This window comes from Candidatus Flexifilum breve (genome assembly GCF_016713355.1).
Window position 1 is genome coordinate 115,344 of record NZ_JADJPI010000011.1, and the last position, 230,686, is coordinate 346,029.

A 230,686-nucleotide genomic window follows, 5' to 3' on the forward strand; every position below is an offset into this window, starting at 1 on the left:
CATCTTCATCTACCACAACGGCGCGGATTCGTATTACGCCGCGCGCGGTTTTCGCGGCTTGCTGCGGGTGTAGCGCAGCGGTTTGTTGGTCAGGGCCATGCACGTCCGTGACGGCTGGTTTAAAGGGGACCCCAACCCACGTGACTGTCCAGCCACGCGATGATCTCGCGCAGCACGGTCGCTTTCTCGCGCTCGTTCATGATTTCGTGGCGCATGCCGGGGTACAGCTTGAGCGTCTTATCTTTGGATGAGGCGCGCTCATACGTCAACTGGCTGCCGGAGGGATTCACGAGCTGATCCTCCGCGCCATGCATGACCAGCAGCGGCAGCGTCAGGTTCGCCAACTGCGCGCGGACCTTCTTCGCCGTTTCGTTGAGCGCCACGCCCAACCCGACGCGCATGTTCGCTTTGTAGTTGAGCGGATCGTTGTTGAAGTCGATCACGACCTGCGGATCGGTCGAGAGCACGTCATTGCCCGTCGAGGGCATAAGTGGCAGCGTTGGCACAATGCGATTCAGCACGTAGCCAAGCTGAATCATGAGCGGGCTGACGTTCGCGTCCGCATTGACCGGCGCGCCAGAGATCAGCAGCCCGGCGATTTCGGTCTGGTAGCGCAGCGTGAACGCCAACGAGATCAACGCGCCCATGCTGTGACCAAGCACGAACACTGGCTTGCCGGGGTGCTGCGGCTTGATGCGATCCAGATACTCTTTCATGTGGGTGACCGGGCGGTCAAAGTCCTTGATGAAGGCGCGCAGACCGTCGCTTTGCCCGTGCCCTTCATGATCGAGCGCGTAAGCGGCGTAACCCGCTTCGACCAGCGCCTGCATCACATGTTTATAGCGCCCGCAGTGTTCGCCATAGCCGTGCACGACCAGCACCACGGCTTTGGGAGCGCCCGCGGGTTGGCGGTTGGTGATGAAGATTTTCGTGCCATCAGTGGTCGTAAAGAAGTCATTGTTCATAGAAGCCTCGATTTTTGCCTTGGTGGTCGTCAGTGTTCAATCAGTCGTGCGTGTACAAATCAGGTCGAAATCATGCTCCCAATTCTTAGCCGTGAGCGATTTCTCCCAACGAGCGGTAAGCGTATTGCCATCCTCGCTGAAGGTTCCGCTGAAGCGCTGCGCGAAGTCGGGCGCGTCACGCCAGAGCTGCCACTCCCGGTCGTCGAGGCGCATCAGATACACCCGCTGGACGCCGCGTGAGTCCGAATACACCATCGAATAACTGTCTAGCGTGTCGTCACTGCCGATGATGGCTTCGGTTACCGGAAAACGCGGATCCTCGATTTCCGTCCGGTACATGACGAAAGCCTTGCCGGGCAGCCATTCAAACGAGGCTCGCCCGTGATGGCTGGTCGGTTCACCGGGTAATTTGATTTCAAGGTGCCAGTTGCCAATCAACTTGTTCAACCGCGTCAGGGAGGCCGATTGCTCGCTCATGGGCGTACTCCTCACATGCTGAACATTACATATTGACTGACGCTGTCGGAATGCCGAACCTTACAGCGAGAGCGGTTCGTCCAGGCGCATCCACGTGCGCCCGATGCGGAACAGCGAACCGGGGCGCAGGCTCGTGCGGCCCTGCACGGGCTGCTTATCCCGTTCGACATACGTACCGTTGCGGCTGTGCATGTCTTCCAGCCAGAACGAGAGCAAGAACGGGTCAGCCACTGATTCGGTCGCCGTAACCGGGGCGCACAGGCAGCCCAAACGGGCGTGCAGGCGCGAAACCTGATTGTCGAAGGGGAGATGCACGTCGCAGCCTTCACGCCGTCCGATATTCAGCACCAGTTCGTCGCCAATTTCCGGCTGTTCAAAGTGCACCGTGCGCCCGTCGAGCGGGCCGCTCATAAACGTGATTGTGAATTCTTTGTCCAGACCTACCCCCAACCTCTGAGGGGACCGCTCCAATCAAGCCTTATTCAACCCACGGCCCCTTTCCTAGGGAGAGGGGAGACAGGCGGGTCTTCAAGTCCCCGCGCCCTTGGGAGAGGGTTTAGGTGAGGTGAAACAGCCAAATGATCTCAGGGCGCACACCCAGGTGCCTCCCTACATCGTGTCCTGACGAACCAGCGGGTTCGCGACTACCCTTCGCTGTCCAGATGATCCTGCGCCTGCTTGATTTTGCGGCGCGTCGGCTCGTGGGCGGGGTCAAGCGCCAGCGCCCGCTCAAAGGCCGCCACCGCGCGTTCGTAGTTTTCGATCATCAGCCATGTGTCGCCGTAATTATGCCAGAACCACGCGTCATCCGGGTTGAACTTCACGGCTTGTTCGTACGCTTCCAGCGCCTGATCCCACTTGCTGAGCGCGGCATACGCCAAGCCCATGCCATTCCACGCCCAACCATACGTTGGTTCAAGGCCGACCGCTTCTTCGTAGCAGTTGACCGCCTGCTGATGTTCGCCCAACCGCCGCAGCACCTGCCCGCGGCGCGCCCACGCGATGGCGTTGCTCGGCAGGGCGTGCGTCGCCAGTTCAATGATGGCGAGCGCGTCTTTCTTTTTGCCCATTTCCAGCAGCAAATCGACTAAGTTGGTGTAGTACCAGATCACGTAGCCGTCTTCGCTGAGCGCGCGTTCGTAGCTGGCGAGCGCTTCTTCGCGCCGACCGAGCGCCTCCAGCGCCAGCCCCCGCCCGTTCCACGCCCACGCATACTTCTGGTTGATGCCGAGCGCCTTGTCATAGGCTTTGAGCGCATCGTCGTGGCGGTCGAGGCGGCGGCAGGCTTGACCGAGCTTCGCCCACGTCTCTGCATGATCCGGGTGCTGGCGCGCCGACTTTTCGAGCGTCTCGGCGGCGGCGCGGAAGTGATTGAGCGCGAGCAGCGTCTCCGCGAGGTTGTACCAGTACCACACGTCGCCGGGGTCGATGTCGGTCGCCTTGCGGAACGACATCAGCGCGTCGTCGTGCCGACCAAGCGCCGCCAGCGTCAACCCGCGCCCGTTCCACGCCCACGCATAATTCGGTTCGTAGTCGGTGGCCGCGGTGTAGGCTTTGAGCGCCTCTTCCTGACGGTCGAGACGGCGGTAGACCTGACCAAGTTTCGCCCACAGCTTGCCGTTCTTGGGATCGGTTTTGAGCGCGTTGTCCAGCAGCACCACCGCCTGTTCCGCCTGATTGAGCGAGAGCAGATTATCGGCTTGCTGCATGAGGTAGAGCGCGTCTTCGGGCGCGGCGGCGGTCGCCTGCTGGAACGATTCGCGCGCGTCGTCGCGCCGACCGAGCGCCTCCAGCGTGATGCCGCGTTCGTTCCACGCCCACGCGTAATCCGGCTCGATTTGCAGCGCGCGGTCATACGCTTTAAGCGCTTCGTCGTAGCGCCCGAGTTGGCGCAGCACGTTGCCGAGGCGCGCCCACGTCCGCGCGTGGTTGGCGTTAACCTGTGTCGCCCGTTCGAGGATCGGCAGCGCTTCGTCATGCCGACCGAGCAGCGCGTACACATTGCCAAGGTTGTACCAGTGCCACACATCCCCCGGCGCGATCTCCGTGGTGCGGCGGTAGCTTTCGAGCGCTTCGGCGTGCCGGCCCAATTGTTCGAGCACGATGCCGCGCCCGTTGAGCGCCCACGCGTAATCCGGTTGTAAGTCGATAGCGCGGTTGTAGGCCGTCAGCGCTTCGTCGAGGCGGCGTAGATAGCGCAGCACCTGCCCCATTTTCGCCCAGCTAAACGCATGCCGGGCATCGACGCGCACAGCTTCCTGCGCCGATTCCAGCGCTTCCTCGTATTCGCGCAAATCCACCAGCAGTTCGGTGATGTTATACCAGTGCCACACTTCTTTCGGTTCGTAGCGCGCCGCCCGCTTGAAGGCGTGCAGGGCTTCCCGGTAGTCGCCGAGCATTTTGAGCACAAGGCCGTAGCCGTTCTGCGCCCAGGCATACGTCGGCTTGAGCCGAATCGCCTGCTGATAGGCTTCCAGCGCCTGCGGGTACTGGTGCAGGTCGCGGTGCAGTTGGCCGAGCTTCGCCCACGTTTCGACGTGCTCCGGGTCGATCTTCAGCGCTTGCTGGAAGTAGCTCAGCGCTTCGCCGGAGCGTTCCATGCTGCGCAGCACATCGGCCTGATTCGTCCAGTTCCACGGGTCGTTGGCGTCGAGTCCGGCGGCGGTCTTGTGACAGGCGAGCGCCTGCTCATAGTCGCCTAAGCGCTCGTAGACGATGCCTTTGCCCTTCCATGACGAAATGTTGTTCGGCTGAATTTCCAGCGCTTTTTCGTAGCACACCAGCGCGTCGTGATAGCGTTCCAGCAGGCGCAGCGTGCGACCTTTGCGCGCCCACGCCCACGAATAGTCCGGTTGCAGCGTCAGCGCCTGCTCATAGGCGATCAGGGCTTCGTCGTAGCGCCGCAGTTCGGTGAGCGAATAGCCCTTGTCGACCAGTTCGCGCGCTTCCAGCGCCTGTCCGGTGATTTCGAGCACGGGCGGCAAGCCCGTCACCCGCGTATAGATGTCCGTCAGCCGATCCGCGACTTCGCTCCACGTCGCCGGGCGCTTGGCGGGGTCTTTTTCGAGGCAGGCGCGCAGCAGGTCGCGCAGTTCCGGTTGATCGGTCGGCAGGGCGGCGAGCGTCGGCGCTTCTTCCAGATGGACGTGCAGCCACGCCTCAAACTTCTTGACCGAGAAGATGGTTTGCCCGGTGAGCATTTCGTAGAGCATGCAGCCGAACGAGTAGATGTCCGAGCGCATGTCCACATCGACCGAGCGGCACTGTTCCGGCGACATGTACGGCGCCGTCCCGATGATCGCGCCGACGCGGGTCAGGCGTTCACTGGCGGGAGCGGCCTCGTCTTCCGTCAGGAAAGTCACCTCTTCGGCTTCGAGCGAGCGCACGAGGCCGAAATCGGTCACTTTGGCGATGCGCTCGTGCGTGACCAGAATGTTGGCGGGTTTGAGGTCGCGGTGCACCAGCCCGGGCACGCGCTGCGTCGCATGCTGCATGCCGAGCGCGATGTGCAGGCCGAATTCCAGCGACTGCTGAATATTCAGGCGCTTATGGTCGATCCAACTGCGCAGGTCGGCTTCGAGTCCGTCCGGCCCGCTGATGTGTTCGAGGATGATGTACGGTTGCCCGCCGATGTTCTGCACCAGCCGCGCCGCCACAATATAACGGTGTTTCTCCAACCGCACCCACGTCAGCGCTTCCTGCATGAAGCGCTTGACCGCGCGGTCATTTTCGAGGAACTTGGTCTGGAACGTCTTGAGCGCCACGGCTTCGCGTTCGTTCCGGTCATAGCACAGGTAGACAACGCCCATGCCGCCGCGCTTGACCAGCACCACCTCATAGCGGTCGCCGATCACGTCGCCCACATCGAAGGCGTCGCTGTCGTCGCGGGTGTGCGGGCGGCGGTGCACCGGCTTGGCGGTGCTGCGCTGCAGCGGCTGGCGCGGCAGTTCGTCAATCGAGATCAGGTCGAGCCGCCGCGCATCGTCGACGCGCGTTTCGCTCACGTTGGAGTCTTCGTCGAGCGGGATGGGCAGGGCGGAGTCGGCGCGCGTCATATCGGCGGCGGTCGCGTCGCTGATGCCCATCGGGCTGTCGCTGTAGGCGACGGTGTGTTCTTCAACAACGGTCGGCTGCAGGGGCTGCGCGCCGCTGCCGGGCAGCAGTTCGCCGCTCGCGCCGCCGCGGTAGGCGGTCAGCATTTCGTTGATCAATTGCACGTCAATCGACGTGCCTTCTTCGAGCAGCGCCGTCTCTTCGTCCATCTCTTCATCGCCCGCCAGTGCCCACAGCACCACGGCGACGTTTTTACGCAGCGGATTGATGCGCGCTACATCGATCAGCCAGTCGGTGTACAGGTCGATGGCGCGGATAGCGGCGGCGCGATCCACATTGGTCTGCGCGTGTTTGAGCGCGCGGCGGTACGCCGTCAGCGTTTTGCCGACGTAGAAGATCAACAGGCGGTCATGCGGGGTGATCGATTGGCGCGCGCACAGGTCGCCGAGGGCGAAGTAATCGTCTGGCTCGGTGCGGCGCAAGGCCACGCGCCCCAACTGCCGAATCTCGCGGTTGGGGTCGGTGGCGAACATGTCGCGCTGGTCGTGCGGGTGGTTCTGACGGAGCAGCCGGTCACCCGCAGTCGGGCTGGTGCGCCCGGTCTGTGGGACAGGAGGGATGGTCATGAATGGGTCGCCTGAGTTTCAAAGCGCAAGCCATTTTCGTCCACATCCACGATGATCGTGTCGCCGGGGACGAAAGTATCTTCGAGAATTTTGGAACTGAGCGGGCGCGTCAAAATGCGCTCGATGGCGCGGCGCAGCGGGCGCGCTCCGTTGACCGGATCATAGCCCTTCTGCAAGATGTATTCGCGCGCCTCATCTTTGATTTCCAGCGTGAGTTTCTGTTCGCGCAGGCGGGCGTACAGCTCTTCGAACTGGCGATCCAGAATCAGGCGCAGCGTTGCCTGCGAGAGTTCGTGGAATACGACCACTTCGTCCACACGGTTGAGGAATTCCGGGCGGAAGTAGCGGCTCAGGTAGGCGGTGTAATCCGGCACGCGCGTTGACCCGGTGAAGCCGATCACCTTGCCCGTCTCTTCCGTGCCGATATTGCTGGTCATGATGAACACCGAATGCCGCGCATCGACGTGGCGCCCGTGCGCGTCGCTCAGGCGGCCTTCGTCGAAGACCTGCAGGAAGATGTCGTAGACTTCCGGCGCGGCCTTTTCGATCTCGTCGAGCAGCACGACCGAGTAGGGCTTGCGGCGCAGCGCATCGGTGAGCTGTCCGCCGCGCTGATTATCCTTGTAGCCGGGCGGCGACCCGATCAAGCGGGCGACGGTGTGCGCATCGTGGAATTCGGACATGTCGAGGCGGATCATCGCTTCGTCGCTGCCGAACAGGAATTCCGCCAGCGCGCGCGCCAGTTCGGTCTTGCCGACGCCGGACGGGCCGAGGAACAGGAAGACGCCAATCGGGCGGTCGGGGTCGCGCAGACCCGCGCGCGCCGTCTTGATCGCGTCGGCGATGGTTTGCACCGCTTCGTCCTGCCCGATCACGCGCTTGTACAGCGTTTTTTCGACTTCGGAGAGACGGCGGCGTTCGTCTTTTGTCAGCTCGTTGAGCGGGATGCCCGTCCATTCGGAGAGCACGGCGGCAATATTCTCCACACGCACTTCTTCCGCCGACTTGGCGTCCGGTTCATCATCCTGAATGGTGCGGATGGTGACGCGTGCGCACGCTTCGTCGAGCAGGTCGAGCGCTTTGTCGGGCAGGCGGCGATCCGGCAGATAGCGCACGGCCATCCGCACGGCGGCTTCGAGCGCTTCCGGGCGAATGGCGACGCCGTGATGCTGTTCCAGCCGCTTGCGCTGCCCGGTCAGAATGGTCAGCGTGTCCGATTCGCTCGGTTCTTCGATGTCGATGGGGCGGAAACGGCGATCCAGCGCCGGATCCTGCGCGATGGCGCGGCGGTATTCTTCGTGCGTGGTCGCGCCGATGCAAATGATCTCGCCGCGCGCCAGCGCTGGTTTGAGGATGTTGGCCGCGTCGAGGTTGCTGTCAATCGTGTCGCCCGCGCCGACGATGGTGTGAATCTCGTCGATGAACAGGATCACATTGCCCGCGCGCGTCGCCTCTTCGACGATGCCGATCAGGCGTTCTTCAAACTGCCCGCGCAGACTCGTGCCCGCGACCAGCGTGCCGATCTCGATTTGCACGATGCGGCGGTTGAGCAGCGACTTGGGCGCGGTGCCGTCGTGGATGGCCCAGGCCAACCCTTCGACCACGGCTGTCTTGCCGACGCCCGCATCGCCGAGCAGCAGCGGATTATTCTTCTTGCTGCGGGCGAGCGTGCGCGCCACCTGCCGGATTTCGCGTTCGCGGGCAATCGCCGGGCTCAGTTTGCCGTCCGCGGCTTGCGCGGAGAGATCGCGCCCATACTTGTCAAGCAGGGGCGTAGGCATGCGGCTGGGCGACGTGTGCCGGGGCGGCGGGTCAATTTCGACCGAGTCTTGCAGGAATTCGTCCGACATGAACTCTTCCATGTCAAACAGGTCGTCGGCGTCATCCGACGCGATGGGGCTGGCGGCGAGTTCCTTCTCGTAGGCTTCGGTGAGCAGCCGCTGCAGCCACTGGTTGACGTTGAAGCCCATCTCCACCAGCTTGCGGATCGGGACGCTCTCGCCTTCCTGCAGCATGGCGAGCAGCACATGCGACTCTTCGACTTCGTCGGCCTCTTCACGGTCGGCGAGGAAGATCGCCAGCGATAAAACCATCTCGGCGCGCGGGGTGAGCGGGAGGATGTTGTCGAGAGCGCCTTCACCCGTCCCCACTTCCCGGCGGATTTCATTCCGCACAGTGCGTGGGGTCAAGCCGGCGCGGCGCAGCAAATTCGAAGTCGCGCCGTTGTCGATTTTGGTCGCCACGATGAAGAGATGCTCGACGCCGACATAGTTATGCCCCAGTCGACGCGATTCTTCCGACGCGGCGGCCAACAATCCCGCGCAGCGTTTACGGATTTCCTTCTCTGGAATATCAGGCGGAGGTGTCACAGGTTCGTCCTGAAATAAGTCGTATACCTGAAGTCTCTGGCAAGTATAACGCAAAGGCGACCCATTCGTGAAAAAGAACTTTTTACCAATTTCGCATTTTCCCGTAGAACTTGCGCACAGCTCTTTTCGTCGGAATGCTATTTCCGACCCCACCCCGAGTTCGGCAACGGGAGCGACCTTACAACATGGTGTAACAGAATGTAGGGGAGGGGCTTGCCCCTCTCGTTAGCGGACGAGGTTTGCCGGTCAGTGCGTAGGATGCCGTGAAAACGGGGTATAGGTCGGTTTTGGGATGTTGCGGACGCGATAAATCGCGTCCCTACGAGAAAACCGTCTTGGTGTAGGGACGCAATTTATTGCGTCCGCTGCCCCCAAAAAGACTTCACGCTATTCTACGGAGCTACCGGTTTGCCTCGCCCCTACAGATGCATCCTGAAAATCAAGTGTCGCCGCCTTAGCCCCGAACTCGAGGAGGGCAGAAAGATAGCGCTCGCCCAACGGGGTAGATTCGTAGGGACGCGCAACGCTCCCGCCCTCCCAAGGCGGGCGTCCTCTTCGATTGTTAGAAGTGTCCCGTCCTCAACCTAAAGGCGAGGGGAGAAAGATAGCACTCGCCATACCTAATGCGTTTTCGTAGGGACGCGCAACGGCGCGTCCGCAGCTTGTAACCTGTTCGCGCGTGGTACTACCCCCGCGGGCGATTTTCGGAATCATTGTAAAGTTACCTAATCACGGTGCGGGATGGGCTGCGGCGCATCTCTTGATGAAGATCAATGATAAAAGGAGCGCTATTTTGGCTGATCAACAGGCTGTGACGCAGTTATTGACCGAAGCGGGCGCGCGCGCCGCCCACTACCTCGCCACCCTTGACGACCGCCCCGTGCAGCCCACCCGCGCGGCGATTGACCGTCTGACCGAACTGGGCGGCGATTTGCCCGTCGCAACAACCGATCCCTTTACGGTCTTACGCCTGCTGGACGAGATTGGTTCACCCGCGACCGTGGCGTCGGCTGGGCGGCGCTTCTTCGGCTTTGTGATTGGCGGCAGCCTGCCCGTCACGGTGGCGGCCAACTGGCTGACGACCGCGTGGGATCAGAATGCGGGGCTGTTCGTCGCCTCGCCGACTGCCGCGCGTCTGGAAGAATACGCGCTGCGTTGGCTGCTCGATCTGCTGCACTTGCCCGCAGAAGCGGCGGGCGCATTCGTCACCGGCACGTCGATGGCGCACGTGACCGGGCTGGCGGCGGCGCGGCATGCGCTGCTGCGGCGGCAGGGCTGGGATGCGGAAAATGATGGCTTGTTCGGCGCGCCGCCGATCAAAGTGGTGCTGAGCGCCGAGGCGCACACCACGCTGATCAAGGCGCTGGCGATTGTCGGCTTCGGGCGCAACAACCTGATCCGCGTGCCGGTGGATAATCAGGGGCGGCTGCGCATCCAAGATCTGCCGCCGCTCGATAGTTCGACGCTGCTGTGCATTCAGGCGGGCAACGTCAATTCCGGCGCATTTGATCCCGTTGACGAACTGTGCGACCGTGCCCGGGCGGCGGGCGCGTGGGCGCATGTCGACGGCGCATTCGGCTTGTGGGCGGCGGTCGTGCCGGAACTGGCGCACCTCGTCAAGGGTGCAGAGAAAGCCGACTCATGGTCGACCGATGCGCACAAATGGCTCAACGTGCCCTATGACAGTGGGCTGCTGTTCTGCCGGGATGCCGATGCCCTGCGCGCGGCGATGTCGGCGCCTGCGGCCTATTTGCCGCAGCAGATCGCCCGGGAACCGTCGCACTACACGCCGGAACTGTCACGGCGGGCGCGCGGCGTCGAGGTGTGGGCGGCGCTGCGGCATCTGGGGCGACAGGGCGTGACCGATCTGGTCGAGCGCTGTTGTCAGTATGCGACCGTCTTTGCCGATGGGCTGCGCGCGGCGGGCTATGAAATCCTCAACGATGTGGTGCTGAATCAAGTGCTGGTGTCGTTCGGCACGCCGGAGGTGACGCACCGCGTTATCAAGCGGATTCAGGAGGACGGCACGGCGTGGTGCGGTGGCACAGTGTGGCAGGGGCGCACGGCCATGCGGATCAGCGTGTCCAGTTGGGCGACCACCGGCGACGACATCGAACGCAGCCTCGAAGCGATGCTGGCCGCCGCGCGGCAGGAGATCGCCGGGAGCTGAAGCGCTAAAAGCGGACATTGATCAGCGTTTTTTAGGGGAATGTTCGCGTGATCTTTTGTGACTAATGCGAATAGTGCGCGTTATAATGATGGCGTGCTGGCATTGGAAAGTCGCAATCGACATGACGAGTGATCCCCTAATCGGAAAACAGCTTGGTGACTACCGCATCGTAGATATTCTGGGGCGGGGGGGAATGGCGCATGTCTACCGGGGCTTCGACAAGAAACTCCAGCGCTATGCGGCGGTCAAGGTTATCGATGCCAACCTGCTGGCCAGCAACGAAAGCGAAGAAGAATATCGCGCGCGCTTTCAACGGGAAGCCCGCGCGATTGCCCATTTGAATCACCCGAACATCGTCGGCGTATACCAGTTTGGCGAGGTCGGGCCGCTCTACTATATGGCGATGGCCTTCATCGAAGGGCGCGACCTCGGCCACATCCTCAAAGATCACGCCGAAGCGGGCACGGCCATGCCGCACCAGCAGGTGATCCAGATCATCCGCGATATTTCCGCCGCGCTCGACCACGCGCATAAGCTCGGCGTCATTCACCGCGACATCAAACCGTCGAACATTATGGTCACCAGCGATGGCCGCGCCGTGCTCACGGATTTCGGCCTCGCCTTAAGTGTCCCCGAAGGCTCGATGGGGAACACCTTCGGCAGCGCGCACTATATCGCGCCGGAGCAGGCGATCTCTTCGGCGAAGGCCGTGCCGCAAAGCGATCTGTATTCGCTCGGCGTGGTGTTGTTTCAGATGCTGACCGGGCGCGTTCCGTTTGATGATCCCTCGGCGATGAGCGTCGCGCTCATGCACCTCAGCGATCCGCCGCCCGCCCCGCGCCAGTTCAATACGCACATTTCGTCGACGGTTGAAAAAGTCATCCTCAAGGCGCTCGAAAAAGAGCCGAGCAAACGCTATCGCACGGGCGAAGCCATGGCGGACGCGCTCGAAGAAGCGCTGCTGGGCAGCGTGCCTGATCCGTCGCATCCATCGAAAGCCCGCTTGGCGAGCGGCGAATATCGCCGTTTTGCGACGCCGTCCAACACGTCGAGCCGCCCGCTCTCACTGACGAAACCGCCCGTGGCTGCGGCGAAGCGCCGCCTGTCACCCATGCTGATCGGCTTTGGCGTGCTGGTCGTCGTGCTCGCCGTGGTCGTCGCGATCTTCGCGTTGAGCCAGCCCGGTGCCGTCACAGCGACGCCCACCGCTCAGGTCGTGCTCGCCGTGACCGAAGACGTTACCCCGACGTCCACGCCCACTTCCCGCCCGACCGAAACCGAACCCAGCGTCGCCGTGACCGAAGAGCCATCGCCCACGCGCCGGGCAACGGTCACGCCGACGGTGATCCCCACCGAGGCCGCGACCGCTGAGGCGACCGCGGAACTCACCGTTGACGTCACCGCCACGCTCACCGGGGACGCCGCGACGCCGGCGGTCGCATGGGTCAACCTGATCTATGACGGCGACGAAATTCTGATCATCAACCAGCAGTCGATCCCCGTCGATCTCCGCGGATTGGTCTTCGTGCAGACGCTTCCCAATGGGCAGACGCGGTCGGCGAATTCCGACAACATGACGGATGATCTCGACCGGATTCGCCTGGTGCAGGAGGAAGACTGCCTGCATTTGTGGCGCTTGGAACTCGGCGACCTGCTCAAGCCGGATGCCTGCCGCGCCCGGCAGGGGTTCCGCGCCATCGGCATCTCCCGGCAGTTCTGGGTCAGCACGCTTCCCGACGCGACCTTTGAAGTCCGCCGCAACAATATTGTGCTGCAAACCTGCCTGATCAGCGCGGGTGAATGCCGCATCCCGCTGTGGGATCGCCAGTCGTAACGCCCACTTCACCCCGGTTCGCTAACGCTCAACTACCCCTCTCCCGAAGTCGAGGGGCAAAAACTTGCTCTTTCACTATGCTTTGGCTCAGGAAATTCTCTCAATACGCGCAAATTGTCTTGTAGGGGGCACGGCCGTGCCCCCTACAACCCACATTCAACTATTTGCTCGATACAACCCAAAACGGGATGGTTCTGTCTCCCCGCCCTGAATTCGGGGAGGGGCCGGCGGTTGACAGGGGTAGGTTTTCAATCGTAGGGACGAGGCATGCCTCGCCCTCCTGTGCCAACCCGGCCGTAACCTTATTTGCTAAAGTGATCTTTTGCGTTCACGGAACACAGGCTTTTTGTCCAATCCAGAGGAAAACAGGACGAGGCATGCCTCGTCCCTACAGGGGGTTTGGCGAAAAAACTCCGCGTTCCATTGGGAAGCATTAAAAACCTACCCCTGACAGGGGCCGGGGGTGGGGGCAGCCGACTGAGGTTGTTATTGCCCCGGCTGTGCCAGCGTGACCGTCGGCGCGGGTGTACCCGTCACGACGATAGTCCGGTTGTTGTTGACCAGCACCGCCGCGATCACATTGGCGATGATCAGCACGGCGAGCGCCAGCAGCAGCAGCCGAATCACGCGCGGGTTGATGGCGGCGCGGGTGATGGCGGGCGGGCGTTCGGGCTTGGGCAGCGCGGCGCGGTTAATCGTGCGGGCATTGTCCAGCAGCCACGTCTTCATCATCTCGGAGGTGATCGTAATCGGATTCGCGGTGATCAGTTCGCGGTATTCGAGACCCCGCAGCGCCGCATTGATCGCGGTCGTGTCGAGGGGATAGTCCGTTTCGACCAGCCACGCTTGCAGCGCCGCTGGCGTGAGCGGGGTGAGCGGATCATCGTACAGCGTGCCGCTGATCGCCGTGAGCGCGAGACGCTCGTTCACCCCCAACCGATCCCAGACATTGCGCAGTGACCCGCGCAGTTCGGCATACAGCCGCGCGGCGATTTTGCGCACATCGTCCAGCGTGATCACATTGAGGTCGGGCGCGTCGTACCAGCGGCGGAAGAACTCATAGCCGAAGCGCTGCGTCAGCGTCGGCTCGCCGCCCGTCTGACGATAGGCCGCGCCGATTACTTCATCCGGCACGACGTAATAGCCGCTCGCCGGGGTGGTCAGCAGCCACTTGACGTCCGGCATCGGCAGATTGCCCAACCGCAGCATATGCTGGTACGACACGAGCGCGCCGAACTCGCTGATCTGGTCTTCAAACTCGGTATCCAGCGTGAATACGAATTGCAGTTGGCGGTACTTCTTGAGCAGTTCGACGAAGAAGTCGAGCAGGTCGGCGGGGAGCGTCCCCGTCTTGATTTCCAGCAGCAGGCGGTCGGCGTCGTCGAACAGGAAGATCAATTGGCGTGTGGGGCGGATCGTGGCGAAGATGTGCGGCAGAAACACTGTATCCAGCCACAGGCGCATATCCGCGCCGGGCGCTTCGATCATCGATAGGCGGCTGAGCGTGAAGCCGCGTTCGATCAGCACCGCCGTCACTGACTGCGCCAGGTCGAGCAGCCACGCCGCCTCATGGGTGATTTCTTGGTCGCGCAGTGGGATGATCGGGCAGATGGCCGTCTCGTTGTGCAGCGCGGCGAGGGCGTGGAGCAGCGCGGTCTTGCCGACTCCCTGCCGCCCCAGAAACAGAAAGGCGTGCTGGCGTCCCGGGTCTGAGGTCAAACCGTACAGCCGCCCGAAGGCGTCCTGACGTCCGGCAAAGGGTGCGACGCTCACGTCGCCGTCGAGATGGTAGGGGTTGGTCGGAGAGTCGTTGTTCATAGGGTTGATTATAGCCATTTTTGCAGATCCGGCATCTGCGTGGGCGGCGAGTATTATCCTTCGACTCTGGGACAGCGGACGCAATTCATTGCGTCCGCCAAATCCCAAAAGCGATCTGTAAACCACCGCACGCTGCCCCTCTTTAGTCTGCGAATCGCTGGTGTATAATGCGCCCGTCTGAAAGAAGGGCTGCATAGTGAACGACCATATCTCTGCTGTAGCACTCGTCGGCATGCCGGGGTCAGGTAAATCGGTGTGCGCGGCGCATTTCCAACATCGCGGATTCTATCAGTTCCGCTTCGGTCAAATTGTCGTCGATGAAGTGGCGCGGCGCGGGTGGCCGCTCACGCCGGAGAACGAACGGGTTGTGCGCGAACAGTTCCGCGCGGAAGAAGGCATGGCGGCGATCGCGCGGCGGGCGCTGCCGTACTTGCAGGACGCGCTGACCCGGAACAACACCGTTGTCATGGATGGGCTGTACAGCTTTAGCGAATACAAGATGCTGCGCGAAGTCTTTGGCGCGAACATGGTGCTGATCGCCGTGGTGTGCGAGCGCGGGCTGCGCTATCAGCGTTTGGCGACGCGTGCCGAACGCCCGCTCACGGCGGCGGAGGCCGAACGCCGCGATCATCTGGAGATCGAAAATCTCGAAAAGGGCGGTTCCATCGCCATTGCCGATTTTACGCTGCTCAACAACGGTACATCTGATGAGCTGATCGCCGGGGTCGATGCGCTGATCGCCCGTCTGGGGATCATGCCCTAATTCTTTGACAATGACGGCGCAGCTTTCTATACTCCCGTTGGAATCCTGTTTGCCTCTCGCGGAGTGTAGAGCGTTGCGCCGACTGCTTGTCCTCCTCATCACGTTGATCCTGACCGCGGGCAGCGCGACGGCTCAAACGGTAATGCCGCAGCCGGGCGATCCCCCCAATGCCGCGCTCATCAGCATCTCCGCGCCGGATGCTTCCGGCGAAGTCACGATTCAAGGCGTAACCGGCGCAATTTTCCCCAATGCTAACGTCATCATTCGCAATCTGTACACGCAGGAAACAGTCAGCGCACGCACGGGCGTAACCGGGAGTTTTGGCGCGCGGATTCGCGGCGATGGCAACACGCCGTTCTGGATCAGCCCGACCGTGCAAACGGTGACCGAAGCGCAGCGTGACCAGCTCGGCTCGCTGCCCGGCGGCGCGGGCGTGATCATCTATGGCGCATACCCGACGACCGACGCGCCGACGCCGCTGCCGATCACCGCGCTGGCGGTGGATGGTGAGGGTGCCGATTGGTCGCGCTTTACGGAGGCGTCCGTCGCGTCGGGTGTGTCCGCGCTGCGCAACACGAACTCGCTCTATACCCTGATCACCGCTTTTCCCGATAACTATGTGCGCCTTGAGGTGCGCTTCACCGTCGATACCGTCACCTATGGTGTGACGCTCGACCCGCGGCAGGTGCAGCCCGCGGCGCTGGAACGCATCAATCCGTCGGTGCGCGCGCTCGGCCCGTTGGCGGTGGCCGCGCGGCAGGCCAGCGCCATCGAACTACGTATTCCCTTCACGTTTACGCCGCGCTCCGACAACGTGCGCCTCGAGTCGATCAGCTTTTACGATGACGCGGGGGCGACGCTGCTGGATGTGCCCGTGGCGCAGGCGTTGGAACGCCGCGACGAAATCGACGGCGTATTCCGTCCGCAGGGGGTGCTCGGCGGCGCGCGCTTCACATTGGGTGGGACGCTGGCGCGCGGCGCGGCGACCTGGACCGCCGTCGGACGCGCCGAATCGGTCGAGCTGACGCCGGGGCAAACGCTCCGCGTCGAACTCGACGTGCGCTTACAAGCCGCCGATGTCCCCGCCGATCTGCAAATGATCGGCACGCTGGCCCTTCAGCCTGTCGCGCTCGATCAGGGTGGGACGGTGCGCGTGGTCAGCGATGCCCGGACCAATAACGGTTGGTCGTCGGTGCGCACGGCCAGCGGCCTCGCCATCGACAACCTCAACGCCAGCGTGCCGCTCGGCGAAGCGGTCGCCGAACCGTATCAACTAGTGCGCGAGGATGCGCATCTGCTGTTCCCGCTCGATTTTGCGCTCACCCTGCCCGCCGACCTCACGCCGGGGCTGTATGTCCCGGTCTTTCGCGGGTTTGCGCAAAGCCCGGATGGCACCCGCGTCAGTTGGAATGCGAACGGCGTATTCGGCACGGGCGAGGGCGTCTTTCCTGACGACAGCCTCACGCGCCTGCCGCTCGTCGTCAACGTCGGCGCGGTGAGCAGCGCGCATTTGCTGTGGACGCTGTTCATGGACGACCCGAGCGACGGCAGCCGCGGCGTACTCGCGGACGAAGATCGCAATCACGCGGCGCTCTCCAACCGCACGCGCTTCAACAGCCGCACGTATATTCTGCCGCCGGGTACGTACTCCCTCGAACCGTCGCTGCTCAACCAGATGGCGAATCTGTACACGTATACAGGCGAGCCGCTCGTCCCGTTCAAGTTTCCGAGTGGATCGCTGACGGTGAGCGTCACACGCCCGGATCGCTCGGTGGATGATCTCGGCACGCAGCCGATCCTCCAGAGCAGCCTTTCGTCAACCGCTTTCGACGAGCGGACGCGCTTCGGCGCGCAGTCCCCCGTCGATATCTACAGCCTGACCACCCTCAACCCGGCGCTGACCGATTACGTCTTCGATCAGTACGGCGATTACCAGATCAGCCTGACGGGGGAACTGGAAGACCTGTGGGGCAATCACTACACGGGCGGCGGCACGTACCGCGTGACCATCGCCGAACCGCTCGACCTGACGCCGGGCGTTGTCCCCGGCACGCCGTTTGAAGTCGGCGACGCCTTCAACCCCGGCCTGATCATTGCGCCGGGCGTGTCTGCCGATGTCGACGTGCGCCTGCGCATTTTCCCGCTGACGGGTCAGAGCCGACCAGAGTATCGACTGGATGGTCGTACCAACCGCTTTGGGACGTTCCAACCCGCGGGCGAAAGCTATCGTTTTGACACACCCGGCGAATACCTCGTCGATTATGAAGCGCGCTTCCGTGATCGGCAGGGGCGCTTATGGGCGGCCAGCCTGCGCAGCGCGGGCGTGATCGCTTCGGCAGATGCCAGCGTGATTCTGCATGGCGAACGCGGCCTGCCCGATCAACCAGCGGAACTGCGCCCGGCGTGGTTTGAACTACCGCAGTATTCGAGCGTGCTCGGCGTGGAAGCGGCGGAAGCCCAGTTGAACATGCCGTATTTCAGCGGTGACAGCGCGTTGATCGGCGACGACGACTTCGCCGGGCTGCATCTCGCGCTGCGCGTGCAGGATCTCGACGGCGCGTATCAAAGCGCGCTTTTGAACGCTTTCCCCGCGGCGCAGTCGGCGCAGGCCATGCCGCTCACGCAGTTGGCGGCGGAAGATGAACTGCCGATCATCGGCTTGAACGTGCCCGATTCGGCCTACGCCTATCTGAGCGCGGTGCGCCCCGGCATCACCGTGCGCCAATTGGTCATCGGCGATCAGGGGACGGATACCGGACTCCCGCTGTACTGGGACTCCGACGACCCGCACAATCAGCAGATCGGTGCGGGCAGCGGCGGCGAACTCCCCGGCGACTACATCTTCCTGTTCGGCGGCGTGATTCTGCGCGAAGCCGAGGTGAGCACCGCCGCGATCTACGGCGCGGTCGCCACGGTGATCGCGGATGAGCGCGATTCTGCTACGGTGCCGCCCGGACGTCGCCCGATCCTCGTGCTGCCCGATGCCAGCTATGACATGCTCGTCTACCCGACCGCGCTGCGCCCGGGGGCGATCATCGTTGAGGGCGAAACCGTGAGTATGGGCGGGCAGGTCGCGCCCACGCTGCCCGCGGACGTGGCCATCACGGTGACCGCGCCGAGCGGTCGCCAATTCCAGTACACGGCGACGGCCAACGCGGTCGGTTATTTCTACCTGCCGGATGCAGCCTTCACCGCCGACGAGATCGGCGTGTGGACGGCGACCATCAGCGCGAGCTATGGCGGCGCGGCCTCGGTCGGCATTATCGACCCGATCAGCGGGGGCGTGGTCGGCGCGGATGGCGGCAGCTTCGCCTTCTACGTCGTGCCGCGCAATGTCGAACTGCTGCCGTGGAACACCAACCTGCAGGACACGCCCATCCCGGTGGCGATTCAGTACAACTTCAATTTTGTGTTCCCCGATGATTGGACGGACATTCGCGTTTTCGAAACGCTGACCATGCCCGGCCATATCCTCGAAGATGGCGAACTGCGCATCTCCGGGCGCAGCTTCACGTATACGCTCAACCCGTCGCGTTTGACCGCCGCCTTCCCAAATCTGGAGAATGATGCGAACACCCGGGGAGCCTGGGCGAGCGATGCGCGCGTGCTGACGTTTGTCGTGCTCGGCACGAACGGCGCGGGGCAGCCGGATATGCAGGTGCGCCAATTCACGATTCTCCATGACCGCTTGGTCAGCTTTGAGTAAGTATCTGAGGACACCGACCCCATGAAACCAGTCTTTCTCAGCTACTGCTCGCACCATCGCTCCACACTGCTCGGCGGCGGGTTGATGCTGATCGCGCTCATCATGATCGCGTCGGCGTTCGTCGCGCCGGAGCACACCCTTGCGCAGACCGGGGCGACGCCGACGCCGCTGCCGCTCTACGCGCTGCCCGATGCGCGGACGAATCGTGCCTATGTGAGCAGCAGCATCGCCCTGGCGACCGATGGGCGCACGCTCGTCGCCGCCAACCTGATCAACAATACGGCGACCATCAGCGTGCCGACGTTCAGCGAAGTCGTCGCGGAAATTCCGGTTGGGCGCGATCCGCGCTCAGCCGCCATCACCGCCGACGATGCCCACGCGCTGATCACCAATCGTGCCGACGGCACGCTCTCGGTCATCAACATGGCGGAGGCCATTGTCACGGCGACCATTTCACTGGGCGCGGGCACGCTGCCCTACGCCGTGGTCACCGATAACAATACGACCGCCTACGTGTCGCTGATGGGCAGCAGTCAGGTTGCGCGCGTCGATGTCGTCAATGGGCGTGTACTGGCGGTGCTCGACGTGCCTGCCGCGCCCGCTGGCCTCACGCTGTGGGGCGACTTCCTGTACGTCACGCATTTTTGGAGCGGCGAACTCACGCTGATCTACGTGCCGACGTGGAGCATCGTCCGGACGATCGCTACGGGCGCGGATGTCGGCGTGTTTCAGTCGATTGAGCTGGATACCACGCGCGGCTTCGGCTACCTGCCGCAAACGCGCCTGAACGCCCAGAACCTCACGCCGACCTATGACACACTGGCCTTCCCGGTCGTCAACGTGGTCGATCTGCGCTCGTTGAGCGTGCTGTCCGGGCAGCAAATTCCGCTGGATGTGGCGGATCGCCCGGTCAACATGCCATTTGCCGCCGCCGTCGACCGTTTCAACCAGCGAATTTACGTGATCAATGCGGGCAGCGACGATCTCTCGGTCATCGACCTGACGACCGGGCGGGCGCGCGCCAACCTCCGCTTAGAAGCTAACCCGCGCGGCGTGCTGCTCAATCGCGATAACACGCGCTTGTATGTGCACAGCGCGCTCGAAGGCACAATCACGACCATCACTACGTCCGATTTGCAGATCGAAGATGTGATGCCCATCGTCAATCTGACCACGCCAATTGACCAGCTCATCGGCGCGCAGTTGTTTCACTCGGCGGTCGATCCGCGCCTTGCCAGCGATCATCAGATTAGCTGCGCCACCTGCCACTTTGACGGCCTATCCGATGGCCGCGTGTGGCTCGGCTTTGCCGATGGTCCGCGCAACACCCCCGTGCTCTACGCGCTGCCCGAAACGGTGCCGTATACGTGGTCGGGCACGTGGGATGAACTGGCGGACGTTGAACTCAAGATCCGCGGATTGCAGGCGGGCGCGGGTTTGTTGGAGGGTGAGGTTGTGAGCGCCGATCCGCTCAATCTGGCGCACGCGGGGCTGTCGCTCGATCTCGACACGCTGACGCAGTATCTCGCGACTCTGAACGCGCCGCGCTCCCCCCTCCCGGTCGATGAGGCGCAGGTCAACCGCGGGGCAGAGATTTTCGCCGCGCAGGGCTGCGCCGAATGTCACGTGGGCAGCGCGGGGACGAACCTGCAAGCCTACGACGTTGGCACAGGCGCATCACCGCTGGAAACGCACGGCGTGGCCTTCGACACGCCGACGCTGCGCTGGTTGTGGTTGAGCGCGCCCTATTTCCATGACGGTTCGGCGGCGACGCTGCGGCAGGTGTTCGAACTGCCCGGTCGCCACCAGTTGATCTTCACCGTCGCCCCAGCGGATATCGATGCGCTGGTCTACTACTTGCAGCGGTTGCCCCGTTGACCGCTTGGGAGTCACTTGGCTGATGCTGCGACGCACGCTCGATTCGCTGATTTCTCGCGTCTGGCTGCGCGGGGGATGGCGCGGCGGGTTTTGTTCGGGCCGTATCAGGGCCTCACCTTTGGCCTGAGCGCGCCGATGGCGACCCGCCACAGCGTCTACTTTCGCGCCTACGAGCCGAATGTGCAGGCGATGCTCGACGCGTGGGTGCGCCCCGGCATGACGGTCTACGTCGTCGGCGCGCATGTTGGGCTGCATGTTCTCTACTGTGCCAAGCGGCTCGGCGGTCAGGGCAAGGTGGTGGCGTTTGAGGGCTGGCAGGAGAATTTTGAAGGCTTGCTCTGGAATGTCCGCCTGAATCCGCAGTTGGCGGCGCGCATTGAGCCGGTCAACGTGTGCATTGCCCGTGAACCCGGCACGGTGCTGATGGAACAGGGCGGTTCGGACGGCAAGCATCACATCGCCGACACGGCGAGTGGGCGCACGGTCGAAGTGGCCGCCGTCAGTCTGGACGCCTACTTTGCCGAGCACACTGACCCGCCGGGGCTGCTGCTGATCGATATCGAAGGCTTTGAACTCCCGGCCTTACAGGGTGGCGAAGCCCTGATCGCCGCCTGCCAACCCACGTTGATCCTCGAACATCACAACCGCCAAGCCGAACTGCTCGACTGGCTGCGGGCGCACGACTACACGGTGCACGTTCAGGACAAGCGCCACATTCTGGCGGTGAGCCGGGCGCGGGCGTGATCTGCCTACACTGTCGGATTGAAACTTTAATTTCACCGTTAGACAATTTACAATTTAACGCTTGCTAAATCTCCCGTGCCGCGCTATATTATTGATGATGTGTATCATAAATATTGCGGCAAACAGAGGTGTCGATGAGCGCGAGCGCCGCCATGCAGGAGTATCTGGCAGAGGCGTACCGCATTGCCTACTATCAGGGCGATAACCCGTACATTTCCACGTCCGCGCTGGCGACCGCGTTAGGGCACTCCGCCCCGGCGATCACGCGCATGGTGCAGCGGCTTAAAGAAGCGGGGTACGTCGAACATGAGCCGTATCGCGGGATTTCGCTCACCACCGCGGGCGAGCGCGAAGCCTTGCTGAACATCCGCCGGCATCGACTGGTGGAGGTGTTTCTCGTCAAGGTGATGGGCTTTGGCTGGCATGAAGTCCACGATCAGGCCGACGAGCTCGGCGAAGTGGTCAGCGACACGGTGGTTGCGCGCATGGAACACATGGCGGACTTCCCGCGCCGCTGCCCGCATGGGGAACCGATCCCAACCGCAGAAGGGCACATGCCGCGCGTGGTTGATTTCCCGCTCAGCGAAGCGCCCGTCGATGTCGATTATGTCATCAGCCGCGTGAATACGCATGCTGCCGAAATGCTCGCCTATATCGGGCAGATCGGGCTGCTCCCCGGCACGCGCTTCCGCTTGCTCAGCCGCGCGCCGTTCAATGGCCCGCTGCAGCTCGCCATCGGCGATGTGAAGCAGGTGATCGGGCATGAACTCGCCGGTGTGCTCCGCGTGTGTCACCCCGATCAATTCGATTTGCGCTAACCGGCGTTAGGGCTGCGTCGTGGCTTCCGCCGTCGCTTCGGCAGTCGCCTCCGCCGCGGACTGCGCGGCCTCGATGACCGCCGTCAGTACGTCGTACGCTGGCGCGCCCTGATCATAACTGACCCCGTCGTAAACAATCGGTTCTGGTTCACCTTCGCCATAGCGGATCAACACCGCGGGCGTGCCGCTAATCGCGTTGTCACGCCCGAACTGCACATCCGTCTGCCACTGCATGGCCGTGGGTAGGCAGGTCGCCATCGCGTCAAAGTCGAGGTTCAGCGCTTCGATGGCGCGGAAGGGCACCAGACTGTCGTATAAACCCGTCTCCGCATAGTGATAATAGAGCGCATGTGCCTGCCAGAACGTGCCTGCCTGCGCGTTATCCGCGCATTCCGCCAGCGCGGCCATCACTGCCGTGAGCTGACCGCCCGCCGTCGGGAAGATGCGGAATTCGAACTTGGCTTGTCCGGTCGCCACATAGTCGAGGATGAACTGATCCATCGCCGGGTGATAGTCGACGCAGTGCGGGCACACCCAGTCCGCGAATTCGATCACCGTGATCGGCGCATCCGGATCGCCGAGGACATACGCGCCATCAGCGGTGCGACTCTGTGGCAGATCGGTGTACGCCAGCGTGTCGGCGACCAGCGCGGCGGGTGCATCGGTGATCGGCTCTGTCAGCAGTTGGAACGCGCCGACGGTGTCATCCGCGCCGCGCGCGCGCACGCGATAGGTACCGCTCTCGGTGACCTGATGCAGCAGATACGTGGAATTCTGCCCGGCTTCGGTGCTGGCATGCGCGACAATGCCGCCCGACGGCGCATACACAAACAGCAGCGGCGATAGGCCGTCCGCGCCTTGAATCACGGCCAGCAGGCTCGTCCCGGCTTCGAGATCGAGTTCATATTCTAAGAACGCGGCTTCCGCGGTGATTTCTCCCTGCTGCACCTCTTGGGCGAAGGCGGGAAGGACGAACAGCAAACAACTGACGACCAGCGTCAGGATCAACAAACGGCGCAGCATAGACTAAGCTCCTCTTTGATTTTGCGAGGATTATAGCGGGGAAATGCGCAAACCGGGCACACCATTCCGTATGTCCGGTTTGCCGATGTGGAGATAGTTCTTAAGCAGCTTTCCGAAAGTCCGTGTGTAGGGGCAGACCTCTGTGTCTGCCCGTTTTCGGGCGCACACACAGGTGCGCCCCTACGATTCCAGCTTCGGTTGTTTACCCGATACCGCGGTTAGCCGCTGATCACGCTCACGGCTTCCAGACAATCGGCTGGAGGTCGATATCGATCAGATCGGGCGGCAGGATCGTCATGGGCGGCAGGTCATCGCACAGCGACGGCACCATCTCGATCACATCACCGCTGTTGACCCACCCGTAGAACACGCCCGCGGCGCCCTCATAGCGCACGTGATACCAGCGCGTCCCCTGCGGATCCGTGGCGGCGAAGGCAGCGTCAACGCGACCGGGGCCGGGCGCCAGGGCGACCACTTCCAGCGGATTGCTCAGATAATCCTTGAACAGGTAGACGCCGGGGCCGTTATACGGGATGAGCGCTTGACACTGGCTGTAGTTGGTCGGCTTGTAGATGGGGAGATCCGCGCAATTGCCAGACGTAACCACCTCGTCGCTGTCAATCCATGCGCCATCCACGTTGTACCAGAGATGCCCGTTCGCGTCGTAGTCGATGCCGACAGCCGTATAGACAGCCCCGGGGTTCCCGCCCGCGTACAGCCCCGCGCCATCATGGGATGGGGCGGCCCATAACCCTGCGCCATCGCCAATCGTCGTGATCACACATTCGCCGAGCGGTTCCTGGGGCGGAGCCTCGGGGAGATCCGTACACGCCCCCGGATTGATGAACGGCTGATTGCTGCCATTGACCCAACCGTGATAGGCGGTGACGTAGTACCACACGTTTTGATTGGCGTCATGGGTCGCGGCGGTGACGTTAACGCCAGCCCCCGGGCCAACCGAGCCAATGACTTCGGCATCAGGCGCGGGATTCTTCAACAGGTCAACCGCCGTGGTTAGCCAGAGCTGGCAAGCATCGTATTCGGAAGCGGGGGGCAGCGTCAGATTGGTGCAGGCCCCGCTGGCCATGACCTCGGCACTGTCCGCCCAGACTGAATAGGCCGCATACCACATATGGCCGTCGAGATCCACGCCGACCCCGGTCGCTTCAATGACTGAACCGGCGGGCAGCACCGTGGCAGTCGCTGGATCGTGGTGCTGCATCACCCAATACAACGACAGGGTTTGACCGGGCAGCGTCGTCAGCATGCATTTGCCGAAGATGTCTTCTAGCGATATTTCTTCGACGGTGATCTGGTCGATGGGGCTGAACAGACGCGTGAAGGTCAGGTTATTAAAGGTGCAGTTGCCCGCCGTAGTGACATCAATACCGCGCAGCCAACCGGGCGCCACCTGATACCACAGATCGCCGCGCGAATCGGTGTGGACATTCGCCGCCGGGAGATAGGCGCCGTGCGGCAGCGTTTCGACCTGCGCGGCGTCGGGCAGCGCTTCGCTGAACACGGTTGCGCCCGCTTCCGCCGTGACAATCACCACACACACGGGTTCATCGGCGCGGGGCGGCGTGGTCGGTGGCGCGCCGAGGTTCGCGCAGTCGCCGTGCGCGACCGTCACCGCGCCGGAGACCCAACCTAAGCCCTGCAGTCGTCCTGCGCCAAAGCCGAGCGCGCCATACCATGGCGTATTGCTCGCGTCGAACACCACATACAGCGGCGCGAACTGTTCGCCCGGGCGCAGCGCATCGATTACGTTGGCGCGGCTGCGGTCGTCGGGGACGCCGTCGCGCACGTTCACATTCTCCGAGCCGCGATTCGCCACCAGACAGCGGTCGTCGACCCACCACACAAAGACAGGTTGAGCGCGTTCCGGCGGTGGTGTTCCGGCGGGTTGTTCACCGCCTTGATCGGTCGGGCAGCCTTCGGTGAAACCCGTCCCCGGCTGATCGGGACAGCGGTCGACGAAGTCCTGCACGCCGTCACCGTCGCGGTCAGCCACCGGGCCAGAAATAGGCGTCGCCGTCGCCAGCGGACAGCCGCCGTTTTCGCGCGGGCCAGCGACATCCGGGCAGCGGTCAGCGATGTTGGGTAGACCGTCGCCATCACGGTCATCCGGGTTGACCCGTTGGGCGAAACCACCCGTCGCCAGCGTCAGCAGGGTCAGGAGTGCCACCATGAGGATGATGATTCGATAGGATCGCATGAGATAGTCTCCGATACTATGACATATCTCCATTGTGAAAACGGATCGTCTAGAGATCGTGTATTTCGGAGGCTGATGGGGCACTGGCGGCAGATTTTACGAAATGCGGAAATGCAGTTGGCTCGGGAGTGGTGCGGTTTGAGGGTAGGCACAACCCTCTGGAACAGGAGTCCCAAAGGGCTGCGATCAGGTTCAGCGAGCTTCTAGCTGACGACGCGCGTGGGCAGCGGCGTGCCGTTTTGCGGCGCTTGCCAGCTCGGCTGCATCGTATCTTTACGCACCCAGAGGAACTGGCAGGCAAGTACGATCTTGTAGTAGGTTTCGCTCGCATCCTGACCCACGACCACGTAGGTGCCGGGGTTCAGGACCACACCGGGAGCCACGTTATCGGGAGCATAGTAGGCCGGCGCGCCCAACGGTGCTTCACCGACCACCGATCCGCTCGGAACATCGAGGGTGCAGGTACCCGCGCTGTTGGTCGTTGTCGGGCCATTATACAGAATATTGCCCGTGTCGCAGCCATCGACCACCAGTGTCCACGCATACAGCACGGTCCCGACCGGGCGCTCCAGCGTGAAATCGAGCTGCATGGTCTGTCCCGCCGGGATCGGATACGTGCCCGGGTTCGGAACAGCTCCGTAAGTGAAATTGTTGAAAATATTCCAGCCTGACAGCCCATTGATTGTGACAGAAGCCTGCTCATTCATGTAAATGAGGCTGTCGACCGTCACCATGGTGCGTACGAAGTAGTTGCCGCCATCAAGGTTGGCGCGTTCGACGGTCATACCGAATTCGCCTGAATTACAGCCTACGGTAGTGACGCTGATCACCTGAAAGGTTTCGCCGACCGCGAAAACAGGAACGGCCAAACCCAAGACGAGAGCGAACAATAACACCAGCATGAGGACGTGCGATTTTCTGGGCATAGGAGTCTCCATAGATGAAAACCAAGATATGTACTCTCTTGTAATATTATAAAAATTAGGACTTATGGAAACTGGGCGAAGTATGGAAAAAGTCTGCGGCGTTAGTCCATTACGTGCTCTAGGGCTTTTGGTTGACGAACTAGAACAAATGTGCTTTAATTTAAGTCAATTTGAGCGAGAGAGCAACCTGATGATCATGCAAGCTGATGCGATTGTCGACATTCCCGCCGAGCGCGTCAAATTCTTCGGCACGACGGGCAGGATGCTGCTGCCCAGTCCCGCCACGCTCCAGGCAGCGATTGCAGATATTCCCGCCGGGCAGCTTTTGACGACGGATCGACTGCGGCAGCGCCTCGCCGTGCAGTTCAAAGTGGAGGGCGTGTGCCCCGTAACGACCCGCCGCAGCCTCAAAGCCTTGGCGCAGACTGGCGACGGCCCCTACTGGCGCGTGATCAACGCGGACGGCGGGCTGAACGCCGACTATCCCGGTGGCGTGACCGCCCATGCCGATCATCTGCGCGAAGAAGGCATCACCATCGATGTGAGCGGCAAGAAGCCAAAGGTCAGCGACTACCAGACGTATTTGCCGCGCTAGACGTGGGGGAGCACATGGCGAAGAAACAACCGAGCGTGGATGACTTTATGGCCGCTTTGATGCATCCGTTCAAAGCAGAAGTGCAGGCGCTGCGCGACATCATCAAAGGCGTGGACCCGCGCATCACCGAGCAAATCAAGTGGAACGCGCCGAGCTACCGCTTCACCGACTACATTTGCACGTTTCATCTGCACGCGACACAGCATGTGCATCTGGTGTTCCACAATCCGGCAATCGCCAGCATTCCGAGTCCGATTCTGGAAGGCGACTACGTGGATCGGCGTATGGCCTACTTCAAGAGTATGGCGGATGTCGACGCCAACCGCGCGGAACTCGAGCATGTCGTCCGGTCGCTGGTCGAGAAGATGGATACGGCGCTGTAGGGACGCGATGTATCGCGTCCGCACGTACAGGTAGAGGAGTTTTGTGATGAGAAATGTCATTTACGCGATCAATCTGTCGGTCGATGGCTTTATTGAAGATCAGCAGGGCAGTATTGGCTGGTCTGAGCCGAGTGAAGAACTTCATCGCTACTTCAATGATTTTGAACTCGAGATCGATGTGCACTTGTACGGACGGCGGATGTACGAAACCATGGTCAGTCACTGGCCAACGGCGGATGCCAATCCAGCTGCTCCCGACTATGAGATTGAATATGCCCGCCGCTGGCAGCAAGCGGCCAATGTGGTCTTCTCGCGGACCTTGGAGCACGTGCGTGAGCAAGATCGCTTGGTGCGCGGCAACATCGCTGAGGAGATTCGGCGTTTGAAAGCCCAGCCCGGCAAATCGATGTTCGTCGGCGGGCCGGGACTGGCGGCCAGCCTATTTCAGCTCGATCTGATCGATGAAGTTCGACTGATTATTCATCCGGTCATCTTGGGCGGCGGTAAGCCGATGTTTCCGAGTTTGGATCATCTGCTCCGTTTACGCCTTGTGGAAACGCGCCAGTTTAAGAGCGGCGTAGTCGCACTCCACTACCAGCGGCTAGAGTCACAGGGATAACGGCTCACTTTTATTCTTGTTCTGGTTTACACCCGCGCCCACGTCTTGCGGTGAGCGGCGGCGCGCTCGCGCACAGCAGCGATCTGCTCGGCGGTGACGGGCTGCTCGAACGAGCGGAAGCCGGACAACCGGAAGCCATGTCGATCCGCAATCGCGCCGATCTCCAGCGCTTGCGCAACCGTGATGTCCTTGCCGATGGTGTAATCCTCGTAGCGCTGCTCCAACGCCAGCGCCATCGTCTCCGCCATACAGGCGTAGGCGTGCCGCGGCGGAAAGCCGAAGTCGAAGTGGAAATCCGGCTGGCCGGGGATTTCGATCATCCCGCCTTCGATCACCAGCACGTCATCGCGTTCGGCGGCGACGCGTTTGGACACGTCACGCGGGCGGGCGACATCGCACACCACCGCGCCGGGCTTCAGGTGCTGCGGCTGGATCACTTCGTGGACGGCGCTCGTCACCGTGAGGATCAGATCGGCGTCGTAAATGGCGTCCATCGACGTGCTGATCGCCACGTCGGCGGCTTTGCCCGCGCATAAATCGCGCAGCTCTTCCAGCGGTTCAACGCGCCGCCCGACGAGGATCAGCTTGGCGCTTTCGCCTGCTAACATTTCGGCGCAGGTCTTGCCAATCGCTCCGGTCGCGCCGACGACGGCCACCGTCGCCTCGCGCATATCGATATCCATGACGCGCGCGGCTTCCCGAATTGCTTCCACGGCCATCGTGATCGTGTAGCTGTCGCCCGTCGTGACCGGAATATTGAGCCGGTCGGCGATGGTCTTGCCCGCGTCCCCGACGACCGAGGTATACGCGCCGAGGCCGAGGATCTTCGCGCCGAGTTCTTCGGCCATGTGGCCACACGCGACGATCTTGTCATAGACCATGTTGACGGGCAGCGACATCATCGTCGGCGGCGTGTAGGGCGCGGCGATCAACCAGCCTTTGAGTTCGCGCCCCGTCGCGACGGAGCGGATGCCTTCGATTTCCGAGAGGTAAACGGGCGGAAAGAACCGGGAGAAGAAGTTAATCTGCCCCTCGGTGAGGATTTTGCCCAACAGTGGAAATTTTCTAGCGACGTCTTTCTTGATCTGGATCGGGTGGATGATAAACGCGAACGTGTCGTCTACCACGAATCTCCCCATTCTTCTTCGGGCGCGGTTTCATTCGGGCGCGGGTAGTGGCGTTTGTGATTGGTGCTGACGCCGAGGAAATGATGGTCGCTCTCTTCATAGGTGACGCTGCGGCCAATGACGCGGCGCTGCGGCGACGCCACCATGACCACATCGGATTCGATCATGCGTCCGGGGAACAGCACCATGCCGGAACCGATGCGGCAGTTGTGACCGACCGCGCTCCCGAGCACGACTTGTCCCACGTCCATGAGATCGCCGTCGATGTTGACGGCGCGGATGGGCTTTTGTTCCAGCAGGTTGAAGTCGGTGAACGTGCTGCCCGCGCCGACAAAGCTGTTCCGCCCGATCACGCACATCTGCAGGCAGGTGTTCTGCGCGATGATGGAGTTCTCCATGACGGCGGTCAGGTAGAGCGCGGCGCGGAAGGGCAAGAAGCAGCCGTTGCCAACCGCCGACATCATCAGCACGCAGCCATCGTCAATTGTGACGTTGTCGCCGATGGTGCAGTTGTCGATCATCACGCCGGGGCCGATATTGCAGTTGTCGCCAATGTAGGCCGGCCCCGTGATCACGGCGGTCGGATGAATGCTCGTGCCTTTACCAATTTTCACGACTTCCGAGGTCGAGAGGAGCTGCTTCTGCTCCATGATGGCTTTCCACAGCAGTTTGAGTGTGGTGAAGTTGTGCGTCCTGACGTAGCGATCAAAGCGGCTGGCGCGCCCGAACATCCCGTAAATGATGCCGGCGAAATACACATGCACCCAGCTTTCAATCGACACGATGGCACGGGCGGGGCCGTAGTGCGTCAGGTTGCCCTGTTCCATCGTCATGAAGTCGGGCACGCTGTAAAAGCCCATCTCTTCGGCGTCGCTGGGGACGACAATCGGGCGCACATCCGACGTGTAATCGGCGGGGAAATACCAGAGATCCGCCAGATAGATCGCTTTGCCGTCGGCGTCGACCGCCTGCTCAAATCCGCGTGACAGCGGCAGCGTGTAGGTACGAAAAGCCGGATCGTCAGCCGGGATCGCCGCGCGGCAGGCCTGCTTGGAGGCGAGCGCGGCGCGCATGAAATAGTCGAGGAATTCGTCGTCAAACCACAGACTGTCGCGGTAGACGATGGCCGGGCCGCGCACTGCGCCTAAGTCGCGCCGTCCTGTCAGTGTGCCGCCCAGATCCGGCGCGCCTTTGAAGTAGCGCACGAACATGTCCTCATGGTGAATCTTGAGATTCTTGATGCCAATCGTCAGCAGACAGGCGGGTTGGTTGAACGGGGGAACGTGACGCGTATCCTCAATCACATAACGGCGCATTGTTTAGCTTTCAGCCATTGTACAAAAATTCGCGTACTGTCGAATGAAAACGCTCTGTTTCGTCCATCATCGGAAAGTGCCCCGACGCATCAAACATTTCGACCCGACTGCTCGGCAGCGAGTCTTTCAAGACCTTGCCTTGCCCCGAATCGACGATCAAATCTTTGCGCCCGTAAATGCCGAGCACAGGCATTTGTAGTTCACTCACGCGTGGGCGCAAATCCGTCGCGCGCAGCGTGCCGATGCTCTCAAAGAACGGCGTCGCGTTGATCTTGGCGACGTCCGTGGTCAGCATGTTCCCGAGCGTGCGGCCATCTTTCGCCAGCATGTAGGAATAAGCGCGCAGAAAGGGCTTAAAGCCCTTTTGAAACGCATCATAGAGGATGGGCGTGGTTTGCCCCAAACCGATCCACCCGCGGTAGCTGGCCAGCTTGAGCAGGGGACTCAGCGAGTTGCCCTGAATTGGCGAGCCGATCACGATGACTTTGACGACTTTTTCCGGTTGGCGGATGGCGACGCTGAGGGAGACGGTGCCGCCCATCGAATGCCCGACGAGCGGGGCGCGGACGATGCCCATGCGATCCATAAACGAATCGACCATGAGCGAGAAGTTGTTAACCGAAAACTCTTCAGCCTGCGCGCCCGAATCGCCAAAACCGAAAAAGTCGAGCGCGTACAACCGAAAATCTTTGCCGAGCACTTCAATGGTGTTACGCCAGAGCGCCCACGAGTTCATCCACCCATGCAGCAGGAGCACCGGTCGCCCCCGCCCATAGGCTTCATAATGGACAATGCCCTGTTCAGTGACCAGACTTGCCATAATGTTATCCTCTACGTTCTGAGGTGCGGGGAATTAGCTCTCCATCTCCTCAAGAATCGAGTAGAGTAGTTCGAGCAGAACCGTTTTGACGCTTTCCTTGTCGCGCGCGACGCAGGGCAGCAGTTTGACGCCGTCTTCGATGCGCAGCGCGATGCGCAGATCGTCCGTATTCCACGCTTCGCCTTGATCCTGCTTGTTGGCGGCCACGACATAGGGCGTGGGGGCGTAGGCGCGGAAGGTTTCGAGGATGCTCTTCGCTTCGCGGAACGTCTCGGGCTTGGTGCTGTCCACCATGACCACAAAGCCGAGCATGCCTTCCGCGAGGATTTCCCACATGAAGTCGAACCGGCGCTGACCGGGTGTCCCGAACAGGTAGAGCACGAGGTCGTCGTCCACGGTGATACGCCCGAAGTCCATAGCGACCGTCGTCGATTCTTTAACCATACGCTCCGCGTCTGACGTAATTCCTCGTTCGGTGGTCACCACGTCGATCTCGCTGATCGACCGAATGAACTCCGTTTTGCCGGAGCTAAACGGGCCCGTAATCACCATCTTGACTGTTTGCATAGCTCTATATCCGCTCTTCCAGAATTGATCGCTGGTAAAGTTAGATGGATCGAATCTTGTCGATCAGCTTGTTAATGACCGGTTTTTGAACGGGAGGTGCTTTACGCGCGGGCGTCTGGGCTTTACCGCTCGCGTTGGCAGCCACCATTTCGGTGATCGCCGGGCGCACGACTTCGACCAAGCCAGCTTGCTCCAGCCCATACACAATCCGCCGGATTTCGATTTCCGACATATTGTTGGCTTTGGCAATTTGCCGGATGGTGTTCTTGGGATTCACGAATGACACCACGCGCCATTCTTCCACGCTCAGGTGAATGCCCTTGAATTTCTCACGCGGGTTATCGGGGAATTTGAGCGCCATATCGAGGTTGGGCAGGTGCGAATTCAACTGCTCGATCTCTTTGATGCGGCGCGCCCCCTCGATGATCACATTTTCGAGGTCAATCGGCACGAGGATGCGGTCGCTGGGAGGTAGGGAGTTGTCCTCAAAGCGGAACGGCCCTTCAGACCAGCCGAGGAGGTTATAGACGACATCCAACGTGTGCTGCTGAATACTGCTGACGATGTCGCGCTGCGTCACATAGTTGGCGTTGATGAGCAGCAGCGCCAGCGCTTTATCGGTCGTGTTGCGCGCGCGTTCTTTGATGATGCGCGCCTGTTCGTCTGTCAGCTTGCCCGCTTTGTTGAGGACCGACACCAGATTGCCATCTTGCCCGCCGAGGGAAGCGAGAATGAGCTTGCCGATCTTAAACGAAACGCGCGCCCGTTCTTTGCCCGCGGACATTTTGTCACCGCCAACTGCGTCTTTCTCGCCGGTTCTGATGCCCTCGTAAATGGTGAGGGTACCGGTTTTTCCCGCAAGATTGATCAAATTCAGCAGTTGTGTCGTACTAAAGTCGCGTAGATTGCCTTGCAGCGGCATAAATGCCCCCTACTTCTGATGTCGTTGGCAAAACGGACGATTGCCGTCAATATACATGATGTTACCCGGCACTGCAACCACATTAGGGAATGAAGTGCGACCGTCTGTCCGCATTCATTGTAATATAGGACATGGGTCAGAACAATTGAGCCTAGGCTGGTGGTAGAATTGTCAGCCGAGGGCTGCGGCGCGTGCGCGGCGTCTGGGTCGCCGGCGCCAATCCTGAGAAAGCTGAGTAGAGATGTCCCAACGTATTCTCGATATGGGTATTCAGGCGATTCAATCCGGCAGCAAAGTCGAAGGCGCGCGCTTGATTCGCATCGCGCTCAAGCGCAGCCTGCCGCCCGAGATTCGCGCCATCGCTTATCTATGGTTGGCTGAATCGACCGACGATGCGCAGTTAAAACGCGCCCACTACACCGAAGCCTCGGCGCTCGATCCCAATAACACCGAAGCGCGCACGCGCCTCGCCGCGCTCATGAACGCGCAGTTTTCCACCCAGACCACCGGCTACACCCAACCCGTCACGACCTATACGCAGCCTGTGACCACCTACACCGCGCCGGTGACGCCGCCGCCGACCGGGCAGCTCAACCCGCAAGCGGTGCCACCGCAAGCGCCGCAGGCCGCCGTCAACATCGCCGATGTGCTCGGGCATGTGATCGGCGGGGTGAATGGCGCGGGGACGGCGTTTTTCATCACGCCGGATGGCCTCATGGTGACTTCGCGCTACGTGGTCGGCGGGCTGGAACGGCTGATGGTCGAGCTGCACAACGGCCGCCAGCTCCCCGCGCAGGTGGTCGCCTCCTATCCTGATATCGACCTTGCGATCCTGTACGTCGAGCACCGCCCGCCCGCCGTGCTGCCGATCACACCGCTGCCGCGCGTGCCAGATGACGCGCCGCTGTACGTCGTCACCTATGACGGCGAGATGTTCCAGGCGCAGCAGCGCCCGACCAAGCGCATCATGCCCGCGCACTGGATTCCGACCAACGCCTCGCGCATCCCCGATGCGGGTGGCAACCCAATTTTCGACGAGCGCAACTACCTCGTCGGCATGATGACGCGCAACGTCAGCCGTGCCTCGAATCACCTGTTTGGCGTGCACATCAGCGCGATTCGCCGCTATGTGGAGACCTACATGCAGTTGAGCCGGGAGGCGCGTCGCTACTGCCCGAACTGCGGCACGCTCAGCCGCGCGTTCGGCGCGGGCTTCTTCTATTGTGAAGTGTGCGGGGGCACGCGACCGGAGACAGCGACGGTGCAGCGCTACTACCTGCCGCAAGCCGATATCCTGTACGAAACCGGGCGGCAGCAGTGCGTGCACTGCAAATCGATTGCGGGCGTGTACAAAGGGCGCTGCCTGCGCTGCGGCAGACCGCAGCAGTAAAAGCAAAGAATTTGAACCACAGAGAACACAGAGAGCACAGAGGTTAAAAATGGTCGCTAAGTAGCACGGAACCGTTCTCTGTGTTCTCTGTGGTTAATCATCTTTCTCAGGGGGGAAGCGATGTTTGGACGTGGGAAGAAACAGCAGCAGGTCGCGCGCATCGATCAATATGCGGCGACAGTCGAGCAGATTTTGCTGCAAATCGGCATCGATCCAGTGCAGGCGCGCATGAACATGGCCGACGGCTACGGTTGGAACTTCCGCCGGGGCTCGGCGTTGATCGAAATCTACATTTCGCAGCAGGATAACGAGGGGTATTTGCAGGTGCTCTCGCCGATCATGTACCTGCCGCTGACCAACCTGCTGCCGCTGTACCGGCATCTGCTGGAAGTCAACCTGCAGCTCACCAACGCGGCGTTTGGCCTGTACAACGACACGGTCTACGTATTCAGCGAGCGCCCGCTCGAGTCGCTGGACGCGGTCGAGGCGAACAACATCATCAACCTTGTGGCGAACTATGCCGACGATCAGGATGATCGGTTGGTCGCCGAATTCGGCGGGCGGCTCTACGGCCGGATATAAAAGACGCTTACAGTTCACAGTGAATAGTTAAAAACTGCTGTGACTGTGAACTGTAAGCTGATCACTGACAACTTCACTTAGACGAATTCGCTCGTGTCGCTGCGCTTGGGCTTGTCCGGCGTGATGATCGAGTCGACATCCGCGCCGTCGCGCCACTGCATCCACTCGTTCTTCATCTTGCCGCCCATGTCGAACCAGTCTCGGCGCGGGCCGCCCCACTGACTGCCGCCCATGCGCGGACGCATGATGTACAGGAACGCGCCGATCAGCAGGAGCGGCACGATCAGCCCCGTTTTGAACAAGAACATCAGCAGCATGAAGCCGATGATCAGCGGCACAAACGCGAAGAACGGAAAGAAGAACATGCGCCCGCCCATCCCGTGATGACGTTGATGCGGCCCCGCATGATGTTATCCCCAGTGCGGGTGGTGGTGATCTCCATGATGTTCCCTTGCAACACTCTCCTCTACACCTCTTGATGCAGAATAATACGCGGCGGCAGCACGGGAGTTGCGCGGAAAATGGCAAAACTAATCGAATGGGCGGGTACTCCCCAAAAGTTTAGGGGGTGGAGTGAACAGTAGACAGTTTTCAGTTCACAGTCAAAACATGAGGAGCAGCTTCGTAGGAACGCGATAGAGAGAGCGCGTCTAAAAGCGCACAAACGTCGTACTGAGCGAGAATTTTGTAGGGCCGAGGCATGCCTCGTCCTCCTGTGCTCACAAGACCACCACCATCTGTTAAAGCACATCTTTGGCTTTCACGGACAACCGCTCTGGTGCTTCATGCAGAGGAAAAACCGGACGAGGCATGAGGGTGTTTAAAAAGCATCCCTTAAAGCATTCCCCTTCGTCAGCGGACACAATGATGCAGTTTAAGAAAACGATACGGATTACCCCTCACTTCAAAACCTCCCACCCAAGCGGGGAGAGGGGAGAAAAGACGCTTTTACCTCCCCGAATTGGAGGGGGGGTGGGGTCGGTACTCCGCCTTCATAAGTTAAACTGCATCATTGCGTCCCTACGAAGACGTAATCGGCTTGGCAAGTGATGTTGGCTCCCCTCTCCGTTCGGAGAGGGGGAGGGGGTGAGGCTAAAAACAGCGCGTGGACGTTAAGGTGTTTCCGGCGTGGCGACGGCCGCCGACCGGCGCGCGCGCGCCAGCTTGACCAGCGCGCGGATATCCCGCCACAGGAACGGCGCGAACGAGCCAATGGCGATCACAATGGCCATCGGCAGCGCGTAGGTTTCGATGTTCTGCCCCGGGCGCGTCCAGATCAGCGGCAGGATGTTGCCGTTGCCGACCACATTGTACTGATACCACGGGATCACAATCGTCAGGAACAGCGCGACCGCCGCGATGCTCGCCGCGATCCAGCCGCGCACGCGCACCAGTACCAGCGTCGTGAACATCAGCGCCGAGCCAATGCCACCAATGAGCAGGCTTGTCATGCCCTCGGCAGGCGACAGGAACAGAATGAACCAGTTGAACGCCGCCCACGCGAACCCGCCGCCGATGATCCCGCCGATCAGGTTGAACAGCAGGCGCGCCCACCACGGCCAGAAGCCACGCAGCCGTTCTGGCAGATCGCCCGCCAGCAGCGCCAGCAAGCCGATCCCCACGCCGACCGTGATCCCGGTCGAGGCGGTGATGCCAATGCGTTCCTGACCGAAGATCGCCTGCGTCGGAAGCTGCGAATAGGCGAAGCCGCCGAACGCCAGAATGCCGCCGATGGTCGCGAAGATCACACGCCACACCGACTGAATCGGGTTGAGCGTGAGCCGCCGCCATGTGTTATCCAGCCATGCATAGACCCGCGCCTGCTGGCTGACATCGTCGGGCAGGGTGGGCGCTTCGTCGCGGATGTAGGCCAGCGCGCGCAGCGCCCGCCGTTCGCCCAGCTTCTGATGCTTCGCGATCTCCGCGACTGCCGCCTTCGAGCGAATGCGCCCGATCACGCGTGCCGCCGTCTCTTCGACCGTCTTATCGGTGTTGTCGTCGTCGTTCAGCGCCATCTGCGCCAGCAGCAGGTCAACTTCCTGGTTGTACACGGTTTCGCGCCAGTCAGAGACCGCGCTCAGCTTCAACTGCGTTGTCAGGCGGCGGCGCAGGTTGTCGTCTTTGGTGTAAGTGGGCAGAGTCGGCGTGAGCCTGGCACGCTTTTCCAGCACCTGCAGCGCGGCGAGCTTGGCTTCGCGGCTGACCTCGGTTTGCAGCGCCTGGGCCACCAGCTTGGGGATTTGCGGCACGTCGCTGTCGGGGATGGTCTCTAACCGCTGCAGCGCGCGCACCCGAGCGGGCGCGTTTTCACTGCGCAGCGCGTGGAGCGCCACCCAGCGGCGGTTCTCGTCGTTGAGCTGTGCCCACCACACGTCGATGTCGTGGTCGTATTCAAGCGCGCCGCGCAGCAGCATCTGCATGCCCGCTTCGTCGAGTTCGAGGTTATTCTCTTGCGCCTTGATGTAATAGTCGTTGATCAGCGTGAAGTGCGTGATGCCGAGCAGGAACTTGCCCTGCCCGTGCGCCCACGCCCGCCGCGCGCGGCTGTAGATGTCGAGCGCCTCGCGCCGCGCCATCTCTTCCGGCGTGACTTCCGGCGCGGTGATCAGGTCGTCCAGCGGCACGTTGAGGTTGATATTGGTCGTGCGCCCGCCACCGACGATGGGCAGCGGCTTGGTCGACGTGATCAGGTCATCGACTGGCCCGGTGATCAGGTTTTCCAGATCGCCGGTATCCATAACCGGGGCCGTCCGCGTGATCAGGTCATCAACCGGGCCGGAGATGAGATTGTCGAGCGCATCCGTTTTGGTATCCATGTCCTGAATGCGCGCGGCGGCTGCCGCCCGGGGACGCGCTTGCGGCGAGTTGAAGCCGCTTTGCGCGCTCACCCGCGACGGGTTGACGACGGCTTCCAACTGCTGCACGATTTCCATCAGCGAATGCGGGCGCTTGTTGGCGTCGATTTCCGTGCCGCGCCGCAGAATCGGGTTGATGGTGGACGGCAGACCCGGCGTGACGAACTCGACATCCGGCAGGTTTTCGCTCAACTGAAGCTGACGCAGCGCCAGCGGGATGGTCGCGTCGAAGGGAAGCTGTCCCGTGATCATGTGGAAGATCAGGATCGAGAAGCTGTAAATGTCAGCGCGGTGATCGAGCGATTCGGCGGTGAGCTGTTCCGGCGCCATATACAGCAGCGTCCCGGAACCGGGGTTGGCCGCGCGCCCCTGCGGGTCGAGCACGGTCGCCAGCCCAAAGTCAGCCAGATAGGGCAGGCGGTAGCTGTCCAGCAGAATGTTCGACGGCTTGAGGTCGAGGTGGATGATCTTGTTGCTGTGCGCGTAATCCAGCGCCTGGGCGACCGCCCGCGCCAGCCGCAGCGCCTCGTCCATCGCCAGCGGCCCTTCTTCGAGCAAATCTTCGAGCGACCCGCCGGAGACATAGCGCATGACGATGTACAACTGGCCGGTGTACTCGCCGAATTCGTAGATCGGCAGAATGTGCGGGTGTTCCAACCCGGCAATCGTCTTGGCTTCGCGCTCAAACAGCTTGATCGGGTTCATGTCCTGCGACAGATCGCGCGCCACTGTTTTGATCGCGACCGTGCGGTTCAGCTGCTTGTCGCGCGCTGACCACACATCGGCCATCCCCCCGCGCCCGATATGCTCGATGACGCGGTAATGGCTAAACTCTACTCCGACATCCATAAAGGCAAACCTTTTAGCGCAATGTTGTGTACGCTAAGTATAACGATATTTTCCGTAGAACCATGCGGGAGAATTCGGCTAACGCGCAGGCGGTTGACGCGAGTCAAGCGGAGCAGTGCACATTGAAAAACCCGCATTCATGTGAGCGGGTTGACCGGGCGTTCGATATGCGCTCGGAGACGGTAGGGGAGGGGCTTGCCCCTCCCGCTATTGGGTTGAAGACAGGGCACTTTTTACAATCTAACTATTGTAGGGACGCGCAGAAGCGTCCGCAAATCACTGGCCTTCCTCAACAGTTCACGGCAGGACAGATCACGGGTGAGGGACGCCCGGGCGTCCGCCGGAGGGGAGAAAAGGACGCGCCGTTGCGCGTCCTCGAAATACGGTTGCCTCAGGCGCAGTCTTAATGGGGCCCAATATTAAAGCCGTCAATTCGGGAGGGGGCCAACAGCACTCACCTGGTTCGGCAGGTCCCCTCCCGAATTCAGGAGGGGAGCCAACAGCACCGCCCAAGCCAAATGGGATTTTAGGGACGCAATTCATTGCGTCCGCTGGTTTTGGCCTCACCGAACCCCTCGACTCTAGAAGAGGAGCTTTAGGGGTAAGGGGTGCTCTAATTTGCCACGCTCAAAAACGACGTTGGCGTGCTCGGGAGCACCACATCGTCGGGGATGACGCTCCATGACGTGCCGTTATACCCCACATTGGTCGGGATGTTGAGCGACCGCACACCGCTCCCGTCGGCATTCGCGATATAGACTTCGCCATCGGGAACGCTCTCTCCGCTCATCTCAGTCGCGGTGAAGGCGATCTGGCTGCCATCCGGTGACCACGAGATCGAGGTGATATAATTCGGCGGCGATTGCAGCAGGATTTCGACATTCGAGGCGTCGCTGTTGCCCAGCATCAGCGGCTGTGGTTCGCTCATGTTGAGCATGAGCGCGCTGAGCAGCGTGCGCTCCCCATCCGGCGACCACGCCAGCCGATCAAACGGTGTGCCGTCGGGCAGCGTCGTCGTGACCGGCGTCACACTGTCCAGCTCCATGATGACGATCTGGCGGTAGGGCGGATCGATCAGCGACACATGGATGGCGAGACGGTTGCCATCGGGCGAGATCGCCGCCCACGTTTCGTAGAGTTCACCCGGTAAATCGGGGAGCTGGAGGCGTTCTTCTGCGCCGCTGCCGTCGCTGTTGGCGCGCATAAATCCCGCGGGGCGACCGCCGCTCAGAATGCCGTAAATGACCTGACTGCTGCCCGGCGACCACACGACCTGCCCATCCGGTTTGAGCGTCGGGCGGTTGGGGACGACCGGATGCAGGTTAGTGCCATCCGTGTTGATGATGTAGATGTTGCGCCGCCGGGATCGCGGATGTTCCCCCATGAACGCGAGCTGGCGGCCGTCGGGCGAGAGCGTCGGGAAGAAGAAATTGCCATCGACGACCAGCGGGGTCACCGTGCCGTTGACCGGGTCGACGAGGCTGATGGTCATCTCGCGGGTGTCATAGTCGGCGGTGAGGAAGGCGATGCGCGTCCGTGTCCCTTGCGCTGTGACGGTCGCGGCGGAGAAAAGCAGCACGGTGCACACGAGGGCAAAGCCGAAGCTGATGAAGCGCGCAGGTGTAAAACGGTGGGACGAGTTCATGACTGCCTCCATCTAGACGAGCACGATTGATCGATTTAGGTTCGCGGACAAACTGGTTTCACATTAGCATAGTGCGAAATGCGCACGCCCGACTCACCGAACGCTGAAAACCGAACTTAAGTCCCGCCTTCGGTGTGAAAGTCGTGAGGCTGTATTGAACGTGGTTCGCGGGCTAGATACACTCGACCCTCTTTGAGTAGACAACAGGCAGATCAATGGTGACTTGGTGGCGTCGTATTCTCGCTGGTTTCGTTGTATTGGTAGCAACTGCCGTTTGGGCGCAAGAGACAGACCCCGTTGCCGATATTCCCCGACGTGATCCGCAGCAGTTGGCTGTGAGTTTGCTCGGCGCTACCACCGACCCGGTGGTGCCTGAGCTGACGCCGCGCTATGAGCGCGGACAAGTGCTCGATTTCTGGGTCGGGCAGACCGACAGCCCGACGCCCACACGCATCACGGCGACGCTCGTAGGCGCGTCGGGACGCGCCTACATCTGGGTGGATAACGCGCTCGGCTTAGGCAATGTGGATGCGAGCTCTCTGGCCGGGCAGGTCGGGCAGTTGTACACATTCTTCCGGTTACGCTCGACCTACCGTGTGATCAACCTGCCCGATATCGGTTCCGTGCAGGACTCGACCGATCTACTGCCAGTGCCGGATGTCGATAACGATCCGCGGCTGTATGTGGTGTTCACCAATCAACTGGCCGACGACCGCGACGCGCTCATCAACCCGGTGGACAGCCTGCCGACTGCCTATGCGCCGTCGGGCATCAGCAACCAGCACGAGACGCTGTTCATCACGGCCATCGACGGGGTGGCGCTGACCGATCCGGCATATGCCGCAGCGATTGCGCGCGGCGTGGTCACGTTTGTGCTCCGGTCCAATAACCCGGAGGGCGCGGCGTGGCTCGAAGAAGCCTTCCGCTGGCTGCTGTTGTTCCGCGCCCAGCAGGCAGGTCTGCAAGCCGCCGACTACGATCCGTTCCTGAGCGCGCCGGATACCCCGCTGACGCAGCCCGCCGCACTGACCACCCGCAGTCAGACGCTGGCCGCGCAGCAGTTGTTTTTGAATTATCTGACGCAGCGCTACGGGCAAAACCTGATCCTCGATCTGTTCCTGCAGCCGGGGCGCGGCCTCAGCACCCTCGATCCGGTGCTGGCGAACGTGGGCAGGTATGATCCGGTGACTGGGGCGGCGGCGACCGCGCGCGACGCCTTCGCCGATTTCGTCATCGCCAACCTGCTCAACGTCGATTTCGGCGACCGGCGCTACCGGCATGTCGTCACACCCTTAGAAAACACACAGCGCGCCCAAGCCACGCAGATCGAACTCGGCGACCTGCCCGCGCAGACGGTCAATCAATTCGGCACGGCCTACTATGTCTATTCCACGACTAAACCGGCGACCGTCGAACTCACCATCACCGGACGCGAAACGGTGGAACGTCTGCCCATGGATCGCGATCCGGCGGAGCGCTTCTACTGGTCAGGCTGGGGCGCGGATCAGGTGCGGACGATGACCCGCCGCTTCGATCTGAGCGGTGTTGAAGCCGCCACGCTCAGCTTTGATGCGTGGTGGGACACCGCCGACGCGTGGAACTATGGCTATGTGGCCGTCTCGACCGACGACGGCGCGACGTGGACGATCCTCGAACCGCCAGGCTTGACCACGAACAATCGCTATGGCGCGGCCTATGGCGTCGGGTTTACGGGCATCAGCAATCCGGAACCCCCGCGTCCGTTCCCGATCATGGGCGTGGTGATGAGCGGCGACGGCGTGACCATTCAGCAGGTGGTCGCGGGCGGCGCCGCCGCGACGGCGGGCGTACAGGTCAACGACCAGATTATCGGCTATGAGGGCGAGCTGTGGACGACCACGCCGGATGTGATCAGCTTGCTGGCCAATTACGCGCCCGGCGACACGCTGAATCTGCTCATTCAGCGCGGCGGCGACCAAGTGGAGATCCCGGTGGTGTTGGGCGCGCATCCGACGCGGGTGGTGTATCCGGAACCGCTCTGGCAGGCGCACACCGTCGATCTCACGCCGTATGCGGGCGGCGACGTGCTGATTCGCTTCCTGTACATCACCTACGCCGGGCGTGAAGATCAGGGCCTGGCGGTCGACAACATCGCCGTGCCGGAACTCGATTTCGTCGACGATGGTGCGTGGGACTTCGTTGGTTGGTCGGAAATCGACAACCGCGTACCGCAGGATCTGCTGGTGCAGGCCGTGACTATCGGTTCGGAATCCGTGCCGCGTGTTCAGCGCCTGATCGATGGGACGAACGGCAGCGGCACGTGGACGTTCCCACTGGCCGCTAACGACAACCTGTTGATCGCCGTGTCGGGCGTCAGCGACGAGACGCGGCAGCGCGCCGAATTCGACGTGAGCCTGCGCGCAAACTAATCTGCGCTATGATGAAGAGAGTGGTTGTGAGTCGGGGCTGGTGGTCACTGATCCCGACTCTAATCGGCTGATCTCTCTGCCGTTCACGGACGAAAAGCGCACACCATGACCCCTTCGACGCTCACCGGACTCGCCAAGCAGTTCATCACTATCGATCAGCAGCAGTTGGCCTACCTCGACGTGGGTGATCCGGCCTTGCCGGTCATCGTCTTGGTTCACGGGTGGCTGTCGCACAGCCGCGTGTGGCGGCATACGATCCCGGTGCTGCACGGGCGCTACCGCTGCATCGCCGTCGATCTGCTTGGCTATGGGCACAGCGCGCGCCCGCCGGGCGGCGATTACAGCATCGCGGCACAGGGGCGGCGCGTACTCGCCCTGCTCGACGCGCTCGGCATTAACCGGTTTATGCTGCTTGGCCACTCGATGGGCGGGCAGATCAGCCTGTGCATCGCCGCGCAGCTGGCGCCGCAGCGCGTCACCCGCCTGATCGACGTGGCAGGCGTGACGAGCGGGCGCTTGCAGCCCTATCCCCGGTATGTGGTGCTGCCGCGCGCGCGGGTTGCGCAGGCGTTCCCGTTCCTCGTCGGCCTCAGTCGCGCCGCTGCCCGCGTTTCCGCCTACCGCCGCTTCGAATTCTACACCTGGTCGCTCAATCATGTGCCGCTGGCTGAGTGGGATGAAGATGTCGAGCTGGTACTGCCGCCGGGCTGTCAACACGCCATCTATCCGAGCGGCAAGGCGATCATTAGCACGGATTTGTCGCACGCCATCCGCGCCATTCAAGCGCCGACACTGGTGATCTTCGGCACCGCGGATCGCGTCGTGCCGCCGAGTGAAGGCGATCTCGTCGCGCAGCAGGTCGTGGACTGCCGCCTCGTCCACCTCGACGGCGCGGGACACTTCCCGATGCTCGAATGCCGTGAGCAATTCCACGCGGCGCTGAATACATTTCTGAGTGAAGCGGGGTCAGGGTAGGAGCGCACCCGCGCTCCTACCGAAAAAAGGGGACTTACGGCAGCGTGACTGTCGCGCTGGTCACGAATTCCGGCGTATTCGGCACGGCCTCGTAGTAGCGCAGGAAGTCGACGATTTCCGGCGCGGCCACGGGATCGGCGTATTCGCGCAGGTTTTCCGCCCAGCGATAGCCGAGCGTCTGGTAGACCATTTCCACTTCAATTGTCAAACCCGCGGCATTCGTCACTGGTACCTGATAGGTCACGCGGTCGCTGCCACCGACGAAATCGCTGTCGGTCGCGGCATCGCCCCACGGCACAATTTCAATGGGCGCGGTCGCCGGGTTGTAACCCTGCGGTAGAATGCGGTTGTCCTTGAGGTACTGCGACGCCAGCAGCAGCGTTGTGGTGACGTTGCCCGCCGTATCGCCCATGATCGGCTCATAGATTTGCACCTGATCGGGCGCGGTGATCACGTCGTAGTGCGGCTCAACGCCCTGCGCATCGTCGTCGTTGGCGTTGCCGGAGATGCGCCCGTAATCGTCATAGCTGCCCGATTCGAACACGACGGCGCCGCTGGCATCGCGCACCGTGACGTGCAGCCACGTGCGGCGTGACGGGTAGGCGGTCGGGAACTTGTGCCCGACGAGGCTCTGCACGAACACGTCGAACGACAGCGTACCATCGGTCACGGCAGCATTCTGGAGGGTGACGCGCGCCGTATCATTCTGCAACTGCTGGCGGGTCAGGTCGATGTACTGCTGGAACTGCTCATCGGTCGAGGTGACTTCCAGTTCTTCGCCAAACGCCTGCAAAATGCGCGGCAGATAGACATTGCCGCCGAGCAGCGTGTGCTGTGAGACGCCCGTGCGCATCGCCGGGATCGGGTTGCCGAGGCTGGCCGCCTGCGCGAGCCCGTCAACGATGGGCATATGGCACGCCTGGCACGTTTGGCTGTTGCGGTAGTCGCTGTTCAGCCATTCAGTGTACGGCGTCTGTTCCTGGAAGGTGACTGGCGCGAGTTCGCGCGTCTCTACGTTGAAGTAGGGCGTGAACAGTTCGTGGCAGCTTGAGCACAGTTCTGAACTGCTGATGTGATCGCTTTGCGTCTGCAGGCCGCCCGTCGAGGCCAGCATGAAGGCCGCCTGCGCCGCATCCGGGGTGAACGGCCCGTAGATCACGCGGGCATGGGCAAATTGATCCTCTGCGCCATCAATCGTATAATGACCGCTTTGACCTTCCCGTTCGCCGAGGTGGGTATCGCTGATCTGGTGGCAAAGCGTGCATGACACGCTGTCCAGCGCGAGCGTGTGATATTCCGTCCCCGGTTGAATCGCGCCGCCTTCGCCCAGCACCTGCAGCGGCAGACCCGTCGCGAGGTTGGACGTCGTCCGCGCCATTGGCATATGGCAGGTCGCACACTTATCTTGGATGAATGCCGAGAAATCCGGGTTGGCGAGCACTTCACGGCGCAGCCCGGCGCGCCAGTACGGGTCACGACCGGAATTCGCCATCATGGTGGCGCGCCACGCGGTATCAAACGAAATATCATTGCCGTGTTCATCCACCATATTGCGGTGACAGGTCGCACATAAACCAGAGGTATCAAAATAACGACCATTTTCGACGGGGAGATTCACCAATGTGGGGTCCGGCGTGGCCTCCTGCGCGGAGGCGGCGGTCGGGCTGATCAACAGCAAGACTGCCAGCGCGATCAAGGTGAGGCCGACTAGGGCGAACAACGATGCAGAACGACGACGAAGCACCATAACTTCCTTTCAATAGGCAAAATCAAAACGAGTGGGCTGCCAACGGGGCGCACACTTCAACACTCGCTCTAGGGAATGCGGGCAACTCTACGAAGTCCGTTACAGGGATCTGGGGTAACAGTAAGTCTCAGCTTTGAGGTAGCAATGAAGCGCAGCATCACTGCTGCCGTTCATCAGTCTACTGCTTTTATCGATTATTCGTCTATACGCTAATCCGCATAAGCGGTTCAGCCTACGCTGTTTCACTGAGACCGCCGACTCCATCACGCTTTGCGGGATCATCGCTATAATCGGGTGACTCTTGGGACACGAACAGCAGTAATTATTCGACTCAGATGCGAGGCCGAGCGTGGATATTCAGGATAACTATCGTCGTTTGTTGGGTCTGTGGGGACGCATCGACCGCCAACATAATCAGGTGATCGCCGCCACCATTCCCGCGCGCAGTACCGTGCTCGATATTGGCTGTGGGTATGGCTCGCTGGTCCATGAATTGTGCCAGCAGGGCATTGACGCGCAGGGGGTCGAAATCGACCCGGAAGCGGTGCGCCTGTCGAAAACGCTGTACGGCGACCTGCCGATCACGCTGGTCAATGCGGAAGACATTCACGCTTTCCCCGACGCCAGCTTCGATGTCGTCGTGCTCAAAGATGCGTTTCATCATGTGTACAACGAACATGACTATCGCAAGTCGTTCGGGCAGTTCTGGCGCATCCTCAAACCGGGTGGCCGCCTGATCATTTTTGACCCGAATCCCATGTTCATTCTCCGGTTAGCGCGCAAACTCATCCGCCATGTTGACCCCGAGGCGGCGCGTCCCGTAGCCGAAGCCGTGCTGCGCGAGTTTCATTTTGAGATTGGCGGCGTGCAGTATTACGAAGTGATCGGTTTGCCGCTGAGCGGCGGCTTTGTCGGCCCGGTGCTCGTGCCCAATTGGCGGCCCGCGCACAGCGCTGTTGCCGCGCTCAATCACGGCTTGTCACGCCTGTTTGCCGTGCTGGGGCTGGGATCAAGTGTGTGCTGGCGCTACTGTCTGTGGGGCGTCAAACCTATAACGCGCTGAAGATCGTCCAAACAAAAAGGACGCCTGTTGTGACGTCCTTCTGCGCACTGTCTAGATCGGTCGCCCGGCGTTACTTCTGCTTGATGCGTGACCGGAAGTAGCCGTGCACGAAGCGGTAGAATTCCATCGCGTTCTCCGGACGGTGTTTGTTGGCGTCGAGCTTGCGGGCGATGCCCGCGTTGCTGTCCTGCAGTCCCTTGGAGTCGGCGCGTTCGGTGATCATCAGCGTAAGTTCGGGGATGCGCTGCATGTCGATGGCGAGGTCGCGCACCAGTGAGCGGCGTTCATGCAGGGCGATATCGCCCCACAAGCTCTCCAGCTCGCCGATGAGCGCTTCCGCGCTGATCGATGGGCGCGGTCCCGTCGGCGGGAAGGTGCGCAGCGCGTTCTTGAGCAGCCGCGCGATCTGGTTGACTTCGCGCATGAGCACGGGAGCGGAGCGATCTGCCAGCGGGTGATTGCCGGAGACCTTGTCGGTGCGCGCGCTCAAGCGTTTGCCCCGCGCGAAATATCCGCCCATCACGCGGAAAATGTCGAAGATGGTGACGGCGCTGCCCTTGCCTTCGGTCAACTGCTGCACCTGCTCGTCGGTTTCCCGGGCATGCACCGTGCGATGCTGCGCCGCCAGGAGCGCCAGCGTCTTGAGCATGTCGACGACGGCGGACGACAGCAGATTGCGGTCGGTATCGTTCAGCCCGCCGTTGAGGCTGTCGAGGTCGCTCAACAGCGCGGGAATCGACGGCAGTTTGCTCTTGTCGGCAAAGCTGAGGCCCGTATCGTACAGGAACTGCGCGGTCGTGTGCACCGAATAAGCGTAGTCGGCCAGCGATTCGCCGCCCATCATGCGCCGAATGTAGTAGGCTGCTTCCAGCGCCGCGCCGATCTGGTCACCTAACTGCGCCTTGATCTTCTCGACGGACTCGAGGGCGTCGGCGTCGCTCAGGCGGCGGACGAAGCGCCGCAGCGAATCCATCGCCACCCCTTTGACCGCATCATCCCAATCCAGCGCTTTGTACACTTCGATCATCGGGGCGACGCCGTCTTCGCCTTTGCGGGCGGCGGCGACGGGCAGCAGGGCGGCGACGCGCACCGTGAAGTTTGAGTCGCGCCGTTTGACGTGATAGTTCAGGAGCTGCATCAGCAGATCAAGCTGAATCGCGTCGGTGATCATGCGGTTGCCGAAGACCAGCGCCGACAGGTCGGCGGCGAGGCTGTCCTGCGTCCACCCGTGCTGCTCCAGCGCGCCGAAGTAAGCCATCGCCAGCGGCAGCGGCTTCATTCCCTTGTCGTCGAGCGCCTTAAGCGCCGTCGCGGCATCTTCTTTGGGGAAGGGGGTTTCGAGGAACAGTCCGCGCAGCAGCGTGGCGTAACTCAGCATTTTGTCCGCCGGGTAGAGCATGCGATTCTGGCGCAGCAGTTCGCCCGCCAGTTCGTCGTAGGCCTGCCGTGCCAGCAGAATTTGCAGCAGATAGCGCGAGCCGTACATGCCCAGCGTGTCGAGCGCTTCTTCGCTGGACAGGCTGCGCACCAATGACCGCAGGAACGCGTCGTAGGTCGCGCCGTGCGGCGAACTCGCCGCCGCGACCAGCGCTCCGAGCGCGGTGTTATCCAGCAGGTCGCGCCGGTTAGCCAGATTCGCCAGTTCGGCGAAGCGGATGATGAGCAGATTCTGCGCGTCCGGGCCGAGCGCGCTCGCCGCCTGCGCCAGCAGACCCGGCGACGCGCTGAGCGAGTTTTCGTCGCCCATCGTGTCGATCAACTGGGTGATCGCGTCGGGCAGGTACGGGTGGAGCTGCTTGATTGAAGTGAATTTTTGCCAGCGTGTACCCGTCAGTGTGTTTGCGCCGAGCAAAAACACAGTTTCCGCCAGCGGCTGATGCTGCACAGCCAGCGGCAGCGAAATCTCGATCAGGCGCGCCATGATGCTGGTCGCTTCGATCATCGAGCCGTTGCGCTGCAAGTGCCGCAGGAAAGCGGTCAGCGCGTCGGCGGCGCCACTCTTGGCGAGCATTTCGGCATAAGCCGCGGCGGCGCGCTGCGCCAGTTCGACCCAGTACATGCCTTTGAAGCCGAGTGGATTCGACAACCAGCGCAGCAGCGTGCGATACACGCGATCCGCTTTGCCGGTGCCGAGCGCATCGGACATCTGCTTCATGATGACGCGCTCGAGGTCCGGTTGGCCGCGCACGACGACCGCGAGGACGTCGGCGTGTTCGATCTCGTCGAGGCCGAGCGCGAACGCCAGTAGATGCCGCACATAGGCGGCGCGCAGTTCTTCGGTGAGCGTCGGGTCTTCCGCCAGAATCTTCGCCGCATCGCTGGAGGCGACGGGCTGATTGTTGTTGATCGCCGTGTCGATGCTCAGGCGATAGGAGGCATATTTGAGCGAGTCCGAGAGGCTGTCGCCGCGTTTGAGCCGCCAACCCGCCACCGCGGTCATGGCGCTCGTCTGCTGGATGACCAGCGACATATCGAGGCGCAGTTGGCTCTTGATGAAGCGGCTGTACTCGTCTTCGACCTTGTTGCCCATGAGTTCAGCGGTCGGCCAGTTGAACACGAGCGCATTGCTCGGCGGCGCGCCTTCGTGCAAAAAGCGAATCTGCGCGTCGACTTTGGTGCTCGGTAACGTGTGGGTCGCGAAGGTCACGCCAAAACGGGCGGGTGGGGGCAGCAGCGTGAGCAAGCCTTCGATGAACGCCACGCGCTGCGCGGGTTCAAAGGGCGCGTTGAGGATGACGACCTGCACGTTCTGGATGATCGCCGAAAGCAGCGCTTCAATCACATCCATGCGGTCGCGGGTGGCCGTCATCAGCGCGAGCATCGCGCCTTCCTGCGCCGCCAGCGAGGGCACGGTCACCTGCGGGAGCGTCAGCACGGGAATCGTATGACCGACGGTGTCATACGACGGCATCTTCGCATCGACCAGTTTGCTCAAAATGCGCAGGTTGCCGCCGAGCGCGCGCAGCACATCGACCGAAATGAGGATGACATGCCGCATAGCTTGTCCCCGGTCGCCGATTTGCGCCTGTGCCAGCATAAACGGAATCGTTTTGCCGCGCAGCAGCGCCCACGATCCGTTGTGCATGTTGAGCATGGGGGGTAAACGCGCCTCATTGATCGCTTCCGCGGCGTGTTCAGTTTTCACGCCCGGCGACGAAGCCAGCAGGCGCAGTTCTCCGTGCGGCTTTCCTTGATAGAAAAGCTGTCCGTAGTAGAAGTGTTCGAGAGCATAACCTGCGGGCGACAACATCGGTTCGCGCTGCCTTAAAATGATTACAGATGCAGTAATCTCTGAAAAAAGCCGATCCCTGAGTATGATTATAGCGTGCCTTATCATAACCACGGATTGAGATTCCAGCATGCGTACTTTAGTGGGTCTGGCGGCGCTGTTCGGGGCGCTCGGTGTGGCGCTCGGTGCGTTTGGGGCGCACGGTTTGGCCGGTTTCTTCGCGGAGAATCCCGCTGCTGAGGGGACTTTTGAAACGGCGGTGCGTTACCATTTGATCCATGCGGTCGCGCTGCTCGGCGCGGCGTGGATTTATGAACGGTTCCCCTCGCGCTGGTCGCGGTGGGCGGGGTGGCTGTTCGTCGCGGGGACCCTGCTGTTTTCGGGGAGTCTGTACCTGTTGAGCCTGCTCAACCTGCGCTTCATGGGCGCGGTCGCCCCGCTCGGCGGCGCGAGTTTGATCGCCGGGTGGTTGTGTCTCGGCCTCGCCGCGTGGCGCGCGGAGAAATAATCGCGCGCTCGACAGGGTGCCCAGTGGTGCGCCCTACGCTTCTCCCGCCTTTGTGCGTAGGGACGCGTCAGGGCGCGTCGAGTTGTTTTTGCCGAATATCAACGGTTCTCCACACGCAGATCGGCAAAGAATCCTTCTGTGCCGACATCAACCCAAAGCCCGATCCCTCCTGTTGCATTCGCTCCATGCTTCAGATCGTTCACGATTAACACGGGATGCTTGCTCCCGTTCAAATACAGCTTTGATTTTTCATTTTCAACCTCACTCTCCATTGACCCACGCGTCGCCTCAGGAAACTCCTTCCGGAGCCGATCAAACTTGAAATCGGGAGACAGCAAGAGCCGTTTTTGCCCCGCCCCGCTCTTCCTTGGCTGGGCGGATGTAGATACTTCGAACTGAGAATTATTGGCGCAATTCTAAAGGCAACCCGAAAACCCGCGGGCAAAACTGGGCACAAGCCACCTCCGGTTACAAAGGGGGAAGAACGGGACGAATTTCTCCCGTTTTTATGTTGATATTCTGCAATCAGCAGGCGCTGCGCGGACTCGTTTATCTGGTCGGTCAACCAGCCGGGCTTGTGCGAGCCCTTACGTAGGCTTATTCTTCTGGAACCTGGGGAGCGGTAACCTCGCGCGGGTTGCTTTTCGCATCTCCCTAAACCCATTCCGCATCCGGCGCGGGGTAAGGGAGTGAGGTGGTATAACGTTTACGCACGCCTGACGCCAATTCAGCATATAATGCGCGTATAACAGCAATGAAACGTTGACGCGGCGTAAATTGGCGTTTCGTCAGTTTCGCCAGTATAGTTGGAACTAAATTACGCGCAGATTCCCGGTAGGGATGGGCAAGGCGAGGCATGAGCAAAGGTCGCATTCTGGTCGTCGAAGACGACTTCGACATCTCCAATATGCTGCGGATTTACTTCACTGGGCAGGGCTATGAAGTGCAGGTTGCCCCGAAAGGCGGCGAAGCACTCTCGCTCACTCGCAAGCAGCTTCCCAATTTGATCGTGTTGGATATCATGCTGCCCGATATGAGCGGCTATGACGTGTGCCGTGAACTGCGGACCACCACGCGCACCAGCCACATCCCGATCATCTTCCTAACGCAAAAAGACGAACGCAGCGACAAGATTCAGGGTCTCGAACTCGGCGCGGATGATTACATCGTCAAGCCGTTTGACATCGAAGAGCTCAAGCTGCGCGTGCAGAACGCCATCGCGGCGGCGAACCGCCAGACACAAATCGACTCGAAGTCGAACCTGCCGACCGGGCGCCTGATCGAAGATCACCTGCGTTCGCTCATGCACAACGGCAAGGCGTGGACGTACGTTGACCTCAAGATCAACCAGTTCGACTCGTTCACCGATGTGTACGGTTTCGTGGCGGGTGATGAAGTGATCCGCTTCATGGCCGTGCTGCTCGGCGAAGTGATCGACGAGGCGGGCACGCCGGACGACTACGCCGGACACCCGGGGCGTGACAATTTCGTGATCATCACGCACGCCGCCGACCCCGACAAGCTGAAAGATCGCCTGATCGAAGTGTTCAACGACAAGGTGAAGCAGCACTATTCGTTCATCGACCGCGAACGCGGCTACATCCTCGTGCCGGACGCCGTCTACGGCGAAAAGCAGGTGGCGCTGATGTCGCTCTCCGCTGGGTCGGTGTCGACGAAAACCCATCAGTTTTCTGACATTCGCGAAATCACGGAAATGGCAGCCGAAAATCGGCGTCGTGGCTTGACCGGACAAGATAACAGTGCCGCCAACCTCCTAACCTCGTGGTAATCACGCTCGATATAGATTTTCCTCTGGGGTGAACCTATGGGGCTGCCGATAATTCTGTTTGCAGGCGCGGTCGTCATTCTGCTCTGGCTCTACCTGTGGTCACTGCAGCGCCAGAAGATGGGGAACATTCCAGAGGTCGAAGAAGTCCTCGTTAAAGTCCCCACCGTCTCCGGCGATGCGGTGATTGTCGCGCGGGAACATGGCAAAATCGTCCACGCGAATGAGATTTTGCGCCATTGGCTGAATCTCGAAGCTGACATCCCCAATCTCGAATATGTGGCCAGTGTCGCGCAGCCGAGCGACACGTTTTTTGAATTGTTCACGCGGGAAATGCAGGCCTCCTTTCAGTTGAATCGCCGCTGGGTGCAGGCCACGTCGCATTTCATCCCGGCGGGCAGCGAGACGCGCATCGTCGTGATTTTCCGCGAAATCGGTGGGGCGATGGCTAGCACAGCGGCGGATAACGTCAATCTAGCCATTGCCATCAACCTCGTCGACGAAATCGGCACGACCATCAACGCCAGCCTCGGTGTGGAACAGGTGCTGCTCACGCTGCTGACGATTGTGCGCAAGCACATCAACGCCGACGCGGGTGAAATCTCGCTGTTTGACGAAAACACGAGCACACTCACGCCGCGCGGGTGGGCAGGTGATTTCGCCTATGTGCTGGCGCTGGCCGAACAGGGCGGCGTCTACCACTTCGACGAAGGCATCACCGGGTGGATCGCGCGCTACCAGCGCCCGGTGCTCGTGTCCGACGTGAACGATCCGGCGGCGGTGAAGCCCAAACTCGCCAACGGCATGTATCAGAGCTTCGTCGGGCTGCCCCTGCTCATGGGCGACCGTCTCCTCGGCACATTCGAACTCGCGCATAAAGAGCCCGGCCACTTCACGCAGGGGCACTTCGCCCTCCTGCAGGCCGTCTCCAGCCAGTTGGCGACCGCCATCTACAATGCAGAACTCTACACGCAGCAGACCCAGCGCATTGAAGACCTCGCCAGCTTGCAGGGCTTGAGCTACGTCAGCGGCGACCCGGAAGATACCTACGCCGCGCTGACCGAACGCATCGCGCGCCTGCTCAACGCGCAGATCTGCGGTTTCCTGCTCTACAACGAATTGCGGCATGCGCTCGTCGCGGAACCGCCGTTCTTCGGCCTGCCGGTGCAGTTGGTACGCAGCTATGCGATTCCCATGCCGGAAGGCTCGCAGCAGTACAAGACGTGGCAGTCCGCGCCGTACTGGTCATCGAACGACCTCAGCGACGACGAGACGTTGGCGGAAGCCTTCAACCAGACGATGCTGCGCAACGCGGCGGGCGTCACCAACACCGTGCTCATGCCGCTGGAAGTCGGTGCGCGCCGCATTGGCATGCTGCAGGTCGCGAACAAGCGGTCACAGGGCGGGTTTGGTCTGCGCGATATCCAGCAGTTGAACCTGCTGACCGCGCAAGCCGCCGTCATCGTCGAAGAAATTCGCCTCGCGCAGCAGGAACTCGATCAGGAAGCCGAAATGGCGGGCTTGCAGGAGATCGCGCAGGCCTTCGGCGAAATCAGTCACGAAAGCGAATTCTTCACCGCCATCAACGACCGCATTTCGCGCATGTTCAACGTGGAATACTGCGGCGTGCTGCTCTATCAAGAGTATAACGATGCGCTGGTCGCGCAGACGCCGTTCCTCGGCCTGCCCGATGAGGTGGCCAGCCACTATGTGATTCACCTGCCGGAAGGCAGTCCGATTGCTCACGTATGGACGGATGAGGATTACTGGTTCACCAACAACGCCGCGACCGACAAGATCATGCTGAGCGCGGGCTTGGCCGACTTCGTCGCCACGCACGATATCCGCCAGTCAATATTGGCGACGCTCTCCGCGGGTGGTCGGCGCATCGGGGCGGTACAGTTGGCGAATCGCCGTGACCGCGTCGACTTCGGTGACAAAGACGCGCGCCTACTGCTGATTTTCGCCGCGCAGATCGCCGGGATGATCGAAAACACGCGCTTGTTCCAGGAAGCGCAGCGCCGCGCGGAAGAATCCGAACGCCTGCGCCGCATCGCCGAACTGGCGGGCGCGATCATGACGCCGGATGACGACTTTTCGACCATGCTCGCGGAAGTCGCCGCGCTGACAGACAGCCCCTCGGTGTTCGTGAGCATCTTCGACGCCGAAAAAGGCCGTCTGGCGACTTACCAGCGCAACACGCACAACGTGCCGCTGGACGAGACCGTCGTCTATGACACGTATGCCAAAGGCATGGAATACAGCGTCGCGCTGTCCCGCCGCCCGTTCATCAGCAACGACATTCAGAATGATCCGCGCGCGCTCGATAACTACAAAGACGCAGCGCTCAAGTATGGCATGCTGACCGTGTGCCTCGTGCCGCTGGTCGTCGGCGATCAGTCGCTCGGCGAAATGGGCATTGTCAACCGCTTCGAACCCGCCTATGGCGAGGCCGATCTCGCGCTGCTGCAAGGCGTCACCGTCCAAATCGCCGCCGCGCTCGACCGTGTGCGCCTGTACGAGGCGACGGGGCACAACCTCAGCCGCCGCCTGCAGGAACTCGACGCGATTTCCCGCGTGAGCAACGAACTTGCGCTCACGCTCGACTTTGACCGCGTGCTCGACGTGATCCGCGTGGAAGCTATCCGCGCGACTGAAGCGCAGGCCAGTACCGTCGCTCTGCTTCAGCCGCCCTCGGACTGGATCAAGGTGGATGAGCCGCGCCTCGAACGGCGTCTCGGCGAACGCATCGCCACGGGTTTGATCGATCTCGAACTCGCGGCGATCAAGGCAGGGACGGACGCCGTCATCGTCGACGACTATAGCCGGTCGAGCTATGCGCCCGCACCGGATCATGCCCGGTCGGCCATTGCCGCCGCCTTCACCTACGAAGAGCGCGTGGTCGGCGTCATTCACCTGTATCACGATGACCCGGCGCAGTTCGATAACCGCGCCGCCACCTTCCTGATGACGCTCGCCGCCAAGGCCTCGCTCAGCTACGGCAACAATCTGCGCTACCTCGAAAACAAGGATCGCAGCGACCGTTTGCGCCGCCGTGTCGATCAGCTCAACCAGATCTTCGAACTGGGGCAAATGCTCCAGAGCACGGTCGATCCGGTCATGATGCTGGAAGCCATCGCCTACAGCGTCCAGCAAAGCTGCGGCTTCGACGTGGTGATGATGACCATGCTCGAAGGCCCGACGATCCACCGCGTCGCGCAGGCTGGTCTGCCCATCGACGCGTTCGAGGCCAGCAAGAAGAACACCATCACCCGCGACCAACTGGATCAACTGTTCGCCTTCACCGAGTACAACATCAGCGAGTCGTACTTCCTGCCGTTCGAGAAGGTCACACAGTGGTATGTCGACGGCTTGGAGACGTTCAACGCGAACTTCGCCGTCATCCGCACTATGCACCCCCGCAACAAAGCCGACTGGCACGACGGCGATATGCTGCTCGTCCCGATTCAGGGTGCGGGCGGCGATTTGCTCGGCGTGATGAGTCTGGATCGTCCGTTTGACGGTAAGCGCCCCGACCGCGCGCTGATCGAAATCCTCGAAATCTTCGCGCATCAAGCCGCGTCGATGCTGGAAAACACCCGCCTCTACCTGACCTCGACGCGCAGCGCCGAACAGGAAGCGCGGCTCAACGAAGTCATGGAAGCGATCACCACGACGCTCGATATCCCCGAAATCGTGGAGTCGGTGGCGCGTGGCTTGCAGCGCATTCTGCCCTTCGCGCGTCTATCGATGGCGCTGCTGGACAGCGAACAGCAAAACTTTGACCTCGTACAGGTCGTCGTGCAGCCGGATGACACGCTCACTGTGGCGCGCGACCGCCGTTCATCGCTGGCGCGTACCGCCCTCGGGCGCACCTTCGACACGGCGCAAGAATACCTGTATCGCGCGGGCGATGCCGAAGTCAATGAACTGGAAGATCTGCGCGGCTGGGCGGCGCAGGGGCAGCATATCGGCCTCGTCATGCCGCTCGCCAGCGGTGGGACGACGCTCGGCGCGCTGCACATTGGCTGCAACGATCCCGAACACATCACCGCGTTTGACGAGCAGCGAGCGCTCCTCAAGCGTATCGCCAACCTGACGGCGATTGCCGTCGAAAACGCGCGCCTGTTCAGTCAAGCGGTTAACCTGCGCTTCTTCAACGAGTCCGTCGTCGAATCGATTCAGCAGGGCATCATCGTGCTGGATCGCTCGGGGCGCGTGCTCACGGTCAACGAGTTTATGCGCACGCGCTTCAACTGGGGTGAAGCGGGCGCGCGCGAAGACCTGTTCACGTATCGCCCGTCGCTGCGCTTCCTCGCGGATACGCTGCGCGTGGTCACCGAGAAGGGCGTGCCGCAGGCGCTCATCAACCAGACGATTCGCGAAGAGGGCAAGAACCTCGTCCTCAACCTGTACCTCTACCCGCTGCGGTCCGCCGATACCGTACGCGGCGCAGTGCTCCTCATCGACGATGTGACCGACCGCGCCCGCCTCGAACAGGATATCGCCGCGCGGGCAGCGCAGTTGGCAGCCCTGACCGAAATCTCCAGTCGCATCACCGCCGCGCTCCGCCGTGACGAAGTGATCGCGCTGGCCTTCGACGAAATGCAGAACGTGATCGGCTACGACATCATGTCGCTGTGGTGGATCGAAGACGAAGACGTGGTGCTGGAAGCGGCGCGCGGCTACGAACCGCAGGCCGACGGCACGCGCGTGCAGATCGCCTCGCATGACCGCCTGCGCCGCGTCGCCGATACACAGCGCGCCGTCACCATCAGTCACCTGCAAGGCTGGGACACGCTCCCCGGTGAAGGTGGTCACCAGAGCTGGCTCGGCGTGCCGCTGCTCCGGCAGGGGCAGGCGGTCGGCATGATCACGCTGGCGGTGGCGCAGCCCGCCTTCTACGACGCGCAGGCCGAACAAGCCGCGCTCGTGTTCGCCAATCAACTGGCGGTGGCGCTCGTCAACGCCGATCTGTTCGAAGAAGCGACCATGCGCACGCAGCGCCTCAGCCTGCTCAACCGCGTGTCGGTCGCGCTGGCGCAGTCGCTGGATAACGAGAACATCCTCGAAGTCGCCCTGCGCGAAATCTCCGAGACGCTTGGCATCGACCGCGCCAAAGCCTACCTGTTTGAGCGTGAGACCAATGTCGCCCGCTTGGTGGTGGAACGTCCGCGCGGTGATCTGCCGCCGTACGAAGTGCTCGACCTCAAGCAGAGCGTGCTCTTCTCGACCATGAGCCGCCATCCGGAACCGATCCTGATCGAAGACCTCAACACCTATGCGGATCGTTTGCTCGTCGAAGAATTGCGCCTGCGCGGGATCGTCGGCTACGCGGCTATCCCCATGACGGTCGGCGGGCAGACGAGCGGCGTCTTCGAAATGGAAATCTACGACACGCCGCACAAGTTCGACCTCGAAAAGCTCGATCTGGCGCTGATCATCGCTAACCAGGCGGCGATTGCCGTGCTCAACGCCAATTTGCTCGAACAAACGCTCACCCGCACGCGCGAACTCGAAACGCTGCTCGAAGCGGCGCAGGCCACCTCGTACACGCTCGATCTCGACGAAGTGTTCGGCAGCGTCGTCCGCCTGATTTTGCAGGCGCTGGACATGGACGACTGCGCGATCATGATGTACGACAACGTCGAAGACATGCTCAAGGTCGAGTACGACCTCAACCGGCAGGGCGACGAGAGCCGCATTACCCCGGCGGGCACGGCCTACGATCTCAAAGAGTACCCGGCGAAGATGCGCGCCGTCCATGATGGGCAAATCCTCGTCATTCGTCGCAGCGACCCCAACGCCGACCCGCGCGAACTGGAAGAGATGGAACGCGCAGGCGATACGGCGCGCATGCTCGTCCCGTTGATTGTGCGCGATCAGGCGATTGGTTTGCTGCAAATCGAACTGCAATCGGAATTCCGCACGTTCACGCACCGTGAAACGCGCATGGCGCAGGCGCTGGCGGCCCAGGCGGCCATCAGCATCGAAAACGCGCGTCTCTCGACCGAAACCGCCGCGCAGGTGGAACAGTCGCTGGTCATCAACGACCTGTCCCGCGCCATCTCGTCGACGATGGACGTGAACGACATGATCCGCATTGTGCGCGAACAGGTGCCGCAGCTCACCGACGCCGAAGAGATGTATCTGGCGCTCTACAACGCGGAGACGCAGGACATCATCTTCCCGATGGCGGTGCGCGCGGGCAAAGACTACACCATTCCCTCGCGCAAGCTGGGCAGCGATGAAGTCTCGTTCGTCATCAAGTACCGCCGCCCGCTCCCGCTCGGCGGTGACAGCCCGAACCCGACGGAAGTGCGCCGCAACCTCGGCATCACCAACGGCGAAGATAACGCGCTGCGCTACCTCGGCGTGCCGCTGATCGCCGGCGATCAGGTGGTCGGCGTGCTGGCCGTGCGCGACACGCAGCAGAAGCGCCCGTTCGGCTTGAACGATCAGCGCATTCTGACGACGATTGGCGCGCAGCTCGGCGCGACCATTCAGAACGCCCGCCTGTTCCAGCGCGTGCAGAACTTCGCCGCCGAACTCAATCAGCGCGTTGAAGAGCGCACCATCGAACTGGAGCAGGAGCGCGACCGCATCGACTCGCTGTACCAGATCGCGGCGGAACTCGGGCGGACGCTCGACACCAACCGCGTGCTTGATCGCGCGCTCGACATGGTCGCTAAAGCCATCAACGCGGAAGACGCGGTCGTGCTGCTCATCGACCCGCTGACGGATCGGTTGTACAGCCATGTGTCGCTGGCGCACAAACCGCGCCGCGGCGGTACGGGGCGCCGTGGCGATGTCGAACGGCGCTACCACCCCGCCGAAATGCTCGGCAACTGGGTGATGAACAATTCGAGCGCGGCCAACGTGCCCGACCTGCACGCGACCGATTACTGGAAGCGCGAAAACCCGGACGCGGAACAATGGCGCAGCGGCGTGGCCGTCGTGCTGGAGACCAACGAAGACGTGCAGGGCGTGATGGTCTTCCTCAGCCAGCAGCCGAATCACTTCACCGAGCCGCAGATGAAACTGGCGGTCGCGGCGGCGAGTCAGGTGGCGGCGGCCGTCAACAATGCCGACCTCTATAACCTGATCCGCGATCAGAATGATCGCATGGCGACGCTGCTGCGTGCCGAACAGGAAGAAGCCGAAAAGAACAGCGCCATCCTCGAAGGTATCGCGGACGGCGTCATGCTGGCGGACTCGAGCGGGACGGTCATCCTGTTCAACAGCGCCGCCGAAGCGATCCTCGGCCTGCGCCGGGACTACGTTCTCGGTCAGCCGCTCTCCCGCCTGACGGGGACGGAAGGCTCGGCGACGTGGACGAGCGCGCTCAATAACTGGTCGCTGCGCCAGCGGCGTCCCGACGAAGAACTGATCCTCGACCGCGTGGATGTCGGTCGGCGCATCGTCAACGTGCATGCCTCCCCGGTGTATACGGGTGATCAGGTGCTGGGCACGGTGGCCGTGTTCCGCGATGTCACCAAAGAGACCGAAGTCGACCGCATGAAGAGCGAGTTCATCTCCAACGTGTCGCACGAACTGCGCACGCCGATGACGAGCATCATGGGTTATGTCGATCTCATGCTCAAGGGCGCGGGCGGCGATGTCAACGAGCAGCAGCGGCAGTTCCTGTCAACCATTCGCAGCAACGCGACGCGCCTCTCCAACCTCGTGAACGACCTGCTGAACATTTCCAAGCTCGACAGCGGGCGCGATCAGCTCACGCTGACCGATGTCAACCTGCAGGATGTGATCGTGCTGGTGGCGTCGAGCGTGCGCGGGCGGGCGCAGTATCAGAACAAGGCGATGGACGTCGAAGTGAAGATCGCGCCGGACCTGCCCACCATTCGCGCGGATCGGGATAAGCTCACGCAGGTGGTCAGCAACCTCGCCGACAATGCTTTCAATTACACGTATGCTGGTGGTAAGATAAACATTGAGGCTCAGCTTCAACCCGACGGCAAAAATGTTCTGATCACGGTGCGTGACAGCGGGATCGGCATTCCGGAACAGTTCCGCGAACGCATCTGGAATCGCTTCGAACGCTACGAAGAACACGCCCTCGTGATGGATGTGGCGGGCACGGGGTTGGGGCTCTCGATTGTCAAAACGCTGGTCGATATGCATCAGGGCGAAGTGTGGTTCGACTCCGAAATCAACCAGGGGACGACGTTCTACATTTCACTGCCCGTCGCCGGCCCGCAAACCATGTTGAGCCGCATCACTGCCGAAGAACCATCGGTCGAGGGACAATAGAACAATGGCGCGCATTTTGGTTGCAGAAGATGAACGGGATATCCGCGAGCTGATCAACTTCACGTTGATGTTCGCCGGGTTTGAGGTGACGCTGGCCGCGAATGGCGCGGAAGCCGTCGAACGGGCGCAGGCGGCGCTCACCAGCGGCACGAAGCCCGATATCATCATGATGGATGTGCGAATGCCGAAAATGACGGGATACGAAGCCTGCCGCCACATCAAAGCGATGGGCGATTACAAGGATACCCCCGTGATTTTCTTGTCGGCGAAGGGGCAGGACGAGGAAATTCAAACCGGTCTGGATGCGGGCGCGACGGCCTACATCCTCAAGCCGTTCAACCCCGACGATTTGACCCGCCGTGTGGAAGAGATCCTCAAAGGTTGATGCCGTAATTCAGCATCGTTGTCGGAGCGAGACGTGAGCGCCATCACAGCAGGCGGTGATTTAGTTCATTACGAGGTACTGGGTCGCGGGCGTCCGGTCATTTTAGTGCATGGCTGGTTAGGATCGTGGCGCTATTGGATTCCCACGCTCCAGCATTTGCAATCGAATTACCGACTGTACGCGCTCGATTTGTACGGTTTCGGCGATTCCGCCAAGAACCCGGCCAAGTACAACATTGAGCATCAGATCGCGCTGCTCGAAGATTTCATGGTGCAGTTGGCGATCACCAAGGCCGCGTTTGTGGGGCACGGGCTCGGCGCGATCATCGCCGCCGAATTCGCCCGTCGCTACCCGGATCGTGTGCCGCGCCTGATCGTGGTCGACGCGCCGCTGTTCGACACCGGCGATCTCGACCGCCGCGCGCCGCTGGTGCGCAAAGTCGCCGCGCGCCCGACCCTGCCGCAGCCGGAAGTCAACCCGAGCGCACCAACCATCATGAGCGCCAGCGCCGCCATGCGCGCCGCGCTCGTCGAAGCCGCGCGCGCCAAGCTGAATGGGCAGCTCCCCGCCGAACTCGAAGAGATCGCCGGCCTCCCCGCCGACGACCGTGAGGTTTACGAGGCGCATAACCCGCTGCTGCCGCTCATGGACGGCACGACGCTTGAACTGCTGCTCGGTCGCTGCTTCCGCCGCGCCGAACCGAACTACGACAAGCTGCTGGTGGATGTGAGCAAGATCGATGCGCGCGTGCTGCGGCGCTCGGTCGAACATTTCGACTCCGGGCGCATGCTCGACACGCTGCGTCTGCTCAATGTCCCGGTCGTCGCCATCCACGGCCTCGAAGACCCAATCATGCCGCCGCCGCGCGACGAAGTCCTCAACTATCTGACGCACGAAAAGGAACAGACGCTCGTCCCGGTGCTGCTGCCGAATGTTCGCCACTTCCCCATGCTTGAAGATGAGCGTTTTCCCCGTATGATTAATGACTACCTCGAAGCCGCCGACATCAGTCGTGTTGAACAGAAGGAACGCTGGAAGCGGCGCCACCGCTAGACGGAGTGGGTTTTGAATAGAGCGATTATTTTTGCCAATGGGGACATTAATGACGGCGAGATGGTGCGCCGCGCCTTGATGTTCAGCGGTGAGTCGTTGCTGATCGCCGCGGATGGAGGCGCGCGGGTCGCCGCGCACTATGGTCAGCGCCTGGACGCCGTCATCGGCGACATGGACTCCGCTGACCCGGCGCACCTCGCCGAACTGGAAGCGAATGGCACGCAGGTGCTGCGCCATCCCGCCGAAAAAGACGAGACCGATTTGGAATTGGCGCTGCTGTGGGCCGTCGAACGCGGCGCAACGTGGATACGCATTGTTGGCGCGGTCGGTGATCGCCTCGACCAGACGCTGAGCAACATCTATCTGCTGGCGCTGTCCGCGCTGCAGGGCTGCGACGTGCGGATTGTCGCCGGGAAAGAGGAGACACAGCTCGCCAAACCGGGCTGGACGTTCCTCGAAGGGCAGCAGGGCGACACCGTGTCGCTGCTGCCGCTCAATGGGACGGTCTTCGGCGTCAAGACGGAAGGGCTGTACTATCCGCTGCGCAGCGAAGATTTGTACTTTGGCCCGGCGCGCGGCGTGAGCAACGTCATGACGCACGATAAGGCGGTCGTGTACGTGCGCAGCGGCATACTGCTCATCGTGCACACGCTCGGTCGGGCGTAAAGCGAGCCGCCAAGCGGTCAGGCTGTAGGGACGAGGCATGCCTCGTCCTTTTTGTTGATCGATGGAGGGTTTCGTCCCTACCAAAACCATTGTGAGGGAGTATTCCCATGCCCAAAATCCGCATCGAAAAACGCGATCACACCGGACGCCTCGTGTGGGCGTACGACAGCGACGAAGTTGAGCGCACCGATCACTATGTGCTGATCAGTGCGCACTTTGATCGGGCCGACCGCGACGATGGCTATTTCGTGTGGCAGCAGGGCGACCGCTTCCTCGAATGGCATTACGCGGATCGCTGGTACAACGTGTTCAAGATTTTCGACCGGGACACGGGCGCGGTACGGGGCTGGTATTGCAACATCACCCGCCCCGCGGTGATCGGCGCCGGTGTGGTGTCCGCCGATGACCTCGAATTGGATGTGTTCGTGTTCCCCGATGGGCGGATGCTGCGCAAGGATGAGGCCGAATTCCACGCGCTCGATTTGCCCGCCGCGGATCGCGCGCAGGCGGAAGCGGCTGCCGCGGAGATTGAGCGGTTAGCGGCAGCGAAAATCGCGCCATTTGATTGAGATTCTGCCCTGAGGCTGTAGGGGCGCATGTGTGTACGCCCGGAAAAGTGGGCAGACACGTAGGTCTGCCCCTACAAGGTTTGCGTAGGGACGTGATTTAGAGAGTGTCTAAGCGACCATTGGAATATTCGCGATTTCTCTCGTAGGGGCAAGGCGCGCCTTGCCCCTACACACGCGAAAACAACGTATTTTCAAACGGCTTCTAAAAAGTGCACAGTTATCTTGATGAGAGCGGTTTTTGTAGGGACAAGGCTTTTAACCTCATGCCTTGTCCTCTGTACCCTTCTCTAGAAATTAGGACGAGGCATGCCTCGTCCCTACAGATAACAACCTTATTGGACACCCTCTTTATCGCGTCCGCTGTCTCTCAAAAAATGAACGATGCCGCCCCGTCTATACGGGAGATATTCGCTTTACTTCCCGGATTCTTCGTGGTCGTCTGGTTTGACCAGCATGACGGGCACATCCACGCAGCGCATGACCTCGTGGGCGACGCTGCCGAACATCAGGCGAACGATGCCGCTGCGCCCGTGGGTGCTCATCACCACCAGATCGACCTCTTCCGCGCGGACAAAATCGCAGATCAGGTGCGCGATATCCATGCCCTCGGTCATGTGCGTGCGGACCTTCAAATCTTCGTGCCGCAGTTCAGACCGCACGCCGATCAGGTACTGTTTCATTTGCTCGCGCGCCGCCTGAATCTGCGCGTCCTGCCCGGCCAGCGCAATCTGATCCGCGAACTCGTGCGCCGGGGGCCGGAAGATGTGCAGCAGAATCAGTTCGGCGTTGTGCGCCCGCGCAATATCGACGGCATGTGGCACGGCGCGCTGCGCCCACCCGGAGCCATCGAGCGGGACGAGTATTTTTTGGTAACGGGAGCGGTAGGTCATTGACCATCCTCGAATAAATAACTGTTTACATAAATTTTAACGCCGTCTCGGGCGCACAACAATTGACACGCCACCTCGTGTATTGACATTCGTCGCGCGAATCTACTATAATCCGCCTATAAACCTCATAAAATCTACTAAAAACATGGAAAATCAACCCAATCTGTCCACTGGACGTAATCTGAAAATCGGCCTCTTCCATCTTGGCTCGGGCATGGCCGACGTGATCGCGACCGGTATCTGGAATCGCATTATGATCAGCGATCTCGGCTTCAGTGCCACGCCGATCGGTTTGCTGGTGGCGCTGCGCTATTTCCTTGCGCCGCTGGGCGTGTGGGCGGGGCGCATGTCCGACCGCCGCGCCATTGGCGGGTACCGCCGCCTATTCTGGATCTGGTCGGGGCGCGCGATGATGGCGGTCAGCATCCTTGTGCTCGGCTTTACGACGGCGACCATCGCGCGCGGGGTGCAGGTCGAACCACTGCATTGGCTGGCGATCACGTTCGCCATGCTGCTGTTCAGCCTCGGCTCGGCGTTCAGCGGCAGCACCTTCCTCGCGCTGATCTACGACCGGACGCATGAGAAGCAGCGCGGGCGGGCGGTCGGCATCGTGTGGACGTTTTTGCTGCTCGGCTTCACGCTGGGTGGCATTCTGTTCGGCGTGCTGCTGCCGGAACATCCCGCCGGCGAGACGGGCTTGTCGTTCACGCCGGAGACGCTGCAAAACCTGTTCGTGATCGCCGCGCTGGTCTTGGGCGGGCTGTGGCTGGGGTCGCTGTGGGGCGAAGAACGCCGCAGCAGCGGATCCGTCGCCGCGGAAGCGGGCAGCGAACACAGCACGTCGCTGCGTGCCGACCTCAAAGCCGCGTGGAGTCACCGTCAGCTGCGCTACTTCTTCTGGTATCTCGGCCTGTCGATGCTGTTCGCCTTCTCTCAAGACCTCATCCTCGAACCGTTTGCGGGCGACGTCTTCGCGATGGAGGCGCGTCACACTACGCGCTTCGCCGCCTACTGGGGCAGCATGTCGATTTTGGGCACCATCGTCTTCCTCGTCTTGTCACGCCGCATCAAGTGGCTGACCAACACCAATATGAACTACATTGGCGTCAGCCTGCTGGTGGTGACGTTTGCCGTCTTTGCGCTTTCGTCATTCGCGGAGATCCGCCCGCTGGTCACGCCGGGGCTGATTCTGCTCGGTCTGGGCTTGGGTTTCTGGAACGTAGGCACGCTCGGCTTGATGATGGAGATGAGCCCCTCCGGGCGCGCGGGGACGTTCCTCGGTTTCTGGACGCTGGTCGTCACGCTGGCGCGTGGGATCGGCGTGGCGGGCGGCGGCATCTTCCGCGATATCTTCCTCAGCCTGAGCGGATCGCCGAACGTCGCCTATGGGCTGGTGTTTGCGCTTGGCGCGGTCGGTCTCGGCGTGACGATCTTCCTGCTCACACGCGTGCAGGTCCGGCAGTTCAAGGCGAATTACACGGCGCAGCCTGTGGAAGCCGAGAAAGTCTTCGCCGGGGCGATGGATTAGTTCACCTGCTGATGTGCTTCCTGCCCTCACGCCACTGAATAGGGCAGGAAGCCTGCTTGAGTGGCGACAAGCGGGTCGGCGTATCCGCCGATGGGCTTCCCGACCAAACCTGTTTCCCCTCAGATGCAACCCCATATGAGACAGCTTGCTGCGCCCCGTGTTGGCCACCGAATTGCGCTCTGACCATCTGTTCCTCAGTCTAAAATAGTTAAGATAAAATTGATATAAACTCAATCTTGATTGAGGAAGTTATGCTATAGTAGTTATATCGTGATGCTATGCACGGGAAGATCATGCTCTACGAATGCCATTGGTACGTTGATCAACGAATTCTCTACCAGAAAATCAGTGGTCCGGTTGTTGCTCAGGATCTCGTGACAATCCAAACGGATGGCGACCCAAAGGTCGAAAGCGGGATCCGCTACGTTCACGTGATTGTGGATACTTTGGAAGTGACGAGCTTCCCGATCAACCTGGGCGACCTCAACAAAGTGATGCGGCGCACCTCCTCCGACAAACGCGGCTGGACGGTAATCATCGCCACGAATCGCATGCTGCAGTTCCTCGCGTCCACGTTGATCCAGCTCGCCGGGATGCGCGTGCGCGTGGTCTCGACACTGGATGAGGGTGTCACGTTCATCGCGCAGCAGGACAATACAATCCAACTGCCGGTCTGAGACGAGGTATAGCTTTTCTGGTGCTTCTGGCGAATAATGAGGGTCAGCATTTTTCCTCTCGACAGAGAAGCACATGGCAAAAGCACTCTCCAACACTCAAATTGTGCGAGCGGCCGTGGTGGTCGTCGGCGGGTTTCTCGCCAGCGGCGTGCTCGGTCTCGTACGCACGGCGGCGTTCTCCGCGACCTTCGGTGCGAGTGAAGCTCTCGACGCCTTCTACGCCGCGCAGAACATCCCGGAAATCCTGTTCGTGCTCGTGGCGGGCGGCGCGCTTGGCTCGTCGTTCATCCCGGTCTTTGCGCGCTACCTGACGGCGGGCGATCAAGCGGGCGCCTGGCGCTTGGCCAGCGCGGTGATGTCGTGCGTGGCGGTGCTGGCGGCGGCGCTCGCGTTGATCATTGGCGTGTTCGCGCCGACCCTCATCCCCGTGCTCGTCCCCGATGCCCCGCCGACCATGCAGGCGCTCACCATTGATCTGACGCGCGTCATGTTGGTCACGGTCGTGATCTTCAGTATCAGCGGTCTGCTGATGGGCATCCTCAACGCCCAGCAGATCTTCACGCTGCCCGCGCTGGCGCTCGCCGCCAACAACATCGGGCAGATCGTCGGCGCGTTGATTATCGTGCCGCTGCTCCCCGACAACTCCAAAATCTATGGTCTTGCGTTCGGCGCGGTGCTCGGCGCGGTGCTGCATCTGGTGGTGCAGATCCCCGGTTTGCGGCACATCGACGCGCGCCTGGCCTTCCTGCCTAATCCGCGCGTGCCCGGTGTGATCGAAGTCATCACGCTGATGGGACCGCGTGTGCTCGGCCTCGCCGTCGTGCAAATCAACTTCCTCGTCAATCTCTCGCTGGCCTCCGGCATGGTCGCCGGGAGCTACAGCGCGCTCAAAACCGCGTGGACGCTGATGTTCTTCGTGCTCGGCGTGATCGCGCAGAGCGTGGGCACGGCGGTCTTCCCGTCGCTCTCCGCGCTGGCGGCCAAAAACGATCTCGATGGTTTCAAAGATCGGCTGGCGGGGGCGCTGCGCGGCGTGCTGTTCCTCGCCTTCCCCGCCACCGTGGGGTTAATCCTGCTCGGGCACGTGGGCATCAGTCTGCTGCTGCAGTACGGCGCGTGGACGCCCGAAAGCACGGCGGCGACGGCGTGGGCGCTCGGCTTCTTCGCGCTCGGCATCGCCGGTCACAGCCTGCTTGAAGTGCTCTCGCGCGCCTTTTATGCGCTGGCGGATACGCGCACGCCCGTGCTCGTGGGCATCGCGTCGATGGCCGCGAACATCGCGCTGAGTCTCGTGCTGGTGCATGTCGTCGGCGACCCGAACACCCTCAGCCGGGGATCGTTCGCCGGGCTGGCGCTCGCCAATTCACTGGCGACGCTGCTTGAAGGGGCGTTCCTATGGTGGATCTTGCGGCGGCGCATCGGCAGTTTGAAGGATGGCTATGTGCTCAATGGGGCGGCGCGCGCGCTGGCGGCGGCGCTCGGCATGGGCGCGGTGGTCGCGCTGATCGTGAACGTGCTGACCAACGTCGGCGGTCTGCTCACAGCGGTGCTCGGCGCGGGTGTGGGCGTGGGCGTGTTCTTCGCGCTGGCCTTCGTCTTCGGCGTCGAAGAAGCGCGCACCATTCCGAACATGGTACTGGCGCGTTTCCGTCGTTAACGGATTTCCGCGTCCTGCTTAAGTCGCGGATCATCCCCGCTTTACGAGATTCATGCTTTAATTAGGCTGTATTCGCGAGTCTTCTAGGGGGAGCCCATGCCGCACATTCGGTTTGTACGGTTCACCCGGTGGCTGCTTTTCCTCACCTGCCTCTACGCTGTCGGCGCGGTCACCGCGCAAGCCGCCGTTGTGCCGATTCACGCTATTCAGGTGGGCGCTGCCAGCCCACTCGTCAACCAGACGGTGCTCGTGCGCGCGGTCGTCACCGCCGATTATCAGAGCAACCTGCAGCGGGGGGGCTTCTACGTTCAGGAAGTCGCCGCCGATGCCGATGCTGCCACCGGCGAAGGGATCTTCGTCTACTGCGACCCGGACGGGCCGTTCAGCTTCCAGAATAACGCCAACGACATCCGCAATCCGCGTGAGTGTGCGATCGATGTGGCGGTGGGCGATCTGGTCGAGGTGAGTGGCACGGTGCAGGAGATCCGCGAGGAAACCCGCATCAATGCGGTGCACGGCACAATCAGCGTGATCAGCCGCGCTAACCCGCTCCCCGAACCCGTTGTGCTCAATCTCGCGCAGGATCTCATCGGCGCGGGGCTGACGCGGGCGGCGTTCTACGAACCCTATGAGGGCATGCTCGTCACCATTGCCGACCCGCTGAGCGTCGCTGAATACTTCCAACTGGCGCGTTTTGGCGAAGTCGTGCTCTATCAGGGTGGTCGACCGTTTCAATACACGCATGTCGATGATACGCCGACGGACGCCGAATTCGCTGCCTTCAACGCGGATCTCGAACGCCGCCGTCTCGTGCTGGATGACGACAGCAGCGTCGAAAACGTGCCGCTGGTGCGTTCTCCACAGACCCTCTTCTATCCTATGCCGGGCGGACTCTCCACGGGCGCGCCGGGAACGGATTTCTTTCGCGGTGGCGACACCATCACCGGGCTGACGGGCATCCTCAGCTTCGGCTTCGGCAACTGGCGCATGCTGCCCGTCGCCACACTGCCGCCTGTTTTCACGGTCGTCAATCCGCGGTCTGCTACCCCGCCGAACGTGGGTGGCACGCTGACCGTCGCGAGCTTCAATGTGCTCAACTACTTCACGACGCTCGGTTCGCGCGGCGCGAGCAGCCCGGCTGAACTGGAACGGCAGGCCGAGAAGATCGTCGCGGCGCTCACGGCGATTGACGCGGCGGTCTATGGCCTGATGGAAATCGAGAACAACGTCACCGCCGTCGCCGATCTTGTGGCGCGCCTCAATGCGGTGGCGGGTACAGACGTCTATGCTTTCATCGATACGGGCGTGATCGGCACCGACGAGATCGCGGTCGCGCTGATCTACCAACCCGCGCGCGTTACCCCGGTCGGTGTGACCGCCGTGCTGGACGCGCCCGCGTTTGTTAATCCGTTCAACGCGGATACCGACCGGAACCGTCCGGCGGTCGCGCAGACCTTCCGTGATAACGCGAGCGGCGCAGCGTTCACTGTCGTGGTCAATCACCTCAAGTCGAAAGGCTCAACCTGCGGCGCGGGCGACGACGACCCGCTGCAGGGCAGCTGCAACGGTACGCGGACTGCCGCGGCGCAGCAGTTGGTCAACTGGCTGGCGAGTGACCCGACGGGCACGGGGGAACAGGCGATCCTGCTCATCGGCGACATGAATGCTTACGCGGGTGAAGATCCGATTGACGCGCTGCGGGCGGGCGCCGGGAGCCTGCAATTTGTCGATCTGCAAGGCGGCGTGAACTCGGAGAATTACAGCTACGTGTTCGACGGGATGCTCGGCTATCTCGATCACGCGCTGGCGAGCACGATCCTCGCGCCGCACGTGGTCGGCGTCGCCGAGTGGCACATCAATGCCGACGAGGTTCCCGTGTTCGATTACAATGATGAGGTGCGCGACCCGGGTGAGAACGAGTACGAGGAAGAGCCGGACGCCAACCCACTCTATGAGAGTTCGCCGTTCCGCGCTTCCGATCACGACCCGGTGATCATCGGGCTGGCGTTCCCGCCCGCCGAAGCGACTCCGGAGATCACTCCCACGTCGACACCTGATGTCACCGCGACGGATGAACCCGATGCCAGCAGCACCATTGATGTGGATGTATCGGGCGCGGAGGGCGATATCACGGTCAGCATTTGCGTGGAAGATGCGGACACGGTGACAATCCGCGTGCAGACAGATGAGGCGCTCATCACGCTCATTTACGGCGCGGATCAGTGCGAGTAAGCAATCACAGCGCACCAATCCGGTAAGTGCACAGACTACCGTGAAAACGGGATATAGGTCGGTTTTAGGATGCCGCGGACGCGATTTAGAGGGTGTCTAAAAAGCCCACAGTCATCTTGATGAGAGAGGTTTTGTAGGGACAAGGCATGAGGGTGTTGAAAAGGTCAGATTCCGACCCCACCCCCCGTCCCCTCCCCGAATTCAGGGAGGGGAGCCAACAGCGCCTGCCAAGCCGAAACCGTCTTCGTAGGGACGCAATTCATTGCGTCCGCTGACGAAAGGAAAGGCTTTAAGGGATGCTTTTTAAACACCCTCATGCCTTGTCCTTTGTATCCTTCTCTAGAAATTAGGACGAAGCATGCCTCGTCCCTACAGGTGATAACCTTATTGGACACCCCTCTTTATTGCGTTCGCTGCTTCTAAAACGATATCATTTCTTCTCTTCCTGCTGCTCGATGGGCAGGCGGATTTGGAAGCGCGTGTCGCCCGGCTTGGAGAGCAAGCGAATCTCCCCGCGGTGATGATCCACGATGATGCGATGCGCGATATCCAGCCCCAAGCCCGTCCCCTTGCCGACGTCCTTCGTCGTGAAGAACGGCTCGAAGATGCGCGACTGAATGTCCTCGGGGATGCCCGGCCCGTTATCCCCCAGTTCGACCCAGATATCCTTACCGTCTTCCCACGTGCGAATCGTGATTGTGCCGTTGTCGCCCAGCGCGTCGATGGCGTTGTCGATGAGGTTTGTCCACACCTGATTCAGTTCGCTGCCGTGCGCGAGGATGTGCGGGATATTGCGGTCGTACTCCCGTTTGACGGTGATTTTGGCCTGACGCAGCTTGTGCGCGAGGATCATGAGCGTATCCTCGATTCCAGCATGCACGTCGATATCCTGCTGCGGCGCTTGATCCATGTACGAATACGACTTGACCGCCTTGACCAGCTCGGAAATGCGCCCAGCGCTCCGTTCAACTTCGTTGAGCAGCGTCCCCGTCGTCAGCGACGCGTTGAGCCAGCGCACGCCATCCGCGAACAGGTCGTCGTCGCCAATGAGGTCATAGAGCTGTTCGAGCATGTCGGTGGTGACGCCTCCGGACACGAACAGCGGCGCGATGGTGTAGGCGTCATCCACGTCGTGACTATCCAGCCAGTCGCTGAGTTCTTCCTCGCGGTCGCTCTGCGTGAGCGCGTCGAGCGGTTCGGGGTCGCGCAGCTTCTCAGCGATGGTGCGCTGCATTCCCAGCAGGTCGTCGAGCTGTTCCTCGTCGAGCGCGCGGCTGATCTTCACCAGCAGCGGCTGCACCTGCCCGAACGAGTCGCGCAGTTGGTCGGTGGCGCGGCGGGCGGCGGCGGCGGGGTTGTTCAGCTCGTGCGCCAGCCCCGCGGAGAGCACGCCGAGCGCCGACATCTTCTCACGCTGGCGGGCGAGGCTCTCCGTCTTCTGGATGCGCCACTGCAGCGCCTGAAACAGCTTGCTCACGACCAGCGGGCAGATCGCGAACATCTCGCGGAACGCCTGACTATCGAAGCGCAGCACCTTGGTCTCGGTGACCGCGCGCGCGCTGGCGATGTACGGTGTGCCGCTGAGCATGGGGACTTCGCCGCTGAACCCGCCCGCGTGATGCGTATTGAGGATGATTTCCCCGTCGCCCGCTTGTTTGGTGATCTGGACTTCGCCGTCGATCACCACGTAAAAGTAAGATGAGTCGTCGCCTTCGTGGAACAGGTATTCCCCGGCTTGCGCGAAGTAATCTTCGCCATGCTCGACCAGCCAATTCAACTGGTCGTGGCGTAAGTGTTCGAACAGGGGGACTTTTCCGAGTTCTTCGGCGCTCGCCATGCTTACAGACTCCCCAGATACTGATGGATGAACTGTACGGCAATCGATCCTTCGCCAACCGCTGAGGCGACGCGCTTCACCGAACGGTGACGCACATCCCCGGCGACGAAAATGCCCGGCACGCTCGATTCAAGCAGGTATGGCTGACGCTCCAGCGACCAGCTCTTGGGCAGCTTGCCTTCTTTGAACAGATCTGTGCCCGTGAGGATGAAGCCGTGCTGGTCGCGCTCAATTTCGCCGGGCAGCCAGTCGGTGTGGGGCAGCGCGCCGATGAAGATGAACAACCCGGCGGCGTCGTAGTCCTGCTGGTTGTTGCTGACCTTATCAACCACGGTGACGCCTTCCAGATGTTCGCGCCCCTTCACGGCGGTGATCTCGCTGTTGCAGCGGACGATGATGTTGTCGGTCGCTTCGATCTGCTCGATCAGGTACGACGACATGCTCTTGGTCAGCGAGTCACTGCGTACGACCATATACACGGTCTTGGCGTAGCGATGGAAGTACATCGCCGCTTGTCCCGCCGAATTGCCCGCGCCGACGATGAACACATCCTGCCCGGCGACGTTCGGCGCTTCGGTCATGGCTGCGCCGTAGTACACACCCGCGCCCGTCAGGATATCGCAGCCCATCACGTCGAGGCGGCGATAAGACACGCCCGTCGCGATCATCAGCGCGTGGCAGCTCACCTCACTGCCATCCGACAGGGTGAGGATTTTATAGTGTTCTTCCAGCCGCACGCTGATGACTTCCGCCGGGGTAAGAATTTCCACGCCAAAGCGGGTCGCCTGCGCGACTGCACGCCGCGCCAGATCCATGCCGCTCAAGCCGACCGGGAAGCCGAGATAGTTCTCGATGCGCGAGCTCATGCCCGCTTGCCCGCCGGGGGCTTCGCGTTCGATGATGAGCGTGCGCAAGCCTTCCGACGCGCCGTAGACCGCCGCCGCCAAGCCCGCCGGGCCGCCGCCGACGATCACCAGATCGTAGAAAGGCTGCTCGGCCTGCGTCTTCAAGCCGACCTTCTGCGCGACTTCGACATTCGTCGGCTGCATGAGCGTCGAGCCATCCGGGAAGATCAGCACGGGCAGTCGCGGGTCTTGCATGAAGCTGAGGAGCTGCTTGGCTTCTGGATCGGCTTCGAGATCCATCCAGCGGTAGGGTACGCGGTTGCGCGCCAAAAAGTCCTTGATGCCGTGCGCCTTGGGTGACCACTGGTGACCGACCACGCGCACACCCTCAAAGGCGGGGCGGTACGCCGATTTCCACTGATCGAGCAGATCCTGCACGATGGGGAACAGGTTTTCTTCCGGCGGATCCCACGGCTTCATCAGGTAGTGATCCAGCCCGATGACGTTGATCGCCTGAATCGCCGCGTTGGTATCGGCATAGGCGGTGAGCAGCACCTTTTTGGCATCCGGGAAGATCTGGCGGGCTTCGCCCAAGAACTCGACGCCCGTCATTTCCGGCATGCGCTGATCGACGATGAACAGCGCGACCGTGTCATTGCGCAGCCGGAGCTGCCGCAGCGCGTCGAGCGCTTCCGCGCCGGAATTGGCGCGCATCACGCGGTATTCTTTGCCGAACTGGCGGCGAATATCCCGTTCGATGGCGCGCAAAACCTCCTGGTCGTCGTCGAGAGTGAAGATGATTGGTTTAGTTGCCATAAATCCATCCGTTTCGGTTCAATTCTCATCGGTCAAAGCTGCTATGAGAGCTTCAACTTTCCGTTGGAGAAGGGGTAAGTCGCGCTCTACGGTATTCCACACTTCAGTTAGGTCAATATCGGTATAGTCGTGTATCAACACATCCCGAAAACCGGCGATGCGTCGCCACGGTATTTCAGAATTCTGACTTTTCAGTTCATTGGACAGCCGCTTTGTTGCTTCGCCGATGATCTCAAAATTGCGAATAACGGCATCCTGTGCCATCGGGTTCTGTTCAAAGGCAGCTAGTCCCGCTTGCGTATAGCGCTGGATTTTCTCGATACAGTCTGCGATATCGCGCAGATACACCTTATCGTCTTTCATAGAGCGACAGCATCCCGAAGTATGCGGGCGCGGATTGCATCTTTCAGGCCGCGCTCTGATACGACATCAACTTTGCAGCCGAGCAAATCCTCAAGATCCTGAATCAGCCCCACGTGATCGATCAGACTCGTTTCTGCATCAAATTCGACCAGCAAATCGATATCGCTGTCGTCGGTGGCTTCGCCGCGCGCGACTGAGCCGAAGACGCGCACGTTGCTGGCGCCGTATCGGGATGTCAAGTCAAGGATAGCACGGCGCCTGTGCTTCAGTATCTCTTGTGGATGCATTTGCTCCTCCCTTTATCCCTGATTTGGCTTATATCCCAAGATATCCCAAGAATTTGGGATAAGTGGGTTATGTGCGATTCTTAACCTTGTGTAACGATCAACGCCGCAATGATCACAGCATTGGGATATCCCAAGTCAGGCGTCCGCGCCGATCTGCGTAATCCGCAGTTCGGCCTGATCGAGCAGGCGCTGGCAGTATTCCGACAAGCGCTTGCCCCGCTCAAACAGCGTGACCGAGTCTTCGAGCGGCAAATCGCCCGCATCCAGGCGCGTGACGATGCTTTCCAATTCCGCATACGCGGCTTCGAAGGACAATGCTTCCAGTTGCGACATTTACTCTACCTTTGCGCGGCGTGAGCCGTCTTTCATCTCAATCGTGATCTCGGTATTCGCGGACAGTTCCTGCGCCGACGTGACGCGCTGCCCGTTCACGCTGATCATGGCGTAGCCCCGGTCGAGGATCGCCTGCGGGCTGGCCGCGACCAGCGCAATTCCTAGGCCATGCAGCCGTTCGCGCGCTAAGGCGATGCGTCCGCGTTCGCGACTGAGCATGGCGCGATCCAGCGTGACCAGCGACTGCCGGATGGTGCGAATGCGCACCGCGGGTGACACCTGCTTGAGTGCCCACGCTTTCTCCGCCAGCCCGCGCCGGCGCGAGTCGAAGGTGAAGCGCACCGCGTCGTCCAAGCGATAAGCGAGGCGGTCGAGGGTCTGGCGCAGTTCGGTCACATCGGGTGTGAGGATTTCGGCAGCGGCGGAGGGCGTCGGCGCGCGCAGATCGGCGACGAAATCGGCGATTGTGAAGTCGGTCTCATGTCCCACGCCGCTGATCACGGGGATGCGGCTGGCGGCGATGGCGCGGGCGACGCCTTCATCGTTGAATGCCCACAAATCCTCAATGCTGCCCCCGCCGCGGCACACCAGTACCACGTCGATATCCTGCCGCGCGTTCAGCCGTCCGAGCGCGCGCACAATCTGCGCGGGCGCGTCGATGCCCTGGACGAGCGTCGGCGACAACACGACTTCGACCAGTGGGTAGCGCCGCCGCAGCACGTTCTGCACATCCTGAAACGCCGCCGCATCCGCCGAGGTCACCACGCCGATTTTGCGCGGATAGGCCGGGAGCGGACGCTTGCGCAGGGGGTCGAACAGCCCTTCGGCTTCCAGTCTGCTTTTGAGTTCCTCGAATTGGCGATAGAGGTCGCCTACGCCTGCTGGACGCATAATGTCGACATAAAATTGGAGATCGCCGCGCGCCTCGTACACGCTGACCGAACCGTGCGCGGTCACGGCATCGCCGTTGCGCGGCATCATCGTCAGGCGGGCGACGCTCGACCGCCACATGGCGCATTTGATCTGCGCGCTGCCATCTTTCAGCGAGAAATACAGGTGACCGGAGGAAGCCTGCGTGAAATTGGAGATTTCCCCCGTAATCCACACGTCTTGTAAGCGGCTGTCACTTTCAAGGCGGTTCTTGATCAGGGCGGTGATTTCCGCAACGGAACGCGGTTCGGACATAAACAATATTTTCCCTTTGGCAGTTCTTCCGCGTAATTATACAATTAACCGCGATGTTTGATCATGAGGCTAAAGGACGAAATCATGGCGTACTACACCAGCCAACAGCGCGAAGCGCTGCGGAGTGAACTGAAGAAGCTGAAATTTAACCAGGCGAAAGGGCGCATCCGCCGCCTGGATGCGAAGGGGCGCATCGCCTTTCTGAAGAACTCACAGACCACCGGTGTGCTGCACACCGCCTATGACCTGCCGACGCTTGGCATCCGTGTGATTCTCGTGGAGAGCGAAACCCATGTTGTCGATGAGACGAACAACGCCGGGTCGACGCCCACACTCCTCGCCTCCAAGACCGAATTCGTCGACGTGCTGGTGCAGCCGCTGGCGGGCAATCAGTCGTAGGGAAGTGGTTAGCCATTAGTAGTTAGCGAAAAGCAGGCGCGAGGCATCAGCTGTTGAAACTGGTTGCTCGCCAGGAGGGGAGCCAACACGCCAGCAAGTCGTTTTGTAGGGACGCGCTTTATCGCGTCCGTTTTTTTGTTTTGCCCATACGCTATCCCCGATTTCGGCGCAAGCTTCCGGCGGTGGTTGTCGTCGCGGAGGCGGGGACGCAGCGTGATTTTCTGTTCCATTTGGTGTTATAGACCTGCGGCGGTGCTGATCTGACATCACTACCAGCGCATAAGACAGTCTTCGTGAAATTTGTCGCAATCTGTCATGGATCGCGCCCGCAGGGCTGAGGCACGCCCGATTTGTTTCTATAATGGGAACAACGTTGGGTCACAGCTTCCGGCTGCTGGCTACTAGCTGAAGAGGTTTTTGCATGCTGCGTACACTTCCCCAAACCCGCGACTTTTCGCTCGCCTATCGCTTGGCGGCGGTCGTCGCCTTCACCTTCCTCACCGCGATCTCTGCGCGCATCACCATTCCCGTGGAACCCGTCCCGATCACCCTGCAAGTGCTGATCGTCGTGCTGTCCGGCTTGGTCTTGGGCGCGCGTGATGGCGCGTTGAGCCAGTTGTTTTATATCGGCCTGATCGCGCTCAATCTCCCCGTTGATGCGCGCATGGTCGGCGCGGCGGCGTTCTTCAGCCCGACGGCGGGTTACCTGCTTGGTTTCGTCCCGGCGGCGTTCGTCACCGGTTGGCTGATCGAGCGCAGCAATCGCCGCGCGGTGCAGCGCTGGTTGGCGGCAGTGGTGGGCATTCTGGTGATTTATGCGTTCGGGTACACGCTGCTCAAGCTGAACACGGGATTGGCGTGGGATGCCGCGTGGACGGCGGGCGTCGCCCCGTTCATCGCGCTGGATCTCGGCAAGGCGCTGATCGCCGCCGCCGTCGCGGAGAGCGGCCGCGCGTTCTTCCTGCGGAATAGCTAAGGGCACGAAATCCAAGAAAAAGGCCTAACGCCAAGGCGCGAAGACGGAAAGACGCCAAGTGAATGTAAAGGGCGCAGCCTGCTGCGCCCCTAAGGTGTTTTTTGACTTGTTCTTTGCGCCTTCGCGCCCTTGCGTCTTTGCGTTGACTCTTTTCTTTCTTGGCGGTCTTTACTCGATCGCTGCCATGTCTTCTTCGGTGAGCGTCATGCCGAGGATGTTGAAGCCCGCATCGACGTACATGATTTCCCCGGTGATCATCGCACCCCAGTCCGACGCGAGGAACAGCGCGGCGTTGCCCACATCATCCTGATGCACCAGCTTGCGCAGCGGCGCGGCCCGCTCCGAATACTTCAGCATCATGCGGATGCCGGGCACGCCTGCCGCGGCCAGCGTCTTGATCGGCCCAGCGCTGATCGAATTGACGCGGATGCCTTTCGGCCCGAGGTCGGCGGCGAGGTACTTGGTGATCGTCTCCAGCGCTGATTTCGCCACTGCCATGACGTGATACTTCGGCATGACTTTCTCCGCCGCGTAATACGTCAGGCTGATGATGCTGCCGCCTTCTGGCATGAGCGGTTCGGCGCGTTTGGCCATCGCGATCAGGCTGTACGCGCTGATGTCGAGCGCCAGCTTGAAGCCGTCGCGCGAGATGTTGACGAAGCGCCCGCCGAGATCATCCTTATTCGCAAACGCGACGGAATGCACCAGCACGTCGATCTTGCCATAGCGTTCCTGTACCTTGGCGAACACGGCATCGAGCTGTTCATCGCTGGTGACGTCGCACTGTTCGACGAAATCGCAGCCGATTTCCTGCGCGAGCGGGAACACACGCTTTTCGAGGGCTTCCCCGGCATAGCTGATCAGAATCTTCGCGCCTTCATCGTGCAGCCGCTGGATGATCCCCCACGCAATCGAGTTCTTGTTCGCCAGTCCAAAAACCAGCGCAATTTTGCCATCCATTAAGCCCATCGGTTAATCTCCTTAGAGTGGTTGCTATTTTTGATCGCTAACTTTAACACCCGTGATGGGTTGAGGCTACGAATGACTGATGTAAATGACCCGATCCACGTGATTGTGGCGATGGATTTCTCCGACGCGCTGATGGCGGAACTGCGCGATATTTCGCCCCGGCTGCACATCGAACGGCATTTTCCGACCGTCCCGGAAAAAGCGTGGGCAGAGGCCGAGATTTTGTATACGCTGGGTACATTTCCCGATCCAGCGCAAGCGCCGCGCCTACGCTGGATTCAACTGCATTCGGCGGGCGTGAATCACGCGCTGCACGAGCCGATCATCATGGCGGAGGATGTCGAAGTGACGACCTCCAGCGGCATTCACGCCGTCGCCATGAGCGAATTCTGCTTGGGGATGATGCTGGCCTTCAACTACAAGGTTCCGACGATGCAGGAGCTCAAGCACAAGGGGGAGTGGCCGAAAGAGCGTCAGAAAATCTTTGCGCCGCTCACCCTGCGCGGGCAAACGCTCGGCATCGTCGGCTACGGTGCGATTGGTCGCGAACTGGCGCGCGCGGCGGATCACCTCGGCATGAAGGTGCTGGCCATCAAGCGCGATGTGATGCACCCCGAAGACTTCGACGGCTACGCCGAACCGGGGACGGGCGATCAAGCCGGGGAAATCCCGCTGCGGATCTATCCGCCGGAAGCGATTGCCTCAATGGCCAGCGAGTGTGACTTCCTCGTGTTGACCGTGCCGCTCACCGTCAAGACGACGCACATCGTCGGCGAGGACGTTTTCAAGGCGCTGAAAAAGACCGCCGTGCTGATCAATGTGGCGCGCGGCCCGGTCGTCGACGAAGACGCGCTGATCTCGGCGCTGGCGGCGAATCGGCTGGCGGGCGCGGCGCTCGACGTGTTCGAAGAAGAACCGCTCCCCACGACCAGCCCGCTGTGGAACCTCGACAACGTGATCATCAGCCCGCATGTCGCCGGGAACACCGCCAACTACCACGAACGGGCGGCGGCGTTGTTCACCGCGAATCTCGAGCGCTACCTCGAAAAGCAGTCGCTGCTCAACCGCTTCACCCGCCAGCACGGGTATTGAGCGGCTTTTTCAACCTCACCCCTAAATCCCCTCGCCGAAAAGAGGAGAGGGGACTTCACAAGCCCGCCTGACTCCCCTCTCCTCTAGGTTGAGGACAGGACATCGACCAGGACCATGGGGACCATTAAGGCGCTTGTCGGGATTCAGGGAAAACGTGTTTGCGCACGACCTCACGCCCGTCCGTTTCCCGCCAATCCGGCGGACGCCTCGTTGAGGTTCCGTAAATTCCTGGATGGTTAGGCATGCCTGTCCCTCCGTCAGTGCCTCCTCTGCACAGGGCGGGGTGAAGGTGCCTTTACGGCACAAACAACACGTCACGCGGACGCAGGAATGTCACCCCGGCGAATTTGCCCGGCTTCGGTTGGTAGACCACCTTGATTTCCACATCACCATGCTGACCCACCAGCCGAATCCGCGCGTTCGTTTCTCCATCCCCCTCGACCATCGCGCCGAGTCTGAGTTTGCCATACTGGACGTGCACCGCGGCAAACTGGCGCTGGAGATCGGCGCGTTTGACAGACCGAGCGAACAAAGAGTTTGCTTGCTGGTCATCCCACGCATTGATCAACGCGACGAGCTGCGCGACGCTCTGCTTGAGGGCGGACTCAACCGCCGCGCCGCGGTGATCTGCAAATATTGCAGCTTGGCCGGATTCGTCGGCGCGAGGGTGGCAAAGACTTCGATCTGCCCCTTGCTGCACTGCATGATCCAGCGCCCGCGCAGCGCGTTCTCCGGTTCAACTGGCGTCACCGAGCGGCATTTGCCGAAATCAGCGCGCAGCCGCCGGAACTGTTCGCGCCGTTTGACCAGCGGCATATCCTGAAAGAACGACTCGGTTGAGATGGCTTGCAGCGCGGCATCATCCCACGTTTCATAGATTTGCCGCAGTGTGTCCTGCACGGCGCGCAAAATCGGCGCAGTCGGGAGCGTGCGCGGTGTGAGTCCGCCGGTTTGGCGCAGCGCCGTGAAGACTTTCTCCATGGCGAGCCGGGGCGAGGCATAGGTCGCGTTGCAGAAGCCGACGATGCCGATTCCATAGTCTGGCAGCAGGCGATAGAACGTTCCGTAGCCGGGCAAGCCTCCGCCATGCGCTACTGAATAACCGAGCGCTGAATCGCGGCTGCACGCCAAGCCATAGCCATACGCTTCGCCTTGCACCAGCGCGGGGAGATCCGGGCTGGGTCGCGTCGAACTGAGCGCCCGCTGCCGCCACTGCTGTTGCATCTCACGCGCCGAGCTGCGCCGAATCGGGCTTGCGCTGTCATCGTCGTCGCGCGGTGGGAACGCCGAGAGCAGGAAGCCCATGTAGCGGGCAAAATCAGCGATCGTCGTGAATAGGCCGCCAATCGACGCGAAGGCGCCGTCCGGCAGCGGCGGCTCTTCGACCCACTGATCGTCTTCACGGCGATAACCCATCGCCAAGCGCTGCGGGTCGACGGCGGCGCTGTCAAACGTGGTCGAGGTCATGCCGAGCGGCGTCAGGATCTCGCGATTCACATACGCTTGGTAGGGCATGCCTGCGACGTTGGTCACGATGCGCCCCAGAATGGCATAGCCGAGATTCGAGTATTCAAACGTGACGCCGGGTGGGTTCGAGAACGACAGCCCCTTCAGCAGAATCTGCGACAGTTCCGCTTCACTGAGGGCGAGCTGACGATCAGCCCACGGATCATCCTGCGGCAGCCCCGCGCTCATCGTGAGCAGTTGGCGCACGGTCATGGGGGCGGAGTCGCGCGTTGGATAGGGGAGCGCGGCTAATTCCGGCACGTAGTCAGCGGCGGGCGCATCCAGCTGAAGCTGGCCCGCATCGCGCAGTTTGACCAGCGCCATCGCCGTGAAGCTCTTGGTCATCGACGCAATGCGAAACACCGTGTGTTGGTCGACGGGGGTCTGATCGGCGACATTGCGCACGCCCAAACCGCCCGCGTACACGAGTTCGCCGCCGATCACGATGCCGAATGCACAGCCGGGAACCGGGGCGCGTTCGACGTGTTCGCGGAAGATCGCCGCGACTTTGGGGAAAGCGCGGTCGAGTTTTGTCCGATCGAGGGAACTATGAACAGGGAGTGGGAAATCTGCGTAATACCTGTGAGCGGTCAAGGTGGTTTTCTCTCTGAGTAGCTTAAGTCCAACGACATTCAGCGCAGCGATTGTAGTGATCGCGCCGGGAAAACCAAAATCCCTGCCCGCCGCAAACAAAATGCGGTGACGCCGGGGCCTACTTGACTCACCTCCGAATCTCGCTAAACTTTACTTTAGCGTTCAAGTTTATTTGAATGAAAAGGAATGCGGATGAAGAAATATCGTTTCGAGCAGTACGCTGCCACCCGCCTGTACACGGGCGCCATTGCGTATTCGCCAGATGGCAAAACCCTGGCGCACGTCGCCAATACGACCGGGCAGTTCAACCTGTGGACGGTTCCGTCCGGCGGCGGCATGCCCTACCAGCTCACCGCCTACGCTGATAACACGGTCCGTGCCGTGACTTGGCACCCTGACGGGAAGTCGATCCTATTCACTGCCGACCAGAATGGCGACGAATTCCATCAGGTTTACCTGATGGGCGCGCGCGGTGGCACGCCGGAACAGATCACGAACGCGATGCAGGCGCAGCATTACATTGGCGACGCCTTCACGCCGGATGGCAAAATCATTGCCTATGCGGCGAACGAGCGCGAACCGCAGAACATGGAAACGGTGATTCATAATCTGGAGACGGGCGAGAAGACCTATCCGTTTGTCATGTCGCCCGGCGGCGAGTATGGCATCTACCCGGTCGGTTGGTCGCCCGATGGACGTTATCTGCTGGCGGGCAAAGGCTACAGCAACACGAATCAGCACAGCATCCTTTACGACCTGACCAACGGTGAAGTGATCAACGCCACCGAACACGAAGGCGAACTGATGCTGGTGCCGGTCGCGTGGGCCCCGGACAGCAGCGGCTTCTATCTGGTCAGCAACAAGGGGCGCGAGTTCTTAGGGCTGGCCTTCTATTCGCTGGCGGATCGGTCGTGGTCGTGGGTCGAAACGCCGGATTGGGATGTCGAAAACGTCGTCGTCTCGAAGAATGGGCGCGTGCTGATCTGGGCGGTCAACGAGGACGGCGCGTCGAAGTTTTACGGGCGCGACCTGACGACGGGTGCGGCGCTCACGCTGCCAGATTTGCCGCTCGGCGTGGTCGACAGCTTCGTCGTGTCGCCGGACGGCAGCAAACTGGCGCTGGTGTTCGCGCAGCCGACCGAAGCGACCAACCTCTACGAATTCGATCTGACGACGGGGCAGCTCACGGCGCTCGGTCAGAGCATGATCGGCGGCATCGATCCGGCGGACATGATCGTCCCGGAACTGGTGCACTATCCCACTTTCGACGGGCGCACCATCCCGACGTAGCTGTACCGCCCGCAGGGGGAAGGTCAGTTCCCGGTTGTGCTGTCGATTCACGGCGGCCCGGAAGCGCAGGAACGCGCCCGCTACAACTATAACGGCCTCTACCAGTATCTGCTGTCGCGCGGTTTCGGCGTGCTCGCGCCTAACATCCGCGGCTCGACGGGCTACGGCATCACCTACCAGAAGCTGATTCACCGGGATTGGGGTGGCGACGAACTCAAGGATATCGAACACGCGGCGATCTATTTGCGCTCGTTGGATTGGGTGGATAGCAACCGGATCGCCGTGTATGGCGGCAGCTTCGGTGGCTTCGCGACGCTCAGCGCCATCACCCGCTTGCCCGATTATTGGGCGCTGGCCGTCGACCTCGTCGGCCCGGCGAATCTGGTCACCTTTGCCAAGGCGGTCCCGCCGCACTGGCGCGCCACGATGAAAGAATGGGTGGGCGACCCCGAAGAGGACTTCGACATGCTCATGGCGCGCTCGCCCATCACTTACGTTGATCAGATCAAAGTGCCGCTGCTCGTGATTCAGGGCGCGAAAGATCCGCGCGTGGTCAAGGCGGAAAGCGATCAGATGGTCGAGCGCATCAAGCAGAACGGCGGCGATGTGCGCTACTTCGTCGACGAAAACGAAGGCCACGGTACGACGCGCCGCGAGAACACGATCAAGTGGTACCGGATGATTGTCGACTACATCGAGGAATACTTGCTCGACGAGCCATCCGCGACGTAGGGTTGCCCCTCTAGCGTTCGTAGGGACGCGATTTAGAGGGTGTTCATAAGTGGGCATTTGTCGGGACGCGGCATGCCGTGTCCCGACGGATCCTTCTCGAAGAATTCCCGTGTTCCATAGCTAAACACGAAAGACCTACCCTTTGTCTTCCTGTTCGGCTTGCGCGGCACGGGCGCGCACGACTTCCGGGGCGAGCTTCTCTAGGGGTTGGTCGCGCCGGATGATAAAGTGATCGAGATCGCGGGCGACATAGGTTTCGGGGAAATAGCGCCGCGCTTCTTCGATGATGGCCGATTCGCGGTAACGGCGTGAGACGTGATTCAAAATCAGCGATTTGACGCCCGTTTCGGCGGCGAGTTCGGCGGCCTGCCGCGCGGTCAGGTGACCGAAGTGCGACGCTTCCTCGGCTTCGCTGTGCAGGAAGGTCGATTCGATGACGAGCGTATCGGCGTCAGCCACGTAGTCGCGAATATTATCGGTGCGCCCCACATCGCCAATGTAAACCAGCTTGATGCCGCGTATCTGATCGCCGAGCACCATCTCCGGCGTGATCGTGCGGCCGTCGGCGAGCATGATGGTGTGTCCCGCGACCAACTGTCCACGCTCCGGTCCGGCAGGAATGCCGAGCGCTTCGGCTTTTTCCGCGAGGAACGGGCGGCGGCTCTTCTCCTGAAAGACGAAACCGAAGCAGCCCGCGCCCCGGTGCGTGACCGGGAAGGCGCTCACAGTAAAGTCCTTCGTGTTGAAGAATTCGCCCGTCTTCAACTCTTCCAGCTTGATCTCGATGTCAAGCCGCTCGTAATCCAGCACGACGCCGTAGAGCAGCGCATGCACGCGGGCGAGCGTCGGCTTGCCGCCGTAAATCTTCACCGACTCGATGCTCTCCCAGCGGGCGAATGTCGACATCAGCCCGCCGAGACCGAGGATATGGTCGAGGTGGGAGTGCGTGAGCAGAATGTGATTCAGCCGCTTGAAGCCGATGCCGCTGCGCAGAATCTGGCGCTGCGTGCCTTCCCCACAGTCGATGAGGAAGCGATGTTCGCCCGCGAGGATGGCTTGCGCCGTCAGTCCGCGCTGAATCGAAGGGGCCGAGGCGGATGTGCCGAGAAAGACGATTTCGAACATGCGTTATCTCACCTTACCACGCGCAGTTGACCGATGAATAGGCGCGTACCACGCGCTTGCTCGCCTTCAAACACGGCCAACCGCGTATCGGTGTTGTCTTCGTACGCGCCGACAGAAATGCCATACGTCCCCGCGCGCAGCGCAAAGGGGAGCTGGATGTAACTCACTTGCAGCCACACATCCCGCGCCGCCATGCGATCCGGGCGGATGCTGCGCGGGTCGGTCTGGGCGACCGGACGCGCGCCGGGATCACCGAGGATGTGCGTGAATAGGCGCAGATCGGCGGGCGGCGTGCCGTCGATTCGCCAATAGGTCAGAATCGGCACGAGATCGCCGGGGCGATACTCTTCCGCCCAGATCTGATCGTAGCCGAGGAACGTGACATTCCCACCCAAGCGGATCGGCGGCGCGGTGACGCGGTTCGCGCCGGGCGCTTCCGGCGCAAAGGCGACGGGCGCGGTCGTGGTGAACGCGCCGACGCGGTCGGCCAGTTGATCGGCCACATCGAGCAGGATGACAGACTGCGGCGGCAGATCCGCCGCTTCGACGAATGTCCCCTGATCGAGCCATTCGCGCAGATAGGGGTTAAAGGTGGTATAGCCGTCCGGGTCGAGGAAGATGAGGCGTTCGCCTTCCCCTGCGGAACTCAGGATGAGCGCCTCAGAACAGTCGGCGTAGCGCAGAGTCGTGCTCGGACGCTGGAGCATGAGCGCCAGCTTGAGCGGCGCTTCCAAGGCCAGCGCGGCGGTATTCGGGAACACAGCCCGCGTGCAAATCACCGTGGGGATGTCGTTAGGCGTGGTGTCGATGTAGTGCGCGATCTCGCCGATGCGGCTGTCATAGGCGGCACGCATTTCCGGCAGCGCCCGCCAGTTGATGAACAGGTCGCGAATCGTCCACTGCAGGTTAAAGAGCACGAGAACAACCAAGCCGACCGCGCCAATCCGGCGCCCCATGCGCGTGGGAAAACTGTGATACAGCGTGCTCACGCCCAAGCCAAACAGCAGCGCGAAGACGGGCAGCAGCCCGGCCAGCGTCGGGAATTCGGGCGTTTCACTGGCGACGAGCGCCAGCGGCCCCAGAAACAGCAGCGCCAGCAGAATCAGCACGAAGCGCGACTGCCGCCACGAGCGCAGGGCCACGATCAAGCCGATGACCAAAAATAGGCCGCTGACGAGATCGAGCAGCGGGCGGCCGGGCAAATTGTGCGTCGGGTACACATCGCCCTGAATGAACAGGCCGTTCAGGCCGTTGATGAACGAGGTCAGCACGCGCGGCGAGACTTCGAGCACGCGGCGCGCGCCTGCCAGTTCCGGCGACTGCAGGCTGGCGATCACATAGGGCGTGGCGAACACGATCATCACCACGACGGCGAACCACGTAAACGAAATCGTACGCCGCGTCATCGAACGGCCATTGAGCAGCATGTAGGCGATGAAGGCCATGCTCATGAGGACAATGACGAAGTTCAGCGGGTGGATGTAGAAACCGAGGCCGAGCAGAATGCCGAGCGCGGCAAAGGGCGTCGCCTTGGGTTCGCGGTAGGGTCGCTGACCATACACCGGGAGCGAGCGCGCCAGCGCCAGCAGCACCGCGGTGACGAACAGTGGTAAGAGCATGTCTGGCGTGATGCTGCGCGTGAGCAGGGTGTGCGCCATGTTGACGGCGAGCAGCGCCGTCGCGGCAACGCCGGCCAGCGTGCCGAATAGGCGTGTGCCGAGCGCGTACACGAGCGCCAGCGTGATCATGCCGATCCACACGGAAAAGATGCGGTAGCCGAGCAGCCCCGCGCCCGTCGCGCTGGTGCTGGCGGCCAGCAGCGTGCCGTAGCCGCTTTCGCGCCCCGCGCCGTCCACATCGTAAATCAGTTCAAGGCGCCCTTCGCGCACCGTCTCGGTGATGCGCAGGTTGAGAATTTCGTCCGCATTCAGGCCGGGAGGGAGCGTCGTTAAGTCCCACAAACGCAGAATCGCCGCAAACAGCAGAATGACGACGGTGATAGCGTAACTCAAGCGGTTGGACAAACGATCCCCCGATCTAGAGCGCGGTTGCCCACGCAGTCAAAGCCAGTACAAGCGCGCCGAGCAGCACATTGATCCATGTCAGGCGCACTTCGCGGTCATGCAGACGCGCGATCAGGGCGTCGTCCTGCTTGCCCTTCTGGGCCAGTAAACTCTGGCGGTCGAGCGTCGGCGTGATGCCCCACTGAATGAGGCCGCCCGCGATCAACATGCCGCCGATCACGACGTGCTTAAAGAGAATCACGAGGCTCCACGTGTTGGTGAATTGTAGCACACCGTCATAGTTCGGGTCGCCGACCATCTGCGTCAGACCGGTGAAGATGAGCACGACGAGACTGAAGTTGGTCAGCGGGAGAAAGCGCTTACGGATGCGCGCCCGCAGCGCATCCGGCAGGAGCGCGCCTTCCGGGAAGATGAGCAGCACATACACGGCCAGCCCACCCAACCACACGACCGTGGCGATCAGATGAAAGAAATAACTAACTGCAAGGATAGACGGGGACAAGACCAAGAGCCTCCGGGCTGCTGGGATCGCGCGCGGGTAAAACGCGGTCACCGCAGTACTTCGCCATATTCGCCAAATCGATATATGACGGTCGAGTATACCCGGTTGGCGTGGTGATCGCCCACCACCATTCTTCGTCGTTTTCCGTCCAGTCCGGCGCGGCGATATAGATCGTGCTCATCAGGCCAACCCACGGACGCCAATGTTCGGCGGCATATTGGTAGGCGGCGACCAGATTGCGCGCCTGCGTCGGCTCATCGACGGCGAACCACTGGTAATCAGGATTCTGCTGATCGGTCGTCCAGCCCGTTTCGAGGATGGCGACCTGCCGCGCGGCGTCACCATTGGCGACCATCAGGCGGCGCAGGTCTTCGATGCGGCGGAAGGTGAAAAAGCGGTGCCCGCCCGCGCCCGCGGCGGGATCGGTTTCCGGCGCGGAGAAACCGGGGGCGTGCATGCCGACCACGTCGACGTACTGCTGAAAGCCCGCGTCGTACATGGCTTGCAGATAGACATCGTCGGGGTGCGCGTTGGCGTCGTAGTTGCCCGTCGGCGCGAGTCCCGCCGAAATCAGAATCGCGTCGGGATCGGCGAGGCGAATGGCGATACTACACGCTCTGAGTAGCGCGACGTAACCCGCGGCATTGGGCGTCTGATTGCCCCACTCCCGCGCAAGATTCGGCTCGTTCCAGATTTGATACGCGTCGATGCGTCCGCGAAAGCGCGCGGCCAAGGTGCCACAGTAGCGCCCGAACAGGGCGCTATCGTCCGGCGGCGCATCGACAAAATCACCCGTCAGGCCGGGGTGAGTCCAATCGGGTGCGTCGCTCAGGCGGGCGACGATGCGCAAACGCTTGGCTTCCAGCTCACCCACCAGTTGATCGGCGCGGTCAAAGTGGAATTCGTTCGGCGCGAGTTCGATATCCTCCCACGCGAAGGTCTGCTTGACGTGGCTGAAGGCCATCAACTGAACCCAGTCCATGTCGCGCCCCGCAAAGCCGTGATCCCACCACAGAAATGCCTGAATGCTGTAGGTCAGCGAGGCGAACGGCGGGTCGGTCACGGCGAAGCCCATGAAGGCGTCGGTCGACGACAGCGGCACGGTGAGCAGCAGCAGACACGCGGCGAGGAGAAGTAGAAACCTCACCCCTGTTTCCCCTCTCCTAAAGGAGAGGGGACGACTCTGACTCGCCCTCTCCTTTAGGAGAGGGGGTTGGGGGGGGAGGTTAGTTTTCTTGCGTAGAAATGACAGGGGCGCAGCACGCTGCGCCCCTACTGGCATCGATGAATGCATAGTGTCCTTATTGAAACTGCGCTTCGTATTCGCGATTCCAGTCGCGCACGGCGTCGAACACGGGGCGGAACACGAAGTTCGGCCCGATGATCGAATACGGCACGTTGTCGTTATCGCTCGCCCAACCCGCTTGCGCCCCGTAGTTGAGATTCCACAGGAAGGCCAACTGGACGAAGTCGGACTGCTCCATAAACTCAATGGCCTGAAGGGTGAAGTCGCGCTGTTCTTCGAGCGAGTTATCGTTGGCGAAGCCGAAGCCTTCCGGCACGCCATCCAGCCCTTCTGCGGACGGCCAGCCGAATTCCGTCACGCACAAGCGCTGATCGCCGCCCGCCAGCGCGATTTTATCGGCGTAGGTCTGCAGCGTGGAGCGGAAGCTCCAACTGTGGTGCGGGTTATCAAACGGGCCGCGGAAGGTCGCGCTCGGGTCGTTGGGCGCGGCATCCCATGTGTACTGCGGGCTGAGGTTGTAGCCGTTGTGGTGCGCGCCGACGCAGTCCGCGTAGTTGAGCAGCCCCGCCGCAATCAGTTGATCCATGTAGACAAAGTCGTCCCACGCGCGCACACCGTCGCTCAGGCCGGTCGGCGAGAGCGCGCCGCTGACGACGATCACGCCGGGATCAACCGCTTTGATGGCCTGCGCCGTGACGCGCAGCAGTTCAACGTAGTTGGCCGCGCTCAAACCGCGGGTCGAGGTCCATTCGCGGTCGAGATTCATCTCGTTCCACACCTCGACGGCATGCACCATATTCGGGTAGCGTTCGAGGATGTCGGCCACGAACTGCGCGTATTCGTTGGGGTCGGCGGGCGGGCCGTGCGCATCGAGATTCGCGCCCGGTTCGCGTGCCCACGCGGGCGCAGTCACGACCGAGATCAGCACTTTGACGCCCTGCGCCTGCGCGGCGGGGAGGTACGTGTCGAGGTAGAACCAGTCATACACGTCTTTTTCCGCTTCAATGTCTTCCCAGCGCACCTGCATCTTGACCCAATCCATGCTGAGCTGATTCGCCGCCACGTCCATCCAGCCGGCCATATTGTCGTAGCTCACCTGCACCTGCACGCCCATCTGGAAGCGCTGCACATCGACCGGGAGCGGCGTCGCCGGGAGACTGGTTGGCTCCGGCGCGGCGGGACTCGCCGCCTGCGCGCCCGCTTCAGGCTGAGCGGTCGCGCCACCACGGGGCGTGACCGTCGGCAAAACGTAATCGGTCGGCGTCGGCTGGGATTGCACGGTCGCCGTCGCGGTCGCCGCCACCTGCGCGACCTCAGTCGCCGCTTCCGTGGGCAGCGCCGCGCTGCTGCGCAGATCGCCGCCGCCGGGGTTGATCGACGGGTAAGTCATGTACACGGCAATGAACGTCACCGCACCGATCACCACCGTCAGCCCGATCCAGATCAGGACGAAATTCCGCACCTGTCGGCGAAACGCCGCTCGTGTCATTGCTGCCATTCGTTGTCTCCTTCGTCAAGCTGATAGCTGTTAGCTATGAGCAATGAGCCGTTAGCTTTTAACCTCACCCGCAAGAAAACGGACAACGCCCGCGTTGTATCTAGGCGTACGCATGTTGGTAGGGGCAAGGCGCGCCTTGCCCCTCCACGAAAGCCATCACCGTGCCCGACTCACCGCGCCGCCGCCATCGCATCACACGCGGGACACCCGCCACCGGGACGAATCATCGCGTACCCGGCCATCGGGTCCGCGCCGTAATTGCTGAAATCGACATTCCAGATGATCATCAGGCGGACTTTGCCGCTCTGCGAAGCCAAGGCCGCCGCTTCCGCCAGCCATGCGGCCTGCTGCGCCACCGTCACATTCGACGCCCAGCCGAAATACGGATCGAGCGGCGGGTAGCCTTCCGGCGTCAGGTAGCCCAACTCGGTGAAGCAGATCGGGCGCGCGCCGCCAATGGCGTTCCAATACGTGTCGAGCATGCCGAAGAAATAGCGCGTGTAGTAGCCATCGCGCGGGTCGCCGTTGCGCGCTGAGGGCGGGACGATGCCTTCGTTGTAGTGCGCGCCGAGGCAGTCCATGTAGTTGGCCGCGCCCGCCGCCACCATATCGCGGACGAAGCGATCATCATTGACCACACGCCCCGGATACGCCGCTTCCGCCCCGGTGGGCGCGGGAGCGGCACTGATGACCATCACGCCGCCGTTCGCACCCTTGATCGCCTGATAGGCGAGACGCAGCATTTCAGTATAGGTCGCGCCGCTGATCTGCCCTTCCGGCCATTCGCGGTCGATGTTCGGCTCGTTCCACACTTCGATGGCGTCCGGTCCCTGCGAGGCGACGCCGCCGAGGAACGACGCAAACTGCTGCATGTAGCCGGAACCGCCCGCCGCGAGATCCGCCGGGTAGCCGACCACGCCGAGCAGAATCTTGAAGCCGCGCCCGTGCGCCTCGCTGATGTACTGCGAGGCCACGCCCGGATCGGTGCCGGGGCTGTAGCGGAGCTGCACTTTCATCCACGTCATGCCCGCGCGCTGCATGGCACCGCTCGCGCCTGTGCCCGTCCCGGTGACGTGACCGCCATACTCAAAGTTGCCGACGACGATGCTGCCCGCGCCCGGCGCAACCGCCCCTTGACCACCGCCGCCCGGCTGCGCCACCGGGGCGACCGGCTGCACAATCGGCGCGACCGTCGGCGCGGGGGTCGGCGTGGGCGTCGACGTCGGCAGCGGCGTCGGCGTGAGCGTGGGCGCGAAGACCGCGACAGCTGCGCCACCGCGCGCCGCATTGCTGGAGTCACCGCCGACGACTTCGACGTTGATCGCGTAGTTGCCATCGGGCGCGGCGATGGTGGCGACGAGTTCGTCGTTCAAACCTGTCTGCACCGTGTCGAGCACCGTGCCGTCCGCGCCTTGAATCGTCCAACGCAGCGCCAGTTCACTCGCGCCCGGCATATCCGGCAGGCCGAGCTTGTAGTCGAGAATCGTCTGGGCCACGCCGCCCGCTACGCCACCGCCGAGCAAATCGGCGAAGGCGACGCCACCGAGCGCGAAGGGCACAGTTTTATCCATGCGATAGCGTAGGGCTTCCGGCGTCGTCAGCCACATGCGCGCGACCGGATTGCCGCTCTCATCCATGTATTCGATGAACGTCCCGGCGATGCTCGCTTCCGTGCCCGCCGCGACATTGTAGCCATCCAACCGCGCCATGATCAGCGCGCCGGGGTCAATTGTCCCGGTTTCGCTGGTCTGCGCTTCGACCGCCACGTCGCCGAGGGCGGAGAGCGCCTCGCCGAAGCCAATCGGCGCGAACGTGCCATTCGTCTCGCGCTGAGAGAGCGCCGACAGACCGATCAGCATTTTGTCGCGGCTGACTTCACCGACCCCCCAGCGGAGCATAGCTTCCACCAAGCGATCTGACCCGGTTTCGAAAGCGCGCGGATCGCTCGGCAGGTTGATCTGCACGAAATCCGCCGCACTGCCGATAGCGCGCCAATCGTACGCGCCCGTTTCCCATTCCCCGCCGACGTTCTCCGCCGCCGGGACGCTCACAATCAGCAGCAGACCAACCTGATCGAGGCGCGCGCCGAGATCGGTGACGAACTGGCTGAAGTTGGCGCGCATGTCCGCGGGCAAATCGCGGTAATCGATCAGCACGCCGTCGTAGCCCGCACCCGCAAACGCCGCCACTTGCAGCGCATGTTCGGCGCGCAGCGTGTTGTTCGCGAGGATGGCGCTGACCGTCTGCGGGTCGGTCGCCAGCGGATCGACATAGTTGCGGACAGCGGGCGTGACCAGATAGCCCGCGTTCAGGTCAAAACCGGCGCCCAATGCGCCGACGAGCTTGCCATCCAGCGCGGGCTGCAAACCTGCCGGCGCGACAAACGTCGCCAACTGCGCGCTGTCGCTGGAGAGCACCTGCGTCACGTCATAGCTGAGCAGCACACGCGGCTGATCGGGCGGGGCGGCCTGAAACAGCGCCACATGTTCCGGCACCGTGGCGACCGTGGTCACGAGTGCCCCACCGATCTCCTGCGCGGGAATGAAGCGCCACGTATTGCTGTTAGTGTCCCACGTGTACAAGTCCAGCACATCGGTGTCGACACCCGAGGGGATGGTCAGACTCAACGTGACTTCGTCGGGCGCGGCCCCGGTCGTCTTGATGCTGTAAACGCTGCTTTGAATGGCCAGTGTCGGCGGCGCGGCGGCCAGCGCGTCGGGAATCCACGCGCCCGCCGTCGTATCGCCCGCCAAAAAGCTGGTCATGGGAACGCTTTGCACATCCACGCCGAAGTTCTGGCCGAAATCCTCACCATAGACGGCGAGGGTTAGTTCGCCTTCGGCAACCGCGTTGGCTTCCGCGCTCAACATGGCGTAATTCGTGCCGCGCAGTCGATCCGCCAGATTGAACGGGGGCAGCAGCAGGCCAGCCGCGATCAACGCGCCCGCGACGAGCACCGTCGCGCAGCCCGTGATCCAGCAGCCGAAGCCGCCCCGGCGCGGAGCGGGATTGACTGGCATTTCCTCATTGAGCATCGGTTGAACGTCCAATGCGTCGTCCTTTCACTTAACTGCCGAGAGCGTCACAGGCCGGGCAAGACCCGTCCGGACGCACTATCGCCCAACCCGCCATCGGGTCCGGGCTGTAGTTGGTGAAGTCCACATTCCAGATGATGAGCATGCGCACCAACCCGCTGTTCGCCGCCAGTGCCACGGCTTGATCCAGCCATGCCGCCTGATTCGCCAGCGTGACATGGTTCGCCCAGCCAAACGAGCCGGGGAGCGGCGGCAGACCTTCCGAGGTCAGGTAGCCGAATTCGGTGAAGCACAGCGGACGTGAGCGGCCAAACACCGCCACGTAGGTGTTGATCATGCCCCAGAAATAGCGGGTGTAGTACGTGCTGTTGCCGCGGGGGTCGCCGCTGGTCGCATCGGGCGCGACAACACCTTCGTTATAGTGGATGCCGATGCAGTCCATGTAGTTGAGCGCGCCCGCCGCCCGCATCCCTTCGATGTAGCGGTTGTCGTCGCACCCGTCGAGGCTGCACCCGCCAAAGAAGCCGGTCGGCGCGGGCGCGGCGCTGATCACCATCGTGTTGGGGTTGGCGGCTTTGATGGCATTGTAGGCGCGGCGCAGCAGATCCGTGTAGCTCTGCGCGCTGATCGCGCCGATCTGCCATTCGGCTTGAATGTTCGGCTCGTTCCACACTTCGATGGCATCCGCGCCGAGCGCAGCTGCTTGGGCAACCCAGTCGATGTACTGGTCGATGTAACCGGGGTTCGTCACCTGACTCGCCGGGCCGAGCATCCCGAACAGAATGCGGAAGCCGTTGGCATGCGCCTGCGCGATCCACGGCGCAGGGTCTTGGAAGTCGCGGAGCTGGCGCTTAACCCACGTCATGCCCGCGCGGTGCATCTGGTTGATGGCGTTCGCGCCCATGCCGTCGACGTGCCCGCCGAGGTTGAAGCCGCGCACATTGGTCGGCGGCAGGTTGGCGGGCGGCGCGACCGCGCCCGGGACTTCGGTCGGCGCGGCGGCGGGCGGAACTTCCGCGGGCGGGTTCGCCGCGGCGGGTGCCGGGAGCGTAAACGGATCTTCGAGCAGCACTGGACGCAGCGCGGCGGCGGCGTCCGCCGTCATGTTAAGGTTGGCGGAGAGCATCCAGCCGATATCGCCCGTGGACGCGATGCCGCGCACCCACGCCCCACTGAAGGCCTGACCATCAAGCCGCACGGCGGTGCCAGTCGGCAGGGTGGTGATGCGGCGCCATTCCGTGCCGGGGCCGCTGCGCAGCGACACATTCGTCGTCGTGACAGTGTCAAAACCTTGATCTTGAGCGTAGACGGTGACAGACAGGAGGAGAAGAACGAGTAACAAACCAATACGGACAGTCTTTAGAGGCTGCATATTATCTCTCAACTATGGTCAACCCCACAGCTAAATTTAGGCGTGAGCGTCTCCCTCCGAACACAGGTCGCCATAAGCGAATCGGCGGCATTGTAGCAAAATAGCGATTATTTACGCAAATCACTTCACACAGCGTAGGGAAATCGTTAGACTAATGAGCAGGCAGCATTGAGCGTTTAGCCTTTAGCGATTAGCCCAAACAAACCTCCTTCTACTGCAAACTTGTGCCGAGCGGACAGCTTCCACACGCTGATCGGGAGTGAGGGAAACCTGAAAGACCATGACTGACACACTTCTGCTTGACCAGCCGCTGCCCGGCGTCCATGTTATCACGTTTAACCGTCCACAAGCGCACAACGCGCTCGATGTGGCGACGATGCAGGCCTTTGCCGCGCAGATCAGCGCCTGTGCGACAAAAGCCGACCTGCGTGCGTTAATTCTGACAGGCGCAGGCACCGCTGCCTTTTGCAGCGGTGCGGATCTGGTCGATATGAGCACGCGCCCCACCGCGACCGACGCGCTGGAGATGATCACGATCATGGGCGATGCGCTGCGCGCGCTGGAACGTTTGCCCATCCCGGTGATCGCCGCGGTCAACGGTTACGCGCTTGGCGGCGGCAGCGAGATCGCGCTGGCGTGCGATCTGCGCGTGGTGGATGAAACCGCGCGCTTTGGCTTCGTGCAGATCAAGCGCGGCGTTGTCCCCGGCTGGGGCGGCGGGCAGCGGTTGCTGCGGCTCGTCGGCTATCCGCGGGCACTGGAGTGGCTGGTGCGTGGGCAGGCGCTCAAAGCGCCGGAACTGCTCGCCGCGGGGCTGGCGAACCGCGTCGCTCCGGCGGGGCAAGCGCTCAGTGCGGCGCTGGAACTGGCGGGCGAGATCGCCGCGCAGGATGCCGACGCCGTCCGCGCCCTGAAAACCCTCCTGCAAGCGGGGCTGAATCAGCCCTATGAAACGGCGCTCATGACGGAGCGATCACTTTTTCCGCCCCTGTGGGAAGGTGAAACACAGGTGCGCACCCTTCAAGCATTTCTGAACAAACGGACATAACTGATGGCTGGCTTTTACTCGACGATCTCTTATCTGTACGACTCGGAACACGCGGATAAGACGGAAGATTTATCGTTGTACAGCGAATTGGCGGCGGACAGCGGCGACCCGATCCTGATCATTGGCAGCGGCACGGGGCGCGTGGCGCTCTTCCTCGCCGACGAGGGGTATACGGTGCACGGCGTCGAAATTGACGCGCAGATGCTCGAAAAGGCGCAGCAAAAGCTGGAAGGTTCGCCGCACCTCGCCGGACGTGTGACTTTTCATCAGGGCGACGCGCTCAAAGTCCAGCTCGATACGCAGTACAAGCTGGTGGTCATCCCCTACAACACCTTCATGCATTTCCACTCGCAGGAAGCGCATCTCGGTCTGCTCAAGCGCATTCAGGGCTGGCTCGCGCCGGGCGGCATGCTCGTCATCGACCTGCCGAACGCGGGCGAAGCTTTCGCCGGGGCAGACAGCGAAGCGCTGACGCTGGAACGCACCTTCACCGACGAAGAGACGGGCAACCTGATCATGCAGCAATCGGTCAGCCGGTTGGATCGCGTCGAGCAGTTGATGTACGTCACATGGATTTACGACGAGATTTCGAGCGATAACCTGCTCTATCGCACGGTCGCGCCGACTATCGTCCGCTACTTCTTCCTGTCAGAGATGCGGCTCCTGCTGACCGCGGCGGGTTTGACGCTGGACGAAGTCTACGGCGATTTCGACAGCAGTCCGTTCGTGGACGGCGCGCCGCGCATGATCGTCGTCGCACGGAACGAATAGAGTCCTGTACAATAGCGGCGGTTATGGAAGTGTTGGGCTAGCGCTCATGGCGCGCAGAGCGCGCCCGGGCGGCCCGCCCCCCCCCCCCCCCCCCCCCCCCCCCGGGGGGGGGGGGGGGGGGGGGGGGGGGGGGGGGGGGGGGGCCCCCCGCCCCGCGGCCCCCCCCCCCCCCCCCCCCCCCCCCCACCCCCCCCGCCCGGCCGGCCGGGGGGGGGGGACATCCGACTGAACGGAAGCAGGATATATGCTACGTAAACTCATGCTGATCGCGGCGCTGCTGTTAGCCGCCTGCGACAATCTCACGCCGACGCTGGAACCCACGCGCACACTCTCCGCGCCTACGCTGGCGTCCAGCCCGGTCGTGCGGCCCTTCGCGCCGGAACGCGAACCGACTGCCCTGCTCAACGCAGGCGTCAATGACCCGACTGCCGCGGCGCTCCCCCGTGACTCCGAACTGCCGCCGCTCCCCGAAGGTACTATCGCCCCCGGCGAAAGCCGCCAACCGATCACCGTGACCGCGCCGGATGGGACGGTGCTCGAAGGCGACCTGTATTCGGCGGCGGTGCTGGAACGCCCACCGGGTATCCTCATGCTGGCACCCGAGCGCAGCGCGTGGCTCGACCTGCCGCTGCGCTTGCAGGCGCAGGGTTTCACCGTGCTGGCGATCAACAGCCGCGGCGCGGGACAAAGCAACCTCGCGACGGGCGATTTCGCCGCGATGCTGAATGCCTTGAGCCAATTGGTTGATCCGGGGCGCTTGGCAGTGATCGGCGCGGACAGCGGCGCGGATGAAGGCTTGGCCGGATGCGCGACCGATGACCTATGCGACGCGCTGGCCGTGCTCAGCCCGCTCGACCAGACGCTCACGAGCAGCGCGATTCTGCGTTACAACCCACGTCCGCTGTTCATCGCGGCGGGCACGGGCGATGCCGCCTTCAGCGTAGCCCAAAACCTCAACGCAGCGGCGCGCGGCACAGTCCAGTTCCAGCAAATCGAGTCGGCGGCGCGCGGGGCGGCGCTTTTGCAGGCGCAGCCCGCACTCGGCGACGCGCTCATCGATTGGGTACAGGCACAGTTTCCGTAAAGGGGTGGTTCGTAGGTACGCGATTCAAAGCGTGCCGAAAAAGCGCACAGTTATCGCAATGAGCGAGGTTTTTGTAGGGACAAGGCATGCCTTGTCCTCTGAACCCTTCTGCAGAAAATGAGGACGAGGCATGCCTCGTCCCTACGATAGTCCCAGCACAGCGTTTGAATCGCATCTACCCTTTCAGACCCCACCCCCGACCCCTCCCCGAATTCAGGGAGGGGAGCCAACATCACGCGCAACGTCTCTCCTCTCCCCGTTTACGTGGGAGAGGGACGGCTGGCGCAGCCAGCAGGGTGAGGGGTGTCACAAAATGCCTTTTTAGTAACCTTCTGGCCTAATCCTCTACTCCAACGCCAACGCCTTACGCCCGGCCTCTTTGAGCGCTTCGATCACGAGGCGATAGGGGCGCGGGCCGTAGCTGATGCGCGCGACGCCCAATTCGGCGAGCTGGCGCGGCGCGGGCGCATACGGCAGGAACATGATGTTCACCGGCAGCGGCGACTCCGCGCACAGCCGCTCAATGCGGGCGGCATCCGCGAGACCGGGCGCGAAGAACCCGCTGCCGCCCGCCTCGGCATAAGCGTGGGCGCGGCGGATCGCCGCCTCTAAATGCGCCTCGCTGTGCTGTTCCGGTGGCGCTTGCAGGAAGATGTCGGTGCGCGCGTTGATGAACAGCGGCACGCCAAGCTGATCGGCGGCCTGCCGGAGCGCGGCGATGCGCGTCACCTGTTCTTCAACGCTGTAGAGACCTTCCCCGCCGACGATCTGATCTTCAAAGTTGATGCCAATCGCCCCGGCTTCAATGATCTGCGTGATGTTGGCTTGCAGATCAGCGGGCTGGCGCGCATAGCCGCCTTCGAAATCGAGCGAGACGGGCAGCGTCACACAGGCGACGATGCGGCGCAGGTTCGCCAGCAGCGTATCGAGCGGTATGGATTCGGCGTCGACATAGCCGTCCGCTGCGGCGACTGACCAGCTCCCGGTCGCCAGCGCCTTCGCGCCAATCGACTCGACGGCTTTGGCGCTCCCCGCGTCCCACACGTTGAACAGCACCAGCGGATCGCCTTTGACATGCAGACGAGCGAAAAGTTGGGCGCGTTCGCTTTGATTCACCGTAGATTCTCCTGTTCATGATTGAGTAACCAGCGTTTGCGGGGCAGGCCGCCGCCATAACCTGTGAGAGCGCCGTCCGCGCCGATCACGCGATGGCAGGGCACGATGATCGCTAACGGGTTCGCGCCGTTGGCGCTGCCGACTGCTCGCACCGCGGTTGGTTTAGCTATATGGGCAGCAATGGCGCTGTATGTGACGGTTTCCCCGTAGGGAATGGTTTGCAGCGCGCTCCAGACGGTCATCTGAAACGGTGATCCGATCTGGCGGATGGGTGTGGAGAAACCACGGAGTTGCCCCGCGAAGTAGGCGCGCAGTTCGGCTTCAATGCTGCGCAGCGGCGCGGTGCTGCCGGGGACGAGTGCCGCGCCGGTTTTGCGCCGCAGCCACGCGATCTCGCGTTCGAGGCGGCGGCGGTGGGCGAATTCCAGTAGAAGCAGGTGTTCTTCATCGCCAACGGCGAGCATCAGGCCAAGGCGCGTTTCAAACCAGTGGGTATACAGCAGACAGCGGGCCGCGGCCCCAGTGGGCGGCGCACCGATGAGGCGCGCGAATGCGTCGCGAAAGCCGCTGCCAGACTCGTAGCCAGAGGCGATTTGCGCGTCGATCACGGCTGCGCCCGCCTGCAACTGAACCACGGCCAAGCCCATGCGCCGCGCCCGCACGTATTCGGCGAACGTCAGGCCGAAGCGCCGTTTGAAGTGGCGGCGCACGGTCGAGGCGTCGGTATGGAACGGCTGGAAATCGGCGGCACGCCACTTGCGCTCGGGCTCCGCGTCGACCGCGTCGATTAACTGCTGGACGAAGGCGGGCGTCTCGGTCTCCAACGGATGGCAGCGTTTGCACGGGCGAAAACCCGCGTCCAGCGCCGCCTGAGTCGAAGGGTAGAACTGGCAGTGCTCAAACTTGGGTTTGCGCGCGGTACAAGTGACGCGGCAAAACACCCCGGTGGTGGTTACGCCAACGTAGAACACGCCGTCATAGTCGGCATTTTTGTCCAGCAAAGCCTGATAGTATTCTTCGGGCAAACCCAGCATAACCTACCCCCATTTCAACCGCAGTTTCTATTATAGGGAAGGCAGGCAGGCTCCGCCGCCGATTTTCGCGCAGCTATTTTCCTCCGCGCAGCTTGCGCCGGAGATCGTCAATCGGCGCGAGTTCGCCGCGTTCGTTGGTGTAGTACCAGCGTTCCCACCCGTTGCACGGCGCGCCCGTGATCAGCTTGGCGATCTGGTGAATTGAGCCGCGCCGATCTTTGTACTGCACCTTACCTTCCGGCTGGATGAAGCCGATGTACTCCTCGTCGCGGTCGAACACGAGCGTTTGCCCGAGACCGAGCAGCCCCTCATCGACGAGGCGGCTGAACGGCACGCGCGGCGCGTTGCGCCCTTCCGTATCCGGGGCGACGGCATCGGCTTCCGGCGTCACCGCCGCGATCCGATCGGTCGCCACGCGGATGTAGTCGGCTTCGCGCTCAATACCAATCCACTGGCGGCCTAAGCGCTGGGCGACCGCGCCCGTCGTCCCCGTGCCGAAAAACGGATCGAGCACGACGTCGCCCGGCTGCGACGAGGACAAAATCACCCGTTCAAGCAGCGCTTCCGGCTTCTGCGTCGAGTGCGCCTTCAAGCCGTTGACGCGAATCCGCTCCGCCCCGTTGCAAATCGGCAGGTGCCAGTCGCTGCGCATCTGCTTGCCGCCGTTCATGCGCTTCATCGTGTGATAGTTGAAGGTGTAGCGTGCTTTGGCGTCTTTCTTCGCCCAGATCAGCGTTTCGTGCGCGTTGGTGAAGCGCACCCCGCGAAAGTTCGGCGTGGGGTTGCTCTTGACCCACAGCAGGTCATTGATGATCCAGTAGCCCAAATCCATGAGGATCGCGCCGACGCGGTAGATATTGTGATACGACCCGATCACCCACAGCGTACCGCTCGGCTTGAGCACACGGCGGCACGCGCTCAACCAGGCGCGGGTGAAGGCGTCGTACTGCGCGAGGTCGACAAATTGATCCCACTCGTCGTCGACCGCATCGACTTTAGTCAGATTCGGGCGAAACAGGTCTTGTTGAAGCTGCATGTTATAAGGTGGATCGGCAAAGATCAGATCGACGCTGGCTTCGGGGAGCGTCGCCAGCACGTTCACACAGTCGCCCTGAATGATCTGGTTGAGCGGGAGCATCGGTCTTTCCTTAAGTACAACGAACAGGCGTCACGCCGGACGCCTGTTTATTATACCGTAGGGAGGGCTTACGGAAATTCCTGAAGCAACCGCTGATACTGTTCGAGGCTGAGCACCCGCCATTCGAGCGGGGCGCGCGGAAAAGCGGGATCGTCGAGCGCGCTGCGCACGCCGCTCAGCGAAATCTTCGATTCGGGCGATTGCCGAATGTAGAGCATCCCGAGCGGCAGCAGATAATCGGCTTGCGCCAGCGCGGCAGGTAAACCATCCGTCGCCGCGGATGCCCAGCGGTGCGGCTGCACGAAGAAACCATGCACCTCGCCTTCGCCGATCAATTGGTCGACGGGCGCGCCTTTGAAGATCAGCACCCGCGTCCCGTTCTGGATCTGGTCGCGCCACTGCTCATGTTCGGCCTGCGTGAAGGGAAGCGGCATGTGCTCCGTCCACTCGGGCGGCACCACTTTGAGCGCATACAGAATCATTGTCCGCCCTCCCACACCTCGACGAGCGCGTGATAGTCGGCTTCCGACAGCGAAATCCATTCGTCATCGGTGATGGCGAAACGCGCGCCGAGGATCGTCTGCATCTGGCTCAGGGGGATCGGCGTGGTCAGTGGGCGGGGGCGCGTCACTTCGAGCGGCACCCGGTAGTTGATGCCGTAGCTCGGCTGCGTTTCCGGCGTCGCGGGCGGGTTGTCCGGTGTACTGGTGACATTCAGGCCGCGTTCCGTGCGGGCAGCGGTCTCCGCGACCGGAGGTGCAAGCCGCGCGCCGGGCGGCGCGGTATCGACTTCGCGCACCTCGCCCACGAAGATGGCCTCGGCGACGATGGCGTCAACGGGCTCTTTCACATAGATCAGCGCGTGCGTGCCGCTGACAAAGGCGGCGTGGTCATGCAGCACGGTCGCTTTGTCGAGCGGCGCGCTGGTCTGATCCTGCCAATCGGGAGCGACTACGAGAATCCCATACGTCGTCATGCTTTGGCTCCTGTTCATTACAATTGATATAAACAGGATACCATAAAAAGATATGAACCACAGAGAACACAGAGAGCACTGAGGAGTCATTCATCAATTTCTCTGTGTTCTCCTTGTTCTCTGTGGTTAGATTTTCTTCACTCAATCAAACTTGAAGCGGAAGACGCCGAAGGTGAAGAATACGGCTGCCAAGCCCAGCAGCACGCCAATCGACGGCAGGACGGTGCTCAGGTTGCCGCCAAAGAACAGCAGCGACGTGTAACCGTCCATCGCCCAGGCAACCGGGGAGATGTGACCGAGCGTCTTCATAAACGCGGGGACGATCTCCAGCGACCACCACGCGCCGCCCAACGGCGCGAGCGTCAGCGTGAGGAACAGCGTGATCCCGTTGGCCTGCTGAATATTCTTGATCAGCGTGGTGAGCGCCAGCGTCAGCGCGGTGATGCACAGCACAAAGCTGATCATGATCAGGACCAGCGCCAGCAGGTCATTCCCGTACTGCACGCCGAGCACCGCCCCGAACGCGAACACGATCACATATTGGATCATGCCGACGATGAAGCGCGCCAGCAGTTTGCCGCCGAGAATTTGCGCACGGCTCACGGGCATGGTCGTCAGGCGCTGAAGCGTCCACTGCTTACGTTCGAGCAAAATGGCCGTCACCGCCGGGAAAATGGCGAACATCACGTACATCGACGCCATGCCGGGGACGGACTGCCCGAAGCCCTGCTGTGCCGCCGACGGCTGACTGTCGACGTAAGCGGTCGAATCAATTCGGTTGATGGTGATCGGGTTCGTCGCCCAAACTTCCGCAGCACGGGCGCGGACGTCCGCGCCAAAGGTCGGGTCATCGGCGAATTGCTCGGCATCCAGCGCAAGGGCGATATCGGTGCCGACCCGCGCCGCCGTCAGCGCGCCGCCGAGCTTCTGCGTGACCGACTGCACCGCCTGCAAAATGTAGCTCGGGGCGGCGGCGGTCTCATTCGAGCGGTAGATCACGCTGACGGTCTCCCCCGCGGCGATCTGACTCGCGAAGCCCGCCGGGATTTCAAGCTGTGCCAGCGTGACCTTGTCCTCCAGGCGCGTCTGCGCCAGTTCGGGCGTGAGTTCCGCCCCTTCCAGACGGCAGGCATCGGCTTCGGTCTGGTCCATCGGGCAGAGGACAACGTCCGTATACGTGGCACGGACTTGATTCAGGAAATCGGCGGAAAGGGCGCTCTGATCGGCGTCGAAGACATCGATCACGAGGGTGGGCGTGGTCTGCGCGCCGCCCATCGAGCCGCTCGCAATGCCAATCACATACGAGAGCACCAGCGGGATCACCACGAGGTTGATCCAGATGTCCTTCTCTTTGAAGATCAGGCGCAGGTCATTGCGGGCAATGTGCCAGAGTTTATTCATAGTCGAACCTCACACTTCCAGACGACGGTTGAAAATCGTCACGCCCGCAATGAAGAAGATCGCGCCGATCAGCGTCAGCATAATCAGGTTGATCTCGATGCCGCCCTGATTGAGCGCCAACTGGGTGAACGCATCCACGCCCCAGTAATTCGGCGTGATGACGCGCACCTGATTGAGCACGGGCACATTGTCGATGCTGAAAAAGGCGCCACCCAGCACTCCAAACAGCAAGCCGATCACACCACTGAGGATGTTCGCCTGTTCCGGCGTCTTGACCAGCGACACGACGAACGTGCCGATGCCGCCCGTCGCCAGCGCCACCGTGATCAGCGTGAGCGCTACTAAGAACAGATTGTCCCCCCAGATGAAGCGGAACTGCCCTTCGAGCAGGCTGCCGACCAGCGTCAAGGCGAGCGCGAGCAGCGCCACCTGCACCAAGCAGTTGAGGAACACGCCGATGAACTTGCCCACCAACAGCGTGAGGCGCGCCGTCGGCGAGACGAGCTGCCGTTGCAGCGTGCCGTCGCGCCGTTCTTCGAGCAGCCCGGTCGCGCTGCCAATGGCGGTGAACATCATGAAGAAGATGGCCTGCGCTGAACCGAACAGCACGAGCGGGTTGAAGCGCTGTGCCTCGCCCGTGACCGTCTGCTGTTCGATGCGCAGCGGGTTGTTGGCGGGGTCAAAGGCGGGCGTGAAATCCGGCGCGAACGTCCCGGTTGAACTCGCCAGGCCGAAGCGCAGCCCGAAGGCCGGGTCGCTTTGGGCGCGGGCGATCAATTCGTCGATGGTCGACTGAATCGTGATGTTGCCCGTGGCGATCGTGTTGGTGATGTTCTGGACGATCGCTTCCAGCACGCTCGCCGAGGTGGGGCGCGCGCTGCTGGCATAGAGTTCGATGGTCGTCGGCTGGATCGGGTCGTTCTGCCCGTAGCTGACCTGCGCGCTGAAATCGGCCGGGATGATGATCGCGGCGGCATACGTGCCATCGTCGACGCCCGCGCGCGCGGCGTCCGCATCCGTCAGTTCAACAGCATTGGTCAACTGGAACAGCACGTTGTCTTCGAGGGTTTCGGCGGAAGCATCAGCCGGCGGCACGAGCAGATCGACAATGATGTCGCCGTTATTGACCGCCTGTCCGTTCTGCTCGACCCCGGCGTCGAGATTGACGAGCGCGACCGGAATATCGCGAATCGGCGCATCGCTGCCGCCGCCAAAGAAACCGCTGAACGCCGTGCCGATGATCGTCGCCAGCGCCAGCGGCGTGACGACCATGATCAGCAGCAGGTTGCGGTCGGTGTACGTCGTGTACAGTTCTTTCCAGATTAACGCCAGAATTTTGCTCATTGTCGTCAATCCCGCAGCGCGCGGCCGGTCAGCGCGAGGAACACGGCTTCGAGGTCAGGCTCACGCACCGACACCGACACCACGTTGATCCCGGCCTCGTCGGCCATCTGGATGATCTGTGGGAGCGCCTTGCGCCCGCGCTTAGCCATGACCACGATCTCGCCCGAGCCGATTTCCAGCGAGTCGGTCACCGTGCCTTCGGGGATGTCGTGGCGTTGGTATTCCGCGGTGGTGACGCCGGGGATCTCCGCGGTGATTTTCCTGAGCAGCGTCTCCGGCACGAGCTGCGCGCCGACGTTGAAGATCAGGCGGTCTTCCTCACCGATCTTCTGGATCAACTCACCGACCGTGCCGACCGCAATGATCTCGCCGTGGTCGACAATCGCCACCCGGTCGCTGATCTCCTGCACTTCTTCCATCAGGTGTGACGTGTAGAGCACGGTCATGCCCATCTCTTGGCGCAGACGCAGCACCGTGTCGAGCACGCGGCGGCGGTTCTGCGGATCGATGCCGACGGTCGGCTCGTCCATGTAGATCAACTGCGGGCGATGCAGCAGCCCCACGCCGATGTTGACGCGGCGCTTCATGCCACCGGAAAACGTTTCGACCTTATCGTGCTGGCGGTCGGTCAGGTCGATGAAGTCGAGGACTTCGTCGACGCGCTTCTTGAGTTCCGCACCGCCGAGTCCGTACATCTTGCCGAAGAATTCGAGGTTTTGGCGCGCGCTGAGCGCGAGATAGAGCGCGATTTCCTGCGGCACCACGCCGAGCAGGTTCTTCGCTTGCAGCGGTTGTTTGGTGATCGAATAGCCGCCGATGGTAGCATCGCCGCGGGTGGGGGTGAGGAGGCCGCTGATCATCGAAATTGTGGTCGTTTTGCCCGCGCCGTTCGGCCCGAGCAGACTGAAGATTTCGCCTTTGCCAATGGTGAAGCTCACACCTTTGACGGCGAAGACGGTCTCGCCGTTCTGCCGCTTGAACGACTTAGCGAGATCGTTTACTTGGACCATATTCTGCTGCATAGCATACCCCTGAGACTATGTGAAGAATTTAACTTATATACGTTATATGACAGGCGAAAGTTGTGCCGGGTTGGGGGATAAAAAACAGAGGTTTGCACCTCTGCTGAAAGACATTCGGGGTTACGGGTGGTGCTAGTATTCGATGTAGCGTTTCCACGCTTCCGGGCCACTGCCTATGGCGATGACCAGATAGCTGGTGCGCGGCGTCTTGGGTTCCCACGCCAGCTTCATGGCCGCCTCATGCGGCAGGCGATCACCCTTGCGGTGGTTGCAGTGGTAGCACGCGCAGGCCGTGTTCGTCCACACGTCTTTGCCGCCGCGCGACTTGGGGATGATGTGATCGACCGTGAAATCGGTTTTGGAGAGCATTTTGCCCTTGATCATGCCGCCCGGCTGCACCTGACAATAGATGCAAGTGTAGTTATCCCGCACCAGCACCCCCCGCCGACTCCAGTGCGCCCGCCGCCGTGGTACATTGATGTAGGCTCGCAGCGCAATGACTGAAGGAATCGGGTACTTATCCCCGACCGTCCGCAAAAACTCCCCCGTCTGCTCGATAACCAGAGCTTTTTCTGCGAGCAGCAGATTGATCGCCCTGGGGATCGAGATCACAGACAGCGGCTCACACGTTCTTCCGTTGAGCAGCAGCACCCGCCCATGAACACCGCCAGACACGCTTCACCTCTAGCATCCGTGATTTTTTGCACAACACTTTCCATTATACACACATTGCCGAAACCCGCGTGAAACGGATTACAATCGTTCACACAGGTTTAAAATAGCCCACGCGAATGTTAAATATGAGGCACGCCTCACCTCGGTTTTAACACGCGCACACGTTTCCACCCCCGAATTTCGGAAGGGAGTCAGCAGCGTTCGCCCGCCAAAAGTGGTTTTCGTAGGGACGGCCTTCTGGCCATCCGCCGACCACGGATCCCCATCCTCGGCAATTTTGCGGTGGGCGGGAGAGGTGTTGGGACCCCCGGCCCTCCCCGATCGGGGAGGGAGACAACAAATCTGCCGACGGCAACGCGTCTAGGGCGCCCTGGCTGTCCGGGCGAAGCGCGTCCCTACATGTATCCGCCAACGGCGGGATCAAAACGAGGAACCCGCCAACACCCCCATGCCGCGCCAGGTTCCTCGCTTTGGACTTACCAGTACATCAGTGTTCCGGTCTTGCAGTACCCAGGTTGCTTGCTAACAATAAATCTCGCCCGGAAGGTCTTCACGTTTCAATTCGGTTATTCGGTAAGGTCGTGGGGCATCCCCGACCTTACGCTGAGAGCGATCGGTCGGTTAGCCGAAGGTGATGTAACCCGCTGGATTGTCTTTGTCACACATGTCGAACTAGCCTTTCTACCGATTCGCTCGTTCTGTACGTTCTAGAACAGCGACCACAACCGCGCCCAGAGCGGCGTCGAGCGCTTCTGGCTGGTCGGCTTAGTCTGCCGACTCTCACGTGCCAGTCTTTCCTGCGCTGCTTGACGTTCTAGGTCGCGCCGATGATTCTTCGACAACAGTACGTCTTTTTGACTAAAGTTCATGAGGTTGTTCCTCGTCGTTCGCTTGCTCATTCGTTGACTATGGTGCTCGTCGGACTTGCGTCCCCGATGTTTCGTGCCCGTTACGACGATTTGCGTACCAGGCTCAACCCCACTTCGCGCTGGCTGTTGTGCTCTTCGATCTCGTCCATCGTTTCGCGCGCCGTGTAGATGACTTCGCGCAGCCAGCCGATCAATTCCGCGTTGCTGAGTGTGGTGACGGCGCGGACATCCCCGTCGCTTGCGGCGCTGTGCAGCTCATCGAGCGCATCCAGAAGGGTCGAAAGCCGAGACTCGTTGTAGAGCAGTTGTAAATTGGGTTGAGGCGTCATTGGTACCTCTCCATTAGTTCGCAAATAAAAAGGGCGTGAGACTTTGCTTCACAGTCTCACGCCCTTTGCAGGAACCCTAGTATTTCGGGTGAGGGTAGTCTAGCCGAGGCTAGCTCCCTTCGCGTATGACTGTCCTGATTCTCCGTAACCCAGCGCGCTGACCGTGTTCCACACACGCACGCCAGCCGCAACCGCATCTAGGCCCTGATCCGCGAAACGCGCAGCAGACCCAATGCGATTAGGCAGAATCGTCCCCTGGAACCCAAGGGCTGGCATGGTGAAGGCGAAGGCACGCAGAATCATGGCTTAGGCACCCCGCTCGATGATGGTCCCGTTGAGCATGCCGAGGATGCTTTCGCCGGTGATGAACACACGGCGCATACCATTGGGCTTGCTCACGCGCAAATGCCCATTCTTCACCAACCGCTTGAGCGTGCTCAGGCTGATGCCGAGCGCTTCGGCGGCTTCTTGCCGGGAGTACACTGCTCCGGGTTCGATTCTAGGTTTGAGTGATGTAACCATCGATCCTCGCTTTCTCCACCGCCTCACGGCGGGGGACGCGCCAATACCGCTACTTAGCGGTGACGTTGACGCGAAATCTTGACATTCGGGTGTGCCTGTAGCATCCCGCTCTCAATCGTTCTGAACCGTTGACAACGCACGAAGGCTCTTCTGCCTAACATGCAAGCAACAGATTATCATGGATTATTCTGTATGTCAAGCAATCAGTTCCGAGTTTAAGCAACTGTAATGGCTCATATTGGGTCATAGGCGCAAAGATCAGTCCAAAGTCGGAGAGAACGCTCGCATTTTGCGGGGGTAATGCCACCCCACCCCTTAATCCCTCTCCTTTAGATTTAGGGAGGGACAGCTTTAACAATCGAGGGAATTGTAGGGACGCCCAACGGCGCGTCCGCCAATTTGGAGGAGTACCGGACGCGCCGTTGCGCGTCCCTACAAAACACGTTCTTCTCGTAGGGCAGCAATTCAGCGTCCGCCGTGTCCAACCCCACCCCTGGCCCTTCGCCGAATTCAGGGAGGGGAGGCAACATCACCCGTCAAGCAGGAATGGGTTTTCGTAGGGACGCAATTCATTGCGTCCGCCGCACCCGACCCCACCCCAACCCCACGTCGAATTCAGGGAGAGACGCCGACACCGCTTGGCAAACCGAATTTGTTGTCGTAGGGATGAGGCCTGCCTCGTCCTCATTTCCCCATATGACACTGACGGCGTCAGGGCATGAAGTGTTTCCACTTGCCTTCCGAGATCACGTCGACGCGGCCGTCGACGACTTGCAGCGCGGTCTCGTCGTCAATCGCGTACGCGGCATGCCCGATGCTGGTCGCCCAGCGTTCGGCATGCGCCAGCGTATTGTAGGGGAGCATTTCGTGATCCAGATGTGGGAAGATCGAAAAATCGACTACGCCTAACGCTTCGTCGCCGCCTGTGGGCGGCGTCCACTCGACGAAGTGCTGCCCAACGTTCGGAGTCATGATCATGCTCCCCGCGCTCAGTCCCACGTAGACGCCGTTCAGCGACGGCAAGAGGTCAGCCAGCCCGGACTGACGCATCCAGTAGGCCAGATACAGCGGATCGCCGCCATTGACCAGCAGCACGTCGGTCTGCTCGACCAAGGGAACCCAGAGGTCTTTGCTAAGGCTGGGCAGCGCGGTCAGTTCCAGCACGCCCAGCGATTTCCAGCCCAGTTCGCACATGGGACAGCGCGGTTCCTGTCCAGCGATGAACTGGTAGGCCATGATCGGCCCATTGCGGAGCGCATAGATTCCCGTGGGAATGCAGAGCGCACTGCACTCGGCAATGGGTTTGCCCAGCAGGTTGACCAGCGCGGTGTGGATACTGGCATTTTTGATACCCGCCGACGTGAGCAAAAGTTTCATGTTTCCTCTCCTTGCCAAGCAGCCAGCGTGCAGGCGACTGCACAAGCGCATATCACGTTATATATGCGGGTATGGGGATATTTCGCGCCGCGGCTCGATCTTGACAGCCCTGCCCAACCGTGCTCATAATACCTTTGAGAAGCGTTGATCAGGACAAGTACGCAGGTCAAGCAACTTAACAGGGAGCGGTCGCCGTAGACTGAGAGCGACGCAGGTTGTCCCCGCCGAAATTCCCCTGATCCGCATATCCCAAAAGCGGATATGCTCGCTGACGGGTGAACGATACGCACACGGCGTATCTGTGTAGTCCGCTCCGCACTGGCTGGCGTCACAGCGCAATGAAGCGGGTCGATCCGTAGGGATCGATCAAGCAGGGTGGTACCGCGGGAGATCCAACGCTCTCGTCCCTGAAGTCTGGGACGAGGGCGTTTTTTATTTGGGGAGTTAGCGATGCAAGAAAAGCTGCAAGCGACACATCTGGAAGCCTTGCAAGAACTGGGCGCGGTCAACGATAGCGATGCGCTGCGCGCGTGGGAACTGAAATATCTCGGCAAGAAGGGCGCGATCACCGAACTGGTGCGCAGCGTCGGGACGCTGCCGAAAGAGGAACGCGCCGACTTTGGCAAGCGCGCCAATGAGGTTAAAGGCGCGCTGGAAACGGCCTACGCGGATCGCGAAAAGCTGGTCAAGGAGCACGAACTGGCGCGCGATCTCGAACAGGGGCAAATCGACGTGACGCTGCCGGGGCGCGCGCATCCGGTCGGCGGGCTGCACCCGTCGACCACGACACTGCGCGAATTCTACGCCATCTGGGCGGAGATGGGCTTCCAGGTCTATCGCAGCCGTGATGTCGAGACGGACGAGATGAACTTCGAACTGCTTAACATTCCGGCGCACCACCCCGCCCGCGATATGTGGGATACGTTCCACACGACGACGCCGGGTGTGGTTTTGCGCACGCACACCTCGCCGGGGCAGATTCACGCCATGCGCGAGTTCGGCGAGAACGGCACGCAGCCGATCCGCGTGATTCTGCCGGGCATGTGCTACCGCTACGAGCAGGTGAGCGTCCGCAGCGAAATTCAGTTCCATCAGGTCGAAGGCGTGGCGATTGGCAAGCACATCCATCTGACCGACCTCAAGGGGACGATTGCCGAATTTGCGCGGCGCATGTTCGGGGCGGATAAAGATGTACGCTTCCGGTCGAGCTACTTCCCGTTCACGGAGCCAAGCATGGAAGTGGATGTCGAGTGTTTGCTGTGCGGCGGCAAGGGCTGCCAGATGTGCAAGTACAGCGGCTGGCTGGAGATCGCGGGCTGCGGCATGATGCATCCGGTCGTGCTGCGCAATGGCGGCTACGACCCGAGCGAGTGGAGCGGTTTCGCCTTCGGCATGGGGCCGGAGCGCATGATCAACCTGAAGTACGGCGTGAAAGACATCCGCTACTACTGGGGCAACGATCTGCGCTTCCTGGAGCAGTTCTAGCCCATGCCGCTGATCTACCCGCTGTGGATGGTGCTGGCGCGCTTCTGGCAGACGGTGCGTGCGCTGATCCGCAACCCGGAAACGCGCGGTCTGGTGTATCTGGTCGGGCTGATTCTGCTGGCCGGGACGCTGTTTTACCATTACGTCGAAGGCTGGCGCTGGCTCGATGCGCTGTACTTCAGCGTGATCACGCTCACGACGGTCGGCTACGGGGATTTCTCGCCCAAGACCGACGCGGGCAAGCTGTTCACGATTGTGTACATCTTTGTCGGGTTGGGCATCCTCGCCGGGTTCATCACGGCGGTCGCGCAGAACCAGCCGACGCTGCGGCTGTTCGGGCGCGGGAAAGATCGCGGCGGCGAAGATCGCCGCAGACAGAATGACAACTAACTTACCCCCACCCGGAGGGGGCAACGAACATTCTCCCCCCTCGCCTTAGGACAAGGGGTTGGGGAGAGGGAAGGGAGGATAAATCTCCCCTCCCTGAATTCGGGGACGGGGCGGGTGTCCCAAACGGACTTCACGCTATGGTACTGACACCGGTGTGCCAGGCTTTCGAACTGCCTCGTACTGTTCACTGCCTGAAAGGCTAAACACATGCTCGTACCCGTTTCGTGGTTGAAAGAATACGTCGATATCACCGTGCCAGTGGAAGCGCTGGCCGAACGCATGACCGTCGCCGGGATGGAAGTGGCGCACATTTACTACTACGGGCTGCCGCAGCAGTTCGTCGAAGGCGTGCGCCAGCCGGTGTCCGACCATCTGGTGTGGGATCGCGAGAAGATCGTGCTCGGCGCGATCCGCGAAGTCAAGCCGCACCCCAACGCCGACCGCCTCGTGATCGCGATGGTCGATTACGGCGGCGCGGAACTCGAACAGACGGTGACGGGCGCGCCCAACTTGTTCGAATATAAGGGCATCGGCCCGCTGGCGTCGCCGCTGTGGACGGGCTTCGCGCTGGAAGGCGCGGAAGTCTGGGACGGTCACAGCGAAGAGCTGAAGCGCATGATCCTCAAAGAGAAGCCTTTGCGCGGTATTCCGAACAAGTGCATGGTGTGCTCGGCGAAAGAACTCGGCCTGTCCGAGGAGCACGAGGGCATCATCATCATGCACGAGGATCCCGGTTTCCCGCCGGGGACGCCGCTGCAGGACGTGCTTGGCGATATCGTGCTGGAAGTCGAACTCACGCCGAACCTCGCCCGCGCTTACAGCATCCTCGGCATCGCGCGCGAAGTCGCCGCGCTGCTCGATCAACCGCTGCGCGAACCGTCGTATGACTTCGTGGCGGCGGGCGCGAGCATCGACGGGACGGCGGCGATTGAAATCCGCACGCCGGAACTGAACCCGCGCTTCACGTTCACGCTGCTGCGCGATACGATTGTCAAGCCGTCGCCAGAATGGCTGCAGCGCCGCTTGCAGCTCGTCGGCCAGCGCCCGATCAACAACATTGTCGACGTGACCAACTACATCATGTTCGAGATCGGCCAGCCGCTGCATGCCTACGACTACGATAAGCTGGTCGAACGCGCAGGCGGCAAGACGCCGACCATCATCACGCGGCTGCCAGAAGCGGGCGAAACGCTCGAAACGCTCGACGGGACAAAACGCAACCTCGACGCGCACAACATCCTCGTGTGCGACACGGCAGGCGTGATCGGCTTGGGCGGCATCATGGGCGGCGCGGACACCGAAATCAGCGACGCGACGCGCACCGTGCTGCTCGAAGCGGCGGCGTGGAACTTCATTAATATTCGCCGCAGCATGCAGACGCAGGGCATGCGGACGGAGGCGGGCGTCCGCTTCAGCCGCGGCGTGCATCCGAGCTGGGCACTGCGCGGGTCGTCGCGTGGCATTGAGCTGATGCGCCAGACGGGCGGCGGGCAGGTCGCGCAGGGCGTGATTGACGCCTACCCACTCCAGCCCGAACTGGTCGTCGTGCAGCTCCCGCTGACCGAGATTCGCCGCATCTCCGGCGTCGATTTCACGCTGGAACAATCGGCGACGATGCTCATGCGCGGCGGCTTCACCGTGCAGATCCACGCGGACAGCCTGAGCGTCGGCGTGCCGGATACGCGCATGGACATCGGGACGGGCATCGTCGGGCAAGCCGACCTGATCGAAGAAATCTGCCGCATCTACGGTTACGGCAACATCGCCAACACGATCATCGCCGATGCCATGCCGCCGCAGCGGTCCAACCCGTCGCTCACGCTCGAAGAAGCGACGCGCGATCTGCTGGTAGCGCTCGGCTTCCAGGAGATCATCAACTATCGCCTGACCGCGCCCGAACGTGAAGCCGCCCTCGTCCCGCCGACCGCGGAGTCGTCGCTGCCCGCGCAGCCCTACGTCGAACTCGCCAACCCGATTTCGCCGGATAAAGCGGTCATGCGCAAGTCGCTGCTGACCAACATCGTCGAGACGGCGGCGCTCAACAGCCGCTACCAGAAGCGCCAACTGCTGTTCGAGATCGGCAACATCTACCTCAAGCGCGAGGGCGAACTGCTGCCCGACGAGCCGCGCCGCCTGTCGCTGCTCATCACGGGCGTGCGCGAAGCGGCGACGTGGCAGGTCAAAGAGGCGACCAACTATGACTTCTACGACCTCAAGGGCATGGTCGAAAGCCTGCTCAGCGGGCTGCACGTCGACCGTGTGACCTTCGAGCGCGGCCAGCACACGACCTTCCATCCGGGGCGCTCGGCGCTGCTGCGCGTCAACGGCGTGGCGCTGGGGACGTTCGGCGAACTGCATCCGCTGGTCACAGCGCGCTTCGACCTGACCGCCGCGCCTGTCTTGCTGGCGGAGTTCGACCTCGACGCGCTGCTGGAATTCGCGCGGGCGATGTACCCGACCGCGCCGCTGCCGATCACGCCGCCGGTGCTGCAGGACATCGCGCTGATCGTTCCAGCGCAGACGAGCGCTGCTGATGTGGAGCGCGTGATCGTGAAGGCGGGCGGCGATCTGCTCAAGGACGTGCGCCTGTTCGACGTGTACGAAGGTGATCCAATCCCGGAAGGCTTCAAGAGCCTCGCCTACAGCCTGACCTATCAGACCGACGAAAAGACGCTCACCGACCGCGAAGTCGCGAAGGTGCAGGAGAAGATCGTCAAGCTGACGGGCTTCGAACTCGGCGCGAAGCTGCGCAGCTAAAACTTAAAAACCTGAACTACAAGCATTGAACCGCAGAGACCGCGGAGAGCGCAGAGCAGAGATTCAGAGAAGTCAATTCTCTGCGTTCTTTGCGCCCTCTGCGGTTTTTATTTATCTATTCCTCTGTGTTCTCTGTGTTCTCTGTGGTTAAATTGGTCTTTTAGTGTAATCAGTTGAGGCCACATGCGACGACGGCAGATCCTCAAATGGGCGTTTCGGGCGGTCTTCTGGGCGGTGATGATCGCGTTCATCCTGACGTTTGTGCGCGATTCGACGCTGCCGCTCGGCGACCAGTGGACGGCGATTGGCGTCATGGCGCGCGACGAGCAGTTCGACTACATCGGCTGGGAGGTCAACGCGCTGGCGGTCAAGCTGAGCGAGACGGTCGCCGGAGTCGCGCCCTACCTGACCGAGAGCGCGCAGACCGACGCCGTGCGCGCCTACATGGCGGATCTGGCGGCGGCGCAGCGGTTGGAACGCGAAGTCAGCGCCATTTACGCTGATCCGAATGTAACCGATCCCGAAACGGCCAGCGCGGATCAGCGGACGCGGCGGGATGCCCTGCGCGCGGACTTGGCGCGGCGGCAGGCGCTGGTCGAGGCGATCCTCGAACGGCAGGTGACGACCGTGCTGCGTGAGCTCGGTTTCGCGGTCGCCGGGGTGCTTCTGCCGCCCGTTTCCATGCACTTCACCGCCGTGCCGAATCTGCTGATCGTCTCCCCGCGCGATCAAATCCGCTTTGACGTGTCGATCAACCTCGACCCCATGCCCGTCGACGCGATGGCCGCGCTTGAAGAGCGCATCGACACCGAGCAGGACGTGTCCGCGCTGATTGTGCCGCTCGGCGGGATCGCGCTGTACCCGGCGATGATCCTCGAAACCACGTCGATTGAGTTTGCCGTCGAAACCTTCGCGCACGAATGGCTGCATCACTACCTGTTCGCCTTCCCGCTCGGCTACAACTACGACTTCGCGGGCGAGGCGCGCATCATCAACGAGTCGACGGCGCAGCAGTTCGGCGAGGAAGTCGGGCGGCTGGTGCTGGAACGCTACTATCCGGATTTGGTGCCGGAACCTCACCCCCCAACCCCCTCTCCGAGCGGAGAGGAGGAGCAGGAAGAGTCGGCTCCGGTGTTTGATTTCGGCGCGGAGTTGAACGAAACGCGCATCACCGTCGATCAACTGCTGGCGGATGGTGAGGTTGACGAAGCCGAAACCTACATGGAGGAGCGGCGGCGCTTCTTCGCGGACAACGGCTATCACCTCCGCAAGCTGAATCAAGCATTTTTCGCGTTTTACGGGGGCTATCAAACGGCATCAGCGGGCGCGGGCGGCGGTGATCCCATCGGCGCAGCGGTGGCGGCGATCCGCCGGGACAGCGCCACGATTCACGAGTGGATCATTACGCTGCGCGGCATCACCACCCGCGATGAACTGCTCCGGGCGGCTGGCATGTCCCCGCCTTAGATTGTCTCCGCGAAAATCGCCGCCAGCGCCGCATCGACTCCGGCGAAGAAGTCGGCAGCGGTTGGTTCAACCAGCACGTCCGGTTCAATCCAGCGCCGCTCATCACCGGGCGCGGCAATCGTATCATCACGGGCGGAGATGGCGACCGCGATCCGGCTGTTCGGCAGGGTGATCGTCCGCGCGGTGGCATACACCCGCGGCCCGCTGCCCGTCGGCTCGCCGACGTAGCGCACGTCCGCGTCCCGGAGTTCCAACTCCACGAGGAAGTTCACCGCCGCTGAAAAGGTATAGCGCCCGATGATCACATGGATGCGGGTGGGCACGGTGCTCAACCAGTCGAGCAGGGGTCCGTAGGTGATGTTGTCGCCACCGAGGTTATGGCGCACATCCACGACGAGCTGTTGGGGAGAGTGCGCTTCGTATGCGGCGGTGACCGCTTGCACAAACTGCGTCAGATTTTGCCCGGACTGTGTGCGCCCGGACACGTGATTGAACTGGAGATAGAGCGCGTCCTCAGTGGCGAGATAGGTGTACCAAAAGTTCTCATCTGTATGCCGCATGGGGAGCGGTTCGGGACGCGGCCGCAAACTGATCAGCCAGTGCGGGACGGGATGCCAGCGTAGATAGTCGCGCAGCGTCTGCGCTTCCGGGGCAATGGACAGCCGCTCACCGTCTGGCAGCTCGATGGTATAGCTCGGCGTGATCTCCTGTGCGCGCAGCACTTCCGGAATGATGGCGAACAGCGGCAGCCCGAAGCGGACGGACATCTCATTTTCCGAATTCACCACCGGGCGCAGACGTTCGAGCGCGTCCTCGGCGCTGAGCTCGCCGATGGTCGCCACCCGCCCGCCGATCAGGTGCGCGTAGGCGGCGTCGGCGTCGATCACGTACAGGCCATCGGCGAAGAGATAGAGCTGCAGCGGAAACAGGTGAAAACCGATCGCCGGCTGGAAAGGATCAACAAAACTGTGACCGTCCACCAACGCCCCCAGGCGGATGATGCCGGTTTTGATCTGCTCGTCGGTGAGCGTCGGAATTTGCGCGTCGAGTTCGGCGAAGGCTTGCTGAAAGACCGCCTGAGGAAACCGCCAGTAGAGGTTGGGGTGGATCTCCTGCATGGCGCTTTCCAGTCGCGCCAGATCCTCACGCCACGCCGTGATCGCCTCGTCGGTTTGTACCGTGACGCGCTCTTGGGCGAATACCGGGAACGCCGCCAGCAGGATCAGGCAAAAGATGATTTTTCGTAACATCAGGATATTCCCCGTCTTTAGCGGGATCTACACTAAACACGGGAGATCGGTTCAGCTTAGGTTTTGAAGTCCGAGTTCTTGAGCAGAGCGCGCGGCGGTCGCGCGCATCCGCCGGGACAGCGCCACGATTCACGAGTGGAGCATCACGCTGCGGGGCATTACGACGCGCGAAGAACTGCTGCGCGCCGCGGGTCTACCTAACTAGTTGATCGTACTCCGAAAAATCGGGGCTGTATAGTGGCATATATTACTTTTTATGTGAACGGAACGACCTCATTTTCAGCCGCTATTTGTCTATACTAAGGATGCATCAAGAGCAGGTAGGCATGGTGCTTACACGAAAGGCCAAGACCATGTTCCGCACCCGTGTCCTCTGGTTCCTCCTGCTGCTGCTCCTCATCACCGCCGTTCCAGTGTCCTCACAAGACGGCAGCCCCACCAATCCCGCCCGCGCGAACGCCTATGCTTGGGTTGAACTTGTTCGCAACGGTCGTCATCCGGAGATCAGCGCCGCGCTGATTTCACCTGACTCGTACACCGTCTATAATCCCTTCCAACCAGCCGGTGCTCCAGTCAGCATCGACGACGCAATTGCGGGCGAGGCCGCGTTCCAGACAGCCTTCCCGGATATGCAGTTCACCCATTACCTGATATTGGCACAAGGCAATTACGCCGCTTACGTAACGTATCAGGAAGGGCATTTCCAGGCGCCCTATTTCGACGTTCAGCCCACTGGCGATTACTGGCACGGCCCATTGGTCGCGTTGCTAGAGCTGGACGATGGCAAGGTCGTACGCGAGTTCGACGCGTGGAATCAGCAGGCTTTTCTGCAAGATATGGGCTGGGCTGAACCCACCTACACCTTCGACGCACAGCCGTGGGCTGTCGAACTCGGCAGCACATCGACCACGCCGGACCAGCACCTGTTCATGATCCGCACGGTCTTCAACGCCACGGCTAGCAGCAACATCCAGAATGTGTTCCCGAGATACTATGATCCGAATGTCGTCGTCCATGACTATCTGGGTGATCTGGTCGGACTCGATGCGCTGATCGCCCACGAGGAGCGGCTGCAAACGATCCCCGGTTTTACGCCGATTGAATCGCAGTTTGTGTGTGATGGCGATCTGTGCTTGGCTTATGCTTCAGCGAGCGCAGACGGCGCTGACGGCCCGGTCAACTTGCTGTGGATGAGCCTGCACCGCTTTGTCGATGGCAAGATCGTGGAGGAATGGTGGCTGTACGACAATGCAGCGATGTGGTCAATGCTGCCACCGGAAATGTAGCAGCTTGCAGCGGCGGGATACCCTGCGGCAGTTGTGGGGCGCAGACGTCCGCGCCCCACAACCTCAACCGCGCCTCCTATGCACTCGTCGTCATTTCAGACAGGGAAAAGCCGCTGAAGTTTGGACACAATTCCCCGCCGAATGCTTTACACTGGACAGATCGCAGAGACATCCCAAGGACAAACAGTGTACGACACCAACAAGCACCTCCTCGTCCGGCATTTCGAAGAAGTTCTCAACCAAGGTCAGCTCGACGTCATCGATGAGATTTACGCCGACAGCTACGTCCTGGACGCACCCGTGCAGACCGACGGCTCCGCCCAGGCGCACGGGCAAACGCTCGGGCGCGATGGCCTCAAACGGCGGGTGACGCTCTTCCGCACCGCCTTCCCCGATATTCATTTCACAGTCGAAAACCTCATCGCCGAAGAGGACAAGGTCGTCGTGCAGTATCGCTTCGCCGGAACGCAGACGGGCGCATTCCGGGAACTCCAACCGACGGGCAACGCGATCGATGTCGGCGGCATCCTGATCGCCCGCGTGGCGGACGGCAAAATCGAGAGCGCCTACAGCGTGTTCGACGGTGGCGACATGATGCGCCAACTGCAGCACACTGAACACCACCGGAACACGCTGGAAATCTTCATCGGCACGCTGTTTGAACGCGTGCAGCATCACCCGGCTTAAGCGCGGACAGCGCGCTCAATAATTTCGACCGCGCGGGCGACGCCGTCCTCCGCGCGGATCGCTTCCCCGAACTGCGCGGCCCGGTTGCGCATGGTCGCATCGTTAACGGTTGTCGAAATCGCGTCCGCCAACGCCGCCACCGTGAGCTGCTTCTGCGGGATCGGCGCGGGACCGACGCCGAGATCGCGCACCCGCCGCCCCCAGAACGGCTGATCGGCAATGAAGGGGACGATCACCGACGGTTTGCCCGCGCGCAGCCCCGCCGCCGTCGTCCCTGCGCCCCCGTGATGCACGACCGCGCTCACCTGCGGGAACAGCCAGTCATGCGGCACCGCATCCAACACATAGACATCATCACGCAGCTGATCAGCTTGCAGACCGCCCCACCCGCTGGCCAGCACCCCACGCTGCCCGGACTGCGCCAGCGCATCGAGCACGATCTGCGCGCGCGCCGCAGCGTTCGTCCCGCTCATGCTGCCAAAGCCAACGTACACGGGTGGCGTCCCTTCGGTCAGAAAGCGCGAGAGTGCGTTAGGCGGCTGCCACGTCTCCGACTGATCGAGAAACCAGTACCCGGTCACATGGGCGTGCGGCGGATAGTCCGCTGGGACGGGCACGACCTCCCGGCTGAAGGGATAGAGCATCGGCATGGGCTGGCCGTTCGTCTTGATCGTGTCATTGGCGAAGCGACCCCGCTTCGGCAGACCGAGCGTGTTCACACGAAAGTTGTTGATCACCCCAGCGTAGGGCGCGGAGACAAGCCCCATCAGCGTATACGTGAAGCGATTAAAGGCCGCGCCCAGCTTCATCGTACCGAAGATGGGCGCGGGGAATGCGCTCGTCGGCGTGTACAAGGGCAGCGGAATCGTCAGAAAGGCGGGAACGCCAAGCTTCTCGGCGATGTGCAGCCCACCGAGCGCCTTGGGGTGATAGATGATCACGTCCGGCTGAAGCGCTTGCGCGGACACCCATTGATCCTCAATGCTGCGCCCGATGATCCCCATCGCCCGCTTCATGATCGACAGGCCACCGCCCGTCTCGGTGGCCGCTTTGCCCTCCTTCGACTCCATGAGTTCGAGGAATTCGTTGTTCATGTGCGCGTAGGTGACGCCATGCTGCTCCACCCACGGGCGAAAGCCCTCGGCGGTGCACAGCGCGACGGCGTGCCCCGCGGCCTGCAAGCCCTTCGCCAGCGCGATAAACGGCTGAATATCGCCGCGCGAACCAATTGTGATGATCAGGACGTTCATGTTTCCGCCTTTATAAATCGTCGTAGCCCTTAGCCTGCTTGATGGCTTCCCACTGATCCAGCAGTTTCGGGAATTCGGCTTCGAGGAAGGCGTTCATGTCGCGCATGAAAGCCAACCGCCGCCGCCGTTCCTCCGGTTCATCTTTGAGCAGTTCCAGCCCCCGTTCGCCCAACTGCCGCAGTTCGGTGAGTTGATGCAAGCGCGCGCGGAACGAACGCGTCCACAGGTCTTTAGCCGTCCGGTAGTAATCCTGCCGGTCGCCGGGCAGCGCGAAGCGCTCGACCAGATAGAGCGTCGTCAGCGTCTTGAGCGCCACGCTGATCGAGCTTTTGCTGGCCTGCAAAACTTCGACCAGATCGCCCTGCGTCTGATGGGGCGGGTCGCTGATGAGCAGCCACCCGATAATGCGCCCGGCCATGCGCGTCAGGCCAATGCCCTCAAAGTACAGGCCGCATTCTTCGACAAACTGTTGTTGCTGTTCGGTCACTGGTTTCATAAAGACAGCATACTCCGATTCGGTTAGTTCGGTCAATGCCGAACTAATCGAATTTATAACTTCTTGAGGTGAAATGGATGCAGCGCGCCGATCAATCTGCCCGTATAATAGGCGAACTCAGACATTTGTGAAAATGACGGCGGCCAACTGTGACGGATATCTTCATCAGCTACAGCCGAAAAGACGTGCAGTTCGCGCGCCAGTTGAACGCCTCGCTTGAAACACGCGGCGCGGACGTGTGGTTCGACCAAGCTGACATTCACGCGGGTGTGAAGTGGAGCACGGCGATTCAACAGGGCTTGCGCGCGTCAAACGCGATGATTCTCATCATCTCACCCGATTCGATGGCGTCGACCAATGTCGAAGATGAGTGGCAGTACTTCCTCGACAAAAAGAAGCCGATCATTCCGGTGCTGCTCTCTCCCGCCGACATCCACTTTCAACTCAATCGCATTCAGTACATCGACTTCGCCGCGCAGACCTATGAGGCCGCCTTCGAGCAGTTGATCGCCGAGCTGGCGCTCAAGGGCGTGGCGTTGACGCCGTCGCTCTCGAAAGCGGCGACTCCGCGACCACCAACCCCAGGGGACGCGCTGCCCGAAGACATGGGCAGCACCGATCTTCGGTCGCGCCTGCTGCAAATCGTCGTGGCGGTGGTGATTGTGATCGCGGCGGTCCTGCTGCGGCAGATCTATGTCGCGTCGGTGCCGGATCCGCGCATCGCCACGCAAACCGCCGCCGATCAAACGGCGGTCGCGGAACGCAGCACGCCATCTGTGGCTGTGACAGAGGCCGCGCTTAGCGTGACGGCTGAGGCGACGCCGGAGATCACGCCGACCGACCGGCATACCCTGATCGCGGCTTTGAACATCACATCGACATTTGAAGGCTTCGGCTACAACTCCTACAATAATTATGATTCTGGCATCATCAGCTATGGGCGTTCGCAATATACACTCGCGTCCGGTTCACTCGCTGCGGTGCTGGTCGATTATCTGGCACATTCGACCACCGTGACGGCGAATAAACTCCGCGGCGATTATCTCGATCGCGTCAACGCCCAAGACGAAACCCTCCGCACTGATGAAGCCTTTCAAACCCTGCTCGTTGCGGCCGCCGACGAAATCGCTATGCAAGATGCGCAGGATGCGTGGACCACCGAAAACTACTGGAACCGCATTTACCAGCAAAGCATTGCCCCACGGGGCATTCAAACGCCGCTCGGTCAGGCGCTCATTTATGATATTGGTATCAGCAATGGCATCAACCATCAGTTTCTCCAACTGGCAGAAACTGCGCTCGGCGTGCCGACACTATCCCGTGTGGGGGAAAATGGCGTGAGCGAAGAAACGCTGGTCACCGAACTGGCCCATGTCTACCAACAACACATGCAAAACTTCGCTGAACAGATGAGCCTCCCCGGTTTAGCCCGGCGCGGTGATTTTTGGGTCACCCTGATCGAATCAGGCAATTGGCAGCTACGGGGGAACAGCCTCGGCAACCTAGTCGTCAATGGGCGAACCATCTACGTTGGCAACTAAGCCTTGATGCAACTGCTCCCCTACATTACACGTACATGAAAGTATCACGATAAACGTGAGTCGGAATGGTATAATGAGTCGACTTGTGAATTGGGGTACAAATCATGCGTGTTATCGTTCACACGGGCAAGGGCGGTGTGGGCAAGACCAGCGTTTCGGCGGCCACGGCATTGCGCTGCGCCGAAATGGGCTTGAAAACCATCGTCATCAGCACCGACACGGCGCACAGCCTCGGTGACTCGCTGGAAAAGAGCATCGGTCCCGAACCGATTCAGATTCACCCGAACTTGTGGGCGCAGGAAGTCGATGCCCGCTACTCGATGGACAAATACTGGGGGCGCATTCAGAAGTACCTGACCTCGCTCCTCAGCAAACAAGGCGTCGAAGAGATTGTCGCCGAAGAAGTGACCATCCTCCCCGGCCTTGAAGAAGGCGCGCACCTGCTGTGGATAAACCAGTATATGGAACAGGGCTTCTACGATGTGCTGATCGTGGATGCCGCGCCGACCGCGGAAACGCTGCGCCTGCTCAGCCTGCCGGATGTGTCGCGCTGGTGGTTTGAGAAGATCATGGCGCTCACGCGCGGCGCGGCCAAAATCCTCAAGCCGATCGGCAAGGTGCTCGGGCGCAATACCGAAAACATCCCCGACGACAGCGCGTGGAACGAAGTCAACGTGCTGTTCGACACGCTCGACAAGGTGCGCCAGCTCCTCTCCGATCCCGAGCAGAGCAGCGTGCGCCTCGTCGTGAACCCGGAAAAGATGGTCATCAAAGAGACGCAGCGCACGTACACCTATCTCAACCTGTACGGCTATGCGACCGATGCGATTGTGTGCAACCGCATCATCCCGGACGAGGTTAACGACCCGTATTTCGCCATGTGGAAAGCCAACCAGCGCGAAAACATCAACTTCATTGGCGAGGCGTTCGGCCAGCTGCCGATCCTCAAATCGCCCATGTTCGGGCAGGAGGTCAGCGGGCTCGATCGTCTGCGACTGCTCGGCAACGAGCTGTATAAGGATGTCAACCCGGCGCAGAAGCTGTTCGACGGCAAAACGCACACCATCGTGCCGCTTGGCGATAACAGCTACCGCCTGTCCGTGCCCCTGCCCTTCGCCGATAAGAACGACATGGATATCTACCGTTCTCGGGACGAACTGACGCTCCGCGTGGGTCCGTATCGCCGCAACATCGTCCTCCCGTACGCTTTGTGGGACTTGGAAATAACGGATGCAAAATTCGAGCAATCCACCCTCAACCTCCAGTTCAAACGGTAAAATCCCGGCGGAACTCGAAGTTGTAAGCACGCCCAACGGCAATCATCGTCCGCCCACCCCACCGTCACCGCCCACACCCGCGAAGACGGTGCCTACCCTGCCGACCGTGCAAGAAGTGATCTCACGGCGGCCGCGGTCGCTGCGCATGCAGTACCGCTTCGGGCGCACGGTCATCTATTTCGCGTGGCTGTTCGTGCAGACGCTGTTCTGGTATATGCTGGTGCAGCGCTATTCTCCGGACTACGTCAAGCGGACGAATCTCGAACGTTGGCGCGGCTGGGCGCGCTCCTTCCGGGGCTTCGCCATCGACATGGGCGGCGTGATGATCAAGGCCGGGCAGTTCATCTCCACGCGCAGCGACATTCTGCCGCCGGAAGTCACCGACGAGCTGGCCGTGCTGCGCGATGAAGTCCCCTACGTGCCGAGCTACAAAATCCGCGAGATCATCGAGGCCGAACTTGGCCCATTGCCGACACGCTTCAGCCAGTTTGACGATGTGCCCGTCGCCGCGGCGTCGCTCGGGCAGGTGCACCGCGGACGCCTGCACAACGGTGACCGCGTGGTCGTCAAAGTGCAGCGCCCCGGCATCGCGGAGATCTGTCACACCGACCTCGCGGCCATGAACGTTGTGGCGCACGTCGCCATGCGCTTCAAGTTCATTAGCCGGCGCATGGACGCGGTCGCGCTGATTCAGGAATTCGGGCGCGTGCTGCTGGAAGAACTCAGCTACAAACACGAAGCGCAGAACGCCAAGAATTTCGCGCGCATGTTCAAAGAGAACCTCGGCGTATACATCCCCGCCGTGTATCAGGAACACTCGTCGGACTGCGTGATCACCATCGAAGACGTGACCACGATCAAGCTGGACGATTACGCGGCGCTGGAAGCGGCGGGCATCAACCGCAAGGCCGTCGCTAACCGCCTGATGCAGACGTATCTGCTGCAAATCTTCGAGGAGCGGCACTTCCACGCCGACCCGCACCCCGGCAACCTGTTTGTCTACCCGCTCCCCGCCGATTCGGACGCGGCGCGCGGTCAGGACGCGGGCAGTGGCAAGCCGTTCTACCTGATCTTCATCGACTTCGGCATGACGGGCACGCTCACCCAGCAGATCGTCAACGGGTTGGTCGGCACGATGGCGGCCGTCATCACCCGCGACTCAAAGAAGCTGATTCAGAGCTATTCCGAACTCGGCTTTTTGCTCCCCGGCGCGGATGTCGACCGCCTTGAAGAGGCGACCCGCGCCGTGTTCGATCAGGTGTGGGGGTTGACGATGGAGCAGATGCGCGATGTCAGCTTTGACGATATGGCGGATCTCGGCAAAGAGTTCAGCGATTTGCTGTTCTCGATGCCCTTTCAGGTGCCGCAGGACTTCATCTATCTGGGGCGCACGGTGAGTATTCTGAGCGGGTTGTGCACCTCGCTCGATCCCTCGTTTAACCCGTGGAACGAGATGCAGCCCTACATGCAGAAGATGATCATGGCGCGCGGGAGCACCAGCGATGTGCCCGCGTTCGGGTCGCCTATTCTGCAAAGCCTGTTCGGCGGCAACGGCGGCTCGGCGCTGCTCGGTATCGGCCAAACGCTGATCGGACGGGCACTCGCCCCGCAGAACAGCGGCGTGCTGGATCGGCTGGAACGCGGCGATATCAAGCTGCGTGTGGAAGCCGGGTCGGGCTTGCAGCGCCAACTCGTGCGCATCGAAGGTCAGGGCAAGCGCACGAGCCGCGCCGTGGTCTTCGGCAGCTTCATGGTCAGTTCGACCATCCTCTACGTGAACGGCGACCTCGCGCTGGCGGTGGTCGGCTACGTGGTCAGCGGCATCACCTTCGTGATCATGACCTTCACGGGCGAACAGTAAACCGCCATTGCACTCTATAATACCGGGGCTGAGAGGTTGATCTCTCAGCTCTACTTATTTACGACCCACACCTTATAAATCTTTCGAATAAATTCACATTAATTTTACGGCATACATATTCCAATTCCTATATAATTACACCTGCATTTCTTCGCCTCCATCGAGACGCCATCCAAGGACTATTCATGACTTCGCGCAAGCCCTTTCTGCTCATTTGCGTTCTCATCATCTTCGCCGCCGCCGGGGCAATTTACGCTGCCACCAGCGCGAGCATTAGTTTTTATGACAGTTCTGATGAACCATGGTTCGACGTCACCGGTACGGGTTTGGTCGAGGACCGCAAAGGCTGTGATTACGTCACCATGTTGATGACGGATGCGACCGGCGCGATCACCGACATCGACACGTTCTGCATTGTTACGGCTTCTGGTGTTGGCTTTGATGAGACAGATTGGTGGTCATACGCGGGAGCGAGCGGAGATCCGACGCTCGGACCGATTACTTACTCGCTATTCGACACTTCGTCTACTGATGCATGCATTACATACGGTGGAAACTCGGTAGAGTGCGCTACCTACCTGCTGAGCGGCACAGCGGCCTGCCTCGCCGAGAGTTACTATCAACCCACCGGACTGCCCGCGGGCTCAGCTTCATACCCGGTGTGCAGCCGCGGTGTGGTCGGCGATGTGTGCACGCTCAGCATCCCCGAAGGCAGCGTGGTCGGCGATGCGCCGTTCAGCACGCCCATCTACTACAGCCCCGGCAACAGCACGGGCGCGAGCCTCAACCCCGGCACCTACATTGTCGTCGGTCAGGATGCCAGCGAGTCGTACTATAAGATCGTACTGGCGTGCCAGTTCGTGTGGGTGCCCAAGAACATGCTGCAGCCCAGCTACCTGCCCCCGCAGAACGGCGCGCCGCTGCCCACCCGTATCGTCGGCTAACGCTTCACCCTGACGAGAAAAGAGCCTCCAACGCGGAGGCTCTTTTTGTTGGGTTGCTCACGGTCAGTTTGCCTTTCAACGCGGACTGCTTGGGTATGGGAGGTTTGGGCAGAGGGGGGGGGGGTGGGCATGGGATTGTAGCTTGGCGCGGCGCTCCGCACCGGGGGGCGCTTTTTGTTGGTCTACTCGACCTGCACTTTGACTTTCGTCGCGCCAGTCGTCGAGGGGCGATCCGCGTCACCGGCCTCGTCCGCGGGGCGCTGACGGTTGAAGTTCTTCTCGAAATCGCGGCTGGCCTTTTCCATCTCGGAGATGGCCGCATCCACCAACACCTTTACACCCTTGACGAATTCGCGGCGGGCTTCGGTGCTGTGTTCCTTGAACGCGGGCGGCAGGAGCGCATCGAGCGCCTTACCGGTTTCTTCGAAGGCCTTCTTCTGGTGGCGCACAAAGGCGTCGAGCGGGTTGCTGCTGTTATCGACGGTTTCCGTCGTCTGTTCAAAGTCCGACATGGTGAACTCCTCATGTTTACAACTACTCTATTATACGGTCGAGGAGGCGGATCGGTTGCAAATTGGTCGATGAGAGGAAGAATGTCACCCTAGAAGGTAGGGGGCTAAGATCAAAGCTCGCCCCCGATTCCCCCGAATTCGGCTGAGGAGAGGGCACTTTTCAAATTAGTCATGTGTCTGGGATAAAAGTAAAGCCAAGACACATGGTCTGGCGTCTGCTGGAAATCAGTGGCAAGCGTGTCCGTTAGATCGAGAACGACTTGGGGATCACGCCCGGCTTGCTGAACACGTTGAAACAGCAGTATCGTCTGCATCCGGAAACGGAAAGAATGAAAGCAAGTGAAGAACGGGAACTCGAAGTGGAGAAGTGCCGACTACATCGGGATCCGGTGAAGGCGGAGCGTGTGCTCTTAAATAAGGTCCTGAAATTGTTCGCGGAGGATGTGTTATGAAGTTCGACTCATCTCACCCACGGAAGCATCCTACGCCAATATGCAAGGTCGACAGGGCCAGCAGGCAACAAAAGGGACAAGGTTGCCCTTGTCCCCGTTTAACTCAGGTGGAGGTGTGCTGCGTGCGCGTGATCGAGTTTACAGCGCGAAGGCCACGTCGGCGGTGTTGGCGCGGGCGAACATATCCCGTTCGCCGATGAAACGCGCGGCAGCGGCGGCGAAGTCGCTGCGTTGTTCGCGGGAAGCGCTGGTGTCGAAGCGGGAGGGGGTGCGCTCCCAAAGTGTGACGCTCTCTTGAACAGGTTCGCCCACGCTGCTGCGCGGGTCGTGACGTAGGCTTTCTTCACCGGGGATCACGAGCATTCTCCACTTAATTACAAATGACATGAATAAAAAGTTCTGTCTTACTTTACTCTGAAACATCCTAAGCCTTACCTAAGTGTAGCATTGAGAACTGTAAATTATGAGTTGAGGAGTTCTCGATTTGTTAAACTTTGGCAATGCTTTCACGATCCATTGTCGGAGGATTTTCTGGGGTGTAGGGGCTCAATCTCCGACAATGTACCCTACAAATAAGTATATCTGCGGATTCTCGGTTTCTGGATTTTATTCGGAAAAAATTCATTGCCTCACCTGTAAAAGCATAAAGAGATGCAGAAGAATTAAGAAGAGTTACCGGATCGGAAAAGTGAGGATTAGTCCAGCGGCGGGTCCGCGCTGTGAACTACGCCGAGCTGCCAGGGATGTTTATGTCCAGCCTATCCAAGGGTTGAATTAGGAATTTACCGCTATTGTGTAAAGAAATAAATCGTAATATTATGATCCGTGCATCGTCACAAACTAACATTTGTATAAACGAGGACAACTATGCGCAAGCTGTTAGTCATCATTTTGATTCTCCTGCTGGTGCTAGGCGCGCTTGGGGCGTCGACCGTGTTCGCCGCCGGAGCGACCTGGAGCCTTGTCAGTGTCGACACGATTGATTGTGCTGGTAGTGCAACTACTTTCAGTATGGTGCTGGCGGGCGTGACCGATCCCTCTCCCTACTTCTGGCGGACGATCGTGGATGCGGGGGGCAACCGCTATATGGACGAGAATGCGGGAAATCCGGTCTCGACGGATAACGGCCCCTATAGCTGGACACTGTATAACAGCAGCTCCGGTGGTCCGGTCACCGCCACTTTCCCGTTGCCCAACGACACGCCGATCACGGTGCAGCTGCTGCTGACCAACGGCTCCGAGGGGCCGGCCGTCTCCGGCGCGATTGTCACCATTGATAAGTGCAATGGCGGTTCCGTCACCTCAATTACGCCGATCCTACCGGCGTCGGACGCTTGTGCCGATCCGCTGCCGACGAATGCGGTGATTCATGAGCTGCCGCAGGGCGCCCCTGCGTTTTACGCGGCGGATCTCGCTACGGCGACCAATTTCAGCATTCCAGCGGGGACGTGGTATGTCACGCAGACCAGCGGCGATTTCACGCAGTTGTGGATCGCTTGTCAGGCGAACCGCGTCTGGGTGCCGTCGAACGCGGTCGCCCCGTAGCGCCTCCGCACAGGGCGTTCGTCGGTAAAGCAAACGGCACACCCACAGGGTGTGCCGTTTGACTCTAGACTGAATTCCGGGCGCCGCGCGTTAATCCGGCAGCATGCCCGCGCCGTACACCTTGCCGGGCTGAATGATGATCGGCGCGTTGATTTCCGGTGTGCCGATCAGATCGTAGGCGGTCGCGCCCGTGATGCGTACCGGGACGATCTCGCCCGTGGGGAGTTCGCCTTCGATGATCACATAACCGTCAATTTCCGGCGCGTCGCGGTAGCTGCGCCCCAAACTGAGCAGATCGCCCGTGGGTTCGCCATCTTCGTCTTCGCCTTCGCCATGTCCTTCGACCAGCACGTTGAGCGTCTTGCCGATGAAGCTCTGGTTCTTTTTCAGGCTGATGCCCTGCTGGAGTTCCATGAGCGCGTTGTAGCGCGCCTCTTTCACGTCATCCGGCACTTGATTGGGCAGCGTCGCACTCGGCGTGCCGATCTCATACGAGTACTTGAATGCGCCCACGCGGTCGAATTCGAGATCGCGCACGAACTTGAGCAGCCCGTCGAACTCCTCATCCGTCTCGCCGGGGTAGCCGACGATGAACGTCGTGCGCACCGTGAGGTCGGGCATGACGCTGCGCATGTTCGCCAGCGTCTCATACACCCACTCGATTTTGGCGGGGCGCTTCATGCGCAGCAGCGTGTCGCGGTGACCGTGCTGGAGCGGCATGTCGAGGTAGTGCAGCACCTGCGGGTGCTTGGCCATCGTCTCGATCAGGCGCGGCGTGACGTAACCGGGATAAGCATACATCACGCGAATCCAGCGCAGACCGGGCGCGGCCTTGACGATCTCGTCGAGCAGCACGGCCATGCCATCTTTCAAACCGAGGTCGTAGCCGTAGTCGGTCGTATCCTGCGCGATGAGCATGACTTCCTTGACGCCCATCTGCTCCAACTGCACCGCCTCGTTGACAATCGACTGAATCGGGCGGCTGACCGCGGTACCTTTGATCTTGGGGATGGCGCAGAACGCGCACGGACGGCGGCAGCCATCGGCGATTTTAAGGTAGGCGCTTGCGCCCTGCACGCTGGCGCGCAGCACACCGCGTTCGTCCAGCCCGACCACCGCCGCGTCCGTGGGCAGGTGATAGAGTGGCTCCGGGTGCTTGCGCACGCGCAGGCGCGTGATCAGATCGAAAATATCCATCCAGCGGCGCGTGCCGATCACACCGTCGAGTCCCGGCACTTCCTGCACGAGATCCGCGCCGTAGCGCTGCGACAGGCAGCCCGCCGCGATCACCATCTGGTTGCGTTTACGGGTATCGACCAGTTCGCGCAGCGTATCAATCGATTCCTGCTTGGCGCTGTCGATAAAGCCGCAGGTGTTGACGATCAACACTTCGGCGCTGCGCGGGTCGCCGACGCCGCGCATGCCGCTGGCGTTGAGCACCTGCGCCATGCTTTCTGAGTCGACCGTGTTCTTAGAACAGCCGAGGCTGACGAGATAATACTTATCTTTGGTGCGTGCGGACACGGCTGGCTTAACTTCCTGCCTTCGTAGGCGTAACATCAACGGGCGTTTGGCGCGGCGGCAAAATGGCCGTCGCCGTCGGAACGGTCGTATTGGTTGGAGTATTGGTGACGGTCGGCGTGTAGGTCGCGCTCGGCGTCAGGGTATTGGTGGGCGTATTCGATGGCAGCGGCGTCGTGCTCGGGATCGGCGTGATCGTCGGTGTGTCGCTCGGCGTCGGCGTATTCGACGGTGTGGGCGTAACGCTGGGCGTATCGGTCGGCACAGGCGTATCGCTGGCGGTCGGCGATGGGCCGGGCGTCCCGGTCGGCGTCAACTGCGCGATGATGGCGCCCGCCGGGTCGGTCGGCGTCGGCAGCGGCGTATTGCTCTGGATCGGCGTTGGCTCGAAGCCGGGGCCGGAGCTGACCTGCACGCCTTCCCGCGTGAACACCACGTCGACCATTTGCCCGCGCTGTCCCAAGAGTGGCTGAGTCTGCCCATTCCACGTCACATTGAGCGCTTCGGCGTTGCTCGCTGTCAGCGTGATGCGGTCAGTGCTGGAATACTCCATCACCGTGCCGGGGCGCACCAAACCGACATATTGCTCGATGCCATCGACATTTAGGCGAATCCATGCGCGCTGCTCGAATTGAATCTGCACGAGCACGCCATCCCCGGTGAAGGGCACGTCAGCCACGGACGTGGGCAGCAGCACCACTTGAATCGTTGGGGAAGGGGTGAATTCGGGCGACGAGAAGCCGATCACGGGCGGGCTGTTCTGGTCGGGGACAAACGGTGTGTCTTCCAGCGCCCCGGTCGCCTGCAAAATGACGAAGGCGATCACCGACACGGCGGCCACGCCCACCATCAGCACGACGAGCACGGTCAGCCAATTGGTGCCGCGGCGCGGGGACGTGTTGATGAGCGAGCTCGACGGCGGCATTTCGTTGGTCGCCGTACGCCGTCCCGCGCCATTCGTTGAGCGGCCATTTGGCGCCGGACTCATCGCTGGCACTGGCTGCGTGTCGCGCTTGCCGGTCTTGGCCTTAGCGCGATCCAGCCGCCGTCCGCTCAAACGAGCCGGGCGGAGCGTCTCATCCAGCGCGACCTCATACATCTCAACCGTGCCATCCTCGTCTAACCCGAGGAAGCGCGCATAGTTGCGGATGAAACCACGAATTTGAATGGGGGAAGAGTCCGGGATGTTGAAATCGCCGAGTTCAAAGGATTCGAGAATGCGCCGCCGGATGCGGAGGGCGTTTTCCGCTGCGTCCAGCGTGATCTCTTTGGCCTCGCGGGTTTGGCGCAGATATTGTCCAAACGCCTGTATATCCATGCGCGATCACCCCAGTGAAAAACATAGGGGTTTGGCAAACCAAACCCCTAGTCGTAACAGGTGCGGGGGGTGGAGCTTACTCGGCTGCTTGTTCAGCCGGTTCGCCTTCGGTTGCTTCCACGGGCGCAGCTTCCGGAGCCGCGGCTGCCGCTTCCGCCGCCGCCTTCTGCGCGGCGATGAACGAGGCGTATTCTTCTTCGCGCACGATGGTGATCTTCAGCACAGGCGCCGTTTCGCTGCCCAGCCGGACGGGTACGTCGTGCGTGCCGATTTCACGCGGCAGCGACTGGCTGATGCGGCGGCGATTGATGTCGATGCCGGTCTTTTCGTGCAGGGCTTCGGCGACTTCCGAGGTGGTCACCGAACCGAACAGCTTGCCGGTCGGGGAGGCGCGGCGGCCAAACACGAGCTCGACGCCGTCGATCATGCGCGCCAGCTCGTTCAGGCGCTGGTCCAACTGCGCACGGCGGGCTTCGGCCTGCTCACGCAGCTGCGCGGCTTCCTTGAGGGCGTGGCTGGTGGCTTTCTTGGCCAACTGCTTGGGCAGCAGCCAGTTGCGGGCGAAACCATCCGCCACTTCGATCACTTCCCCAGCTACACCATGTTTGTAAACATCTGCGAGGAGAATAACTTTCATCGTCCAACCCCTATCAAAACAGCACGCCCGAAACGGGCGCCGCTGTCAATTTGTTTCGGTCAAAAGTTGAGACATTATAAACAGCAGAACGATTTGTGCCAAGTGGGAATACTTTACGGCGCAGTGCTATAATCTTCAGCTTATGCGCAACCTGAAACGAAATAACCCTAATCTGTTCACCGATCATCGGTTTGTTGTGTTGGTATTGGCCTTGTTCGCGTTCGGCATGAGCGCCTACCTCAGCCAGACCGTGTTTGAACGCCTGCCGCATCTCGAAGACGAAGTGGCCTACTTGTATCAGGCGCGGGTCTTCGCGCGCGGCGACATCGTCATCGAGTCGCCGGAGACGAGCCGCGTCTTCTGGCAGCCCTTCATCGTGGATCGGCAGGGCAATCGCTTCAGCAAATACACGCCGGGCTGGTCGGCACAGCTCGCGGTCGGCATCCTGTTAGGCGAGTACTGGGTGATCAACGCCTTTTTCGCCGCGCTGACCGTCGCCGTGACTTACCGCTTCGGGCGTGAAATCTTCAACCCGCAAACGGGTGTGATCGCCGCGGCATTGTTCGCGTTCTCGCCGATGGCGCTGCTGCTCAATGCCACGCTCATGTCGCATACGTCGGCGTTGTTCTGGACGACACTATTTCTGTACGCCTACTGGCGGGTGGAACGTGGTCGCCACGCCACGCGCTGGGGCTTGCTGGCGGGCTTGGCGCTCGGCGCGCTGGTCGCGACGCGCCCACTGACCGCGGTCGCCATTGCGCTCCCGGTCATTGTATGGAGCGTGATCCGCCTCGTGCGGGCGTTCGCTGCCAGCTTGAGGACTGAGGTGAAAGGACTGGTGACTGAGAAAGAATTGAGTCCTCAATCCGCCATTGGCACAGCCGCTGCCGTTGAGGCGAGCCTTTCCTCTCACAAAACTCAGTCCTCGGCCCTCAGTCCTCAGTCCTTCTTTTCGATCTTGCGCCCACTCATCGCGCTGAGTATCGTCGCCATCGTCCTCAGCGCCGCCGTGCCGATCTACAACCGCGCCGCCGTCGGCGATCCGCTGTTCGATCTCTACCGCCTCGTGTGGGATTACGACCGGATCGGGTTTGGCGCGGGGCAGGTGTACGGCCGCAGCGGGCACACGTTGACCAAAGCCTTTAACCACGGGCGCTTCGACCTGTCGCTGACCGCCGCCGATCTGTTCGGTTGGCAGCTCGGCACGATCACCGATGCGAATGGCGACGTATTGCCCGAGATCGTCACGCAGTTGACCACAGAGGCCGATTACTGGCTGCGGACGGGGCTCAGTTGGGTGCTGCTGCCCTTCGGCCTGTTCGTCGGTTTTCGGCGCAAATCGCCGTGGGTGATCCTCTGGTTCCTGCTGCTTTACGGGTGGATGCGCTTCGCCTTCGACTGGCAGGGCGGCGCCCAGATGACTAACCCGGTCTTTGCGTGGTTGTGGCTGGCGGTGGCCTTTGCGTGGCTGCTCGCGCCGTTCCTCGTCCTGCGCCGCCGCACCGAGGTCTGGACGTGGATTCTCGCTGCCGTGACGCTCTCGCTGCTCGGCTCGCAGATGACCTACTGGATCGGGTCGCAGCGCTACAGCACGCGCTACTACTACGAAGCACTCACTGCGGTCTGCCTGCTTAGCGCGCTGCCAATTGCTTGGCTGGTGCGCTGGAGGACTGAGGTTAAAGGACTGAGGGCCGAGAAAAACAGTGTTGGACGCAGTGAAACAGCACAGCAGGCAGATTTTCAACCCAGTCCTCAGTCCTCAGTCCTCAGTCCGCTGCTCTACGCTGTATTTGCCGCGCTGCTCGTCTACAGCTTCATCACCTACAGCCTGCCGCGGATCGGTGTGCTGCGGGGCTTCAACCATGTGAATCGCGAACGCATCGCCGAAATCGAGGCGCGGCGTGAACCGGGGCGGGATGTGCTTGTGATCGTCAACGGGACGGATGTGCGCTGGCGCGCGTTCGGCGCCTTGATGGCCGTCACGAGTCCGTACCTCGATAGTCCGATTGTCGCCGCGTGGAACTTTCAGGACAGCAGCACGCTGCGGGATGACATCATCGCCCGCTTTCCCGACCGGCAGGTCATTGATTTGCGCGCCCAGGGTGAAGAGTCGTGGTTTGATGAGGAAGTTGCGACCGCGCCTTAGTCAGCCGTGTGTCGTGTAGTCGGACGCGATCTAGAGGGTGCGGAGTTTCGCCGTAGGGACGAGGCATGCCTTGTCCCTACAATTGCCTTGCTTGTAGGGGCAGACCTACGTGTCTGCCCCTACAAAATTGTGGGGAAAACCCTTTTACTTGTTGAAATCCCAATCCTTGAGCATCGCCGCCAGCAGCGTCGAGCGGCGCGGCAGGCTGTTGAGCACCACATGCTCGTGCAGTGCGTGTAGACCGTCACCCTGCGGGCCGAGACCATCGAGCACGGGGATGCCGAGCGCCGCGACCGTGTTGCCATCCGAGCCGCCGCCGCTCATATCCTCGCGCACGGTAAACCCATAGGCTTCGCCAATCGCCTTGCACTGCGCGAACGAGCGCACCATCGTCTCGTTGCGTTCCATCGGCTTGTGCCCGTTGATCATCGAGACCTTGAGTTTCGCGCCGGGAACCATCGGTTCGAGCGCCATCATGCGATCATAGGTCTCCTGCCAGTCCGCGACGGTCATCGCGCGCGTATCCACATGGCCGACCGTCTTGGCGGGGATGACGTTCGTCGCACTGCCACCTTCAACCATCGTCACGGAGATAGTGATGCCGCGCTTGTAGTCGTTCCAGTCGCGGAGTTTCATCGCCTGCTGCGCGAATTCGATGATTGAGTTGATGCCCTTTTCCGGCGCATTCCCGGCGTGCGAGGGCAGCCCTTCGATGTCGAGGCGGTAGGTGGCGATACCCTTGCGCATCGTCTTGAGCGCTTCGTCAATCGTCGCGGGTTCCATCACCAGCACGAGACCGCACTGCTTGGCATATTCCTCAATCGGATCATGCGAGTAGATGCTGCCGACTTCTTCGTCGGTCGTCATCATCACCCAGATCGGACGATTGGGCATTTCGCCGCGTTCTACCAGGCCGCGAATCGCTGATAGGGTGACGGTGATGCCGCCCTTCATATCGATTGCGCCGGGGCCAAACAGCCGCCCATCGTCGTCAATGCGGACGGGGCGTTCCGCCAGCGTGCCGAGCGGCCACACCGTGTCGATGTGGATGAGGAACATGATCGGCTTGCCGGGGGCGTTCTCGTTCCACTTCGCGACCAGCAGATCGCCCACATTGACCTGCGGAATGCGCGTGACTGAGGACGCGCCCAGCTGGCGGAACTGCGCTTCCATGTATTCGCCCATTTTGTCGACGTGTTCTTTGCCGAGCGTAGGCGTTTCGAAGTGGCACAGCGCCGTCAGCAGATCGACCATCGACTGGCGCTGGCTCTGGAAATAGGACAGTAGTTCAGACATAGAAAACCTCAAATGGACGGCAAATAGCGGCAGGTCATCACGCGTGGCTTGCCTTGAAGCTATTGCAAAATAGATTGGCTCCTGACATTAACCTAAAGTCAAGGAATTTGCGAACGGTTAAATGAAAACCTAATCGACGGCTCGGATTCGAGCGAGCCTTCGTCGGGAGGCAATTGATTGCGTCTGCTTCTCGCAGATGTCCGCGCCTCGTGCTGTTTAGCGCTTGATTGCGAAAACTATCTGTAGGGGCAGACCGACGTGTCTGCCCGCATCCGGGCGCACACGTCGGTGCGCCCCTACATTCGTTCGTGGATACCTAAATGAGGAGAGGGGTGAGGTTTCTAAAACGGGCACACATCGCCCGCCGCATAGGTCGGGCTGCGGCTGCCATAGCGATTGAGCAGCGTGAGCGCTTCGGGGCGCGCCGCGACAATCGCCTGTGCTTCGAGGCACGCGGCATTCATGTTGTTCGTGACCTGATAGGCATTCCAGAATGCCTGACTCATGGCATCATACACCGACGCTGTCACCGGATCGGGCGCGGCGGTGAGGATCGATTGGTAGAGGGTGGGCAGCCGGGCATCCTCCGTGAAGGCATACGCCACCAGCAGCCGGAACCGCGCATAGCTGATCAGTACCGCGCCGTCATCGGGATACCAGTTTTCGAGGCCGGGGCTGTCCACGGCGAGGTTGTACAGCGCGATCGCGTCGCTGGTGTTGCCTTCGCGGAACTGCTCGTCGGCCTGCTGGATCACCTGAATGCGAAATTGCGGCGGGTTCAACTGCGTGAACGAGCGGACATAGCTCGCGCCGTCCCAGTCGTACACGGTGAAGCCCGTGCGCAGTGGCCCCGTGGTGCTGTCGCCGTTGTTATCCATGCGCACAATCAGCTCGTTGATCTGGTCGGCGTCGATATCTTCGACGGTCGGCAGGTTGTCACTCGTGAGCGCGCCGCTCACCAGATTAACAAAGCGCCCGCGGTCGGCGTTCCACGAAAGGATCTGCGTGGTATAAGTGCACGTTTCGTCCGTGCACGCCGCCCCGCTGAAGACCAGTTCTTGCTGGCCGTTGTAGTTCAGGTCGCCAATGGTGAGAAGCTGCGGCGCGTCGCCGCCGGTCGTCACTTCGTAGCGCGTCAGGTAGCGCCCGTCGATGCAGCCGAACACCAGCAGACTCCCGCCGACATCCGGCGCGCGGTAGCTGACCACGATCTCCGGCGTGCCTTCGCCTGTCAGGTCGAGGTTGCCGCGCGCGAAACCTGTCTCACCGAGCACGTTCCAGTTTTCGCGTAGGTAGACTGTGAGGTTGTCCGCGTTGCCGCCATCGTTGAGGTAGAGCGCGATCACATCATCGATGCGCGCGGCGGTGGCGGGCAGCGCCGGGTCGAGCACCGCGTCCGCGTTCGGCGCGGGGCACGCCCGTAGATTCGGCGTGGCGGTCGGTCGGTTGGCAATGGCGACCGCGGTCGCCGGGTTCGCCAGACCCGATCCATCCAGCGGGATGCCGCCGGCCAGCGTCGGCATAGGCACCTGCAGCACGCGACCGGGCGTCATAGTCGGGAAGGGGAAGGCGGTCGGCGTGGTGTTCACGCCGGGAGTCGGTCCGCAGGCCGCCAATAGCAGAAGTGTGAGCGTGAGTAGTCGTCGCATCATACCCTGAAGTATAGCGCGAATTGCCGGGAATGACCTCACCCCAAGCCGGCTCAACGGCCCGGACGAGCGCATCGAAGGAAAAGAAGACGTGTGTTTGGGCAGCGCCAGAGGATCGCAGCATGGAACATCGCGTCAGCTACAAAGTCTACTATGAGGACACCGACAGTCTTGGCGTGGTCTACTACGCCAACTACCTGAAATACCTAGAACGTGGGCGCACTGAATTTGTCGGGCAGACCTCCGGTCGCGACATCCGCCGCTGGAACGACGATGGCTACTACTTCGTCGTGTACGCCATGAATATCAAGTTCAAAAAGCCGCCGAACTCGGCGACACCATCATCCTGACGACCTTGCCAGCGCGTCGGCCTATCGCGGAGACGGCGCATCGAACGGGCGGGCGACGTCATCAGCGAAGCGGATGTTACATCGGTCCGACAAAGCCCGCGCCGTCCGCGTCCGACCGCGCCATAAGGATAATCGATGTGACACGCAGGTTGGAGCGATGGATGCGCCTCGTTGAATCATCGACCATTGAATCAGCGCGAAAGATCTTTATCTGTGGGGGGAGTCCGCTGTTGATCGGCGGTGGCTCCGCGTTCGTTTGGTTCAGCCTGCCAAAACTACCTTCATCTCAAGTTCTGGAGCCCGGCGGGCGGTTCCGGTGCCAATTCGTCAGGCAGACCTCCGGACGATGGTTTGGTGATTGATCCTGCCGCCAGATGATGGCGGCTAGGATTTGGTCGTTTACTGTAACCGTGCTCAGGTTCGAAATTTCAAGTGGATGGAACGCTGATATCGAAGGCCGTCACCCCGCAATCTTGACTCGTTACCACCTTCGCCAGCGCGTCGGCCAATCGCGGCGGGGGTCCCATCCTCTTGCATGGCGGGAAGTCGCGCGCCTCGAAGTGGATACCCCTATCCGAAGGGCCGCTTTTATCCAATGGACAATGTGCGTTTTCGCCCAAAGCCCGCGCGGAGTAGCTGTTCCGTCGAGCTTGAGCTGACGGGCCCCGCTGGGGGTCAGGCTGTCCAGGGGTAGCACGGCACGTGGCGATCGCTGGTCAGCTGTTTTCCAGTGTTTTGAGGTCCTGCTGCAAGCCGCGATAGCGCAGCGCCATCGAGCCGATCAGCACCAGCATGATCACAGCAATGGCCGCGAGGCCGAGGTACAGGTAAGCGGTCGTCTCGGGCATCGGCTAATCCTCCAGCGCGCGCAGACGCAGTTCCTGCACCCGCGCCGCGAAGTTCTCAATGCGAATGCGCCACCACATCAGCGTGAGCGGCACGAACACACTCCAGATCACCATGTTGACGCTCATCGCCGTGAGCATGCTCGGCGTGAGGCCAAAGCCGCCCTGCGCGTTTTGCGGGCTGGCGCCGATCACGGCGGGGTGAATCGTGTCGGGGCGGATGCGGATGATGATCAGCGTGATGACGACAGTGGAGAAGGCGAGGATGCCATACACCGACGCAAAGCGGCGGCGCGTGTCCGCGTTTTCGATGCCGCTGCGCAGCATCAGGTAGGCGGCATACGTCAGCACCATGATCGCGGCGCTGGTTAGGCGCGGATCCCATGTCCACCATGTATTCCAGATGGGGCGCGCCCAGATCGACCCCGTGACGAGGTTGACCACGCCGAGCGCCAGCCCGACTTCCACGCCCGCCAGCGCCAGCACATCCCACTTGAGGCTGCGCGTGCGCAGATAGGCGATGCCCGCGAACACGGTTACCCCGAGCGCGATGAACGCGCCGGCGAACGCCGACACATGGAAGTAGAAAATCCGCTGCACATTGCCTTGCTCAATATCCGCGCCCGCGTAGGCCAGCGCGAAATACGCCCCGACGACCACCGCGATCACGGTGACGATGGTGAGCGACCACAGCAAGCGCGTACGATTGGCCATCGGCGTCTCTACTGGCAGAGATCGAACCGCAGTCATAGATACCTAGTTCTCCGTTAAACTCCAAAAATCTGCAAAAATCTTAGCATATCTACACAAAATTACAATAAGCGTCTCCCCTCTCTTTGAGGAGAGGGGTTGGGGGTGAGGGGGTGAGGCGGCGTTGATCCTCACTCCTCGATCACAAAATCGAACAGCAGGAAGCACACCCCCAGAAACACCAGATCCAGCACGCCGAGAATCTGCACGAACGCCAGCCATTGATCTTCCGGCGCGGCGTTGATGATGCCCGTCGTGGCCCGCACGGCCAACAGCAGCAGCGGCAGCGCGACCGGCATCATGACGATGGGCAGCAGCGCGTCACGGGCGCGGGTTTGCACCGTCATCCCGGCCAGCAGCGTACCGATCACGGTGAAGCCGAGAATGCCGAGCAGCAGCGTCAGGATGAGCATGGGCGTGATCAGCGAGAGGTTGTACAGGATGGTCATGAGCGGCAGCAGCACCGCGCCGACCGTCAGCGTGAACAGGAAGTTACCGATCAGCTTGCCGACGAAGATCGCCCCGCGGTCAATCGGCGCGATCAGCAGGGCTTCGAGGTTGCCCTGATCGCGCTCCATTGCCATGCTGCGATTCAGCCCGAGGATGCTGGAGAAGACAATCGTCACCCATAGTACGCCGCTGATGGCTTCGACGCGGGCAATACGGTCGAGTTCCAGCGCGAACGAGAAGATGAGGATGCTCAGGAGTGCAAACAAGCCCATCGACCCGATGAGCTCCCGACTGCGGAGTTCCGCTTGCAGGTCTTTGCGGATGATGGCGGAGACGACGGCAAAGAAGCGAGTTTTCATCGGGTGGTCATGCCTGTGACTTCGGTGTAGCGCGCGGGTAAATATTCAATGCTGCTCATGGGCGCGTCGAGCACAATCGCCCCCCGTGAAATGATGATGGCGCGCTGGGCCAAACGCTGCGCCCGGTCGAGTTCGTGCGTCACCATGATGATCGTCTTGCCGTCACCGTGCGCTTGCACGAGCAGACTATCGAGAATGCCGGACGCGTCTTGATCCAGCCCGGTGTACGGCTCGTCAAGCAGCAGCACATCCGGGTTGTGGATCAGCGCGCGGGCGATGCTCAGGCGCTGCAGCATGCCGCGCGAATAGGTGCGCACGAGGTCGCCGCCGCGTTTGCCCAACCCCACGCGCTCGAGCCCGCGTTTGATGCGTCCGTCGATATCGTCGAGGCCGTACACACGCGCGAAAAAGCGCAGGTTTTCGATGGCGGTCAGGTTGTCATAGACCAACGATTTGTGGCTGACCAGCCCGATCTGTGAGCGGACGGCGGCGGCCTCTTTGGGCAGTTCCCACCCGCCGACCTTGATGCTCCCGGCGGTCGGTTTGGTGAGCGCGCACAGCAGGCGCAGCAGCGTCGATTTGCCGCTGCCGTTCGCGCCGAGCAGCGCGACGAATTCGCCGCGCTCAATGCCGAGGTCGATCTTTCTGAGGACGGGCTGCAGCCCGTAAGCTTTGGTGAGGGCGTGCGTTTCGATAATCATGGGGCATCTTCCATAGCGCGCTTCAGGTCGTCTTTGAGTTTGTCCCGCTGCTGCTGATACTCGTCGTCGCCGATGTCGCCCGCTTCGTGCCGCGCGTCCAACTGCGCGATCTGCGCGATCAGGTACTGCACGAGCGCCGAGGCTTTCGTTTCATCGGGCGTAGCGGCCAGTTTGGCGGTGGGCTGCTGCTTCGAGCGGTAGTAAAGCAGATATGACACGCTGATCAGCACGGCGACGAAGGCGAGGAACGCGATCACGATCAGCGGCAGCGTGCTTGAATCGACGACTGAGGTCTCACCCGACTGCGCGACCTCCACGCCCGCGCCGCGCAAGTCGTAGCGGATGACATCACCCGCGCTGAGCGCCAGATCCGCGCCGAACGAGCGGTACTGGTTGCCGCCGAGCGTCTCCACGCCGAGCGCCGGGAGCTGATCGCTGGTGACGGTCACGCTCTCCGGACGGATGAGCAAGCGCACCGCGCCATTCACCGCGTAATTCATCTGTTGTTCGATGATCGCGTCGTTTTCATAGGGGATCAGGTAGACCAACTGGATCAGGTGGTCTTCGCCGGGCAGTACGGGCACCGTGTCGAGCACGGCGAACTGCTCCGCCGCGACCACGTAGCGCTGCTCATCCGGCAAGCCCGCCACAATCGCGCCCGGCGGCAGCGAAATCACCACCGAGATATTGCGCCCGTCTTCAGTCGTTTGACTGCTGCTGAAAGCGCGATCCGACGTGTTGGTGAGCGTCATCACCTGCGCGACTTCGAGGCTGTCCCCGACGACCGCAACCTGACTCACCATACCCGTGATCTGGATGACGCTCGGGTCTTCGGTCAGCTCGTAGATCGTGATCGGCAGATCGAGCAGACCATCGGCGGCGTCCTGCGTGAGCGACTCGGCGCGGCGCACCTCGCTGGCGAACACCCGGTCGCGGTAGTTGATCGTCACGATGTACACGTTTGCCACGTCGTAGGGCACATTGGCGAAGGTGTAGTTCCCGTCCGCATTGATCGGCGCGGTCGTCTGCGTCTGCGCGAAGGCCGCGTCAAACATGAAGAGCACGGCTTCCGCGTCGGCGGGGACAGTTCCCGTGGCGCTGCCATTCGTGACCTGCCCACTGATCGTGATGGTTGTCGCCGCGGCTTCCGCAGTTGCATCAGCGCTTGCGCCGACTTCGGCGGTCGCGTTGGGCGCGGGGGCTTCTTCGGTGCTGACGGGGGGTGGAATCACGGGCTGACCGAGCGCATCCACACCGCTCAGGGCGAGCGCCCGCGAATACTGCGCCACCGCTGTGATGTCTTCGGGGGAGAGTTCATTCTGGAAGGCAGGCATGTTTTCGCCCACGCCCTCGCGGATGATCGTCGCGTACACCTGATCATTTTGTGTGACCATTGTCGCCGGGTCGGTCAAGTCGCCGACCGGGCGCGTGAGTTCGGCAGCCCGCGGGCCGTCGCCGCGTCCGCTCTCGCCGTGGCATTCGACGCAGTTCGCCGCCCACATCTCTGCGCCGCGTTCCAGCAGGGCGCGCTCATAGTGCAGAGTGTACGTGTATAGGGCGACATCCCAGCGCTGCTGCTCGGTGAGCGCATCGCCCCACGGCGGCATCAGCTTGTCGATGCGCCCCAGTGTGATCGTCCCGAACCATTCGGTCGGGCGCTGATCGCTGGCCGTCGCCGGATCGGTGAAGATGCCGGGGTTGGTCACCTGACCGCTCGTGACCATGTCGCCATCGCCCGCGCCGCTCACGCCGTGGCACCATTTGCAGTTCTGCTGGTAGATGGCCGCGCCATTCACGAGATCGGGCGCGGCCTGCGGGGGCGGCGCTTCAAACGGCGTGGGTGGCAGCACCGTCGCGACGATGCGCGGTTCCCCGCCCAAGCCCCCGCACGCCGCGAGGAACAACGTGAGCGCCATGATTAACACGTATGACAAATGTAGGGGCGACCCTGTGTGGTCGCCCGATCTGCCCCTCACCCCCGACCCCTCTCCCACGCAAGCTGGGAGAGGGGCGGCGACTCGTTCCGGTTGGCTCCCCTCCCCGAATTCGGGGAGGGGCTGGGGGGTGGGGTCGCTAGGAGCGAGTCGATTCTGTCCTAATTTCATTCAACAACCTTGTTTTCAGCGCGGTATCTCTGGATTGCCGCTTCGATCGCGTCGTCAATCGCCCGGTCGACGGCCACGTCGTCCGCGGGCGTGGGCGCAATCATAGCGCGTTCCGCGGGCACATCCAACGCTTTGAGCACCTGCACCCCGCGGTCAACCCACAGCGCGCGTTCTGCGGCGTAGGCGTCGTCCTCGATTTTGCCGAGCGCGTGATCCTCGTCGAGATCGCGCAGGTTGCGCAGCACCCGCTCATAGTACAACTGCAAGCGTTCACGCTGCTTGTCCGCCAGTTGATCGGTCTGCGGGCGGCTGAACAGCGGCAGCGCGATCAGCAGCGCCACCACCGCGATCATGAACAGCCCGAACACCACGCCTTCAATGCTCATGCCTTATGCCTCTGCGAGCAGGCGGTCGATCAAAGCGGTCAATTCTTCTTCTTTGACGACCGAGTAGATAAACTGAGCGACGTTGCCTTCCTGGTCGATCACGAACGTCTCCGGTACGCCCTGAATATGATACAGATCGTTGCTCACCATCGAGCGGGCATCGTCGGCGTTCGGGTAGGTCAGGCCGAATTCCTGCATGAAAGCCAGCGAGTCGTCCGGTTCATCAGTGTAGGTCACGCCGAGCACGATCACGCCCTGATCGCGATAGCGCTCCCAGATGCGTTGGAGCGCGGGCGCTTCTTCGCGACAGGGACCGCACCAGCTCGCCCAGAAGTTGATCACCACGATCTGGCCGCGCTGTTCGGACAGGCGGAATTCCTCTCCGTCGAACGTCGTGATCGTGAAATCGGGCGCGAGGCCGCTGGTCGGCTGGGCTTGCTGCTGCCGCAAGAGGGCAATGCCGACCACAATCACCGCGACGATCACGCCCGCCAGCAGCACAATCGAGCCCGTGCTGAGGCCGCGGCGCGTCGTTGACGTATCGGTTTGTTCAAGTTGTTCCAGTAAATCATCACTCATCGGTTGTAACCGCTGTTTCATCTACTCGGTCGGGTGCTTTCAGTCTCGTAAATCGCGTTCAATCAGCGAACGATAAGCATCATCTTCAACCTCACCCCCCGACCCCCTCTCCGAAGGGAGAGGGGGAGTCGCGCGGAGTGGCTGCGGTTTTCTGGTTGTCCAGCGCAAAAAGGTGATCGCGCCGATCACCAGCGCGATCCCCGCGAGGAGAAACGGCGTATAGAGCGACAGCGCGCGCAGCGTCGGGTCTTGCGGCGTGGCGAGCACGCGTTCGCCGTAGCGCCGCGCAAACGAGTCGATCACCTGCTGGGCATTCTGGCCTTCGCTCAACTGCGTGCGGATCTCATCGCGCCACTGGGCGCAGGCCTGTGTCTGGCACACATCGAGGGTTTCATTCGGGCACACGGGGCAGTACAACTGCTTGGCGACGTTATTGACCTCGTCCGCCGTGATCTCGATCTGCGCGGCGACGGGTGCGGCGATCAGCAGGAAGGCTAGAAATAACGCCAGTAGGGACGAGGCCTGCCTCGTCCTCCCCCCGGGGGGGGGGGGGGGGGGGGGGGGGGGGTGGTCCCCCCTTGGGGGGGGCGCGCTCACCCCCGTCCCCCTCTCCGAGCGGAGAGGGGGTGGTGAGACCTGTTCAAGTCCCCTCGCCCTTGGGAGAGGGGATTTAGGTGTGAGGCGAGAGCTTTAACTTGTTTTCCGCCCCTCTCCCCACGGAGAGGGGGCTGGGGGGTGAGGTTATCATTCATGCCCTTGCCCCCGCCTTGAGTGCCGCCGATTCGCGCACGCGTGCCGGGACGCTTTCGCTCGGGGCGACCGAGATCAGCGTGCCGAGGATCAGGATCAGGCCACCCCACCAGATTAGATTGATCAGCGGGTTGATGTACACCTTGAACGTCGCCGTCGAGCCGTCATCGCTGAAGGCGGCCAGCAGCACGTAGAAGTCGTTTTCGAGCGTGCTGTGCGCCCCGGCGATATTCATCACGTTCATGTCCTGCGCCTGCGGGAAGAAGTCGTGGCGTGGGCGCAGCGTGGCGATCTCCTGTCCGTCGCGGATCAGTGTGAGATTGGCGATGTCCATCACGCGGTTGTCCTCCGCGATCTGGTTGCGGTCAAGGCCGTCGAAGCGCATGGTGTAGCCGCCGAAGTCCAGCGCCTCACCCGCGCGCAGGTTCTGCTGCGTTTCCACCTGAAACAGCGTGCTGCCAATCACGCCGATGCCAATCACCGTGATGCCGAGATGCACGATGAAACCCCCGTAGCGGCGGCGGTTCTTGCCGAACAGCGCCAGCAGCGCCAGCGGCAGGGCTTCGCCCGTGTTTTTGCGCCGTGCCACCGCGCCGCGATACGTCTCGTAACCGGCGACATAGCCCGCGAAGATCACCACGCCATAGCCGAACAACGCGCCTGCGTCACGCGTCCACAGCACAGCGACGATCACCAGCGTCACCAGCGAGAGCACGACGGGGACGAGCATCAGCCGACCCAGACGCCGCGCAGACGTTGCGCCCCATGCCGAAAGCGGCGCGATCCCCATGAGGATGTAGAGTGCCACGAACAGGGGTACGGTCGTGCTGTAGAAGTACGGCTTGCCGAGTGTGATTTCGGTGTTCATGGCGAGTTCGGAGAGGATCGGCGCGCCGAAACTGCCCCAGAAGATCGCCAGCGCCAGCGCGACGAACACCACGTTGTTGAGCACGAACAGCGACTCGCGGCTCAGCACGCCCGCAAAGCCGTGCTCGTCGCGCAGTTTGCCCGTGTTCCAGCGCCACAAAATCAACGCGACCGAGACGATCGTCATACCGCCCCAGAACAGGAACATCGGGACGCCGATGCCGCTCTGCGCGAAGCTGTGCACGCTTTCGACGAGGCCGGAACGAGTGGCGAACGTGCCGAAGATCACCGCGCTGAAGGTCAGAATCACAAGCGCCATGTTCCACACTTTGAGCATGCCGCGCTTTTCCTGAATCATCACACTGTGCAGGAAGGCCGTGCCGATCAGCCACGGGATGAACGCCGCATTTTCGACCGGATCCCAGCCCCAGTAGCCGCCCCAGCCGAGCACGTCATAGGCCCAGCGCCCGCCGAGCAGCAGCCCAAGCGACAGGAACAGCCACGCGATCAGCGACCAGCGCCGCGCCGCCTTGATCCAGTTGGTCGACAGTTCGCCGGAGGCCAGCGCCGCCATCGCGAACGCGAACGGAATCACGAAGCCGACGAAGCCGAGGTACAGCATTGGCGGGTGGATGATCATGCCGAAGTGGCGCAGCAGAATGTTCAGCCCGCGCGCCGACTGTGCCAGCAGCAGCGAGTCGGGACGTTCTGCCCCCGGCGGGATGAACAGGTAGGTCGGGACGGCGGCATTCGCCGCGAGATCCGGCGTGATCCAGAAGCGCGCGAACGGGTTTTCCATGAACAGCACCAGCCCGACGAAGAAGGCCAGCGTCGCCATGCAGTAGGCGATGAAGTAGGGCATCAGCGGGCGGTTGCGCTTCCAGTTGATGAGCGTCGCCACGAAGGTGAACAGGCTCATCAGCAAGCACCAGAACAGGAGCGACCCCTGCTGCGAGCCCCACAGCGCCGTAATGCGGTAGAACGTCGGCGTGTTTGGGTCGCTGACCTGCCACACATAGCCGATCTGATACTGCTGCGACATGAGCGCGGCCAGCAGTGCCGCCGAAGCCAGCAGCAGCAGCGGAAAGGTGGTCAGCGAGGCGTTGCGCCCGGTGAGGATCACGCGTTCGCTGTGAATGCGCGCCCCGTAGACCGACGCAAGGATCGCGTAGATCGCCGCGAAGAAACTCAGACCCAGCGTGACAAGGCCGATTTCAGCGAGCATGATCGGCACTCGTAACTGTTGAGGACGAGGTATACCTCGTCCCTACGAAAATTGGTTGTGTAGGGACGAGGCATGCCTCGTCCTTGTGAGAGAGAACGCGCATGGTCTATGCGCCCATCTCAGCGATTTCGGCTTGCGACGGGCCGCCTTCGACAAAGCGCGACGGGCACTTGAGGTTGAGTTCGGTCGCGTGGAACACGCCGTTTTCATCGAGCGATCCGGTCAAAATCGCCTGCGCCTCGTTTTGCAGCAGTTCCGGCATCACCGAATTCTCAACGCGCACGTTGATGCGGTTAGCCGTCGGATTATTGACGGCCTGATTGAGCGCCAGCGCGAGATCGTCGTAGGGTTCTTGCACATTGGCGATGGTGAATTCAATCGTGAGGTTGGTTTCGTCGTACACAATCGAGTCGCCGAGCACCGCCCCGGTGATGCGCACCGTCTGCCCGACGTAGTCCGGTTTGCTCAGCAGTTCGTCCACGGAGATGAAGAAGCGCGCGCCGGTCAGGGTGCCGGAGATGATCAGGTAGACGACCGCGCCGAGAATGAGCAGCCCGCCGATCAGGAATTTCAGCCGCTGACCTTGTCCGCTGCGCATGCGGCGGGCAGGGACGGACACAGCGCCCTTTTCCCATGTCGTTGCCATGAAGGGAACTCCCCATAACGCTAATTTTTCAAATTTGCACGAGCATAATTGTAATCTATTGTGACCGCCGTCACAAGGAACGACGGCTGAATGCTCGCTGAATCTTTTGACGCCTGCTCGCATCTGCCGTGTCCGACCCCACCCCCGGCCCCTCCCCGAATTCAGGGAGGGAGCAAACCCCGCTCGCCAACCCGAACCTATTTCTTAGGGAGACGCTTTTGCGCGTCCGCCGTTTCCCCTCTCCTAAGGGAGAGGGGATGGGGGTGAGGCTGCTTTTCCCAGAATCAAAAAGGACGAGGCTGTCCCCGTCCTTTGACCGGCTTACAGCGCGGGAACGACTATGACTTGTTCCCGCTGCGCAGCATGGTCAGCCCGCCGACGGCGACGACCACGGCGACGCCCAGCAGCAGCATGAGCAGCGCCGAACCCGCGGGGGTTTCGCTTTCAGTTTCGCTTTCCGCGGCGGTTTCTGTTTCGGCAGCGGCGTCTTCGCTGTGATCTTCCGCCACGGCTTCCGAGGTCGCTTCTTCCGTGGCGACTTCCACGGCAACCGGTTCGATTAGTTCAACGGTGGCTTCGGCGGTTGGGGCTTCGACGGTCGCGTCCTGCGCGTGCGTCAGCGAGGCCGCCACCAGCAAGATCAGGAGCAGGGCGATCAGCGTCTTGATCTTCATAAGGGTAGACTCCTTGCAAGGTCAACGAAATAATGAGCCGCCAGTATACCGCAGGCGGCGCTCAGACCGAAACTCTGCGGCGGCTGAGATATGAAAAACCCCTCGCGCGAACAAGGGGTTTTGCAATCAGATAGCTGTGTCGGGGCAAGGGAGGCCTTGCCCCAACCAACGAGGTTACTGCTGGGTCGCCAGGAAGGCGATCAGGTCTGCCAGATCCTGATAGGTGATGCGATCCGCGAAGTTCTGCGGCATGATGCCGGGCTGGAAGCCCGGAGCGACATAATCGTTCGGGTGCGTGATGCTCTCAGCGAGATACTGCTCCGCCGTGTAGCCCGCCAGCGCAGGGTCGGTCAGACGTTCGGTCTCGGCGCGCGTCCACGTGCCAGCGGTCGCCGGGGCGACGACGCCTGCGGTGTGGCAGCCCGCACAGCCAAGCGCGCCGTTATACAGCGATTGACCGTTGTTCGAGTCGCCCGTGAAGTTCGCCAGTTCCGTCATGATGGTGGCGATATCCGTGCTCACACCGATCGTGTCAGCGCCGGGCGCGGCCAGCGCCGCATCCACCGGGTAGCGCGGATACTGACGCACCGCGTTCGCGTCTTCCACCGTCCACGCGTCGCCCTTGTCCCAGTTCATGATGAACGTGGTCAGGTCGCCGAGCTGGTCGTTGCGCAGCGCTGCGCCAGCGGTCTGCGACCATGCGGGCATGGCGCGCGGCCAATAGCTGCCGCTGTTGGGACGACCGTGAATCAGCGTCGTGTACACGTAGTTATAGAGGGTGCTGCTCCAGCCGACGCTGTCGAGGCGCGTCCCCTTGGCGGGGTCGTAGCCCGCGGCGACCGCGGTTTGCAGCGAAGTGGTGAGGTTCGTCCGTTCCGTTTCCAGTTCCGCCAACCGCGCATCGATTTCGGCCTTGCGGGCGTCCGTCGTGCCTTCGGCGTCACGTTCGGCGGTCAGGGTGGCGACTTCCGCGTTGATTTCCGCGAAGAAGTCGTGACCGAACAGATACGGGCTGTTCAAGCCGGGGGCAATGCCCGCCAGACCGCGCCCATCTTCACCGTGGCAGGTGGAGCAGTTGTTCATGAACAACACCGCCCCACGTTCAATCGAGCGAGCGGTATATTGCTCCTCGAAAGCCTTCATGCGCCCACCTTCGTTGATGGCGATCCAACCGACCAACACCATGATCAGCAGGAAAGCTACCGTCCCCACGAGGATGCGCGACTCAATGCGCTCAACTAGCAGTCGTTGTAGGTTGAACATCGCTTACGTTCCCGGCGCTGCAAAATACTGCGAATTCTCATGGATAAAGATGTGCTGGCTGTTGACGCGCCACACCGGATTGCCCGCCTCATCCACAATGATCGTGGGCTCACCGTCTGCATTCAGAATCGGGCGGCCGTTCTCGTTCTCGTAGTCCTGCCAGACCATCATCACGTCGATGCGCTTCAGACCATCCTGTACGTCCGAGATGATGACCGCGCCCCAGCCTTCCGGTAATTCCGTCGGGCGACCGGCGATCAGTTCCTCGAATTCGTGCACGGCGTTATACAGCTCACCGCCATCGTTCGGCAGCGCCGTGAAGTTCAGCGAAGTGACTGGCAGGTGCTGCGAAGCAAGGTAGGCGATCAGCGTGGAGCCGCTGGCTTCAAACTGACCGTTGCCGATCTGTGTGTTGAAGGCGCTCACGACTTCTGCTGCTTCATCCGGGCTGGCCGCTTCAAACTGGCGCGTGGTGTACATGCCAGGACGCAGCTCGTCAAACGGAATGGGCAGCATAATCCCCATGTGGTTGTGCGCTGGCTCTTTCACCAGCTCATGCAAGATTTCCGAGTCCGCAGACGTGACCACGCCGAATTCCGGCAGCCCCATGTAACTGAGGATAACCGTACCGGTGATCATGACGAACGCGAACGACAGTTGGAAGCGGCGATGCGCCCAACGGCGGCTCGGCGCAGTGTCGATATAGGGGAACACTGCGAGAATACCGACATAAATTGTCGGGAAGATGATGCCCCAGAACACTTTATCGCCCAGCTTCAGTGCGCCCTGAATCCACAGGAAGTACCACGGCGCGGTCGTGCCGAGCGGGGTGACCTGTGGGTCGGCGTGGTTTTCGAGCGGCGCGTGGAAGAACCACGTCACCAGCACGACCAGCACCAGCGTCGTGACGCCAATCCACATGATTTCACTGGTCAGGATGTCAGGGATGAAGTACACACGCTTGTCCAGCGGGACGCGCTTGGCGGTATCTTCGCCGATGTTCTCTTCGCGCGGCGGCAAGCTGTGCGCATGCACGACCACTTTATAGTAGTGGACGCCGAGGAAGACGAACAGCAGGGCGGGAACAGCCAGCACGTGCAGCAGGTAGAAGCGGAGCAAACCGTTTGCGCCGATTTCCGGGCCACCACGCAGCAGCAGGTTGAGGTTCGTACCGACGACTTCGGGCGGCGCAGCTTCCACCATCGACGCCCCGATCGTCACCGCCCACAACGCGAGCTGATCCCACGGGAGGAGGTAGCCGGAGAAGCTGAGGAACATCGTGAACGCCAGCAGCAGTACACCGCTGAACCACGTGAACTCTCTCGGCTTCTTATAGCTGGCGGTGAAGAAGGTCCTTAACATGTGTAAGGTGACTATCAACACCATCGCTTCCGCGCCCAGACGGTGCAGGTCGCGCATGAATTGGCCGAGCGGCACATTCGACATGATCGCAAGCATGTTCGAGTAGGCGACTTCCGGCGATGGTGTGTACCACACCATCAGGAAAATACCTGTGATCGTCTCGAAGAAAACGAAATAAGTGGACAGCCAGCCAAGCCGGAATTCCGGATACAGACCGGTCACCGACTTGTGGAAATAACTAGGACGCATGTGCAGCCAGAAGCCATCCGCATGTGGCTGTAAGCGCGGGTTCGGTTTGCGACTCGGCGGGTCACCGCGTAACGCTTCGCGCAGGTCTTGGACGTTCATCCCTGCGGTCAAGCGTTCAACGACGTTGTTGATCCCCTCGTACAGCGCGCGCCGAAGCCCCTTTTCCTTCACATCATCTAGGAATGATGGAAACGGGAGTACCGACATTCCGTTATGCTCCTCTCCCCTGAACCCTGATTAGACCTTACCGTTGCGCTTGAGGCGCGTGCCAGTATCAACAGCAATCGAGGCGATCGTGCGCCCCGCCAGATTGATGGGATCGCCATCGCGGTTCATCGTTTCGCTGGTGCCATCGGTAAACGTGATCGTCGTCCGGAAACGGTCGAGGCTGCGCGGGGCAGGACCTTCGATATATTTGCCGTCGATCTCGTATTTCGACCCGTGGCACGGGCACTCGAACCGATTATTGACATCCACCCACTTCGGCAGGCAGCCGAGGTGCGTGCACACGCCATAGAGGACGACGAAGCCCGCATCCGAATTGCTCAGCCAGAAGCGGCCCTCGGGGACGTTCACAGGAGCACTGCCCGCTTGCGGAAGCGTATCGCCAGCGAGATTGAACGTCCCGCCGAAGGTCCCTTCCTTAAATCGGGGGAGCGCAAACCAGATCAGCCCTGCACCCGCTTCACCGAGCAGCAGCGCCATTGACGCGCCCCAAATGTAATAGAGAAACTCGCGGCGGCTCGGCGCGGCAACTTGCACCTGAGGAGCCGCTTTTGCGGGTGCTGACGAAACCGGTTTGGCTTCGCCGGCGCTTGCGGTTGTAGACATGAACGACCTGCCTCCCTGAAGGTTTATCAGGCGATAAATCCAAAAAGCCGGATACTGTGTGAGTTTAACGCACAGGACGGCAAATTGACAGTAGATGCAAAAGACAGCACTTTTACGTGTGACGAGTCTTTGTAAAATGTATCACAATTGACGGGGGATGTCAAAAACGCTTATCTCCGTAAGTTCCGCCACTTGCATGCTGATGCACGAGTCGAGGATAATAACCCACATGACCAAACGCCGTCCACTCCCGATTCCTGTGCTCGTCGAGACGACGGATAAGCTGCGCTATTTCACCGATCGCTGGGCTGCCGAAAAGCTGATCGCGCTCGACACGGAGTCGAACAGCCTGCACGCGTATCGGGAGCGCGTCTGCTTGATCCAAGTCTCTACACGCAAGCACGATTACATTCTCGATCCGCTCCGCATCAGCGACCTCAGCCCGCTCGCGCCGCTGCTGGCTGACCCTTCGATAGAGAAGGTGTTCCACGCGGCAGAATACGACCTGATGTGCCTGAAGCGCGACTTCAGCTTCACGTTCGTCAACCTGTTTGACACGATGATTGCCGCGCGCATTTGTGGGTACAAGCAGGTCGGTCTCGGCGCGCTCCTGCACGAATTCCACGAGGTGGAAGTCGACAAGAGCCACCAGCGTGATAACTGGGGTACGCGCCCGCTCCCGCAGAGCAGCCTGCTCTACGCGCAGATGGACACGCACTATCTGCCCGCCCTGCGCGACCACTTCGTCGCGGAACTGGCGCGGCTCAACCGCACCGAAGAGGCGAACGAAGCGTTCCGCGATGCCATTGAAGTGCCGCCCGCCCGCCGGGGCGAATTTGACCCCGAAGGCTACTGGAAGATCGCGCTGCCTAACCAACTCACGCGCCGCCAGACGGCCGTGCTGCGCGAGCTGTACCTCTGGCGGGAAGCGGTCGCCCACGAAAAAGATACGCCCGCCTTCAAGGTTGCGCAGGACAAGACGCTGCATGCGCTGGCGCTGGCCGCGCCGACCAAAATGGCGGAGATCGATGCGGTCGGCGGCCTTTCGCAAAACGTGATCCGCGTGTATGGCCGCGCCATTCTGGAAGCGGTCGAACGAGGCAAAACGGCGAAAATCCCGCAGCCGCCCGCGCCGGAACCGACGCCCGATCCACAAATCGTGGATCGCTACACGGCGCTGCGCGAGTGGCGCAAAAACCGGGCGCTGCAGCGCGGCGTCGAATCGGACGTGATTATCTCGAAGGATGCGCTCTGGTCACTGGCGGAGCACGCGCCTAAGTCGCTGGAGGCGATGCAGGGTGTCCCCGGCATGAGCGAATGGCGCGTCCGTACTTACGGCGAGGAACTGCTGGAAGTCATCCGAAAGTTCACATAAGCGTGTCAAGCGTACTTGTCCCCTCTTCCTTGGGCTGAGGCGCATATTTAACAACTGAGGGAATCGTGCGGACGCGCCGTTGCGCGTCCCGACACAGACAAGTTTGTCTCTGCGAACAATGTTTGCTCCCCTCCCTGAATTCGGGGAGGGGCCGGGGGTGGGGTCGGCATTACGGAGCGGCCAAACAACGGGTTAATCGTAGGGGCGGGCCTTGCCCCTACCGAACAATTCATTTCACGCATCATTTATAAGGAGACGCCATGACGCATTCGGCAGCAGCATCTCATCATGACGCCCCCGTTAGCAAAGCGCCGCGCTTGGTAACGGAAAGCACCCATCGCAAGGTGGGCTGGTTGGAACTCTTCTACGACCTCGTGTACGTGGCGTCCATCGTGCAGTTGGGCAACAAGTTGAGCGAGGATGTCTCGACCAACGGCTTCATCGCCTTCGTGCTGCTTTTCATCCCCATCTGGTGGGTGTGGATGGGCACCACCTTTTACGCCAACCGCTTTGACGCGGACGACCTCGCGCATCGCTTTCTCATTTTCGGTCAGATCATCGTCGTGTCCGCGCTGGCCATCAGCGTGTACGACGGCCTCGGCGAAACCGCCGTCGGCTTCTCGCTCTCCTATGCGGCAGCGCGCGGCCTGCTGGTGATTATGTACCTGCGCGCGGCGTCTCATGTCCCGGAGGCGCGTCAGTTGGCGACCCGCTACGCGCGTGGTTTCGCGCTGGCGGCGCTCGTCTGGTTGATTGCCGCGTTTGTGCCGCCGCCGTGGCGCTTCTTCGTGTGGGGCATTGGCCTCGGCATCGACTTTTACACGCCGCTCTCGCCTGGGTCGCGCCGTTTACAGCGCCAACTCCCGCCCAGCCCGCATCATCTGCCAGAACGCCTCGGCCTGTTCACGATCATCGTGTTCGGCGAAACCTTCCTCAAGGTGATCGGCGGCTTCGCGGGTGAAGAACACATCCTGTTCGACCACGTGATCGTCGCGCTGCTCGGCCTGATCTTCATCGGCTCGTTGTGGTGGGTGTATTTCGAGAATGTCGCCGACCGTGCCGTCAACTGGGTGCATGGCGCCAACTGGTGGATCTACATGCATCTCCCCTTGCAGTTGGGGCTGATCGCGCTGGCAGTCGGCATCTACAAGCTGGTGCATCTGGAGAGCTTTGAGACGATTCCCGATAAGTATCGTATCCTAGTGACAGGGACAGTGGCGCTGGCGCTGGTCACTGCGGCTGTCATTGAACGCTTCACGCTGAAGAACCCCGGCGAGGAAGCGGGTTACCGGGAGATCTGGGCGCGGCTCATCGGCGCGGCGATCATCCTCGCGGTGGGCTTGTTCGGCGGCGGGCTGCACGGTTTCGTCGTGATCGGCCTGATCGCCGCTGTGTGCATGGCGCAGGTGGCCTTTGACCTGTATCAGCGCGCTGGTCGCACCATTGACTCCAGCGATCAGCAGATTGAGATTTAACCGCCTCCACTTGCGGAGTCGGGCACTTGGGAATTGAGGGACAGCGATGCGTATCACATTTCATGGGGCAGCCCGCAGCGTCACCGGGTCGAAACACCTGATCGAAGTGGATGGCAAGCGAATCTTACTCGACTGCGGCATGGTGCAGGGCAAGCGGAACGAATCCCGCGAGCAGAACCTCACCTTGCCCTTTGACGCCAAGTCGATTGACGTGCTGATCCTGTCGCATGCGCACATCGACCATTCGGGCAACATTCCCAATCTCGTCAAATCGGGCTTTCGCGGCGACATCATCAGCACTTACGCGACGCGCGATCTGTGCGCTTCGATGTTGATCGACAGCGCCAGCATTCAGGAACGGGATGTGCAGTTCGTCAACAAGCATCACGCCCGCCGCGGCGAAACGCCTGTCGAACCGATCTACACGCAGGAAGATGCCACCAAGAGTCTCGGCTACTTCATCACGCAGAACTACGACCGCCCCCGCCAGATCATGCCGGGAGTGACGCTCACCTTCAAAGATGCCGGGCATATGCTCGGCAGCGCCTTTGTCATCCTCGACATTGAGGATCGCGAACGCGGGCGGGATGTGCGCCTCGTCTTCAGCGGCGACATCGGGCGTAAGGGCATTCCGATCATTCGTGACCCGGATGTGGCCGAGTCGGCGGATGTGCTCATCATGGAGAGCACCTACGGTGACCGTCAGCACCCGCCCTACGAAGACGACACCAAGCGCATGGAGCAGATCATCGTCGAGACGTATAAGAAGCGCGGCATGGTGCTGATTCCCTCGTTCGCGGTCGGGCGCACGCAGCAGATCGTGTACACGCTGAATCAACTCGCGCGCGCCAACGATATCCCCGACATGCCCGTCTATGTCGACAGTCCGCTCGCCATCGACGTGACCAGTGCCTACCGCCTGCACCCCGAATGCTACGATGACGAAATTCGCGCTTTTATCCAGAGCGATGGGCGCGGGCGCGTCGATCCGTTCGGCTTCGACATGCTAAACTACACGCGTTCGGCAGCCGAGAGCAAGAAGCTCAACTTCCTGAACGAGCCGGCCATCATCATCGCCGCCAGCGGCATGGCGGAAGCCGGACGCATTCTGCATCATCTCAAGAATCGCATTGAAGACCCGCGCACCACCGTGCTGATCGTCGGCTTCCAGGCGGAAAATACGCTCGGTCGGCGCATCGCCGAGGGTGCGGAAGAAGTCTCGATCTTCGGGGAGAAGTATCACAACAACGCCCGTGTCGAAGTGCTGACGGGGTTCAGCGGTCACGCCGACCGCGACGGCCTGCTCGATTGGGTCGACGCCATGAAGAAGAAGCCGCGCCAGACGTTCCTCGTTCACGGTGAAGAACCCGCGCAGAACGCGCTGGCGGAAGCGCTTCGGTCACGCTACGAAATGATGTCCGTGCAAGTCCCGGCGCTGCATGCGTCGGTGGAGGTCTGATTTATGCCGGGTAAAAGTCCGTTCTCTGAGGATTGGCGCGACTGCCTGAAGGCGCATTACACGCACGTGATCCGCACCAACGATGTGCGTACGGAGAAGACGCTGCGCACCGTGCTGCATGAATGCGGCTACAACGACGCGCAGATCAACGAGTGGTATGTGCTGGCGACCATGCATGTCGACGACGTCGATCCCGACTTCGTGCCGGATATGGAATTGGTGCAGGCCGAGGCCGCGCCCGTGATGGTCGCCGTGCCGGAGATGCCGCCCGCGCCCGTCGCCGTGATTGAGGAACCGCCGCCGGAGGACGCTGTCGCAGACGAGGAGGCGGACGACGATCCGCCGCCGCACGACCCAAACGGCTTTCAGCAGTTGTCAATGTTTTAAGATCAGCCTCACCCCTCTCTTCTAGGAGAGGAGATTTTTTGTGGGTTAGTACCACGTCCGTCATTGGGTTTGATTGAAGCGGAGCCGGGTTATGTGGCGCGGAATCCTAAGCATCATTGCCGTATTGTTGATGGCCGGGGCGGCAGTGATCATTATCCCCATTCTGGTGATTCCTAATACGGAGCTTCACAGCTTGGTCCCGGTGCTTCAGCCCCTGCATCAGGCGCTCGCCTGTGAAGCGGGCGAAACGCTTGACTATGAGTACACGACGGATGCTGACGGAGCTTCCGAAACGCATTTTCGCTGTGTGAATGCCGCCGGGCGCGAGCGCGATGTCGACAGCGTTCTGCAAACCCCCGCCAATTATGCGATCGGCGTGTTCTGCCTCGGCGGACTGCTGCTGCTTGGGCCATTTCTCATTGCGGTGCGTCAAGGTATGCTGGGGCAGGCGGGGCCAGCTGCGCAGGCGGCACTTCAGCAGGGGGTATCAGCAGCTGCGTCAACTGCCGACCGAGATGGCGCAAAACTTCCCCGACGACCCTCACCGTATCCGGTCAACAGCAGCTCGCCGCGCTGGACCAACTGCGCCAGCAGGGGTTTGATTACGCCGGACGCCTATGCCCGCGCCAAACAGAAGTTGTTCGATGACTTTAGCGCCACCTGATCTCATTGTGTCACTGCGCTCGCCCCCTCTCCCAAGGGAGAGGGGCTGAGGGTGAGGCCAAATCCGAGGATTCCTCGCCATGAACGATCTCGACTGGATGCGTCTCGCGCTCGCCGAAGCCGAAAAAGCGCTGGCGACCGGCGATGTGCCCATCGGCGCCCTTGCCGTCTACAACGGGCAGATCATCGGGCGCGGCTATAACCGCCGCGAAGCCGATCACGACTCGACCGCACATGCCGAGATGATCGCCATCCGCGAAGCGTCGCAGGCGCTGAATCACTGGCGGCTCGACGGCGTGACGCTTTACTGCACGCTGGAACCGTGTACCATGTGCGCAGGCGCGATGATCCTCGCGCGGCTGCCGCGGCTGGTCTACGCCGCCATCGACCCTAAGGCGGGCGCGGCGGGCAGCATCCTCGACGTGCTGCGCCACCCCAAGCTGAATCACCGCGTCGACGTGTCCGCCGGGCTGCTGGCCGACGAAGCGGGCGAACAGCTCCGCGCCTTCTTCCGCTCGCTGCGCACCTGAACGGTCAAGCTTTGTAGGGAGGCGGCCGCCTGTGCCCCCCCGGGGCAGGGGGGTTAGCGTAAATTCGGTGTTTTCAAATCGCGGAACATCTTATAAAATGCTTGGCAATGGAGAGGTGCCGGAGTGGTTGAACGGGCTCGTCTCGAAAATGAGTATAGCTGTGAGGCTATCGAGGGTTCGAATCCCTCCTTCTCCGCAGAGCGCTCGGTGATAGCACCGGGCGCTTTTTTGTTGCCTGTGTCGCGTTTAGGTCGCGTGCCGCGTCACCTTGAAGTGTTCGCCCCACTGTGCCTCGACCGCCAGCAGCGCGGTGTCGATGCCGCTTTGCTGCTGCGGTTGGGCGGCGAGGAAATACGCGGCGTGTGCCGTCCGCAGCGAGTAGACGGCGGGTGATCCCGTCCGCTCGGCGAGTTCGTCGGCTTTGCGGCGCGTGAACTCGTCGCGGCGGGCACGGGGGTAATGCTGGTAAACGAGCACTGAACACCCTGTTTGATACGTCGCCGCCGCTTCGTGCCAGTACAGATACTTGGCGGAATTGCGCCAGCCATACCTGACCGATTTCACTTCCAGTCCGTTATCGGGATCGAAAAACACGAGATCGGCGTGCGCTGCGCGGCAGGTGATATCGGCGAAGTAGCGTTCGCGGGCGGCGCGTTCGTCGGCCAGCACCGCCTCGTGAAACGCCGCGTTGGGGATCAGGTCGTACCGGGCGACCGCATCGACCCGCCGGGCGTTGTCGATCAGCACGTGCTGCGCCAGAAAGTCGAAGACCGTCTCGTCGTAGCGCCGCCACACGGTTGGCGCGTTGAGGTAGCCGATGAACTTGCCATCCGTGCGCGCGTCGTTGTCCGTGAGCATCCAGCCCACCAGCACGCGCAGACCCGCATCCAGGGCCAGCCGCCGCAGCAGGCTGTATTTCTTGTAGTCGCCAATGTCGCCGAAGTACTGATTTTTCAAATAGGTGACCTCATCAAAGAAAAACGGCACTTGTGGGGGGAGTCCAAGTGCCGTTTTCTACCTAACGCAGCCGACGCCGCACACCGCGCCGGATGACCCGCCGCCGCATGTTTCGCCGCAAGAAGAAGGGTCGAAAGAGCCGTCTAAGCCACATCAGGTATCCCTCAAGCAGACCGTTTCCTGAACATCCAGTATAGGCAAACTTGTTAGGTGCGCATGCGCAAAATGTAAAAAATGTGTAACGCGCGGATCGTAAGAACGCCGAGGGGCGCGTCGTCTCTGCTTAAGAGCACCGTACCAGAGAGAGAACCCCCGATGAACGCCCAACAACTGACCGCCTCGCGTCGTGATAAAGACGCTTTCATGAAAGATCACCCGCAGTCGCCGCTCTCGCCGGAGCAGCAGGCCGCCTTTGATGGGCTGCCGTACTACGACTACAACCCCGCGCTCGACCTGACCGTGCGCGTCGACTCCGTCGAAGGTGAGCACGAGATCGCCATTGAGACGAGTTCCGGCGATGTGCGCCGCTATGAGCGCTATGGTCGCTTCACGTTCACCGTCGACAACCAGACGGTCACGCTGACGATCTACGAAGCGCCGCACGGCTACTTTCTGCCCTTCGCCGACGCCAATGCTGGAGTCGAGACGTACGGCGGCGGGCGCTACCTCGAACCGGAAGAACTGCCCGGCGGCCTGTTCCACGTCGATTTTAACCAGGCGTATAACCCGTTCTGCGCCTACAGCGACGGGTGGTCGTGCCCCATTCCGCCCGCCGAGAATCGCCTCGCCGTCGCCATCCGCGCGGGCGAAAAGCTCCCTCAAGGCAAGTGGATGGAAGTGGAGTAAAATAGACTCAACTAGACGAAGGTTTGCCGATGACAATCAACCAACTCATCCGGATCAGCGCGGGCCTCTCGCCTTGCTGCTGAACGGCGCGACGCAGGGGGCGTGGTCGGTGGCGCGGGGTGAGGCACGGACGACAGCGCCGATTTTTGCGTCCCGCGACGGCGCGGTATGTTTGATGCCGGGGCGTCGGCGCCTAACCGCAAGTTGACCTCGTCACCCTGGGCGGATGAACAGTTTGATATGCGCATCGCCGGGATGTTGTCCTATTGTGAAAAAGTCGCCGGGTACCTGCGTGATCGCTCGAACAGATTGGCGAAGAAGCCTCGAGCGCCGCGAGCGGTCGGGCGGAGGAAGGGGCGCTGCCGCCGTAGGGGGAGCGGGCCGACCGCCGGGGGCGGCCGCCGGGGCTGCCCACCACCGGAAGGGGGGAGGGAGGGCCCCCGCCGGGGCTCTCGGGGGTTTCTCCCACAAAAATGGGGGGGGGGCAGCCGGCGTGGGCCGGGAAAGCAGAAAAAAACCTCCCTAAAGTCGGCAGTTGCAGACTTGCTGGAACACACGGGGGGCAAAACAAGTGGATGGAAGTGGAGTAAAGTCAGGCTAGAGGTAGAATTCCTGTACTAGCCTGATGACTTCCGAGACGCTATGTCCACACTTCGATACCCTCGTTCCATTCCGCTCCTGCTGTCGTTGTTGACTGCGGGTCTGTTTGGGTATGCAAGCGTAAATGCCAGCGTCGAACAGCAAACCACGCTGGCAAACAGCCGAATCGCGTTTGTCAGTGATCGTGACGGTGATGTCGAACTCTACATGATGAGCAATGATGGCTCCCAAGTCCTCCAACTGACGGAAAACTCAACTTGGGATTCGTCTGCTTCTTGGTTGCCTGATGGTCGAGGATTGCTGTACTCGGCAGACAGGGATAACCGTTCCGGCCTGCTGATGCAGCTCCCACTGATTGGAAGATCACCACTCGAAATTTCCAGTGCGGAGCCTGATGTTCGGTCACCGGGAACTTACTTCGCTGAATATTCACCCGATGCGACACAGATTGCCTTCGCATCCAGTCGCGCTAACGAAGACGACATCTATATCATGAATGCCGATGGCTCAAATCTGCGTAACCTGACGAATACCACCCTTGACAAGGAACGTATGCCGAGCTGGTCGCCGGATGGCACACATCTTGCATTCTCTAATTTTGTTTTCGAAACTGTGGATTTTGATATTTATACGATGAACGCCGATGGCAGCGACTGGCAGCGGCTCACGGGGCGTGGTGATGACTACGATGCTAGTTGGTCACCCGATGGCACGCGCATTGCGTATGCTTCCGACCGTGACGGGAATTTCGATATCTTTGTCATGAATGCGGACGGCAGTAATCCGGTGAACCTCACCTCAAACGAGTGGATTGACGGTAGTCCAACCTGGTCGCCTGATGGCGAATTCCTCGCCTTTACCACCAACCGTGACGGCAACTACGAAATCTACGTCATGCAAGCCGATGGGCAAAATCAGCATAACATCAGCCATAATCCGGCTGACGATGAAGCGCCAAGCTGGTCGCCCTATCTCCTCGATGACATATTTGCGGCCTTGATCCCGACCGCGACTCCTTCCCCGGTTACCCCGACTCCCCCCATTGTGACCTGTCCTGCTGCCCCGCCTCGCCGCCTCAATGTTGGCATGCGCGCTTATGTTGTTGTTCCCTTCGTTGAAGGTGAGGAGCGCCGGAACCTTCGCGTGCGCAATCAACCCAATGGAGAAGTGTTGGGGGTGCTGGAACCGGGAACGGATTTCACGATTGTAGGTCAGCCTCAGTGTGGTGGTGATGGACTGTTGTGGTGGGAAATTGAAACCCTTGATGGAACGCTGCATGGGTGGAGCGTTGAAGGTTTCGCCCCCGACGACTATCTGATGATTCCGTACCCTTATTAGGAAGCAAGCACGTTGAGCCGACTTGGTTCGCCCCTGTCCCTCATTTCGTGGCATAATCGCCACCATGTTATGCACGTTGAAAGGGAAAAAGATGCGTTTTCGTGTGGTGTTCCTTTTAGCCTGTCTGTTGTTACTCGCGGCTGCCCCGCTCGCCGCACAAGATGACCCGAATTACCGCATTGTCGGCTACTACACCTCGTGGGCGATGTATGGCCGCCAGTACTTCGTCGACGAAATCCCCGCCGACCTGCTCACGCACATCAACTACGCGTTCGCCAACATCAACCGCGACGACGAGTGCAACCTCGGCGATGAATGGTCGGATACGCAGTTTCTGTACCCCGGCGACACCGAAGACATGGAACTGCGCGGCAACTTCCACCAGTTGAACCTGCTCAAAGAGGCGCACCCGCATCTGCAAACGCTGATCTCGGTCGGCGGCTGGACGTGGTCGACGCGTTTCTCCGATGTCGCCTCCACCGCGGAACGCCGCCAGCATTTCGCCGCCTCGTGCGTCGACTTCGTGCTGCGCTATGGCTTCGACGGTATCGACCTCGACTGGGAATACCCGGCGGGCGGCGGCAACACGGGCAACCGGGAGCGCCCCGAAGACCCGGAGAACTTCATCCTGCTGCTGCAAGAGTTCCGCGATCAATTGGATGCGCGCGGCGCGCAGGATGGCCGCCCCTATCTGCTGACCATCGCCACCTCGGCGGGGCGGTCGCAGTACCAGCCGCTCGATTGGGCGCGCATTCACCCGCTGCTCGACTGGATCAATGTGATGGCCTACGATATGAGCGGCGGCTGGAGCACAGTCACGGGCTTCAACGCCCCCCTCTACGAATCGACCGAGAACCCGCCGGAGGGCACGAGCGTCAACACCGCCATTCAGGACTACCTCGCCTTCGGCATCCCGGCTGACAAGCTGGTGCTCGGCGTGCCGTTCTACGGCTACGGCTGGTCGGATGTGCCCAATGTCAATCACGGGCTGCATCAGCAGTATGAGGGGCGCCCCAATGGCACGTGGGACGTCGGCGCGTTCGAGTACAACGACCTCGCCGCGAACTATGTTGGCGTCTACGAGCGTTACTGGGACGAGACCGCGCAGGTCCCGTGGCTGTACTACCCGGACGAAGGCATCATGATCACCTACGATGACCCCGAATCGCTGACCGCCAAAGCACAGTATGCAGTTGATAATGGCTTAGGTGGCATCATGTTCTGGGAGCTGAGTCAGGACACGACCGACTCCGAACTGCTGACCGCCATTAACGACGTGCTGAACGTTCCGTAACACCTCCGCATTTGCAACTGATCAAAGGCGCGCCCATCTGGTGCGCCTTTTTGCTGCTTGACAACGATTTGAATTCACTTATGCTATAGTCAATTGCCTATATGCATATGACTATATAAATCATGTTGAAATACGCGCTGTTGGGCTTTCTCAACTACCAGACGCTGAGCGGCTACGACCTGAAGCGGATCATGGACACGTCCACGGCCAACTTCTGGCATGCCGATCTCAGCCAGATCTACAAGGCGCTCAAGGCGCTGGAAGCGGATGGGCTGATCAGCTCGGCGGTGCAGGCGCAGGACGACCGCCCTGACCGCCGCCTGTACACGATCACGGAGGACGGGCGCGCCGATCTGCGCGACTGGCTGGAAGAGCCGTTAGCGGGCACGCCGCCGCTCAAAGAGACGCTGCTGCTCAAGGTGTTCTTCTCCGCTCAGGCGGATCGCGATCACCTGCTGACGCAGCTCGTGATTCAGCGGGAGCTGCATCGGCAGGCGTTGGCGCGCTATCAGGGGCAGACGCTCACCGATATTGAGCAGAACGCCGCCTTCATGGGGGCGACGCCGGAGGACGCGCTGTTCTGGGATCTCACGCGGCGGGCGGGCGTACTCTACGAGGAGATGTATCTCCAGTGGCTGGACGAGGCGATTAGTCGCTTGAAGAAGCGGCGGGGGAAGAAAGATCAACCTCACCCCTAACCCCGCTTCGAAAAGAGGCGACGGGAGAAACCCCTCACCCCCGACCCCTCTCCCACGCAAGCGGGGCGAGGGGACATTACGCGTGATGTTTGCTCCCCTCCCTGAATTCGGGGAGGGGCTGGGGGTGGGGTCGGAAACGGCGGACGAGACAGAACAGGGAGAGACGCGAACATGTATCATCAGATGGTGCGGCGCAAGGTGGAAGCGACGTTCGGGCATTTGAATCGCCATGACTTCGAGCCGGTGGTCGCCGGGTTCGCCCCGGCGATCCAGCACAGCTTTGCGGGCGAGCATGCGCTCGGCGGGACGCGGCACACTCAGGCGAGCGCCCGGCAGTGGTACGAGCGTCTGTTTCGCCTGTTCCCGGAAGCGCGTTTCACGGTCAGGGACATGGTGATCGCTGGGCTGCCGGGCGACACGCGCATCGCCATCCAGTTCACGGTGGAGAACGGCGCGTATCGCAACGACGTCGCGCAGTTCATCCGGCTGCGCTGGGGGCGCATCACCGAGATTGCACTGTACGAAGACACGGGCAAGCTGATCCAGTGGCTGATGGGTTTGCAGCAGCGCGGCATCAGCGAGGCGGGCGCCGCGCCGATTGTCGACTGAGTCCGTCTAAAGTTGGTTGTAACTTCCGCAAACGGCGTGATAATGAGAGCAACCAACTTAAATAGAGGACAAAGCTCATGTGGATGAGTCTGCAGAAGCAAGCTGAACTTCGCAACCTATGGCTGAAGGATCGGTTGGATAACGTGCTGCCCGACATCATGCGGCGCGACGATCTGTCGATGTGGATTGTGTCGGCGCGCGAATACAACGAAGACCCGATCATCATGTCGATGCTGCCCGAACCGTCCATGAACGCGCGGCGGCGGACCGTGCTCGTGTTTGCCTTCGATCAAGCGGGGCAGTTCCACAAGATGGCGCTCGGGCGCTACCCCTACGAGGGCTACTACGAGCAGCGGTGGGATCCGAGCAAAGAGTCGCAGGCGGACGCACTGCAGCGGGTCGTCAGTGAGATGAATCCTCAGAGTATTGGTTTGAATATGTCCGCGCTCTCCGGGCTGGCGGATGGTTTAAGTCATTGTGAATATGATGGCATTATGTCGACGCTGCCGCAGACGTATGCGCGGCGGGTGCGCAGCGCGGAGAAGGTCGCGGTTGGCTGGATTGAGACGCGCTCCAAGGCGGAACTGACCGCTTACCCGATGCTGGTCGATATGGGGCACCAGTTGATCAAAGAGCTGTACACTCGTGACGTGATCCGCCCCGGCATTACGACGACCGACGAGGCGGTGTGGTGGCTGCGCGAACGCATGCAGCAGATGGGCGTGCGCGCCTGGTTCCATCCCACGGTCGAAATTCAGTATCCCGGCAGCAATCTCGCGCCCGCGCCCGGCATGGACAAGCAGGCAGCGCGGAAGCTCATCATCCCCGGCGATCTCGTCCATGTGGATGTGGGCTTTGGCGCGCTTGGCTTGATGACGGATCAGCAGCAGCACGCTTATGTGCTGCGGCAGGGCGAGACGCAAGCGCCCGCCGGGCTGACCAAGGCGCTGCGCGAGGGCAACCGCCTGCAAGAGATCGTCATGGAGCAGATGAAGTTGGGGCGCACGGGCAATCAAATCTTGAAGACGGTGCGCGAACAAGCCTTCACCGAATGGATTCAGCCGAGCGTGTACAGTCACCCGCTGGGGACGCACGGGCATTCGGCGGGCACGGTGATCGGCATGTGGGATAATCAGCAGAATGTGCCGGGCTTGGGCGATTACCCGATCCACGACAACACCGCCTATTCGATTGAGCTCAATGTGCAGGTGACCGTCCCCGAGTGGGATAACCAATACGTGCGCATCGCGCTGGAAGAAGACGCGGCGATGATCGGCGGGAAGATGGCGTGGATGTCTGGTCGGCAGACGAAACTGCATTTGATATAGGGGCAACCTCACCCCGCCCTCCCCAATTCAGGGAGGAGCCAACTTTGGCCTCCGTGAACCGAATCCAGGGGAGACAGACGAGCCCGTTGGGTGGGACACCTCTCCTAACCCCTCTCCGAGCGGAGAGGGGAATGGCTGTTGGTCTGCAACGTTGGCGTGAAAATTGCGTATATAGTGATTAGAAGCTCGATTATTCACGACATGAGGTCGATAAACGTTGTCTGAGGACGACAAGGCAAAGCGAAACATCCGCCTCGGGGACGATGGCGAACTGTACGACGACGAAGACACCCAACCGCACCACGTTGAAAAGCTCAAACGCAAAGCCAAACCCAGCGACCGGGAGATCACGCCGCTCCTGCTCTCGACCTTCGGCTTTCTGCTGATGCTGGTATGCTGCGTGGTGACGCTGCAGCTCGTGGCGGGGCAGGTGCGCCAGTTGTGGACGGGGGTGCGCGTCGTGCCGGGGACGCGCGCGGCGACTGCCTTACCCAGCGCCACCTCTCCCGCGCCGACGCTGTGGCCGACGCCTGCGCCGCCGACGCTCACGCCGACGCTCGTCATCACGCCGCCGACGATTGGCATCGGCGAGCGGCCAATGTGCACGGGGATCGGCGGCAATGAGCGCATCGTCTTCGACACAGTCTATGGCGACGACAACCGTGAGGTCTATCTGCTGGATTTGAGCCAACCCGCGGTCAGCAACATCTGCCGCCTGACGAATGATGCCGCGACCGATGGCGACCCGGTGTGGCATCCGAACGGGAACGCTGTGCTCTTCAACCATGATGGCGACCTGTGGCGCGTCAATGTCGATGGGAGCGGCGGCGCAGTCATCGTGACCGGGACGGATGGGCAGTGGGATAACAGCGGCGATTGGGTCGTGTTCAGCGGGGCGGATGGCGGGATTGCCGTGGCCGCGGCGGATGGCACACAGGGGCGCTTGGTCAGCGGGGTGGCGCTGTGGGACGAGTTTGAGCCGGACTGCTGCTCACTGAACTTTTCCGCGCTGCTGCCTGTGGTCGTGTATGCCGCCGCGCCGCGTGATGGCACCGCCGGGACGAGCGACGGCAACGCCCGCGAGCTGTTCACCATCAATGCGGATGGCACCGGGCGCGTCCAGTTGACCGACAATGGCGACTACGATGACGAACCGGATTGGTCGCCGGGCGGCAACCAGATCGTATTCACGCGCGGGCGCTACGGCTTCAATACCGATATCTGGATTATGAACGCCGATGGATCGAACCCGCGCCAGTTGACGACCGACGAGGCGACGGATCACAGCCCGCGCTGGCTGCCGGATGGGCGCATCATGTTCGTGTCGGAACGGGAACGGGCCGGGGCAATCTACGTGATGAATGCGGACGGCTCGGATGTGCATCCGATCACCGCGCCGCTCGGGGTGCTCACGTTCGATTACTGGAAGGCGCGGTGAAACTGCCTAACTACGCGCGGTGGGTGGCGTAGCGAAACTCCTCGGCCTGAGCGGTGGCATCGTCAACACGATCTTCATCATCACCTTCATTCAACTGACCAGCGGTTCGCGGTTTCCATGTCAGTTTTCAAAGCGAAAGGTAGTGCTATAGCGCTTGAATGCGAGGGACTCGGTTGTAATTACAGCAACATGTACTCCCGTTGCATATTCCGCTGTTGAGAAGCAGAGTTGGATGTTGGTAGGATATGATCCCAGAATGGCTGTGAAATCGGAATTGGGGACGGCAACTTCGCTCAGATTCCAGAGCATAGCCCAGTTCGAGTCTTCAACTGACACGCCATCCACTTCTATTCGTGTTGCGGATCTGATCTGTTCCCAGATGGCATCGGTTGTAGCGCCGACTTGCCAAGGGCTTGCCCATCGACCGTGGCGCAAATCCCATTATCAAAAAGTTCAGAATTTGGCGTAATGACTGTGATAAACGAGTCTGCATCGGCAGCCGGATCAGGCGCTGGATATAGAGCGGTGACTGGCCGCGAATAGCACGCGCATGAACTCAACCAGCACGCGAACAGGGCAAAATAACCTCCGTGCCAACGCAAACGTAGGCTCATTCTAGCGAATGTCTTTTGCATGCGGCTATTGGGTCGTGTGTACCCCATCTCCGTCATCGCCTATTTTTTGAATAATCAGGGGGATTTCTGATTTTGACAGACCGGATGCGGCGTCATAGTGGATGTGTCCACCAATTGGCGACGTGTGAACCAGTCTTTCGACAGCTTCCAAAAACGCTTTCAGCCCCCGATCGTTCCCCTGTATGACCACTAACTGCCCCTCTGGCTTATAAAGGACTTCTAACCTATACGGCTCTTCGCTGGTAATGGCGTGAGCCATCCTGTATTCCTCGATTTCATCTCTGTTCGTCACTCTGCTATTCTGAACATCTTTGAGCCATTTATCCAAATCTAGCATCACAGCACCTCTACACATCGCAATGCAGCGAACTTTAACCCAAGCATACACCGTGATCCGACTGTTCGACGGCACATGCGATCTCGTCAGCGTGCCCATTTTCCTGTACTCTTAACATCTATTTGATCGGGTAAATGAGAGTACAGGCGCATGAGTACGGTCTTAGGACTGTTGGGCGTATTGGCACTGGTGTTCATGAATGGCTTTTTCGTCGCGGCGGAGTTCGCCTTTGTCGGGTCGCGTAAAACGCGCATCGCGCAGATGGCGCAGGAGGGCAGCGCCGGGGCGAAGAGCGCGCAGAAAGCCATTGAGCACCTCGACAGCTACATCGCGGCGACGCAGCTCGGCATCACGCTGGCGAGCCTCGGCCTCGGTTGGATCGGCGAGCCCGCCATCGCGCACCTGTTCGAGCCGATCTTCGAGCGCTTCCTGACCGAAGACGCGGCGCTGACCGTCGGACGCACGATCAGCGTGGCGATCAGCTTTGCGATTGTCACCACGCTGCACATCGTGCTCGGCGAACTCGCGCCCAAGTCGATTGCGCTCAACCGTCCCGAAGAAGTGTCGGTGATTGTGGCGCGCGGTGCGACCCTGTTTCACAACGTGTTCCGCCCCATCATCCGCGTGATGAACGGCGTGGGTAACGCGGTCGTGCGGCTGATCGGCATTCCGCCCGCGTCCGGTCACCAGCAGGTGCATTCGGCCGAAGAACTGGAAATGCTCGTGCATTCCAGCCGCGAGGCGGGCTTGCTGCAGGAGAGCGAAGAAGTGCTGCTGCGGCGCGTGTTCGACTTCAGCGAGATCTCCGTCGAGGAGATCATGCAGCCGCGCGTGGAGATCGACGCGGTGGATGTGGCGACGCCGCTGGCCGATCTGCTGGCGCTGATGGTCGAACAGCACCATTCGCGCTACCCTGTGTACGATGACCATATCGACAACATGATCGGCGTGCTGTACGTCAAAGACCTGTTCGATGTGTTCATCAAACAGCCGACGCTGCTCAATGGCGGCGCGAGCGCGTTTGATCTGCGGCCGCTGCTGCGCAAACCGCTGTATGTCCCCATGACGCTCGGTGTGGATAAGCTGCTCGAAGACATGCGCCGCACGCAGACGCACCTCGCCATTGTGATCGATGAGTATGGCGGCGTGGCCGGGCTGGCAACGCTCGACGACATCCTCGCGGAGCTGGTGGGTGAGTTGAGCGACGAGTTTGACGAGCGGGAAACCCCCGTGCTGCCTGCCGATCAGAACATCGTCGATGGGCTGGAGAGCATGACCGCCATCATCGAGCGTTTCGGTGAACCCGGCATTGAGGTCGAATCCACGACGATTGGCGGCTACGTGGCGGAACGCCTCGAGCGGATTCCGCTGGCGGGAGACACGGTCGCCTATGGCGAGGCGTATGATGTCGTGGTGCTGCAAATGGACGGTATGCGCGTGTCTGAGGTGCGCTTTGTGCCCTCTACGCGCGCCAAGCCGGATGTGTCGTCCGCCGATACGGATGCTTAGCACAATTGACGGTCGGGAACGTGGGCGGTAGTATCGTGCCGTGAATCACTACTGCACAAGGTTGACCATGATTTTGGCATTAAGAACTCCGGTCGTCGCGTGGCTTCTCCTGTGGCTGCTCGCGGGATGTGAAAGTACAGCATTTTCAGCGAATTCCAACGCCGCCAATGTGCAAACCACTCAGTTGATCACACCCATGCTGCTGCCCACGCCGACAGCGACCGAGGTCGTCCCGACGCCGCCGATCACCCACAGCCGACCGTTTTAGCCCTCTGGTTTCCGGAACCCCTCGCGCCGCTGGATAACGTGGACGCTGCCGAACTGCTCTCCGAGCAGATCAGCGCGTTTCAACTGGACAGCGCGGCCTCGGTTTCGGTGGACTTTCGTCTGAAAAGCGTGGACGATGTCGGCGGGATCATGCCGACTCTGCGGGCGGCGAGCGCCGTCGCGCCGCGCGTCCTCCCCGATCTCACGCTGCTGCGGCGGTCTGATCTCGTCATGGCGGCGGATGCGGGCTTGATCGCGCCGATCCGCGAGAGCGCGAACAGCGCCGTCCTGAGCGATTACGCGCCCATTGTGAACGCCTTGGGGCGCGTCGACGGCGTGCTGTATGGCCTGCCGTATGATGTCGACGTGGAGCATCTGGTCGGTGTGCCAAGCGCGCTGAACGGGTTGGGCGCCGATTTCGATACCTTCCTCGACAGCGATGTGCCGCTGCTGTTCGCGGCGGGCGCGACCAATACCGTGAGCAGCGTGCTGCTGGCACAGTATCGTGAGGCGGCTGGGCTGCTGAGCGGCGGCAGTTTGCAGGTCGAGATCGATCCGCTGCGGCGTGTGTTTACCTACTACGAACGCGCCGTGGACGAAGGCTTGGTCGATACCTCGGTGCTGGAATATACATTGGCTGATGAATACGCGGATCTGCTCACGTCTGGCGATGTGGTCGGCGTGCTCTCGTCAGCGCAATACCTTGATCTCAACACGGGTGCCGGGCTATCCGGGGCAGAATCTGGCCTACGCGCCGTTTCCGACCGTGTCGGGCAGTGGAACGTCGGTGGTCGATGGGTGGATGTGGGTGATCACGACGCGCGACGCGGTGGAGCAGGAAGCGGCGCTGCGCTTCATCGATTGGATGATGGATGTGGAACGGCAGGCGACCTATCATGCAGCCATCAACCGCATGCCATCGCAGGCGAGCGCGCTCGGTCTGTGGGCCGATACAGCCTATGCGGACTTCGTCGATGACCTGCTGGAGAATGGAACGCTGCCGCTGGTTGGCGGGGACAGCGCAACGCCCGCCCGCGTGATCAGCAGCGCGTTCGCCTCAGTGATCGCCGGGCGCTTCAGCGCAGCGGAGGCCGCCGCGGATGTGCAGCGTCAGCTTGGCGGCTGACGCTGCGGCAGATCGCTAGAGCCCGACTGTTTCGAGGATGGAACGCAGGCGCTGCATGTTGATCGGCTTAACGAGATAGCCGTTCGCGCCCGCCTCGGTCGCCTCATCAATCATCGGCGGGGTGGTCGCCGAAATCACGATGATCGGCACCTTCGACCACTCCGGTTTTTGGCGGAGCTGGCGCGTCGTTTCAATGCCGTTGGTATCTGGCAGCATGATATCCATGAGAATGGCGTCCGGCTCAGTATACGCGAGCTTATCCCACGCCTGCTTGCTCGAATACGCCTCGACGGATTTGTGGCCGAGCAGCTTGAGAAACGTGCTCAGCATTTCTGCGGTTAAAACTTCATCGTCAACGACTAGAATAGTCCCCATTACAACGCCTTCTCATAGTACCGGAACGTCTTATAAATTTCAGAGCCAAAGTTCTTGGCGATACTCACCATCGTCTCGTTGGTCGCCAGAATCCAGCCTGAATCGCTGTGCGCATATGGCCCCTTGAGCGCCGCCTGCAGCACATAATGATACAGCACGGCATCAACGCCTTTGCTGCGGAACTCCGCTTTTACGCCGAGCAGCGGCACGCGCACCCAATCCATGCTCGGCTTGAGCTTCCAGTGGTACAGCGCTTTGAGCAGGGAGATCACTTCCGGCGTACGCGGGTTGGGCGCGACTTTTTGCAGCACCTGATTGAAATCGGGATCGCCAGAATGAACCCGGCGGGTTCACCATCCACATAGGCGAAGAACGCGAGCTTGTGGTCAAGGAATTGACCGAGCGACGCGACCAGCGCATCAAGTTCGCGCGGCGTCATGGGGACGAAGCCCCAGTTTTTGTCCCACGCGACGTTGTAGATGTCCTTGAAAAGCTGGAAATCCGCCTTGATATTCTTCGAGTCAATGGGGCGCACGGTGATTTTGCCGCGCTTCATGATCGCTTTGGTAACGCGTTCGAGGCGCTCGTCCAGCCCCACCTCTTTGACCTTGGCGGCGCTCAGGTAGAAGCCGTAGGTGTCCATCACCGCCGTGTAGCCCGCCGCTTCGATAAAGCCAGCGTAGTAGGGCGGGTTGTAGGGGTAGAGCAGCACCGGGCGAGTGAACCCATCAACCAGCAGGCCGGTCTCTTCGTGGGTGGTGAAGGTCTGCGGGCCGCGGATCAAGGGGTAGCCGGCATCTTTGACCCAGCGCGCGGCGGTATCCAGCAAGGCCTGGGCCGCCTCGGCATCGTCGTAGACTTCAAACGCGCCAAACCACCCGGCCCGCTCGTCGTGAAACTCGTTGTGACGGTCATTGATGTAGGCGGCAATCGTGCCCACAAGCCGATCGCCGCGGAAGGCGAGGAAGTAGTCGCCGTGCATGTATTCCCAGGACGGATTCTTCGTCTTGCTGAATTTGTCGCGCTGCATGGAAAGCAACTGCGGCACCCAATTCGGATCATTCGCGTAGAGCTCGTAGGGAAATTCGATGATGCGTTTGAGATCAGCGGGTGTATCGACCCGGCGAATTGTGACCGTCATAAAGTGCCCACTTTACCTTAGGTGACTCAACGTATAGACGATCTTACCGCGCTTCAGCAATAAGACAAAACACCTAGTTTGAGGTCAAAAACTCCCTTGACACAGCATAGTCAGAATGCTACCATAACCTTCATGTCGTTCCACAATAGCTCAACGGCAGAGCAACCGGCTGTTAACCGGTAGGTTCTTGGTTCGAATCCAAGTTGTGGAGCCTAGTTGGACGTGACTCGAACATTGTTCGGGGTAAACGCCGGGAGAAACATCCCCGGCGTTTTTTGTTGCGCGTCGCCCACGCTTCACCGGTTTATCTTTACGCGGTTTTTCGCGCTTGATGTCGTCTACCAGTGTGTTGAGGTAGCCGAACGGTGAACGCAGTTCCAAGCTTACCTTACCGTCGTGTTCCACGATGACTCGTTCAACGACTTGACGCAGCAGTTCTTTTTGATCGCTGCGCTGCAAGCCATTATACAGCGTTCCAATCTTGGTGATAATTTCCAGCGCCAAGTCCAGATTATCGACGTGAACCTGGTGTTCCTGCTCCATCGTTTCAAGGGCACGCTGAATAGTTTGTCGGCGATCTTGCCATTCTGCCCACATCCCTGCCCAAATCTCATCAGAAATTCTTCCAGCGGCATAGAGTCGGGCGATTCGCGCTTCTTCTTCATCAACTTGCTTCAAGGCGAGCTGGAACTGAGCGCGCCGATCAGGGCGTGAGTGTCCCAGATATTCCTGAAGGTCTTTGGTGTAGCCAGCACGGATCAGCGGAAGCAGTGCCGGATTGACTTGGATCCGCCGGACTTCGCGCTCGACTGCCGCATCGATCACCGAACATAGGAAGCTTGCCCCGCCTGCACCTTCAATCCGATAGTAGGGCGTGCCTCCACCGCGTCGCCCAGCGTTGGAGGTTGAACCTGTCAAACGACGCAGCTTGCCCTCTGGTTGGCGATAGAAAGCTAGTCCAGTGAGCAAATAAAACTGCTTGCGCTTAACAGTTCGATGGGCGTTGCGCTTCGCTAGGATGTCTTGTCCGCGTTCGAACTCTTCTGTCGTGACAATCGGTTCCCAGTTACCACGTACTGTTTTGGGCAGAACCCCGTTCTTCATGCTCACAACCCAACCGGCATACGTCCAGTTATGAAAGATATTGCACAGTGAGCTAATGTTTGGTTTGCGCTTCCCACTCGCAGTTACTTCAACGAACGGTCTGCCGGTTCGGTGACGATAGCCGCGTTCGTGCAGTGTCTCGGCAATTTGTCGTACTGACATCTTGTCTTCCAGCAGCAGATCCCACGCTTCACGGATGATCTTTGCCCGCTCTGAGTCTAGTTCGATCCACTTGTCCCAACGCCCCAGATCAGCACGTTTCTCACTGTCAGTACGCGCCGTGACATTTTTGTATCCGTCCGGCGCATAGCTGATGTAGCCACCACTCTTGCGCTTCGCCTGCTGACCGCCGCGTGTTCGAATGCCCAACAGAGCCGACTCGCGTCGAGCAAGTGTGAACGACAGCGCGACCAGCACGCGATCATCCGGGTCCATCGGATCGAGATCAGGGGAGTTGGCAAACCGCACTGATACCCCGAACTCGTTCAATTCATCGATAGCCCGCAGCGCCTCGGAGTCATTGCGCCCGAATCGGTCCGCACGTTCTACAATCACATGCGAGAACTTGCCGGAGCGGGCATCCGCGAGGAGCTGTTGATAGCCGACACGTTTTGGAGTTTTGCCGGTCAACACATCCACGTACTCGTCGATGACGGGCAATTCGGAGTGTGCCAGTACATTTCCTTCGATGATGGCACGCTGACGCGCCCGCGAAAGCTCCGGTTTCTGATGATCTTCGCTGCTCGTGCGCAGATAGATCGCCCAGCCGGACTGCGGCGGCGGGGCTGCCGATTTCTTGTGACGGTAGCTGCTCATGCTGCCGTCTCATCCGATCCATGCAACTGTTCAAGGATCGCCAATCCAACCTCAAAGTCTTCCGTCGAAACGAGCGGTTCCCAATTGCCTCGGATAGTCTTCGGCGCGATATCGTCGCATTCACTCACCACCCATCCGGCATATGTCCAATCCTGAAAGGCGCGCCGCAGTATATCAATAAGCGGTTTCCGCTTTCCCGTCTTTGATACGACGACAAACGGCTTTCCGTTCCGATAACAGTAACCCTTCGCGCTCAGTGCCTCTGCAATATCGCTCAGCGACATGCTCCTGGTCAGAAGCAGCGCCCATGCTTCGCGCCAAATATGGGCACGCTTCGGGTCTGGTTCGATCCAGTGGCTGATGCGACCCATAGCGCTGCGTTTGTCCAACTCAGTTTGCCCGCGCACATTGAGATAGCCGTCAGGTGCACGGCCAGCATAGCCACCGCTTTGACGCTTTGCCTTCAAACCACCTTTAACGCGGATACCCATCAACGCAGACTCTCGGCGGGCGAGTGTGAACGTCAGGGCAACCAGCACTCGACCATCCGGGTCGATGGGGTCAAGATCGGGCGCATTCGCAAACCGCACAGCTATCCCAAACGACTGTAGCTCGTCAATCGCCCGCAACGCCTCAGTATCGTCACGCCCAAAGCGGTCGGCGCGCTCGACCACGACATGCGAGAACTTTCCAGCGCGGGCATCGGACAACATCCGTTGATATGCTTTGCGACGCGGGTCTTTGCCTGTCAGCACGTCGATGTACTCTCCGTAAATCGGCAGATCAGATGAGTCCAGCAGACTCATCTGAATCATGGTGCGCTGGCGTTCCCGCGAGAGTTCCGGTTTCTGGTTTTCGTCGCCGCTTGTCCTCAAATAGACCGCCCATCCCGGTTTAGGTGGGGGAGGCGTGCTTTTCTTTTGTCTGGTTAATGCCATCAATGCACCTCACTTATACAGTATGTGTCGTTAGATCGTTTTCACGATACCGCAATTCGTCCTGACGCTGTTTTTTGACAGGATTTTCTGCAACCTGATCCTCCGCGTCCCGTTGGTATTTGGCCGCAGCGAGCAGTCTTGCCACGCCGAATACGCGTTTGATCATGGTTTCGGGCGATACCGCCTCAGTCGTGGTTGCGAAGTCCGACTTGCTCATGCTGTTTCTTCCAACATGATTAGCTCATCGGTCAACTGCTCTTCGCTTCGCATCCACTCGCTTGCACCGCCGTCGCACACGCAGCGTCCTAAGCACTTGTGCTGATTCGCCGAGACCAGCAAGAGTGAATGCCTCTCAGGTGGGCAAACCGGGCAGCGCCAGAGTGCAGCATTTGTACTGGCAGCCAATGGTTTGCCTAAGTGCGTCTCGACCATTTCACGCAAATCGATCATGTGGGGTTGATTCGTCATCCGTTGATCTCCTGTTTGACTTCAAAGGCTTGCAGTGTGCGTTCACGTTCGGTTACTGCCTGCTTGACCAATGTGTAGACGAGGTTAGCGAGCGGACGGTCTTCTTCCTCTGCCCACATTTCCAACTTGTCGTAAAGCGACTGCGGTAGTCGAAAGGCGATGCGTGCCGCGAATGGTGTATCTCGATTCATGTTGTGGCTCCTGATGACTCACTGTGTCACCAGAGTAATTGAAATCGCGGGATTTGAGGTGGGAATTTGTGACATTTGTTCTGGTAAAAGTGGACATTGCGATGGGCAAAAGTGGACACGATGGGAATCTGTGACATGCAAAATCCCCAAATTGACACATTTTGAGAGAACAAAACATTTGTTCGGTTGAAGTATACAAGTTCTAACCGAAAAAGAAGGCGCATCCGCTTGACAGGAGGTTGGGTTTTTGTAATACAATGAGGGTTCGGCATTAGACCGCATGTTCTCATTGGTGTCGGCTAATCACGGGAAGGAACTTCGACGAAGGAGGAAAGGAATTGACTGCCGTCTCTGTTGTCATTATTTCCACCAGTGCACTCACTCGTGGCGGTATTCAGCAAATTGTTGGCAAGCCCGATGTTCAGATTGAAGTCGTCAACATGACGGCAAATTTTACCGATGCAAGTTCATTTATGCGGGATCACAACGTGCGCGTTGCGATCATTGATGATTCGTTTCCTCGGGCAGTGAACCTCACGAGAGAACTGAAGAAACTCGTTGACGCTCATCCCGGATTGGCAATGGTTCTGATCATGCAGCGCCCAATGGTCAGCACCGTCCGCGCCATGTTGAACAGCGGGGCGCGTGCTATCTTATTCAAGGATGATGATTTGGATCGTGCCCTCATCCAAGCTATCCATATGGCAGCAGATGGAGGCACCACTATCTCGCCTACCGTATCCCGCCTACTTGAACAACAGACAATCCTCCCCTCAACCGTCGATCAGCGTGACATGGATGTCTTGCAGCTGCTGACGGATGGGTTTCAACCCAAAGAGATTGCCGCGCACTTAGGAGTCGATCGGAAAATCGTGTATCGCGGGATCAAAAAGCTCTCGGTGACGTATGGCGCACACAACGTCGCGCAGTTGGTAGACCTCGCTCATCAGCACAAACTGCTTCCACTCAAGAAGAAGGAGTAGATATTTACCGACAGGTGAGAATTTTACCCATGCCGATGTCCACTTTTGCCTGTCAAATGTCACGCTGTCCCAACGCGACGATCCGTACCTGTGCTAGGCTGTGAAAAGGAACTGGATAAGTGGGGAATAGTGATGGCATTCACGCGAATTTTGATCGCGGACAGCAGCAGTTTGACTGTGGTCGGCGCGGAGACCCTGCTCAAGGCACGCGCCGACACCTCCATCACCAAAGCTGAGAATGGTGATGAACTTCTCGCTCTGGCGGGAAAACTTAGACCGAATCTGATCCTCTTAGGCGACCGCTTCGATCCGCTGTTCGACACGTTGATCCTAGTCGAACGCCTCATGCAAATCACTCCATCCATTCGCTTGATCATCATGGGTGTTTCTACAGAAGGCTTGTTCATCCGTGACCTATTTGCGATGGGCATCTACGGATATTTGGCAACTGCCGATGATCTATCGAAGTGCCTGCTGACGGCTGTGGAAACCATCTTGCGTGGGCGCCCCTATCTGTCACCAACGGCGAACGCCGAATATCTGATCACGATGCAAGGGAGCTACCGCGATTGGCAGCTCGATGCTGAAGCCCGCGCGATTCTGCGCCTGCTGGCGAGCGGCTGCACCCCCAGTCAGATCGCCGCCCAGCTGAATCTGAAGCGGCGGCGTGTGTACTGGGTGATGGAAAAGATGCGGACGCGCTTCGGGGCAGCGACGAACGCACATCTCATCAACCGCGCCGCGACCGAAGGCTTCGCTGGCTTCCCCGACTAAACCGGAATCGTTCCAAGTCAAATGTACGATTCCCAACCCAAAACTGGAATCGTCCAGTCGTTTGCTTACTCCGCTTTGATACGCTGAAACCAGCGTAAACTGACCCGGAGTGACGACATGCGACGACTGGTGCTGCCCGTGCTGGCGGCGCTCTGCCTGACGGCATGGGCTGCCGCCTTTTTCTTGATCCGCGCCCAACCTGACGCGAATGACATCCAAATCCCAACCTTGATGGTGCTGCCGTCGCTCACGCCGACGGATACGCCAGCGCCAACCCTGACTCCGACGTTGACAGCGACTTTCACAGCGACGGCGACGACTGCCCCAACCGATACGCCTATCCCGACGATCCTCCCGACGCTGAGCGAGCGCGTGTTGGAGATTGCGGTCGTCATGCCGGGGGTGTACATCCCGCCCACGTTCACGCCGTTTCCGTCGGGGACGATCCTGCTGCCCGCGCCGCCCAACCCGGTCGAGCCGCTCCCGGATGCGACCGACACCGCGCCGCCGTTCTTCGGCTGGTACAGCTTCGAGTCGGACTATCCGACGATCCGCTATTCGCCGCCGTGGACACCGCGTCTGTCGCAGTTCGCCAGCCGGGGACAGTATCACCGCACCGAAGGCGCGTATGACAGCGCGACCTTCATGTTTGAAGGCGAAGGAGTGCGCGTGCGTTACGTCGCGGCGCAGAACATGGGCACGTTCGAGATCGTCGTCGATGGCATAGTGCTAGACACGATTGATGCTTACACGGACGAACTCCGGTTTCCGGTGACCGACGTGTACTACGTCGGCAGCGGGACGCATAGGCTCGAGCTGCGGGGGATCGGGCAGAAGAACAACGCCAGCGAAGGCTACGTGATCGGTCTGGACACCATTCAGGTCTTTCGCGGGGATGCACACACGCTGATCCTCCCGCCGCCGTCGATTACGAACACGCCAACGCCCCAGCCGCAGCCCGCCGCGCGCATTGAACTCGTCGGCGCGCCGCCCACGCTTCAACCGACCGGAACCCCGATCCCGCCGCGCGTCCTGACCGCCGAAGTGGTCATTGCCTACGATGAGAATGGCAACCGCACCGTCGATCCGGCGGAAGGCGTTGCCGGGATTTCAGTGCGGGTGGTCGAGGTCAACACCAATCGCGTGATCGCCAGCGGGTTCACCGATGAGCGCGGCTATGTGGCGTTTGAAGTGGTGACCGATGCGCCTGCGCAGATCGTCGTCCCGTACTTCGGCAAGACATGGACGGTGCAGCGGGGCGGCAACAGTGCTGCGCCTGCCTACACACTTCTGCTCACGCCGGGCAATCAGCCGGGCTTGATCCCTTAGAGGTGACCATGAAGAAATTGCTCTTGCTCGCGCCACTTCTGCTTGCAGTGCTGGCATGTACGGGGACGCTGACCGGGATCACCGGCGCGCCGGTCTACATCTGTCCGACGCCGATTGTTCTCACGCCGACGCCGCTGCCGACCTTCGTGCCGATCCCCGGCTATCCGACGCTCGTTCCGTTTCCGACCGCGCTCCCGCCACCGACGGTCACGCCGTATGCGCTGCGTCCCCCAGCAGCGTTCTATCGCGGCGATGCGGTATTCACGCGCAGTCCACAGGCGGCGCGCTTTCGGCTGGTGAACGTGTCGGTGGTCAATACGCCTGCCGGACGCACGGTTGCCATCTGGGAACTGGAGATCAAGAACCTGAGCGGGAGCGGCTATGACGTGTTTCCCGCCTATCAGAGTTACGTGAGTCAGTTGGTGGGTGGATCGACCGGAGTATGGGGTGCATCGACCAACGCGGCAGCCGATGCCGGGCTGACAGCTACCTATGAAGCGATCAGCCTTGCGCCGAACGAAACGCGCAGTTTCACGCTGGCGGGCTTCATCCCGTATGGGGCAGCGCCGGATCGCATCACGTTCATGCTCGATCCGACCACGCGCCCGACTCCGCCGCCGCGTCTGCCGGGGAGCAACGCGCTCGTCTGGCGCATGGACACCAATCCATATTGCAGCGCCGCGATTGCCGATCCGCCGGGCGGCGTACTGCCGCCTCCGTAAATGAAAGGAGTGACCTGAATGCCAATCGTCGATGATGTGCTGAACGGGCTGCAAATCCAGATCGACACCCTCTGGTACAACCTCTTGTTCTCGCTGGCGGGGATGGGCTGGAGCTTGCAGCGCGCCTTTCTGATGATGGGTTACACCATCGAACTGATGAATCAATGGCTGGTGGACAACGCCTTCACGCCGCTGATCGCCCAGACGAATGCCAGCTTGCAAGTCGCGGTGAGCCTGTCGTTTGTGGTCGCACTGCTGGTCTTAGGGATCACCTATCTGCTCGCTGCGTTTGCCCGGATGCGCGTGGTCGAGCCGAAGAGTGCCATCGCCTGGTATCTGGCGGGCGCGCTGTTCTTCTCGCTGGGTCCGAGCCTGTATCAGGGCATGAGCGATTTCCGCCGCACGCTGTCCGGCGCATTCTACGCCAGCAGTTTGAGCGGGCTGTCGGCGGCAACGGGAAGCGCGTTTACGTCGCTTTCCAGCGTGAGCAGCAGCGACATGGGCATTCTCAACCTGTGTGACAACTTCGGCTCGTACATGCCGGTGTGGAATTACACCATCGACGGACTGGATGTGGCGCTGGCGTATTTGCGCGCGGACGGCATCGACCTGATGGGCTACCCGTCCACGCCGCGTGATCCGTACTGCCAGCCACATACGCCCGATCCGGCGACCGGCTTGTGGACGGCGGGCAGTGTGCCGTGGGAGTGGCGGCGACCGGGATCGTTCTTCGCCAATGACCGCGACCCGGTCTTCTTCTCACTCATGACCCCGCTCGAACGCGCCGACTCGATTGCCATGGCGTCGGCGGCGCAGGGACGCTTGCTCACGGCGTGGCCGTTGATCCTATTTGGGGTGACCGAGCAGCTCGTCTACCTGCTGCTGACCATCGCGCAGGGGCTGACCTTCATCTCGTTCGGGGTGGCGATCCTGTTCGCCTTCTTCAAGAAAACCGAAGTCATCGCCCGTTCGATCATCGACCTGTGGATTGAACTCATCATCCAGACGGTCGTGATCGCCTTGATTCAGTCGCTCGTCGTGACCTTCTTTCTCGCCGGAACCGCGAGTGGCAACGGGATTGTCGTCCTCGGAGTGGGCTTGATCTGCCTGATCTTCATGGTGATCGTGCTGTTCAGCGGCGTGAAAGCGGTCTGGAATTCCTTCAATCGGCTGTTCACCGCCTTCGGTCAGGCGACGGGTGGCGCGGTCATCAGCCCCGGCGCGGCCACCGTGATGACGGCGGCAGGAGCCGTCGGCGCAGTCGGGATCGCGGCAGGCGCAGGCGCACTCGTTTCCTCAGTGGCGGGGAGTGCCGTCAGTGTCGGCTCGAACACGCTGGCAGGGATGACCGCGCTGCAAAGCGGCGCGACTCCAGCGCAAGCGGCGGGATTGACGTTTGGTGGCGTGCAGCCCTTGGCGGAGGCGGCGCGGGCGATCACCCGCCTTCCAACGCTGCGCGGCACCGCGCTCGGCGACACGGCGGAGCAGTTCATGGAAGGGGCAACCGTGCGCCGGGTCGCCCGCGATGTCCCCGTCTATGGACGCACGCTCGGACCCATGCTCGGCGCGCAGCTTCTTACCGATTATGACCCGGAAAAGGCGGAGTATGACAAGCAGGGACGGCTGATTGGGCGACCGATGCTCGTCCCGGCAGTCGGCGAAGGCTTGGAAGCGGTCACTTATCCGCGCGGCAAGCGTCCGCAGCAGCGGCATGAACTCGATGGTGAATTCGACTGGTTCGAGGATGATGACGGCGAACTGTACCCCGGTTTCACTCCCGTCAAACGCAAGCGCATGGGGACGTTTACGCCTGTTTCGCCCACGCCCACCGAGGCTTCCGCCGATGAAGAACTCGCCCGCGAGCGCGAGACCTACGCCGATGACATGCGCGGCGAAGAGATGGAACAGCATATCTCGGAAGTCACGCAGGCGGCAGGCGGAAAAGGCAGCGGCAAGTCGGACGCGGAGCGCAGCGAAGGCGCAGCGGGACGATTGGAGCGGAGTGCCGAAGCCCTCGAACAGGCTGCCGGAACGCTCACGGGCAGTCTGCGCGTCGCCGGAACGGCGGATGTGACGAGCGTCATGGGCGACGTGATGCGCTTGCTCGGTGGACGTGGGGCTGGCGGGGTCGATCATCTAACGGTTGGCGGTTTGATGGCACAAGCGGTCGGGGTCACGCCTCTGAATGACGGTCGCCCGCCGGTGCGCGACGATCTCGCTCGCTTCGGCATGTTCATCGACGGCGCGGCGCGGTTGGGCTTGTCTCCCCAACAAACCGAGCAGGTGGGGCGCGAAGTCAAGGAAACGCCGGATCGACGGCTGACGGACACCACCCGCAATGAACTGATCGACGGCGCAATCACGGCGGGGCGCTCACGCGATGAGGCGGAACGGGAAGTCAATCGGTTGGAGATCGCTGCGCGGCTGCTCCCCAACGAGATGACTGCCTATGGTTCCATGCCCGTCCCTACCATCACGGTCGCGCCGGAGGTGAACGTCGAGCCGATCATCACCATCGAAGCGGACGAAAACTACGGAGAAGACTCGGACACAGATTATGACGACGCGATGCGTTCGAGCGCGTCGATGGGCGGCAGCAGCGCGGTTTTGGGAGGAACAGAATGAGCGACAGCCTGCACTATCACACCCTGCAAGACCTGCGGGCGCTCTCGCTCGACGAGCTGCGCGCCCTGTGGGAACTCGTGCCGACAGACCGCCAGCGCGCCTACCGCGCCGCCTACGACCGCGAAGTCAAGACGGCGGGTGCGGAAGGCTCAGACGCCAAAGAACGCAAGATTGCGCTCGCCTTGCTCAAGCGCTATCACGAGGCGGCGCTCGTCCCGGTCGGACTGCGCTGGGCACGTGCACCGAAGCGGGTGCAGGAGGCAGCGCAGCGGGGCGAAGGATTTGACGCACCGGAAGCCGAAGTCACCGCGAAAACCAGCAAGCCGTCGGGAAAAGTGATCGCGGCGCTGGGCGCGCTCATGCTCCTGATGCTGGCATTCCTCCTGCTGCGCGGCGGCAATGGAACGAGTGGTGCGGCGGAAGCAACCGCTGAAGTTGATGTGACCGCCACGCTCCCGCCGGGAATCACCCCCACGCCGCTCGCGCTCGAAGCGCAGGATGAGGTGATTGAAGGCGGGGACACCAGCCGTGCGCCGTTCTACCCGATCAACCTACAAATCAGCTTGCCTGACCAGATCGTGCCGCGCGTGTGGGTGGTGCAGCGCAGGGCGGTGCGCGCCTCGGAATGGAACTTCGATCCGAACCCGGATACCGCCTCGTTCTTGAACGGCATGAGCGTGCGCCCGGTGATCGGCATCCCTTGGTCAGAGGACAACGCAGCGTGGTTTGCGCAGATTACGGAGGGTGCAGAATTCCGCTTGCAGATGAACACCGGTGCGATCCTGACCTTCGCCTTTGAGGACAAGCGTGAGGTGCGGCGCAGCGACACCGGCATTTTCCGGCAGGTCAATCCCGGGGTTGGTCTTGCTCCTGCTCGGTGAGACGGATGAAGAAGGGTTGCCGACTGGTACGCGCACGTTAGTCACAGCCGTCTATCCGATTGAGCAGGAATTGGGGCGCGCCGGAGAACTCATCGGCGCGCTGGCACAGCCGGTCGTCGCGGTCACACCCACGCCGCTGCCGTCCGCCACGCCGACGCTGATTCCGTTCATCGGCTTGGATGTGCAGATCATCAGCGTGACGACGAGCGCGGGGCAGGTCACGACGCGGCTGCGGCTGTACAACGGCGGGAATACGCTGCTGCCGATCACGCCGGAGGATGTGTGGCTGGCGCTCGGCTATGTCGAGAATCCACCGGGACCGCGCACGCCTGCTGAAGGACTGACTCCCTTCGATCTGCTGCCGGGGCAGGCAGCGGATATGACCCTCGTCTGGCTGTGGTCGGATGAGCCATATGCGAGTCTGGGGATTGGCGGGTACCATTTCGCGCTGCAATTTTGAGTTTCGATTCGCCCGAAAAACCGTTCATAACCCTACATACCGTTCATGTTTTCTCGTGGCGGCATGTAGGGTTTTTTGTTTGTGCGACCCAACCGGAATCGTTCAGCCGCCGTGTACGATTCCCAAGCCAAAACTGGAATCTTCCAGAAGTTCGCCACTCCCACTTTGCTACCCTGAGACTGTATCAGGGTGAAGCACTGCTCGTGCCGGATGACCCCACACGATCAAGCGCACCGCCCCTGAGCGGCTGCCCAAACGTCATGGCGCACGTCCGTTTCTCCCTGATGCTTTTGTTTATCCATCGAGGAGCTGTTCGCGTGAATCTTTCGCAAGCCATTCAAGACCTTTTCACCGACATTCGGGATGTGGCGCAGATCATCGCGCCCATCGCTGCCATCATCGGCTTTATCGGGCTCGGCGTCGTGCGCCGTGCGACGGCGTGAGTGATTTTGTGAAACACAACGGAGGTTGAGGATACACCTCTGAGGTCATCCGACTTACACAAGAGGGGAAACCCGAAGTGAACAATAGCATGTCGGAAAAGGGACGAGCCGCGAAACCGTTGTAGCGCTGCTGAGTTCCGAGACCTGGATGGTATGGGTAAGGCTGGATTGCTTGAAGTCTAGTGGTGAGTTGGAGACAGAACCCTCCCTTGACAGAACGGTTGAGGTCAAGACCCGACAGCAGCGTCTTACTTGTGCCGAGACGCGAAATCCTTCTCGTCGGGAACATGGTCAATGAGACCTATCAAACCACGAACGGACACCCTAACCCGTCCTACCGTCACTTACGACTGTACCACGGGATCGCCTTCGGGGCGCGAGCCTCATGGCGACGGAGACCTTCCATATTAGTCGGTGGAGTTACGCCCACCCACGGAGGCTGGGAAAGCCAGCTACAGGGCAAAGGGGGTCAGGACTTGTGCTTGGGAAGACTGAAAGGTATGCGAAATGCAGAAGGCTAATCATATTCTCCAAGCGATACGGAAATTGGGAGAGCAACGTCTCCCGCTGACACGGGTGTACCGGTGTTTGTTCAACCCGGAACTGTACCTCATGGCGTACGCCAAGATTTACAGCAATCAGGGAGCGATGACACCGGGAACAGTAAATGACACGGCGGATGGGATGAGTATGGAACGCATCGAAGCGGTTATCGCCGCGCTGCGAACCGAACGCTTCTACTTTCGTCCGTCGCGTCGCGGGTATGCCGACAAGAAAAATGGCGGCAAGCGACCGCTCGGTTTACCGGACTTCACAGAGAAGTTGGTGCAGGAGGTGCTGCGAATGGTGTTGGAGGCTTACTACGAACCCCGGTTCAAGGAGAGTTCGCATGGTTTCCGCACGGGACGCGGCTGCCACACGGCACTGACGTATCTGCATCATAAGTTCTTGCCGAGCAAATGGTTCATCGAGGGCGACATTCGCGGGTGCTTCGACAACATCGACCACGAGGTGCTGCTGACGATTCTGTCACGCGACATCCACGACGGGCGGCTGCTGGAACTCATCCGCAAAGGTCTCAAAGCGGGGGTGATGGAGGAGTGGGAATACAAACCGACCTGTTCAGGAACACCACAGGGCGGCATCGTCAGTCCCATTCTGGCAAATATCTACCTGCACGAACTCGACACCTACATTGAAGAGGTGCTTATCCCGCAGTACACGCGGGGTGACAAGCGTGAGCGCAGCCCGGAATACCGCGAGGTCAGCTACAAGCTCGACCGCGCACGGAAGCGGGGCGACAAGGAGGCGGCGCGTCATCTGGAACAACGGATGCGCTCTATTCCCTCGAAAGTGACGGACGACCCCGGTTTCCGGCGGCTGACCTACGTCCGCTACGCCGACGACTTCATTCTCGGCTTTGCCGGGACGAAGACGGAAGCCGAAGCGATTAAAGCCGCCATCGGGACGTTCCTGCGCGACACGCTGCATCTGGAACTGAGTTCGGAGAAAACCCTCATCACCCATGCCCGCGACGAGCACGCGAAGTTTCTCGGCTACGCGGTCAGCATCTATCACGCTGACCACAAAACCTCACGGCGGAAAGACAGCGGTACGCGCCAACGCAGCGCCAACGGGAAAGTGCGCTTAGGGGTGCCTTACGGTCTCACGACTGAACTGGCACGCCGTTACCAGCGCAATGGCAAACCCATGAGTGAATTGTCGCTGCTGGCATTCTCGGACGCGCACATCATCGATACGTATCAGGCGCGTTTCCGGGGTATCGCGGAATACTACAAGTTCGCGGTTGACCGTACCCACTTGGGCAGTCTGAAGAACGTCATGCAGTCTGCTTTGTTCAGAACGCTGGCACACAAATACAAAATCAGTGTGCGCGAGGTGTACCAGAAGTATCGCTCTACGATGACGGTCGATGGGCAGGAATACCGCACGTTTCAGGTGAAAGTCCCGACCCAGAAAGGGGAACGGACAATCCACTGGGGCGGCATCCCATTGAAGGTCGTCAAGCCGAGCAGCCAAGCCGTGATAGTCGATGCACTCTACCGTGAGCAGTGGAAAGACATACGTTCCGACCTCATCCAGCGCTTGCAGGCGGAAGTCTGTGAGTTATGCGGGACACAAGGCAAATGCGAGGTGCATCACGTTCGCAAACTGGCGGACTTGAAGCAGCGCTATGCCGGTCGGCGCGAGAAACCGTTCTGGGTTACGCGGATGATTGCGATGCAGCGCAAAACGCTCGTCGTGTGCCATCCGTGCCATGTGGACATCCACGCGGGCAGACCCATTCCCAAGGAACGTAATGCAAGTCGGGAGAGCCGTGTGATATGAAAGTATCAAGCACGGTTCGGAGGGGGGATTTTGGAAAAGTGCTGTGTGGCTTCATACCGCATGGTAACTCGCCAGACTACCTACCCTACATGTATATGGGTTCAAGCTGGCCCTTGATCGGCGACTGGAAGAAGGACAATCCGAAAGCCGCCAATCAGGTCGTCATCGGTCTCCTGTTCGTCGTCTTCGCCTCCAGTGTCACCGCGCTGATCTCCTTCACCTAAATCGTCATGTCCGCCAGCGCGGGGGTAGTCGTCTGCCTCCGCGCCATTTCATGTGGAGAAACTGCATGGCAGCAGACTTCAAATCGCACATCCTCAGCCGGGATGAGAAAGGCTTCGGCGGCATCCCGTTCAAGCGCCTGCTGTTCGGCGGGATCGCGGGCGGCTTCACGTACACCGTGTGCCGCTTCGTGCTGCCGGATATCGCTATACCGGTCGGCATCGTCGTGGCGATCTTGCTGATAGCACTGACTGCGCCGCGCGGCGGGTTACCGCTGTGGATGCGTCTGTGGCTCAACCTGCGCGGCTCGATCCTGCTCGCCGCTGCCGAGAATCCGAGCGGAATGGCGGCGGAAGTGGCGAAGCTGCTGTCCCTTCCAACCGATGCCGCCGTGCTGGATGGACACCGGTTGTTCGCTCCACCCGCCGGATTGGTCGAAGTCGATCTGTCGGAGTGGGTGACGTTCGCCCGCGCCCGCGATCTGGATCGCGGCGATGGGCTGGTGTTTGTTGGATCACCGCTGGAAGAGGAGGCGCTGTGACGAGTGTCCGCACATTCCTGATCGAGCCGTTCGATATCATGCTGCACGCGACCGACGACGGTGTCTCTGCATTGCAGGCACGTTTCTCGACGTGGCTGCGCACGTTGTCAGGTGAAGCGCGTTTCCTGTGTTGGCAGATGCCCGCCACGCTGGACGCCAAGATCGCCGCGCTCGATCAGGCAGAAATTCAGACCGACGACGATCAGCGGCGTGACCTGCTGATCGAATACCGCCGCGAGTACGAGCGCATGAATGCCGGGGCGGAGTATCAGCGCGCCTTGTGCGGTATGGTGCTGTGGAATGACCAGAGTCCGCGTGCCATCGCGGGCGGGTTGTCGTCCGCTTTTGACACGCCCGTGACCGAAGGGGCGTTTCCGGCGCTGTTCGAGGGACAGTACGAACTGCGCGATCGTCCCTTCTGGCATCTCGCGCCGTCCGGTCGTCCCGGTGGTCGCCCGTACTGGGCGGTGCTGACCAGCTATGAGTTCGCCCCGGCGACGTGGAATTTCTTTCGTCCGCTCCCGCCGCTGCTCCGACTCAATTTCCCACTGGCGCTGGCGGTGGACATCCCGAAAACCTATGACCGCAATGCCGCCATCGACGCGATTGAAAGCATCATTCAGGCGTACCAGGTACATCTAGCAGGCGTGCGCGGCGAGGACAGCCGTTCAGTGCAGCGCGTCGCCGACTGCCGCCGGGCGCTCGGGGAGATCAACAACGGGGATGCCCTGCATCTGGTGCAGGTCGCCGTCGCTGTCGCGGCAGACGATCTGGAGACGCTGAAAGAGCGCGTTGCAGCCGTCATCAATGAAACACGGGCATGGTTCAGCCTGCGTCAGGAGGTGGGTGAACTGCTCTCGCGGGCGGTCGAGTTCTTCACCGCCCGTCGCACAAAGGACATCAACCTGCCGACCACGACGTGGCCGGTCACGTCACGCGAACTGGCGCTGATGCTCGCGCCGCTCGGCTACCGCAAGCTCTCGACCACCGATGGGGTGCTGCGCGGCGAAGCGGTCGGCGGGGCGTATCCGGTCTTTCACAACTCGTGGCGGGATAAACGCGCTACCCATGAAGTCTGGGTCGGGCAGTCGGGCTATGGCAAAACGTTCGCGCTCAACTGCTATCTGACCCGCGAGTATGCCGAGAACGGCATCTCATTCGACTTTCTCGAACCGATGGGACATGGGCGGCACATCGCCGATGCCTTCGGGTTACCGTGGTACGTACTGAGCGCGAAGGCGACCAAGCTCAATCCGCAAGATGTGATGTTCCCGACGCTGCTCGAACAGGTCAGCCACACCACGCGCCTGTATGAAACGGTCTTGGGACGGCAGCTCTCCGGCGGGCAGCGTGAGAATCTCGAACGCGGGCTGTTCGGCGAGGCGCTAGAGACGCTCTATCGCGGCTTCCCCGATCTGAGCCGGGTCACGCCTGACCTCGCACCGACGTGTGAGACCGTGTGTGATGTACTGGCGAATCTGGGTGATAAGCCTGCCATGCAGTCGATTGCTCGCGACCTTGCCGATGAGATCGCCGGGCTGTGTACCGGATCGGGACCGTGGTCGGCGTTTCTCAACGGGACGACCAATGTCGATCTGACGCGCGGCGGACGCGACTGGATCAGTCCGCGGGTATTCTCCTTTCACGAACTGGAAGGCGACCCCATCCTGCAAGCGCTGGCGTACACGCAGGTACTCTCTGCAATCCGCCGCGACAGCCTGATCGACGAGCAACCGCGCATCATCGCCGTCGATGAGGTTTACCGTCTGATGCGCCATCCGTCGCTGCTGGACTTCCTGATCGAAGCCGCCAAGACCTTCCGTACCCGCAGAAAAAAAGCGGTCATGATCGATCAACAGATGAGCGTCTTTTTGGAGTCAAAGGCGCGCCTGATCTTCGAGAACTGCCCGATCCGCGTCATTTTCTCGCAGCGGCAGGGCATGAACGTGTTCCGCGACGATGCTGCCTTCGCCCACTTCAACCAGCAGCACCGCGACATCATCGCGCAGCTGCCGCGTTTCCACTTCGTCCTCGATATACAGGACGAGGGACTTTTCTACTTGTACGGGAAAAGTACCCCGGGCGAGTTGGCACGCTTCCGCACCACTTGACGAAAAACTGACGGAGGAGAGATGACATGCCGGCGAAGAACGCGGCGAGTGCGCCGTGGCAAGACCTCGAAAAGCAGGCGTACCACGCCTACCGCGAGTGGCCGATCTGGCTGGCGCTGCGTGAGCGGGAACTTGCCGAACGTGGGGCTGCCCCGCGAGCGGACAAGCGCCCGCCGCAAACTGCGGCTGCTGCTGAAGGAGCTGAACGCGCGCCGTCTGGCGCGGTTGGAAAGGAAACTGCTCAATGAAACTCGTGATCGTCGAAACGCCCGCGCAGGCGAAACGGTTGAGTAATGCGCTCGGCGAGGGCTGGCACGTCGAACCGTGCTCCGGGATGGTGCGTGACCTCCCTGCTGACCAACTGGGGATCAATCTGGACAACGACTTCCGTCCGACCTTCGTCGTGGTGCCGGGCAAAGGCAATCTCGTCCGCCGCCTGATGAAGGCGCTGCGCGATTGCGAAGCGGTCTACGCGGCGATGCCGCCCACCCGTGAGGGAGAAGCGCTGGCGTGGCAGGTGCTGGCGCTCTCGCCCGGATCAGAGGCAAGCCGGTCTACCGGGTGCTGCTGACCGCCCTCACGCCCGACGCGATCCACGCCGCCTTCGCTGCCCCACGTCCGCTGGATATGAAGCTGATTGAGGCGTACGCAGCGGAGCGCATCGTCGCCCGCCTCGTTGGGTGGAGTATCAACGCGGCGGCACGTCAGGCGCTCGGTTTCAAAACCACCTTGATGGTGGAGGGCATGGTCGCGCTGCACCTGCTCACTGAGCGCGACGCGCAGCATGGTGCATTCACACCGGAAACGCGCTGGCGGGCGAACGTGTCGTTCGTATCCGATGGCATTCCATTCACTGCCAACGTACTGAACGCCAAAGGCACGGCGTTTGCGATCCGCACGGCGGAACAGGCGGGACAGCTTGAGGCGCTGCTCAAGGGCGGGCAGTTCTGGGTGGATAAGACCGGACAGACGCTCAAAACGCAGCCTGCACCCGCTCCGCTCACGTTGCGCGGCTTGATCGAAACCGCTGCCCGCGATCTCAATCTTATGCCCCAAGAGACGGTGGGACTGGTTGCCACGCTCTACGATGCGGGCTGGATCACCGCACCGGATACCGTCGCACCGCCCGCTCTTCACGAAGCGGCGCAGACACACATCCGCCGCGAGTTCGGCACCGAATATCTGGCGGCAGAACCGAATATCACCGCCGGAATCGCACCCGCTGATGTGAGCCGTCTCCCGGAAGCACTGCCGGGGGATGGGGCGGCAGTTTATGCGCTCGTCTGGAAGCACTTCATCGCCGCTCACATGCCGCCCGCTCAGGACAAGCTGATGGGTGCGCGGATTCTCGTTGGCACAGCGAAAGACAAGCCGTATCCGCTTGAACTGCGGGCGACGGCGGCACTGCTCTACTTCGACGGTTGGCAGCGCGTGCTGCTGTCCGATCGTCAAGATGCGGTGCTGCCGGTTTTGCCAGAGGGCACTGCCTTGCAGCCCGCCAGCATCACGGTTGAAGCGGTGATCAGCGAACCAGCGATGCAGTTCAGTGAAGCGGAGCTAATCGGCGCTTTGATGGACAACGGGGTGAGTGTATCTGCTGCGGTTGCTGCGCTCACCGGGCTGCGCGGAGCGGGCTATGTGGATGGGGAAGGCTCGCTCAGTTTGACCGAAACAGGGCGGACGGTCACGGCATATCTGGCGGAACATTTCGGCAAACTCACCGCCCCGGCGTTTGCCCGTGAATGGGTGGCTGACATTGAGCGCATCGCGTCCGGTGAGCGTCAGCGTGCCGACGTGCTGCGCGCGTTCTGGGAGCGTTTCGGCGGGATACTGCGCCCTGCACCCACCGTCCGTGCAGCGGCGGAACACAAGCCTATCGTCCTGCGCCCGGCAGAGGAGGTCTAGCCCATGTCGAACCTGCCACCCCCGGACTGGGACGATCTGCCGCCCCCGCCCGATCTCGATTTCTCGATGCCGGACGCTCCTTGGGAGCGCGATCGGTTCCCCGATGAGTTGTTCGGCGGAAACAGCTACGACTACCTGCCGGACGACGATCCATTCGAGCCATTCAGTCCGCCTGACTTGGAAGAAGTTGGCGCGCCGAATGCGGCGGCTCCGACTTTTGACAATGACGACGGCTGGGGCTGGCACGATGCGGCGATTGTCGCCGTTGGGCGGGTGCTGCCCGATGGCGAAACCGAGCAGTACAGCATCGGCGCGGTTGATCTGTACGCCAACGCCCACACCGGCGATCTGGGCGGCAGCTATCTGGAAATCCGCATCTTCGATGACATCGACGAAGCCGCCGCCTACTACCACGAACTGAACGGGGACATCCACGCGCAGGGGCTGCTGCCGTTTCAACTGGTCGATTATGCGACCGAGCGAGCAGCGGAACGCGCTGCCGAGCGCGGCGATCCGGCTCCGCAGTGGCGTGGTGCGGGAGATGTGGAATATGCCGCCTACGAGGAAATGCAGTCACTCGATGCGCCATCCGCGCCCGATCTGCCGCCAGATGATCTCGATCTGGAAGCGCTGTTCGCAGAACCGGAACCTGTTCGTGACATCGCCGATACCGCTGATACAGCGACCTTCAAGGCACTGCGCGACATCGGCATCGATGCCCATGGGTTCGACCCGGAAGCCGATCCGCCGCCGTTCATCGATCCCGATACTGGCACGGCGTACTGGATCGGCGTGTTCCAGCCGGATAAGGGCGACCCCGACAATGCCGTGACCAGCATCCTCTCGCTCGGACGCGATCCAGACACGGGCGAAGTCGAAGCGCAGCTCGCGCCCGTCGTGCCGGGCAACTGGAACAAGGCATACGGCGCGGCAGAATACTTGCTCGGCGTGGTCGAGAGCGGCGGCATCGAGCGGGCGTTTGAAGCGGCGGAAGGCATGGCACTCGCCGCCGATCAGCGCGACCTGTGGGAACGCGAGCGCGGCATCCCGCTCGAACCGGACGCGGCGCAGGATTTGGCGGACTATACCCGTGACCAGTGGGAGATTGACCTATGAGCGAACCCTCCAAGAGTTTCTCCCTGCGGCTGTCGCCCGAAGATCACGTCCGGCTCGAACAGGTGGCGGCACGTTTCGCGCTGGATCGCACCGGCGTGCTGCGCCTGCTCATCCGTCGGGCGGCGGTTGGGTTGGCAGTCGATGGACGTTTCACTACCATCGAACGTGGGCGCGCCGGGCGAGAAATCCCGGTGCGTCTGATCGAAAGGGGAGTTGATGACCGACTCTAATCGCGTGAACGAGCATCCCGATTGGGATGTGTACGACGATTTCACCGGGCGTGGAGCCACCCCGCGCGCTCCACGATCCGACGCTGCCCGTGACGCTTTATGACACGCTTGTGCCGCTCGATCACGAGGAACAGTACGTCCCGAATCATCTGGACGCAGACGGAACGGTGCATTTCTTCGCGGCGGTCGATGTGTCCAACGAACCGGACGGGGGCGATCTGGCGCATGAGCTGCGCTACTTCCGCGCCGCGCAGACCGACGATGGGCGACTGGTGCATGATGCGCATCCGGTCATGCCGCTGGACAGCCGGGGCGATTATGCCTTTCCGCGCCAGACGCTCGAAACCATGTTGATGGACGGCGATCTCGACAACGCGCAGGAACTCGCCTACCAGACGGCGCGGTCGCACGGACTGGCGTTTCCCGAACCGGAGGCGCTGCCCGCACTCAAGACGGGCGTGGACTACGCCTTTGAGGTCGGCGTGGGCGATGACGGCGATCCGGCACTGGAAGCGGTCAAGCGTTGGCGTGAAGGTGCGCACGATCACGAAGTGCGTCAACCAATTGCGCAGTACGGCATGAGCGAAGAAGCGGCACGCGATCAAGCGGAACTGGACGACGTGCGCGAGGCGCGCGGGCTGGAAGCGGCGCTGAACCTTGCCGAAAGCATGGCGGTGTCGAGTGGTGCGCTCCACGATGGGCGCGCCGATCCGCGCTTCTTCACCGACGGGCCGCCCGACCCGTTTACCACCAATGCCGAGCGCGAGCGGACACTGGATGGGGACACGCAGCGGCTCACGCCGGTTGAACCCGATGCGGCAGTCGCCACGTTCGAGGAACGTTTCGAAGACTCAGCCTACCACCTGCTTCAGCCCGTCGATCCGACGGTTAACTACTCGTTTGAGGTTATGCCTGCTGATCCGTGGACGCTGGAACTGACGGCGGACAAGTGGTGGCTGGAAGCAAATGGGCACGTCGGTCACGAGGGGCAGACGCTCAAGACCTACTCGCTGGAGTCGTATGAGTGGGAGCGCGAAATCGAGCGCGAAATCGCGGCGATGGATCGCGAGAACCTGCACCGCACCTATCAGGATGAGGGGTTGGAAGCCGCCATGCGGCGGGCGGAAGGGATCGCGGTGGCAAACGGGGAACTGAATGCAGAACGCGCTGACGGGCGGTTGTTCACGGACGGACCGCCCGACCGCTTCACGACGGCGCGCGAGGCGGAACTGGTGGAGCTGGACGATACGCTGGTGGGTGAACCGCTCCGCGATATCACCAACGACGAGACGGCGGAGATACCCGGCGTTCGCGTCCCTGATGCGGACGAACCCGAACCGGGGAGTTGGGACGAATTGGTCGCGCAGCAGCGCGATCGCGTTGAGCCGGAGCGGGAACAGCATTACTGGCAGATGCACTATCGCCCGGTCGAGACGCCGGAGGGCGAGCCGCTGGGGACGGCGCTGTTCGTGACCGAATTCCCGCAGCTTCCGCCTGATTTCGACGACTACATCGAGGCGAACGGGATGGATGATTCGGTCTATCCGACCGAGGCACGCACGCTGGAGATGGCGCACTTTGCCAATGCCGATGACGCGCACAAATTCGAGACGGAGTTTCGCTCGTATCTGGTGCCGGGGCTGCTCGACGGACCGGAACTCGCACCGGAGGTGGCGAAGCTCGAAGGACTGTCCGGTGAGTGGGAAGACATGGATTATCGCGGGATCGTCGATTATATGAGTAGTGATCGCACCGTCGTGCGCGAGGTAGATGATTGGCATCTGCACAATCCGAATGCCGAGCGTGAGGTACAAGCTCAGTTCGAAACAGATATTTCCGACATCGATCGGTAGTTAAATGCCCGGAGTTTTCCGGGCATTTACAGTCCGGAAAAAGTGTCTGGTTTGGGTTCCCTATATAGCACTTATTTCGGGTACTGAGATTGTTGTGAATGCTTGTGAATGGTATTCTTTGCCTTGAAAATTTGAATAGCTAAACTGATAGGTCGCAATGGACATTCACAGCAATCCAACCATCCCTTCACACCTCCAATCCGAATATGACAGTATGGTGGTTGCGCTCAATAGCGCCGTGACAGATGCCGAATATGGGATGGTTTTCCCCCGTTTAGCTGAATTATATACAGCAAGTAATGCACACACCCTAATATACGGACTACTCATTGAATTTCTTGGACGTTCTCCGTCCCATGCAGAGCGCATCTTTGAACTCGTCAATCAAAATTCTGATGATCCTTCACTGGAACATACTCGTTTTCGTGTAAAGCGCAGCAAAATATACCGAGAATTGAACCTGGCTCGGACTTACCTTGAATACGAAACTGTCTTCTATAGTTTGAAGGATTTGCTATTGCTTCAACCCACTGATGATGGGTTACATGAATTGCTTGGTCGATTAGCAGACATGTCTCCAAAGCATATTGCGAGAATTAATGACCTATATACCCAGTTACATGGACGTGAATTCCGGGAGTCTAGGCCCGTCGTTACCTTGCCCTCGAATATTGGTTTTCAGGTCCGACGTCTACTTGCAATGGCGCAATCGATTCTCAGAATTGGGAACTATGAACGAGCAATTGAGTTGTGTAATGAAGCAGAGTCTCTTTTGGCAGCAGAACACCTCCCGATTATAGAGGATGTTGTAATACTGAGAGATACTGCCCAAACTTTACTTAAACGACGACAGGAATTTGGGTCTGCCATGAACATGGTATATGAAGGGGATTGGGTTGGCGGGCTCGCAATTTTCGATAAGGCATTGGCGGAGTTTCCGAATGATGAAATGTTTGTTGAAGGTTCCCGCCGTATTAGGGTCGCTTTAGATCGAGAGCACAATCTTCCAAAAAGGTTTCACGAGTTGCAGTCGCCATATAAACATCGAAACGAGCTACAGGCGTTAGCAACTGAATTGTCAGAACTAGCTGCGCTTTTCGGAAGTGAAGCTAAGCCAACGAGCAGGCAACGGGATATCTTGAAGACTATCCGCGATTTTCTAGATATCCCTATACAAGCTCAAGCGGAGTCGGCGTTTGGCTCACCTCTGACCGAGACGCAGTTCAAATCCGACATTTTTATGGTCATGCCGTTTTCTCGACCCTTTGATGCCACTTTTCGCGAAGTAATTGTCCCGACAATCCAAGCTCAGGGTTTATCAGTCAAACGGGGCGATGACTTCTATTCAAAACACTCGATAATGCTGGAAGTTTGGTCTGCGATCTGCAATTCCCGAATCATTTTAGCGGATTGTAGCGGAAGAAATCCAAATGTCTTCTACGAGCTTGGGATCGCTCATACACTGGGTAAACCCGTGATCATGCTGACTCAGAGAGTTGAGGAAATCCCTTTTGATTTGCGCCATCTCCGCTTTATTGTTTACGATAACAATAAAAATGGTTTGAACAAGCTAAAATTGGAACTTGCTAGCGCAATTCAGCAAGTAATTCAGAATCTAGAACAAGGTAAACCTTTCTATACAACTGAAAAGCTGAATGCCGCCGGGCAAGCCAAGCTTCAGTCTGATGGAGACGCCGCTACCTTTTCTGACAGCACGTTTCTATCAAGAGCCTCTTTGAGCCGACTTCTGAAGATATTTCGACCCCAAAAATGAATTGGCTATCGGGTAACTTGTCATTGATAGACCTCCCATTGATATTGTTTGTCTACCCTTGCTCGCACATGGTAGTATGAACCTACTTTATCACTTGGGTACAAAACGCGTGAGTTCTCAAGAGAAACAGATCAACGAGAATTTCGCTTCGCTATCTCTCTGTAGCGGGTGTGACCTTCCTCTACCCGTAAATGATCTGGGCTTGTGTGATGGCTGCTATGCGAAGCTGGAACGCGATCTGATCCGGATGCGCGATTGGGAGTATTCGTCAGAGGCGTTCGGAGTACCAGACGAGCAGCAGCTTGAAGCCCTGCGAGATCGCGTCATTCGTGAGTATGGCGCTGCCTATGAACTGCTTGAGCAGCCGCACGAGTACAAGCCCAAGAACAAGCGCAGCAAATCCCGTGCAACTCAGCGTAAGCGCGAGATTGCCGCCCAAGCGATACGCGAATACAGCACCGAGGACGTGTTGCAATCGGCATACGATTTCATTCAGGCGCAGACTGAACCCTGGGTCAATTTCAGCCGAGTTTCGCAGCACCTGTATGAGCGGTTCTACCATCTCAAACCGAAGCGGTTAGGTGCGCCGGGGAAGAAGTACAAAAGTCTGCTCAAGTTCATCGCGGATTACCCGGATCGGTTTCAACTGCGTTCCGAACCGGATCAGCGCGGTGTGTACTGGATACGGTTGAGCGACGACTAAGTTTGCTCGTTCAGCCGGTCACGCAGCGCTTTGCTGGCGCGCACCGTGATCTGACGAAAACGGCGTTTCGACAGCAAACGATTGGCAGTACGTTCAATCGTCTGCACATCAATGACGATGAAATGTTCCAGCTCGACCCGCCCCCCGTTGACCAGTTCCTCCGTCCACACCTCGACCAGCGTCTCCAGCATCAATTGTACATCGCGGTTCTTCAATCGTGTCCGCCGTCCTATTTCCTGCACGGTCGAGTTTTTCGTCATCGTCATGGTGTCATCTCCAGCTTCGCTGCCTTGCGTCGGGCGCGCAGTTCATCAACGGTGACCATTTTCACTTTGCCGCCCGCCTGCTGTTCGGTCTTTGCTTTCACTTCCGCCAGCTTTGCCCGTGCTGCGATCTCGATGGTTGATGGCCCGCCTGCGATCCCTACTGCTTTAGGGACTTCGGCAGCTTCCGGTTCAGGGTCGTCGAAGTCAATGCCGCGCTCCAGCAGTAGCGGTTCGTTCCCCTTTGCTCCGTTCAAGCGCCGTTTCCAATCATCGCGCTCGTAGAAGCGCGTCAGCCGGGCGTTCAGAATGACCTGCGTCGCAAAGCCCGTTTCGACATAACGGGCGAAAATCGTGCAGTTGCCCACCTGCGGTGTGATCACTTCATCGACCGTCAGCAGAGGTCGCTGGCGGAGGTGGCTGTTCGGATCATCCTGATTGGCGTCCGTCGTCGCCGTGCCGCTCGCCTTGCTATAGAACTCCGCTGTGTCCGCATCGCAGCCGCCGTAGATCACCTGCGTTGCCAAGCCCGTGAACAGCGCCTGTGTCCCTTCGCGTCCGTACAGCATCTCGAACTGTCCCTTGGTCTGTGCGCCGATCAGGATCGAGATGCGCCGCTTGCGGACGAGGTTCACATCCGCGACGAGGCTGTCGAGCTTGCCGAGCGTGGGGAACTCATCGAGGATCACGCCGACTGGAACGGGCAGCGGACCTTTGTTGCGTTCGCCGATGGTATCGAGGTCGAGCATCAGCTTGCGCAGCGTCGCGCCGAGATACGACGCATACACAGCGCGCATTCGCCCCGGACAGGTCAAAACTACGACGGTGGGCTGCTCAACCACCAGTTCGGCATCGAAATCGGATGCCGAGGTGTTGGCACGCACGTCGATGGAAGCCCATCCTGTGAGCGCAGTTGCCAGTGTCGCAATCACGTTCGACGCGACCTTACCGTCCGATCCCACCGACGCAATGAAGCTGTTGGCGAGCAGTGCCGCATCATCCTTTTTTGATTTGAGTGCCTTCGCCAGCGCTTTCACGTCGTTCATCGCGTTGTAAATCGCGCCGAGATTATCGAAGCGGATCAGGCAGGCAGCGAGCAGCGCGGCGGCGCTGTCTGTCCAGAAGCGGTTGTCCCCTGCTGCCGACGGCACCAACACATCAGCTATCGCGCGCGCATCGGATACGTTGTCAATCCCCTCTGCGAGGTTGTAACGCGGTCCGGCGGCACTGGTTGGGTCATGTACGACGACCAGGTGGCGCGTAACAGCAGCGTACTTGAGAATGTGCGTGGTGATTTCGCCCTGCGGATCAGCGACGACGAGCGAATGCCCGGAGAGCATCCGGTCGGCGATCGCGGGCAGGATGATGCCCTGTGTCTTGCCCGAACCCGGACCGCCCAACGTCAGGATACCGCGCGCCACATCCTCACCGCCCAGACAGAACTGCCCGGTTCCGACGTCGAGCCGCCGCTTGTTCTCGCCCCAAAATGCACCGAGGAGGATCAAGCCTTCGGGATCGGGACGGCGAAAACGGCGGTACTCGCGCAATGTGCAGAAGTGGGACGACCCCAACGCCCCGCGTTTGATCATCGGCGCGCGCAGACGGTCGAGTTTCTCGCGCAGCCAGCCACCGTTCCGCACCAGGCTGTGCAGTCCTATGGCGGTCATCATCAGCACAAACGCCAGAAATACTCCAAACAGGAACAGACGCATCGTGTTGATGCCCGTCGTCGCGCCCACAAGCATTTCGATCAGGTCGCTGGCATTCGAGCGTCCGGGCTTTACCGCCTGATCGCCAAGCAGCATCAGATAGGCTGTCGCTACCGTAAGCAGCACAACGGCATAAGTTACAGCGAGCAGGACACGCTGCACCCACGAGGCATTCGCGCCTTCAGCGTTAGTTCGCCGTATGCTGGCTCCAAGCGAAGTCGCAGTAATCAGCATCACCATTGGCGTGCAGCAAAGCAGCGGAAAGAGTAGTCCAGTGAGCGCGTCGCGCCCATCAGTGAACAACCAGTAAATCATGAGCGCTCCTCCTGGCGGGTGTTGCGCCGCCCAATCCACCAGCCGATCAGCGCGGTGACGAGTAGCGTGAGATAGATGCCTTCGCCGTTGGGTAACTTAAAGATGCGTCCGATGGCTGCCCCTGCCAGCACGAGCGTGACCAGCGTGAACAATCCAAGCCAGTGATAGTTCCGCATTGCGCCTCCTAAAGGGAGAAAAAGTCGTCCAAATCGATCTCATCGTTACGCTGCACGTCTGCTTGGGGTTCTTCGCGTAACGGTCGCCAGTCAATCCCGCGCTCGTCGAGCATGTCGGCGAAATGTTGGCTGGCGATTTCACGAAACAGGCGGTCATGCCCCTTCGTCGCATTGTTATAGACCGGCAGCCGTTCAGCAGTGGACGGCACGGTGCCAGGCAAAACGACATGCGTGTGCATATGTTCCTGCGGCGGTGTGCCGTTCTTGCCCTTTGTTTTCGCCGTATGGGCGACATAGCTGTATTCCGGGACATCGAAGCCCCGCTCGGTGTAGTAGTCCTCGACGACTCGCTCAGTCAATTCGTAGAGGAGGTCCCGGCGCTCATCCTGCTGCACCAATTCCATCAGATCAGGCGCAGGGGAGATGACCCATGTCCACGCGAGGACATGCTTGCTTTGCAATGCATCGCAGTTTCGGTAGATTTCCCCGTGTGAGACGCCCATGCCCCGATCCTGCCAGCGTTCGTAGTCACGCGACTTCGCGAGATGGTTGTTGCGCTTATCCCGAAACTGCAAATATTTGAGCGTGGCTTTCAGTCCTTGTCGCCCAGTGCCACGCCCCATGCGTTTCGGACCCTTGTAGGCGAAATCGACCACGATGATCGCTTTACTCATGGTCATCCTTCAGATCGCGCACCGCTTCGATCTGCTGCATCAGGGTTGATCCGTCCTTCTTGGCAGCGATGATGGCATCCTCGATGGCACTGTCGTCGGCAAGGATGGCGGTCAGTAGATAGATGAGGATGTTCATCTGAAACAGGAGCGACCGTTCGAGGCGGTCAAGGCGCAGTTGCAGCGACTTCTGAAAGTGTCGGCGGCTGCCAACCATATCGGTTTGTTCGTCGAGGAACAGGCGGATTGCTTCACGGATGAGATGGGATTCCGTGATGTCGCGTCCGTGTTTGGCAGCAATCTGTGTAAGCAGCGCGTGCATTTCCTCTGACATGGCGATGCTGCGCTTGATGTTCTTTTGGGGCATAGCTTCCCTCGCGCACAATAGGCTCTCTTCATTGTGCGAGAGCTGCTGTTTCGAAAGACTGGAATCGTCCAGTTTTGGGTTGGGAATCTTCCATCGAGTGTGAAATGGTGGCGGAACTCGTATCTGCAATGCAGGAGTTAGCGAGGACCCACGCGCCATAATGCTTTTTCGGACGCAGCCCTGCGGGGTGCGTCCGGTGAATGCGACGTGTCGCATTCACGTTCCCGCCGGAACCCCGAAGGGGTCGGCGGGGTGGCGCGCGTGAGCGCGGCACATAGCCCTCACCGGCGCATGAGGTGACCAGCTTTTAGCTGGCGATACGCCTTCGCCGCCACAAAACTGGGCGACGACCCGCTGATGCGACCGCTACACGGTCTGCATTGCGCGGCGAGGGCGTATTCGGCATCGCGAAGCGATGCTGGCGCTCCTGCAAGGGAGCGCCGTGCGCCACATAGCACGACAGTAGCTTGGTTGGAACGCTCATGTCGTTCCTCTTGCTGGTGATGCAAATGGCGGTGTAGATCGGTGTCGTGAGTGAGGACGCGATGTTATAATAAACGGGTGCTGGCACACATCACGCGAGCGTGACAATGGGTATTTCTATCTGATCCAGACTGAATCATGAATGCCTACGTCCGTTTTCTTGCATCGCAAGCGCTCACGTATTACCAGGTGAGCGTTTGTTATTATTCTGAGAGCATAGCTACATGTTTGATCTTGCATGGCAAGACTTGAGTCGCCTGTTGCAGCTTCAGCTTCTCATCGCACGCGCAGGACAGCGCGACTCGCTTCAATGGTGGGATGACGAAAGCCTCACTTCAAGCGGAGCGTATGTCGTTGAGCGGGTTTTTGTAGGCGCGCCGCAGCTCACCGCACAGCGATTGGCGTTGCGAGCCGCCGCGAGTCGTCATGCGGCTGCGTTGGCTGATTTCTACACGGCAACGCACCTTTTTCATCTCGATGAACAACGCCAGACTGAACTTGCACTCCGTGGCGTGCGCCTGCCGTCGGAAATTGACCTTCAAACTCCCATTTCGGATATGACAGCCTTTCACGACCGGCTGCTATCCATCGTCGGGACGCCGCCGAAGTTTGAGCCTGCTGGAAAAGTTGGACTGAACAATACACAACGCATCAGGCTTACCGTGAACGCATCCACTATCTTGGAAAAAGCGGTAGCGCTGGCTTGGGCTTATACAGTAAGCAAGGTGGGGCACCCTGTGTTCCCGTATTTTATGGAGCGATCGTAATGCAAAACGGCACTAAACCGAAATATACCAGCCGGATTATCAAGGCGAGTGCGCTCCTTGCTGACACCAAAACGCTGCTTGACGCATGGAATCCCGATCAGACGACGCAGGCAAACCTTGAGCGACTGCGCCAGCAGAACATCTTCGGAAAGACGTCTCGCAAGCGTGTGGACGATGTCATGCGCATCTTTCGACAGCGATATTTTGACCAATCAGAGATTGGCGCGATGTTGGTCACCTTGACCCACAATGGCGCGCCGACGCAGTGGATTGACCCCCTGCTCTATTTCTTCTCCGCGCAAAATGATATGACTCTGCATGATGTGGTCGTCGATTCGCTTTATGCGCGAAAGTCAGCGGGATTCGTTGATTTGCCTTTGGTGGTTGTACAAAACGCTTTGAGTAGTTGGGTTGGCGAAGGAAAGACAACCTCAAGCTGGAACAACGAGACGATTGAACGAGTCGCACAAGGTATCATGGCGACACTACGGGACTATAGTGTGCTAGAGGGCAAGCTCAGTAAGCATCTCAACCCGATTTACTTACCGCTCCAATCCTTTGCACTGATCGCTTTCTGGCTCATGCAAAAACTCCAGTCCGGCAAGTTGGTGCTGCACAGCGACGAATGGCGCTTGTTCTTCCTCGATGTGCCCGCTGTAGAGCGGCTGTTCCTCGAAGCGCATCAAGAGGGGATGCTGACATATTACGCTGCCGGTTCCGTCGTTCGCCTTGAATTCCCCGCAGCCAGTCTTGAGGAGTATGCCCGTGCCTTCCTTGAAAGAGCGCGTTAGCCAGCTAGAGACCGACCTGCGCGCAGCTCCCATGCGCCATTATGTTTACAGTGACCTGCCATTTGCCATCTTCTGCTATCGACCGGAGCAGGAATGGGAGATGCGCAGCCAAATACGACTGCTCAAAACGCGCATCGAGAACGAACGCATCCGGCAGGTGACGACTATTTCGCTGGCAGATTTGTTGTGGGAATCAATCGACACGAGCGAAGGACTGAATGCCGTCCGGTCGCTTGAACGCGACGAAGGTTTTCTTGCCGCGCAGATGCAGGTGAATCGCTATTTATCGGATCGGGACTGGAGTCCGCTGTGCGAGCTGCTGAAAACGCCGCTGGATCGGCTTTCGCCGCAGACACACCTCGCCTTCATCGTCCGCGCCGGCGCGCTGGCACCGAATGTTTATCGTGTATCCAAACTGCTTGACGAGATGAAGGGGCGCACGCGCGTTCCCTGCGTCTTATTCATGCCAGCGACGACCGAGGGACAGGCGAATCTCAAGTACATGGGCATCGCCGAAAACGAAGCACGCGGCAGCTATCATACGAAAGTCTATGCAGAATGACCCTGACCGATTTACAACGAAAAGCTATTCATGACCTCGCCCTGAGCGCGCGAGAACTTCTGACGAAAGATACGAGAGAACATCTTGAGGGTGTGTATGGCTTGACCGCCAACGGACAGCTTGAACCCGTCGCTCGGCTGCCGCAGGTGCGCGAAGATCCCGAATCCGCTGAGACCTATCGCCGCCTCGGTCAGTTCTTGGATGACGAGGAACGCGCCGGACTGCCTCGGTCGGAAGCGGTTGAAAAGCTGGTGCGCGAAGCGGCGTTCACCCACCTGAACCGCCTTGTCGCGTTCAAGATGATGGAAGCGCGCAAGCTGATTCGTGGGACGTTGGACAAAGGGCTGAACTCCAACGGCTTCAAAATCTATCTCGTTGAGGTGGAACATACGACCATCGGCGACGATGCTGCTTATCGCCGCTTCCTGCTGTGGCAAGCGGGACAGATCGCCCAGGAAATCGCTGTATTGTTTGACCCGGATACGCTGGCAAGCCGACTTTTTCCGCGACCACGTGCCTTGAGTGTGCTACTGGAGAACCTGAATCAGCCCGACATGGACGCCTGCTGGAAAGCGGACGAAACCATCGGTTGGGTGTACCAGTTCTTCAACGAGCAGGAAAAGAAGGATGTTTTCGAGGGGCTGAAGAACAAGCGCAAAATTCGGCGGCAGGACATCCCGGCTGCAACGCAGTTGTTCACACCCAATTGGATCGTGCGCTTTCTGGTGCAAAACACGCTCGGACGGACGTGGGTGCAGATGCATCCCGATACCCGCTTGATGGGAACTGACCTGCTGAATTACCTCGTCCCGCTGCAAGGCAACGTGCCTGCCGAGCCGCTGCGCCCCGTCCGGGAGATCACGCTGCTCGACCCGGCGTGCGGTACGATGCATTTCGGACTGGTCGCGTTTGATCTGTTCGCAGCGATGTATCAGGAGGAGATCGACCGGGCGGGTGAAGACGGTTGGTTGGAAACCCCTTCCCTGAGCGATTCGTCCGAGATTGCTGCCGCCATTGTCGAACACAACCTGTACGGCATCGACATCGACCTGCGCGCCGTGCAGTTGAGCGCGTTGGCGCTATACCTGAAGGCGAAGGCGCTCAACAAGAACGCTCGCATCACTGACAGCCACCTCGCCTGCGCCGACGTGCTGCCGCTCAACGGCTCCCGTTTGGGGACGTTTCTGCGTGAAGCGCAGTTCTCCCCGCTGACCGAGCGCCTGATCAAGACGCTGTGGGAGCGACTGAAAGATGTGAATCAATTCGGGTCGCTGCTGCGGCTGGAACGCGAGATCGACACGCTGCTGCACGCGCGCGGTGAAACGCCGATGCTGGCGCGTATGGAGGCGGGTTTCGGCGCTGACCTCTCCGACGAGGATTTCTGGGCGGTGGTCTACAACCAGATCGTCAACGGCTTGAACGAGTTCGCCAAGCGACAGGCGGAAACTGGCGCGGACATGCGCTTCTTCACGGGTGAGGCGGTGAAGGGGCTACGCCTGCTGGATGTGACACTGCGCCGCTATGACGTGGTGGTCGCCAACCCGCCCTACAGCGGCAAGCGCAACTTGAACGACACACTGGCAGGCTTCCTCGATGAGCAGTACCCCGACACCAAAGGCGACCTGTACGCCGCTTTCATCGAGCGTTGCGCTGAACTGCTCGAACCGAGTGGTCGCTTGGGAATGCTAACCATCCACTCGTTTATGTTCTTGTCTTCCTATGAAACGATGCGCAAGACCCTGACGGATACGATGACGATTGAAGTCATCAACCACATGGGGACGCGCACATTCATGGATTTGAGCAACCCGAATGCACAAGGCTTTGTCGGATTTACGTTGCACGCACGCAAACCATCGCCTGAAACGTTAGTGAATGCCATTCGATTGACAAACAGTGTGGGGGGTGATGGTAAACGTGAAGGTTTTGAACATGCTCTGGCGACGGGTGCAGACTTCTATCACGTGGTACAGCGCCACTTTGGTGATATCCCCGGCGCACCGTGGGCATATTGGGTGCGGGAAAACATTCGTAGTCTCTTCGCCACACTACCTAAGCTTGTAGAAATTGCGCCACCGAAACAGGGTCTGGCTACCGCTGACAACTTTCGCTTCCTACGGTACTGGTGGGAAATTGGAAAGTCAGAAGTCCGATATGAATGTCACGACACAAGAGCAGCTTCATTAACAGGGTTGAAGTGGTTTCCTTACATGAAAGGTGGAGATTATCGAAGATGGTATGGCAATCAAAACAATGTAATCAACTGGTCTAATGATGGAAAAGAGATCAAAGCTTTCGAGCGCGCAGTAGTACGAAACGAAGGGTACTATTTCAAAATTGGAATCACTTATTCGTTTTTGACCTCGGCTACTTTTAACGCACGGATTTCTCCTGGCGGATTCATATTCGACGTGGCCGGATCATCACTATTTCCGCAAGACATGCCTCTATTATTGGCTATATTCAATTCGGAGCTTGTGAATTACCTCCTCAAACTGATCAATCCGACAGTGAACTTTCAAGTAGGTGATCTTGCTCGATTGCCTATTGCTAAAGAGTCTCGCTCCGGACTACAGGGCATGATAAAACAAGCGGTACAACTGGCGAGAGCATCTGTTGTTGCGGTTGAAAGTGCACCCGACTTTACTATCCTTCCGACCATGGCAACTGATAGTTTAGACTTCGGTCATTCCTTAGCTGAGCTTGAAAGTCGAATAAATCGCACAGTATATGACACATATGGAGTCGCCCTAGAAGATCGCGCCGCGATTGAAGCGGAATTGGCGGGCGAGTCGTTCGCGGCGGATGAAGACAGCGAAACCGCCGACACAGGTGACAACACAGGGGAAGATACGCCGGAACCATCATTGTCACGGGAAGAACTTGCCGTGCGCTGGATCAGCTATGCGGTTGGTGTGGTGTTGGGGCGCTTTCAGCCGGGTATAGCAGGTGCGCTCGGTCGAGCAGTGTACAAACGTGAGGATTTCGCCGTCGGCAGCCTGCCCGCGCCGGATGAAACAGAATTTGATCTGCTGGTCGGGACGGCGGATCGCTTCGCCACCATCGATGAGGAGGGCGGGCGGCACGTCTTCCCCGCTGACGTTGAAACTGCGCTCCGCAACCTCGCCGTGCCGGATGGAATCACCGTGCTGGACGAGGGACATGAGCGCGATCTGCCCGCGCTGGTCGAACGGGCGCTGTCGCTCATGCTCGGCGATGCGGCGGCGGACGAGGTGATCAAAGTGGGCGCGGCGGGGGATCTACGTAAGTTCCTCGGAAAGGATTTCTTCACCGGCTGGCACTTCAGATGGTATCGCAAACGCCCGGTCTACTGGCCCCTACAATCCGCTAAGCGCAGCTATGGATTCGTTGTGTTCCACGAGCGCATTAGCAAGTACACTTTATACAGCTTACTACGCGACTACCTCGATTACCGAATTAACCGTCCGCGAAACGCAATCGGTGATCTCGAAGCTGATCGCAGCAAATATACAGGTAAACAACTGCGGGAACTGGAACGCAAGATCGAAGCACTGACGGGCGAAGTCGATGAACTTGCCGAATTCAGCAAGACGATGGAACGAATCGCCAACGAGGGTTATCAGCCGGAGCCGAACTGGATCGACGACGGCGTGATTTTGCGCCTCGCTCCCCTGTTGGAACTGCTGCCAATCTGGAAAGCGGAGCCGAAAAAGCACTGGGAGAAGCTCATAGCGGGCGACTTCGACTGGAGTCACATTGCCATGAAGTATTGGCACGACCGCGTGCGCGCCAAATGCCGGACGAACAAGTCGTTCGCAATCGCGCACGGTCATGAAGACTGGTTTGAGACACACACTTAAGCGCGGAGGATGCAATGCGGATTATACGCGATCTTTTTCCGGCGGAACGGCTGGATCGCCCGATAGAAGAAGTCATCAAGCTGGATCAGCAGGAAGAAGACACCGTTCGGCACGAGATTGAGGAATACGTCACGACCGAACGCATTCAAGAGGCGTATGAGCGTTTCCTACGCGAATACGGGGATGGCTTGGCGAACCCGGATGAGCGCGTTGGTGTATGGATTTCGGGCTTCTTCGGCTCCGGCAAGTCGTCGTTTGCCAAGAATCTCGGCTATATCCTGCAAAACCGCGCGCTCGGTGACCGATCCGCCAGCGATCTCTTTATGGAGCGCGTGCGCGAAAGCCGCAGTGACCGCGCCCGACGCTTGGATGAGATGATCCGCTTCATCAATGCGCGCATCACCACGCGCGTCATCATGTTCGACGTGCGTCTGATCGCGTCGCAAGGCAGCGAACCGGTTCACCAGTTGATGTACGCCAAACTGTTGGAAGATCTCGATTATGCAGGCGACCTCGACATCGCCGAGCTTGAGATTGAACTGGAAGGCGAAGGTCGTTTAGCCGAATTCGTAACGACCTCCGCGAGGCTTTTCCGGGGAGAAGTGGGCAGACCGCGTGAACCGCATCCTGTCCCGGTCACGCTGGGTGGTGTGTCGCAGTCCGATTACGACGTGTGGGTCATGATGCGCAAGGGCGCACAAGCCTTTCAGCGGATTGTCGCCGTGCTGCGCGAGGTGTCGCCGGGTTTGTACGAAGGCACCGATTCAGCGGCGCTGCTACGAGGACGGGCGCAGCTCAACATTGATGTGCTGGTGGATCGCACCTTTGAACTCGCAAGCCGCCGCGCTCCGGGTCACGCCATCGCCTACATCATCGACGAAGTGGGGTCTTACGTCGCGCTCAGCGTCAACAAGATCGAAGACCTGCGCAAAGTCGTCGAGCATTTCGGACAGGAAGGCGCGAACCGTGTGCGATCAGGTCGAGCGGTCGCGCCGGTCTGGGTGATGGTGACTTCGCAGGAAAAGTTGGACGAGGTCGTGCAGGCGATTGACGATAAGCGTGTGGAACTGGCGCGCTTGCAGGATCGGTTCGCTATCAAGATCGACATGTCCCCGTCGGACATCCGCGAAGTCGCCAGTTTGCGTGTCCTCAGAAAGACTGATCCCGGCGCGCGTCATCTCGGCACAGTCTATGACAATTACCACGCGCAGTTGAAGTCGCATACGCGGTTGCAGCAGCAGGCTCCAGTCGTCGAGGTCACGCGCGAGGAGTTCATTCAGTACTACCCCTACCTACCCCAGTTCATCGACCTATCGATCCAGATCGTCTCTGGGCTGCGCAGCCAATCCGGGGCATTCAAACAGTTGGGCGGCAGCAACCGCACGATCATCAAACAGGCGCATGAAATGCTGGTCAGTGAGCGGACTGGCGTGCAGGGGCTGGCGATCGGCGAACTGGTGACGCTCGACCGCATCTATGATCTGGTCGAGGGCAATCTCAGCACCGAAAAGCGGACCGATATTGCCGATATTGAACGACAGTGGGCGGGGCAAGATTGGGTGATCCGGGTCGCGAAAGCCATCGCGCTGCTCGAATACATTCGCGGTGTGCCGCGCACGGCTGAAAACATCGCGGCGCTGCTGTACCAGCGGTTGGGCGATGATTCAGCACTGCCCGATGTGCAGGCGGCACTTGAGGCACTCAGCGAGGCGGAATTCATCCGCCAGACGGACACCGGCTGGAAGCTGCTCTCGCTGCAAGAGAAAAGCTGGGCGGTCAAGCGCAGCAGTTTTAGTCCAACGCCGCGTGATCGCAACACAATCCTTGAGGAGCAGCTGCGCTCGATCTTTCAAGATAAAGCGTTGGCGCGGTATCGCTACAATGATCTGCGCACGTTTCAGGTCGATGTGCGCTGGAACGACCGAGTGATCGTGGACGGTCGGGAGCAGATTCCGCTGGCGCTGGTGGTATGCGAGGATCACGACGAACTGGTGGCGCGCCGAGATGAGATCATGCCCGACACGCGCAACGAGCGCCACCCGTATCACAATCGCGTCTTTTGGATGTTCATGCTTAATGAAGACATTGACGAAGTGGTCGCTGAACTGTACCGGTCACGGCGGATGGTCGGCGAATACGAAGGATTGCGCTCACAGGGTAGCCTGAACGCCGAAGACACCAAGAGCCTCGCCGACGAGAAAACGCTGGCGCTGCGCTATGAAGAACGCCTGCGTAATCTGGTGATCGGTGTGTTGGAAAATGGCGAAGGCATTTTTCGCGGCGTGAGCCGATCCAGCGCAGTGCTGGGCAGACGCTTGAGCGAAATCATGAATAATTGGTTCGCCTATGCTGTGCCGTTCCTATATCCCAAGCTTGAACTTGGTGCGCGGCTGCTGCCCAAGAAGGGTCAGGAAGCGGAAGACATCCTCAAAGCCGCGAACCTGAACGGGTTGTCGCCGATTTTTTACGGTGGCGAAGGCAACCTCGAATTGGTCAGGAAAGATGAGCGAACGAGCAAGTGGGTGATCAATCTGGAAGCGCCGATTATCCGCGAAATCAAGAACTATCTCGACAGCGAAAACTCCTACGGCAATAAAGTCACGGGGAAGTCGCTGGAAGGGAAGTTCGGTGGCATCGGCTATGGTTGGGAGCCGGAAATCCTGTGGCTGGTGACGGCGACTCTCCTGCGCGGTGGTGCCATTGAAGTCACCTATCAGGGGCGCCGCTACCGCAATCACCTTGATCCGCAGGCGCGCGCACCTTTCACCGGGGCGAATGCGTTTCGTTCCGCGTCGTTCGCGCCGCGTAAAGCGCCGGACTTGCAGGTTCTTGTTACGGCCGCGCGTCGTTTTGAAGATTTGACGGGCGACGAAGTGGATGTCGAAGAGAGCGCGATTGCGAACGCCCTGCAATCGCTGGCGCGCACTGACCTAGAGCATCTATTGCCGCTGGAAGCGACAGTGCGGGCAAACCACATCGATGCCCTGCGTGAAGATTTGCAGGAGTATCGCTCGACGCTGGAAGAGATCATCAACAGTGCTTCCGATGATGTCGTCAACATCCTCGCCGGCGAGTGGAAGACGTTCCAGGCTATGCGCGAGCGGATTTCAGCCATCTGGAAAATGCTGGATGAAGATGGTCTACGCCACCTCACGCGCACCCGGATAGCAGTGCGTCGTATCGCCCCGATGTTGGGCGCAGAAGGGATTGATGGCGAGGTTCAAGCGGCAGCGCAGACCTTGGAGACCAGCCTGCAAAATGGAGATTACTTCGATCCCGCAATGCGTGGGACGATCAATGAGGCGCTGGCGCTCGTCGAGACGGCTTATGCCGATGCTTTTGTTGTGCGGCACACCGAACGCAAGAACACGGTTGCCGAGGCGCTCCAACAGATCAGAAATCATCCGGCATGGGCGGCAGTGTTCCCCAATGCCGCTGCCGGGAATCCAAATCGCGAAGAGCAGGCGCTAGAAGAGGAACTGCTCAAACCGTTGGTTAGCCGCGGTGCGCTGGATACGGCGCTGCCAGATGTCGTGACCTTCGATGAATCGCAGCCGACGCTGGCACAGATGGCATCCGATATCGCCGCTGTCGACCGCCTGCGCGCAGATATTTCGATGCGAATCCAACGACTGGCTGCCCCTCAGGAACGAATCGAGCGGGTGCGCCTTCAGGACATTGTGAAGGGACAGACCTTAGGCGACGAGGCTGATGTCGAGGCGCTGCTGGAAGAAGTCAGAGACGCGCTGCTGGAGCTTATTCGTGCTGGCGTCAAGGTCGTACTGGAGTAGCGCGATGCCCGACATTCAAATTCTCAGCCCGCGCCAGACGTTTGAAGACAACATGCGTCCGGCGCACCTGCTCCTGCGCGTGTATCGCCTGCTCGATTCGAACGACACTATCGCCAGCGATGGTGATATGGTCACCAGTCTCCGCAGCGTTGTTCAGGCGACTGCTGGAGAAGAACTGCTGCTGATCTATAACGAGTTGTTTCTTGGGTTGGTACGCGAACGCGCCCAAATGCACATAGCGACATTCAAGCAGAAGTCGCTATGTCATTTGCTCAGACAATCGGTGGTTGCCTCATGCACAGCACTAGATACTTATCTGCCAGCGCTCCTCCGAACGAATTTGCCTATTCGCATTCGTATCCTTGGACGTACTTTTCTTCGCCCAGGTGACGAAAGCATCAAGCAGCAGTTCAAGGATTTGTCATTTGACTTGGACGAAGTCCTTCGATTGCTGGATGATCCAAACGCGGCTGAATACTTGTCCACTCGCATCCTAAGTCAGACAAATTTCAGTTATTTGAGCAGCAAACGAGGCATTCATGTCACGGCGGCTTTGTTGGGTGTAAGCGCACCGTGGGAAGCTCTTGCAACACATCTCGGGCGAGACAAGAAAGAACTGTCAGATACGCTCGAACAAACCACGAGCAGGCGCAACGATATTATTCACCGAGCTGATCGAAAGCAGACAGATCCCGGCGGAGATGCCCAAGACATCACATATGCTTGGGCGAAACATGCGGTGGACACAATTGAGAATATCTGCCTTGCATTAGATGAACTAGTCAAAACACAAGTGGAAGAACTATCAAAGGCAGTGGAATAACGAGATAAATGGACAAAGCCCTACGCAACCTGCTGTACAACGCGGTCGTGAACTGCCGCCGCCTGCTGGAAACGGATTTCCGCCAGCAGTTGGAAGGCGTGTACGGCATTCGCGCCGATGGTCAGGTGACACCCGTCGAGGCGCTGCCCAACCTTGATGCCATTGGTCGCGCCGAGCGCGCCGCCATCGAGACCTTCATCCAGCATGAGAGCCATGCCGGATCGAAGGAAGATGACGCGCTGAAACGCTATGTGCGCGAAAGCGCCTTCACCTGCCTGAATCGTCTGGCGGCGCTCAAACTCTTTGAGCATCCTGAGCGTGGCATCCTCATGCAGGCGGTCGGCGCAGGCGATCAATCGAAAGGGTTCACGCAGATCAAAAGGGTCGCGCCGGAAGCCTTCCGCGCCGAATCGGACGGCGGCTATCGGCTGTACCTCGAACTGCTGTTTGAAGACCTGTCGTCGATCGTCGGCGTGTTGTTTGACCAGACCCTACCCACGGCAACCTTGTTTCCCAGCCAGCCCTGCCTGATCGCCGTGCTGGACTGGCTGAATGATCCGGCGCTGGCGGAGGCGTGGGCGGAAGACGAAACGATTGGTTGGGTGTACCAGTATTTCACCCCCGGAGAGCTGCGCCAGACTGCCCGCGCAGAGTCCGCCGCGCCACGTAACCCCTACGAACTATCTTTCCGCAACCAGTTCTACACGCCGCGCTATGTGGTTGCATTTCTGGCAGAGAACACGCTGGCGCGCACCTGGTGGCAGATGCGCGACGGCGATACCACGTTGGCGCACTCCTGCAAATATCTCATCACGCGCATCGATGATGCTGACCGCCTGCCCAAGCGCGATCCGCGCACGCTGCGCATCCTTGACCCGGCATGCGGCAGCGGACACTTTCTGCTCTACTGCTTCGACCTGCTGGAAACCATCTACGCCGAAGCCTACGACGATCCTGATCTCGGTGATGCGCTGCGGGCTGAGTTTCCCGACGCGGCGGGTTTCCGCCGGGAAATCCCGCGTTTGATCTTGCAGCACAACCTGCACGGCATCGACATCGATCTCCGCGCTGCGCAGATTGCGACCCTAGCCTTGTGGCTAAGGGCGCAGCGTAGTTACAAGGCGCTCAAGCTCAAAATGAAGGAGCGTCCGCGCATCGACGGCATTCACATTGTGGTCGCGGAGCCGATGCCCGGTGAATATGACCTGCTTGGCGCGTTCGCCCGTGATCTTAAGCCGGCGGCGCTGGGAACGATGCTGTTCGACGTGTGGCAAGAGATGAAACTAGCAGGCGAAGTTGGCAGCCTGCTCCAGATCGAGACGGCGATTAAGGCGACCATTGCCAAGACGCGCAAGGCGCTAGAGGCTCTGCCGGAAGCCATTCAGCTCACATTATTTGGACCCGAAAAGCCGCAGCAGTTGACGCTGCCGTTGAAGCGGGGCGATCTCGATGATGTCGCTTTCTGGGAAGATGCCGAAGCGCGCGTCGTGGCGGCGCTGCGCGACTTCAGCCATGAAGCTTCGCTGGATAACCGCGTGCTGCGCCGCCTGTTCGTTGATGATGCGATTCAGGGGATGGCGTTCATCGATCTGCTCGTGCAGCCCTTCGACGTGATCCTGATGAATCCGCCGTTCGGTGCATCGAGCATCGGCGGCAAAGCCTATATCGAGGCGCACTATCCGCGCACCAAGAATGACCTGTACGCCGCGTTTGTGGAGCGCGGGCTGGAACTGCTGCGACCGGGCGGCTACCTCGGCGCGATCACCAGCCGCACCGGGTTTTTCCTGAGCAGCTTCCAGAAGTGGCGCGAAGAAATCCTGCTGCAAGAAGCGAACTTCATCACGATGGCGGATTTAGGCTACGGCGTGCTGGACACGGCGATGGTGGAGACCGCAGCCTACGTGATGCAGCGCAAGGAGGCGAATGATGGCTGAAGCGGTGTTCTTCCGGCTGCTGCAAGTGGATGTGGAGGACAAACCCACCGCACTTGAGGCGCAGGTTGTTGCACTTAACGACGGAGATGATGCAGAGAATTCATTTTCTATAGCTCAAAGCATCTTTGAATCCATACCGAATAGTCCTTTTGCATACTGGGTTAGTCCAAACGCGCTCAACATTTTCGCTGAAGTGCCTTCCCTTGAGAATGAGGTGCGATTTGCTCGGCTCGGTCTAACAACACTGGATGACACAAGATTTCTCAGACTGTTTTGGGAGACTTTGCCTAACGACCAAAACGTGATTTGGTACGCTTTTGCGAAAGGCGGGAGCTTCTCATTCTATTTTGCTGATGTAGCTTTGGTGCTGGATTGGGAAAATAGAGGAAAGCGCATTCGAGATTATCTTATTAACGAGCGACATGAAGTGCCTTCCAGACGTATTCGCAGCGAAGAAATGTACTTTCGCCCTGGACTAACTTGGTCGCGCCGATCCCAAAAAGGACTCAGTCTACGAGCGTTACCAGCAGGGTGCATCTTTGCAGATAAAGGACCCGCCGTTTTCGTTGCAAATAACGATGTGAAAACTCTGCAAGCCATGCTCGGTATCACCAACTCGACAGTGTTCAAGATGCTGGTTGAACTGCAAATGGCGTTCGGCTCGTATGAAGTCGGCGTTCTTCAACGCACGCCCGTTCCCGACTCGTTTGCGGACGAACTTGCGTCGCTCGCCCGCCGCGCGCACGACTTACAGCGTGAACGTTTCTTGAGTGACGAAACGACACATGTATTCCACCTGCCCGCGCTGGTAGCACTGAGCGGCGATTCGCTGAATGCAGCGTCGGTGACGCTAGCGGCACAGGCGGATGAGCGGACGCAGCAATTTGCTGCTGTGCAGACGCAGATCGACGAGATCGTGTTCGACCTGTATGGCATGAGTGATGAAGATCGCCAGTTAGTCATGCGCGAGATGGGGACAACCGTCACCGCGGAAGATGTGATCGCGGAGGAGGACGAACCGGACGAAGATGACGAAGCCACTGCACCGAATGACCTGCTCGCGCAGGTGTTGAATCTGCTCATGTGGTGCGTCGGTGTGGCATTTGGTCGATGGGATATACGTAAGGCGCTCGATCCGTCTCTGTTCCCGCCGCTGCCCGAACCGTTCGATCCACTACCGCGCTGCGCTCCCGGCGCGCTCATGAACGCCGACGGTCTACCCGCCGCCCAAGCGGATGTACCAGGCGACTATCCGCTCCCGATTGCGTGGGAAGGCATTCTGGTCGATGACCCGGCGCAGGAAGATAATCCGCAGTCGCTCGACATTGTAGCGCGGGTGCGTGGCGTGTTGACTTTGCTATGGGGCGAGGATCGCGCCGATGCAGTCGAGGCGGAAATCTGCCGCGTGCTGGAAAAACCAGATCTACGCGCTATCTTCCGCGATGCGCGTCAGGGGTTGTTCGCCTTCCACATCAAACGCTATTCCAAGAGCCGCCGCAAAGCGCCGATCTACTGGCTTCTGCAAACCGGCGCGCGCAGCCCCAACTATGGCATGTGGCTGTACTACCCGCGCATCGACAACAAAACGTTGTTCATCGCTGAAGACATCGCCTACAAGAAGATTTTGCGCGAGACTGACCGCCTGAATGATCTCAAGCACGGGCTTGAGGCGCTGGATCGGAAGCAGCGTAAAGAGCGCGATGCCGAAATCACCGCGCAAACGCGGCTGGTCGATGAAGTGACGGGCTTTCACAGCAAAGTACGTCAGTTGGCGAATTTAGGGCTTCCACCTGATCATAATGATGGCGGGCTGATCAGCATCGCACCGCTGCATGAACTCGTACCGTGGAAAGAAGCTGCTGCGATGTGGACGAAGCTCACACGCGGCGAATATACGTGGAGTACGATGTCGCAGCGCATGAACGCGCGCGGCTTGATCACGGGCAAGGGTTGAAAACACGATGGGGATTGTCACCGATAAACTGATCGCGCTGGTTCGGGCGCAGGTCGCCAAACATGGAACCGTCGTTTGGTATGACCCGGACGGCGCTTATGCCGACGTAGCAGCGGCCCTCATGCCCGATCAGGTGGGGGCAGCGCATATGTTTCGCCACACGCCGCGCGAAGGCTTTTTTGCGCTGCGCCACGAAATCGAACAACACTGGGGACGCCTCGATCTGAATGCTGCGCCGCGCCTGCTCATCTATGTCCCGCTGGCGCAGTCGAAGGCTTTCCACGCGCTGATCGAATATGAAGTGGGCGGCGTGGTCATGCAGCCCGATCAGTCCCCACCAGAATGCAACAGCGCTTTGCCCGCCCTTGCGCGCGCTGCACTGGAACCCATTTTCCCGGATGCGCGTCTGGCGCAAATCGTGGACGAAACCGCCGCCGGGAAGCTGTCGCTGGCAGAATTGGATCAAATTGCTGAACGCGGCGCGGATGCCCAGACGGGAACGCTGGCAGTCGTCTTTGGCACGGGAAATGCAGCCGAGGTCATGCTGCGTTTCCTCAGCGATGAAGCGCTTGATGTAAAAATCACCGAGCGTGGGGCGCTGCATGACGTGGCGAAAGTTTTCACCGATGCGTTGGGGATCGACTTCAACGGTGTCCCGGACCCGAAAGGATTGCGCGCACGGGCTGCGCGCCAGGTGCTTGCGACCGACTTTTTCGAGGCAACCGCCGAAGGACTGACCTCTCCGATCCCGCTTGCCAAGCAGCCAGTCGCCCGTGCTGCGGCAGTCGAACTCGCCCGTCAATGGCGCAATCGCCGCGACAGCGCACCCGCATACATCAAGTGGGCGGGGCAAATTCAGACGGAACTCAGCCTGAGTGCTATCGAAATTGGGGTGGATGCCCTTGCGCGCTCTGAAACCTTCCCGGCTGCCGAGACTCGCCTGCAAGTTCTGATCGAAGAGGCGCTGCTCAAGCGGGTATCGACGCCGTTCCTCGACCTGGTACGCACGCGCATCGGCGGGTTCTGGTCAATGCAGAAGCCAGAGATCAAGACGCGCTGGGAGGTCATCCTGAATGCCGGGCGGGTGCTTCAGGAAGCCGGGCGCATTGAAACTGCGCTAAAGGGTAAGCAGTGGACGGCGAGCAAACTGTTTGCCGAGTACGTCTACGGGGATAATGCTTGGTGCGGTCTGGATACGGCTCATCGCCATCTCGAACGCGATGTCCACCGCTATGATCTGAATCCTGAACAACATGCGTCACTGCAGCGGCTCATCGCGCAGGCATCCGCGCAATATGCCGCCATGATCAACCGCCTGGCTGAACTGTTCGTGCCAGCCTACAAAGATGAGGATTTCACACTCGCCGATGTGCAGTTACAGGCTGACATCTATCGCAGCTTCGTTGCCGAGCGCGTCCGCAAGGGGCGGGTCGCCTACATTCTGGTCGATGCGTTTCGCTTTGAGATGGCGCGCGAGTTTGTAACCCTGCTCACTTCAGCAGAACCGGGCTGGGGCGTTCAGATTACGCCTGCTCTGGCAACGCCGCCCACCATCACCGACGTGGGTATGGCGGCACTGATGCCCGGCGCGGAAGATGGGATCACGCTGACATTTGAGAAAGGCGCGCTTGTCCCGCAGATTGGCGGAAAAGCGGTGCGCACGGCAAAGGCACGAATGGAACGCATCAAAACGGCGGTCGGTGCTGAGATCGTCGAGACAACCCTAGATGAGATCGCCCGCTGCGAACACCGGCACTCAGTCGTAAGCTGGCGGAGGCTCAGGTCGTCGTCGTGACCGCTTCCGATGATATCGACGGTCTCGGTGAAAACATGCCGCAGAAAGCGCGTCGTTCGCTTGATGATGTCTTGAGCCTGCTCAGGCGTGGGCTGTCAGCCTTGGCGGCGGCTGGAATCCAAGAAATCGTCGTGACTGCCGATCACGGTTTCATCCTTGCGGATCGTCTGGATGATGGTCAGAAGATCGATGCGCCGGGCGGCGATCAAGCGTCGCTGCTCAAGCGGCGTGTGTGGGTTGGAGTGGGCGGAGACAGTCACCCATCAACCATGCGGACTCCCCTGTCGGCGTTTGGGATCGGCGGCAAGCTTGAATTGGTTACTCCGGTCGGTCTGGCGGCTTTCAAAGTGCAAGGCGGCAACGCGGAGTACTTCCACGGTGGGCTTGCATTGCAGGAAGTGGTTATTCCGGTGCTGGTTGTGTCACCCGTTGGTGCTGTAGCAGAAGCACCGCCCGCTCTGAAGTGGAACCTCACCCTCGGAAGCGCCAAGATCACTTCACCGTTTGTCTCGGTCGCTATTGATGCCGTCGCTAGCGAACTGTGGTCGTTCGAACCGCCGCTCGTGCGCATCGAGCTGCGCAGCGGAGGTCAGGCCGTATCCGTTCCCGTCTCAGCAACATACGGTTTCGATGATGCAACGAAGGATGTTAGACTGAGAATTAGTGATGCGGTGACACGCAGCATTGAGACAAACACGGTGACAGTACAATTGACAGAAAAATCTATCGCAGCAACCGATGTCTGTCTGCTGAATGCAGTGACGGGCGCAGTGCTGGCGAACATACCGAACATTCCGGTTAGCTTAAACCTGTTTGAGTGAGGTCTGACAGTGGTTGAACTCGATAGCCTAGACGAAAAGGCAACACGCCTCTTTGCCGGAAAAGTCGTTAGAAAAGACCTTGTTCAGCAGGTGAAGGTCGGCGTCAATGTGCCTACTTACGTGCTTGAGTACCTTCTTGGTCGCTACTGTGCGACCAACGACGAAAATGCCATTCAAGCCGGTCTGAGGATGGTCCATACGACACTAGCTGAAAGCATTATCCGTCCAGATGAGGCAATGAAAGCGCAGTCGCGCGTCAAGGAACACGGGCAGCAGCGCTACATCGACAAGGTGCTGGTTCGGCTGGATGGCTCGAAGTATTGGGCAGAACTCGTGAACTTCGGGCATCGATTCGTACATATTCCCGATCACTTCGTCCGTCGTTATGAACGCCTCTTGCAGGGAGGTGTATGGTGCCAAGTCGATTTGGAGTTTATGGCGGATCAGGATACCGAAGGAAACAAAGCCCGCCCTTTCTTCATCACCGATCTGCGTCCGATTCAGGTCTCCACGCTTGACCTCGCGGAATATACGGCTGCCCGTGATGATTTCGCTACTGAGGAATGGATCGACCTGCTGATCCGCTCGATTGGCTTCGAACCCAGTCACTTCACACATCGCGTGAAGCTCCTGATGTTGATGCGTCTTGTCCCAATGATCGAGCGCAACTACAACCTGATCGAACTCGGTCCTCGGGGAACGGGCAAGTCATTCGTCTTCCGTGACTTGTCGCCCTACGCAATCCTCATCTCTGGTGGCAAAACGACCGTCGCAAACCTGTTTTACAACATGAGTTCGCGTCAGGTCGGACTCGTTGGACTGTGGGATGTCGTCGCCTTTGACGAGGTTGCAGGTATCCAGTTCTCTGACAAGACCGCGATCCAAATCATGAAGGACTACATGGAAAGCGGTAGCTTCAGCCGAGGCAAAGAGGAACTTGTTGCCGATGCTTCAATGGTCTTCAACGGCAATATCAATCAGCCCATAGATTTGCTTCTAAAAACTTCCACATTGTTCCAGCCGCTCCCTGAAGACATGCAGGACATGGCGCTCATTGACCGGTTGCATTTCTATCTTCCCGGCTGGGAAATGCCGAAGATGCGCAATGAGTTTTTCACCACGCATTTTGGGTTCATCGTAGATTACCTCGCAGAAGTCATGCGCGAGCTGCGTCGTCAGAGCTTCACTCAGCTGCTTGATCAGCATTTCAGTCTTGGAAGTCACCTCAACACGCGTGATGCCAGAGCAGTGCGCCGCACGGTGTCGGGTCTGCTGAAATTGCTGCATCCTTCAGGTGAGTTTGATCGTCAAGAGTTACAGGAATATCTGGAGTTGGCGCTCGAAGGTCGCCGTCGCGTCAAAGAACAACTGAAAAAGATGGGGTCATTTGAGTACTACCAAACCTCATTTTCTTATATTGATACGGAAACAATGACTGAGCAGTTTGTCGGTGTTCCTGAAGAGGGGGGACAGCATCTCATCGGTCAAGACCCCCTGCCACCTGGAAGCGTAAACATTGCTGCGCTGACCGACAACAATACCGTGTTCGTCGGACGCATTGAGGTAAGCATGTTCGGCGGCAATGGCAAACTGCGGATTAGTGGAGAGATAACGAAGCAGCTCCGACAAAGTATTATGACTGCTTTCGACTATGTACGCGCAAACGCCCGCATGCTCGGTATTCAACAAGAGTTGGACGCGAACGATTTTCATGTACAAGTCGTGAACTTGTCACATACGAAAGATGGTGCCGATGCAGGCGTCGGTTTATTTGTTGCTCTGTACTCCCTCTTACGCAGCAAACCTGCCCTGCCCGGACTTGCGGTGATTGGCGAAATGACGATTCAAGGCAATATTCTCCCACTGCAAAGCTTGATTGAGCCTCTAAGAGTGGTTATGGATAATGGCGGGAGGCGTGTTCTGATCCCAACGGCGAGTCGACGGCTGTTTCTTGAAGTACCTCCGGACACACTCGAAAAAGTTGACCCAATCTTTTACTCCGATCCATTGTCTGCAGCGATGAAGGCATTAGGAATCGGATGATTCGATGCCGGTTGATGCTCTGCTGCCAACGAGTTCCTGTGAGATGAGTTGAAATACGAAGCGGCACATGTGTGCCAACTCCTATGATCGCCTCTATCAAAACGGGACATCGTCGTCGCCACTGTGATCCTTGTCGCCGTTCTCAGCGCGATCCAGCAGGACGAGGCGGGTGTCATCCATTTCGAGGCTCGGCTCCGCCATGTCGCTCTTAAGAATTCCAACGTAACTTGAGACGAGACTCGCCCACCCTACGAGAAGCACGGCGACTCATTGTCCAGCTAACTTGAGACGAATCCAATGTAACTTGAGAAAAGCGGTGCTGTCAGTCACCCGACAACACCGCTGCGGACTGAGCTATTTTAGAACGGAATATCGGATTCTTCGCTGTGACCGTTGTCGCCGTTCTCGGCGCGATCCAGCAGGACGAGGCGATTGGCATCGATGTCGAGGCTCGGCTGCGGCGTGCCGCCTTGATCCGTCCATGCGCTCAGACGCAGCCACTCTGCAGTCGCTTGGATCAGCGATCCTTTGTGGACGTACTTGACCGCGATGTCCGCCAATTTATTCCAGCACGACACTCGCACCCAGACGGTCTGTTTTTCGCCCGCGCGGTTCTTGCGGCTGACCGCCACCGAGAACGACGCGACCGTCTGCTCACCCACCTGCCGCACCTGCGGATCACTGCCAACGTACCCGGTCACCTGCATATTCAACGAGCTGCCCATTGTGAACTCCTCGCGCTTGTGCGCTTTTGCCGTTCATCGACCCTGTGTCGATTTCTGACCGGACAAGAGCAGGCGATCACGCCGACCATCACCCAAAGGGCGCTACCTGATTGCGGTGAAGGCTCAGCGAAGCTGAGCATGGCGCAAGCCCGGAGCAATCGGGTTAAGCGAAGTCCGTAGGACTTTGATGGGAGGTGCGCCTGCTAGGATGGTCAGCGACAAATCGACACGTTTTCAGGTCGGATGGACGAAGCGCCGCGCCGAAGGAGACAGTTGGGCGCGACGGGCGAATGTGTGACCGGACGGAGGCAGAACCGTTTGGCAGTGGTGAGCAAGCGCGGCACTTGGCAGATCGACGCGATGCGGGGCGAAATGAAGGATGGGCTGCGGTGCTGGAAACAGCGGAGTCAGCGGCATGTCCCATACAAGCTGGAGCAGACGGCGGGTTTGCGTCTGTGCGGACGGAACTGTGCACGCCCGTCGAGCTGGATCGATGCAGCCCGGACTGCACGTGCCAGAGAACGGTTTGGTCAGCGAGTGGAACGATCCGGCAGATGAGACTCAGCGGTCGCGCTCGTCGGGGAAGTAGGTCGATTTGAAGTTGTACAGCGCGGGTTGTTTACTATGGCGAACGCCTTCATAGAGTGCGCCGGTGATGCGGTTCAAGCCATTGTGCAACTTTTCGCGGGCGTAGTTTTCGTCGCCATGGGCGAGCATCTGGATCGCGGTCTGGGTCAGGTAATCGACAGCGGCGAGGAGTTCGTATGCTATGCGTCCCTGCCACGAATGGACACCGTTCGCGTGAGCGGTCGCCGTCTGGAGATCATCCAACCCGCTGTAGGCGCGCAGCATCCCTTTGGCGGTCGCCTCGAAGTCATCGATGCGAACATCGTCTGGGGCGAAGTGGCGCAGGAAATCGCGCATCGCATCAACGGTGTGGAACGAGAGGAAGTTCTGCCCGCACTGCACCGCCAGTAGATGCCATGCCGCAGCGAAATCTGGATGATCGCACAGACCAAACGCCGTATTCTGTAAGGCGACGAGGATGTCAACAACGCGCGATTCATCGCGATCGGCGTTCAGATTGGAGGCGAGAAACTCGCCGATGGCGTTGTACTGTGCCGCGTCGAAACGGCCATGATACCGTTGCATGGCAGTGGCTTTCGGATCGTGAATCATGGGATATTCCTTTGTTAGATGGATTCAGTGAGACGAATGAGCGTGGTGATGGTATTCGGATCGGTCGGGTGGTGATCGATCTGGTGGAGAAGTCGTGTGAGAACTGCACTTGCGGTGCCGTAGAGCGTGTACAGGCTGTCCTTGTAGGGCAGCACCCATGTCCCTGCCGGAACACGTTTTGCGCCGTCTCCGTGCAAGCGGAACGGCAGGGTCGGCATCGATGTGAATGTCCAACCGGTAGCGAAGACGAGCGGTTCCGCGCGCTCGGCGGCATCGAGTGTCCAATCCGCGTAGAGCAAGCGTTCCCCCTCATGCGCGAGGTAGGCGCATTTCAGCGAGAGTCCGCCGAGATCGCTGAATGGCAGACGGACGACTTTAAGCAGGATGACGGGCTGCCAATCGAGGTGGGTAAGTGTGGTCATGGCACTTCCTCAAACCAGATGCCGCTGAAGCGGGCAAATTCGCTGTTGTCGAGGAAGCGTACCCAAACCGTGTGAATGCCGATGCTGTAGCGATAATCGGCGCTGTCGCACAGCGGGTAGTGGCTCACAATGCACTTACGGCGCGGATTGACCGTCCTCAGCCCGACGATGTGCCCGACAGCGCCGGGCGGCGGCAGTTTGGAGCGATGATAATTCTGGCGTTTGCAGTGGAGCATCAGGTTTGCTCTGGTAAGTATGCCAACAACTCGTCTTTACAAACGATGAGGCTCCGACTGCTGATTCCATCAAGACTCACAAACGTGACGAAGGTGCGGATGGGCTGCCGGTGGAGGAGTTTGTAAACATAGGTGCCGATCACCGTCGCAATCCAGTCGTTGATCAGCAAGTGCTGGTAGCCCGCATCCACCAGATCGGCACACGATGCGCCCAGCACTGCGAGCGGACGCTCTGACGGCGGTTCCGGTTCGAGCAGCGCCGGGAAAAGCAGCCCTTCCTTCGGCAGATACGGATACTTTCCGTCGCGCCCATCGATGAAGCGGCGCATCAGGTCTACATCGTCTACATTTCCGATGCAGATCTGGCCCGCGTCCGCGTGGTTACCCCCACTTATCAGCACTCCCTTCATCCGGTGGACAGCACGGCGCGCCTCGTGATTATCCACGCACGAAATCACCAGCGTGGAGCCGAAACGATCAGCATGGCGTTCCGGGTCGACCGGTTCCGCGATCCAGCCGATGTCCAGACCCAGCGCGGCATTCAGCCGTCGAGCAACGCATTCGGCTTTGAACTGCCCGATGTCCGCCGGGGCAAACAGCGCCTGCCGCCCGATGTTCTTTTCCTCGACGCGATCCGGGTCGATCAGCACCAGCGACGGCGTATGCTGCCGGGCGCGCTGCATGTCGTACAGGATGCGGGCGACGATCCGGGCAGTCGATGCGCCCGTACCGCCCACGCCCACCAGCGTGATGGTCTTGATGTGCGTATTGGGGTCGAAAATGCCGTTCATGTTGCCTCTCCCAGCAGGTGTGCCAGCGTTTTCTTGACGGGGATCAAATCGGATACCGGATACCGCTTCGTCTTTTGGGCTTCCAGAGCGACCAGCTTGGCGCGAATATCCTGCGGATGGCTGCGGGATTTACCCGAACACGCGTGATTGCCAAAGGACGACCCGATCAGCATTGCCCAGTCTTCTGCCAGCGACGAGCTGCGCAACGCTGCATCCGTTACCCGCTGCACCGTTCCCCAGCAGATCGCCCCTGAACCAAACACGTTGGGAATCGGTGCCTGAAACAGGGGGATATCGAGACTCTCCGGGCGGCGCTTCACAGCGAACACGCCGTACTGGGGTGTTTTCTCGCTGGCGGTCACGCGGATCATGACCATACCGGGGAGCGGCACGCGCAGCGCCGTCTCTGCATCGTCAAGAAAGATGCCGGTCTTTTGTGGTGGACGGTATTCGACGATGGTTTTCTTCACGCCATCTTGCCGGACGAGCAGCGTGTTTCCGCCGAGCAGCCCCGTATCGAACGTGACCTTCGCCGCTAGCGCCAGCGCGATCTGCGCCGGATCCACAGGGAATTCTTGCGTGAGTTCGCCTTCGGTCTTACGCAGCATCACGCCGAACGAGTAAAAACTGAGGGTCAGCGACGGCTGTTCCGTCAGTGCCGTCGTCAGGGCGCGTCCATGCCAATCGGATTGTCCGTTCATCGAGTTTGCCTTTTCGCTTGAATTCACGATACAGATGCGCGACATTGCGCTCCAATTCGGCTTGGAGCCACGGGGTGGACTTGAGGATTTCGACACCTGCCTGCACGTCGCGCAGAATGCCCTCCGCCTCGTCGATGAGTTCGATGGCGAAGGCGATGTCATCCGGCGACCATGAGAGCGGCGGGATTTCGGCAAGCGATTCGTCGGTCTGGTCTACAAGACTGTCCCCGGAACAGCTAAATAACCAACTGAACAGCCACCCGACCTGCCGCAGCGCTGGATCGTGCTGCTCGTGCAAACTGGCGGCTATTGCGTGCCCGGCAGGATATACACAGTCGGGAATATCGATGCTGTACGTCTCGCCTTCGGGGATGTCGATGCCGAACGGCGCAAGGATCGGCAGCAAATCGGCGTGAATGGCATAGAAGTCCGGGTCTTCCAGATCGACGCCGACCGCGTTCAGGGGGATGCCCCACCCGATGGTTTCCAAGTCGTCGAGGAGGATGCCTTTGGCGGAAATCGCTTTGCACAGCAGTCGATCCATCTCTTGATGCGATGCGCCCGCCCGCAGCCGCTCAACGGCTTGGGCATAGATGTCGGGGAACGCGCCGCGTGTCACTTGCAGTGCAATCGTGAGCGGATCGGTTTCGTGGTCGATGTCCGGCTCATCAAATGCTGCCCAGAACGGATCGAACGTGGCGACGGCGGATGCCAGCAGCAGGAGCGAATCGGCGGTGAGCGCGACCGCGAGTTGTTGGTAGGTGGCGCTGATGGCGTTCACAGGACGTACTCCACGATGCCGACGGCGCGAATGGGAATCGGGGTGATCTGTGCCAACTGCCGCGCCGCCGCTGTGCAGCGTCCGGTGTAAGCGACGATCTCCGTCACCGCTTCGACCAACTGCGAACGGGGGATTGGTGCGGTTCCGGCGAGCAGGTGGGGCTGCGCGCGCAGCAGCCCCATGCCCTTGAGTTCGACCGGCGCGATCCCAGCAAGACATGCACGCAATTCCTCCAGTCCAAACGGAGAGCCGAGCATGATCACCCCTTCCTACCAGCGATAGCTACCCACTCCAGCACCTGCGTGCCATCTTCCAGTCTGGTTTCACGCAGGGTCGCGTGTGCGATCTCCGGGTAGGTGATTTTGAGCGTTTCCCGAAGCTGTTCGGGATTCAGGTGGGACAGGCTGGCATCCGCAACGATGCGGGTCGCGCCGATCTTGAGGATACGTGTCGGTTGGGTCGGGTTCTGGTCGGTCATGGTGAAGCATTCCTTTCGGGATAAGTGAGTTACAGAAGCGCGGATTGTTCGGTGGCACCGTTCGTGCCGTGATGCCCATTGCTGGAAATAACCGGATGCTGCGGCGCTTCGAGGGTGAGCGCGTCTTCGTCATCTACCTCATCGATCAGCGATGTGTCGTCCGATTCGGTGGGATCGCCCGTCTGCACGAAGTCGGTGAGCGCGAACAGCGACAGATCACGCTCGGTTAGGTGCTTCATCTTCTTTGCCAGCGCGTACACATCGTCGATGCGGATCGGCGACTCGCCGTCCCATAACTTGCCGTCAATCAGTTTCCCGGCGATCAGCACCGCTTGGCGGTAAGCCGCCGCGTCGGTTTCCCTGCCCGTGATCTTAAGGTGACTGATCTTGACTGCTTTCTTGCCCTTCTTCAGCGGAATATCGACGGTTGGTTCGCTGGGCGGTGCGGGCTGTTCTGCCTGCTTGCGCGACTGCGGTTTGGGCGGAGTCAGATCGGGAATGATCGGCGGATCGGCTTCGACGGCAGCGAAAGCGATGAGCGCGTCGGCGATGACTTCGGTCAGATCAGCGACGCGCTCGTAGGTGAACTGATGCACGCGGGCGAGATCGCCACGCTGCACGAGCAGCCTGCCGGTCTTGTTCTCGCTGTCTGTGTCAGGCAGGGTCAGCGTGATCATGATCGGTTTGGGGGTGGGCGGTTTCGAACTCATGGGGATTCCTTTCTCATGTAATGGATGAAATACCGAGTGCCGGGTACAGGTCTTTAAGCAGCAGCGTGCCGCAGACATGGCAAAAGCCGTATCCGCTTTTTCTGTTAAACCCAAAGCTCGGGTGTCGGTCTGCGTGCTTGTGGCGCTGCGGGAACGGACATGCGCCGTTCAGCCAGTCACCGCGTGGCTTGCACCCGGACGCCAGCAGTGCATCGGCGACACGCTGAAGCATGTCGGCATTCAGCGGGATCGGCGCACGAGATACAGGTATGCTTGCTGCTGATGATGGGCGGGGCGGGGAGCGATCTGACGGCAGATACGCCTTGAACGCATCCATCGGATACCGGTGATCGTGCAGTTCCAGCACCTGGCAGAGTGCATTGCCACGCATGGGCTTGTTGTTATGGCTCTGGGGAACACGCAAGCTCTGCGCGACGCTGAGGTAGTCACCATGCAGTGCAGTCGCCAATCCGCGCAACAGGTCACGCGCTGTGGGCAGATTGGCTGTCGGTTCGTCGAGCCACCAGTAGGCATGGAATCCGCCGCCACTCGCAACGATGCACGATGGCGCTGGATCGGCGCGTTGCAGCCGTTTCAGGGCTTCGATTGAGGGATCATCCACATCAACGAACAACGCCGGGAGCGCGACGACCTCGGCTGCACCACCGCGCTGCCAGCGAGTAAGTCTTGGACGACGCAATCCAACCGCGAAGTACGCGCCCCAACCGAGCGCGTTCGCTCGGTCAAGGTCTGTCAGCGCCTCGCGTAGTGCAGCCTTGTCATGCAGCGGAATGTGACGAGAGGGTGTGGAGTGCTTGCCGTCAGGATGGATGGAGGTGAGCGTGAGGCGGGCGTCGGCGTACTCTGTGCAGCGGGTGAACAGCGCGTCGAAGAAGGCTTGACGCATGGCATCAGAACAGCGCCATTTGTTGAGTGAAGGCTTCGTCGGGGACGGTTTCATGTCGGGGAAACACCAGAGGTTCACGCACTTGTTTGCGCTCCCGTTTCGGCGCTGCCGTCGCACGAGTTGGTGTGACGATGTGCAGTGCAGGCGTGGAGTCGGGCTGAGCGCTCGCCAAGGCGACGAGTTTCCCCGCGACTTCCCGCTCAAAGCCGGGAAAGACGACATGCTGTTCGGTGAGCCAAGCTGCGATCCCATCTGCTGTCCCACCATCGAGCAGCGCCAGCAGTTCGCCGCGCCGCTGCGTCCACAGCGTTTCGTCGGTGAAGATGTGAACTGTCTCCAGATACGCCGTGATCGCTTCGACCGGACGTAACGCGCCGTCAGCCATTCGCTGTTCGACAGACTTAATCGGTGATATCGTCGCGCCCATCTCCAGCGCCGCCGCGATGAGCGCATCGGGTTTATCAGCGACCATAGCTTCGGCGGCGAGCGTCACTTCCTCAACGTTCCAGTACGCGGCATCTTCCTGATCGATCTCCCCGACCTTCGCCTCTGCCTTGAACAATTCCGTCGGATCAAGCAGTGTCTCGTCGCGCCCGATGGCTTCAAGCAAGGCTTCTTCAAAACCACCCTCCCCTTCGGTGAGCGCGTCCAGTCCGGTCAGCCCGATATCGCCGGTGAGCAATTTCGCGGCACGCTGCTTGCGGCTCATGAGCTGCACGGCGGTTTGCTCCATCGTGCCTTCAGCGAAGAGATAGACCACTTTGCAGTGTGCGTGCGTCTGGTTCAGGCGGTACGAGCGCGCTGCCGCCTGCATCATCGTCGAGAGGTTGAACACGATCTCGAAGAAGATCAGCGTCGGGAAGTGGATGAGATCCAAACCCGTCTTGACCAGCTCAGGATTGCAGAGAACAACATTGGTTCCTTTAGCGATCTCGCGCTCGATGACCGCTTCGCGCCGCTCGGCATCGACGGTGTTGGATAGGATGAAGGTGCGTGCCAGCGGGATGTGTTCTCGGAGGAGCTTCTCCAGACGCGGCTGAATATCGCGGGTGGCGGTCTGGCGAAAGTAGATGACGCAGGGGCGATCCGCCGCGAGTTCGTCGCGCACGAGGTCGATGAGCGCCTGCTCTTTGGCGAAAATGCGGTCTTCGCCGTAGCTGGGGATTGAAGCGACGGTGTACGGCTCTTTCGCGCCGGTGATCGGATGCTTGAGGTTGTGGATCACTTCATACGGACGGAACGGCGCGTTGACCCAGCCCATCGACCATTGAAGATATGCCCCGCGAAATGTCGTGTCGCCCTCCCATCGGCGCTGGATCAGGTAGTCTTTGAGGCGCTGGCGGGTGCGGTCATATTCGGCGTACACATCGGGATCCAGTTCGACGGGGAGCGCAATCTCCTCGTAATGTGGGAGCGCCTTCCCCAGATCGCCCAAGCTGAAGAAGATGGCGTGATCCAACACTTCCGCGACCAGCAGCGGCGAGATTCCCGGCGCTTCTTCATAGGGACGCTCGTAGGTGGACGTACCGGTGTACGCGCCCGTGTCGCGGTCATAGGAGGGGCGTTCTTCAACCACCTGTTCGCGCACCCCCATCTCACTGACCCACCTTGACTCGGCGCGACCACGCTGATTGGCGCTCTCGCTGATGACTTCCTGAAACGCGCGTGTGCCGCGCTGCTTACGTGCAAGTCGCTTACCACCGCCCCAGTTATACCGTTCGCGCACACGTGGATTCAGCGCGTACTCCAGGTTGAAGATCGACGAAGCGCGTCCATTGAAGGGTGTGCCGGTCATCGCCAAGACCTTCTTCGCCATGCCTGCCATGCGTGCGAAGGATTCGCCGTTCCCCGTGTCCGAATGCTGCGCCTCATGCACCTCGTCCCAAATGAGCAGATACACGCGATCCGGGAACATGCGCTTGATGTATTCATCAAGGCGATAGCGCGGGTTCTTGGTCGCGTACTTCTCACCGGGCTTCGGCTGTGAACCGCGATCCCGGCTTTCGCCCCAGAGCGGTGTATTGCAGACTGCGCATGACCGTTTGCCGCCTTCCAGCCACGATTGCGAGGCGGGTGCGCTCACGCCCTTCTTCTCCTGCATGACGGTGTTCCCGCAGTGTGGACATTTCGGCACACGTTCACGTCGGATACGGTGGTTCGGCAAGTACCCATGCGGGACAGGCGTGCCGTGCCGCCAGAGGGCAACCGCTTCCGTCCGCCAGGCAACCGACGGTTCCCACGCGCAGCCAAGCTTCGTCAGGTCGCGCTTGATCAGCCCGATCTTCGGCACATTCGCGGGCAGGGTTTCGGCGCGCTGGAGGAACGACTTGACCGCTTCGTGCCTATCCAACCGTTCGATGACGGCTTTCGGCGCGATGCTTGCCAGTTCCCGTTTCCATTTCTCAATCAGGTGGGGCGGCGCGACGATCAGCACCACCTGATCTGGGCGCATGTCGTTCGTCATTGCCTTCACTATGCCGGACGCAATGCTGACGGCGGCGGATCCGCCCATCAACGTTTTCCCGTACCCATCGAACCAATGAGCAGGATACTGTCGCGCGATTGGAAACCGCGTGCGATTGCGCCAACCACATGCTTCTGCGCGGTATACATCGGGTATTTGCCCTTGAGCCGGATGCGATCCAGCCAGTGCCCGATGCCTGCGAAGTCGAAGCGGTACATGGGCTTGAACTTTGCATTCAGGTATCCGGCTAACGCCCGCTTGTTGGCGGTGATGAAACCGAGCAGCGCCTCGTCGCCTTCCATCTCGACCGTCGTGCCATCGCCGCTCAAGAGCGAGAGCGTGGTCGAGGGCTTCAGCCGGATGGTTGTCTTCTTGACCTGCCGTTCCGGGTCATTGGGATCGGCTTCGACCTCTACCCGGGCGATCTGTTCGACATGGCGAGTCTTGCCACGCAAAGCCACCCAACCGTACTCCGTCGTCTCGATGACCGCGCCATCAGCTACCCCTGCTGCCAGCACCAGTGCGAGGTGTCCCGGCCGCGGCGCGACGACCGGTTCTATGTCCGCTGGTGGCGGCGGGGTCTGGAGCAGTGCCTGAAATGCGTTGGAACGCCACGCGCCTCCATCGGTAATGAGCCGCAAGCCCTGCGCTTCGTCGATTACATCGGGCGCGAACACGAACTTGCGGTTCGGATCACGCGGCGGTGGGACGCGATAGACTGGCTGCGGCTGCACCACGAGAGGACGCGGCTCTGCCTTCTCCCTCAGGATCGCATTGTAGAGCGCACCGGGTTCGGGCTGCGTACCTTTGATGGCAGCGACGACGATCTGATCATATTCGCCCAGATGTTTCCCCGGCAGCGCCCACACATCGACACTGCGGCTGTTTTTGGCGAAGAACGCCGCCGCTTCTTCTGACAGGTGGTACTCATGCGAATTCGCAGAGTTTTGACCCCGGCGAAGTCGCAGTCGCCCTGAACCGTTGTTCCCCAATTGAATTTGTGGGTTCTTCAGCCGCATCTACCGATGAGGAGTAGATGGGCTGTTTTTGTTTATGGAGGCAGATCGAATGAACAGGCGTAAGAATCAGCAGCAGGTATCCGAATCACCCCTTACATCGGGCGGCATTCTCACAGTTGGGTTGGACATCGGCTACGGTGTCACCAAAGTCGTGACGGACAATACCGCCATTGCTTTTCCCTCGGTTGCGGGTCATGCCCGCGAAATCAAGTTCCAGCAGGAGGCACTGGCAGCCAAATATCCCGGTGACCAGTTGACCGATGACGACGGTTCCACCTGGTTTGTCGGCGATCTGGCGCTGGCACAGCTCCCGCCCGGCGAATTACTCCGACTGCGTGGGCGCACAGCGAATGAAAAGACGATGGGCAATACCTTCCGTCTGCGGCTGGCGAAAGCGGCAATTGGCAAGCTGGCGCAGGGGATGTCAGGGCGGGATGTCGTCCATCTGCGCTTATGCAGCGGTCTCCCGGTTGACCATATGCGCGATGCGGGCGGACTCAAGCAGGCGCTGCTGGGGCAGCATCTCATCAAGACCGATTCCACCGAGATCATCGCCAATGTGACCGAAGTGATGGTCATGCCACAGCCCTATGGTTCGGCGTATGCCATGATGCTCACCGAACAGGGGGAAATCAACGTCTATCACACCTACATGCGAACCGGGGTGGTCGATGTTGGCACGTATACGGTGGACATCATTTTGGATGACGATGGCGACTTCGTGGATGCCGAAAGCGGCAGTGTCGAGAGTGGTGTTTACACCGCGCAGGAACGAATTGCCGCCATGCTGGAGCGCGATTACCGCGAGAAGATGCCCCACCGGATTGTCGAACAGGTTCTCCGTACCGGGATATTCACCGCGAGCGGCAAACCAGTGGATTACAGCGCCGAAGTCGAGGAAGCACTCGCCCCGCTCCGCAGCGCGACCCTCAATCTGCTGTCGGAGAAGTGGCAGCGCGGCACGACGGTGGATGTAATTTACCTGTCTGGCGGCGGAGCAGAACTGGTGTATGAGCAGGTGGTCGAAGCCTACCCCCAAACGAAGCTGGTGCCGGATGCACAGATGGCGAATGCCAGAGGCTATCTGCACTACGCCCATTTTGCTGCCCGGAAATAACCAATTCGGTGTAGGGGCGGGTCTTACTGGTCAGCCCAATGGGTGATACGGGTAAGACCCACTCGGAGGAGAGACAAATGGCAAAGCGCAAGACAAGCAAACGTCGCTACCGGATGATTACGTTCAAAGTATTCGAGGATACCGACAGCGACATCCTGGACTGGTGGGAAGGGATTGATGAAGGCGAACGCAGCGATGCGTTACGCGACCTGATCAGGGCGTATCTGGGGAAGCAGCCGCGCCGCAACAAACTGCTGACCATTCCTGAACTGCTGGAAGTGCGGCGGGACACCCTATGGATACGCGATGCCCTGAACGAAATGCCGGGCTATCTGGAACGGCTGGTGCAGCATGTAGCAGCCAATGGTATGTCGACACAGCCTGAAGCACGGACACCAGCGAATGGCATTGTCCCACAACCGACTGAACCCGCTCTGTCCGACAACGACAGTGACCGCCGGGCGCGACGCATGAAGCGATCCCAGTGGTAAGGAGGCGGTGTATGGAGCATTTCATCCCAGCGTGTAGGAC

201 protein-coding genes, 2 tRNA genes and 1 pseudogene (1 of these 204 running past the window's edge) are annotated in these 230,686 nt (G+C 60.6%); 100 read left to right on the forward strand and 104 right to left on the reverse strand.

Annotated elements, in window-relative coordinates; all coding sequences use genetic code 11:
- Nucleotides 1-73, forward strand: partial view of a DUF4256 domain-containing protein gene (locus IPK17_RS12340; protein ID WP_343417989.1) — the end only. Its footprint begins 479 nt before the window's first position; 73 of the gene's 552 nt are visible here — the last part of the coding sequence; its start codon lies beyond the left edge, outside the window; the stop codon is at nt 71-73.
- A gap of 46 nt (nt 74-119) precedes the next feature.
- Here IPK17_RS12340 and IPK17_RS12345 read toward each other — a convergent pair whose 3' ends face one another.
- From IPK17_RS12345 to IPK17_RS12365, 5 genes are all read right to left on the reverse strand, one after another.
- Nucleotides 120-965 carry an alpha/beta hydrolase gene (locus IPK17_RS12345; protein WP_343417990.1) on the reverse strand — a complete coding sequence of 282 codons (846 nt, stop codon included), beginning with the start codon at nt 963-965 and terminating at the stop codon, nt 120-122.
- 36 nt (nt 966-1,001) lie between these two features.
- Nucleotides 1,002-1,442 (reverse strand): hypothetical protein, encoded by a 441-nt coding sequence (locus tag IPK17_RS12350; RefSeq protein ID WP_343417991.1) that lies wholly within the window; start codon nt 1,440-1,442, stop codon nt 1,002-1,004.
- A gap of 60 nt (nt 1,443-1,502) precedes the next feature.
- On the reverse strand, nt 1,503-1,853 hold the full coding sequence (locus IPK17_RS12355) for an FHA domain-containing protein (RefSeq protein WP_343417992.1): 351 nt from the start codon (nt 1,851-1,853) through the stop codon (nt 1,503-1,505).
- Nucleotides 1,854-2,086: 233 nt separating this feature from the next.
- A complete protein-coding gene (locus IPK17_RS12360) occupies nt 2,087-6,121 on the reverse strand; it encodes a serine/threonine-protein kinase (RefSeq protein ID WP_343417993.1) in 4,035 nt (1,344 codons plus the stop codon).
- A complete protein-coding gene (locus IPK17_RS12365) occupies nt 6,118-8,490 on the reverse strand; it encodes an ATP-dependent Clp protease ATP-binding subunit (protein ID WP_343417994.1) in 2,373 nt (790 codons plus the stop codon). The genes IPK17_RS12360 and IPK17_RS12365 overlap by 4 nt, the downstream gene beginning before the upstream one ends.
- 793 nt (nt 8,491-9,283) lie before the next feature.
- Here IPK17_RS12365 and IPK17_RS12370 point away from each other — a divergent pair.
- Both IPK17_RS12370 and IPK17_RS12375 read left to right on the forward strand, forming a co-directional pair.
- On the forward strand, nt 9,284-10,660 hold the full coding sequence (locus IPK17_RS12370) for a pyridoxal phosphate-dependent decarboxylase family protein (RefSeq protein WP_343417995.1): 1,377 nt from the start codon (nt 9,284-9,286) through the stop codon (nt 10,658-10,660).
- 121 nt (nt 10,661-10,781) lie between these two features.
- A complete protein-coding gene (locus tag IPK17_RS12375; RefSeq protein ID WP_343417996.1) occupies nt 10,782-12,494 on the forward strand; it encodes a protein kinase domain-containing protein in 1,713 nt (570 codons plus the stop codon).
- A gap of 486 nt (nt 12,495-12,980) precedes the next feature.
- Here IPK17_RS12375 and IPK17_RS12380 read toward each other — a convergent pair whose 3' ends face one another.
- Nucleotides 12,981-14,312: a hypothetical protein gene (locus tag IPK17_RS12380; RefSeq protein WP_343417997.1), complete on the reverse strand. Its 1,332-nt coding sequence runs from the start codon at nt 14,310-14,312 to the stop codon at nt 12,981-12,983.
- A gap of 196 nt (nt 14,313-14,508) precedes the next feature.
- Here IPK17_RS12380 and IPK17_RS12385 point away from each other — a divergent pair, with 196 nt between their 5' ends.
- The 5 genes from IPK17_RS12385 (at nt 14,509) to IPK17_RS12405 (ending at nt 22,221) form a co-directional block, all read left to right on the forward strand.
- Nucleotides 14,509-15,075: an AAA family ATPase gene (locus IPK17_RS12385; protein ID WP_343417998.1), complete on the forward strand. Its 567-nt coding sequence runs from the start codon at nt 14,509-14,511 to the stop codon at nt 15,073-15,075.
- Between the two features lie 73 nt (nt 15,076-15,148).
- A complete protein-coding gene (locus IPK17_RS12390) occupies nt 15,149-18,781 on the forward strand; it encodes a hypothetical protein (protein ID WP_343417999.1) in 3,633 nt (1,210 codons plus the stop codon).
- Nucleotides 18,782-18,802: 21 nt separating this feature from the next.
- Nucleotides 18,803-20,659: a cytochrome c peroxidase gene (locus IPK17_RS12395; protein WP_343418000.1), complete on the forward strand. Its 1,857-nt coding sequence runs from the start codon at nt 18,803-18,805 to the stop codon at nt 20,657-20,659.
- A 15-nt stretch (nt 20,660-20,674) separates the two neighbouring features.
- Nucleotides 20,675-21,403: an FkbM family methyltransferase gene (locus tag IPK17_RS12400; protein ID WP_343418001.1), complete on the forward strand. Its 729-nt coding sequence runs from the start codon at nt 20,675-20,677 to the stop codon at nt 21,401-21,403.
- A 134-nt stretch (nt 21,404-21,537) separates the two neighbouring features.
- Nucleotides 21,538-22,221, forward strand: coding sequence for a metal-dependent transcriptional regulator (locus IPK17_RS12405; RefSeq protein ID WP_343418002.1), 684 nt, complete (start codon nt 21,538-21,540; stop codon nt 22,219-22,221).
- A gap of 6 nt (nt 22,222-22,227) precedes the next feature.
- Here the strand turns inward: IPK17_RS12405 and IPK17_RS12410 are convergent, their stop codons facing one another.
- From IPK17_RS12410 to IPK17_RS12420, 3 genes are all read right to left on the reverse strand, one after another.
- Complete coding sequence (locus IPK17_RS12410) at nt 22,228-23,244, reverse strand: thioredoxin domain-containing protein (RefSeq protein ID WP_343418003.1); 1,017 nt, start codon at nt 23,242-23,244, stop codon at nt 22,228-22,230.
- 235 nt (nt 23,245-23,479) lie between these two features.
- A complete protein-coding gene (locus IPK17_RS12415) occupies nt 23,480-25,462 on the reverse strand; it encodes an SH3 domain-containing protein (protein WP_343418004.1) in 1,983 nt (660 codons plus the stop codon).
- A 203-nt stretch (nt 25,463-25,665) separates the two neighbouring features.
- A complete protein-coding gene (locus IPK17_RS12420; RefSeq protein ID WP_343418005.1) occupies nt 25,666-26,388 on the reverse strand; it encodes a hypothetical protein in 723 nt (240 codons plus the stop codon).
- A gap of 190 nt (nt 26,389-26,578) precedes the next feature.
- Here IPK17_RS12420 and IPK17_RS12425 point away from each other — a divergent pair, with 190 nt between their 5' ends.
- Genes IPK17_RS12425 through IPK17_RS12435 form a run of 3 tightly spaced genes read left to right on the forward strand, consistent with a single transcriptional unit; the run spans nt 26,579 to nt 27,985 of the window.
- A complete protein-coding gene (locus IPK17_RS12425; RefSeq protein WP_343418006.1) occupies nt 26,579-26,983 on the forward strand; it encodes an MGMT family protein in 405 nt (134 codons plus the stop codon).
- Nucleotides 26,984-26,997: 14 nt separating this feature from the next.
- Nucleotides 26,998-27,366 (forward strand): DUF1801 domain-containing protein, encoded by a 369-nt coding sequence (locus IPK17_RS12430; RefSeq protein ID WP_343418007.1) that lies wholly within the window; start codon nt 26,998-27,000, stop codon nt 27,364-27,366.
- Nucleotides 27,367-27,412: 46 nt separating this feature from the next.
- Nucleotides 27,413-27,985: a dihydrofolate reductase family protein gene (locus IPK17_RS12435; RefSeq protein ID WP_343418008.1), complete on the forward strand. Its 573-nt coding sequence runs from the start codon at nt 27,413-27,415 to the stop codon at nt 27,983-27,985.
- A gap of 26 nt (nt 27,986-28,011) precedes the next feature.
- On the opposite strand, the gene IPK17_RS12440 is transcribed toward IPK17_RS12435, so the two are convergent.
- Genes IPK17_RS12440 through IPK17_RS12460 form a run of 5 tightly spaced genes read right to left on the reverse strand, consistent with a single transcriptional unit; the run spans nt 28,012 to nt 32,737 of the window.
- Nucleotides 28,012-29,112 carry a shikimate dehydrogenase gene (locus tag IPK17_RS12440; RefSeq protein WP_502748708.1) on the reverse strand — a complete coding sequence of 367 codons (1,101 nt, stop codon included), beginning with the start codon at nt 29,110-29,112 and terminating at the stop codon, nt 28,012-28,014.
- Entirely contained in the window at nt 29,106-30,428 is a 1,323-nt protein-coding gene (locus IPK17_RS12445) for an LbetaH domain-containing protein (protein WP_343418010.1), read from the reverse strand. The genes IPK17_RS12440 and IPK17_RS12445 overlap by 7 nt, the downstream gene beginning before the upstream one ends.
- Before the next feature lie 10 nt (nt 30,429-30,438).
- On the reverse strand, nt 30,439-31,248 hold the full coding sequence (locus IPK17_RS12450; RefSeq protein WP_343418011.1) for an alpha/beta fold hydrolase: 810 nt from the start codon (nt 31,246-31,248) through the stop codon (nt 30,439-30,441).
- Nucleotides 31,249-31,281: 33 nt separating this feature from the next.
- Nucleotides 31,282-31,815, reverse strand: a complete 534-nt coding sequence (locus IPK17_RS12455) for a GTP-binding protein (RefSeq protein ID WP_343418012.1) — start codon at nt 31,813-31,815, stop codon at nt 31,282-31,284.
- A gap of 40 nt (nt 31,816-31,855) precedes the next feature.
- A complete protein-coding gene (locus IPK17_RS12460) occupies nt 31,856-32,737 on the reverse strand; it encodes a DUF4388 domain-containing protein (protein ID WP_343418013.1) in 882 nt (293 codons plus the stop codon).
- Between the two features lie 241 nt (nt 32,738-32,978).
- On the opposite strand from IPK17_RS12460, the gene IPK17_RS12465 reads away from it, so the two are divergent.
- Together IPK17_RS12465 and IPK17_RS12470 are read left to right on the forward strand one after the other, a co-directional pair.
- A complete protein-coding gene (locus tag IPK17_RS12465; protein ID WP_343418014.1) occupies nt 32,979-34,127 on the forward strand; it encodes a trypsin-like peptidase domain-containing protein in 1,149 nt (382 codons plus the stop codon).
- A gap of 120 nt (nt 34,128-34,247) precedes the next feature.
- Complete coding sequence (locus IPK17_RS12470) at nt 34,248-34,709, forward strand: YbjN domain-containing protein (protein WP_343418015.1); 462 nt, start codon at nt 34,248-34,250, stop codon at nt 34,707-34,709.
- A 77-nt stretch (nt 34,710-34,786) separates the two neighbouring features.
- Here IPK17_RS12470 and IPK17_RS12475 read toward each other — a convergent pair whose 3' ends face one another.
- The 3 genes from IPK17_RS12475 to IPK17_RS12485 form a co-directional block, all read right to left on the reverse strand.
- Nucleotides 34,787-35,074, reverse strand: a complete 288-nt coding sequence (locus tag IPK17_RS12475; RefSeq protein ID WP_343418016.1) for a hypothetical protein — start codon at nt 35,072-35,074, stop codon at nt 34,787-34,789.
- A gap of 747 nt (nt 35,075-35,821) precedes the next feature.
- Complete coding sequence (locus IPK17_RS12480) at nt 35,822-38,413, reverse strand: serine/threonine-protein kinase (RefSeq protein WP_343418017.1); 2,592 nt, start codon at nt 38,411-38,413, stop codon at nt 35,822-35,824.
- Between the two features lie 613 nt (nt 38,414-39,026).
- On the reverse strand, nt 39,027-40,058 hold the full coding sequence (locus IPK17_RS12485; protein WP_343418018.1) for a hypothetical protein: 1,032 nt from the start codon (nt 40,056-40,058) through the stop codon (nt 39,027-39,029).
- 215 nt (nt 40,059-40,273) lie between these two features.
- Here IPK17_RS12485 and IPK17_RS12490 point away from each other — a divergent pair, with 215 nt between their 5' ends.
- Together IPK17_RS12490 and IPK17_RS12495 are read left to right on the forward strand one after the other, a co-directional pair.
- Nucleotides 40,274-42,466, forward strand: a complete 2,193-nt coding sequence (locus IPK17_RS12490; RefSeq protein ID WP_343418019.1) for a PDZ domain-containing protein — start codon at nt 40,274-40,276, stop codon at nt 42,464-42,466.
- Between the two features lie 105 nt (nt 42,467-42,571).
- The gene (locus IPK17_RS12495) at nt 42,572-43,441 is read left to right on the forward strand and encodes an alpha/beta fold hydrolase (protein WP_343418020.1); all 870 of its coding nucleotides are present in this window, start codon (nt 42,572-42,574) and stop codon (nt 43,439-43,441) included.
- Nucleotides 43,442-43,475: 34 nt separating this feature from the next.
- Here the strand turns inward: IPK17_RS12495 and IPK17_RS12500 are convergent, their stop codons facing one another.
- Nucleotides 43,476-45,188, reverse strand: a complete 1,713-nt coding sequence (locus IPK17_RS12500; RefSeq protein ID WP_343418021.1) for a hypothetical protein — start codon at nt 45,186-45,188, stop codon at nt 43,476-43,478.
- A gap of 349 nt (nt 45,189-45,537) precedes the next feature.
- Between IPK17_RS12500 and IPK17_RS12505 the strand changes: the two genes are divergently transcribed.
- On the forward strand, nt 45,538-46,251 hold the full coding sequence (locus tag IPK17_RS12505) for a class I SAM-dependent methyltransferase (protein WP_343418022.1): 714 nt from the start codon (nt 45,538-45,540) through the stop codon (nt 46,249-46,251).
- Between the two features lie 70 nt (nt 46,252-46,321).
- Here the strand turns inward: IPK17_RS12505 and IPK17_RS12510 are convergent, their stop codons facing one another.
- A complete protein-coding gene (locus IPK17_RS12510; protein WP_343418023.1) occupies nt 46,322-49,501 on the reverse strand; it encodes a hypothetical protein in 3,180 nt (1,059 codons plus the stop codon).
- Nucleotides 49,502-49,610: 109 nt separating this feature from the next.
- Here IPK17_RS12510 and IPK17_RS12515 point away from each other — a divergent pair, with 109 nt between their 5' ends.
- Nucleotides 49,611-49,988, forward strand: a complete 378-nt coding sequence (locus tag IPK17_RS12515; RefSeq protein WP_343418024.1) for a DUF423 domain-containing protein — start codon at nt 49,611-49,613, stop codon at nt 49,986-49,988.
- Between the two features lie 98 nt (nt 49,989-50,086).
- On the opposite strand, the gene IPK17_RS12520 is transcribed toward IPK17_RS12515, so the two are convergent.
- Nucleotides 50,087-50,260: a hypothetical protein gene (locus IPK17_RS12520; RefSeq protein ID WP_343418025.1), complete on the reverse strand. Its 174-nt coding sequence runs from the start codon at nt 50,258-50,260 to the stop codon at nt 50,087-50,089.
- A 584-nt stretch (nt 50,261-50,844) separates the two neighbouring features.
- Here IPK17_RS12520 and IPK17_RS12525 point away from each other — a divergent pair.
- The 6 genes from IPK17_RS12525 to IPK17_RS12550 all read left to right on the forward strand — a co-directional run bounded on the left by IPK17_RS12525 (nt 50,845) and on the right by IPK17_RS12550 (nt 62,718).
- Nucleotides 50,845-51,777: a GGDEF domain-containing response regulator gene (locus IPK17_RS12525; RefSeq protein WP_343418026.1), complete on the forward strand. Its 933-nt coding sequence runs from the start codon at nt 50,845-50,847 to the stop codon at nt 51,775-51,777.
- A 36-nt stretch (nt 51,778-51,813) separates the two neighbouring features.
- Nucleotides 51,814-60,045, forward strand: coding sequence for a GAF domain-containing protein (locus IPK17_RS12530; RefSeq protein ID WP_343418027.1), 8,232 nt, complete (start codon nt 51,814-51,816; stop codon nt 60,043-60,045).
- 4 nt (nt 60,046-60,049) lie between these two features.
- Nucleotides 60,050-60,430, forward strand: coding sequence for a response regulator transcription factor (locus IPK17_RS12535; protein ID WP_343418028.1), 381 nt, complete (start codon nt 60,050-60,052; stop codon nt 60,428-60,430).
- Nucleotides 60,431-60,463: 33 nt separating this feature from the next.
- On the forward strand, nt 60,464-61,483 hold the full coding sequence (locus IPK17_RS12540) for an alpha/beta hydrolase (RefSeq protein WP_343418029.1): 1,020 nt from the start codon (nt 60,464-60,466) through the stop codon (nt 61,481-61,483).
- Nucleotides 61,484-61,495: 12 nt separating this feature from the next.
- Nucleotides 61,496-62,149, forward strand: coding sequence for a thiamine diphosphokinase (locus tag IPK17_RS12545; protein WP_343418030.1), 654 nt, complete (start codon nt 61,496-61,498; stop codon nt 62,147-62,149).
- 107 nt (nt 62,150-62,256) lie between these two features.
- Nucleotides 62,257-62,718: a ribonuclease FAU-1 family protein gene (locus IPK17_RS12550; protein ID WP_343418031.1), complete on the forward strand. Its 462-nt coding sequence runs from the start codon at nt 62,257-62,259 to the stop codon at nt 62,716-62,718.
- Between the two features lie 413 nt (nt 62,719-63,131).
- On the opposite strand, the gene IPK17_RS12555 is transcribed toward IPK17_RS12550, so the two are convergent.
- Nucleotides 63,132-63,608 (reverse strand): universal stress protein, encoded by a 477-nt coding sequence (locus IPK17_RS12555; protein WP_343418032.1) that lies wholly within the window; start codon nt 63,606-63,608, stop codon nt 63,132-63,134.
- A 145-nt stretch (nt 63,609-63,753) separates the two neighbouring features.
- On the opposite strand from IPK17_RS12555, the gene IPK17_RS12560 reads away from it, so the two are divergent.
- The 4 genes from IPK17_RS12560 to IPK17_RS12575 all read left to right on the forward strand — a co-directional run bounded on the left by IPK17_RS12560 (nt 63,754) and on the right by IPK17_RS12575 (nt 69,702).
- Nucleotides 63,754-65,136 carry a BCD family MFS transporter gene (locus IPK17_RS12560; protein ID WP_343418033.1) on the forward strand — a complete coding sequence of 461 codons (1,383 nt, stop codon included), beginning with the start codon at nt 63,754-63,756 and terminating at the stop codon, nt 65,134-65,136.
- 278 nt (nt 65,137-65,414) lie between these two features.
- Nucleotides 65,415-65,813 carry a hypothetical protein gene (locus tag IPK17_RS12565; RefSeq protein WP_343418034.1) on the forward strand — a complete coding sequence of 133 codons (399 nt, stop codon included), beginning with the start codon at nt 65,415-65,417 and terminating at the stop codon, nt 65,811-65,813.
- A 73-nt stretch (nt 65,814-65,886) separates the two neighbouring features.
- A complete protein-coding gene (gene murJ, locus IPK17_RS12570) occupies nt 65,887-67,470 on the forward strand; it encodes a murein biosynthesis integral membrane protein MurJ (protein ID WP_343418035.1) in 1,584 nt (527 codons plus the stop codon).
- A 96-nt stretch (nt 67,471-67,566) separates the two neighbouring features.
- Nucleotides 67,567-69,702 (forward strand): ExeM/NucH family extracellular endonuclease, encoded by a 2,136-nt coding sequence (locus IPK17_RS12575; RefSeq protein WP_343418036.1) that lies wholly within the window; start codon nt 67,567-67,569, stop codon nt 69,700-69,702.
- A 430-nt stretch (nt 69,703-70,132) separates the two neighbouring features.
- Here IPK17_RS12575 and IPK17_RS12580 read toward each other — a convergent pair whose 3' ends face one another.
- The 6 genes from IPK17_RS12580 to xseA all read right to left on the reverse strand — a co-directional run bounded on the left by IPK17_RS12580 (nt 70,133) and on the right by xseA (nt 75,368).
- Complete coding sequence (locus IPK17_RS12580) at nt 70,133-71,539, reverse strand: ATP-binding protein (protein ID WP_343418037.1); 1,407 nt, start codon at nt 71,537-71,539, stop codon at nt 70,133-70,135.
- Between the two features lie 2 nt (nt 71,540-71,541).
- On the reverse strand, nt 71,542-73,200 hold the full coding sequence (locus IPK17_RS12585) for an NAD(P)/FAD-dependent oxidoreductase (RefSeq protein WP_343418038.1): 1,659 nt from the start codon (nt 73,198-73,200) through the stop codon (nt 71,542-71,544).
- Nucleotides 73,201-73,218: 18 nt separating this feature from the next.
- Nucleotides 73,219-73,563, reverse strand: a complete 345-nt coding sequence (locus tag IPK17_RS12590; RefSeq protein WP_343418039.1) for a HepT-like ribonuclease domain-containing protein — start codon at nt 73,561-73,563, stop codon at nt 73,219-73,221.
- Nucleotides 73,560-73,850: a nucleotidyltransferase family protein gene (locus IPK17_RS12595; RefSeq protein ID WP_343418040.1), complete on the reverse strand. Its 291-nt coding sequence runs from the start codon at nt 73,848-73,850 to the stop codon at nt 73,560-73,562. The genes IPK17_RS12590 and IPK17_RS12595 overlap by 4 nt, the downstream gene beginning before the upstream one ends.
- A 135-nt stretch (nt 73,851-73,985) precedes the next feature.
- Entirely contained in the window at nt 73,986-74,183 is a 198-nt protein-coding gene (xseB, locus tag IPK17_RS12600) for an exodeoxyribonuclease VII small subunit (protein WP_343418041.1), read from the reverse strand.
- On the reverse strand, nt 74,184-75,368 hold the full coding sequence (gene xseA, locus IPK17_RS12605; protein ID WP_343418042.1) for an exodeoxyribonuclease VII large subunit: 1,185 nt from the start codon (nt 75,366-75,368) through the stop codon (nt 74,184-74,186). It lies immediately after the preceding gene.
- Nucleotides 75,369-75,452: 84 nt separating this feature from the next.
- Here xseA and IPK17_RS12610 point away from each other — a divergent pair, with 84 nt between their 5' ends.
- Nucleotides 75,453-75,767 carry a hypothetical protein gene (locus IPK17_RS12610; protein WP_343418043.1) on the forward strand — a complete coding sequence of 105 codons (315 nt, stop codon included), beginning with the start codon at nt 75,453-75,455 and terminating at the stop codon, nt 75,765-75,767.
- A gap of 421 nt (nt 75,768-76,188) precedes the next feature.
- Nucleotides 76,189-76,743, forward strand: a complete 555-nt coding sequence (locus tag IPK17_RS12615; RefSeq protein ID WP_343418044.1) for a biotin transporter BioY — start codon at nt 76,189-76,191, stop codon at nt 76,741-76,743.
- A 168-nt stretch (nt 76,744-76,911) separates the two neighbouring features.
- On the opposite strand, the gene IPK17_RS12620 is transcribed toward IPK17_RS12615, so the two are convergent.
- On the reverse strand, nt 76,912-77,712 hold the full coding sequence (locus IPK17_RS12620) for an enoyl-ACP reductase FabI (RefSeq protein ID WP_343418045.1): 801 nt from the start codon (nt 77,710-77,712) through the stop codon (nt 76,912-76,914).
- Between the two features lie 72 nt (nt 77,713-77,784).
- Here IPK17_RS12620 and IPK17_RS12625 point away from each other — a divergent pair, with 72 nt between their 5' ends.
- Nucleotides 77,785-78,804 carry a D-2-hydroxyacid dehydrogenase gene (locus tag IPK17_RS12625; protein WP_343418046.1) on the forward strand — a complete coding sequence of 340 codons (1,020 nt, stop codon included), beginning with the start codon at nt 77,785-77,787 and terminating at the stop codon, nt 78,802-78,804.
- Between the two features lie 295 nt (nt 78,805-79,099).
- Here the strand turns inward: IPK17_RS12625 and IPK17_RS12630 are convergent, their stop codons facing one another.
- A complete protein-coding gene (locus IPK17_RS12630) occupies nt 79,100-79,336 on the reverse strand; it encodes a hypothetical protein (RefSeq protein WP_343418047.1) in 237 nt (78 codons plus the stop codon).
- A 32-nt stretch (nt 79,337-79,368) separates the two neighbouring features.
- Entirely contained in the window at nt 79,369-80,904 is a 1,536-nt protein-coding gene (locus IPK17_RS12635) for a serine hydrolase domain-containing protein (protein ID WP_343418048.1), read from the reverse strand.
- A gap of 192 nt (nt 80,905-81,096) precedes the next feature.
- Between IPK17_RS12635 and IPK17_RS12640 the strand changes: the two genes are divergently transcribed.
- Together IPK17_RS12640 and IPK17_RS12645 are read left to right on the forward strand one after the other, a co-directional pair.
- Nucleotides 81,097-82,194, forward strand: coding sequence for a hypothetical protein (locus IPK17_RS12640; RefSeq protein WP_343418049.1), 1,098 nt, complete (start codon nt 81,097-81,099; stop codon nt 82,192-82,194).
- Nucleotides 82,195-82,926, forward strand: a complete 732-nt coding sequence (locus IPK17_RS12645) for an alpha/beta hydrolase family protein (protein ID WP_343418261.1) — start codon at nt 82,195-82,197, stop codon at nt 82,924-82,926. It begins immediately after the preceding gene.
- Between the two features lie 135 nt (nt 82,927-83,061).
- Here the strand turns inward: IPK17_RS12645 and IPK17_RS12650 are convergent, their stop codons facing one another.
- The 7 genes from IPK17_RS12650 to IPK17_RS12680 all read right to left on the reverse strand — a co-directional run bounded on the left by IPK17_RS12650 (nt 83,062) and on the right by IPK17_RS12680 (nt 93,728).
- Nucleotides 83,062-84,051 carry a ribonuclease Z gene (locus IPK17_RS12650; RefSeq protein ID WP_343418050.1) on the reverse strand — a complete coding sequence of 330 codons (990 nt, stop codon included), beginning with the start codon at nt 84,049-84,051 and terminating at the stop codon, nt 83,062-83,064.
- An 8-nt stretch (nt 84,052-84,059) separates the two neighbouring features.
- Nucleotides 84,060-86,075 (reverse strand): ArnT family glycosyltransferase, encoded by a 2,016-nt coding sequence (locus tag IPK17_RS12655; RefSeq protein WP_343418051.1) that lies wholly within the window; start codon nt 86,073-86,075, stop codon nt 84,060-84,062.
- Between the two features lie 13 nt (nt 86,076-86,088).
- Nucleotides 86,089-86,577 (reverse strand): CopD family protein, encoded by a 489-nt coding sequence (locus tag IPK17_RS12660; protein ID WP_343418052.1) that lies wholly within the window; start codon nt 86,575-86,577, stop codon nt 86,089-86,091.
- Nucleotides 86,552-87,724: a hypothetical protein gene (locus IPK17_RS12665; RefSeq protein WP_343418053.1), complete on the reverse strand. Its 1,173-nt coding sequence runs from the start codon at nt 87,722-87,724 to the stop codon at nt 86,552-86,554. The genes IPK17_RS12660 and IPK17_RS12665 overlap by 26 nt, the downstream gene beginning before the upstream one ends.
- 154 nt (nt 87,725-87,878) lie before the next feature.
- Complete coding sequence (locus IPK17_RS12670; protein WP_343418054.1) at nt 87,879-89,321, reverse strand: hypothetical protein; 1,443 nt, start codon at nt 89,319-89,321, stop codon at nt 87,879-87,881.
- A gap of 170 nt (nt 89,322-89,491) precedes the next feature.
- Nucleotides 89,492-92,371 (reverse strand): glycoside hydrolase family 18 protein, encoded by a 2,880-nt coding sequence (locus tag IPK17_RS12675; protein ID WP_343418055.1) that lies wholly within the window; start codon nt 92,369-92,371, stop codon nt 89,492-89,494.
- Between the two features lie 16 nt (nt 92,372-92,387).
- Complete coding sequence (locus IPK17_RS12680) at nt 92,388-93,728, reverse strand: hypothetical protein (RefSeq protein WP_343418056.1); 1,341 nt, start codon at nt 93,726-93,728, stop codon at nt 92,388-92,390.
- Between the two features lie 280 nt (nt 93,729-94,008).
- Here IPK17_RS12680 and IPK17_RS12685 point away from each other — a divergent pair, with 280 nt between their 5' ends.
- The 3 genes from IPK17_RS12685 (at nt 94,009) to IPK17_RS12695 (ending at nt 96,631) form a co-directional block, all read left to right on the forward strand.
- Nucleotides 94,009-94,776: an enoyl-CoA hydratase/isomerase family protein gene (locus tag IPK17_RS12685; protein ID WP_343418057.1), complete on the forward strand. Its 768-nt coding sequence runs from the start codon at nt 94,009-94,011 to the stop codon at nt 94,774-94,776.
- Nucleotides 94,777-94,779: 3 nt separating this feature from the next.
- Entirely contained in the window at nt 94,780-95,547 is a 768-nt protein-coding gene (locus IPK17_RS12690) for a class I SAM-dependent methyltransferase (protein ID WP_343418058.1), read from the forward strand.
- 244 nt (nt 95,548-95,791) lie between these two features.
- Complete coding sequence (locus tag IPK17_RS12695) at nt 95,792-96,631, forward strand: alpha/beta hydrolase family protein (RefSeq protein WP_343418059.1); 840 nt, start codon at nt 95,792-95,794, stop codon at nt 96,629-96,631.
- A gap of 345 nt (nt 96,632-96,976) precedes the next feature.
- Here IPK17_RS12695 and IPK17_RS12700 read toward each other — a convergent pair whose 3' ends face one another.
- The 13 genes from IPK17_RS12700 to IPK17_RS12760 all read right to left on the reverse strand — a co-directional run bounded on the left by IPK17_RS12700 (nt 96,977) and on the right by IPK17_RS12760 (nt 108,434).
- Nucleotides 96,977-97,747 carry an isocitrate lyase/PEP mutase family protein gene (locus IPK17_RS12700; RefSeq protein ID WP_343418060.1) on the reverse strand — a complete coding sequence of 257 codons (771 nt, stop codon included), beginning with the start codon at nt 97,745-97,747 and terminating at the stop codon, nt 96,977-96,979.
- Nucleotides 97,744-98,781, reverse strand: a complete 1,038-nt coding sequence (locus tag IPK17_RS12705) for a bifunctional transcriptional activator/DNA repair enzyme AdaA (protein WP_343418061.1) — start codon at nt 98,779-98,781, stop codon at nt 97,744-97,746. The genes IPK17_RS12700 and IPK17_RS12705 overlap by 4 nt, the downstream gene beginning before the upstream one ends.
- Before the next feature lie 73 nt (nt 98,782-98,854).
- Complete coding sequence (locus IPK17_RS12710; RefSeq protein ID WP_343418062.1) at nt 98,855-99,919, reverse strand: site-specific DNA-methyltransferase; 1,065 nt, start codon at nt 99,917-99,919, stop codon at nt 98,855-98,857.
- A 68-nt stretch (nt 99,920-99,987) separates the two neighbouring features.
- The gene (locus IPK17_RS12715) at nt 99,988-100,401 is read right to left on the reverse strand and encodes a hypothetical protein (RefSeq protein ID WP_343418063.1); all 414 of its coding nucleotides are present in this window, start codon (nt 100,399-100,401) and stop codon (nt 99,988-99,990) included.
- A complete protein-coding gene (locus tag IPK17_RS12720; RefSeq protein ID WP_343418064.1) occupies nt 100,398-100,895 on the reverse strand; it encodes a hypothetical protein in 498 nt (165 codons plus the stop codon). Before IPK17_RS12720 ends, IPK17_RS12715 begins: the two co-directional genes overlap by 4 nt.
- 141 nt (nt 100,896-101,036) lie before the next feature.
- The gene (locus tag IPK17_RS12725) at nt 101,037-102,296 is read right to left on the reverse strand and encodes an ABC transporter permease (RefSeq protein WP_343418065.1); all 1,260 of its coding nucleotides are present in this window, start codon (nt 102,294-102,296) and stop codon (nt 101,037-101,039) included.
- Nucleotides 102,297-102,305: 9 nt separating this feature from the next.
- Nucleotides 102,306-103,640 carry an ABC transporter permease gene (locus tag IPK17_RS12730; RefSeq protein ID WP_343418066.1) on the reverse strand — a complete coding sequence of 445 codons (1,335 nt, stop codon included), beginning with the start codon at nt 103,638-103,640 and terminating at the stop codon, nt 102,306-102,308.
- 5 nt (nt 103,641-103,645) lie between these two features.
- Complete coding sequence (locus IPK17_RS12735) at nt 103,646-104,650, reverse strand: ABC transporter ATP-binding protein (protein ID WP_343418067.1); 1,005 nt, start codon at nt 104,648-104,650, stop codon at nt 103,646-103,648.
- Nucleotides 104,651-104,794: 144 nt separating this feature from the next.
- The gene (locus IPK17_RS12740; protein ID WP_343418068.1) at nt 104,795-105,337 is read right to left on the reverse strand and encodes an HNH endonuclease; all 543 of its coding nucleotides are present in this window, start codon (nt 105,335-105,337) and stop codon (nt 104,795-104,797) included.
- 707 nt (nt 105,338-106,044) lie between these two features.
- Nucleotides 106,045-106,206 (reverse strand): hypothetical protein, encoded by a 162-nt coding sequence (locus IPK17_RS12745; protein WP_343418069.1) that lies wholly within the window; start codon nt 106,204-106,206, stop codon nt 106,045-106,047.
- Nucleotides 106,207-106,286: 80 nt separating this feature from the next.
- Nucleotides 106,287-106,535: a hypothetical protein gene (locus IPK17_RS12750; RefSeq protein WP_343418070.1), complete on the reverse strand. Its 249-nt coding sequence runs from the start codon at nt 106,533-106,535 to the stop codon at nt 106,287-106,289.
- 306 nt (nt 106,536-106,841) lie between these two features.
- On the reverse strand, nt 106,842-107,057 hold the full coding sequence (locus IPK17_RS12755) for a helix-turn-helix domain-containing protein (RefSeq protein ID WP_343418071.1): 216 nt from the start codon (nt 107,055-107,057) through the stop codon (nt 106,842-106,844).
- Between the two features lie 711 nt (nt 107,058-107,768).
- Nucleotides 107,769-108,434: a Type 1 glutamine amidotransferase-like domain-containing protein gene (locus tag IPK17_RS12760; protein WP_343418072.1), complete on the reverse strand. Its 666-nt coding sequence runs from the start codon at nt 108,432-108,434 to the stop codon at nt 107,769-107,771.
- Nucleotides 108,435-108,884: 450 nt separating this feature from the next.
- Here IPK17_RS12760 and IPK17_RS12765 point away from each other — a divergent pair, with 450 nt between their 5' ends.
- From IPK17_RS12765 to IPK17_RS12780, 4 genes are all read left to right on the forward strand, one after another.
- Entirely contained in the window at nt 108,885-109,919 is a 1,035-nt protein-coding gene (locus IPK17_RS12765; protein WP_343418073.1) for a phenylalanine--tRNA ligase subunit alpha, read from the forward strand.
- Between the two features lie 3 nt (nt 109,920-109,922).
- The gene (locus IPK17_RS12770) at nt 109,923-110,309 is read left to right on the forward strand and encodes a potassium channel family protein (protein ID WP_343418074.1); all 387 of its coding nucleotides are present in this window, start codon (nt 109,923-109,925) and stop codon (nt 110,307-110,309) included.
- Nucleotides 110,310-110,516: 207 nt separating this feature from the next.
- Complete coding sequence (gene pheT, locus IPK17_RS12775) at nt 110,517-113,066, forward strand: phenylalanine--tRNA ligase subunit beta (RefSeq protein ID WP_343418075.1); 2,550 nt, start codon at nt 110,517-110,519, stop codon at nt 113,064-113,066.
- Nucleotides 113,067-113,249: 183 nt separating this feature from the next.
- Nucleotides 113,250-114,533, forward strand: coding sequence for a hypothetical protein (locus tag IPK17_RS12780; protein WP_343418076.1), 1,284 nt, complete (start codon nt 113,250-113,252; stop codon nt 114,531-114,533).
- Here the strand turns inward: IPK17_RS12780 and IPK17_RS12785 are convergent.
- Nucleotides 114,530-115,783, reverse strand: coding sequence for a hypothetical protein (locus IPK17_RS12785; RefSeq protein ID WP_343418077.1), 1,254 nt, complete (start codon nt 115,781-115,783; stop codon nt 114,530-114,532). The genes IPK17_RS12780 and IPK17_RS12785 overlap by 4 nt on opposite strands.
- 326 nt (nt 115,784-116,109) lie before the next feature.
- Between IPK17_RS12785 and IPK17_RS12790 the strand changes: the two genes are divergently transcribed.
- Both IPK17_RS12790 and IPK17_RS12795 read left to right on the forward strand, forming a co-directional pair.
- A complete protein-coding gene (locus tag IPK17_RS12790) occupies nt 116,110-117,069 on the forward strand; it encodes a nuclear transport factor 2 family protein (protein WP_343418078.1) in 960 nt (319 codons plus the stop codon).
- A gap of 186 nt (nt 117,070-117,255) precedes the next feature.
- Nucleotides 117,256-117,756, forward strand: a complete 501-nt coding sequence (locus IPK17_RS12795; protein ID WP_343418079.1) for an ester cyclase — start codon at nt 117,256-117,258, stop codon at nt 117,754-117,756.
- Here the strand turns inward: IPK17_RS12795 and IPK17_RS12800 are convergent.
- Complete coding sequence (locus IPK17_RS12800; protein WP_343418080.1) at nt 117,753-119,006, reverse strand: glycosyltransferase; 1,254 nt, start codon at nt 119,004-119,006, stop codon at nt 117,753-117,755. The two genes, IPK17_RS12795 and IPK17_RS12800, sit on opposite strands and share 4 nt — an antisense overlap.
- A 10-nt stretch (nt 119,007-119,016) precedes the next feature.
- On the reverse strand, nt 119,017-119,502 hold the full coding sequence (locus IPK17_RS12805) for a GbsR/MarR family transcriptional regulator (RefSeq protein ID WP_343418081.1): 486 nt from the start codon (nt 119,500-119,502) through the stop codon (nt 119,017-119,019).
- Between the two features lie 149 nt (nt 119,503-119,651).
- Here IPK17_RS12805 and IPK17_RS12810 point away from each other — a divergent pair, with 149 nt between their 5' ends.
- The 4 genes from IPK17_RS12810 (at nt 119,652) to IPK17_RS12825 (ending at nt 125,125) form a co-directional block, all read left to right on the forward strand.
- Nucleotides 119,652-121,043, forward strand: a complete 1,392-nt coding sequence (locus IPK17_RS12810; RefSeq protein WP_343418082.1) for a TIR domain-containing protein — start codon at nt 119,652-119,654, stop codon at nt 121,041-121,043.
- A gap of 104 nt (nt 121,044-121,147) precedes the next feature.
- Complete coding sequence (locus tag IPK17_RS12815; protein WP_343418083.1) at nt 121,148-122,320, forward strand: ArsA family ATPase; 1,173 nt, start codon at nt 121,148-121,150, stop codon at nt 122,318-122,320.
- The gene (locus IPK17_RS12820) at nt 122,274-124,181 is read left to right on the forward strand and encodes an ABC1 kinase family protein (protein WP_343418084.1); all 1,908 of its coding nucleotides are present in this window, start codon (nt 122,274-122,276) and stop codon (nt 124,179-124,181) included. The genes IPK17_RS12815 and IPK17_RS12820 overlap by 47 nt, the downstream gene beginning before the upstream one ends.
- Before the next feature lie 185 nt (nt 124,182-124,366).
- Entirely contained in the window at nt 124,367-125,125 is a 759-nt protein-coding gene (locus tag IPK17_RS12825) for a hypothetical protein (protein ID WP_343418085.1), read from the forward strand.
- Nucleotides 125,126-125,307: 182 nt separating this feature from the next.
- Here IPK17_RS12825 and IPK17_RS12830 read toward each other — a convergent pair whose 3' ends face one another.
- A complete protein-coding gene (locus tag IPK17_RS12830; RefSeq protein ID WP_343418086.1) occupies nt 125,308-125,637 on the reverse strand; it encodes a hypothetical protein in 330 nt (109 codons plus the stop codon).
- A 590-nt stretch (nt 125,638-126,227) separates the two neighbouring features.
- Complete coding sequence (locus tag IPK17_RS12835) at nt 126,228-126,476, reverse strand: hypothetical protein (RefSeq protein WP_343418087.1); 249 nt, start codon at nt 126,474-126,476, stop codon at nt 126,228-126,230.
- A 480-nt stretch (nt 126,477-126,956) separates the two neighbouring features.
- On the opposite strand from IPK17_RS12835, the gene IPK17_RS12840 reads away from it, so the two are divergent.
- On the forward strand, nt 126,957-127,634 hold the full coding sequence (locus IPK17_RS12840; RefSeq protein WP_343418088.1) for a hypothetical protein: 678 nt from the start codon (nt 126,957-126,959) through the stop codon (nt 127,632-127,634).
- 90 nt (nt 127,635-127,724) lie between these two features.
- Here IPK17_RS12840 and rimO read toward each other — a convergent pair whose 3' ends face one another.
- The 3 genes from rimO to rplI all read right to left on the reverse strand — a co-directional run bounded on the left by rimO (nt 127,725) and on the right by rplI (nt 131,110).
- Nucleotides 127,725-129,158 carry a 30S ribosomal protein S12 methylthiotransferase RimO gene (gene rimO, locus IPK17_RS12845; RefSeq protein ID WP_343418089.1) on the reverse strand — a complete coding sequence of 478 codons (1,434 nt, stop codon included), beginning with the start codon at nt 129,156-129,158 and terminating at the stop codon, nt 127,725-127,727.
- A gap of 7 nt (nt 129,159-129,165) precedes the next feature.
- Nucleotides 129,166-130,473 carry a helix-turn-helix domain-containing protein gene (locus tag IPK17_RS12850; RefSeq protein ID WP_343418090.1) on the reverse strand — a complete coding sequence of 436 codons (1,308 nt, stop codon included), beginning with the start codon at nt 130,471-130,473 and terminating at the stop codon, nt 129,166-129,168.
- A gap of 76 nt (nt 130,474-130,549) precedes the next feature.
- Nucleotides 130,550-131,110 (reverse strand): 50S ribosomal protein L9, encoded by a 561-nt coding sequence (gene rplI, locus IPK17_RS12855; RefSeq protein ID WP_343418091.1) that lies wholly within the window; start codon nt 131,108-131,110, stop codon nt 130,550-130,552.
- Nucleotides 131,111-131,252: 142 nt separating this feature from the next.
- Here rplI and IPK17_RS12860 point away from each other — a divergent pair, with 142 nt between their 5' ends.
- The gene (locus IPK17_RS12860; protein WP_343418092.1) at nt 131,253-133,256 is read left to right on the forward strand and encodes an ArnT family glycosyltransferase; all 2,004 of its coding nucleotides are present in this window, start codon (nt 131,253-131,255) and stop codon (nt 133,254-133,256) included.
- A 144-nt stretch (nt 133,257-133,400) separates the two neighbouring features.
- Here the strand turns inward: IPK17_RS12860 and IPK17_RS12865 are convergent, their stop codons facing one another.
- Nucleotides 133,401-134,552, reverse strand: coding sequence for a M20 family metallopeptidase (locus IPK17_RS12865; RefSeq protein WP_343418093.1), 1,152 nt, complete (start codon nt 134,550-134,552; stop codon nt 133,401-133,403).
- A gap of 341 nt (nt 134,553-134,893) precedes the next feature.
- Nucleotides 134,894-136,204 carry a hypothetical protein gene (locus IPK17_RS12870; protein WP_343418094.1) on the reverse strand — a complete coding sequence of 437 codons (1,311 nt, stop codon included), beginning with the start codon at nt 136,202-136,204 and terminating at the stop codon, nt 134,894-134,896.
- A 119-nt stretch (nt 136,205-136,323) separates the two neighbouring features.
- Here IPK17_RS12870 and IPK17_RS12875 point away from each other — a divergent pair, with 119 nt between their 5' ends.
- The gene (locus tag IPK17_RS12875) at nt 136,324-136,551 is read left to right on the forward strand and encodes a hotdog domain-containing protein (RefSeq protein ID WP_343418095.1); all 228 of its coding nucleotides are present in this window, start codon (nt 136,324-136,326) and stop codon (nt 136,549-136,551) included.
- 716 nt (nt 136,552-137,267) lie between these two features.
- On the opposite strand, the gene IPK17_RS12880 is transcribed toward IPK17_RS12875, so the two are convergent.
- From IPK17_RS12880 to IPK17_RS12945, 14 genes are all read right to left on the reverse strand, one after another.
- Complete coding sequence (locus IPK17_RS12880; RefSeq protein ID WP_343418096.1) at nt 137,268-137,399, reverse strand: hypothetical protein; 132 nt, start codon at nt 137,397-137,399, stop codon at nt 137,268-137,270.
- 3 nt (nt 137,400-137,402) lie between these two features.
- Nucleotides 137,403-138,110, reverse strand: coding sequence for a cytochrome c biogenesis protein (locus IPK17_RS12885; protein ID WP_343418097.1), 708 nt, complete (start codon nt 138,108-138,110; stop codon nt 137,403-137,405).
- A 167-nt stretch (nt 138,111-138,277) separates the two neighbouring features.
- Nucleotides 138,278-138,955, reverse strand: coding sequence for a heme exporter protein CcmB (locus IPK17_RS12890; protein WP_343418098.1), 678 nt, complete (start codon nt 138,953-138,955; stop codon nt 138,278-138,280).
- Nucleotides 138,952-139,656, reverse strand: coding sequence for an ABC transporter ATP-binding protein (locus IPK17_RS12895; protein WP_343418099.1), 705 nt, complete (start codon nt 139,654-139,656; stop codon nt 138,952-138,954). Before IPK17_RS12895 ends, IPK17_RS12890 begins: the two co-directional genes overlap by 4 nt.
- The gene (locus tag IPK17_RS12900) at nt 139,653-141,572 is read right to left on the reverse strand and encodes a c-type cytochrome (protein ID WP_343418100.1); all 1,920 of its coding nucleotides are present in this window, start codon (nt 141,570-141,572) and stop codon (nt 139,653-139,655) included. The genes IPK17_RS12895 and IPK17_RS12900 overlap by 4 nt, the downstream gene beginning before the upstream one ends.
- 185 nt (nt 141,573-141,757) lie before the next feature.
- Nucleotides 141,758-142,147: a hypothetical protein gene (locus IPK17_RS12905; protein WP_343418101.1), complete on the reverse strand. Its 390-nt coding sequence runs from the start codon at nt 142,145-142,147 to the stop codon at nt 141,758-141,760.
- A 3-nt stretch (nt 142,148-142,150) separates the two neighbouring features.
- The gene (locus IPK17_RS12910) at nt 142,151-142,726 is read right to left on the reverse strand and encodes a TlpA family protein disulfide reductase (protein ID WP_343418102.1); all 576 of its coding nucleotides are present in this window, start codon (nt 142,724-142,726) and stop codon (nt 142,151-142,153) included.
- Nucleotides 142,727-142,765: 39 nt separating this feature from the next.
- Nucleotides 142,766-143,323 (reverse strand): cytochrome c-type biogenesis protein, encoded by a 558-nt coding sequence (locus IPK17_RS12915; RefSeq protein ID WP_343418103.1) that lies wholly within the window; start codon nt 143,321-143,323, stop codon nt 142,766-142,768.
- A gap of 151 nt (nt 143,324-143,474) precedes the next feature.
- Entirely contained in the window at nt 143,475-145,568 is a 2,094-nt protein-coding gene (locus IPK17_RS12920; RefSeq protein ID WP_343418104.1) for a heme lyase CcmF/NrfE family subunit, read from the reverse strand.
- Nucleotides 145,569-145,674: 106 nt separating this feature from the next.
- Nucleotides 145,675-146,214, reverse strand: coding sequence for a cytochrome c maturation protein CcmE (locus IPK17_RS12925; RefSeq protein WP_343418105.1), 540 nt, complete (start codon nt 146,212-146,214; stop codon nt 145,675-145,677).
- A gap of 338 nt (nt 146,215-146,552) precedes the next feature.
- Complete coding sequence (locus tag IPK17_RS12930) at nt 146,553-146,888, reverse strand: hypothetical protein (protein WP_343418106.1); 336 nt, start codon at nt 146,886-146,888, stop codon at nt 146,553-146,555.
- A gap of 174 nt (nt 146,889-147,062) precedes the next feature.
- Nucleotides 147,063-148,151, reverse strand: a complete 1,089-nt coding sequence (locus tag IPK17_RS12935; RefSeq protein ID WP_343418107.1) for a c-type cytochrome — start codon at nt 148,149-148,151, stop codon at nt 147,063-147,065.
- Nucleotides 148,152-148,154: 3 nt separating this feature from the next.
- The gene (locus IPK17_RS12940) at nt 148,155-149,969 is read right to left on the reverse strand and encodes a cytochrome b (RefSeq protein ID WP_343418108.1); all 1,815 of its coding nucleotides are present in this window, start codon (nt 149,967-149,969) and stop codon (nt 148,155-148,157) included.
- A gap of 30 nt (nt 149,970-149,999) precedes the next feature.
- Nucleotides 150,000-150,593, reverse strand: coding sequence for a QcrA and Rieske domain-containing protein (locus IPK17_RS12945; protein ID WP_343418109.1), 594 nt, complete (start codon nt 150,591-150,593; stop codon nt 150,000-150,002).
- Between the two features lie 229 nt (nt 150,594-150,822).
- On the opposite strand from IPK17_RS12945, the gene IPK17_RS12950 reads away from it, so the two are divergent.
- The 7 genes from IPK17_RS12950 to IPK17_RS12980 all read left to right on the forward strand — a co-directional run bounded on the left by IPK17_RS12950 (nt 150,823) and on the right by IPK17_RS12980 (nt 156,678).
- Nucleotides 150,823-151,968 (forward strand): ribonuclease D, encoded by a 1,146-nt coding sequence (locus tag IPK17_RS12950; RefSeq protein ID WP_343418110.1) that lies wholly within the window; start codon nt 150,823-150,825, stop codon nt 151,966-151,968.
- Between the two features lie 260 nt (nt 151,969-152,228).
- The gene (locus IPK17_RS12955; RefSeq protein ID WP_343418111.1) at nt 152,229-153,443 is read left to right on the forward strand and encodes a low temperature requirement protein A; all 1,215 of its coding nucleotides are present in this window, start codon (nt 152,229-152,231) and stop codon (nt 153,441-153,443) included.
- 46 nt (nt 153,444-153,489) lie between these two features.
- On the forward strand, nt 153,490-154,902 hold the full coding sequence (locus IPK17_RS12960; RefSeq protein ID WP_343418112.1) for an MBL fold metallo-hydrolase RNA specificity domain-containing protein: 1,413 nt from the start codon (nt 153,490-153,492) through the stop codon (nt 154,900-154,902).
- Between the two features lie 3 nt (nt 154,903-154,905).
- Nucleotides 154,906-155,289: a hypothetical protein gene (locus IPK17_RS12965; protein ID WP_343418113.1), complete on the forward strand. Its 384-nt coding sequence runs from the start codon at nt 154,906-154,908 to the stop codon at nt 155,287-155,289.
- A gap of 91 nt (nt 155,290-155,380) precedes the next feature.
- Nucleotides 155,381-155,953, forward strand: a complete 573-nt coding sequence (locus IPK17_RS12970; RefSeq protein ID WP_343418114.1) for a hypothetical protein — start codon at nt 155,381-155,383, stop codon at nt 155,951-155,953.
- A gap of 79 nt (nt 155,954-156,032) precedes the next feature.
- Entirely contained in the window at nt 156,033-156,482 is a 450-nt protein-coding gene (gene tadA, locus IPK17_RS12975; RefSeq protein WP_343418115.1) for a tRNA adenosine(34) deaminase TadA, read from the forward strand.
- A 109-nt stretch (nt 156,483-156,591) separates the two neighbouring features.
- Nucleotides 156,592-156,678: transfer RNA gene (locus tag IPK17_RS12980), tRNA-Ser, on the forward strand.
- 50 nt (nt 156,679-156,728) lie between these two features.
- On the opposite strand, the gene IPK17_RS12985 is transcribed toward IPK17_RS12980, so the two are convergent.
- On the reverse strand, nt 156,729-157,439 hold the full coding sequence (locus tag IPK17_RS12985; RefSeq protein ID WP_343418116.1) for a hypothetical protein: 711 nt from the start codon (nt 157,437-157,439) through the stop codon (nt 156,729-156,731).
- A gap of 315 nt (nt 157,440-157,754) precedes the next feature.
- On the opposite strand from IPK17_RS12985, the gene IPK17_RS12990 reads away from it, so the two are divergent.
- The 7 genes from IPK17_RS12990 to IPK17_RS13020 all read left to right on the forward strand — a co-directional run bounded on the left by IPK17_RS12990 (nt 157,755) and on the right by IPK17_RS13020 (nt 165,590).
- Nucleotides 157,755-158,285, forward strand: a complete 531-nt coding sequence (locus IPK17_RS12990; protein ID WP_343418117.1) for a DUF1684 domain-containing protein — start codon at nt 157,755-157,757, stop codon at nt 158,283-158,285.
- 642 nt (nt 158,286-158,927) lie between these two features.
- On the forward strand, nt 158,928-160,223 hold the full coding sequence (locus tag IPK17_RS12995) for a hypothetical protein (protein ID WP_343418118.1): 1,296 nt from the start codon (nt 158,928-158,930) through the stop codon (nt 160,221-160,223).
- A gap of 91 nt (nt 160,224-160,314) precedes the next feature.
- Entirely contained in the window at nt 160,315-161,517 is a 1,203-nt protein-coding gene (locus IPK17_RS13000; RefSeq protein WP_343418119.1) for a glycoside hydrolase family 18 protein, read from the forward strand.
- A 122-nt stretch (nt 161,518-161,639) separates the two neighbouring features.
- Nucleotides 161,640-162,215 carry a PadR family transcriptional regulator gene (locus tag IPK17_RS13005; RefSeq protein WP_343418120.1) on the forward strand — a complete coding sequence of 192 codons (576 nt, stop codon included), beginning with the start codon at nt 161,640-161,642 and terminating at the stop codon, nt 162,213-162,215.
- Between the two features lie 171 nt (nt 162,216-162,386).
- Nucleotides 162,387-162,824: a nuclear transport factor 2 family protein gene (locus IPK17_RS13010; RefSeq protein WP_343418121.1), complete on the forward strand. Its 438-nt coding sequence runs from the start codon at nt 162,387-162,389 to the stop codon at nt 162,822-162,824.
- Nucleotides 162,825-162,901: 77 nt separating this feature from the next.
- Nucleotides 162,902-164,152 (forward strand): M24 family metallopeptidase, encoded by a 1,251-nt coding sequence (locus tag IPK17_RS13015; RefSeq protein WP_343418122.1) that lies wholly within the window; start codon nt 162,902-162,904, stop codon nt 164,150-164,152.
- A 217-nt stretch (nt 164,153-164,369) separates the two neighbouring features.
- Nucleotides 164,370-165,590, forward strand: a complete 1,221-nt coding sequence (locus IPK17_RS13020) for a TolB family protein (protein WP_343418123.1) — start codon at nt 164,370-164,372, stop codon at nt 165,588-165,590.
- Nucleotides 165,591-166,229: 639 nt separating this feature from the next.
- Here IPK17_RS13020 and IPK17_RS13025 read toward each other — a convergent pair.
- Complete coding sequence (locus IPK17_RS13025; RefSeq protein ID WP_343418124.1) at nt 166,230-166,661, reverse strand: Imm32 family immunity protein; 432 nt, start codon at nt 166,659-166,661, stop codon at nt 166,230-166,232.
- 51 nt (nt 166,662-166,712) lie between these two features.
- Between IPK17_RS13025 and IPK17_RS13030 the strand changes: the two genes are divergently transcribed.
- Nucleotides 166,713-168,071 (forward strand): hemolysin family protein, encoded by a 1,359-nt coding sequence (locus IPK17_RS13030; protein ID WP_343418125.1) that lies wholly within the window; start codon nt 166,713-166,715, stop codon nt 168,069-168,071.
- A gap of 73 nt (nt 168,072-168,144) precedes the next feature.
- Nucleotides 168,145-168,339, forward strand: a complete 195-nt coding sequence (locus tag IPK17_RS13035) for a hypothetical protein (RefSeq protein WP_343418126.1) — start codon at nt 168,145-168,147, stop codon at nt 168,337-168,339.
- Here IPK17_RS13035 and IPK17_RS40530 read toward each other — a convergent pair.
- Nucleotides 168,336-168,713: a hypothetical protein gene (locus IPK17_RS40530; RefSeq protein WP_350341630.1), complete on the reverse strand. Its 378-nt coding sequence runs from the start codon at nt 168,711-168,713 to the stop codon at nt 168,336-168,338. The genes IPK17_RS13035 and IPK17_RS40530 overlap by 4 nt on opposite strands.
- Nucleotides 168,714-169,008: 295 nt before the next feature.
- Here IPK17_RS40530 and IPK17_RS41040 point away from each other — a divergent pair, with 295 nt between their 5' ends.
- Complete coding sequence (locus tag IPK17_RS41040) at nt 169,009-169,464, forward strand: extracellular solute-binding protein (RefSeq protein ID WP_502748752.1); 456 nt, start codon at nt 169,009-169,011, stop codon at nt 169,462-169,464.
- A gap of 15 nt (nt 169,465-169,479) precedes the next feature.
- Here the strand turns inward: IPK17_RS41040 and IPK17_RS13050 are convergent, their stop codons facing one another.
- From IPK17_RS13050 to IPK17_RS13060, 3 genes are read right to left on the reverse strand one after another with little or no spacing between them, the layout of a single operon-like run.
- Entirely contained in the window at nt 169,480-169,839 is a 360-nt protein-coding gene (locus IPK17_RS13050) for a response regulator (protein ID WP_343418129.1), read from the reverse strand.
- The gene (locus IPK17_RS13055) at nt 169,839-170,150 is read right to left on the reverse strand and encodes a hypothetical protein (protein WP_343418130.1); all 312 of its coding nucleotides are present in this window, start codon (nt 170,148-170,150) and stop codon (nt 169,839-169,841) included. The genes IPK17_RS13050 and IPK17_RS13055 overlap by 1 nt, the downstream gene beginning before the upstream one ends.
- Nucleotides 170,108-170,980, reverse strand: a complete 873-nt coding sequence (locus tag IPK17_RS13060) for an N-acetyltransferase (protein ID WP_343418131.1) — start codon at nt 170,978-170,980, stop codon at nt 170,108-170,110. Before IPK17_RS13060 ends, IPK17_RS13055 begins: the two co-directional genes overlap by 43 nt.
- 139 nt (nt 170,981-171,119) lie before the next feature.
- Here IPK17_RS13060 and IPK17_RS13065 point away from each other — a divergent pair.
- Nucleotides 171,120-171,191: transfer RNA gene (locus IPK17_RS13065), tRNA-Asn, on the forward strand.
- Nucleotides 171,192-171,376: 185 nt separating this feature from the next.
- Nucleotides 171,377-171,694: a hypothetical protein gene (locus IPK17_RS13070; RefSeq protein ID WP_343418132.1), complete on the forward strand. Its 318-nt coding sequence runs from the start codon at nt 171,377-171,379 to the stop codon at nt 171,692-171,694.
- A gap of 303 nt (nt 171,695-171,997) precedes the next feature.
- Here IPK17_RS13070 and IPK17_RS40540 read toward each other — a convergent pair.
- The 5 genes and pseudogenes from IPK17_RS40540 to IPK17_RS13090 all read right to left on the reverse strand — a co-directional run.
- A pseudogene (locus IPK17_RS40540) lies at nt 171,998-172,900 on the reverse strand (recombinase family protein); the annotation flags it as partial.
- Nucleotides 172,897-173,838 (reverse strand): recombinase family protein, encoded by a 942-nt coding sequence (locus tag IPK17_RS13075; protein ID WP_343418133.1) that lies wholly within the window; start codon nt 173,836-173,838, stop codon nt 172,897-172,899. The gene IPK17_RS13075 and the pseudogene IPK17_RS40540, both read right to left, overlap by 4 nt.
- 13 nt (nt 173,839-173,851) lie before the next feature.
- Nucleotides 173,852-174,055 carry a hypothetical protein gene (locus IPK17_RS13080; protein ID WP_343418134.1) on the reverse strand — a complete coding sequence of 68 codons (204 nt, stop codon included), beginning with the start codon at nt 174,053-174,055 and terminating at the stop codon, nt 173,852-173,854.
- Nucleotides 174,052-174,306 carry a hypothetical protein gene (locus IPK17_RS13085; protein ID WP_343418135.1) on the reverse strand — a complete coding sequence of 85 codons (255 nt, stop codon included), beginning with the start codon at nt 174,304-174,306 and terminating at the stop codon, nt 174,052-174,054. Before IPK17_RS13085 ends, IPK17_RS13080 begins: the two co-directional genes overlap by 4 nt.
- Nucleotides 174,303-174,497 carry a ribbon-helix-helix domain-containing protein gene (locus IPK17_RS13090; protein ID WP_343418136.1) on the reverse strand — a complete coding sequence of 65 codons (195 nt, stop codon included), beginning with the start codon at nt 174,495-174,497 and terminating at the stop codon, nt 174,303-174,305. The genes IPK17_RS13085 and IPK17_RS13090 overlap by 4 nt, the downstream gene beginning before the upstream one ends.
- Before the next feature lie 338 nt (nt 174,498-174,835).
- Here IPK17_RS13090 and IPK17_RS13095 point away from each other — a divergent pair, with 338 nt between their 5' ends.
- The 20 genes from IPK17_RS13095 (at nt 174,836) to IPK17_RS13190 (ending at nt 195,518) form a co-directional block, all read left to right on the forward strand.
- A complete protein-coding gene (locus IPK17_RS13095; RefSeq protein ID WP_343418137.1) occupies nt 174,836-175,480 on the forward strand; it encodes a hypothetical protein in 645 nt (214 codons plus the stop codon).
- A gap of 132 nt (nt 175,481-175,612) precedes the next feature.
- The gene (locus IPK17_RS13100) at nt 175,613-176,254 is read left to right on the forward strand and encodes a response regulator transcription factor (protein WP_343418138.1); all 642 of its coding nucleotides are present in this window, start codon (nt 175,613-175,615) and stop codon (nt 176,252-176,254) included.
- A gap of 117 nt (nt 176,255-176,371) precedes the next feature.
- Nucleotides 176,372-177,583, forward strand: a complete 1,212-nt coding sequence (locus tag IPK17_RS13105) for a hypothetical protein (RefSeq protein ID WP_343418139.1) — start codon at nt 176,372-176,374, stop codon at nt 177,581-177,583.
- 8 nt (nt 177,584-177,591) lie between these two features.
- Complete coding sequence (locus tag IPK17_RS13110) at nt 177,592-178,305, forward strand: hypothetical protein (protein WP_343418140.1); 714 nt, start codon at nt 177,592-177,594, stop codon at nt 178,303-178,305.
- An 18-nt stretch (nt 178,306-178,323) separates the two neighbouring features.
- Nucleotides 178,324-180,930: a hypothetical protein gene (locus IPK17_RS13115; protein WP_343418141.1), complete on the forward strand. Its 2,607-nt coding sequence runs from the start codon at nt 178,324-178,326 to the stop codon at nt 180,928-180,930.
- Nucleotides 180,927-181,811 (forward strand): hypothetical protein, encoded by an 885-nt coding sequence (locus IPK17_RS13120; protein WP_343418142.1) that lies wholly within the window; start codon nt 180,927-180,929, stop codon nt 181,809-181,811. Before IPK17_RS13115 ends, IPK17_RS13120 begins: the two co-directional genes overlap by 4 nt.
- Nucleotides 181,795-182,271, forward strand: coding sequence for a hypothetical protein (locus IPK17_RS13125; protein ID WP_343418143.1), 477 nt, complete (start codon nt 181,795-181,797; stop codon nt 182,269-182,271). Before IPK17_RS13120 ends, IPK17_RS13125 begins: the two co-directional genes overlap by 17 nt.
- A gap of 317 nt (nt 182,272-182,588) precedes the next feature.
- Nucleotides 182,589-182,714: a hypothetical protein gene (locus IPK17_RS13130; RefSeq protein WP_343418144.1), complete on the forward strand. Its 126-nt coding sequence runs from the start codon at nt 182,589-182,591 to the stop codon at nt 182,712-182,714.
- A gap of 588 nt (nt 182,715-183,302) precedes the next feature.
- On the forward strand, nt 183,303-185,063 hold the full coding sequence (locus tag IPK17_RS13135; protein ID WP_343418145.1) for a reverse transcriptase/maturase family protein: 1,761 nt from the start codon (nt 183,303-183,305) through the stop codon (nt 185,061-185,063).
- A 38-nt stretch (nt 185,064-185,101) separates the two neighbouring features.
- Nucleotides 185,102-185,287, forward strand: a complete 186-nt coding sequence (locus IPK17_RS13140) for a hypothetical protein (protein WP_343418146.1) — start codon at nt 185,102-185,104, stop codon at nt 185,285-185,287.
- Between the two features lie 65 nt (nt 185,288-185,352).
- Nucleotides 185,353-185,826, forward strand: a complete 474-nt coding sequence (locus IPK17_RS13145) for a hypothetical protein (protein WP_343418147.1) — start codon at nt 185,353-185,355, stop codon at nt 185,824-185,826.
- Nucleotides 185,823-187,937, forward strand: a complete 2,115-nt coding sequence (locus IPK17_RS13150) for a putative type IV secretion/conjugal transfer ATPase (protein ID WP_343418148.1) — start codon at nt 185,823-185,825, stop codon at nt 187,935-187,937. The genes IPK17_RS13145 and IPK17_RS13150 overlap by 4 nt, the downstream gene beginning before the upstream one ends.
- Nucleotides 187,938-187,963: 26 nt before the next feature.
- A complete protein-coding gene (locus IPK17_RS13155; protein ID WP_343418149.1) occupies nt 187,964-188,185 on the forward strand; it encodes a hypothetical protein in 222 nt (73 codons plus the stop codon).
- Nucleotides 188,182-188,508, forward strand: a complete 327-nt coding sequence (locus IPK17_RS13160) for a toprim domain-containing protein (RefSeq protein WP_343418150.1) — start codon at nt 188,182-188,184, stop codon at nt 188,506-188,508. Before IPK17_RS13155 ends, IPK17_RS13160 begins: the two co-directional genes overlap by 4 nt.
- Entirely contained in the window at nt 188,448-189,842 is a 1,395-nt protein-coding gene (locus tag IPK17_RS13165; protein WP_343418151.1) for a DNA topoisomerase, read from the forward strand. Before IPK17_RS13160 ends, IPK17_RS13165 begins: the two co-directional genes overlap by 61 nt.
- A gap of 3 nt (nt 189,843-189,845) precedes the next feature.
- Nucleotides 189,846-190,958, forward strand: a complete 1,113-nt coding sequence (locus IPK17_RS13170; protein ID WP_343418152.1) for a hypothetical protein — start codon at nt 189,846-189,848, stop codon at nt 190,956-190,958.
- Nucleotides 190,955-191,188 (forward strand): hypothetical protein, encoded by a 234-nt coding sequence (locus IPK17_RS13175; RefSeq protein ID WP_343418153.1) that lies wholly within the window; start codon nt 190,955-190,957, stop codon nt 191,186-191,188. The genes IPK17_RS13170 and IPK17_RS13175 overlap by 4 nt, the downstream gene beginning before the upstream one ends.
- A gap of 26 nt (nt 191,189-191,214) precedes the next feature.
- Nucleotides 191,215-193,041, forward strand: a complete 1,827-nt coding sequence (locus IPK17_RS13180) for a hypothetical protein (protein WP_343418154.1) — start codon at nt 191,215-191,217, stop codon at nt 193,039-193,041.
- A 157-nt stretch (nt 193,042-193,198) separates the two neighbouring features.
- Nucleotides 193,199-194,815: a hypothetical protein gene (locus IPK17_RS13185; RefSeq protein WP_343418155.1), complete on the forward strand. Its 1,617-nt coding sequence runs from the start codon at nt 193,199-193,201 to the stop codon at nt 194,813-194,815.
- 202 nt (nt 194,816-195,017) lie between these two features.
- Nucleotides 195,018-195,518: a hypothetical protein gene (locus tag IPK17_RS13190; RefSeq protein WP_343418156.1), complete on the forward strand. Its 501-nt coding sequence runs from the start codon at nt 195,018-195,020 to the stop codon at nt 195,516-195,518.
- On the opposite strand, the gene IPK17_RS13195 is transcribed toward IPK17_RS13190, so the two are convergent.
- From IPK17_RS13195 to IPK17_RS13220, 6 genes are all read right to left on the reverse strand, one after another.
- Entirely contained in the window at nt 195,515-195,784 is a 270-nt protein-coding gene (locus IPK17_RS13195; RefSeq protein ID WP_343418157.1) for an HU family DNA-binding protein, read from the reverse strand. The genes IPK17_RS13190 and IPK17_RS13195 overlap by 4 nt on opposite strands.
- Nucleotides 195,781-197,805 carry a type IV secretory system conjugative DNA transfer family protein gene (locus tag IPK17_RS13200; protein WP_343418158.1) on the reverse strand — a complete coding sequence of 675 codons (2,025 nt, stop codon included), beginning with the start codon at nt 197,803-197,805 and terminating at the stop codon, nt 195,781-195,783. The genes IPK17_RS13195 and IPK17_RS13200 overlap by 4 nt, the downstream gene beginning before the upstream one ends.
- Entirely contained in the window at nt 197,802-197,981 is a 180-nt protein-coding gene (locus IPK17_RS13205; RefSeq protein WP_343418159.1) for a hypothetical protein, read from the reverse strand. Before IPK17_RS13205 ends, IPK17_RS13200 begins: the two co-directional genes overlap by 4 nt.
- Nucleotides 197,982-197,989: 8 nt before the next feature.
- Nucleotides 197,990-198,655, reverse strand: a complete 666-nt coding sequence (locus IPK17_RS13210; protein ID WP_343418160.1) for a hypothetical protein — start codon at nt 198,653-198,655, stop codon at nt 197,990-197,992.
- The gene (locus IPK17_RS13215) at nt 198,648-199,019 is read right to left on the reverse strand and encodes a YlcI/YnfO family protein (protein ID WP_343418161.1); all 372 of its coding nucleotides are present in this window, start codon (nt 199,017-199,019) and stop codon (nt 198,648-198,650) included. Before IPK17_RS13215 ends, IPK17_RS13210 begins: the two co-directional genes overlap by 8 nt.
- Before the next feature lie 307 nt (nt 199,020-199,326).
- Nucleotides 199,327-199,503, reverse strand: coding sequence for a hypothetical protein (locus IPK17_RS13220; RefSeq protein WP_343418162.1), 177 nt, complete (start codon nt 199,501-199,503; stop codon nt 199,327-199,329).
- A 223-nt stretch (nt 199,504-199,726) separates the two neighbouring features.
- Between IPK17_RS13220 and IPK17_RS13225 the strand changes: the two genes are divergently transcribed.
- The 11 genes from IPK17_RS13225 (at nt 199,727) to brxL (ending at nt 218,625) form a co-directional block, all read left to right on the forward strand.
- Nucleotides 199,727-200,269 (forward strand): BrxE family protein, encoded by a 543-nt coding sequence (locus IPK17_RS13225; protein WP_343418163.1) that lies wholly within the window; start codon nt 199,727-199,729, stop codon nt 200,267-200,269.
- On the forward strand, nt 200,269-201,060 hold the full coding sequence (locus IPK17_RS13230; protein ID WP_343418164.1) for a BrxA family protein: 792 nt from the start codon (nt 200,269-200,271) through the stop codon (nt 201,058-201,060). Before IPK17_RS13225 ends, IPK17_RS13230 begins: the two co-directional genes overlap by 1 nt.
- Nucleotides 201,035-201,622: a BREX protein BrxB domain-containing protein gene (locus IPK17_RS13235; RefSeq protein WP_343418165.1), complete on the forward strand. Its 588-nt coding sequence runs from the start codon at nt 201,035-201,037 to the stop codon at nt 201,620-201,622. Before IPK17_RS13230 ends, IPK17_RS13235 begins: the two co-directional genes overlap by 26 nt.
- Nucleotides 201,619-205,464 carry a BREX-1 system adenine-specific DNA-methyltransferase PglX gene (pglX, locus tag IPK17_RS13240; RefSeq protein ID WP_343418166.1) on the forward strand — a complete coding sequence of 1,282 codons (3,846 nt, stop codon included), beginning with the start codon at nt 201,619-201,621 and terminating at the stop codon, nt 205,462-205,464. The genes IPK17_RS13235 and pglX overlap by 4 nt, the downstream gene beginning before the upstream one ends.
- Nucleotides 205,465-205,478: 14 nt before the next feature.
- Nucleotides 205,479-209,255: a BREX system P-loop protein BrxC gene (brxC, locus tag IPK17_RS13245; RefSeq protein WP_343418167.1), complete on the forward strand. Its 3,777-nt coding sequence runs from the start codon at nt 205,479-205,481 to the stop codon at nt 209,253-209,255.
- A gap of 4 nt (nt 209,256-209,259) precedes the next feature.
- Nucleotides 209,260-210,078, forward strand: coding sequence for a hypothetical protein (locus tag IPK17_RS13250; protein ID WP_343418168.1), 819 nt, complete (start codon nt 209,260-209,262; stop codon nt 210,076-210,078).
- A gap of 8 nt (nt 210,079-210,086) precedes the next feature.
- Nucleotides 210,087-212,012 carry an Eco57I restriction-modification methylase domain-containing protein gene (locus tag IPK17_RS13255; RefSeq protein WP_343418169.1) on the forward strand — a complete coding sequence of 642 codons (1,926 nt, stop codon included), beginning with the start codon at nt 210,087-210,089 and terminating at the stop codon, nt 212,010-212,012.
- A 580-nt stretch (nt 212,013-212,592) separates the two neighbouring features.
- Entirely contained in the window at nt 212,593-213,966 is a 1,374-nt protein-coding gene (locus IPK17_RS13260; protein ID WP_343418170.1) for a hypothetical protein, read from the forward strand.
- A gap of 7 nt (nt 213,967-213,973) precedes the next feature.
- On the forward strand, nt 213,974-215,761 hold the full coding sequence (locus tag IPK17_RS13265; protein ID WP_343418171.1) for a PglZ domain-containing protein: 1,788 nt from the start codon (nt 213,974-213,976) through the stop codon (nt 215,759-215,761).
- On the forward strand, nt 215,758-216,582 hold the full coding sequence (locus IPK17_RS13270; protein ID WP_343418172.1) for a PglZ domain-containing protein: 825 nt from the start codon (nt 215,758-215,760) through the stop codon (nt 216,580-216,582). The genes IPK17_RS13265 and IPK17_RS13270 overlap by 4 nt, the downstream gene beginning before the upstream one ends.
- A gap of 9 nt (nt 216,583-216,591) precedes the next feature.
- Nucleotides 216,592-218,625, forward strand: coding sequence for a protease Lon-related BREX system protein BrxL (brxL, locus tag IPK17_RS13275; RefSeq protein ID WP_343418173.1), 2,034 nt, complete (start codon nt 216,592-216,594; stop codon nt 218,623-218,625).
- Nucleotides 218,626-218,984: 359 nt separating this feature from the next.
- On the opposite strand, the gene IPK17_RS13280 is transcribed toward brxL, so the two are convergent.
- The 13 genes from IPK17_RS13280 to IPK17_RS13340 all read right to left on the reverse strand — a co-directional run bounded on the left by IPK17_RS13280 (nt 218,985) and on the right by IPK17_RS13340 (nt 229,038).
- Nucleotides 218,985-219,350 carry a single-stranded DNA-binding protein gene (locus IPK17_RS13280; protein ID WP_343418174.1) on the reverse strand — a complete coding sequence of 122 codons (366 nt, stop codon included), beginning with the start codon at nt 219,348-219,350 and terminating at the stop codon, nt 218,985-218,987.
- Between the two features lie 561 nt (nt 219,351-219,911).
- Nucleotides 219,912-220,529 carry a hypothetical protein gene (locus IPK17_RS13285; protein WP_343418175.1) on the reverse strand — a complete coding sequence of 206 codons (618 nt, stop codon included), beginning with the start codon at nt 220,527-220,529 and terminating at the stop codon, nt 219,912-219,914.
- 14 nt (nt 220,530-220,543) lie between these two features.
- Entirely contained in the window at nt 220,544-220,951 is a 408-nt protein-coding gene (locus IPK17_RS13290; protein ID WP_343418176.1) for a hypothetical protein, read from the reverse strand.
- Nucleotides 220,948-221,187 carry a hypothetical protein gene (locus tag IPK17_RS13295; RefSeq protein WP_343418177.1) on the reverse strand — a complete coding sequence of 80 codons (240 nt, stop codon included), beginning with the start codon at nt 221,185-221,187 and terminating at the stop codon, nt 220,948-220,950. Before IPK17_RS13295 ends, IPK17_RS13290 begins: the two co-directional genes overlap by 4 nt.
- Nucleotides 221,187-221,978: a ThiF family adenylyltransferase gene (locus IPK17_RS13300; RefSeq protein ID WP_343418178.1), complete on the reverse strand. Its 792-nt coding sequence runs from the start codon at nt 221,976-221,978 to the stop codon at nt 221,187-221,189. Before IPK17_RS13300 ends, IPK17_RS13295 begins: the two co-directional genes overlap by 1 nt.
- Nucleotides 221,975-222,679 (reverse strand): hypothetical protein, encoded by a 705-nt coding sequence (locus IPK17_RS13305; protein ID WP_343418179.1) that lies wholly within the window; start codon nt 222,677-222,679, stop codon nt 221,975-221,977. Before IPK17_RS13305 ends, IPK17_RS13300 begins: the two co-directional genes overlap by 4 nt.
- Complete coding sequence (locus IPK17_RS13310) at nt 222,576-223,460, reverse strand: hypothetical protein (RefSeq protein ID WP_343418180.1); 885 nt, start codon at nt 223,458-223,460, stop codon at nt 222,576-222,578. The genes IPK17_RS13305 and IPK17_RS13310 overlap by 104 nt, the downstream gene beginning before the upstream one ends.
- Nucleotides 223,457-223,717: a hypothetical protein gene (locus IPK17_RS13315; protein WP_343418181.1), complete on the reverse strand. Its 261-nt coding sequence runs from the start codon at nt 223,715-223,717 to the stop codon at nt 223,457-223,459. The genes IPK17_RS13310 and IPK17_RS13315 overlap by 4 nt, the downstream gene beginning before the upstream one ends.
- Nucleotides 223,718-223,719: 2 nt before the next feature.
- Nucleotides 223,720-223,938 (reverse strand): hypothetical protein, encoded by a 219-nt coding sequence (locus IPK17_RS13320; RefSeq protein WP_343418182.1) that lies wholly within the window; start codon nt 223,936-223,938, stop codon nt 223,720-223,722.
- Between the two features lie 29 nt (nt 223,939-223,967).
- Nucleotides 223,968-224,648, reverse strand: coding sequence for a hypothetical protein (locus tag IPK17_RS13325; protein ID WP_343418183.1), 681 nt, complete (start codon nt 224,646-224,648; stop codon nt 223,968-223,970).
- Between the two features lie 13 nt (nt 224,649-224,661).
- The gene (locus tag IPK17_RS13330; protein WP_343418264.1) at nt 224,662-225,609 is read right to left on the reverse strand and encodes a DNA-primase RepB domain-containing protein; all 948 of its coding nucleotides are present in this window, start codon (nt 225,607-225,609) and stop codon (nt 224,662-224,664) included.
- The gene (locus IPK17_RS13335) at nt 225,560-228,067 is read right to left on the reverse strand and encodes a helicase-related protein (protein WP_343418184.1); all 2,508 of its coding nucleotides are present in this window, start codon (nt 228,065-228,067) and stop codon (nt 225,560-225,562) included. The genes IPK17_RS13330 and IPK17_RS13335 overlap by 50 nt, the downstream gene beginning before the upstream one ends.
- Nucleotides 228,067-229,038, reverse strand: a complete 972-nt coding sequence (locus tag IPK17_RS13340; protein ID WP_343418185.1) for a hypothetical protein — start codon at nt 229,036-229,038, stop codon at nt 228,067-228,069. The genes IPK17_RS13335 and IPK17_RS13340 overlap by 1 nt, the downstream gene beginning before the upstream one ends.
- A 49-nt stretch (nt 229,039-229,087) precedes the next feature.
- On the opposite strand from IPK17_RS13340, the gene IPK17_RS13345 reads away from it, so the two are divergent.
- Nucleotides 229,088-230,155: a ParM/StbA family protein gene (locus IPK17_RS13345; RefSeq protein ID WP_343418186.1), complete on the forward strand. Its 1,068-nt coding sequence runs from the start codon at nt 229,088-229,090 to the stop codon at nt 230,153-230,155.
- Nucleotides 230,156-230,232: 77 nt separating this feature from the next.
- Nucleotides 230,233-230,646, forward strand: coding sequence for a hypothetical protein (locus IPK17_RS13350; protein ID WP_343418187.1), 414 nt, complete (start codon nt 230,233-230,235; stop codon nt 230,644-230,646).
- Nucleotides 230,647-230,686: the final 40 nt, after the last annotated feature.

What these genes read in the sequence shown, in the direction of transcription:
- IPK17_RS13085 (WP_343418135.1), bottom strand. Translation starts at nt 174,306, where the DNA reads ATGACGAATCAACCCCACATGATCGATTTGCGTGAAATGGTCGAGACG.
- IPK17_RS12515 (WP_343418024.1), top strand. Translation starts at nt 49,611, where the DNA reads ATGCGTACTTTAGTGGGTCTGGCGGCGCTGTTCGGGGCGCTCGGTGTG.
- IPK17_RS12910 (WP_343418102.1), bottom strand. Translation starts at nt 142,726, where the DNA reads ATGAGTGATGATTTACTGGAACAACTTGAACAAACCGATACGTCAACG.
- IPK17_RS12835 (WP_343418087.1), bottom strand. Translation starts at nt 126,476, where the DNA reads ATGTCATTTGTAATTAAGTGGAGAATGCTCGTGATCCCCGGTGAAGAA.
- IPK17_RS12690 (WP_343418058.1), top strand. Translation starts at nt 94,780, where the DNA reads ATGGCTGGCTTTTACTCGACGATCTCTTATCTGTACGACTCGGAACAC.
- IPK17_RS12580 (WP_343418037.1), bottom strand. Translation starts at nt 71,539, where the DNA reads ATGGCGAGCGCCGAAGAACTCGGAAAAGTCCCCCTGTTCGAACACTTA.
- IPK17_RS13105 (WP_343418139.1), top strand. Translation starts at nt 176,372, where the DNA reads ATGCGACGACTGGTGCTGCCCGTGCTGGCGGCGCTCTGCCTGACGGCA.
- IPK17_RS13320 (WP_343418182.1), bottom strand. Translation starts at nt 223,938, where the DNA reads ATGACCGACCAGAACCCGACCCAACCGACACGTATCCTCAAGATCGGC.
- IPK17_RS13205 (WP_343418159.1), bottom strand. Translation starts at nt 197,981, where the DNA reads ATGCGGAACTATCACTGGCTTGGATTGTTCACGCTGGTCACGCTCGTG.
- IPK17_RS12510 (WP_343418023.1), bottom strand. Translation starts at nt 49,501, where the DNA reads ATGTTGTCGCCCGCAGGTTATGCTCTCGAACACTTCTACTACGGACAG.
- IPK17_RS13030 (WP_343418125.1), top strand. Translation starts at nt 166,713, where the DNA reads ATGAGTACGGTCTTAGGACTGTTGGGCGTATTGGCACTGGTGTTCATG.
- IPK17_RS13110 (WP_343418140.1), top strand. Translation starts at nt 177,592, where the DNA reads ATGAAGAAATTGCTCTTGCTCGCGCCACTTCTGCTTGCAGTGCTGGCA.
- IPK17_RS13345 (WP_343418186.1), top strand. Translation starts at nt 229,088, where the DNA reads ATGAACAGGCGTAAGAATCAGCAGCAGGTATCCGAATCACCCCTTACA.
- IPK17_RS12485 (WP_343418018.1), bottom strand. Translation starts at nt 40,058, where the DNA reads ATGAACTCGTCCCACCGTTTTACACCTGCGCGCTTCATCAGCTTCGGC.
- IPK17_RS12620 (WP_343418045.1), bottom strand. Translation starts at nt 77,712, where the DNA reads ATGGGCTTAATGGATGGCAAAATTGCGCTGGTTTTTGGACTGGCGAAC.
- IPK17_RS13265 (WP_343418171.1), top strand. Translation starts at nt 213,974, where the DNA reads ATGGGGATTGTCACCGATAAACTGATCGCGCTGGTTCGGGCGCAGGTC.
- rplI (WP_343418091.1), bottom strand. Translation starts at nt 131,110, where the DNA reads ATGAAAGTTATTCTCCTCGCAGATGTTTACAAACATGGTGTAGCTGGG.
- IPK17_RS12820 (WP_343418084.1), top strand. Translation starts at nt 122,274, where the DNA reads ATGCAAAATTCGAGCAATCCACCCTCAACCTCCAGTTCAAACGGTAAA.
- IPK17_RS12695 (WP_343418059.1), top strand. Translation starts at nt 95,792, where the DNA reads ATGCTACGTAAACTCATGCTGATCGCGGCGCTGCTGTTAGCCGCCTGC.
- IPK17_RS13145 (WP_343418147.1), top strand. Translation starts at nt 185,353, where the DNA reads ATGGCAGCAGACTTCAAATCGCACATCCTCAGCCGGGATGAGAAAGGC.
- IPK17_RS12885 (WP_343418097.1), bottom strand. Translation starts at nt 138,110, where the DNA reads ATGGCCAATCGTACGCGCTTGCTGTGGTCGCTCACCATCGTCACCGTG.
- IPK17_RS12950 (WP_343418110.1), top strand. Translation starts at nt 150,823, where the DNA reads ATGACCAAACGCCGTCCACTCCCGATTCCTGTGCTCGTCGAGACGACG.
- IPK17_RS13305 (WP_343418179.1), bottom strand. Translation starts at nt 222,679, where the DNA reads ATGAACGGACAATCCGATTGGCATGGACGCGCCCTGACGACGGCACTG.
- IPK17_RS12900 (WP_343418100.1), bottom strand. Translation starts at nt 141,572, where the DNA reads ATGGCGCTCACGTTGTTCCTCGCGGCGTGCGGGGGCTTGGGCGGGGAA.
- IPK17_RS12450 (WP_343418011.1), bottom strand. Translation starts at nt 31,248, where the DNA reads ATGGCAAGTCTGGTCACTGAACAGGGCATTGTCCATTATGAAGCCTAT.
- IPK17_RS12680 (WP_343418056.1), bottom strand. Translation starts at nt 93,728, where the DNA reads ATGCAGCCTCTAAAGACTGTCCGTATTGGTTTGTTACTCGTTCTTCTC.
- IPK17_RS13325 (WP_343418183.1), bottom strand. Translation starts at nt 224,648, where the DNA reads ATGAGTTCGAAACCGCCCACCCCCAAACCGATCATGATCACGCTGACC.
- IPK17_RS13300 (WP_343418178.1), bottom strand. Translation starts at nt 221,978, where the DNA reads ATGAACGGCATTTTCGACCCCAATACGCACATCAAGACCATCACGCTG.
- IPK17_RS13060 (WP_343418131.1), bottom strand. Translation starts at nt 170,980, where the DNA reads ATGACGGTCACAATTCGCCGGGTCGATACACCCGCTGATCTCAAACGC.
- IPK17_RS12355 (WP_343417992.1), bottom strand. Translation starts at nt 1,853, where the DNA reads ATGAGCGGCCCGCTCGACGGGCGCACGGTGCACTTTGAACAGCCGGAA.
- IPK17_RS13120 (WP_343418142.1), top strand. Translation starts at nt 180,927, where the DNA reads ATGAGCGACAGCCTGCACTATCACACCCTGCAAGACCTGCGGGCGCTC.
- IPK17_RS12800 (WP_343418080.1), bottom strand. Translation starts at nt 119,006, where the DNA reads ATGAACGTCCTGATCATCACAATTGGTTCGCGCGGCGATATTCAGCCG.
- IPK17_RS12640 (WP_343418049.1), top strand. Translation starts at nt 81,097, where the DNA reads ATGAAGAAATATCGTTTCGAGCAGTACGCTGCCACCCGCCTGTACACG.
- IPK17_RS13330 (WP_343418264.1), bottom strand. Translation starts at nt 225,609, where the DNA reads ATGAAACCGTCCCCGACGAAGCCTTCACTCAACAAATGGCGCTGTTCT.
- IPK17_RS13005 (WP_343418120.1), top strand. Translation starts at nt 161,640, where the DNA reads ATGTTGAAATACGCGCTGTTGGGCTTTCTCAACTACCAGACGCTGAGC.
- IPK17_RS13160 (WP_343418150.1), top strand. Translation starts at nt 188,182, where the DNA reads ATGAAACTCGTGATCGTCGAAACGCCCGCGCAGGCGAAACGGTTGAGT.
- IPK17_RS13000 (WP_343418119.1), top strand. Translation starts at nt 160,315, where the DNA reads ATGCGTTTTCGTGTGGTGTTCCTTTTAGCCTGTCTGTTGTTACTCGCG.
- IPK17_RS13170 (WP_343418152.1), top strand. Translation starts at nt 189,846, where the DNA reads ATGTCGAACCTGCCACCCCCGGACTGGGACGATCTGCCGCCCCCGCCC.
- IPK17_RS12595 (WP_343418040.1), bottom strand. Translation starts at nt 73,850, where the DNA reads ATGCATCCACAAGAGATACTGAAGCACAGGCGCCGTGCTATCCTTGAC.
- IPK17_RS12460 (WP_343418013.1), bottom strand. Translation starts at nt 32,737, where the DNA reads ATGCCGCTGCAAGGCAATCTACGCGACTTTAGTACGACACAACTGCTG.
- IPK17_RS12345 (WP_343417990.1), bottom strand. Translation starts at nt 965, where the DNA reads ATGAACAATGACTTCTTTACGACCACTGATGGCACGAAAATCTTCATC.
- IPK17_RS12755 (WP_343418071.1), bottom strand. Translation starts at nt 107,057, where the DNA reads ATGGTTACATCACTCAAACCTAGAATCGAACCCGGAGCAGTGTACTCC.
- IPK17_RS12710 (WP_343418062.1), bottom strand. Translation starts at nt 99,919, where the DNA reads ATGCTCCCGCTCAACCAGATCATTCAGGGCGACTGTGTGAACGTGCTG.
- IPK17_RS12745 (WP_343418069.1), bottom strand. Translation starts at nt 106,206, where the DNA reads ATGAACTTTAGTCAAAAAGACGTACTGTTGTCGAAGAATCATCGGCGC.
- IPK17_RS12920 (WP_343418104.1), bottom strand. Translation starts at nt 145,568, where the DNA reads ATGCTCGCTGAAATCGGCCTTGTCACGCTGGGTCTGAGTTTCTTCGCG.
- IPK17_RS12455 (WP_343418012.1), bottom strand. Translation starts at nt 31,815, where the DNA reads ATGCAAACAGTCAAGATGGTGATTACGGGCCCGTTTAGCTCCGGCAAA.
- IPK17_RS12715 (WP_343418063.1), bottom strand. Translation starts at nt 100,401, where the DNA reads ATGATTCTGTATGCGCTCAAAGTGGTGCCGCCCGAGTGGACGGAGCAC.
- IPK17_RS12960 (WP_343418112.1), top strand. Translation starts at nt 153,490, where the DNA reads ATGCGTATCACATTTCATGGGGCAGCCCGCAGCGTCACCGGGTCGAAA.
- IPK17_RS12895 (WP_343418099.1), bottom strand. Translation starts at nt 139,656, where the DNA reads ATGATTATCGAAACGCACGCCCTCACCAAAGCTTACGGGCTGCAGCCC.
- IPK17_RS12955 (WP_343418111.1), top strand. Translation starts at nt 152,229, where the DNA reads ATGACGCATTCGGCAGCAGCATCTCATCATGACGCCCCCGTTAGCAAA.
- IPK17_RS12615 (WP_343418044.1), top strand. Translation starts at nt 76,189, where the DNA reads ATGCTGCGTACACTTCCCCAAACCCGCGACTTTTCGCTCGCCTATCGC.
- IPK17_RS12420 (WP_343418005.1), bottom strand. Translation starts at nt 26,388, where the DNA reads ATGCCCAGAAAATCGCACGTCCTCATGCTGGTGTTATTGTTCGCTCTC.
- IPK17_RS12725 (WP_343418065.1), bottom strand. Translation starts at nt 102,296, where the DNA reads ATGAATAAACTCTGGCACATTGCCCGCAATGACCTGCGCCTGATCTTC.
- IPK17_RS12625 (WP_343418046.1), top strand. Translation starts at nt 77,785, where the DNA reads ATGACTGATGTAAATGACCCGATCCACGTGATTGTGGCGATGGATTTC.
- IPK17_RS13340 (WP_343418185.1), bottom strand. Translation starts at nt 229,038, where the DNA reads ATGCGGCTGAAGAACCCACAAATTCAATTGGGGAACAACGGTTCAGGG.
- IPK17_RS12465 (WP_343418014.1), top strand. Translation starts at nt 32,979, where the DNA reads ATGTCCCAACGTATTCTCGATATGGGTATTCAGGCGATTCAATCCGGC.
- IPK17_RS12815 (WP_343418083.1), top strand. Translation starts at nt 121,148, where the DNA reads ATGCGTGTTATCGTTCACACGGGCAAGGGCGGTGTGGGCAAGACCAGC.
- IPK17_RS13290 (WP_343418176.1), bottom strand. Translation starts at nt 220,951, where the DNA reads ATGACCACACTTACCCACCTCGATTGGCAGCCCGTCATCCTGCTTAAA.
- IPK17_RS12395 (WP_343418000.1), top strand. Translation starts at nt 18,803, where the DNA reads ATGAAACCAGTCTTTCTCAGCTACTGCTCGCACCATCGCTCCACACTG.
- IPK17_RS13195 (WP_343418157.1), bottom strand. Translation starts at nt 195,784, where the DNA reads ATGACGATGACGAAAAACTCGACCGTGCAGGAAATAGGACGGCGGACA.
- IPK17_RS12670 (WP_343418054.1), bottom strand. Translation starts at nt 89,321, where the DNA reads ATGGCAGCAATGACACGAGCGGCGTTTCGCCGACAGGTGCGGAATTTC.
- IPK17_RS13010 (WP_343418121.1), top strand. Translation starts at nt 162,387, where the DNA reads ATGTATCATCAGATGGTGCGGCGCAAGGTGGAAGCGACGTTCGGGCAT.
- IPK17_RS13090 (WP_343418136.1), bottom strand. Translation starts at nt 174,497, where the DNA reads ATGAATCGAGATACACCATTCGCGGCACGCATCGCCTTTCGACTACCG.
- IPK17_RS12610 (WP_343418043.1), top strand. Translation starts at nt 75,453, where the DNA reads ATGGCGTACTACACCAGCCAACAGCGCGAAGCGCTGCGGAGTGAACTG.
- IPK17_RS12970 (WP_343418114.1), top strand. Translation starts at nt 155,381, where the DNA reads ATGTGGCGCGGAATCCTAAGCATCATTGCCGTATTGTTGATGGCCGGG.
- IPK17_RS12785 (WP_343418077.1), bottom strand. Translation starts at nt 115,783, where the DNA reads ATGTTACGAAAAATCATCTTTTGCCTGATCCTGCTGGCGGCGTTCCCG.
- IPK17_RS12560 (WP_343418033.1), top strand. Translation starts at nt 63,754, where the DNA reads ATGGAAAATCAACCCAATCTGTCCACTGGACGTAATCTGAAAATCGGC.
- pheT (WP_343418075.1), top strand. Translation starts at nt 110,517, where the DNA reads ATGCTCGTACCCGTTTCGTGGTTGAAAGAATACGTCGATATCACCGTG.
- IPK17_RS41040 (WP_502748752.1), top strand. Translation starts at nt 169,009, where the DNA reads ATGTGGTCGGCGTGCTCTCGTCAGCGCAATACCTTGATCTCAACACGG.
- IPK17_RS12445 (WP_343418010.1), bottom strand. Translation starts at nt 30,428, where the DNA reads ATGCGCCGTTATGTGATTGAGGATACGCGTCACGTTCCCCCGTTCAAC.
- IPK17_RS12525 (WP_343418026.1), top strand. Translation starts at nt 50,845, where the DNA reads ATGAGCAAAGGTCGCATTCTGGTCGTCGAAGACGACTTCGACATCTCC.
- IPK17_RS12585 (WP_343418038.1), bottom strand. Translation starts at nt 73,200, where the DNA reads ATGGCAACTAAACCAATCATCTTCACTCTCGACGACGACCAGGAGGTT.
- IPK17_RS13225 (WP_343418163.1), top strand. Translation starts at nt 199,727, where the DNA reads ATGTTTGATCTTGCATGGCAAGACTTGAGTCGCCTGTTGCAGCTTCAG.
- IPK17_RS12705 (WP_343418061.1), bottom strand. Translation starts at nt 98,781, where the DNA reads ATGCTGGGTTTGCCCGAAGAATACTATCAGGCTTTGCTGGACAAAAAT.
- IPK17_RS13350 (WP_343418187.1), top strand. Translation starts at nt 230,233, where the DNA reads ATGGCAAAGCGCAAGACAAGCAAACGTCGCTACCGGATGATTACGTTC.
- IPK17_RS12765 (WP_343418073.1), top strand. Translation starts at nt 108,885, where the DNA reads ATGCAAGAAAAGCTGCAAGCGACACATCTGGAAGCCTTGCAAGAACTG.
- IPK17_RS12470 (WP_343418015.1), top strand. Translation starts at nt 34,248, where the DNA reads ATGTTTGGACGTGGGAAGAAACAGCAGCAGGTCGCGCGCATCGATCAA.
- murJ (WP_343418035.1), top strand. Translation starts at nt 65,887, where the DNA reads ATGGCAAAAGCACTCTCCAACACTCAAATTGTGCGAGCGGCCGTGGTG.
- IPK17_RS12735 (WP_343418067.1), bottom strand. Translation starts at nt 104,650, where the DNA reads ATGGTCCAAGTAAACGATCTCGCTAAGTCGTTCAAGCGGCAGAACGGC.
- IPK17_RS13335 (WP_343418184.1), bottom strand. Translation starts at nt 228,067, where the DNA reads ATGGGCGGATCCGCCGCCGTCAGCATTGCGTCCGGCATAGTGAAGGCA.
- IPK17_RS12965 (WP_343418113.1), top strand. Translation starts at nt 154,906, where the DNA reads ATGCCGGGTAAAAGTCCGTTCTCTGAGGATTGGCGCGACTGCCTGAAG.
- tadA (WP_343418115.1), top strand. Translation starts at nt 156,033, where the DNA reads ATGAACGATCTCGACTGGATGCGTCTCGCGCTCGCCGAAGCCGAAAAA.
- IPK17_RS13295 (WP_343418177.1), bottom strand. Translation starts at nt 221,187, where the DNA reads ATGCTCCACTGCAAACGCCAGAATTATCATCGCTCCAAACTGCCGCCG.
- IPK17_RS13210 (WP_343418160.1), bottom strand. Translation starts at nt 198,655, where the DNA reads ATGAGTAAAGCGATCATCGTGGTCGATTTCGCCTACAAGGGTCCGAAA.
- IPK17_RS12430 (WP_343418007.1), top strand. Translation starts at nt 26,998, where the DNA reads ATGGCGAAGAAACAACCGAGCGTGGATGACTTTATGGCCGCTTTGATG.
- IPK17_RS13025 (WP_343418124.1), bottom strand. Translation starts at nt 166,661, where the DNA reads ATGGGCACGCTGACGAGATCGCATGTGCCGTCGAACAGTCGGATCACG.
- IPK17_RS12940 (WP_343418108.1), bottom strand. Translation starts at nt 149,969, where the DNA reads ATGTCGGTACTCCCGTTTCCATCATTCCTAGATGATGTGAAGGAAAAG.
- IPK17_RS12720 (WP_343418064.1), bottom strand. Translation starts at nt 100,895, where the DNA reads ATGACGACGTATGGGATTCTCGTAGTCGCTCCCGATTGGCAGGATCAG.
- IPK17_RS12495 (WP_343418020.1), top strand. Translation starts at nt 42,572, where the DNA reads ATGACCCCTTCGACGCTCACCGGACTCGCCAAGCAGTTCATCACTATC.
- IPK17_RS12475 (WP_343418016.1), bottom strand. Translation starts at nt 35,074, where the DNA reads ATGTTCTTCTTTCCGTTCTTCGCGTTTGTGCCGCTGATCATCGGCTTC.
- IPK17_RS13115 (WP_343418141.1), top strand. Translation starts at nt 178,324, where the DNA reads ATGCCAATCGTCGATGATGTGCTGAACGGGCTGCAAATCCAGATCGAC.
- IPK17_RS12435 (WP_343418008.1), top strand. Translation starts at nt 27,413, where the DNA reads ATGAGAAATGTCATTTACGCGATCAATCTGTCGGTCGATGGCTTTATT.
- IPK17_RS12790 (WP_343418078.1), top strand. Translation starts at nt 116,110, where the DNA reads ATGGTGCTTACACGAAAGGCCAAGACCATGTTCCGCACCCGTGTCCTC.
- IPK17_RS12350 (WP_343417991.1), bottom strand. Translation starts at nt 1,442, where the DNA reads ATGAGCGAGCAATCGGCCTCCCTGACGCGGTTGAACAAGTTGATTGGC.
- IPK17_RS12770 (WP_343418074.1), top strand. Translation starts at nt 109,923, where the DNA reads ATGCCGCTGATCTACCCGCTGTGGATGGTGCTGGCGCGCTTCTGGCAG.
- IPK17_RS13180 (WP_343418154.1), top strand. Translation starts at nt 191,215, where the DNA reads ATGTGTACGACGATTTCACCGGGCGTGGAGCCACCCCGCGCGCTCCAC.
- IPK17_RS12530 (WP_343418027.1), top strand. Translation starts at nt 51,814, where the DNA reads ATGGGGCTGCCGATAATTCTGTTTGCAGGCGCGGTCGTCATTCTGCTC.
- IPK17_RS13155 (WP_343418149.1), top strand. Translation starts at nt 187,964, where the DNA reads ATGCCGGCGAAGAACGCGGCGAGTGCGCCGTGGCAAGACCTCGAAAAG.
- IPK17_RS12410 (WP_343418003.1), bottom strand. Translation starts at nt 23,244, where the DNA reads ATGCTGCGCCGTTTGTTGATCCTGACGCTGGTCGTCAGTTGTTTGCTG.
- IPK17_RS12860 (WP_343418092.1), top strand. Translation starts at nt 131,253, where the DNA reads ATGCGCAACCTGAAACGAAATAACCCTAATCTGTTCACCGATCATCGG.
- xseA (WP_343418042.1), bottom strand. Translation starts at nt 75,368, where the DNA reads ATGTCCGAACCGCGTTCCGTTGCGGAAATCACCGCCCTGATCAAGAAC.
- IPK17_RS12990 (WP_343418117.1), top strand. Translation starts at nt 157,755, where the DNA reads ATGAACGCCCAACAACTGACCGCCTCGCGTCGTGATAAAGACGCTTTC.
- IPK17_RS13285 (WP_343418175.1), bottom strand. Translation starts at nt 220,529, where the DNA reads ATGATTCACGATCCGAAAGCCACTGCCATGCAACGGTATCATGGCCGT.
- IPK17_RS12880 (WP_343418096.1), bottom strand. Translation starts at nt 137,399, where the DNA reads ATGCCCGAGACGACCGCTTACCTGTACCTCGGCCTCGCGGCCATTGCT.
- IPK17_RS13185 (WP_343418155.1), top strand. Translation starts at nt 193,199, where the DNA reads ATGGACATTCACAGCAATCCAACCATCCCTTCACACCTCCAATCCGAA.
- IPK17_RS12480 (WP_343418017.1), bottom strand. Translation starts at nt 38,413, where the DNA reads ATGGATGTCGGAGTAGAGTTTAGCCATTACCGCGTCATCGAGCATATC.
- IPK17_RS12875 (WP_343418095.1), top strand. Translation starts at nt 136,324, where the DNA reads ATGGAACATCGCGTCAGCTACAAAGTCTACTATGAGGACACCGACAGT.
- IPK17_RS12555 (WP_343418032.1), bottom strand. Translation starts at nt 63,608, where the DNA reads ATGACCTACCGCTCCCGTTACCAAAAAATACTCGTCCCGCTCGATGGC.
- IPK17_RS12590 (WP_343418039.1), bottom strand. Translation starts at nt 73,563, where the DNA reads ATGAAAGACGATAAGGTGTATCTGCGCGATATCGCAGACTGTATCGAG.
- IPK17_RS13175 (WP_343418153.1), top strand. Translation starts at nt 190,955, where the DNA reads ATGAGCGAACCCTCCAAGAGTTTCTCCCTGCGGCTGTCGCCCGAAGAT.
- IPK17_RS12500 (WP_343418021.1), bottom strand. Translation starts at nt 45,188, where the DNA reads ATGGTGCTTCGTCGTCGTTCTGCATCGTTGTTCGCCCTAGTCGGCCTC.
- IPK17_RS12415 (WP_343418004.1), bottom strand. Translation starts at nt 25,462, where the DNA reads ATGCGATCCTATCGAATCATCATCCTCATGGTGGCACTCCTGACCCTG.
- IPK17_RS12425 (WP_343418006.1), top strand. Translation starts at nt 26,579, where the DNA reads ATGATCATGCAAGCTGATGCGATTGTCGACATTCCCGCCGAGCGCGTC.
- IPK17_RS13075 (WP_343418133.1), bottom strand. Translation starts at nt 173,838, where the DNA reads ATGGCATTAACCAGACAAAAGAAAAGCACGCCTCCCCCACCTAAACCG.
- IPK17_RS13050 (WP_343418129.1), bottom strand. Translation starts at nt 169,839, where the DNA reads ATGGGGACTATTCTAGTCGTTGACGATGAAGTTTTAACCGCAGAAATG.
- brxC (WP_343418167.1), top strand. Translation starts at nt 205,479, where the DNA reads ATGCGGATTATACGCGATCTTTTTCCGGCGGAACGGCTGGATCGCCCG.
- IPK17_RS40530 (WP_350341630.1), bottom strand. Translation starts at nt 168,713, where the DNA reads ATGCTCCACGTCGACATCATACGGCAGGCCATACAGCACGCCGTCGAC.
- IPK17_RS12380 (WP_343417997.1), bottom strand. Translation starts at nt 14,312, where the DNA reads ATGAACAACGACTCTCCGACCAACCCCTACCATCTCGACGGCGACGTG.
- IPK17_RS13315 (WP_343418181.1), bottom strand. Translation starts at nt 223,717, where the DNA reads ATGCTCGGCTCTCCGTTTGGACTGGAGGAATTGCGTGCATGTCTTGCT.
- IPK17_RS12520 (WP_343418025.1), bottom strand. Translation starts at nt 50,260, where the DNA reads ATGGAGAGTGAGGTTGAAAATGAAAAATCAAAGCTGTATTTGAACGGG.
- IPK17_RS12840 (WP_343418088.1), top strand. Translation starts at nt 126,957, where the DNA reads ATGCGCAAGCTGTTAGTCATCATTTTGATTCTCCTGCTGGTGCTAGGC.
- IPK17_RS13250 (WP_343418168.1), top strand. Translation starts at nt 209,260, where the DNA reads ATGCCCGACATTCAAATTCTCAGCCCGCGCCAGACGTTTGAAGACAAC.
- IPK17_RS12685 (WP_343418057.1), top strand. Translation starts at nt 94,009, where the DNA reads ATGACTGACACACTTCTGCTTGACCAGCCGCTGCCCGGCGTCCATGTT.
- IPK17_RS12905 (WP_343418101.1), bottom strand. Translation starts at nt 142,147, where the DNA reads ATGAGCATTGAAGGCGTGGTGTTCGGGCTGTTCATGATCGCGGTGGTG.
- IPK17_RS12535 (WP_343418028.1), top strand. Translation starts at nt 60,050, where the DNA reads ATGGCGCGCATTTTGGTTGCAGAAGATGAACGGGATATCCGCGAGCTG.
- IPK17_RS13100 (WP_343418138.1), top strand. Translation starts at nt 175,613, where the DNA reads ATGGCATTCACGCGAATTTTGATCGCGGACAGCAGCAGTTTGACTGTG.
- IPK17_RS12730 (WP_343418066.1), bottom strand. Translation starts at nt 103,640, where the DNA reads ATGAGCAAAATTCTGGCGTTAATCTGGAAAGAACTGTACACGACGTAC.
- IPK17_RS12850 (WP_343418090.1), bottom strand. Translation starts at nt 130,473, where the DNA reads ATGGATATACAGGCGTTTGGACAATATCTGCGCCAAACCCGCGAGGCC.
- IPK17_RS12930 (WP_343418106.1), bottom strand. Translation starts at nt 146,888, where the DNA reads ATGAAGATCAAGACGCTGATCGCCCTGCTCCTGATCTTGCTGGTGGCG.
- IPK17_RS12565 (WP_343418034.1), top strand. Translation starts at nt 65,415, where the DNA reads ATGCACGGGAAGATCATGCTCTACGAATGCCATTGGTACGTTGATCAA.
- IPK17_RS12870 (WP_343418094.1), bottom strand. Translation starts at nt 136,204, where the DNA reads ATGATGCGACGACTACTCACGCTCACACTTCTGCTATTGGCGGCCTGC.
- xseB (WP_343418041.1), bottom strand. Translation starts at nt 74,183, where the DNA reads ATGTCGCAACTGGAAGCATTGTCCTTCGAAGCCGCGTATGCGGAATTG.
- IPK17_RS12490 (WP_343418019.1), top strand. Translation starts at nt 40,274, where the DNA reads ATGGTGACTTGGTGGCGTCGTATTCTCGCTGGTTTCGTTGTATTGGTA.
- IPK17_RS12375 (WP_343417996.1), top strand. Translation starts at nt 10,782, where the DNA reads ATGACGAGTGATCCCCTAATCGGAAAACAGCTTGGTGACTACCGCATC.
- IPK17_RS12805 (WP_343418081.1), bottom strand. Translation starts at nt 119,502, where the DNA reads ATGAAACCAGTGACCGAACAGCAACAACAGTTTGTCGAAGAATGCGGC.
- IPK17_RS13080 (WP_343418134.1), bottom strand. Translation starts at nt 174,055, where the DNA reads ATGAGCAAGTCGGACTTCGCAACCACGACTGAGGCGGTATCGCCCGAA.
- IPK17_RS13255 (WP_343418169.1), top strand. Translation starts at nt 210,087, where the DNA reads ATGGACAAAGCCCTACGCAACCTGCTGTACAACGCGGTCGTGAACTGC.
- IPK17_RS12925 (WP_343418105.1), bottom strand. Translation starts at nt 146,214, where the DNA reads ATGGCAACGACATGGGAAAAGGGCGCTGTGTCCGTCCCTGCCCGCCGC.
- IPK17_RS12865 (WP_343418093.1), bottom strand. Translation starts at nt 134,552, where the DNA reads ATGTCTGAACTACTGTCCTATTTCCAGAGCCAGCGCCAGTCGATGGTC.
- IPK17_RS12405 (WP_343418002.1), top strand. Translation starts at nt 21,538, where the DNA reads ATGAGCGCGAGCGCCGCCATGCAGGAGTATCTGGCAGAGGCGTACCGC.
- IPK17_RS13280 (WP_343418174.1), bottom strand. Translation starts at nt 219,350, where the DNA reads ATGGGCAGCTCGTTGAATATGCAGGTGACCGGGTACGTTGGCAGTGAT.
- IPK17_RS12750 (WP_343418070.1), bottom strand. Translation starts at nt 106,535, where the DNA reads ATGACGCCTCAACCCAATTTACAACTGCTCTACAACGAGTCTCGGCTT.
- IPK17_RS12550 (WP_343418031.1), top strand. Translation starts at nt 62,257, where the DNA reads ATGCCCAAAATCCGCATCGAAAAACGCGATCACACCGGACGCCTCGTG.
- IPK17_RS12575 (WP_343418036.1), top strand. Translation starts at nt 67,567, where the DNA reads ATGCCGCACATTCGGTTTGTACGGTTCACCCGGTGGCTGCTTTTCCTC.
- IPK17_RS12825 (WP_343418085.1), top strand. Translation starts at nt 124,367, where the DNA reads ATGACTTCGCGCAAGCCCTTTCTGCTCATTTGCGTTCTCATCATCTTC.
- IPK17_RS12760 (WP_343418072.1), bottom strand. Translation starts at nt 108,434, where the DNA reads ATGAAACTTTTGCTCACGTCGGCGGGTATCAAAAATGCCAGTATCCAC.
- IPK17_RS12780 (WP_343418076.1), top strand. Translation starts at nt 113,250, where the DNA reads ATGCGACGACGGCAGATCCTCAAATGGGCGTTTCGGGCGGTCTTCTGG.
- IPK17_RS12890 (WP_343418098.1), bottom strand. Translation starts at nt 138,955, where the DNA reads ATGAAAACTCGCTTCTTTGCCGTCGTCTCCGCCATCATCCGCAAAGAC.
- IPK17_RS12650 (WP_343418050.1), bottom strand. Translation starts at nt 84,051, where the DNA reads ATGTTCGAAATCGTCTTTCTCGGCACATCCGCCTCGGCCCCTTCGATT.
- IPK17_RS12830 (WP_343418086.1), bottom strand. Translation starts at nt 125,637, where the DNA reads ATGTCGGACTTTGAACAGACGACGGAAACCGTCGATAACAGCAGCAAC.
- IPK17_RS13215 (WP_343418161.1), bottom strand. Translation starts at nt 199,019, where the DNA reads ATGCCCCAAAAGAACATCAAGCGCAGCATCGCCATGTCAGAGGAAATG.
- IPK17_RS13220 (WP_343418162.1), bottom strand. Translation starts at nt 199,503, where the DNA reads ATGAGCGTTCCAACCAAGCTACTGTCGTGCTATGTGGCGCACGGCGCT.
- IPK17_RS12995 (WP_343418118.1), top strand. Translation starts at nt 158,928, where the DNA reads ATGTCCACACTTCGATACCCTCGTTCCATTCCGCTCCTGCTGTCGTTG.
- IPK17_RS12945 (WP_343418109.1), bottom strand. Translation starts at nt 150,593, where the DNA reads ATGTCTACAACCGCAAGCGCCGGCGAAGCCAAACCGGTTTCGTCAGCA.
- IPK17_RS12360 (WP_343417993.1), bottom strand. Translation starts at nt 6,121, where the DNA reads ATGACCATCCCTCCTGTCCCACAGACCGGGCGCACCAGCCCGACTGCG.
- IPK17_RS13230 (WP_343418164.1), top strand. Translation starts at nt 200,269, where the DNA reads ATGCAAAACGGCACTAAACCGAAATATACCAGCCGGATTATCAAGGCG.
- IPK17_RS13015 (WP_343418122.1), top strand. Translation starts at nt 162,902, where the DNA reads ATGTGGATGAGTCTGCAGAAGCAAGCTGAACTTCGCAACCTATGGCTG.
- IPK17_RS13200 (WP_343418158.1), bottom strand. Translation starts at nt 197,805, where the DNA reads ATGATTTACTGGTTGTTCACTGATGGGCGCGACGCGCTCACTGGACTA.
- pglX (WP_343418166.1), top strand. Translation starts at nt 201,619, where the DNA reads ATGACCCTGACCGATTTACAACGAAAAGCTATTCATGACCTCGCCCTG.
- IPK17_RS12935 (WP_343418107.1), bottom strand. Translation starts at nt 148,151, where the DNA reads ATGTTCAACCTACAACGACTGCTAGTTGAGCGCATTGAGTCGCGCATC.